This is a genomic window from Azospirillum sp. TSO35-2, from assembly GCF_003116095.1.
Classification (GTDB): domain Bacteria; phylum Pseudomonadota; class Alphaproteobacteria; order Azospirillales; family Azospirillaceae; genus Azospirillum.
Genome location: NZ_LGRA01000021.1, coordinates 1181086 through 1369934 on the forward strand (window position 1 = coordinate 1181086; position 188849 = coordinate 1369934).

A 188849-nucleotide genomic window follows, 5' to 3' on the forward strand; every position below is an offset into this window, starting at 1 on the left:
GCCGGTGGTGCCGGCGACCAGCAAATGCGGCATGCGGGCGAGGTCGGCCACCACCGGCTCGCCGCTGATGTCCTTGCCCAGCGCGATGGCGAGCTGGGCGGTGGTGTTGCGGAAGGCGTCGTGGTCGAAGCTCTCGCGCAGATAAACCATCTCGCGCACCGGGTTCGGCAGCTCGACGCCGATGACGCTGCGGCCGGGGACGATGGCGATGCGGGCGGTGACCACGCTCATCGAGCGGGCGATGTCGTCGGTCAGGTTGATCACGGTCGCCGACTTGGTGCCGGGCGCCGGCTCGAACTCGTACAGCGTCACGACCGGGCCGGGGCGCACGTCCATGATCTCGCCGCGGACGCGGAAGTTCTTCAGGACGGTTTCCAGCATCCGCGCGTTGCGGGCCAGCACCGCCTCGTCATGCTGCTGCACCGGGCGCGGCGGCGGGTTCTGCAACAGCGTCACCGCCGGCAGCGAATAGACCCCCGGATCCGACGGCGTGGCCGGCGCGCAGGGCGCGGCTTCGGCCACCGCGGTCCGAGGCGCTGCGACCGCCGCCGTCGGAGCGGGGGCGGGCTCGCATGGGGCGCAGGGCGGGGTGGCGGGCGCTTCGGCCTCGGCCGGCTCGCGCGCCTCATAGGCCCATTCGACGCCCGACAGGAAGGCGAAGCCGGCGACCACCGCCAGCGCCTCGTCCGACAGGTTGGTGGAGTAGACGGTGCCGGCGCGCGGCGTGCCCGGCAGCACCTCGACATCCCACATCACGCGGCTGTCGGGCCGCGGGTTGGGCACGAGGTTGAAGGGGCGGCCGTTCAGCGCGCACCACAGATTGAACTCGTCGGCGGTGACCACGCCCGCCTGGGTCGGCGGGGCGGCGAGGTGCGGCATACGCGGCGTCATGCCGAGGCTCCCGGCTTCTGAACGGTGAGGGGGACGGGACCGGCGGCGGCGCCGGCGGCAGGGCCACGCACGGCCCCTCCAAGCACGGCCCCTCCAAGCACGGGAGGACGGGCCGCCAACTCGCGCGGGGTCATCTCGTAGGCGGCGACCAGCAGCTTGTCGATGCTGGTCCCGTCGCTCGACATCGGCAGCACCAGCCGTTCGAAGCTGCGGGTGCGCCCGCCGAAGACCGCGGTGTGGACGCGGGCGATCGGCAGCCGTTCGCGCCGCACCGTCTCGTATTCCGGTTGCAGCACCGCGCGCTGTTCGGGCGGCAGGTCGTCCAGCGTGGCGCCCAGGCGCGACTGGCCGAAGGCGGCGACCAGCGCCTTGCCGTAATAGGAATAGACGAAGGTGCCGGCCTCCTCGCCGATCACCTCGAACACGGCGATGTTGTCCTTCCACGGCCGCAGATCGGCCGGGGCGATGCTGCTGGGGACCGGCGGACGGCCGGCGACGGATTTGGTGAGCCAGAATTCGAGCAGGCCGCTGAGATACGGCGTCGCCAGCTCGGTTCTTTCCTTGGTCATGTCAATCGCAGCTGGACGGGCGGCGCCCCCGCGGCAGGGCCGCCGCGGGAGCTTTCAAGAGCCGCCCGAACCATACCCGCAAGCGCCGGTGCGGCGCAACCGCAAGGGCTTGAGCCCGGCAGGGACGCCGCCGCTCCGGATTTACCCGGCTTTCACGCGGCGCAGGTGACGCCGGTGCCGCCCAGGCCGCAGTAACCGTTTGGATTCTTGGCGAGATACTGCTGGTGATAGCCCTCGGCGAAGTAGAAGGGCGGGGCGTCGCGGACCTCGGTGGTGACCGGGCCGTAGCCGGCCTCCTTCAGCCGTTGCTGGTACGCGGCGAGCGACGCCTCGACCGCGGCCCGCTGCGCCGGGCTGTGGGTGTAGAGCGCCGACCGGTATTGGGTGCCGACGTCGTTGCCCTGGCGCATGCCCTGGGTCGGGTCGTGCGACTCCCAGAACACCCGCAGCAGGTCGTCGAGGCTGACCGCGGCGGGGTCATAGACGATGCGCACCGCCTCGGTGTGGCCGGTGCGGCCCGAACAGACCTCTTCATAGGTCGGGTTGGGGGTGTGGCCGCCCTGGTAGCCGACGGCGGTCACCCACACGCCCGGCACCTGCCAGAACTTGCGCTCCGCCCCCCAGAAACAGCCCAGCCCGACGTCCAGCACCTCCAGCCCCGGCGGGTAGGGCGGCGTCATCCGGCGGCCGTTGACGTGATGGCGGTCGGGCACCGCGACCGGTTCGCTGCGGCCGGGCAGTGCCTCCTCCGGCGTCGGCAGGGTCGCCGGCTTGCGCAGAAAATGCCCCAGCATGGTCTGGTCTCCCATCAGTGATGATCCGTTGGAGGGACCACTTATGTCGGGTCGCCGCCAGTCCGCGGCAAGGTGGCGCCGGGAATGGACCCTTGGACCGGCCGCGGGTGTTGATCCATCGACACGTCCAAGCATCCTGGAAAGGGGAGACCATCATCATGGCCAGCACCACCGACCACGCCGCCGTCCAGTCCCTGATCGCGCAGGGACGCCGCAACGGCAACCGCCTGAGCGCCGAGGCGCTGGGCGCCGCCCTGCCGGTGGACACGATGACGCCGGAGGAGACCGCCGCCGTGATCGAGCGGATCGAGGCCGCCGGCGTCGAGGTCGAGCTGGACGATTCGCGCCTGATGCACGGCCGTCCCAACCCGGCGCTCGCCCGCCAGACCCGCGACGATTACCGCCGTGGCGACGGCGTGGTCGACATGGCCAGCCCGGCGGCCCCCGCCGTGTCGGCGCCGGGAGCGGTCCCGTCGGTCCATGGCTGGGCCGACGATCCGGTCGGCGCGCACGGCCACGGCGCCGTTCCCAGTTGGAAGCGCAACGGCGTGGAACTGCTGCCGCTGGCCTGCGTCGCCGGGGTCGCGGTGGTGTTGATCGCCGCCCTGGGGTGAGGGTCAGGTGGCGGTTGGTGGCCGGCGGTCAGCCGCCCGCCAGCGCGTGGATGAGGATGGCGGCGGTGGCGGCGACGTTCAGCGACTGGACGCGTCCGCTGCCGGGAATGGTCAGCACCGCCTCGCAGGCGGCGAGCGTCGCCGGCGGGATGCCGTCCTCCTCGTTGCCCAGAACCACCGCCGGGGGCTTAGCCGCCGGGGACTTGGCGCCCGCTTGGCCGCGCCAGCCGCCCAGCGCGCCGGCGTCGACGGTCGGGCGCGACTGGTCCAGCGCGGTGCCGAAGACCCGGTGGCTGGCGCGCAGGCGTTTCAGCAGCGCGGGCAGGGCGGGGGCGCGCTCCAGCGCCACCCATTCGAAGCCGCCTTCGGCGACGCGGTAGGCGGCCTCCGACGGCAGGGACTGGCCAGGATGGTCGGACACCAGGACGCGGGGCAGGCCGAAGAAGGCGGCGGTGCGCAGGATGGCGCCGAGATTGTGCGGGTTGCCGACCCCGTCGAGGATCAGCAGCGGCTCCGGCGTCCGCCGCGCCACCTCGGTGTCGAAGAGCGGCAGCGTGCGCGGCGTCATCAGCGCCACCACCCCGCCGTGCAGCACGGTGCCGGCGACCTTCGCCAGCTCCTCGCCCTCCACCATGCGGTAGGGCTTGCGGGCAGCGGCCATCGCCTTGCAGAAGGCGCCGACCGCCGGCTTCAGACGCTCGTCGAAGAACAGCCGCTCCACCCGCTCCGGCTCGTGGGCGAACAGGGCGGACACGGCGGCGAGACCGGCGACGCGGAACAGCTTGCGCGGATCGCCCGCCTCCGGGGCCGGAGTGGAAGCGGCAGAAATGGCGGCGGTCCGGGGGCGGGCGCGGCTGGGGTGGGGCGGGCGCCCGCGCGGAGGCATGGAGGTCCTGTCTGTCGGGAATAAGGTGGCGGGCTACAGCAGCTTCACGACCAGGAAACCACCGATCAGCGCCACCGCGAACACGCTGGTGACCAGGGTCAGCCGCTTTTCGATGAAGTTGCGGATCGGCGGACCGAAGAAGTACAGCAGCGCCGCGACCAGATAGAAGCGGATCGAGCGGGAGATGATCGAGGCGCCGATGAACACCCACAGCGGCAGATGGGCGACGCCGGCGGTGATGGTCAGCAGCTTGTAGGGGATGGGCGTCATGCCCTTGATGATCAGGATTTCCGCCCCGTACTCGACGAAGGTCAGCCGCAGCTGCTCGAACTTGTCGGTCAGGTGGTAGAAGTCGATGACCCAGCGGCCGATCGTCTCGTAGAGGAAATAGCCGATCATGTAGCCGGCGATGCCGCCGACCACCGAGGCCAGGGTGCAGATCGTCGCCAGCTTCCACGCCGCCTTGCGGTCGGCGATGACCATCGGCACCAGCAGCAGGTCCGGCGGCAGCGGGAAGAAGGAGCTTTCGGCGAAGGACACCCCGGCCAGCCATTTGGTCGCGTCCTTCGACGCGGCCTTTTCCATGGTCCAGTCATACAAACGCTTCAGCATGAATTGGCCGCCCTTCTTTGCTGCCGTGCACACGCACAGGCTCTTTTAGGCGCGGCGCCGGCTCGACGCCAGCGCCCAATTCGATTGCCCAATTCGATCGCCTCCGGAGGGGGCGGCCCCATCCGGAGGCGGTACTCTGCCGGGGGGTGGTGACCGTCAGGCGGCGGCCAGGGTGGCTTTCGCGGCGGCGGGCACGGCGTTGCCGTTGGCGATGGCGCCATCGGGGGCAAGAGCGGCGGCGCGGGCGGCGCGGCGCTCGCTGATCAGGCGCAGGATGTTGGCCGCGGCGGCGATGCCGTCCGACGCCATGGCGAAGGGCGACATGACCAGCGTGTTGTGGGTGACCCAGAACAGCCCGGCGGTCAGCAGCAGCCAGCGCATCCGCATGGTGTCCGACTGCCAGCGCGCCAGGGTGGAGAAGGTGATGCCCAGGCTGGACAGCGCCGACGGCAGGCCGGCCCAGGTCAGGCAGGCGATGGCGGCGATGGCCGGCATGGTGGCGGCGAACAGCCCGGTCTGCCAGCGGCTGCGCCCCTCCGGCAGCGCCGCCAGCGCCTGCACCACCACCAGCGCGCAGAGGGCGGCGGCGGTGTGCGCGCCCAGCAGCACGTAATGGGTGATGAACATCAGGTTGGTGACGGCCTGCCCGGCCAGCAGGGCGCGGCGCTTCTTCATCAGCGGCCACAGGCACGAACCGGCGAAGGCGGCCGCGCCGAAGGCGTCGGCGGCCGAGATGGGCAGCGGAAAGAACGACATGGGAGGAGGGGGCTCGGGGCAGGATCGCGCCGTTCGGCTCCGCTCGCGCGGTCCGTCCGGGGATCGGGGAAAGCAGGGGGTGATGGCAGGGGGCTGATGGTTTGTTGCCGATCGGCAACGCTGGCGGCCCAGCGGCAACAGATGCAGATCTACGCCGCCTGATTGCGTCGCACCACCGGACTTCCGGTTGCCCTGGGCTGCACCGCGCGCATGGAAGAAAAAGCGGGCACCGGACCGCTCAGCTCCCGCTGTCGTCGACCGCGGTGTTGTCGGCGGGCATTTCGTCCGCGGGAGCGTCCACCGTGGCGGCCACCTCCGCCTTCAGCGCCTCGTCGAGCCAGCGCAGGTGCGGTTCGGCGGCCTTGCGTGCGTCCTCCTCCACCTGGCGGTAGCGGGCGACGACCTCCTGGCCGAGCGGGGTCAGGCCGGCGCCGCCGCCCTCGCGGCCGCCGACGCTGGTGCGGATCACCGGTTCGCGGAAGGCGGTGTTCATCGTCTCCACCAGGAACCAGGCGCGGCGGAAGGTCATCTCCAGCGAGCGCGCCGCGGCGGAGATCGATCCGGTGCGGTCGATCGCTTCCAGCAGCGCGATCTTGCCGGGGCCGATGGCGCCCGACGGGTGCAGGAAGCGGACACGAAGGTCGGTGGCCATGGCGTTCCGGTTGGTCCGATGGTGGTAGCGACCACCATGTGCGGCCGGTCCCGCCGGTTCAAGCGACAAGTGGGGCGACCGGTGGGGGCGCGACAAGTCGCTCCGTCCGCGCCCCGCGGTCGGCCGCCCTCAGTCGGCCCCGGCCGCCTCCGCCAGCCCGAGGAAGGCGGGCAGCTCGTGGGTGATGACGTAGGTCGGCACCGGGACCAGGAAGTCGCGCATGCGGCCCTTCTCGGTGAAGCGCTTGCGGAAGCGGGAGTGGGTGAACAGCGTGCCCAGCTTCGGCACCACGCCGCCGGCGATGTAGACGCCGCCGCGGGCGCCCAGCGTCAGCGCCAGGTTGCCGGCCACCGTGCCCAGCATGGCGCAGAACATCTCCACCGCCTCGACGCAGTGGGCCTCGGTGCCGGCCACCGCGTGGTCGGCGACCTGCGCCGGGGTCAGCGGCGCCGGCTCGCGCCCGTCGAGGATCGACAGCGCGTCGTAGAGGTTGACCAGCCCCGGCCCCGACAGCACCCGCTCGGCCGAGACATGGTCGAAGCTCTTGCGCAACTGTCCCAGCACGGCGCTCTCGCGGTCGCTGATCGGCGCCATGGTGACGTGGCCGCCTTCGCCCGACAGCGCGGTCCAGCGGCCGTTCGCCCCCGGCACCAGCCCGGAGACGCCGAGGCCGCTGCCCGGCCCCAGCACGGCGACCACCCCGCCCGGCAGCGGCGCGCCGTCGCCGACCGGACGGCGGTCCTCCTCGCCCAGCCGCGGCACCGACAGGGCGACGGCGGTGAAGTCGTTGATGACCACCAGACCGTCGAGCCCCAGCGCGTCGCGCACGCGGGCGACCGAGAACTGCCAGACCAGGTTGGTCATGGCGATGTGATCGCCAGTGACCGGCCCGGCCACCGCGAAGGCGCCGCGCCGCGGCCGGCCGGGCGTTCCGGGCGCCGCCAGCCCGACCGCCGCCAGATAGGCGCCGGCGGCGTCCTCGATCGAGGCGTAGTCGGCGCAACGCAGCACCCGCGTGTCGCGCACCACCCGCCCGTCGATCAGGCCGAAGCGGGCGTTGGTGCCGCCGATGTCGGCGACCAGGATCGGGGCCAGGATCGGGGCCGGGAGGGGGGAGTCGGTGGGGATGGCGGGATCGGCGGCCATGGCGTCGGGTCTGCCTTGGAAATGGGCCGAGCGGATGCTCAGGTGACCGGAAAGTCATACGGCGCACGGGTCAGCGCGTCCACATAGCTTTCACGCCACCAACCGATGTCGTGCGAGCGCAGCGTCCGCATCATCGCCGCGTGGCGCTCCTTGCGCTCGCCCAGCGGCATGGTCAGCGCCCGCTGCAGGGCGTCGCCCACCCCTTCGATGTCGAACGGGTTGACGATCAGCGCCTCGCCCAGCTCGTGCGCGGCGCCGGCGAACTGCGACAGCACCAGCACGCCCGGATTCTCGTCGTCCTGGCAGGCGACATACTCCTTGGCGACGAGGTTCATGCCGTCGCGCAGCGGCGTCACCAGCCCGACGTTGGCCAGCCGGTAGAAGCCGGCCAGCACGCGCTGGCCGAAGCTGCGGTTCAGATAGCGGATCGGCTGCCAGTCGAACTCGGCGAAGCGGCCGTTGATGCGGCCGGCCATCTCCGACAGCTCACGGCGGATGGCGATGTATTCCGGCACGTCCTCGCGGCTCGGCGGGGCGATCTGCAGGAAGGTGACGCGGTTGCGGTGCTCCGGATACTCGGACAGCAACTGTTCAAAGGAGGCGAAGCGCTGTGGCAGCCCCTTGGAATAGTCGAGCCGGTCGACGCCGACGATCAGCCGCCGCCCGACCAGGCTGTCGCGCAGCCGTTCGGTCTGGCGCGACCGGCTGGCGGTGCGGGCCAGGCTTTCCAGCGCCGCGGTGTCGATGCTGATGGGGAAGACCTTGGCGAGCAGCGTGCGGCCGAAGGCGCGGATCGTCGCGGTGCCGTAGGCGCCGCGCTGTTCCACCGTGCCGTCGGTCTCCAGGCGGATGTAGTCGACGAAGCCGCGCAGGTCGGCGGCGGTGTGGAAACCGACCAGATCGTAGGCGCACAGCTCGCGGATCAGGTCGCGGTGGTTGGGCAGGGCGGTCAGCAGTTCCGGCGGCGGGAAGGGCGTGTGCAGGAAGAAGCCCATCCGCTGCGAACAGCCCCGGCGCCGCAGTTCGTCGCCGAACGGGATCAGGTGGTAGTCGTGGACCCAGATCATGTCGTCGGGGCGCAGCAGCGGCTCCAGCTTGTCGGCGAAATAGGCGTTGACCCGCTCGTAGCCCTCGCGCGTCCGCCGGTTCACCGCGATCAGCCCCAGACGGTAATGGAACAGCGGCCATAAGGTCTGGTTGGCGAAGCCGTTGTAATACTCCTCGTGGTCGCGGCGCCCCAGATCCAGCGTGGCGTAGGTCAGCCGCCCCGCCTCCGTCCGTGTCGGTTCCGCCTGGGACTCGCCGTCGACGACGTTTCCGCTCCACCCGAACCAGATGCCGCCGGTCTTCTTCAAGGCCGCCAGGATGGCGACGGCAAGACCGCCGGCCGCCTGCTTGCCCTCTTCCATCAGGGCCACCCGGTTGGATACGACGACGAGCCTGCTCACGATGTTCTTCTCCTTATTGGCCGCCGGCGGGGCGCTTCACAGGTCCCCGGTGCGGGGCGAATACGAAACGACCGTCGGCGGGCTTGGTTCCGAACACGGCCGGCCGGGGGCAGACGCGCCGCTGCGGCATGCCCATTTGGTAAGGGGTCTCCGCATAAGGTTATGGTGCGGTGCAGCGTGTCGGGCGGGAGGGGTATCCGGTTCGCGATACCGCCTCCCCAGTTAATGGGCTGAAACTCATAGGAAAATTTTTTGGACTTGAAGCCCGGCGGAACCGCGATCATATTGTGCAGTGCGGCAACGGTCACGTCATGATGTGGACGTTGGCGTAACGCACTTCTTGGGCGTTTCCTCCCTAGACTGAGGCCGCGGGTTCGCCCGCGGCCCTTTTTTTTGCCGCCGGCAAGGGGCACCGTTCTCCGGATGCCAGCCTCCGGACCGTCATTGATAAGCGTGAACTGTGGCATTCGATGGGCGGCGGACGCCGTGCGCGGTCCGCCGTCCAGGGTCAGCGCGGTTCCAGCCCGTCCGGCGGCAGCAGGCCCAGCGTGTCGACCAACTCGGTCATGTGGCGGGTCAGCACGTCGAGATAGGGCAGGCGGGTCAGCGCGGCCTCGTCCATGTAGAGGTCGCGGGCGATCTCGATCTGAAGCGTGTGGATGCCCTGGCGCGGCCGGCCGTAATGGCGCGTGGTGTAGCCGCCGGCGTAGGGGTTGTTGCGGCTGACGGCATAGCCCAGCCCGCGCAGGAAGGCTTCGGCGGCGTCGATCACCGCGGCGGCGCAGGCGTTGCCGTAGCAGTCGCCCAGCACGATGTCGGGCTGGCTGCCGGTGCGGCCGGCAACCGGCGCCCCGGCCGACGGCATGGAATGGCAGTCGACCAGCAGGACATGGCCGAAGCTGTCGCGGGTGTGCTCCACCAGCTCGCGCAGCGCGGTGTGGTAGGGGGTGTAGCAGCGGTTGACTCGGTCCAGCGCCTCGGCGAAGCGCAGCTTGCCCTTGTAGATGTCCTCGCCGTTGGCGACGACGCGGGCGATGGTGCCCAACCCGGCCGCCACCCGCGGCGACCGGGTGTTGACGTAGGCCGGCAGCGGGTCGGCGAACATCTCCGGGTCGAGTTCGTAGGCCTCGCGGTTGACGTCCAGATAGGCGCGCGGGAACAGGGCGCGGATCATTGGCACGCCGACGGCAGGGGCGAAGGCGAAGATCTCGTCGACGAAGCAGTCCTCGGACTTGCGCAGTGCCCGGGCGTCCAGCCGCGAGGCGGCGAGGAAGGCCGGGGAATAGGCGTTCCCGCTGTGCGGCGACGCCAGGACGAGCGGCAGCCTCTGGCTCGGCGGGGCCAGGATCTCGAAGGCCGGATCGTCGTGGGCGGGTCGTCCCTGCCCAGCGCCGGCATCACGTTGCGCGTCGAAGGAGGCGTCCATGGGGAAGTGATGTAGTCGACGCCGCGCCCGCTGTCACGGGACCGCCCGCGCTTCCGCCGCCGTCGGGCAAAAAAAGCGGAGACCGCGGAAAAATGCGCACAAAGGGCTTGCGCAGGTCCCGAGAGGTCGGTATACACCCGCCCACGCCGGACGGAACGACGCCAAGCGCGCCGCGAAAGCCGGTACAAGTGGGCGGTTAGCTCAGCGGGAGAGCACTACGTTGACATCGTAGGGGTCACTGGTTCAATCCCAGTACCGCCCACCATTCTGAAGGCCGGCAACCGAAACGGGTTGCCGGCCTTCGCCGTTTTGGGCTTCGCTCCGTCGCTTCGGGGCCCGCCCGCGCCCTCTCGCCAGACGGCCGCGCACCGCTTACGCTTGATGGACGAACAATCTCCGGCCGGCTCTGTCCCGGCCGGCCCATCGTTCATTGGCCTGTCGTCCATTGGGAGGAGCATCCATGTCCACCGATACCCGGCGTCCCCGCCGCTGGAGTCTGGCCGCGGCCCTGGGCGCGGCGCTGGTCTGCGCCGTTGCCGCCGTCGCCTCGCCTGGAACCGCAACGGCGGCGGAACCGTCGCGCCTCGATGCGGTGCTGGCCGCCGGTACGCTGCGCGTCGGCACCACCGGCGACTACAAGCCCTTCACCTACCTGAATCCCCAGACCCAGACCTTCGAGGGCATGGATATCGACCTGGCGCAGGCGATGGGCAAGGCGCTGGGCGTGAAGGTGGAGTTCGTGAAGACCAGCTGGTCCACGCTGATGCCCGATCTGGAGACCGACAAGTACGACATCGCCGTCGGCGGTGTGTCGGTGACGCTGGAGCGGCAGAAGAAGGCGCTGTTCTCGGATCCGCTGATGCGCGACGGCAAGACGCCGATCACCCGCTGCGAGAACAAGGACCGCTTCCAGACCATCGCCGACATCGACAAGCCCGGCGTCCGCCTGATCGTCAACCCGGGCGGCACCAACGAGAAGTTCGCCCGCGCCAACATCCGCGCCGCCGGGATCGAGGTCCATCCCGACAATGTGACCATCTTCGACCAGATCGTCGCCGGCAAGGCCGACCTGATGATCACCGACGCGGTCGAAACCCGGCTGCAGCAGAAACTGCACCCGGAATTGTGCGCGGTCCATCCCGACCAGCCCTTCGACTTTTCGGAAAAGGCCTTCCTGCTGCCGCGGGACATCGTGCTGAAGCTGTGGGTCGACCAGTGGCTCCACCGCGCCGTCGCCACCGGCGACTATCAGGCGGTGTTCGATCGCTGGCTGAAGTGACCGTTTGATAGGGACCTGTGGAAGAGCCGTCGCTTTCAAGCGGAAGCGGCGGCCGCCAACCGGCACACCGCGCACGGACGCGCAAAAGCAACAAGGGCCCGGCGATGGTTCGCCGAGCCCTTGTTCTGTTTGGTGGAGCCAAGGAGGATCGAACTCCTGACCTCTACAATGCCATTGTAGCGCTCTCCCAGCTGAGCTATGGCCCCGTTTAACCCGTTCACCAACACTGGGGTGTTGGTGCGCTCGAAGGGAGTCGAACCCCCACGACCTTGCGGTCACTAGGACCTGAACCTAGCGCGTCTACCAGTTCCGCCACGAGCGCGTCCCGCACCTGCGTCGGTGCGAGGAGCGGGTGTATAAAGGGCGTTTCGGTCGGACACAAGCACGGAATGCGCACCCGCTGCATTTTTTTGCACGCCCGGCTCGCCGGCACGGAAAAGGCCGCGGACCCTGTGGGACGTCCCACAGGGTCCGCGGCCTTTTCAGCCTTCCCCGGCCCGTTGCCGGGCCGGGGCGGGAGCCGTCGCCCGTCCGGTCACTCGGCCGGGGTGGCGATCATCGGCACCTCGGCGGCGCGGAGCTGCAGAAGCTCCTTCCACTTCTTCAGCGCGGCGACGAGGATGACGAAGCCCAGCACCAGCATGATGATCGAGATGCCGGCGTTGAAGGGGTTGTAGCCCTTGGCGGCCTTGTTCAGGTAGACGTTGGCGATCATCCAGTAGCCGGCGACGTTGACCGTGACGAACAGGTAGGCCAGCGGGACCAGGCAGGTCAGCATGTAGATCCGCTTCTGGGCCAGGCGCAGGATGATGGTGGCGCCGATGATCAGGCCGACCGAGGCCATCAGCTGGTTCGACACCCCGAACAGCGCCCACACCGAGTTGATGTCGCCCGACGTCAGCAGATAACCCCAGGCCACGCAGGCCAGCACGCTGGCGATGATCGAACCGGGCACCCAGTCCAGCCGCTTCATCGGGGCGTAGAGGTCGCCCAGCAGGTCCTGCAGCAGGTAACGGGCGACGCGGGTGCCGCTGTCGACGGCGGTCAGGATGAACACCGCCTCGAACATCACGACGAACTGGAAGAAGTAGGAGGCGAGGTTGCCGAACCACGGCACGCGGGTGAAGATCTCGGTCATGCCGACCGCGAGCGTCACCGCACCGCCGGTGCGGCCGTAGAGGTCGAGGCCGATTTCCTGGCTCAGCCGCGGCAGGTCGACGACGTTCATGCCCAGGGCCTTGAAGGCGGCCGGCGCGGAGTTGATGGCGAAATAGTCGGCCGGGTGCAGCGAGGTGGCGGCGATCAGCGCCATGACGCCGACCACGCATTCCGCCAGCATGCCGCCGAAGGCCACCGGACGGATGTCGCTCCACTTGTCGATCAGCTTGGGCGTGGTGCCCGACCCGATGAAGGCGTGGAAGCCGGAGATGGCGCCGCAGGCGATGGTGATCGAGATGAAGGGCCAGACCGGGCCGTTCAGCACCGGGCCGCCGCCATGGATGAAGTCGGTCAGGGCCGGGAAGCGGATTTCCGGGTTGATGAAGACGACGCCGACGACCAGCGCGCCGAACACGCCGATCTTCATGAAGCTCGACAGGTAGCCGCGCGGGGTCAGCAGCATCCACACCGGCAGGGCGGTGGCGAAGAAGGCGTAGACCGGCAGGGCGACGGCCACGGTTTCAGCGTGCAGCGTCAGCCACTCGCCGACCATCGTCCCCTGGATGTAGGGGCCGGCGAAGACCGAGGCGGCGATGGCGGCGATGCCGACCTGGGTGGCGCCCTTCGACGAGCCGGTGACCCGCTCGTAGAGGCCGAGCGCGATGGCGATCGGGATCGTCATGAACACCGCGAAGGTGCCCCAGGCGTTGCGTTCCAGCGCATGGACGACGACCATCGACAGGCCGGCCATGGTGATGGTGATGATGAACAGCATCGCCAGACCGGTGCACCAGCCGGCGACCGGGCCCAGCTCGGCCTTGGCGACCTCCGACAGGGACTGGCCCTTGTGCTTCATCGAGGCGAACAGCACGACCGTGTCGTGCACGGCGCCGCCGATGACGCAGCCGATCAGCAGCCAGAGGAAGCTCGGCAGATAGCCGAACTGGGCGGCCAGCACCGGGCCGACCAGCGGGCCGGCGGCGGCGATGGCGGCGAAATGCTGGCCGGCGTTCACCCATTTCTTGGTGGGAACGTAGTTCTTGCCGTCCTGCAGCATGTGGGACGGGGTGACTTCGGAATCGTCGGCACGGAGAACCTTGCGCACGAAGAACACGCCGTAGAAGCGGTAGCAGAGCGCAAGAATGCAGAGTGTCGCGATCACAAAGGTTAAGGCGTGATCCATGACGGCTCTCCTGAGAAGGAATTCGCCCCTGGTGTACGCCTCAGCCTCCGCCGGATGGGGTGGATTGCCGCGAGCGGTGGTCAGGACGTGGCGAGCGGTCGCCAGCAGAGGCCAAGCGGCGCCGCTGGGGGGCGAATGGCGACCGCTGGGCGGCCCATGGCGCCGCTCGCCCGGATCGCCACCACTGGACGCCGGGCCGGGGGTAGTGTGGGACGTCTCACACCGCCCCACCGCCGACGCGAGGTTCCCCGATGACGACCCCCTGCCCCCGCACGCCCCTGCGACAGGCGCTGACCAGCCTGCGCCGGCTGTTCAACGACGACAGCTACGAACGCTACCGCGAGGCCCAGGCCCGTATGGCCCCCGACGAGCCGCCGCTCGACCGGCAGGCCTTCAAGGCGCGGCAGATCCTGATGACGCTGGGGCGCGGCTGCTGCGGCGGGCGTTAGGGCTGGCCCCCGGGTCGGCCCCGGGGCCGGCGGCGGCCCGGCTGCCGCTGCGCTCGGAATAGGCGCGCGTCAGCTCGGCCCCGAACAGGAAGATCACCGCCGAATAATAGACCCACAGCAGGATCAGCACGAAGGACCCGGCCGCGCCATAGACCGTCACCACGCCGCTGGTGGCGATGTAGAAGCCGATCAGGAACTTGCCCACCGCGAACAGGAAGGCGTTGACCGCCGCGCCCAGCCAGACGTCGGTCCAGGGAATGCCGGTGTCGGGCAGGATGCGGTAGATCAGCGCGAACAGCACCGTCAGCACCGCCCACGACGTCACCACGTCGAAGCCCCACAGCAGGGCCGGCAGGGACGGCAGGACGCTGGCGGCCCAGGCGCCGAACGCCGCCAGCCCGGCGCTGACCACCAGCGAGACGACCAGCAGGAAGCCGATGGCGCCGATCAGGGCCAGCGCCTTCAGCCGCACCCGCACCAGCCATGTGATGGTGGCTTCCTGCGACGCCTCCACCTTCCAGATGCGGTTCAGCGCCGTCTGGAGTTCGACGAACACGGTGGTCGCGCCGACGAGGATGGTGCCGATGCCGATCGCGCTCGCCCAGACGCTGGTGCCCCGGTCGCCGGCGCGGGCGATCATGTCCTGCACCGTCTGCCCGGCGTCACGGCCGATCAGCCCGCTCAACTGGTCGACCAGCGCCCCCCGCGCCGCGTCGTCGCCGAACACCAGCCCGGCCAGCGCGATGACCAGGATCGCCAGCGGCGCCAGCGAGAAGATGGTGTAGAAGGCGATCGACGCCCCCAGGCTCATGGCGTCGTCGTTCATCCAGCCGCGCGCCGCATCGGCGACGATCCCCCACCAGCGCCGCAAGCCTCCCATCGCCACGCCTCCCCATCCCGCTCCGTTGAAGGAGTAACGCCCGACCCGCTGTTTTGATCTGCGGCGAACGGACCGCCCGCAGCGATTTCCCAGGGTGGTCGCCTGTGGCCAGCACAAGTTTGCCCAAGAAAGCCCGTGATTCCCGCGCAGGCGGGAATCCAGCCATTTCAGCCCGTGCTTACCCGAATCCCGCATCCGTGGTAGGAAGGACCGGTCGCCGGCCCGGCGGACGGAACCGTGGAACGGGGCACGCCACCCTGTTTCACCCGGTTTCAAACGTTCCGTCGGCCGTTCCACTGGCCGTCCACCGGCAGGAGACCAAACCCATGTCGCAGAAAGTCATCGGTCTGATCGGCGGCATGAGCTGGGAAAGCTCGGCCGAGTATTACCGCATCATCAACGAGCGGGTGCGCGACCGGTTGGGCGGCCTGCGCTCGGCGCGCTGCCTGATGTGGTCCTTCGATTTCGCCGAGATCGAGGCGTTGCAGCACGCCGGCCGCTGGGATGACGCCACCGCCCTGATGATCGACGCGGCGCGGCGGCTGGAGTGCGGCGGGGCGGATTTCCTGCTGATCTGCACCAACACCATGCACCGCATGGCGGCGGAGGTGCAGGCGGCGGTCGGCGTTCCCCTGCTGCACATCGCCGACCCCACCGCCGCGCGCATCCGCGCCGCCGGCTTCCGCCGGGTCGGGCTGCTCGGCACCGCCTTCACCATGGAACAGGACTTCTACAAGGGCCGGCTGGCCGAGCGGCACGGGCTGGAGGTGCTGGTGCCGGACACCGCCGACCGCGCCACTGTCCACCGCATCATCTACGACGAGCTGGTCCAGGGCCGGGTCGAGCCGGCGTCGCGCGACGCCTACCGCGCGGTGATCGCCCGGCTGGTGGAGCGCGGGGCGGAGGCGGTCATCCTCGGCTGCACCGAGATCATGCTGCTGGTCGGGCCGCAGGACAGCGCCGTGCCGCTCTACGACACCACGGCGATCCACGCCGAGGCGGCGGTGGAACTGGCCATCGCCGACCTGTGACGGCGCCGCCCGCCCTCACCCCATCCCCAGCCGGTCCTTCAGCGCGCCCAGGAAACGCCGGCTGACCGGGACCGTGTGGCCGCCGGTGGTCAGGATCTCCGCCAGCCCGCCGTCGACGAAGCGGATTTCCCGGATGCGCTCCGGGTTGACCAGATGCTGGCGGTGGCAGCGGAACAGCGGGCTCTTTTCCTGCAGGGTGTGCAGGGTCAGTTCGGTGAAGCGCTCCTGCCCGTCCTCGGCGACGACATAGACGCCGGCGGGGCGCGAGACGACATACTCGACGTCGGCCAGCTTCATCAGCGTGATGCGGTTGACGCCGGTGCAGGGGATGTGGCGCAGCTCGGCCGCCCCCGGCAGCACGCTGACGTCCTGGGGCGCGCGTTCGCGGCGCAACCGCTGCAGGGTCTTGGCCAGCCGCGCCGGGTCGGCCGGCTTCAGCAGGTAGTCGAAGGCGTGCTCCTCGAAGGCCTGGACCGCGTATTCGTCGTGGGCGGTGAGGAAGACGATGCGCGGCATGCGGTCGGGGTCGAGCATCCCCAGCATCTCCAGCCCGCTGACCCGCGGCATCTGGATGTCGAGGAAGACCACGTCCGGCGCCTGCCGGTTGATGGCGCCGATCGCCTCGATGGCGTTGGCGCATTCGCCGACGATGCGGACGTCGGCGGCCTCCTCCAACAGCCGGCGCAGCTCCTCGCGCGCCAGCGGCTCGTCGTCGACGATCAGGACGTTCATCATGTAAGGGCCATCATGCGGGGACCATCATGCGGGAACCGGCTCTTCCAGGGGCAGGCGCAGGGTGACGCGGGTGGCGACGTCGGGGTCGCAAGCGACCACGACGCCGTAGGTCTCACCGTAGCGGTTGCGGATGCGGCGGTCGACGATGGTCATCCCCAACCCGTCGCCGCCCGGCTTCGCCTCGAACAGGCCGGCGTTGTCCTCGACCGACAGCAGCAGGTCGCCGCCCTCGCGGCGGGCGGCGATGCGGACGCGGCCGTCGCCGAGCAACTGGGCGGTGCCGTGCTTGATGGCGTTCTCCACCAGCGGCTGGAGCGAGAAGGCCGGCAGCCGGGCGTGGCGCAGGTCGTCGGGCACGTCGATGTCGACCGCCAGCCGGCCGGTGAAGCGCGCCAGCTCGATCTGCAGGTAGGCGCTGACATGCTCGACCTCGTCGTTCAGCGAGGCCATCTCGCTGGGCCGCTTCAGGTTCTTGCGGAAGAAGGTCGACAGGTTCTGCACCAGCTGGCGGGCGCGCTCCGGGTCGTTGCGGATCACCGCGGAGATGGTGTTCAGCGCGTTGAACAGGAAATGCGGGTTGACCTGGGCGTGCAGCAGCTTGATTTCCGACTGGGCGAGCAGGGCCTTCTGCTGCTCGTAGCGGCCGGCCAGGATCTGGTTGGACAGCAGCCGGGCGATGCCCTCGCCCAGCGTGCGGTTGATGGTGGAGAAGATCTTGGTCTTCGGCTCGTACAGCTTGATGGTGCCGATCACCCCGCCATCCTCGCCGACCAGCGGGATCACCAGCGCCGCCCCCAGCCGGCATTGCGGGCTGATCGAGCAGCGGTAGGCCACCTCGTTGCCGTCGGCGTAGATCACCTGGTTGTGGGCGATGGCCTGATGGGTCTGCTTTGAGCTGATCGGCGTGCCGGGCAGATGATGGTCGTCGCCGATGCCGATGAAGGCCAGCAGCTTCTCGCGGTCGGTGATCGCCACCGCGCCGACGCCGGTTTCCTCGTAGATGATGCGGGCGACGCGGGTGCTGTTCTCGCTGTTGAAGCCGCCGCGCAGCACGCCGTCGGCGCGGGCGGCGATCTTCAGCGCCTTGGCGGAAAAGGCGCTGGACTGCTTCTCGTCCAGCACGCGGCGCTCCAGCAGGATGCGCATGAACAGCGCGGCGCCCAGCGTGTTGGCGATGATCATCGGCGCCGCCACCACCTCGACCAGATGCACCGCCGCCTCGAACGGCCGCGCCACCGCCAGGATGATCATCATCTGGACCAGTTCGGCGACGAAGGTGACGGCGCCGACGCGCAGCGGGTTGAACAGCGGCTCGATCCGGCCGTGGCGGACCATGTGGCGATGGACCAGCCCGCCGATCAGCCCCTCCGCCATGGTGGAGAGGGCGCAGGCCAGCGCCGACATGCCGCCCAGCGAGTAGCGGTGCAGTCCCCCCGTCAGCCCGACCGCGAGCCCGACCGACGGCCCGCCGAAGATGCCGCCCAGCACCGCGCCGATCGCCCGCGTGTTGGCGATGCTGTCGTCGATGTGGAGGCCGAAATAGGTCCCCATGATGCAGAACATCGAGAAGATCAGGTAGCAGGCCAGCTTGTGCGGCCAGCGCACCGTCACATGGGTCAGCGGCAGGAACAGCGGCGTCCGGCTCAGCAGATAGGCGATCACCAGATAGACGCACATCTGCTGAAGCAGGGAGAGGATGAGGGTGAACGGCTCGACGGTCATGGCACGGGTCCTTGGGGGCGCCCCTGAAAACGGCGGCGACAGTCTACGTCACCCGGCCGTTCCGTCGATGGGACATCCTTGCATTGCCGCTCTCACCCGCCGTGAGGCATGCCGGTCACTTCCGCGGCGCCGGGTGCAGCAACGCCACCGGCGGCGGGGCCTCCGCCTGCCGCATCGCCGCCTCCCACTCGGTCATCGTCACGAAGCGGTAGCCGCGGCGCCGGCCCTCGTCCAGCAGCGCCGGCAACGCCTTCAGCGAGGCCGCCTTGGTGCTGTGCATCAGGATGACGGCGCCGGGGGCCAGCCGCGGCGCGACCCGGCCGAAGATCGCCTTGTCGTCGATGTCCTTCCAGTCCTGGGTGTCGATGGTCCACAGCACCGTCTGCATGCCATGGACGCGCGCCAGCGCCGCGAGCCCGTCGTTGACGTCGCCATAGGGCGGCCGGAACCAGGCCGGATGGACGCCGGCGGCGGCCAGCGCGACGTCCGCCTTGGCCAGGTTCCATTCCTGCTGCGGAAGGGACAGGTCGGTCATCATCGGGTGGGTCTGGGTGTGGCTGCCGACCTCGTTGCCGGAGGCCGCCACCAGCGCGGCGATGTCCTTGTGCTCCTCGACCTTGCTGCCGATGAAGAAGAAGGTCGCCTTCGCCCCGTGCTCCCGCAGCACGTCGAGGATGCGGCGGTCGTTGGCGTCGGGACCATCGTCGATGGTCAGCGCCACCACCTGCGCCGCCGGCGCCTTGCGGTCGACCTGCCCCAGGTTCAGCGGCGAACCGGGGAGCAGATGCTCGGTCACGAAGGGCGCCGCGCCGTGGGTGGCGGCGTAGCTGCGCGGCTGGGCCGCGGCGGCGAGCGGCGACAGGATCAGGGCGGCGGCAACCGCGGAACGGACCACGGGCAGGACGGCACGGCGGACGACGTCGATCATCGGAATGCGGCACGCTGGGGAAGGTCAACCCGCACCGGGCCGGCGGGTGGTCAGCCGTTCGTCATCCGGAAGAACGGCGAACCGCCACGAGCTATGGCGGGGCCACCGTCCCCGCACAAGGGCTTTCTTTGGGCCGTCCCGCCGCCCCCCAGGCGTCAGGCCGCGCGCTTGTCGAACAGGTCCTTGTTGGCGTCGCGCAGCAGGTTCTTCTGCACCTTGCCCATGGCGTTGCGCGGCAGCTCGTCGGCGAAGACGACCGCCTTCGGCACCTTGAAGTTGGCGAGTTGCTCCTTGCAGGCGCGGATCACCGCCGCCTCGTCGACGCCGTCGGCGTCCGGCCGGCGCAGCACCACCGCCACCACCGCCTCGCCGAAGTCGCGGTGCGGCACGCCGATCACCGCCGATTCGACCACCCCGTCGATGGCGTCGATCACCGTCTCGACCTCCTTGGGGTAGACGTTGAAGCCGCCGGAGATCACCAGATCCTTGGCCCGGCCGATGATGTGGACATAGCCGCGCGCGTCGATCCGGCCGATGTCGCCGGTGATGAAGAAGCCGTCGGCGCGGAACTCCTGCGCGGTCTTCTCCGCCATGCGCCAGTAGCCGGAGAACACGTTCGGCCCCTTCACCTCCAGGACGCCGACCTCGCCGTCGGCGACCGGCCGGCCGGTCTTCTCGTCGGCCACCCGCACCGACACGTCGGGCAGCGGGAAACCGACGGTGCCGGGGATGCGGTCGCCCTCCAGCGGGTTGGAGGTCAGCATCCCGGTTTCGGTCATGCCGTAGCGCTCCAGGATCGCCTGGCCGGTGCGGGCCTGGAACTCCCGGTGGGTGTCGGCCAGCAGCGGGGCGGAGCCCGAGATGAACAGCCGCATGTGGGCGGTGACCGCGCGCGTCAGCCGCTGGTCGCTCAGCAGGCGCGTGTAGAAGGTCGGCACCCCCATCATCACGGTCGCCCGCGGCAGCAGGCGGAACACGGCGTCGGGATCGAACTTCGGAAGGAACAGCATGGAGCCGCCGTTCATCAGCACGCAGTTGGTGGCGACGAACAGCCCGTGCGTGTGGAAGATCGGCAGGACGTGCAGCAGCACGTCGTCGGGCCGGAAGCCCCACAGCCGGTGCAGCGTCGCCGCGTTGGAGGACAGGTTGCGGTGCGACATCATCGCCCCCTTCGACCGCCCGGTGGTGCCGGAGGTGTAGAGGATCGCCGCCAGATCGTCCGGCCCGCAGGCGACGGTGTCGAAGGCCGGGTCCAGCCCGGCGGCGCGGTCCGGCAGGGTGCCCTCGCCATGGCTGTCCAGCGTCAGCAGCGTCCCCACCCCGGCGTCGGCCGCGGTGTCGGCCAGCGTTCCGGCGGAGGACGGGGTGCAGACGAACACCCGCGGCGCCGCATCGGTCAGGAAATAGCCGACCTCCGCCCGGGTGTAGGCGGTGTTCAGCGGCAGATAGGCCGCACCGGCGCGCAGGCAGGCGAGGTAGAGGAACACCGCCTCCGCCGACTTCTCCACCTGCACGGCGACCCGGTCGCCCTTGACGACGCCGAGGTCGGCCAGCAGCCGGGCGTAGCGGCCGCTGATGTCCCGCAGGTCGCGGTAGCTGTAGCGGCGGCCGGACTCCAGCTCGATGAAGGGAGCGTCGGCGTTGGCGGGAAAGCGGCTGGCGACGATGTCGAAGACATTACCGGTCATGATCGATGGCATCCCTCGCTGGCGAATGCACGACTGTATGGCCCAGACGCAGGGCGCGGGCGACTCAAGTTTTCTCGACGGCGGCGCGGCTCAGCCGCCGTACACCCAGCCGGGAAGGGCGGTGGCGATGCCGGGGGCCAGGCAGAGCAGCAGGACGCACAGCATGATCAGGCCGACGAAGGGCATGACGCCCCAGATGACGTCCTTCAGCGGGATGTCCGGCGCGATGTTCTTGATGACGAAGATGTTCAGCCCGACCGGGGGATGGATCAGCCCCATCTCCATCACCACCATCATGACCACGCCGAACCAGATCAGGTCGAAACCGGCGGCGCGCAGCGGCGGCAGGATGATCGGCGCCGTCATCAGGATGATCGACACCGGCGGCAGGAAGAAGCCCAGCACCACCACCATCAGCAGGATCGCCGCCAGCAGCACCCAGCGCGACAGCTTCAGCGCCACGATGGCCTCCGCCGCGCTCTGGCTGATGTGCAGGTAGCTCATCACGTAGGAATAGAGCAGCGACATGCCGATGATCATCATCAGCATCGTCGATTCCCGCAGCGTCGCCGTCAGCATCGGGCCGAACTGGTCCAGCCGGTGGGCGCCATAGACCAGCGCCACCAGCGCCAGCGCCAGCACGCCGCCCAGCCCGGCGGTCTCCGACGGGGTGGCGAAGCCGCCATAGAGCGCCACCATGACGCCGGTCAGCAGGATGACGAAGGGCAGGACGCGCGGCAGCGACGACAGCTTCTCCCGGGTGGTGAAGCGCTCCTCCGACAGCAGGGGCGAGTCGAGCCGGCCCTGCTCCAGCGCCAGCCGCTTTTCCTTGCGGAAGCGCAGCACGGCGTAGGTCGCGAACAGCACCACCATCAGGATGCCGGGGCCGATGCCGGCCAGGAACAGCCGGCCCAGCGACTGTTCGGCGGCAACGGCGTAGAGGATCATGGTGATCGACGGCGGCAGCAGGATGCCCAGCGTGCCGCCGGCGGCGATGATGCCGGCGGCGAACCCGCCGGAATAGCCACGCCGCCGCATCTCCGGGATGCCGGCGCTGCCGATCGCCGAACAGGTCGCCGGGCTGGATCCGGCCATCGCCGCGAACAGGCCGCAAGCGAAGACGTTGGCGACGCCGAGGCCGCCCGGCACCCGGTGCAGCCAGGCGTGCAGCGCCGAATAGAGGTCGGCGCCGGCCCGCGACTTGCCGATCGCCGCCCCCTTCAGGATGAACAGCGGGATGGTCAGCAGGGTTATGCTGGCCATTTCCTCGTAGACGTTCTGCGCCACGGTATCCAGCGCCGCCGCCGGCATGAAGACGACCATGAACAGCGTCGCCACCAGCCCCAGCGCGAAGGCGATCGGGATGCCGGCGAACAGCATGCCGAAGGTCGCCGCCCCGTACATCAGCCCGAGTTCGAGGGCGCCCATCAGCCCAGCTCCCCATCGCGCAGCAGGAAGTCCAGCAGTTGCAGCAGGATCTGCACCGACAGCAGGCTCATGCCGAACGCCATGAAGGAATAGGGAATCCACAGCGGCGGCGCCCAGGAGGACTGGGTCACCATGCCGTCGACCCAGGCCTCGTGCCACAGCGTCCAGGATTTCCAGGAAAAGAAGGCGCAGAAGCCGAAGGAGGCGAGGTCGGCGACGAAGCGGCGCCAGCGCTCCACCGCCGGCGGCAGCAGCTCCGCCACCGCGTCGATGGCGACATGGCCGCGCCGCGCCTGCACCCAGGCCGCCGACATGAAGGTGGCGCCGACCAGCAGGAACACCGCCATCTCGTCCTGCCAGTCGGCCGGGTGATGGAAGGCGTAGCGGACGACGGCCTCGTGCGTCAGCACGACGCCCGCCGCCACCAGGGCGATGGCCGCCAGCACGACGACGACGCGGTTGACCAGCGCCAGCGCCGCCCCGACCGTGCGCAACGCCGGGGAACGCAACACCGGCTCACCGGCGCTCCCCAGCACCAGGTTGCGTTCCGCGGCCGACATCAGACCTGCTCCGCCAGCTTCAGCAGGCGGGCGCCGTCCTTGACCCGGTCGGCGAAGTCCTTCCAGGCGGTTTCCCGGGCGATCTCGGTCCAGCGCTTCACCGCGTCGGCGGTCATGTCGGCGGTGGCGACGCCGGCCTTGCCGTAGATCTCGGCGACCCGCGCATCGTCCTCTTGCGCCGCCTTGTAGCCGAAATCCTCCATCTCCAGCCCGACCTGCTCGACCACCTTCTGCTGGTCGGGTGTCAGGGCGTCGAAGACGCTCTTCGACATCATCAGCGGTTCCATCATGAACCAATAGCTGTGCTGGCGCGGCACGGTCAGGTGCTTGGCCAGTTCCTCCAGCTTGAACGAGATCAGGCTGGTCGAGGAGGTGATGGCGGCGTCGACCGCGCCGGTCTGCATGCCGGCGTACAGCTCGTTGGACGGGATGGTGCTGACCGCCGCGCCGGCGGCCTTCAGCATCATGTCCATCTCGCGGCTGCCGCCGCGGATCTTCATGCCCTTGACGTCGTCGGGGGTCATCACCGCGCCGGACCGCGACGCGGTGCCGCCGGCCTGCCAGATCCAGGTCAGCAGCTTGACGCCCTTGCCGTCGAGGATGCGCGCCAGTTCCTGGCCGATCTCGGCGTTGCGCCACTTGCGGCCCTGCTCGTAGCTGGTGACCAGGCAGGGCATCAGCCCGAGATTGGCCTCCGGCACCTCGCCGCCGGCGTAGGGCAGGGGGTAGAGGCTGAGATCGAGCGCGCCCTTCCGCAGCGCGCTGAACTGCGCCAGCGTCTTCATCAGCGACGAGCTGGGGTAGATCTCGAACTTCAGCGCCCCGCCGGTCCGCTTTTCCACCTCGGCGGCGAAGCGGCGGGTGATGCGGTCGCGGAAATCACCCTCCTCCAGGGTGCCACCCGGGAACTGGTGGGAGATTTTCAGGGTGCGGGCCTCGGCCGCCCAGCCCAGGCGGGACGCGGCGACGATGGCCGGGGCGGCCAGAGGGACGGCCAGGGCGGCGCCGACCACGGCGCGACGCGAAACGATCATGATGGGTGGACCCCTTCCGTTGGGCACGGCCTTGCCCATGCCGCGCCCCGGCGCCAAGGGGCGGGGATGGCGCGGCCGGACAGCCGGTGCGGGACCTGTCTTCAGCGGTGATGCGGAGACGCCTGCGGCCTGACGGTCAGGTGTGCGGGTCGAGGGGAAGCCAGCGCGTCATCGTGTCCTCCTGTATCGCTGTCTTGGCCGACGTCGCTGCGGCGGGCTGTATCACCCATTCGTCTTCTTGCATGCGATCGGCATCTTAGTGCATACATGAAATGGTCCGTATGGGCAATTGTTTTGTCACTATTGTATGCGGAAGGGGCGGAACCGGTTAGAATGCCGACGTCGAATGCCGCCCTGGAACACCGCCCTGGACTGCAGACGTCGGGCGACCACACCGCCGCAGGAGCCAGCATGAGCGAACAGAACACCGATCAGCCCGCCCCCCCGTTCGAAGAGGCCAAGCTGAACCGGGCCGACCGGCTGCGCGTGGCGATCGAGGAGGACATCGCGTCGGGCCGTCTGCCGCCCGGCTCCCGGTTGGAGGAAAGCGCGCTGGCCGAACGCTTCAACGTCTCGCGCACCCCGGTGCGGGAGGCGCTGGCCCAACTGGCCTCGGCCGGCTTCGTCGAGATGCGGCCACGGCAGGGCGCGGTGGTCGCGACGCTCAGCATCGACACCATCCTCGAGATGTTCGAGGTGATGGCGAACCTGGAGTCCCTCTGCGCCGAACTTTGCGCCCGGCGCATGACCGCCGAGGGCCATGCCGCCCTGCTGGCGCTGCACCGGCGCTGCGAGGAGGTGATCACCAACGGCGACATCGACGCCTATTACGACGCCAACCGGCGCTTCCACGAGGCGATCTACGCCGGCAGCCACAACCGCCATCTGGAAGAGATGACGCGGGCGCTGCGCAACCGCGTCTCCTCCTACCGGCGCATCCAGTTGAAGCATCCCGGCCGGCCGCGCCGGTCCTGGCAGGAGCATGACCTCATCGTCCAGGCCATCCTGCAGGGCGACCCCGACCGGGCGCGCACGCTCACCAAGCAGCACATCGCCATCCAGGGCGACACCTTCACCGACTTCATGGCGCTGCTGCGCGCCTCCCGCCTCGACGTCGCCTGAAGGGTGGGACGCCCGCCGCCGTTGTGGGACGTCCCACACCCTTGCGGTCAGGCGTCCTCCGCCCCGTCAAGAATGGCGTCGATTTCCGCCCGCAGGCGCAGCAGCCGTTCGCGGTTGTCGGTGTCGAGGTAGCGGCTCTGCTCCCGCACCACGGCGACGTCGCGCATGATCCGCTTGACGCTCGCCTGCAGCGTCCGCGCCGCCTCGTGCGGGCCGATCTCCCGTGCGGTGCCGTTCGGCGCCACGCCCTGGGCGTGGTCCCGCTTGGCTTGGCGCACCGCCTTGACGCTGGCCCCCTCCTTCGCCTGCGCCCACAGCGCCGGTCGCAGCTCCGCCGAGGCGGCGGCGATCTCGATCATCACCGAGCGCGAGATGTGGGCAAACTCGGCGGCGTACTCCTCCAGCATGTCGGCCGGCAGGGTCAGGATCGCCAGCAGCTTGGTGACGTCGGTGCGGTCGCGGCCGACCACCGCCGCCAGCTCGTCGTGGGTGTAGCCGTGCTTCTCGACCAGCCGGCCGAGCGCGGTGGCGTACTCCACCGCGTTCAGGTCGACGCGCTGGACGTTGTCGATCAGCCCGATCTCGTCCGGGTCGCCGGAGGTCAGGATGGCGAAGACGGTCTTGCGGCCCAGCATCTCGTGCGCGCGGACCCGGCGTTCGCCACCGATCAGCAGATACTCGCCCTGGGGCAGCGGACGCACCAGGATCGGGTTCTGCAGGCCGTGCCGGTCGATCGAGGCGGCGAGGCTGCGCAGCTCCGCCTCGTCGAAATGCCGGCGCGGCTGGTCGGGGTTGCGGTGGACCTGACCGAGGTCGAGTTCCACGACGTGCGGGAAGCCGGCCGAGGTGCCGAACAGCCGGTCGGTGCCGATGGTCAACCCGCCGGCCAGCGCGCCGGTCGCCGGGGTGGGGGCGTTGCCCAGCAGTTCCTTGGTCTTGCGCTCGAACTTACGCGACATGGCTCGCCTCCCGACGCTGGGCGTAGGCGCGGATCTGGCGCGCCACCTCATGGAAGGTCTCCGCACCCGGCGCCTTGGGGTCGCCGGCCAGCGTGATCATCCCGGCCGCCGCCGCCTTGCCGTAGACGGTGGCTCGTGGGATCGGCGCGAAGACCGGCACCTGGTCGGCGTAGGATTCGCGCAGCTCCTGCAGGGTCGCGCGGTCCTGGGTCAGGCGGTCGTTGTACATGGTGGGGATGATGCCGGCGATCCGCAGGCCGGGGTTCACCCGGCGGCGGATGCGGGTGATGGTGTCGACCAGCCGCTTGACCCCCAGCAGGGCCAGCGCCTCCGTCTGCACCGGCACGATCACCAGCTCGGCCGCCGACAGCGCGTTGGCGGTCACCAGCCCGAGGTTCGGCGCGCAGTCCATCACCACGAAGTCATAGACGTGGCGCAAATCCTCCAGCTTCTCGCGCAGGATGAGGCCGCCGGTCGAATCCGCCGCCAGCTCGACGTCGGCATCGGCCAGCGACAGGCCGGCGGGGACGAGGTCGAGGCCGTGTTCCCCCGTCGGCATGATGACCGAGGTCAGCGGCTCTTCGGAGCGCAGGACGTAGTAGAGGGTCTTGCGCTGCTGCTCCAGCGCGACGATGGCGGCGTTGCCGACGCCGACATGGACGGTGGCGTTGCTCTGCGAATCGCAGTCGATCAGCAGCACCCGGGCGCCGCCCTCGGTCAGGGCGTAGGCGAGGTTCACCGCGGTCGCGGTCTTGCCGACGCCGCCCTTCTGGTTGGCGATGGCCAGGAAGGTCGCCGACCGCGGCCGCTCCGCGGTCGACTGGCCGACGAGAAAGTCGAGCAGCTGCTGCGGGATGCGCTCCGCCCCGCTTTCCCAGCGGCTGATCTTCGCCTTGGTGTAGCTGCGGCCGAGCTGCCCGTTCAGCCAGTCGGCGAACTGGGTCTGGTTCTCGCCGCGGCGCTCCCGCATCTGGCGCATGTCGTCGCCCCCGATCGACAGCATCGGCAACCCCCTCCGGTTCGGTGTCCCGAACTCTGAGCAAGTTGCCGGAACTTTGTCAAGGAAGCCCAAGCGGAGTTGCCGCAACAATTCCACCGGTGTGGGCCGGCTGCCGCGGTGGAGGGCGTCGTCACGGCCGCATCCGCCGGCATGGCTCAGACCCGGCCGTCGGCCGACCGCAACTCGGTGAAGACGCGCCGGATTTCCGGATAGCGCTCCCTCACCCGGCGCTCGATCCGCGCCAGCATCGTCTCGACATGGCCGGCGGTGATGTCGTCGTGCACGTCCAGGCTGAGGTTCACGATCACCGAATCGGGCCCCAGATGGATGGTCAGCACCTCGTTGACCCGGTCGATGGCGGCCTCGTCCTCCAGCATGGCGCGCACGCCGTTCACCAGATCGGGGCGAGCCGCCTCGCCGATCAGCAGGCTCTTGGTCTCATAGGCGAGGAAGGCGGCGGTGATCGCCAGCACCGCGCCGATCAGCACCGACCCGACGCCGTCGAACCGCGGCTGGTCCAGCAGCAGGTCGGCCGACAGCGCGGCGGCGGCAATGAGCAGCCCGACCAGCGCCGCGCTGTCCTCGAACAGGACGATGAAGACGGTGGGGTCCTTGCTGGCCCGGACCGAGGCGATCACCCCGCCCGGCCCGCGGTGCGCGTTGAACTCCCGCAGTGCGATCACCCAGCTGACCGCCTCCATCACCAGCGCGACAGCGAGGACGACGAAGTTGATCCACGGCGACTCGATCGGCTGCGGGTGCAGGATCTTCTCCACCCCCTCATACACCGACACCACGGCGCCGCCGGCAAAGATGACCAGCGCCACCACGAAGGGCCAGAAATACAGCTCGCGCGCATAGCCGAAGGGGTGCCGGTCGTCCGGCGGCCTCTTCGACCTCGCAAGGCCGACCAGCATCAGCGCCTCGTTGCCGGTGTCCACCAGGGAATGGACCGCCTCGCTCAGCATCGACGAGCTGCCGGTGATGACGGCGGCGACGAACTTGGTGACGGTGATGGCAAGGTTGGCGGCGATGGCGGCGTAGACCACCCGGTTCGCGCCCTCCGACCGCTCCGTCGCTGTGATGTCCTGCGGCATGCCTTCCTTTTGCCGGCGGTCCGGCGTGGCGTTCCCAAGCGGGCGTTCCCGTGCCGGGACAACTGCGCCGCGGCACCGGCGGTTCCCTGACCGCGCCCCCGGCGACCGACCGCCTTGAACTTTGGTGACGCCTGCCGATGGAGCGACTCGGTGGGACTCTTGAACTTTGGTGACGCCCCGGCCCGGCAGCCCCCGGGAATCCCCCGGGAATCCTTGAACTTTGGTGACGCTCGCAACGCCGAGTCGGGCTTGAACTCTGGTGACGCCCGCGGTTTTCGGTGCCGCGGCCACCGTCTCGGCCGGTCAACCCGCGAAACGGCCAGCGAAACGACCGGCAAAAACCTGAACTTTGGTGACGCTTCGGACCGGCCTGGACCCCGAATCGCCGCGGACAGAGCGTCACCAAGGTTCAAATTGCGGCGGCGAGTCGCCCACAGGCGGCCGGTTTATCCCCATGAACTCTGGTGACGCCCGGCTTGAACTGTGGTGACGCGACTCGGTTTATCCCCTGAACTTTGGTGACGAATCTAATAGTTAGACCCTAATAGCTTCCAATTAGACCGCGTCACCAAGGTTCAAATTGCCATCGGCCGCGGCCGGGGTGTTGTATCCGACAGGATCGGCGAACCGGTCGTGGTGAGGAGATCGTCATGGGAAGCATTCATCGTTTGATCGAGACCCATGGGCGCGATGGCGCCCTAGCCCTGGTTTCCGACGAGGAGCGCCCGTTGATCGACATCGCCGCCGCGGTCCAGGCAGCGGAAAACAGCAAGCTCGGCATCACCTACGCCGGATTCTGCCAGACGGCGCTGCCCCACCGCCAGCTTCCCGACGATCAACATTGGGAACGCCCGGGCCACAAGGTCAAGCTGGTGATCCAGCCCGGCGTGATCGAGGACCGGCACGGCGTCACCCGGCGCATCGGCGTGCCCTACGGCAGCCGGGCGCGGATGATCCTGCTCTACCTGCAGACCCGCGCCATCCAGACCGGCAATCCGGAGGTCGAGCTGGGCGGGTCGATGCATGACTGGCTGAAGCGGATGGACATCCCGATCTGCGGCAAGGCCTACCGCGACGTCGAGGATCAGGCCGCCCGGCTGTCGGCCTGCCACCTGACCTTCTTCACCGACGCCGACGGCGGGCGCCGGCAGAGCAAGGAGTCGATCGTCGCCGACGCCATCCAGCTCCGCCGCCCCGACGACCGCCAGGGCACGCTGTTCACCGACACGGTGCGGCTCAGCGACAGCTTTTTCAAGGCGTTGCGCGAACACCCGGTGCCCGTCGCCGAAGAGGCGCTGAAGGCGATCAGCGGCAAGTCGATGGCGCTGGACGTCTACATCTGGCTCGCCTACCGGCTGCATTCGCTCGACCGGCCGACGCCGATCACCTGGACCGCGCTGCACGGCCAGTTCGGCGCCGGCTACGCCCTGGTGCGCCAGTTCAAAACCAAGTTCATCCCCAACCTGAAATACGCGCTGGCCGCCTACCCCGACGCGCGGGTGGAGGAGGCGAGCGACGGGCTGATCCTGCACCCGTCGCGGCCGCCGATCACCGAACGCGCGATGGCCCGGATCGCCTGAGCGTCATCGCCTGAACTTTGGTGACCCTGAACTTTGGTGACGGGGGCTCCGGCGGCAACCGCCTGAGCCCCCTTGAACTTTGGTGACGCGTTGTCCGGTGACGTGTTGAGAACCGCCCCACGCTTGCAAGCCTGAAGGGTGCAAGCGTGGGGCGTCACCAAAGTTCAAGACTCCCGCCGCTCTACCGCCGTCCGGCCGAGACATCGCGCAGATAGGCGCGGGGCGGCTGGCCGTTCTGGCCCTGGCCGCTGTCCTGCACCGCACGGGACAGGGCGGCGCGCGCCAGCACGACCAGCAGGTCGGTTTGCGTGACCAGCCCCAGCAGCCGCCGGTTCTGGTCGACGATCACCACGTCGTGCGTCTTGCCGTCGGACAGCCGGCCGAGCAGGCGGAAGACCGGCGTGTCGGGCCGTTCCGTCACCGCCGGGGTCATGATCGAGGCGACGCGGGCGCCGTTGCGGAACGGATCGCCGTGCGACAGCTGCTCGTGCCCGATCATGCCGACCACCGCGTTCTGCGCATCGACCACCGGCAGGGTGCGGAAGCCATGCTCGATCAGCCTAGCCCGGGCGACCTGCGGGTGGCTGTCCAGCGTGACCGAGATGACGTCGCGGGACATGACGTCCCGGCAGGTCATGTCGGCGTGCAGCCGCTCCAGCGCGTGCAGTTCGGCGTTCACCAGCAGCACGCCGAGATCGTCGCGGTTGACGTCCAGCGTCTCGGCCAGCTCGCGCAGCGCGTCGTCGACGTCGCCCTGGATGATGCCGGGCCGCAGTTGGGGCGGCAGGTCGCTCGTGCGGTGCGTGTTGGCCGCCACCTGCCGGGTCCTGTGCGGGTAGGAGTGCCCCGACAGCCGGTGGAACATCAGCCCGGCGGTGACCAGCAGGATCGAATTCACGGCGACCGGGAAAAAGGCGAACTTGATCCCCAGATCGGCCACCGCCGGCCCGCCCAGCACCGCCGTCAGCGCCGCGGCCCCACCCGGCGGGTGCAGGCAGCGCGTCAGCGACATGGTGGCGATCGCCAGCGCCACCGCGGCGGCCCCCGCCAGCATCGGGTCGGGTATGATGCTGGCGACCAGGATGCCGACGATCGCCGACAGCGTGTTGCCGCCGACGATCGACCAGGGCTGGGCCAGCGGGCTGGCCGGCACCGCGAACAACAGGACCGCCGACGCGCCCATCGGCGCCACCAGCACCGGGGCGCTGCTCACGAAGTCCAGCATGTTGCGGCACAGCAGACCGGTCGCCGCGATGCCCAGCAGGGCGCCGCAGCAGGCGATCATGCGGTCCCGCAGCGTGGCGCCCGGCAGGATGGGCCGAAAGATGCCGCCGCTTCGTCCCGCCGTTTCCCCCCGGCCGGCCGGCGCGGCGCCGAACCACTCTGCGACCCTGCGGAGCAGGGCCGCACACATTCCCCTCACCATCCTTGTGATACCCCCAACGTGGTTTCGCCATCCGGAATTTCCGCGAAGTCGGGGGAGGCTAAAACCTCAACAGAACTTGAGGTCAAGCGGAAAAGGCGCCAGACTGGTGGGACCGAGGGTTGCGTGAGGGAGGACCGCGATGCTGTCGCCGGAGGATTACGACAAGGACCTGACGGTGGGGGAGGTGGCCCGCCGGGCCGGCGTGGCCGTGTCCACCATCCATTTCTACGAGGCGCAGGGGTTGATCCGCAGCTGGCGCAACACCGGCAACCAGCGCCGCTTCTCCCGCGACGTGCTGCGCCGTGTCGCGGTCATCAAGGTGGCGCAGCGGCTGGGCATCTCGCTGGCCTCGATCGCCGACGCGCTGGGAACGCTGCCGCAGGACCGCTCGCCGACCACGGCGGACTGGCGGCGCATGTCGGAACGCTGGCGGGCCGAACTGGACGACCGCATCACCAAGCTGACCAAGCTGCGCGACAACCTGGACGGCTGCATCGGCTGCGGCTGCCTGTCGATCCGCGACTGCCCGCTGCGCAACCCCTGGGACGAGCTTGGCGACGGCGGCGCCGGTCCGCGGCTGCTCGACCCGGCCTGAAGCCTGGGGCATCGCTCAAACCCCCACGAAAAAAAGTGATGCGGGCGGGCGCGGGATGGTCCATGCAGGCGGCCGGTTCGCCCGTGCCCATGGTGGGCCGCAGGGCAAGACCGTTCGCCAAGGGGATCAAGAGGGTGATCGTCGTCAATCCGCGGCCTCGTTCGGAAGGCCGGTCCGCAGGCCGGTTCGGCCGGCTTGCCGCCACTCTCGCCGGGGCCTTGGCCGTCCTGCTGGCGCCGGCCGCCGCCCTGGCGCTCGGTGCCCCGGACACGGCGGCGCGGCAGGTGTATCTGGTCGATCTGTCCACCGGCGCCGTGCTGATGGACAAGAACGGCGAGACGCGCATGGCGCCGTCGTCGATGACCAAGATGATGACCGCCTACCTCACCTACGAGGCGACCGTCCAGGGCCGCACGACGCTCGACACCACCGTTCCGATCAGCCAGACGGCGTGGAAGATGGGCGGGTCGCGCATGTTCGTGAAGCTGGGCAGCCAGGTGCGGGTGGAGGATCTGCTGCGCGGGCTGCTGATCGATTCGGGCAACGACGCGGCGGTGGCGCTGGCCGAGGGGCTGGCCGGCAGCGAGCCGGCCTTCGCCGCCCTGATGAACGCCAAGGCGCGTGAGCTGGGGATGGCCGACACCCACTTCATGAACGCCAGCGGCTGGCCCGACCCCAACCACTACACGACCGCCCATGACCTGGCGATCCTGGCCACCCACCTGATCCGCGACTTCCCGCAATTCTACCATTACGAGTCGGAACGGACCTTCACCTGGAACGGCATCCGCCAGGGCAACCGCAACCCGCTGCTCTACCACCCGGTCAGCGTCGACGGCATCAAGACCGGCCACACCGAGATCGGCGGCTATGGCCTGACCGCCTCGGGCGAGCGCCAGGGGCGCCGCCTCGTGCTGGTCGTCAACGGCCTGCCGTCGGCGCAGGCGCGCAACGACGAGCCGGCCCGGCTGCTCGACTGGGCGTGGAACAGCTTCCGGCTCTACCCGCTGCTGCGCCAGGGCGAGCTGATCGGGCAGGCGCCGGTGTGGATGGGGGCGGAGGACAGCGTCCCGGTGACGGTCGCCCGCGACGTCGCGGTGACGATGGCGCCGATGGACCGCGGCAGCCTGCGGGTCGTCACCACCCTGTCCGAGCCGTTGCCGACCCCGATCCGTCGGGGCGACGTGATCGGCCAGCTTCGGGTGGAGTATGACGGGGCCGTCCGCCAGCGGGTCGATCTGGTCGCCGGGGCCGACGTCCCCGCCTCCTCCGGCCTGACCGCCCTGGGGCAGAGGCTCGGCTGGCTGTTCCACTGACGGCGCTTTGTCGGGCGGAAAACATGGCGCTATCCTGACGCGGGCCGCCCGCGGCGCCAGCCGATTCCCGCCACCCGCCCCCTCGAGGAGACCATCATGCCCGTCCAGATCGCCGAGCGCTGGTTCGAGATCCGGCGGATCGATGACGACATCACCGTGCTGTGGGAACCGCATGTGGTGCCGCTGCTCCGCTGCAACATCTGGCATGTGCGCGGGCGGGACCGCGACCTGCTGGTGGACACCGGCATGGGCATCTGCAGCCTGCGCGACGCCGCCCGCGACCTGTTCGACAAGCCGGTCATCGCCGCGGCGACCCACACCCACACCGACCATGTCGGCGGCCATCACGAGTTCGACACCTGCCTGGTCCACCGGCTGGAGGCGGATCGGCTGGAACGGCCGCGCGGCCGCAGCGCCCTGCACACGCGCGACTCCAGCGCCGAGGAGCTGCGGAAGCTCCGCGACGCCGGCTACGAGGTGGGCGAGGAGCTGATCACCGCCCTGCCTCACGCGGGGTACGAGCTGGACGGCTACCAAGTGAAGCCGGCCCGGGCGACCATCATCGTCGACGAGGCCGACATCGTCGATCTCGGCGACCGCCAGTTCGAAATCCTGCATCTGCCCGGCCACTCGCCGGGCGGCATCGGCCTGTGGGAGCCGTCGACCGGCACGCTGTTCTCCGGCGACGCGATCTATGACGGCCCGCTGCTGGACGACATTCCCGGCGCCGACATCGACGATTACTGCCGCACCATGGAGCGGCTGCGCCAACTGCCGGTCAGCGTCGTCCACGCCGGCCACGACCCCAGCTTCGGGCGCGACCGGCTGGTGGAACTGGCGACCGGCTACCTGGAGCGGCGGTCAGGGCGTCCGTGAGCGTTTCGACGACCGATTCCGAACCTTCCCGTGTTTGCGCTGTCTCCAACCGAACAGGACGTCCATCCATGGCCTTTCGCCCGCTTCCCCTTGCCGGCATCACCCTGCTGACCGCCGTCGCGTTGCTGCCCGCTGTGGCGGACGCCCGGCCGATGGAGGTGAGCTGCACCGTCCTGCTGCCCCCGGCCCCCGTCGCCGGCTTGCCCGGGACCTTGCGCATGGTGGAAAAGCTGACCGTGCCGCCCGGCGCGGACGCGCACCGCCACAAGCACGACATCGACGAGCTGGTCGAGGTGCTGAGCGGCAGCGGGCATCTGTCCATCGACGGCAAGCCCGATGCCGAGCTGAAGCCCGGCGTGGTGGTGGAGGTGCCGCCGAACACCCTGCACCAGCAGCACAACGGCAGCGAGACGGAGCCGCTGGTCTACACCGCCACCTTCATCGGCAAGGCCGGCGCCCATCTGCTGACCCGGTACGCCGGTGAGAAGGACCAGCCGGCGGGATGCCCGCACAGCCTGGCAAAGAAGTAAGGCTCGCGCCGGGGACGGCGCGAGCCTGACGACACCTCGACCGGACCGGGAGGGGCGCCCGCCGGATCAGGCGGCGTTGACCTCCGCCACGAAGCGCCGCACCTCGTCCTTGAGGCGCTCGGACTGGTTGGAGACGTTCTCCACGCTGGAGGAGACCAGCCGCATCCGCTCGCTGGTCGTCGTCATGGTGGCCGACAGCGACCCGACGCTGCTGGTGACGCGGCGGGAGTTGTCGGCGGCGGTGCGGGCGTTGGCGAAGATCTGGTGGGTCGCCGCCTCCTGCTGCTGCACGGCGGAGGCGACCTCGCCGTTCAGCCCGCTCAGGTTGGTGATCAGGGTGGCGATGCCTTCGATGGCGCCGATGGCGTTGGTGGTGGCCGCCCGGATCGCGCTGACCTGCGACTGGATGTCCTCGGTCGCCTTGGCGGTCTGGGTGGCGAGGCTCTTGACCTCGCTCGCCACCACGGCGAAGCCCTTGCCGGCTTCGCCCGCCCGCGCCGCCTCGATGGTGGCGTTCAGCGCCAGCAGGTTGGTCTGGCCGGCGATCGAGTTGATCAGCTCGACCACGGCGCCGATCTTCTGCGCGCCATCGGCCAGCCCGGACACCACGCTGTTGGCGCGACCGGCACCGGACACCGCCCGTTCGGCGACGCGGGTCGACTGGGCGACCTGCCGGCCGATCTCGGCGATGGACGACGACAGCTCTTCCGCGGCGGCGGCGACGGTCTGCACGTTGGCGGAGGCCTGTTCGGCCGCCGACGCCACGGTCGTGCTCTGCCGGTTGGCTTCGTCCGCCGTGCTGGTGAGGGCGCCGGCCGACTGCTGCATCTGGGTCGCGGCGCCCGATAGCGTCTGCACCACCGCGGTGACGTTGCCTTCGAAGGCGCGCATCAACGCGTCCAACCGGGTGGCGCGGCGGGTCTTGGCCTCCTCCTCGGCGCCTTGGGCGACGGCCAGCCGCTCCGCTTCGATGGCGTTGCGCTTGAAGACGTCGACCGCCTCGGCCATCGCGCCGACCTCGTCCCGGCGGCCGACGCCGGGCACCTCGACCGCGCGGTCCCCATGGGCCAGCGTGCTCATCGCGGCGGTCATGGCGATGATCGGCGTGGCGATGGCGCGGCGGAGCAGCAGGCCGGCGCCGACGGCGACCAGAACCGACGCCAGCGCACCGGCGACGGCGGTGGTGTAGCCGGTGGAGAAGGCGGATTTCTGCTCGTCGCTGCGGACGGTCAGCAGCGCCCGTTCGGCATCCTCGATCTGCGCGATCAGGACGCGGATGGTGTCCATCGAGGCCTTGCCCAGCGCCCTGGCTTCCATCGCGCGCGCCTCTTCGCGCGATTCGGCCTTGGACATCAGGGCGATTTCCTTGTCCGCCACCGTCTGGCGCCACGCCATCGCGTGCGTGCGCACATCGTCCAGGCGGCGCTGCTGCTGCGGGTTGTCGGCGGTCAGGGTCTTGACCTCGGCGAAGGCGGCGTCGAAGGCCCGCTCGCCCTTGCGGTAGGGATCCAGGAAGGCCGGATCGCCGCTGACCAAAAAGCCGCGCAGCCCGGTTTCCTGATCGACCATGGCGGCCATCACCGATTCGGCGCTCTGCAGCACCTTGTAGGTGTGGAGCGTCCAGCCGATGGACGACTGGATCGAGGACAGGGTGGCGTAATTGGCGAAACTGATCCCGCCGATGATGACGACCAGCGCGGCGAACGCCGCCAGCAGCTTTCCGCCGATGCGAAGGTTGGTAAACCAGGACATGTTCTTGGCCTCTTCTGACCGGATGGGCGTGTCTCTGTGCGGACAGCCGCTTCGCCTCGAGCCTGATGACCGAACGGGTGCGTGTCCTGCCCATCCGGATGGCGCAGCAGATACGATGACGAAGTCGATTTCGATCATCCGAATTCCGGCGTATGCCGAAATCAAACGGCCGTTATGACCTGTGTATGGCCTGTCTCCGAAGAAAACATTAACGGCTGCTGATGGTCACGACAGTGACGCAGCCAAGCGCGACTTGCCATACCGAAGTATGTACCCCGTTGCCGAGGTCCAGCTTACTTGGGCATGACTGGGGATTCGCGATGGACCCGGCGGATCAGGCGCATGTCGATGTGGGGAATGCCGAAATCGTCATAAGCCGGGGACATCCGCCCGAAGCCGAAGCTGCCGTAGAAACGCTCCAGATACAGCTGCGCACCGATGACGACGTCGTGGTCGGGCCAGCGCTCCGCCAGCACCGCCAACGACTCGGCAACCAGCGCGCGGCCCAGCCCGGTCCCGCGATGCGACGGCGCCACGGCCAGCCGGCCGAACGATGCGCTGCCGGCGGCTTCCCCGGCGGCGTCGGGAGCCATTTCGGGATCCAGGCAGCGGGCGCAGCCGACGATGGTCCCGCGGTCGTCGGTGGCGATCAGATGCAGCGCGCCGGGGTCGCGGCCGTCGATGTCGGGGTAGGGGCAGGCCTGTTCCACCACGAACACGCTGCTGCGCAGTTGCAGCATGTCGTGCAGCTCGCGGCTGGTCAGCGCGGCGAAGGGGGCGCGGCGGATCGAGGCAACGGGCATGGGGGTCCCCAGAAGGGCGAGGGTGGACGCGGCCGTGCGCCGCTGTTCCGGGACATCGCCCGGCCGGCGCCCCGGCGGACGGTGTGTCCGTCAGGCGATGGCGTTGCGGATCATGTAGTCGGCGATGTCCTTGGGCTTCACCTTGACCTCGACCAGCGGTTCGTCGGCGGTCATCGCCTTGGCGACCAGCAGGCTGTTCTGCACGTTGGTCAGCGTGATGCGGAACACCCCGGTCGCCCCCTTCAGGCGGGGGTAGTAGGTCGGGTCGATCGTCTTTTCGCGGCGGCCGAGCCGGGCCAGCGCGTCGTCCTCGTCCACCTCGTCGACGGTCGCCGCGTGGACCAGCTTCCAGTCGGTCTCGCCACCCCAGCCGGCGGCGATGGCGGCCTTGGCCGCCGCCTCGTCCGCGGCGACGCCCAGCTTGAAGATGTGCTTGCCCTGCCCGACGTCGGACGCCCATTTGGTCAGGGCGGCGCTGCGTGCGACGTAGACGACGGCCATATCGGATCTCTCCTCCTTACTGGAGCGGCTCTGTTACTGCAGCGACGACTGGCGCGCGATCGGCGTGATCAGGATGCGGGTGATGACGTCCTTGCCGAACATGGCGATCACCGAGTCGTCGATCCGCCGGCGCAGGGCGGGGACGTTGGCGATGTTGCCGCGGACGACCCAGCCCTCGTCGATGCCCTTGTAGATGGCGGTCAGGATGGCGTCGTGCAGCCGGGGGATACTGAGCTGCACCTCGCCGAGCCGCAGGGCGTCGCCGACCTCCAGGTTCACTTCGACCTGGGTGTATTTCTCGACCCGGCCGGCGTTGACCACCGGCACCATCAGCGGCTTGATCCGGACCGACGGCGGCAGACCGCCCGCCGCCCCTTCGGACGCCAGGGCCGGACCCGGCGCGGTGACGGCGCCGAAGAGGATGGTGAGAGCCAGAAGCGGCGCGAGCATCAGGGCGAGCGGAACGGCGCGCATGGCAAAACACCACAAAGGACCGGGAGACCTTCAAGTCTACCGGTCCGTCGCGGTGGTTTCAACAGCGACCCGGACCGGCGAGCGGCCTGGGCGCAAAGGTCACGCGGCGTTGTGTCGCGGTGTCGGGCTGCCGGCTCAGGCCGCCCGCATCAGGTTGCCTGTATCAGGCCGCCTTGCGTCCGCTGGCGGCGATCGCCTTCTTGTTGACGTCGCCGATGGCCAGCTTGTTCAGCAGCGTGTCGGTGTCCTTTTCCTCCGTCAGCGTCTCTTCCAGCAGTTGGGCGACCTTGGTCAGGCCGCAGGCGGTGGCGTAGGCGTGGAGCGTGCCGTAGCTGGCGATCTCGTAATGCTCGACCTTCTGCGCCGCGGCGATCAGGGCGGCGTCCTGCACTTCGGGCGCGAGGCCCATCTCAAGGATTTCCTGGGCTTCGCTGATCAGCCCTTCCATCGCGTCGCAGTGCTTGCCGCGGGCGCGGGTGTCCAACTCGTCGAAGACCTGCTGCAGCCGTTCGATCTGGCCGTTGGTCTGTTCGACATGGTGTTCGAACGCCTGGCGGAGCTGGTCGGAGTGGGCGGCCTTCGCCAGTTTGGGCAGGGCCTTCGCGATCTGCTTCTCGGCGTGGTAAATGTCGCGAAGGTCCTCGATCAGCAGATCCTGCATCGTCTTGGCGGCCATGGTGACGAATTCCTTTCTCGCTGTGGATGTCGCGGAGCGGGTGCTCCGGGTGCGGCGGCGCGGCCGGGAACGCCGTTGGTGACGGTTCGGTCCGGTGCGCACCGGTCCGGCAGCATGGACAACAGGGACCGCCGCGTGGTGTTGCGGTCTCGGACGAGGGAATGGCCTTCGGGTAGTGGAAGGCGAACCAAACGGCGGAGGGCCAGATGGCAGGAGCGGGTGGGGACGGCGAGGTTCTGTTCGAGTTCCACCGGGTGGGGGCCTACATGAAGATTGTCGCCATCGACGGCAAGACCGGCGTGGAGGTGTCCGTGGTGGGCCCGGCGACCGGCAGCGCCGAGCTGCTGAAGCGCACGGCGGTCAACAAGCTGCGCTTCGTCCAGAGCAAGGACGCGCCCGGTGGTGGCCGGCGCTGAGCCGTGCCGGTGCCCGCCCGAAAAAGAACGCGCCGCCGGACGGGACCGGGCGGCGCGTGTCGAAGTCTGGCTTTTGCTGATGGTGAGCGCCGGCATGCCCCCGCCGATGGCCGCGGCGTGATGCCGCACCGCCGGTCGTAGAGCGAACCGCTCGACCCCGACACTAGACCTATGCCTGCCCGTTGGCACTGGCGCAGGGGGTTTAACGCTTGTAGAACCGCCTTTCACTGAACGAACGGTGCATAACCGAAGCGCTCGACGGACGCGACTCGATCCCGCTTCGCCGGTTTCCGTCAGTGCAGAGGAACGAAACCCCAGAGGAATGAGGCCATGGTTCGTGTGACGGCTTTCCTGCGCGCGTCCGTCCTGACGGCGGCGCTGGCGGCAACCACCCTGACGGCAACCCTGCTGGTTTCGCAGGCGGCGTCCCGGACGGCGTCCGCCGCCACGTCCACCCACAGCCAGTCGACCCACGGCGCCGGCGGGAAGCCCGGCCCCGGCGTGGCGCCCGGCGGCACCGCGCCCGGCGCGGCACCGCCCGCCTCGACCGCGCCGCAGCCGACCACCCCGGCGGCGGGCTGCCTCAAGCCGGGGGCGCCGATGTGCATGGACGATGCCTCCACCTTCGTCAGCGCCGACCGGATGTCGGCCTGCCAGGGCGAGGTGAAGGAGTATGTCGACAAGTCGATGACCTACCTGACCTGCCTGAACGACGAGAATGTGGCGACCGGGCGCGAGTTGAGCGGCAACGTCGAGCGCTTCAACTGCCGCCTGTCCGGACGCAAGGGCTGCAACTGAGGCCTGGTTGCGTCACCGCCCACCGCGAGCGGCAGGGATGCCTGCAAATCGCTCGCGCCTTCAATCAAACGGACGGGTAGGGGGCGGTCCAGACACGCGTACGGGCCGTGTCCCCGGGAGGGCCGGCCCGCGCAGCATACGGACGAAGGTGAACTGCCGGCCAGTCGACCGGTCAGACTGGTATCAACCGGCCTTGCGGCGGGTCTGGCGGCCGGAACTGCGGCCCAAACCGATGCGCTTGGCGAATTCCGACCGCTGGGCGGCGTAGTTCGGCGCGACCATCGGATAGTCGGGCGGAAGTCCCCAGCGCGAGCGATATTCGTCGGGCGACATGTTGTAGGTCGAGCGAAGGTGCCGCTTGAGCATCTTCAACTTCTTCCCGTCTTCCAGGCAGACGATGTATTCCGGTGTCACCGACTTGCGAATCGGAACGGCAGGCTTCAGCGGTTCCGCCGCGACCTCTCGCGGCTGACCGTTCAGTCCGGTCAGCGACGAATAGACGGTATTGATCACGTCGGGGATTTGCTGAGCAGGCAACACGTTCTTGCTGACATACGCCGATACGATGTCGGCCGTCATCCGCAGCAGCGCATTGTCCGGTACATCGGCGCGAAGCTGGTCGCTCATTGCACTGTGTCCTGGTCTTTCATTTGTCCGTAGCAACCAAGTTGCATACCATGATTTGGGTGTCAATATAAATTCGGCAAGCGGCAAATTAGTTGCTTTTGCGCTTCAGAACAAAGGTGACGGTCGTAAATCAGCCTTCGCTGAAAATCGCCGCCCGGTGGTGGCTGTGTCGCCGCTTTAAGGATCGTCTAGTAAGCGCCGGCTTTGGAATTTCCGCAGAATCCGGTGCGGCAACTGGTGCTTTGCAGCCACCTATAACGAATCGGCTATCTCCCTTGTTTCGCTGGCTCGACAACGAAGAGGTGAAATCCAAGTCTAAACGTTCGCGGGCATCAGCGGCCGCCACCGGACGGTCCGCCACGGCGCGCGCGCCAAGCCTGCCGCGACTCAACATCCGGCCATGCATCCATGTCATGGTGTGGCAGTGGCGGTTCGCACCGACATCTGGTAGGGTGCGGGCGTCTTTCGGCGTCTTTCGCCGCCAGCCGTTACCGCACGCACCGGAGTTCCCGCCGTCATGACCGTCCGCACCGTAGCGCTCGCCTCCGACCATGCCGGGTATGAGTTGAAGGCTCAGATCGCCCGGCAACTGGAGGGCGCGGGCTACGCCGTCCTCGACCTCGGGACCGACGGGCCGGCCTCGGTCGACTATCCGGATTTCGCCGCGGCGCTGGCCGCCGCCGTCACCGACGGCCGGGCGCAGCGCGGCGTGCTGATCTGCGGCAGCGGCATCGGCATCAGCATCGCCGCCAACCGCCATCCCGGCATCCGCGCCGCGCTGGTCCACGACGTCACCACCGCGCGCCTGTCGCGCGAACACAACGACGCCAACGTGATCGCGCTGGGCGCCCGCGTCATCGGGCCGGAGATCGCCAAGGACTGTGTCGACGTCTTCCTGAAGGCTGAATTCGAAGGTGGGGAGCGCCACAGCCGCCGCATCGCCAAGATGGGCTGAGCCCGTCGCACCGGGCAGCCTGGGCCGCAAGACCCGTTTCCATTGCGCATTCGGCCGCGAAGGCCCGCAGCCGGGACGCGACAGCTCCCGGACCGACCCGTCCGAAGCCCCAGCGCCGACGCCGCTGGGCCGCTTCACGCTTTCGATGAGGAACCTCCCGCCATGACCACCACCAACACCGCCGAGATCGGCCGCTTCTTCGCCGCCTCGCTCGCCGAGACCGATCCCGAACTGGCCCGCGCGGTGCGCGACGAGCTGGTGCGCCAGCAGGAGCAGATCGAGCTGATCGCGTCCGAGAACATCGTCTCCCAGGCGGTGCTGGAGGCCCAGGGCTCGGTCCTCACCAACAAGTACGCCGAGGGCTATCCGGGCAAGCGCTACTACGGCGGCTGCGAGTTCGTCGACGTCGCCGAGAACCTGGCGATCGAGCGCGCCTGCAAGCTGTTCGGCTGCGATTTCGCCAACGTGCAGCCGAACTCCGGCAGCCAGGCCAACCAGGCGGTGATGCTGGCGCTGCTGCAGCCGGGCGACTGCGTGCTCGGCATGTCGCTGGCCGCCGGCGGCCACCTGACCCACGGCGCCGCCCCCAACATGTCGGGCAAGTGGTTCAAGGCCGTGCAGTACGGCGTGCGCAAGGACGACCACCTGATCGACTTCGACCAGGTCGAGGCGCTGGCGCGCGAGCACAAGCCGAAGCTGATCATCGCCGGCGGCTCCGCCTACCCGCGGGTGCTGGACTACGCGCGCTTCCGCGCCATCGCGGACGAGGTCGGCGCCTTCTTCATGGTCGACATCGCCCACTACGCCGGGCTGATCGCCGGCGGCGTCTACCCGAACCCGTTCCCCTACGCCGACGTGGTCACCACCACCACCCACAAGACGCTGCGCGGGCCGCGCGGCGGCATGGTGCTGACCAACAAGGAAGACATCGCCAAGAAGATCAACTCGGCCGTGTTCCCCGGCCTGCAGGGCGGCCCGCTGATGCACGTCATCGCCGCCAAGGCGGTGGCCTTCGCCGAGGCGCTGCGTCCGGAGTTCAAGACCTACGCCCAGGCGGTGCTGGACAACGCCCGCGTGCTGTCGAAGACGCTGATCGAGGGCGGGCTGGACATCGTCTCGGGCGGCACCGACAGCCACATCGTGCTGGTCGACCTGCGGCCGAAGAACCTGACCGGCAAGGCGGCGGAAGCCAGCCTCGAGCACGCCGGCATGACCTGCAACAAGAACGGCGTGCCGTTCGACCCGCAGAAGCCGATGATCACCTCCGGCGTCCGTCTGGGCAGCCCGGCGGCGACCACCCGCGGCTTTGGCGTCGCCGAGTTCAAACAGGTCGGCGAGATGATCGTCGAGACGCTGGACGGCCTGGCCGCCAGCAACTCCGGCGACAACGCGGCGGTCGAGGCGGCGATGCGGGAGCGCGTGCGCGGCCTGTGCCGTCAGTTCCCGATCTATCCCACGCTGTAAGGCCGACCCCCAAGGCCGACCCTCCAACGCGATAAGGTGCTGAAGCGATGCGTTGCCCGTTCTGCGGAAACGAGGACACCCAGGTCAAGGACTCGCGCCCGACCGAAGACAACTCGGCGATCCGGCGGCGGCGCTTCTGCCCCAGTTGCAGCGCGCGCTTCACCACCTTCGAACGCGTCCAGTTGCGCGAGCTGACGGTGGTGAAGAGCAACGGCCAGCGCGAACCCTTCGACCGCGACAAGCTGCTGCGGTCGATGCGGATCGCGCTGCGCAAGCGCCCGATCGACGCCGACCGCATCGATCGGGTCGTCAACAGCCTGGTCCGCCAGCTCGAATCCTCCGGCGAGAGCGAAATCCCGTCGAAGCAGATCGGCGAGCGGATCATGGAGGCGTTGCAGACGCTGGATCAGGTCGCCTACATCCGCTACGCCTCGGTCTACAAGGACTTCCGCGAAGCCTCCGATTTCAACGAGTTCGTGGAACAGTTGGCTCCGGAAGCGTCGCCGGGGGTGTAGCCCCGCGCATCAAGCCATTGCCGAGACAAAAAACATCCCCGCTTTCGCGGGGATGTTTTTTTGCGACGAGCGTGCGTTCACACGCGGTGCGTCACCCGAACTGCGCCAGGATCGCCAGCAGCAGGATCGCCACGATGTTGGTGATCTTGATCATCGGGTTCACCGCCGGGCCGGCGGTGTCCTTGTAGGGGTCGCCGACGGTGTCGCCGGTCACCGCCGCCTTGTGGGCGTCGGACCCCTTGCCGCCGTGGTTGCCCTCCTCGATGTACTTCTTGGCGTTGTCCCAGGCGCCGCCGCCCGAGGTCATCGAGATGGCGACGAAGATGCCGGTGACGATGGTGCCCAGCAGCATCGCGCCCAGCGCCGCGAAGCCGGCCGCCCGCCCGCCGATGGTGGCGATGACGATGTACAGCACCACCGGCGCCAGCACCGGCAGCAGCGACGGGATCACCATCTCCTTGATCGCCGCCTTGGTCAACATGTCGACGGCGCGGCCGTAGTCGGGCTTGGCGGTGCCCTCCATGATGCCGGGGATCTCGCGGAACTGGCGCCGCACCTCCACCACCACCGATCCGGCGGCGCGACCGACCGCGGTCATGCCCATGGCGCCGAACAGATAGGGCAGCAGCCCGCCGACCAGCAGGCCGACGACGACGTAGGGGTCGTTCAGCCGGAACTCCACCGGGATGTTCGGGAAGTAGTGGCCGAGGTCCTGGACATAGGCGGCGAACAGCACCAGCGCCGCCAACCCGGCCGAGCCGATGGCGTAGCCCTTGGTCACCGCCTTGGTGGTGTTGCCGACGGCGTCCAGCGCGTCGGTGGTGACGCGGATGCTGGCGGGCATGTCCGACATCTCGGCGATGCCGCCGGCGTTGTCGGTCACCGGGCCATAGGCGTCGAGCGCCACCACCATGCCGGCCAGCGCCAGCATCGTCGTCGCGGCGATGCCGATGCCGAAGACGCCGGCCTGGCCATGGGCGATCAGGATGCCGGCGCAGATCACCAGCACCGGCAGGGCGGTCGATTCCATCGACACCGCCAGCCCCTGGATGACGTTGGTGCCGTGGCCGGTCTCCGACGCCTTGGCGATGCTGCGCACCGGCTTGAAGACCGTCGAGGTGTAATACTCGGTGATCCACACCAGAAGGCCGGTGACGCCCAGCCCGACCAGGGCGCAGACGAACAGGTTCAACCCGGAGACCGCCGTGCCGTCGCTCATCGGCAGGGCGCGGGTGAAGCCGAACAGGATGGCGGTGACGACCAGGATCAGCACCAGCGAAATCCCGGCCGCGACGGCCAACCCCTTGTACAGCGCGTTCATGATGTTGTTGTCGGGGCCGAGCCGCACCGCGTAGGTGCCGGCGACCGAGGCCAGGATGCACACCGCGCCGATCAGCAGCGGATAGACCAGCATCAGGCGCAACACCCCGCCGGTAAAGAAAATCGCCGCCAACAGCATGGTGGCGACGATGGTGACGGCGTAGGTCTCGAACAGGTCGGCGGCCATTCCGGCACAGTCGCCGACGTTGTCGCCGACATTGTCGGCGATGACCGCCGGGTTGCGAGGATCGTCCTCCGGGATGCCGGCCTCGACCTTGCCGACCAGATCGGCGCCGACGTCGGCCCCCTTGGTGAAGATGCCGCCGCCCAGCCGGGCGAAGATCGAGATCAGCGAGGCGCCGAAGCTGAGCGCGACCAGCGCCTCCAGCACCGTGCGGATCTCGACCGGATCGTTGACGTGGTAGATGGTGGTCATCAGGCCGAAATAGCCGCCGACGCCCAGCAGCCCAAGGCCGACCACCAGCATGCCGGTGATGGCGCCGGACTTGAACGCGATGTCCAGCGCCGGGGCGAGCCCGCGGGTCGCCGCCTCCGCGGTGCGGACGTTGGCGCGGACCGACACGTTCATGCCGATGTAGCCGGCGGTGCCCGACAGCACGGCGCCGATCAGGAAGCCGATCATCACCGGCAGCCCGAGCGTGATGCCCAGGATCACCAGCAGGACGACGCCGGCGATCGCGATGGTGGTGTATTGGCGGTTCAGATAGGCGCGTGCGCCCTCCTGCACCGCGGCGGCGATGGCCTGCATGCGCTCCGAACCCGGCGATGCGGCCATGACCTCCTTTCCGGTGCGAAAGCCGTAGGCCAGTGCGAGCAGGCCGGCGGCAATGATGACGATGAACGCTAAAGCCATCGCATCCCCCGATTTTTTAAAGGTCGCGCCCCAGAAAGGCTGCCCCCGATCGATGGAAGTGAGGGGGAAGTCGGGCGCAAGTATTCTCGGGAAAAAGCATGCCCAAGGCAGGGCCGCTTTGCAACCGCGACTCCGCCGCCGGCAGCGCGGCGAAATGGCCGGGTCTGCCTCTGACTTTTGTCCGTATCACCACGGTCTTGCGGTGCACAATGGGTGCGGGGTCGGTGCGGACGGCGGTGGTGCTAGAGATTGCGCTGGGTGACCGCCTGTACCAGGACATCGTGCACCGCGTCCTTGCCGACGACTTTGATCGCCGCTTCCATGAATTTGGCCTTTACGGCAGGAATATTGACCAATGAGCCGTTGAGGATCGACTTGTCGGCGATGCCGCCATACAGCGCGGTCAGGAAGGCGTCGGTCAGCCGGGGCTGGTTGGCCTGCACCATCGGCTGTTTCTCCAGCATCACCTCCACCGCGACCACGACGGTGACGAACTGCTCGACTCGGGTGGGGCCGAGCATCGGCGCGACCAGCGGCGGCAGGCGGACGAAGGCGGTGGGCGGCTTGGGCGGCGGCTCCACCTTCTTCGGCTCTTCATGGGCGTTGACGTAGTATTTCTGGTAGGCGGTCCAGCCGCCGAAACTGGCACCGCCCAGCAGCAGGATGCCCAGCACGAGCACGATCAGGGCCTTGACCACGGCGCCACACCTTCGCTGTGAGAAGCCGCACCCTGCGCCGCGGGTGCTTTCGATTGTCTTAAGCGGGGCGGATGGGTGCGGGGGTCAGAAATGGTCCCAGCCGCGGTGGGGCAGGGCCATCGGCGCGCCGGCCGTGTCCAGCACCGTCACCGCGCCGGCCTCCGCATCGGTACCGGCCGGCAGCAGCTCGCCGATCTCGGTGATCGCCACGCCCGAATCGGCGGCCAGCCGCGCCAGCGCCTCGCGCGCCGCCGGCGGGGCGCTGAACAGCAGCTCGTAATCGTCGCCGCCGGTGAGCGCCAGCGCCAGCCGGGCCGGATCGCCGTCGATCGCCCCGCGCGCCGCCGGCGACAGCGGCACGACGTCGGCGCGCAGCAGCCCGGCGCACCCCGATTCCTCGCAGAGGTGGCCCAGGTCGGCGACCAGCCCGTCCGACACGTCGAGCGCGCCGCTGGCCAGCCCGATCAGGCGCGGCCCGACGGTGGTGCGCGGATCCGGCCGGCGCAGGCGGCGCAGCAGATGGCCGCGGGTCTCCTCGTCCGGCACGTCCAGCGCGCCGAAGGCGATTTGCAGGCCGAGGGCGGCGTCGCCGATCGTCCCCGTCACGAACAGCCGGTCGCCCGGCCGCCCACCCCAGCGCGGCAGGGCGCGGCCGGCCGGCACCAGCCCGAAGGCGGTCACCGACAGGGTGATCGGGCCGGACGTCGACACCGAATCGCCGCCGGCCAGCCCGATGCCGAACCGCTCCTGGTCCGCGCCCAGCCCGGCGGCGAAAGCCTCCAGCCACGCCTCGCCGGTGCCGCGGGGCAGGGCGGTCACCAGCGTGTAGGCCAGCGGCGCCGCCCCCATGGCGGCGAGGTCGGACAGGTTGGTGCGCAGCAGCTTGGCCGCGATGTCACCCGGCGCGTCGTCGGGGAGGAAATGGACGCCGGCGACCATGGCGTCGGTGGTGACCACCAGTTCCTGCCCCTCCGGCACACCGAACACCGCGGCATCGTCGCGCAAGCCGCGCGCCCCGGCGAAACCGGCGGCCAGCGGCTTGAAGAAGCGGGTGATCCGGCCGAACTCGCCGAGGGGCTTGGCGGGTGTGGTCATCGGGGGGCGGCGCGCAAACTCACTCCTCCGACGACGACGCGCGGCCGGGGTCGGGCTTGGCCAGATCGTCGGCGCGGAGCGCGCGGGCGACGTGGTCGAGCACGCCGTTGACCATCGCCGGCTCGCGGCCGGAGAAGAAGGCGCGGGCGACGTCGACATACTCGCTGATCAGGATGCGCGGGTGGGTGTCGAGATGCACGGCGATCTCATAGGCGCCGGCGCGCAGGATGGCGCGCAGCAGCAGCTCCAGCCGGTCGATCGGGAAGCGCGGGTCGAGCGCGGCCCCCAGCACCCCGTCGACCTCGGCCCGGCGGTGGGTGACGCCGCGCACGATGTCGGCGAACAGCTGCGGATCGCCGGCGACGAACTTGGCGCCGTCGATCTCCTCGCCCAGCCGATGGGCGACGAACTCGCCGACGACGTTCTCGACCGGCGCCTGGGCGAGGTCGATCTGGTACAGCGCCTGCGCGGCGGCCAGCCGGGCGGCCTTGCGGCGCGCCTTGGCGGACCCGCCGCCGGTCTTGGACTTGCCCGTCCTCGACTTGCCGGATTTCGATTTCCCACCCTTGGTGTCGCCGGAGGCGTGCTCGGGTGTCACGGGGCTGGCCGTGTCGTCGTTGCTCATGATCGTGCAGTCGCTAAAAGAGGGAGATGTCGGGGTTAGCGCGGATAGAGGCGGAATTTGCGCTTCAGGTCAATCATGTCAAGGCAGGCCCGCGCCGCCCGGCCGCCCATGTTCTGCGATCCGACATTGGCCCGGGCCCAGGCCTGTTCGCGGCTTTCCACGTTCAGGATGCCGTTTCCGACCGCCAGCGCGTAGCGCAGCGCCAGATCCTGAAGCCCGCGGGCGCTTTCGGCACAGATCGTTTCGTAGCGCGTCGTCTCGCCCCGGATGACGCAGCCGAGCGCCACATAGCCGTCGAACCGCTTGCGGGCGGTGAAGAAATCCATCGAGCGGATGGCGTACATGATCGCCGCCGGAATCTCCAGACAGCCGGGAACGCCATAGCGGATGTGCGTGGCGCCGGCGCGGTCCAGTTCCGCGACGGCGCCACGCGCCAACTCCTCGGCGATGTCCTCGTGGACGCGGGCGTCCACCACCATGATGTGGGGCGTGTCGGTCATCCGGCGGCGATCTTGTCCTTCAAGGCCTTGGTCGCTCAATCGTCGCCGGGGTCGGCGGCGCCCGGCGTGATCGCGCGGTGGCCGACGACGGTCAGGCCGTAACCCTCCAGCCCAATGATCGGCTTCTTGCGGTTGGACAGCAGCACCATCTGGCGGACGCCGAGGTCCAGCAGGATCTGGGCGCCGATGCCGTAGTCGCGCAGTTCGGGCGCGACGCTGGCCTGACCTTCCAGCCGGGCCTTCAGCACGGTGGACAGGCCGTTCGGGTTCGGCTCGCGCAGCAGAACGACGACGCCGCGGCCTTCCTTGGCGATCAGCTCCATCGAGGCGTGCAGGTCGTTGCCGCGGCCGGAGTTGCGGTCGCCCAGCACGTCGTCCAGCACCGACTGGGCGTGCATGCGCACCAGCACCGGCTCGTCGCCGGAGATGTCGCCGCGCACCAGGGCGATGTGCTCCGCATACTGGATCTTGTTGATGTAGACGTAGCTCTGGAACCGCCCGCCGTAGCGGCTGTCGAGCGTGCCGGCCAGCACCTGCTCGACGATGGTTTCGGTGCGGCGGCGGTAGGCGATCAGGTCGGCGATGGTGCCGACCTTCAGCCCGTGGAACTGGGCGAACTGCACCAGGTCCGGCAGGCGGGCCATGGTGCCGTCGTCGTTCATGATCTCGCAGATCACCGCCGACGAGGAATGGCCGGACAGCCGGGCGATGTCGACCGACGCCTCGGTGTGGCCGGCGCGGACCAGGACGCCGCCGTCGCGGGCGAGCAGCGGGAAGATGTGGCCCGGCGTCGCGAGGTCCTGCGGACCGGACTTCGGGTCGATCGCCACCTCGATGGTGCGGGCGCGGTCGGCGGCGGAGATGCCGGTGGTGACCCCCTCGCGCGCCTCGATCGACACGGTGAAGGCGGTCTGGTGACGCGAGGCGTTCTGCTGCGCCATCAGCGGCAGGCGCAGCCGCTCGATGTTCGGCCGGTCCATGGTCAGGCAGATCAGGCCGCGCCCGTGCTTGGCCATGAAGTTCACCGCTTCCGGCGTGGCGCAGGAGGCAGGGATCACCAGATCGCCTTCGTTCTCCCGGTCCTCGTCATCGACCAGGATGAACATCCTGCCCTGACGCGCCTCGTCGATGATCTCTTCGGCCGTCGACAGGTACTTGTGAAACTCGGACGTCATTCCTGCCCCGCGAGCCGGGCGACGTAGCGCGCCAGCATATCGATTTCGAGATTGACCGGATCGCCCTCCTTCAGGCCGCCGAAGGTCGTGGCGGTCTGGGTGTGGGGGATGATGTTCACGCCGAAGCGGTTGCCGTCGACCTCGTTGACGGTCAGCGACACGCCGTCGATGGCGACCGACCCCTTGGGGGCGATGTATTTGGCGAGGGCTGCCGGCGCCTCGAAGGTCAGGCGCAGCGACTCGCCCTCCGGACGGACCGACAGCAGCCGGCCGACGCCGTCGACATGGCCGGACACGATGTGGCCGCCCAGTTCGTCGCCGACCTTCAGCGCGCGTTCCAGGTTGACGCGGGTGCCCGGCTGCCAGCCGCCCAGCGTCGTCTTCGACAGGGTCTCCCCCGACGCCTGGATGACGTAGGCCCCCGGTCCCTTTTCGATGACCGTCAGGCAGACGCCGTTGTGGGCGATGGACGCCCCGATCGCGATCGTCTCCGTGTCGAAGGCGGTCTCGATGGTGAACCGGGTGTCGCCCTGCCGTTCCACGGCCTGGACGCGCCCGACATCGGTGATGATTCCGGTGAACATAGCGGCGAATTTAGCAGGTTTCGCGGCCAGGGGAAGCGCGCGCGACGCCGCGCCGGACGCAACGGTCTGTTGCGCGCCTCACGCCGATGGGCCGGGCCGGAGCCGGCGGTAACTCTCGGCGAGGTCGGCGCCGGCCGGGCGGACCCCGATCCGCTCGAAGCGGGCCATGGCGGACAGGGACTCCACCCCGAAACCGGCGACCGCCGGCAACCCGTCGCCGCCGATCAGCGACGCGGCGCGGAACCACTCCAGCCGGTCGACCAGCCCGGCGCCGAGCAGCGACCCGGCCAGCGCGGCCCCGCCCTCCACCAGCACCCGGGTCAGCCCGCGCGCCGCCAGCGCCGCGGCGGCGGCTTGCGGATCGACGCGGCCGGCCCCGTCGGTGGCGACCGGAATCACCTCGACGCCGAGCGCGGCCAGGGCGGCGGCCCTGGCCCCGTCCGGCGCATCACCGGTCACCACCCAGGTCGGCACTTGGCGCGCGCCGGTCGCCAGCCTGGCCGTCGGCGGCAGGCGCAGGCGGCTGTCCACCACGACGCGGACCGGGCTGCGGTCGTCCAGGCCGGGCAGGCGGCAGGTCAGCTCCGGATCGTCGGCCAGCGCGGTGCCGATGCCGACCATGATGGCGTCGTGGCTGGCGCGCAGCCGATGGCCCCAGGCCCGCGCCGTCGGCCCGGTGATCCATTGCGACTCGCCGCTGCGGGTGGCGATCCGGCCGTCGAGCGTGCTCGCCAGCTTGAGCGTGATCAGCGGGCGGCCGTGCTGGATGCGGCTGAAGAAGCCCTCGTTCAGGGCCAGCGCCTCGGCCTCGCAGACGCCGGTGGTGACGGCGATGCCGGCGTCGCGCAGCCGGGCCAGCCCGCCGCCGGCCACCCGCGGGTCGGGGTCCTGGCAGGCGACGACGACGCGCGCCACCCTGGCCTCGACCAGCGCCAGGGCGCAGGGCGGCGTCTTGCCATAATGGTTGCAGGGTTCCAGCGTCACATAGGCGGTGGCGCCGTCGGGGCCGGCGCCGCTGTCGCGCGCCCGGGCCAGCGCCTCGGTCTCCGCGTGCGGCCGGCCGCCGGGCTGGGTCCAGCCGCGGCCGATGACGGCGCCGTCGCGGACCAGCACGCAGCCGACCGCCGGATTGGGCCAGGTCCGCCCCAGCCCGCGGCCGGCGAGCGACAGGGCGGCCCGCATGTGCCGCAGGTCGGTGTCCAGGGTCATCAGGCTCGCAACCGGAGCCCGGTCAGCTGCCGGGGCCCTTGCCCTTGGTGTCCTTGGCCGAGAAGCGGCCGACGTTGCCCATCATCTGTTCCAGGAAGCCCAGCTCGCGACCGGCGGTCGGGGTCGTGCGCTCGACCAGATCGATGTCGTTGCCGTTCGACTTGTCGAGCGTCTTGATCTCGCGCAGGACGCCGGTGTTGTCGAAGCGGGCGACGACGACGCGGCGCTCCGTCACCTCCGGTTCGAAGAAGGCGGTCTTCTCCGTCTTCTGTCCGATGTAGTACCAGACGTTGGGATCGAAGGTGCCGACCGAGGTCGGCGTGCCCAGCACCGCGGCGACGTCGTCGCGGCGGCTTTGGCCCGGCTGCAGCTCGGCCACCAGTTCCGGGTCCGTCAGGTTGCCGCGGGTGGCCACGGTGGGCGAGCAGCCGGCGGCGGACAGGCCGGCGACCAGGAGGCTGCCCAGCAGGATGGGACGGAGGGCGGTGCGGAAGGCAGGGCCCAGGGCGGTGCGGTGCGCGGAAAGGTTCGATCTGGTCATGGTGCTCGGGCTATGATGGAGCCGGCGGGGTGGACGGCGCCGGCTGCGGACGGCCGTCCACACAAGGCGGGACAATCGCACCGGGCGCTTCGCCCTGTCAACGGGACTCCGAGTCGGAAAAGGGTGACGCTTCGTGGCAGACAGCATCTTCGGCCGCCTGATCGGCCGTTCCCTGGCCGCGCTGACCGGCAACGGGCGGGCGCGGAGAACCGGGGCGGTGGATGGTCTGTTCACCGCCGTGGTCGCCCAGGCGCGGGCGCCGGGCTTCTACGCGGCGCTGGGGGCGCCGGACACGCTCGACGGCCGGTTCGACCTGATCGCGCTGCACCTGTTCCTGGTCATGCGCCGGCTGAAGGGGCAGGGGGCCGAGGCGGCCAAACTGTCGCAGCGCCTGTACGAGACGATGGTCGAGGATTTCGAGACGTCGCTGATGGAGATGGGCGTCGGCGACACCGGCATCGGCCGCCGGGTGAAGACGATGGCCCGCGGCATGGCCGGCCGGATTCGCGCCTATGACGAGGCGCTGGCCGACCCCGACGACCGCAAGCTGGAGGTCGCGCTGGACAACAACGTCTACGGCACGGTGGAACGGGCGCCGGAGGGGGCGCCCGCCGCGCTCGCCGCCTACATGCGCGCCGGTGCCGCGGCGCTGGCCGACCAGCCGCTGGCCGACCTGCTGCGCGGCGAGGTCCGCTTCGTCCCGCCGCCGGCGTGAGCGGCGCCATATATATAGAGTGAGCCTTCGGCCTGTCCGGCCCTGCGGATTTCGGGCGGCGGCGGCCACGGGGCTTGCCTTTCCGGCCGTACGGCTGCATCTGAATCGGGCGTGGGCGCCCGCCCGCCGCCTTGTCCATTCTCTTCGTCGTCGATTGGGAAGTCTTTCGCCATGAGCACAGTGAGCGGCGCCACGCCGGCCCCCGAATTCTCGCGCACCATCAGCGCCGATGCGGTGCGGCGCGCCGACCTGACCGAGACGATCGAGGCGACGGAGGCGGAGCGCCGGGCGCTCGCCGAGCGGCTGGAGCTGGAGTCGATCGAGCGTCTGACCGCGACGGTGCGGCTGCGCGCGGTGCGCGGCGGCACCATGGTCCGGGTGTCCGGCACGCTGGAGGCCGACGTGGTCCAGACCTGCGTCGTCACGCTGGAGCCGGTGCCGGCCCAGGTTGCCGAATCGTTCGAGGCGCTGTTCGCCCCGGAATCGATGATCGACGATCCGGGCGACGAGATCGAAATCGACCCCACCCTGTCGGACGAGGACACTCCCGAGCCGATGGTGAACAACCGAATCGACATCGGCGAGCTGACGGCGCAGCATCTGTCGCTGGCGCTCGACCCCTATCCCCGCGCCGCGGGTGTCGACTTCGAAGGCTACGATGACGGCCCGGACGAGGAAGAAGCGGCGGCCGAGCCTGAGAAACCCAACCCGTTCATCGTGCTGGACCGGTTGAAATCGCGGAACTAGGCCGGATTCGGGCCCGGAGACGACCCGAGTATTTGACCCCGACTCCACCCCCTCCAATGCGTGGCGGGCGTGGTGTGAAAACCGGGTTGTTCGGGCTTGCCCTTTGGGGGCATTTGCCTTATTGAATGCCGCTCGCGCTGGGCGGCCCCTGTTCGGGCCGCCCTTTCCAATGAAGAGAGTTTACGGTCATGGCTGTTCCGAAGAAGAAGACCTCCAAGTCGCGGCGCAACATGCGGCGTTCGCACCACGCTCTGCCGACCTCGGCCTACAACGAGTGCCCGAACTGCGGCGAGCTGAAGCGTCCGCACCACGTCTGCGGGTCTTGCGGCCATTACGACCAGCGTGAAGTGGTTCAGAGCGGCACCGCGGCCGCTTGATCCAGCTCGCGTTGTTTCAGGTCTCGATGATCGGGGGCGCTCGCCGTCCCCGCCGGGGTCTTAGCCGGGGAGCCTGCTCGCGGTGAGCCAGCGCCTGACCATCGCCCTGGATGCCATGGGTGGGGACCTTGGTCCCGACATGGTGCTTGCCGGGGCGGACATCGCGCGGGAACGTCATCCCGACGTGCGCTTTCTGCTGTTTGGCGACCAGCAGCGGCTTGAGCCGCTGTTGAACCAGCGGCCCGCGTTGAAGGCGGTGGCGGAAATCCGCCACACCGCCGACTTCGTGGCCGGTGACGCCAAGCCGGCGGTGGCGCTGCGCGCCGGCCGCCAGTCGAGCATGCGGCTCGCCATCGACGCGGTGGCGTCGGGCGAGGCCGCTTGCGTGGTGTCGGCTGGAAACACCGGCGCCTTGATGGCGATGGCCAAGTTCGTGCTGAAGACGCTGCCGGGCATCGACCGGCCGGCGATGGCCTCCTTCTTCCCGACGCAACGGGGCGAGAGCGTGATGCTGGACCTCGGCGCCAACGCCGAATGCCAGCCGGAAAACCTCGTCCAGTTCGCCGTGATGGGGGCTGTCTTCGCGCGCGCCATCCTGGGCCTGCCGGAGCCGTCGATCGGTGTGCTGAACATCGGGTCGGAGGACATGAAGGGCAACGAGGTGGTGCGTGCCGCGGCGGCCAGCCTGCGCGACATGCCGCTGCCCGGCCGCTTCCACGGCTTCGTCGAGGGCACCGACATCGGGCTCGGCACGGTGGACGTCATCGTCACCGACGGCTTCACCGGCAACGTGGCGCTGAAGACGGCGGAGGGGACGGCGAAGCTGTTCTCCGAATTCCTGCGCCGCACCTTCGCGACGTCGTTCCTGGCGCGAATCGGCTATCTGCTGGCGCGTGGCGCCTTCAAGCGCTTTCGCGAACGGATCGACCCGCGCCGCTACAACGGCGCGATGTTCCTTGGCCTGCGCGGGGTCTGCGTGAAGAGCCATGGCGGCACCGACCCGGTCGGTTTCGCCAACGCCGTCGCGGTTGCGATCAATCTTGCTGCGCACGGCTTCAACGAGCGCATCAAGGAAGAGATGGGGCGCATAGCCGACGTGCCCCCTCTTCCCGACACGAAGGCGGCGGCGGGCTGAACCATGGTCATGCGTTCCCGAGTTCTGGGTTGCGGTATCCACCTGCCGGCCAACGTCGTCAGCAATCACGATCTGGAACAGCGGGTCGACACGACCGACGAATGGATCGTCCAGCGCACCGGCATCAAGTCGCGCCACATCGCGGCGGAGGGGGAGAACACCTCCGACCTCGCCATCGCGGCGGCGACCCGCGCGCTGGAGCATGCCGGGGTGCCGGCCAGCAGCATCGACTGCATCATCCTGGCCACCACCACGCCGGACAACACCTTCCCGGCGACGGCGACCAAGGTTCAGGCGGCGCTGGGCACCGCCGGCTTCGCCATGGACATCCAGGCGGTTTGCGCCGGTTTCGTCTACGCGTTGTCGGTCGCCGACAATTTCCTGCGCAACCGCCAGGCCCGTCGTGCCCTGGTGATCGGGGCGGAAACCTTCTCGCGCCTGCTCGACTGGAACGATCGCACCACCTGCGTGCTGTTCGGCGACGGTGCCGGCGCCGTGGTGCTGGAAGGCTATGAGGGCCGGGGCGACTCGGCCGACCAGGGCCTGCTGTCGGCCCATCTCCATTCCGACGGCAGCCAGTACGGTCTGCTCTATGTCGACGGCGGCGCCTCGTCGACCGGCACCATCGGCCATGTCCGCATGCACGGGCAGGAAATCTTCCGCCACGCCGTCAGCAAGCTGTCGGCGGTGGTCGAGGAGGCGCTGGTCGCCAACGGGCTGGAGGCGTCGGACGTCGACTGGCTGGTGCCGCACCAGGCGAATCGGCGAATCATCGACGGGCTGGCCCGCAAGATGAAGCTGGCGCCGGAAAAGGTCGTGCTGACGGTCGACCGCCATGGCAACACCTCGGCCGCGTCGATCCCGCTGGCGCTGGGCGAGGCGGTGGCCGACGGCCGGATCAAGCGCGGCGATCTGGTGCTGATGGAAGCCATCGGCGGCGGCCTGACCTGGGGCTCCGCGCTGATCCGCTGGTAGGGATTGCCGGCCGGCACCGCCTCCGCTTTCCCTCCCGCCGCGTCATTGCTGCACCGCACCGGTTTCCAGAGCGGCCGGGGGCGCGGTGGCGACTGCCAAGCTTTTGAATTGACGGACCTTCTTTCCCCGGATTACCGTCTTCGGACTGGTTGCGGGGGGAAGTCGAACCATGTCCCAGAACACCGTCACGCGCGCCCAATTGAGCGAAGCCGTTTATCAGGAAGTCGGACTTTCGCGCAACGAATCGGCCGATCTGGTCGAAACCGTCCTTGACGAGATTTCCGACGCGCTGGCACGGGGGGAGATGGTGAAAATCTCATCCTTCGGCAGCTTTCAGGTCCGCCAGAAGGGCGAGCGCGTCGGCCGCAACCCCAAGACCGGGGAAGAGGTGCCGATCCTGCCGCGCCGTGTCCTGGTCTTTCGCGCCAGCCACGTGCTGAAGAATCGGATCAACGAGGTGCAGGAAGGTGGGGCGCCGGCGCGCGCGCGGGCGCTGTCCTGATCCCGGCCGTGTCCGATGACCCGCCCGCCGCTCGCCCGGCCCGTCGCCGGGCTGCAGTTCGCCGTGCCGCCGCCAGTCTGACGCCGCCATGAAGTCCGCCACGGCGTACCGCACGATCAGCGAGGTGTCGACCGACCTGAACGTGCCGCAGCATGTCCTGCGTTTCTGGGAAACCAAGTTCCCGCAGATCCGCCCGCTGAAGCGCGGCGGCGGCCGGCGTTATTACCGGCCGGAGGACGTGGAACTGCTGCGGCGGATCCAGGCGCTCCTGTATGAGGACCGCTACACCATCAAGGGCGTGCAGCGTTTGCTGAAGGAAGGGCGGATGTCCGACCCGACGCCGCCCCTGCCGGAGGACGCCGAGGACGGCGACACGCCGGGTCTTGCGACGGGGGAGGGGCCGGAAGGCGCGGACACGACCGATGGCGACGAGGACGCGTCGCTGTCCGACGCCCTGCGCCATGAGATCACGCTGGTGGTGGACGAGCTGAAATCGCTGCGTTCGGTGCTGTCGCGCCTGTCGGAATCGGCGGACAAAAAGCTGTAAAAAATTCTTACGGGAGTGGTTGCGTCCGCGAAAGAGCGCCGCTATAGTCCCGTTCCCTTCCGGAGCCAAGCCGCAGCGACTGCGGCGGAATGACGGAGCGTAGCGCAGCCTGGTAGCGCATCAGACTGGGGGTCTGGGGGTCGCAGGTTCAAATCCTGTCGCTCCGACCATCTCCGAAGGGAGCGGAAAAGCCTTGGAGCCCAACGGTTCCAGGGCTTTTTCTTTTTCACCTCCACGTGATCGGCGCAACACTCGCCACCCCGGCCGGCGCGCATCCATGCGGCAGATGCATTGCGCACGATCGAATAACGCACGATCAAATTGATTGCGCACAATTCGATTGTACGCCATTGTCTGTCTCGGCGGACGGCGGTCCGCTTCCCGAACCCAAACAGGAGTGAACGCCATGAAGACCCTCTATTCGACCAAGGCGACGGCGACCGGTGGCCGTGACGGCAAGGCGGTGAGCGACGACGGGCTGCTGTCGGTGGCGCTGGCGGCGCCGAAGGAACTGGGCGGGCAGGGCGGCGCGACCAACCCCGAGCAACTGTTCGCCGCCGGCTATTCCGCCTGCTTCATCGGCGCCATGAAGTTCGTCGGCAACCGCGACAAGATCGCCGTGCCGGCCGACGTCTCGGTCACCGCGACGGTGGGGATCGGCGCGCGCGACGACGGCGAGGGCTTTGGTCTGACGGTCGATTTCCTGGTGTCGCTGCCGGGCCTGGACACGGCGACGGCGGAGGAACTCGTCGCCCGCGCCCACAAGGTCTGCCCCTACAGCCACGCCACCAAGGGCAACATCCCGGTGACCACCACGGTCGCTTGAGGTTTCGCCGACCACGGGACAGGTCCGCCGGATGTTGCGCGCGACGATCCTTCGCACTATGCGATGATGCTTCGCATCCCAGACGTGGTGCGCTGGCCGATCGGCTGGTGCGCAGCGCCCCGGTGGCCCCTGTGACATGCGGGAACTTCCCATCATGACGGCCGACAAAGACGACCCGCTTCTGCTCTCCAACCAGGTCTGCTTCGCCCTCTACTCGGCGAATCTGGCGATGACGCGCGTCTATCGCCCGTTGCTGGAGGCGTTGGGCCTGACCTACCCGCAGTATCTGATGATGCTCCTGCTGTGGGAGGAGGACGGTCAGGCGATGAAGCGGCTGGGCGAGCGGCTGGGGCTGGACAGCGGCACCCTGACCCCCTTGCTGAAGCGGATGGAGGCTCAGGGGCTGGTCACCCGGACCCGCGACCCGCAGGACGAACGGCTGGTGCGAATCCATCTGACCCCGCAGGGGGCGGCGCTGCGGGCCAAGGCCGAATGCCTGCCGGCCCGCATCACCGCCGCCGCCGGCTGCTCGCTGCAGGAGCTTGGCGCCCTGCGCGACACGCTGCTGGGCCTGCGCGACGACCTGAACAGGGCCGCCGATCAGGGGTGAACGCGAATGACGGCAAAAAGCCCTGGAAACTTCGGTCTCCAGGGCTTTTCCTGTCCGCCCGCCGGCGAGTCTTCCCGCCATCCATCCTCCCCGCCAAGGAAAGCCCGACCACCATGACCGGCGACCTCCCGACTGCCCGGCCCGACGACGGCCTCCGCATCCGCCCGGCCGAGGCCGACGACGCACCCGATCTGGCGCGGCTGATCGACATGGCCGGCGGCGGGGTCTACGGCTTCCTGCTTGACGGGCTGATGCCGGGGATGACCGCGGCGGAGATGCTGGTGCCCGGCCTCGCCGGCCGCAGCGGCTCGCTGTCCCACCGGCAGAGCGGGGTGGCGGAACTGGACGGGCGGGTGGTCGGCATCGCCCACGGCTACCCCACCGACTGGATCCGGACGGAGGATTACAGCGGCCTGCCGGCCGACCGGGTCGCCCACATGGCGTCCTTTTCCGACACCCACGACTGGGGCAGCTATTTCCTGTCGGCGCTGGCGGTCGATCCGGCGTTGCGGCGCCGGGGCATCGCCGGGCGGCTGCTCGACTGGTTCTACGGACGGGCGCGGACCGGCGGATTCGACCGCGTCACCCTGCATGTCTGGGCCGACAACGCGCCGGCCCGCAGCCTCTACGCGGCCCAGGGCTTCGCCGAGATCGGCCGCGCCGACATCCCCTGGCACCCGCGCCTGCCGCACCAGGGCGGCAGCGTCCTGATGCGGCGGCCGGTCTGATCGGCCGCCCATCCTCCGATCAGCCGTAGGTCTTCGACGGGGCGGGCGCGGATTCGGCCGACATCGCGTCGATGGCGCGCACCACCAGATCGGGCGCCGCGTGATGGACCATGTGGCCGGCCTGCGCCACCCGGTGCAAGGTGCTGTGCGGGATGACCCGGTGCAGGCGCGGGCTCTGGTCTTCCTGCTCGACGATGCGGTCGCCGTCGCCGGCGATGATCGCCACCGGCAGCGTCAGGTCGGCGTAGCGGCTCTGCATCGCCTCCGTTGCCGGGACCATCGTCACGCCGTCCTGGGCGTTGGCCAGCAGCTGGCCGGGTCGGGTGGTCAGGGCGGCCGGGAAGGTCTCGGTCAGATCGTCCGGCACCGGGCAGGGCGAAAACAGCGTCTTCAGCAGCATCGGCATCGACGCCTTGGCCAGGGGCGGCGACAGCGTGTAACGCAGCACGTCGCCCAGCACCGGCACCACCGTCGGCGCCACGAACAGGGCGTCCAACCGCTTGGTCGGGAAGTAGTAGCCGGCCAGCAGCACCAGCCCACTCACCGATTCGGGATGGTCGAGCGCCAGCGCCAGCGCGACCAGCGTCGCGTAGGAATGGCCCACCACCACCGGCCGCTCGATCTCCAGCGCGGCGAAGGCGTGGCGCAGCAGGTCGGCCTGCTCCGCCGGGGTCCAGTCAGGACCGCGCGGCCGTTCGCTGTGCCCCATGCCCGGCCGGTCGAAGGCGACGACCCGGTGGGTCCGCGCCAGCCGGTCGAACAGCCCGCTGGCGACGAAGTCGTCGGCGGTCGAGACGTTGCCGTGCAGCAGCACGACCGCCGGTCCGCTGCCGGCTTCCAGATAATGCAGCCGCACGCCGTCGACGGTGACGAAGCGCCCCTGCGGCGGATAGCGCCGCTCCGCCCGGCGGGCGGCCAGCGTGTTGGCGACGGCCAGCCCGCCCAGCGCAAGCGCCGCGATGCCGAGGGCCTTGGCGGCCCCGGCGGCGGGTCGGTGATTGGTGCGGACGAGGTGATGGCTGGACACGGTGGTCGCTCTCCCAACGGCTGCCGCTGCGGTGCAGCATCGTGGGAGAACAACCAACGGCGGGGCAAAGCGTTCCCGGCGGTCGGGAGCGCCTGCGGACGCCCGCCCTTACTTCCCGGCCTTCAACTGGTCGCGGGTCAGCCAGAACACCTCGCCGAAGCTGTTCGCCGTCTCCAGCCACAGGAAATCCAGATGCGGGTATTCCGCCTCCAGGATCTCGCGGCCAGTGCCGAACTCGCACAGCAGGCCGCCTTCGGGGGTCAGGTGCTTGGGCGCTTCCTTCAGGATGCGGCGGACGATGTCGAGCCCGTCGTCGCCGCCGGCCAGCGCCATCGCCGGTTCGGCGCGGAACTCCGGCGGCAGGGCGGCCATCGCCTCGGCGTCGACGTAGGGCGGGTTGGTGATGATGACGTCGTACTTGCGCGTCTTCAGCGGCGCGAACAGGTCGCCCTGGTGCAGGGTGATGCGGTCCTCGAACCCGCTGTCGGCGACATTCCGCTTCGCCACCTCCAGCGCGTCGGCGGAGAGATCGACGGCGTCGACCTGCGCCTCCGGGAAGATGCGGGCGGCCAGGATGGCGAGGCAGCCCGAGCCGGTGCAGAGATCCAGCACCCGCTCCACCGAGGTCGGATCCTCGACGATGGTGAAGTCGTCGCCGCCGAACAGGTCGGAGAACAGCAGCTCGCCGATGTAGGAGCGCGGGACGATCACCCGCTCGTCGACATAGAAGGGGATGCCCTGGATGTAGGCCTTGTTCAGCAGGTAGGGCGCCGGCTTGCGGGTGTCGATCCGGGTGTGGAGAATGCCGGCCACCGCCTCGCGCTCCGCCGCGGTCAGCCGGGCGTCGATGTAGGGGGCGAGCTGGTCGACCGGCAGGTGCAGCGTTTCCAGCACCAGGAACACCGCCTCGTCGAAGGCGGTGGTGGTGCCGTGGCCGTAATCGAGGTCGGCTTCGTTGAAGCGGCTGACGCCGTAGCGCAGGAAATCGCGGATGGTCTTCAACTCGGCGGCTGCGGCGGCGGCGGTGTGCTTGGTGGTCACGGCGGGCGGGCTCCGGAGAGGGGGCGGATGGGGCAGGGGGGTGTGTTACAGGATCTCCAGCACCGACTCCGGCGGGCGGCCGAGGCGGGCGCGGTCACCCTTGACCACGATCGGGCGTTCGATCGCGCCTGGGTTGGCCGACAGCGCGGCGATCAGGGCGTCACCGTCGAGATCCTTGGCGATGCCGGCCTCCGCCGCCTCCTTCGATCGGGTGATGGCGCGCGGCTCCTTGCCCAGCTTGGCCAGCAGGGCGGCCAGCTCCGCCGCGGTCGGCGGGGTCTTCAGATACTCGATCACCGTCGGCTCGACGCCGCGGGAGCGCAGAAGCTCCAGCGTCTCGCGCGACTTGCTGCAACGCGGGTTGTGGTAGATCGTCACGTCGCTGTTCGTCACGTCGCTCATGGCTGTCTTCCAGGTTAACCGGTCGGCCGACAGATACACCCAACCCGCGCGGCGCGCCAATCCGGCATGCGGAATGCGGCGCGGCGTTGCACCATCGCCGGGGTGACAAGGCGGGCGGTTGGGATTACCTTGCGCGCTCGCTTTTCCGTGGCCCGTCGCTCCGTCGCCGGGCCGATGACCTGAACGGATGCCGGCCGTGACCAAGCTCTCGCTCTCCAAGGACAAGATCAACATCCTTCTGCTGGAAGGGGTCCACGACAACGCCATCGACGAGTTGGCCCGCGGCGGTTACGCCACCGTCGAGCGGCTGCCCCGCGCGCTGGACGAGTCGGAGCTGCTGGAGCGCATCGGCTCCGTCCACATCCTGGGCATCCGCTCGCGCACCCACCTGACCGCCAAGGTGCTGGAGGCGGCGAACAAGCTGATCACGGTCGGCTGCTTCTGCATCGGCACCAACCAGGTCGACCTGAAGGCGGCGCGGCGCCAGGGCATCCCGGTCTTCAACGCGCCCTACTCCAACACCCGGTCGGTGGCCGAGCTGGTGATCGGCGAGATCATCATGCTGATGCGCGGCATCTTCGAGAAGTCGGCGCTGGTCCATGGCGGCGGCTGGATGAAGTCGGCCAAGGACTCTTACGAGATCCGCGGCAAGACGCTGGGCATCGTCGGCTACGGCCACATCGGCACCCAGGTGTCGATCCTGGCCGAGGCGATGGGCATGCAGGTCCGCTTCTACGACGTCGTGCGCAAGCTGGCGCTGGGCAACGCGCGGGCCTGCGACTCGCTGGAGGAGCTGCTGTCGGTCTCCGACGTGGTGACGCTGCACGTTCCCGACACGGCCCAGACCCGCAACATGATCGGCAAGCGCGAATTGGCGACCATGAAAAAGGGCAGCCACCTGATCAACGCCGCCCGCGGGCAGGTCGTCGACATCGAGGCGCTGGCCGCCGCGATGACCTCCGGCCACGTCCTGGGCGCCGCCATCGACGTCTTCCCGGTCGAGCCGGGGTCCGACAAGGACGAGTTCAAGAGCGCGCTGCGCGGCATCAAGACCGCCATCCTGACCCCGCACATCGGCGGGTCGACGATGGAGGCGCAGGCCAACATCGGCACCGAGGTGGCGCAGAAGCTGATCGAGTATTCGGACAACGGCTCCACCGTCGGCGCGGTGAACTTCCCGCAGGTGGCGCTGCCGGTCCAGGCCGGCTGCACCCGCTTCCTGCACGTCCACGAGAACCGTCCGGGCATGCTGCGCAAGGTGAACGAGGTGTTCTCCGGCCGCGACCTGAACATCGCCGCCCAGTATCTCCAGACCGATCCGGAGCTGGGCTATGTGGTGGTCGACGTCAACGGCGACGTCGAGGAGCTGGAGGTCACCAACGATCTGCGCGCCATCGAAGGCACGCTGAAGGCGCGCTTCCTGTTCCCGTCGAAGCACTGAGTGGGGTTGGGCGCCGGTTGGGGCGGCGCATCGGGCACCATCGCGCCGGTGTCAATTACCCTTCATGTCTCTTGTCGGCGGACGGTTTCCTGTTAACTGTGGTGGGATGACCGTTCGCCGCCTGTTCCTCGCCCTCGCCGGTCTTTTCGCCGGCGTCCTGTCCGGTGCGCTGTCCGCCCAGCCGGCGGCGGCGCAGGCCGGCGTGTGCGGCGAATTCCCGGCGCCGAAGCTGATCCTCGACACCACGCTGGCGCCGATCCAGCGCGACGACGGCCTGACGGTGGTCCAGCTCACCCGCTTGCCCGGACGCTCGGCCGGGCCGGTCGGCACCGCCAGCGGTCATGTGCTGGGGCTGACGCTGGCGCGCTATGGCGAGCAGTCGCAGGTCTCCGCCCTGTTCAAGACGCTGAGCGACGGCACCTATTGCGCCGCCCCCAGCGCCGTCACCATCGCCTTCGGCTTCCAGCAGCGCACCGTCCATGTCGCCCGCGAGATCCCGGTGGACAGTTGCCTGCATGGCGAGGTGCTGGCGCACGAGATGCGGCACATCGCGGTGGACGAGGCGCTGTTGCGCGAGGTCACGCCGCAGATCCGCAGCCGGCTGGCCGCGGTGGTTGCCGGCATGGGGCCGGTGCGCTCGCGCAGCCAGAACCAGGCGATGGCGGCGGTCCGCCGGCCGCTGGAAGCGGCGATGCGCAGCATCATGAGCGAGTTCGGCCGCGAGCGCGATCGCCGCCAGGCCCAGGTCGACACCGCCGAGGAGTATGAGCGGGTCAGCCGGGTCTGCAACGGCGAGGCCCGCAACTACCTGCCGAAACCCAGCCAGAAGCAAGTGATGCGGCGCGGCTAGAGTGTGATCGGTTCAAGCGGAATCGCTTGAAGCGTGAATCACACGGAAAAACAAAAGCCTGGAGTCTGTCGGATGCTTCAGCAAGCATCCGGCAGACTCTAGCGCTTGCGCCGCCGCTTGTCGGTGGCGTGGCCGTCGATGAACTCCGGCGGTTTGCGGCGGACCCAGCGGATGAAGGCGGCGATGTCGGGATGGCCGCGCAGGCTGTCGATGTCGTGATAGTGGTCGCGCAACTGCTGCTCGGTCAGCGCAGCGTGGATCTTGGCGTGGCAGATGCGGTGCATCGTCACCGTGTCGCGCCCGCCGTAGGTCCGCGGCATCAGGTGATGCTCGTTCAGGCTCGGCCCCGCCACCATCGGCCGGCCGCACAGCGGGCAGGCGGGCCGCGCCTCATCGGCCGGCGTCGGCTTGGACCCGGGCGGAGGCTTGGGCGTGGGTGCAAACAGACGAGGCATGTCGTTCGGAACGGGCGGGCTTGCCCCATGTTGGCAATCTTGGAGGGACCGCGACGATTGCGGTCCGCAACCTCTGGGAGGTCACTGTGGACGATCGCAAACCACAGCCACAGGACCAGAAGACAGCCGGAAAGGCTGCCGGTCAATCCGCAGACTGCACCGACTATGGCCAGCCCGCCGGCTCGCCGGGCGGGCGGGGCGGCACCACCTGCTACGGCGGCATCCAGCGGGTCCAGCCCCGCAACAAGCCGGCCGGTGCCGCCGGCCCGACTGGCCCTGCCGGTAAGGATCCGGGCACCCCATAGCGCGACGCCCCGGACAGAAAAGGGGGGAGCCGTGGCTCCCCCCTTTTTTCTGCCGGTGGTCCGGGATGTCGCCTCAGGCCGCCTTCTTCTCGGCGATCAGCTGGACGAAGCGGTCGAACAGGTAATGGCTGTCCTGCGGGCCGGGCGAGGCTTCCGGGTGGTACTGCACCGAGAAGACCGGCTTGCCCTTCAGGCGGATGCCCTCGTTGGTGCCGTCGAACAGGCTGACATGGGTCACTTCGGCGTCGGCCGGCAGGGTGTCCGGCAGCACGACGAAGCCGTGGTTCTGGCTGGTGATCTCCACCCGGCCGGAGGCGAGGTCCTTCACCGGATGGTTGGCGCCGCGGTGGCCCTGCTGCATCTTGGTGGTCTTGGCGCCCAGCGCCAGCGACAGCATCTGGTGGCCCAGGCAGATGCCGAACATCGGCACGCCGGTGTCGAGCAGCCCCTTGATCGTCGGCACGGCGTATTCGCCGGTCGCGGCGGGATCGCCGGGGCCGTTGGACAGGAAGACGCCGTCGGGCTGGTGGCGCATCACGTCCTCGACCGTCGCGGTCGACGGCACCACCGTCACCTTGCAGCCCGCCGCGGCGAGGCAGCGCAGGATGTTGCGCTTGGCGCCGTAATCGATGGCGACGACGTGGTACTGCGGCTTGTCCTGGGTGGCGTAGCCGCCGCCGATGGTCCAGCCGGCCTCGGTCCAGTCGTAGGTCTGGCGGCAGGACACGTCCTTGGCCAGATCCATGCCCTCCAGCCCCGGCCAGCCCTTGGCCTTGGCGACCAGCGCCTCGATGTCGAACTTGCCGTCCGGCGCGTGGGCGACGACGCCGTTGGGCGCGCCGAGATCGCGGATGCGGCGGGTCAGGCGCCGGGTGTCGACGCCGGCCAGCCCGACCAAGCCGAAGCTCTTCAGCCAGTCGTCCAGGTGGCGGGTGGCACGCCAGTTCGACGGGTCGGTGATGTCGGCGCGCAGGATCAGGCCGCGCGCCGCCGGGGTCACCGTCTCGATGTCCTCCGGGTTGGCGCCGGTGTTGCCGATGTGCGGGAAGGTGAAGGTGATGATCTGGCCGGCGTAACTGGGGTCGGTCAGGATTTCCTGGTAGCCGGTCATCGAGGTGTTGAAGCACACCTCGCCCACCGAATCCCCCACGGCGCCGATGCCTCGGCCGCGGAACACCGTGCCGTCGGCCAGAACCAGCACGCCGGTGTGAACCGCATTGTCGGAGGGGGGCGTGGCGACAGTCATTCCAGTGGACCTTCCCAAAAAACCGCGGCCGGCGACGGAACGGGTGATCGGCGGAACGGCGACGGCCAAGCGTCCCGCCGGGCGCGCACACGTACCCGCTCGCACCCCACCTCCGCCGAAAAAGACGGGGAGCGGGATCGAGTGGGCTGATCGGGTGGGCCGGACATCCTATATGACGATTGGCCGCCGGATTTCCAGCAAATGCTTTGCAGGGCGGCGTTGCGGCGGGCGGCTTCGGTCCGCTTCCGCCACGGCGCCCGCTTTTGCCGTGGCAATCGGCGGGCGTTTTCGAAATAGTCGGCCTCCTCCGGCGCCGGCCATGCAGGCGGGGCGGCCGGAACGACGGAAAAGGAAGACAGGACATGCAGCTGCGCACGCGATTGAACGACTCCCTGAAGGATGCGATGCGCGCCAAGAACATGCGCGCGGTGTCGACCATCCGCATGGTTCTGGCCGCCCTGAAGGACCGCGACATCGCCGCCCGCACCCGCGGAGTGACCGACGGCATCGACGAGGCGGAGATCCTGTCGATGCTGCAGGGCCTCATCAAGCAGCGCAACGAGTCGGCGACGATGTACGACCAGGGCGGCCGCCCCGAACTCGCCCAGCAGGAGCGCGAGGAGATCGCCGTCATCGAAGGCTTCCTGCCCAAGCAGATGACCGAGGAGGAGTCGGCGGCCGCCATCGACGGCATCGTCGCCGAGCTGGAGGCCACGAGCATCAAGGACATGGGCCGGGTGATGGCCGAGCTGAAGGCCCGCCACGCCGGCCAGATGGACTTCGCCAAGGCCGGCGGCCTGGTGAAGCAGCGGCTGTCCGGCAAGTAGGCCGGCCCTTGCGGCAGGTGGGCGACTCGGGCCCGGGGCAAGGCTCGCCCCGCCCGCAAGCCGCACCCCGCCCGCGCCGTTGGTGCCGGCGTTCCTGGTGCCCATATTGCTGTTCTGCTATAGCCTAGCGCCCAACGCGACCCGGTGACCGACCGACCATGGCCTTCCCGCCCCAATTCCTGGAGGAACTGCGCAGCCGGCTGGCCCTGTCGGAGGTGGTGTCCAAGCGGCTGCGCCTGATCCGCGCCGGCCGCGAGTTCAAGGCGCCGTGCCCCTTCCACAATGAAAAGTCGCCGTCTTTCTACGTCAATGACCAGAAAGGCTTTTTTCATTGTTTCGGCTGCGGCGCCCACGGTGACGTCATTGGTTTCGTCATGCGCCACGACAATCTCGGCTTCCCCGAGGCGGTCGAGCATCTGGCCGGGGAGGCCGGGCTGCCGGTGCCGCGGCCGACCGAGGAGGACCGCCAGCGCTACGAGAAGCGCAAGACCCTGCATGATCTGGTCGAGCAGGCCGCCCGCTGGTTCGAACAACAGCTCCACAGCTCGGCCGGCCGGGCGGGACTCGACTATCTGCAGCGCCGCGGGCTGGACGGCGACACCATCGCGCGCTTCCGCCTGGGCTTCGCGCCCGGCGATTCGGGGGCGCTGCGCCAGCATCTCGGCCGCCAGGGCTTTTCCGACGACGACATGCTCAACGCCGGGCTGCTCAAACGGCCGGACGACGGCCGCGCGCCCTACAGCTTCTTCCGCAACCGCGTCATGTTCCCGGTCACCGACCGCCGCGGGCAGGTGGTCGCCTTCGGCGGGCGCATCCTGGAGGGCGACGGGCCGAAATACGTCAATACCGCCGACACTCCGCTCTTTCACAAGGGCACGCTGCTCTACGGCCTGTCGCGGGCGCGGCAGGCGGCGGCGGACGGCAAGCCGGTGATCGTCGCCGAAGGCTACATGGACGTCATCGCCCTGGTGCGCGCCGGCTTCGAGGGGGCGGTGGCGCCGCTCGGCACCGCGCTGACCGAAACCCAGGTGCAGGAGCTGTGGAAGCTGATTCCGGCGGCGGAAAAGGTGCCGTTCCTCTGCTTCGACGGCGACAACGCCGGCCGGCGGGCGGCGTGGCGGGCGGTGGAGCGCATCCTGCCGCACCTCGCCCCCGGCCAGTCGGCCCGCGTCGCCTTCCTGCCGGAGGGCGAGGACCCCGACAGCCTGATCCGCGCCCAGGGACCGAAGGCGATGGGCGCCCTGCTGGAGGCCGCCATCCCGCTGTCCGACGCGCTGTGGCGGATGGAGAGCGAAGGGCGGCCGACCGACACGCCGGAGGCCAAGGCCGCGGTGAAGGCGGCGCTGGAGGCCCGCGTCGCCACCATCGCCGACCGCGACGTCCAGAGCTTCTACCGCACCGAGATGCGCCGCCGCGTCGACGAGGCCTTTGCCCCGGTGCGTCCGAGCTACACCCGGGCCCCCTGGCAGCCGCGCGGCCGTTTCGGCGAACCGCAGCGCCGCCATGTGCCGGGCACGCCCGGGCGCCTGACCTCGAAGCCGGCGGGGGAGGGGCGCGGCCGCGCCTCCCGCCTTGCGTCGATGCGCGAACGGATTCTGCTGGCGACCATCATCAACCATCCCGAGTTGTTCGGCGAGTTGGCGGAGCCGCTGGGCCTGTTGCCGTTCGGTGACCCGGAGCTGGAAAAACTGCGCTGGGCGGTCATCGAATGCCTCTCCGATGACCACAACCGCGACTCGACACTTGACGCGGCAGCGCTTTGTCGCCACTTGTCATCCGCCGGCCATGAGACAATGGTCGGCGCTTTGCTAGGCGAGTCGACCTATAACCATGCCGGATTTGCCCGCCCGGACGCGTCCACCGAGGATGCGCGACGGGGATGGTGGCCGGCGTGGCGGCATCTGCATCATGAGCGGGTGCTCGACGACCTTAGGGAGGCGAAGGCGGCTCTGAAGCGGGACACGAACGAGGCCAATCTTGCTCGTGTCGCGGCTCTTCAGCAGGAGGTCATAAAGTCCGGACTGGGTATGACGGATGACGGTGACTTTGACGATGACTAGCTGTTGACGCTGCGGCGTCGTCGGCGCAGTCGTTGGTTGATGGGACGGAGCCGCATGGCGGGTTCAGGACAGTTGCAAGGTTGGGGGGTGGGGCGGACGGTCCGGGCAACCGGGACCGAGCGCTCCTTTCGTCTTTTTTCAATGGGGTAATGCGGGGGCACCGATCGCATGGCCACGAAAGCTGCGAACAGCGTGGAAGTTTCCGAAACGCGGGAGGAATCCGCCGACGGTCCTCTGATGGACGGCATGGGTTTGGCCGTCAAGAAGATGATCGCGCGCGGCAAGGAGCGCGGGTATGTCACCTATGACGAGCTGAACGCAGCGCTGCCGCAGGATTCGTCCTCGTCCGAGCAGATCGAAGACACGATGGCGATGCTGTCCGAAATGGGCATCAACATCGTCGAATCGGAAGAGCAGGACTCGGAGAACGGCGCCGAGAGCAGCGGCGACGGCGAAGGCCGGTCGTCGGGCAACCTCGACGACGACGACATCGGCCGCACCGACGACCCCGTGCGCATGTATCTGCGCGAGATGGGCTCGGTCGAACTGCTGTCGCGCGAGGGCGAAATCGCCATCGCCAAGCGGATCGAAGCCGGCCGCGAGATGATGATCGGCGCGATCTGCGAATCGCCCCTGACCATCCGCGCCATTCTGGAGTGGCATGATTCCCTGATGGAAGGGAAGATGCTGCTCCGCGACATCATCGATCTGGACGCCACCTATGGCGGCGGCCCGGACGGCGAAGGGATCCCCGAAGGCCTGGCCGAGGTGGTCGAGACCGCCGGTGCGCCGGCCGCCGACGCTCCCGAGGGCGCCGAGGGCGACGAACCGCCGCCGCCGCGCGCCGAAGGCGAGAGCGAAGAGGGCGACGGTGACGACGAGGGCGAGAACAGCCTGTCGCTGTCCGCCATGGAAGCCGCGCTGAAGCCGCAGGTCATCGAGACCTTCGAGAACATCAAGGCGACCTACGACAAGCTGCACAAGCTGCACGAGGCCCGCATGGGCGCGATGCAGCGCGGCGAGGACATCGCCAAGCAGACGGACAAGAAGTACGACAAGCTGAAGCTCGAAATGGTCGAGCTGATGAACACCGTCCGTCTGAACAACCAGCGCATCGAGCAGCTGGTCGAGCAGCTCTACATTCTGAACCGCAAGCTGACCGGCTTCGAAGGCCGCCTGCTGCGCATGGCGACCGACTGCCGGGTGAAGCGCGAGGACTTCCTGAACCAGTATGTCGGCCACGAGATGGACCCGAACTGGCTGGAGCGCATCCGCGGCCTGAATCCCAAGACCTGGGGCAAGTTCGCGGAGAAGTACGACGGCGACATCCGCAAGATGCGCGAGGCGATCTCCAACGTCGCCGAGGAAGCGCGCCTGCCGATCAACGAGTTCCGCCGCATCGTCTCCACCGTCCAGAAGGGCGAGAAGGAGGCGAGCCGCGCCAAGAAGGAGATGGTCGAGGCCAACCTCCGCCTCGTGATCTCGATCGCCAAGAAGTACACGAACCGCGGCCTGCAGTTCCTGGACCTGATCCAGGAGGGCAACATCGGCCTGATGAAGGCGGTCGACAAGTTCGAGTACCGGCGCGGCTACAAGTTTTCGACCTACGCCACCTGGTGGATCCGTCAGGCCATCACCCGGTCGATCGCGGACCAGGCGCGGACCATCCGCATCCCGGTCCACATGATCGAGACGATCAACAAGCTGGTCCGCACCAGCCGCCAGATGCTGCACGAGATCGGCCGCGAGCCGACCCCCGAGGAGCTGGCGGAGCGGCTGATGATGCCGCTGGAGAAGGTCCGCAAGGTCCTGAAGATCGCCAAGGAGCCGATCTCCCTCGAAACGCCGATCGGCGACGAGGAGGATTCGCATCTCGGCGACTTCATCGAGGACAAGAACGCCGTCCTGCCGCTCGACGCCGCCATCCAGGCGAATCTGCGCGAGACGACGACCCGCGTCCTGGCCTCACTGACGCCGCGCGAGGAACGCGTGCTGCGCATGCGCTTCGGCATCGGCATGAACACCGACCACACGCTGGAAGAGGTCGGCCAGCAGTTCAACGTCACCCGCGAGCGCATCCGCCAGATCGAGGCGAAGGCGCTGCGCAAGCTGAAGCACCCGTCGCGGTCGCGCAAGCTGCGCAGCTTCCTGGACACCTGACCGGGAACGCCGGATCGGAACACCGTCCGGTGGGATGAAAGATCGAACGAAACGGGGGCCTTACGGCCTCCGTTTTCGTTTGGATCGACCCGTCCCGAACGAAAGAACGAGGGGTTGCATTTCCCCCAAGCTTTGTCGCAAAGTGCGCCCCGCGGTAGGGCCTGTAGTTCAGCGGTTAGAACGCGCCGCTCATAACGGTGTTGTCGTCGGTTCGAATCCGGCCGGGCCCACCACGCCGCCAATGCATTGGCAAATATGCGGCATCATCGATATCCCCACCGAATCGATGTCCCCACCGATCATCAACGCGGCCGGTTGAAGCCTTTTCGGCACAAGCGTGGCGGTTCGGTCGGAATTTTGCTGCAAGGCTGACAAAGTCTGGAATAAAGGATGCGCGGCGCGCGTTCGCACCCATATGCATCGGGTCCTTATCTTTGGCCGCAAGGCCGGATGAGCCGGCCCGGCCTTGGATGTGCGATGCCGTGTCGTCCCGTTCGGTCCGTCGGCCGGAGGGGGAAGGCCATGGTGTGAACCGTGGCGTGATCCGAATGATCGGGTGCGCGGTTGAGCAAATTCGGGGTCGATCTGGAAGTCCACATCGCGTCCTTGCGGCGCTACGCGCGTGCGTTGCTGCGCAACGGCGCGGATGCGGAGGATCTGGTGCAGGAAGCGCTGACGCGCGCGGTGGCGCGCGCCGACAGCTTCCAGGCGGGGACGAACCTGCGGGCGTGGCTTTTCACCATCCTGCACAACGTCCACGTCAATCAGGTCCGTTCCAAGGCCGCCCGGCCGCAGGAGGTCGACGTCGCCGACGTCGAATCGAAGCTGGTTACACCGGCCCGGCAGGAAGAGCGGGTGGAACTGCGCGAAATGATGCGCGCGGTCGAGGAGTTGCCGGAAGACCAGCGCAAGGTGCTGCTTCTGGTGGCGCTGGAGGGCCTGAAGTACGACGAGGTCGCCGACATGCTCGGCGTGCCGATCGGGACCGTCATGTCGCGCCTGTCGCGGGCGCGGGAGGCGGTGCGGGCGAAACTGGCGAACGAGGGTGGCGTCACCCTCCGGCGGGTGAAGTGATGAACGCGCATCGGGTGACAGAGGACGAACTCCACGCCTATGTGGATGGGCAACTGGACGGCAACCGCCGTCTGGCGGTGGAACGATGGCTGGCCGACGACCCCGACGCGGCGCGGCGGGCCGACGACTACCGGCTGCAGTCGGCGCTGCTGCACGACCTGTTCGACACGGTCCTGCGCGAGCCGCCGAGCGACGCCGTCCATGACCTGACCGACCGGCTGAAGGGCCGCATCGCGCTGAACGACAACCGCCCGGCCTGGCACGCCCGGCCGCTGGTGCGTTTTGCCGCGGCGGTGATGCTGGTGGTCGCCGGTGCCGCCGGCGGCTGGCTGGGCCGTGGCGAGGAGCAGCGCGCCGCCGCCCCGATCGCCCAGCAGCGCCAGACGCTGGCCACCTTCGCGGAGGAGGCGACGGAGGCCCACCGCTTCTACACTTCCGACGAACGCTTCCAGGTGGAACTGGGCGCCGACAACCAGGACGAGCTGAACGGCTGGCTGTCCAAGCGGATGGGCCGCGACGTGTTCGGCCCGGACCTCGGCCGCGTCGGCTTCCGGCTGATCGGCGGGCGCTCGCTGCCGACCGATCTCGGCGCCGGTGCGCAGTACATGTATGTCAACGACGCCGACAAGCGGATCACCCTGTTCGTCGGCGCGCCGCAGGCCGGCAACCCGTCGAAGTTCAGCTTCACGCAGAACGGCGACGTCTCCACCTTCTATTGGGTGGAAGGGCCGCTGGCCTACGCGCTGGCCGGCCGGCTGTCGAAGGAAGAGCTTCTGAAGATCGCCGAGGCGGTCTACGCCGACGTCAAGGCCGGCCCGCCGCGCCGCGACCCGCCGCCGGAAAAGCAGCCGCAGCAGCAGCAACAGCAACAGCAGGAACAGCCGGCCGGCGTGCAGCCGATCAGCGACACGCAAAAGGCCAAGGACAGCTGAGCGTTCCCCGGTAACTCGATAAAGGGGCCGGCGTTCAGAGCCGGCCCGTCAGCAGCGTCGCCCCCAGCCAGTCGCGCACCTCGCGGCACACCGCCTCCGCCGCCTCGTCCAGCGCGTGGCCGGTGCCGGGCACCAGCACCAGCTTCTTCGGGTCATGCGCCTTGCGGTGGACGTGGATGGAGCAGCTGGGCGGCAGGATCTCGTCCGCCTCGCCGTGGATCAGCAGGATGGGGCAGGACAGGTCGTGGACCGGCTCCGTCCCATAGCCCTGGGTGGCCAGCGTGATCACCGTGCACACCGCCCCCCGGTTGGACGCCGCCGCCTGGATGACGACGGCGCCGCCGAAGGAATGGCCGATCAGCGCCACATGGTGGATGCCCTGGCGGCCAAGAAAGCTCAGCCCGCACAGCACGTCGTACACCGCCTCCTCCAGGTCGCGCGGATCACGGAAGCGCAGGCGCAGCGAGGCGACGCCGTCCGTCGTCAGGTCGGCGCACAGCCGCGGGTACAGGCCGCGCGCCGGCGTATCGAAGCCGCCGCCGACGCCGCCGACCCACAGGGCGGCCAAGTTGGCCCCGGCGGCGGGATAATAGCGCGCCTCGATCGGCCCGCGGTCGGTCTCCAGGCTCAGCGGCTGGAAGCCCTCGGCGTCGGCGATGCCCAGTGTGGCGTTCAGCAGGGGCACGGGGCCGTCCCTCCCTTTCGGTCGTCCATCGAGATGTAACACGCGAAACGCCCCCCGGTTGCCGCCCGGCCCTTTCGGGTCCGCCGCAAGGCCGTGTGCCGATGCGCACGAGGCGGGAGGAAACGAAGCCGCAACCCGGCTGTTCTCTGTCCGAAGTGATTTGGACAATCGGGAAAGGAGCGGCGATGGCGTCGAACAGTCTGACCGGGCACGGCCGGTGGCCGGAGCCGACCTCCTTCCGCGCCGGCCTGAGCCGTCTCGGCGCCCAGCCGGCCGGAAGCGGGCAGCGGTGGATCGCCCTGGTGGGCGGCACCGCGCTGGGGGTGCTGGGGGTGCGGCGGGCCGGCTGGAGCGGCGCGGTGCTGGCGCTCGGCGGGGCCGGCCTGTTCGTCGCCGGCGCGCTGGGGTTGCGGCCGTTCGGCGACAAGGCCCTGCGCCCGTCGGTCGATCCCGCCGCCTGGCGCAACCACGGCCCGGCCACCCGGCGCCGCTCGCTGACGCCGGAGCGGACCCAGGCGGTCGTCACCATCGCGGCGGAGCCGGCGGTGGTCTTCCGCTTCTGGCGCAATTTCGCCAACCTGCCGAAGCTGATGCCGCAGTTGGACCGGGTCGACGTGCTGTCGGCCACCGAAAGCCTGTGGGTCGCGGCCGATGGGGGAAGCGGGGATGAGCCGCTGCGCTGGCGCTGCGTGCTCGACCGCGTCGACGAGGACCGGCTGCTGACCTGGCACACGGTGGGCGGGACGGCGCTGCCGCACCGCGCCTCGCTGATGTTGGCGCCGGCGCCGGGCGACCGCGGGACCGAGGTGCGGCTGACCCTGGTCTACCGGGTGCCGGCCACCGACGTCGCCGCCCGGCTGGGCGTGACCCCGGAAGCCCAGGCGCAGGAGGCGCTGTGGCGGCTGAAGCAGCGGATCGAAACCGGGGAGCTGTCGACCACCGACCGCCAGCCGCGCGGGCATGGCCAAAGGGGAGCGGGGCGAACCGGCTTCGGTTTCGGGGAGGCGATGGAATGAGGGCGCTCTGCTGGAACGGGACCAACGACCTGCGGGTGGAGCGGGTGCCCGACCCGGTGCTGGTCAACCCGCACGACGTCATCGTCAAGGTGTCGCTGTCGTCGGCCTGCGGATCGGACCTGCATCTGCTGGACGGCTATGTGCCGACCATGCGGCCGGGCGACATCATCGGCCACGAGTTCCTCGGCGAGATCGTGGAGAAGGGGCCGGAGGTCCGCCACCTCAACCGCGGTGACCGCATCGTCACCGTGTCGGTGATCGGTTGCGGCCATTGCGGGCATTGCCAGCACGGCGAAAGCTCGCTGTGCGACAACTCCAACCCGAACCCGGACTACGCCCGCACCGCCTACGGCCATTGCGGCGCCGGCATCTTCGGCTACAGCCACGCCTTCGGCGGCTACGCCGGCAGCCACGCCGAATACATCCGCGTCCCCTACGCCGACTTCAACGGCTTCCGCGTGCCCGAGGGCGTCAGCGACGAAAAGGCGGTCTTCGTGTCCGACGCCGTGCCGACCGGCTACATGGCCGCCGACATGGCCGGGATCAAGCCGGGCGACGTGGTGGCGGTGTGGGGCTGCGGCGGCGTCGGCCAGATGGCGATGCGCAGCGCCTTTCTGCTGGGGGCGGAGCGGGTGATCGGCATCGACCGCATCCCCGACCGGCTGCGCGCCGCCCAGATGAAGGCGGGGGCGGAGACGCTGGACTACAGCCGCGTCGACGTCTTCGACTCGCTGCAGGCGATGACCGGCGGGCGCGGCCCGGATGTCTGCATCGACGCGGTCGGCATGGAGGCCGACAGCGCGTCCAACGCGGTGGAGGACCTGTACGACCGGGCCAAGCAGGCGGTCGGGCTGCAGACCGACCGGCCGGCGGTGCTGCGCCAGATGATCGAGAGCTGCCGCAAGGGCGGCACCCTGTCGATCGTCGGCGTCTATGGCGGGCTGATCGACAAGTTCCCGATGGGGGCGGCGATGAACAAGGCGCTGACCTTCCGCATGGGCCAGCAGAACGGCCAGCGCTACGCCAAGCGCCTGTTCGAGCACATCGAGAAGGGCGAACTGGACCCGTCCTACCTGATGACGCACCGCTGGTCGCTCGATGACGGCCCGCAGGGCTACCGCATGTTCAAGGACAAGGCCGACGACTGCCTGCGCGTCGTCTTCGCGCCCCAGTCGTAACGACGGCCACAACCGGAAGGGAGAGAGCGGCCATGGAACTGATCTATGCCTATCCCGCCGAACGCGGCCGCGGTGTCGAGGCCGAGATCCTCGGCGCGCTGCGCGACCGCTTCGGCGCCGTCACCCAGACCGCCCGCGAGGAACGCGACGCCGAACACGGCGACCGCACCGACGTGTTCGTGACGCTGGACGTTGCCGACGACCAGGTCGAAGCGGCGCTGACCGCCCTGCGCGCCCATCCGCTGGTGATCGACGCCGCGGCGGGGAGCTTCGGCGAGCGGGTTTGACGGGAGGCGGCGGCTAGCCCCGACGCACTAGGAAGCGGCGGCGCCGCCGTCCAGGTCGTCGATGGTTAGGGATGGAGCATCATCATCCCCTCCGTTGCCCAGACCGACATTCTCGGCACCCACCTTCGCGATCAGGTGAACCGCGGACAGCCGCGCGCTCGGCCACCGTCCGCTCGGCCACTGTCCGCTTGGCCACCGTCCGCACCCAGACCGCGCGTGCGCTGGGCGACAGCGGTGGCCTTGCCGGCGCATCCGACGCCCAGAAGCAGGAGCTTGCCGAAGCGCTGCTGGTCCAGGCGACGCTGATCGACGTGGCGATGATGGAGCTTGCCGGGAACGGCTTCGTTCCGGCTTTCCGCCAAAACCCATAGCCATCGAAACAATTTCCGGCAGCCCCGTGACCACGCCGCCCGGCCCCTGTTGACCATACCCGCAAGGCAAGTCCGCATCACTCACCGGGGGCCGATCGCCGTGAAGATGTCCGCCGCAGTACCGCCTGTCGAACAGGCGCAGGCCACCGTCAAGCGCCGCTGGCCCATCGGCGTGGAACTGCTGCCCGGCGGCGCCCACGCGCGGGTCTGGGCGCCGAAGGCGACGCGGGTCGAACTGGTGGTCGAGCCGGACGGGCGGACGACTGGGCTGGACGGCGAAGGGAACGGCTATTTCTCCGCCGCGGTGCCGGGGCTGGAGGCCGGCGGACTCTACCGCTTCCGGCTGGACGGCAGGGAGACGCTCTATCCCGACCCGATGTCGCGCTTCCAGCCCGACGGGCCGCATGGTCCCTCGCAACTGGTCGATCCGCACCGCTTCGCCTGGACCGACCAGGATTGGCGCGGCCGTGCCATCGCCGGACAGGTGATCTACGAGATGCACATCGGCACCTTCACGCCGGACGGCGACTGGGATGCCGCCCGGCGGGAGCTGCCGGCGCTGGCGGAGCTTGGCGTCACGGTGCTGGAGGTGATGCCGGTGTCGGAGTTTCCCGGCCGCTTCGGCTGGGGCTATGACGGGGTGAACCTGTTCGCGCCGACCCGGCTCTACGGCGACGCCGACGCCATGCGGCGCTTCGTGAACGAGGCGCACCGGCTGGGGCTCGCCGTCATTCTCGACGTCGTCTACAACCATCTGGGTCCGGACGGCAATTACCTGAAGTGCTTCGCCGACGACTACTTCACCGACCGCTACAAGAACGAGTGGGGCGAGGCGATCAACTTCGACGGCCCCAAGTCCGGGCCGGTGCGGGAGTTCTTCCTGTCCAACGCCGCCTTCTGGATCGAGGAGTACCATCTGGACGGGCTGCGGCTGGACGCCACCCAATCGATCTTCGATCGCGGCGAACCGCACATCCTGACCGAGATCTCACGCACCGTGCGCAAGGCCGGCGGCGGGCGCGCCACCATCCTGGTGGGGGAGAACGAGCCGCAGCACGCCAGCATGGTGAAGCCGGCCGAGGAGGGCGGCTGCAGGCTCTGCGCCATCTGGAACGACGATTTCCACCATTCCGCCATGGTGGCGCTGACCGGCCGGAGCGAAGCCTACTACACCGACTACCGCGGCACCCCGCAGGAGTTCGTGTCGGCGATGAAGCACGGCTTCCTCTACCAGGGGCAATGGTACGGCTGGCAGGGCAAGCGCCGCGGCATGCCGGCCTTCGGCCTGCCGCGGCCGGCCTTCGTCACCTTCCTGCAGAACCACGACCAGATCGCCAATTCCGCCCGCGGCCTGCGGCTGCACGCGCTGACCACGCCGGGGCGGCTGCGGGCGATGACCGCGCTGACGCTGCTCGGTCCCGGCACGCCGATGCTGTTCCAGGGGCAGGAGTTCGCGTCGAGCAGCCCGTTCCTCTATTTCGCCGACCACAAGCCGGAGCTGGCGGTGCTGGTCGAGCGGGGGCGGGCGGACTTCCTGGCCCAGTTTCCCAGCATCGCCGAGCCGGCGATGCGCGCCGGCCTCGCCAGACCGCAGGCGGAGGACAGCTTCATCCGCTCCAAGCTCGACCACCGCGAGCGGCACGCCAACGCCGGGGTGTGGGCGCTGCACCGCGACCTGCTGCGCCTGCGCCGGCAGGATCCGGTCTTTGCCGCGCCACGCGTCGGCGGGCTGGACGGCGCCGTGCTGGGCGATGAGGCCTTCGTCCTGCGCGTCTTCGGGGATGAGGAGGGCGACGACCGCCTGCTGCTGGTCAACCTGGGCTGCGACCTGACCCTGCGGGCGCTGGCGGAACCGCTGCTGGCGCCGCCGCGCGACGGGGCCTGGTCGCTGCTGTGGTCGAGCGAGGCGCCGGCCTATGGCGGCGGCGGCACCGCGGTGGTGGAGCAGCCGGACGGCGCGTGGCGGCTGCCCGGCCATGCGGCGCTGGTGCTGGGCCCCGCCCACGACTTTCCGACAAAAAGCGACGGGGCCGGGGGCAACACAACCCCCGTCATCGCGGTTTCCCAAGGATAGGAAACGGAAACCATCGCAGGTTCACCATGGCTGATTTCGTTCGCACCCTGTCGCGCGACGTCCTGAACACCGCTCCGGACAGCGCCGAAACCCGGGAATGGCTCGTCGCGAACGGGCTTGGCGGCTATGCGTCGGGGTCGGTGTCGGGGGCGGTGACCCGGCGCTATCACGGGCTGCTGATCGCCGCGCTGCCGGCCCCGCTCGGCCGCGTGCTGATGCTGAGCCGGCTGGGCGACGTCGTCGTCGATGGCGACGGCCGCACCTACTGGCTGAGCGGCCGGGACGATGGCAACAGCGACGACGGCGGCGGCGGCGGCGGTCGCCACAGCGAGCCGAGCGGCGGCGGGCAGACCGCGGCGCTGCAGGAATTCCGGATGGAGGCCGGCCTGCCGGTCTGGCGGTTCCGCGCCGGCGGTGTGCTGATCGAAAAGCAGATCGTGTTGCCGCATCGCCAGAACATCGTCCACGTCACCTACCGCGTGATCGAGGCCAAGGCGCCGGTGCAGCTTTGCCTGCGGCCGGTGCTGGCCTTCCGCACGCTGGAATCGGCGGTGGACCGCCCGCTCGCCCGTGACTACCGCATCACCGCCGCCGGCCAGCGTTACGAGGTGTCGGCCGGCCCCGACCTGCCGGTGCTGCGGATGTCGATCGAAGGCGGCGACTTCCCGATGACGCTGGACGGCGGCATCCGCCGCGACGTCTATTACCGCGTCGAGGCGGAGCGCGGCTATGAGGCCCGCGGCTCGCTGTGGACGCCGGGCTATTTCAGCGGCGAGCTTGGCGCCGGGCAGAGCATCACCTTCGCCGCCGCGACCGAGGACTGGTGGCGGCTGGAGGCGCTGCCGCCGTCCGACGTGCTGGGGTTCGAGACGGAACGCCGCCGCCGCATCATCCAGAACGCCCACCCCAGCCTGCGCAGCGGCGCCATGGCGGAGCTGGTGCTGTCCGCCGACAGTTTCCTGTTCGTGCCGGCCGGCCGCGTCGTCGACCAGATGCGGGCGCGGGCCGAGGGCGACGAGGTGCGGACGGTGATCGCCGGCTACCACTGGTTCACCGACTGGGGCCGCGACACCATGATCGCGCTGGAAGGGCTGACGCTGGCCACCGGCCGCCATATGGAGGCCGGCTGGATCCTGCACACCTTCGGCCATTACATCCGCGACGGCCTGATCCCCAACATGTTCCCCGACGGCAAGGACAAGGGGCTGTACCACACCGCCGACGCGACGCTGTGGTTCTTCCACGCGCTGCACCGCTACCTTCAGGCCACCGGTGACCGCGACACCCTGCGGCTGCTGCTGCCCAAGCTGGCCGACGTGATCGACCATCACCGCCGCGGCACCCGCTTCGGCATCGGCCTCGACCACCGGGACGGGCTGCTGCGCCAGGGCCAGGAGGGCTACCAGCTGACCTGGATGGACGCCAAGGTCGACGACTGGGTGGTCACCCCCCGCCGCGGCAAGGCGGTGGAGATCAACGCCCTGTGGCACAACGCGCTGCGCCTGACCGCCGGCTGGCTGCGGGAGGAGGACGGCGAGGCCGCCGCCCGCCCGCTGGAGGAGCTGGCCGACCAGGCGAGGGCGTCGTTCAACGCGCGCTTCTGGTGCCCGTCGGCCGGCCACCTGTTCGACGTCGTCGATGGCGAGCATGGCGACGACATCGCCTGCCGGCCCAACCAGATCTTCGCCATCTCGCTCGACCATCCCGTGCTCGACCGCGCGCGGTGGGAGCCGGTGGTGGAGACGGTGCGCAGCCGGCTGCTGACCCCGCTCGGGCTGCGGTCGCTGGCGCCGGGCTGCCGCGACTACAAGGCGAAATATTTCGGCGATCTGCGGGCGCGCGACGCCGCCTATCACCAGGGCACCGTCTGGGGCTGGCTGATCGGCGCCTATGTCGATGCGTGGCTGAAGCTGCACCCGGACGACAAGACGGGCGCCCGCCGGCTGCTGGAGGGCTTCCTGCCCCATCTGGACGAGGCCGGCATCGGCACCATCAGCGAGATCTTCGACGCCGAGGCCCCGTTCACCCCGCGCGGCTGCATCTCCCAGGCGTGGAGCGTGGCGGAGGTGCTGCGTTGCTGGGCCAAAACGGAGCCGTAAAACAGTGTCCGAACCGTGAACGGCTTCGCAGTTGCGGGATAAGACCCGGCCAAAGGTCATAGGGTGGGGGACGAAGGGTGCCCCACCCGTAACAATAGTGCAATGGCCTAGGAGACAGTTGTCAACAGGGCACAACAGGGTGTGAAATCGACTGACCGGGCCGAATGTGACAGATTTCAGTTGACACGTCGCCAGGGCTTATGAGCCCCCGATCTTCAGTTTTTCATTATGGATCAGGCACTTGCTTGATTTGCCTTATTTTTGGGCAAACACCGCGAGACCCTTGAATCGCCTCGGGCGAATCGGGAATGCCCACGCTTTGTCAACACAGTTATCCACAGGGTCTGTGGAGACAGCCTCGGCAATCTTTGGTCTGGCTGTCCGGTTGCGCACAGCGGCTCCACACCGGGGCTGCGTTTGGTCGTACAGGACTTTCGGGGGGAGCCGGCGCGCGCTCGGCACAAGGAGGTAATCGGTTTGGATTTTAGCCAAGCCGAAAAAAGCGTCCTATAGTTTTCCGACCCTATCCCTTCAGCCATCCACCCTCGGCACCCCGCCTTTGGGGAGTGGGCCGGAGGAAGCCAAAGCGGAGGTGCCCATGCGGGAAGTAGCCGGCATGCCGTACCCGGCGGTTCGTCCAGCGGTGCGTCCTGGCTGGACGGCCGCTGTTTCCGCCGCCGTGTCCGAGGATGGCCGTGCCGACCGGCAGGGCCGGGGGACCGACGGCGCGACACGGGTCGGCAGCCTTGGGTTGCTGGCGAGCTTTGCCGCCCAGGTGCTGGCAGCCACCGTGTTGGCCGCCGTGACCCTGCACCTGCTGGCCGCGCTGGCGGCGCGGTTGCCGTCGTCGGACGCGCTGGGCGCCCTGTCGGTGATGGTGGGCATGACGGTGGTTCTGGTGACTCTGTTGCCTTTCACCCTGTTGTGGGTGCGGCGCGCGCAGCAGGCGTGGACGGCCATCCACAGTGCTGCCGGACGTTGACACGGCATCAGGGTCTCCGCCAACAGCCCTCTGAATCGCCAGGAATAGATTGCCCGACGGGCGTCGTCCGCGTTTAAATCGCCCACCGGGCGGTGTCGCGCCGCCGGTCGATGCGACAGCCCGGTCGGGCGGCGCTTTCTGGGGGCGGACGATGGGGCTTTTCGACTTCCTTAAGGTGACGGTGGACGACAAGAAGACGTCCAAGCCGGCCCGCCGGATGGTGAGCGTCGTCGAGTTCGACGGCCGGAGCTATCCCATCGCCTCGCTGACGTCCAAGGGCTTGGTCGCCCGCGGTTTCGACGGGACGCTGATCGTCGGCCAGAACGCGCGGGTGTCGGTGCGGGTCGATGACGGCGCCGGCAAGTTCAGCTTTGCCACCACCGTGTCGGTGGTCGACACCAAGGACGGCAAGATGACCGCCACCTGGACGATGCTGCCGACCGAGGTGGACACGGTGATCCGCCAATACGCCCAGCTCCGCAAGCAGCAGGACGCCAAGGCCGCCGGCAAATAGGCGGTCCCGGCCCTGGTCGGGGGTTCGCCGAGGTTGGCCGCTTACGGGCGGCCGGTCGCGGCGGCGGCGGGCGGTGACGGCATGTCGGCGTTGACGATCTTCGGCAGCGCCAGCGTGCGCGCCCGCTCCAGCCATTCCGACAGGGTCACGAACTCGCAACCCTTCGCCCGCAGCTCGGCGATGACGCGGGGCAGCGCCTGCGCGGTGGTCGCGTAGGTGGAGTGCATCAGGAAGACGTTGCCCGGCGTGCCCGCCAGATTGATCTGGCTGACGATCTTGTCGGCGTTGCGGACCTTCCAGTCGCGGGTGTCGACCGACCACAGGACGGAGCCCATATGCTCCTCCCGCGCGATGGTCAGCAACTCGTCGGAATAGCGGCCGTACGGCGGGCGGAACAGCACCGGGTTGGCGCCGAAGCCGCGCAGAATGCGGTTGGTCTCGGCGATCTCGAAGCGCGCCCCGGCGGCGTCCATCTTGCGCAGGTCGGAATGGGTCAGGCTGTGGTTGCCGATCTCGTGTCCGCTGGTGATGAAGTCGCGGATCAGGTCGCCCTGGTTCTCGGCGATGCGGCCGACCGGGAAATAGGTGGCACGCACGCCTTCGCGGTTCAGGATGTCCAGCACCTGCCGCGTCACCGTGCGGTGCGGCCCGTCATCGAAGGTCAGCGCGCAGAGGTTCCAGTTTTCCTTCTTCAGCGTTGCCGGCATCACGTCGTAGCGCGAATCCGGCATCACCGAGCGCAGCCGGCCCTTGCGGCGGCTGTGCTGCTCGATGTCCGCCATCGTGCGGGCGTCTTCCTCGCTGTAGATGATCGTGCCGTCGGGCGGCGCCACGGCGGTCGCCACCGACGGCGGCGCCGGCACCATGGGAGCGGCGACCGCCGAGCCGATCGGCGCCAGCATCGACGTCGTGGTTCCCGGCGACGGCGCTTGCGCCTTCTCGGCCGGGGTCTTTTCCGCCGGCCCCTTTTCCGCCGGCCCCTTTTCCGCCGACGGCGGTGCGACGGCGACGGTCGCGGTCGGCGGTTGCGACTTTGCCGGGGCAGCGGGGGCGGCAGCCGGCATGGCCGGCGCCGCGACGGATGCAACCGGTGCCGGCGCAACCGGTGCCGGTGCGGGCGCCTCCGCCTTGGCCACCGTCACCGGCGGTGCGGACGCCGGCTTGGGGGTCGGACCGACGCCCGGCTTGTCCGCAGCAACCTTGTCCGTTGCGGCCTTGGCGGTGGTGATCGGGGCGGCGCCGGGCGGCGGCCGGTCGACCGCGAGGCAGCCGAACCCGGCGCCGACGATCTTGCGGCACAGCGCCTTGGGGTCGGCGCCGGAAGCGACACGGGCGTAGAGCGCCACGCCGCCGGCACCGCTCTTGCCGTCCAGCAGCATCACCGACGCGCTCAGTCCGGCGGTCAGCTCCGGCTCGCGCCGTTGCAGATTCTGCCAGCTCCACCAAGCGTCGCCATCGCCGGAGTAGATGCCGAGCTGCAGGATCGGCCCGTCGGCCGGCGCCGTGTCGGCGGCAGCGGGAGCGGGTGCTGCCGCCGGGGCGGCCTTCGCCTCCACCTTTGCCGGGGTGGCGGCGGGCTTGGCTGCGGCGGCCGGCTTGGCGGGCTTCGGCGTGGTTGCGGCCGCGCGCTGGGTGTTGCGCGTCTCGGTCGCACCGGCCGGATGGCTGGGCGGCAGGACCAGGACGCCGGCCAGCAGGGCGGCGCTCAAAAGGCCGGCGCCACCGCGGGCGAGGTTCACGAAAGATCGGGCATGGATGCGGCCGACCGCCCCGGAAGAGGGGACGGAGGGAGAGGCGTTCAGCCAAAGAATGCTCAACATATCGGTCCCGTCGCTTGGCCCAGCCACTATTCGCGGGACCGCCGGTTGATTTCGGTCCAATAGCATTCCGACGGTATTAATTCAAACGACAAGCGGCGAAAGCATGGCAACCATGGCGATTTCGGGGCAGGCGTTGCCTTTGGGAAACGGTCGCCGCCACGCCACGCCGCGCAATCGGGAGAAGCCCTGATCGCGGAGCGGGCACGGCCCCGGAACCGTCGGGGGGTGGCGGGGTTCATTAGGGGACGGCGGGACGCACCCGCCCCCGAAGCCCCACCACAAGGAGACGACCCGTATGGCCGAGGATTTGGAAAGCCGCATCCGTCGGCGCGCGCACGAGATCTGGGAACATGAGGGCCGTCCGGACGGCCGGGCCGACGCCCACTGGGAACTGGCCAGCGAAGAGATCGCGATCCAGGACAACTACCTCGACACGCTGAAGCCGAACCCGGCCGGCGGCCCCGAAGCGACCGCGCAGCGCACCGAACCGGTGGAGCCGGTGCTGAGCATCGCCAACCAGGGCGAGCAGCCGGGCCTGGCCGACCAGGGCGAGGAGTTCGGTCTGCCGATGCGCGGCGACCGCGACGTCTGGCCGACCCCGGAGGAGGCCGCCTCCACCGCGGTGCCACCCAACCGCAGCCGCAAGACGCGCCGCCGCGCCTGATGGTTGCCTGGGACGGGCTGTGCGCCGGTCAGACGCGCGGCTTGTCGGCCGGCGCCGGGGTGCCGGGCGCCGCTCCACCGGTGTTGACGCCGACGTCGGTGCCGGTGCGGCCGGCCGGGGCGGTGGCCCGGCCGGTGTCGGCCGGCGTCGCCGCCGGCTTGACGACCGCAGGATCGGCGGCGGGCGCCGCGACCGGAGCGGCCATGTCGTCGGCCCGGTCGTAGATGTCCGGGTGCAGGCGGATGGTGCCGTCGCCCTCGACCGTGGCGATCCAGTAGACGAACTGCACCGGCATCGGCGTCGGCAGCTTGATCCATTGCGGCTGCGGCCGGTCGAGCATGCGGTCGATCTTGGCCGGCGTCACCGTGCTGCCCTGCAACAGGATCTCGGCCAGCCGGCGCGGATCCTCCAGCCGGACGCAGCCGGAGCTGATGGAGCGCAGTTCGCGCGCGAACAGCCGCGGCTCGTTGGTGCCGTGCAGATAGATGTCGTACGGGTTGGTCAGGTTGAAGCGGAAGCGGCCCAGCGCGTTGTGATCGCCCGGCTGCTGCACGATGCGGACCCGGCCGGGTGTGACGTCGTGCCAGTCGACCGTCTCCGGCGCCACCTCCTGGCCATCCAGGTAGACCAGCGCGTTCTGAATGCCGGGCGTGCCCTTGGCCTTCAGCATCGGCAGCTTGTCTTCCTTCAGCACGGTGGGCGGGACGGTCCAGGTCGGGTTCACGATCACGTGGGTGATGCGATCGGTCAGCAGCGGCGTCTCGCGCGACGGGCGGCCCACGATGGCGCGCATCGTGAACACCTCTTCCCCCTGCTGGACCAGCGTGGTGGTCTGGTTGGTCAGGTTGACCACCAGGACGCTGTCGGGCGCGGTGTCGCGGAAGCCGCGCATCGCCTCGGCGCTCTGCCGCATCAGCGCCGCCGCCTCCGCCGGGGTGCGGTCGAGCGCGGCGCGGGTGCCGGCCCCGACCAGGCCGTCGTCCTTCATCCGCTGGGCAAGCTGGAAGGTCTTCACCGCGCCGGCGATCGCGTTGGTGAAGCGGTCGGACACCTGGTCGGCCGGCAGCAGGCCCAGTTCGACCAGCCGCTGCGACAGGCGGGTGACGCGGTCGCCGCTGCTGCCCAGCTTCAGCGTGGCGCCATCACCGATACGGGTGGAGGGCTGGACGGGCGTGCGGTCCAGGTCGGTTGCGGCGCTGTCCAGCCGGTCGGCCCACTGGGTCAGCGTGTCGCGGTAGGGCAGGGCGTCCGCCGGGGCGGCCCCAAGCAACGCCAGCGCCGACGACAGCGCCAGCGCCAGGGCGGCCAGCGTGCGGGGCTTGCGGGTGTCGGCGGATGCGGTCATGTCGTAAACCCTCTGTCACGTCGGACCCGCGACGCGCCGGAACGGATGCGTCGGAATCCATTTGCTCAATCTATGCATCGCACGGAAGGAAGGCGAGGCGCACGGCGCGAGCCGCCGACAATCGCTCCCCCGGTGTGATTTTCCTGCCAGCCGTCCTATGACCGAACTATGCAATAAGGTCACAGTGCAAAATTTTTTGATTGCCTATGACGCGCCCCGACCCTATACGGATATCCGTCCGGAGACGAATCGCAGCAGACGGGGAGCTTCGGATCAGCGTTGGTAATAGGTTTACAGCCACAGCGGGCGCAACGCGACCCGCCAAACGCCGAACGGCCACAACGTAAAACGGCCAAAACGTAGAACGAAGAGGTTCGGGGATGCATTTGGGGGATGACGAGCGTGCCGCTCCGGCCATGGGGCGGCGCGGATTTCTGGGTTTTGCCGCTGCGGCGGTGTCGGCGATGGTTCCGACCGCGGGCGGGGTGGTGACGGGTGTCGCGACCGGCGTCGCGACGGTGGCTCCGGTCCTCTTGGACGCCAACCCGGTGGAGGCGGCCCCGCTGACCGGCGGCGTGCGCCGGATCGCTCTGCACAACATCAACACCAACGAACGCTTCAACGAGGTCTATTGGGCGGATGGCCATTACCGGCCGGAGGCGCTGCGCAAGCTGGACGTTCTGCTGCGCGACCATCGCGCCAAGCAGGTCTGCCGCTATGACCCGCGTCTGTTCGACCTGCTGGCGCGCGTGCACCAGACGGTCGGCTCCGACGATCCGTTCGAGGTGATCTGCGGCTACCGCTCGCGGCGGACCAACGCGATGGCCCGGCGCCGGTCGCGCGGTGTCGCCAAGGAAAGCTACCACACCCGCGGCATGGCCATCGACATCCGCCTGCCCGACACCCAGCTCCGCGCGATTTCCGAATCCGCGAAGGCGATGCAGGCCGGCGGTGTCGGCTATTATCCGCGCAGCGGTTTCGTCCATCTCGACGTCGGTCCCGTCCGTACCTGGTGATCGTCAAGGCGGGCCGGCCCCAAAACGGGCCACCCGCCCCGGCCGCCCCGGCCGCCCCGGCCGCACCGATGCCTACCGGGCGGTGTTGCGAACAAGGCTCTGCCATCGCGTGTGTCCATACGCGTTGGCAGAGCCTTTTTTGTATTGAGCGTGCCGGTCGGACCGGCGCCGTGTCAGCCCCGCGTCGTCGGCTTCGAGGCGCGCGTGATGTCGGTCGGATCCCACACCGCGCCATGGCGTCGGCGCGGTTTGCCCTTGCCGCTGCCGTCGGTCGACTTCATCGCCTTGACCCGCTGAGGGTCGCTGCGGGTCGAGCGGACGCTGGTCCGCGCCGGTTCCGGCTCCGCGCCATGGCCGTTCACGGCGCCGGGGTTGACCTTGATCGTTCCACCGGTCGCGATGTCCGCCGGCTGTTTCGCCGTGGCCACCGGCTCCCGCCCCTCGTCGTCGCCCGGTCCTTCGGGGGGTTCCCGCAGTTCGGGCGACAGCGACGACAGCAGCGACAGCAGTTCGTCGGAGACGTGCGACGGCGCCGCGCGCCACAGACGAAGGAGCCGCGCCTCGCGCCGGCTGATCTGGGTGTTGGTTTCCGCGGCGTCGTCCCCGCCGGTCCGCGGGCGCCGCGTCGCGTCGGGATCGTTGTAGGTGTCGAAGAAGAAGCTGACCGGCACATCCAGAACCTGTCCCAGCCGATACAGCGTACCGGCCGAAATACGGTTGGAGCCGCGTTCGTACTTCTGAACCTGCTGAAATGTCAGGCCGATGGCCTCGCCGAGTTTTTCCTGGCTCATCCCCAGCAGGGTGCGGCGCATCCGCACGCGCTGCCCGACATGGGCGTCCACAGACCAGGATTCCGGCGATCCGCGTCGCCCTCTTTTGCGCGCCGTCGGCTCACTCATGTCCATTGGTCTCCGATGCTTAATCGCCGCCGCCTCTCTTTACGAGAATAAAAAGATTGTTTGCACGAACTTTGGCGATTTTCAAGAGAAAACTTCCGAATACTGGATCGGGGGCGCCATATTCCGATACGCCACGGTGATCCGCCAGCATTCGCGGCCGTGATCGTGTTACAGCTTTGTATTATGCGATCCTCCGAGGTTCCCAATTCCCGGAGGCGCTTGCACGCCGCCTGCCTTCAGCCTGCTTACAAAATTCCGGAGTCTTCAACCACATCCCATGGTTGGCCCGACAGCTTTGTCTTCTCAAAGGGAATATAGAAAGCATCAGCCGGAGTTTGGGCTGTCGGAAGCGGCAACAGTAAACCTTCTGGTTGCGGCAAATATTCGTGCGCAGTCGACGCAATTATTCATCGCGGAAAGGGCGATACAGGGCGTCACGCGGCGCCGCGACGGCCATACCCAGGGGCATGGTCCGCCAATCCACCATTAACAGTTAATTAACTATATGGGTCGAGGTCGCGCCGGGGCCGATTTCATCGATTCCAGCCCGTGCGGCCCCGGGTGCGTGACGTTCCGTATCGCCCTGCGCCCGGCGATGCGTCGGACGTGATGCCCCGCAGACCCGGGTGCCGGTTCAGGCCGGCCCGGCCGCCGGCCGCCCGTCACGGGCCGTGGGGGCGGAGGCGCCGGCGACCGCCCAGGGACCACCGGCGGCGGCGAAGGCCTCGACATGGTCGCGCAGCTTCTGAACCTGCGAGGCGGTGACCTCGCGGCCGAAGCGCGAGCGCAACAGGGCGGCCAGCCCGCCCCGGGTCGGCCGGGTGCCGCCGGTGGCCAGCGTCCGGTAGGCGACGAACGCCTCGACATAGGCGCGGATGCGGTCCGGCCGCCGGCGCAACTGCGCCGCCTGCGCCGTTCCACAGCGGTCGAGATGGTCGACCAGCCGCCGGGCGGCCTCCGCCTCGGTGAGGTCGGGCAGGGGGACCCCCGGCGGCTCCGGCGGTTCGGGCTTGCCGATCGCCTCGCGCCGGCGGCGGCGGCGCTGGCGGTCGCGGTCGCCGGCCCGCAACCGGTCGGCGTAGGTCGGGTCGGCGGCGCGGCGTTCGGTGCGCGTCCGGTTGGCCCGCGCCGCGCGCTCCGCCTGCCGCGCCTGCTCCATCGGGTCGCGCAGCAGGAAGGCAAGCTCCTCCGCGGTCAAACGGTTCCCGGAGTCGGGAGCGTCCGGGGCGTGGCCGTCGATGGGGTCGTCGGTGTGGCTGCTGGTGTCGTCGGCGCCGTGCATCCGGGGATAACGCGCCGCCGGCGCTTTTGCTCCCTGTCCGCTGGGGCTGGGCGGTGGACGGCGCGGGGCGGGGCGATTTCGTGGTCGGCGCCGCCCCGCTCGTGCTAGACAGGTCGGGTCCGTCCGTCGACGCCGAACGCTCCGGCCCGGCGGTTCCCGGCCTCCCCGGCCGATCCCCGAGCACCAGGTTGGAACGCGCCAGCATGACCCCCCGGCAAGCCCTACAGCAGCGCCTCGCGGCTTTGGACGCGCATCTGCGCGCGGAAAACCCGAACCTGCTGCCGGTCCTCCCGACCTTCCGCGCCCTCGACCGGCTGCTTGCCGGGTTGGGGCTGATCGGCCGCTACGAGTCGCTGACCACCCGCATTCCCTGGTGGTCGATGGTCGCGGTGCTCGGCACCTTTTCCGCCGGCAAATCGACCTTCCTGAACGGCTATTTCGGCGAGGCGCTGCAGAACACCGGCAACCAGGCGGTCGACGACAAGTTCACTGTCATCTGCCACGGCCCGGAGACGCGGAAGGAGGCGCTGCCGGGCACCGCGCTGAACGCCGACCCGCGCTTTCCCTTCTACCGGATCGCCGACGAGATCGAGAAGGTCGCGGCTGGCGAGGGCAAGCGGATCGACAATTACCTTCAGCTGAAGACGCTGGCCGGACCGCGGATCCGGGGCAAGCTGTTCATCGATTCGCCGGGCTTCGACGCCGACGACCAGCGCCGGTCGGTGCTGCGGCTGGTCGACCACATCGTCGAGCTGTCGGATCTCGTGCTGGTCTTCTTCGACGCCCGCCACCCGGAACCGGGCGCCATGCAGGACACGCTGCGCCATCTGGTCGCCAAGACGGTGAACCGGGCCGACGCCCGCAAGGTCTGCTACATCCTGAACCAGGTCGACACCACCGCGAAGGAAGACAATCTGGAGGCGGTGTTCGGCGCCTGGCAGCGCGCCGTCGCCCAGGCGGGGCTGGTGTCCGGCCGCTTCTACGCCATCTACGACCAGCGCTCCGCCGTCGCGATCGAGGACGACGCCCGCCGCGCCCGCTACGAGGCGCGCCGTGACCATGATCTGGCCGAACTCCACACCCGCATCAACGAGGTGGAGGTCGCCCGCGCCTACCGCATCATCGGCTCCATCGACAGCCTGACCAAGGAGCTGGAGGGCGAGGTGGTGCCGACGCTGCGCACCGCGATGGCGACGTGGCGCCGCCGCGTGCTGACCGCCGACGCGGTGTTCGGGGCGCTGCTGCTGGTGCTGCTGGCGCTGGTCGTCCAGTTCGGCAGCGGTGCGGGCGCCTTCCTCGCCTGGTTGGGGGAGGCGGGGCCGGATTGGGCCGGCGGCGCGCCGCTGCACCTGATCGTGACCCTGCTGGTGCTGGGCGGGCTGTTCCTGGCCGGGCATTTCCGGATCCGCCGGTTCTTCGCCGGCCGCATCGCCGCGACCCTGAGCGAGCGGTTCGGTGACGTCGACCTCAACCTGCGGCAGGCCTTCCTGCGCAACACGCGCGCCTTCCGGTCGATCTTCGCCCAGCAGCCGGCCGGCTGGGGGCGCCGCGCCCGCAAGGCGATCTTCGCGATCCAGCAGGCGACGGCGGTGCATATCCAGCGGGTCAACGACCTCTACACCGATCCCGCCGGCCGCCGGACCCAATAGGCGCGGGACGGACGGCCCGACCGGAGCGGCGGAACCGGTCGGCGGTCTTTACAGCGCGGCGGAAAGGTCTTTAGATCCGTCGGCGGCCCCGGTCGAGGCGTGCGGCCGGGAAACGGGCAGGGAAAACGGGAAGCATGGGCGCTCGACAGTGCGGTGCGGCCGGTGTTCCGTGGCGGTGCGTTCCGTGGCGGGAACGGACGGCGAGGCTCCTGGCCCCGGTTCCGGCGGTCGGGGGCCTGGCGGTGGCGATGCTGGTGGCGCTCGTCCCGCTGCCCCTCGCCGCGGAAGAGGTCGTGCCGGCCCCCCACACCGGGCTCGATCTGGTGACCGGCACCGACTACGCCCCCTTCACGTCGGAGGACCTGCCCGGCGGCGGCATGGTGACCGAGATGGTCCGCCGCGCCTTTGCCGCTACCGGCCGCCAGTACGAGGTGCGGTTCCTGCCGTGGAAGCGCGGCTATGACGGTGTCGTGACCGGGCGCTTCCTCGCCACCTTCCCTTATGTCCGCACGCCGGATCGCGAGCGCGAGGTGCTGTTTTCCGACCCGGTCATCGAGGTGCGGCAGTTCGTCTACCTCTCCAACCGTTCGGCGATGGCGTTCCGCGGGTGGGGAGATGGCGGGTTGGATGATTTCCGTGGCCGTGCGGTGTGCGCGCCCGTCGGCTACGCCCTGCCGCCCATCCTCGACCAGATGGTCCGGCGCGGCGACCTGCAGCGGCAGACCCCGTCGGACCTCGGCGCCTGCGTCCGCATGGTGGCGACCGGGCGGGCCGACGCGCTGGTGATCGACGAGTACAGCGGCGGCGAGGCCGTCGCCCGCTCCGGCCTCGCCGACGACATCCGCGTCGCCGAGCGCCCCTTCGACGTGGTCACCCTGCATCTGGTGGTCGGGCGCGACACCCCGGGCGCCGCCGAAACCATCGCCGCCTTCAACGGCGGACTGGCCGCCTTGAAGGCGGACGGCATCGATCGCCAACTGCTGGCCCGCTACACGGTGCCGCCCCCGCCATGACCGGGGCCGTGTCGGAGGCCATGACCGGGACCGTGATCGGGGGCGGTGATTTGGGGCCGGGAACGGCCCGCCGGCGCCTTTTCCGTGCCATGCCGTCCCGTCACCATGGACAGGACGGTGCAGCGTGCTATAAACGCGCGGTTTCGATCTTGGAATAAGGGGCGCGGGCCGTGGCCATCGACGCGTCAATTCTGGTCCTCAACGGACCGAACCTCAACATGCTGGGTGTGCGCGAGCCGCAAATCTACGGGTCGATGACCCTGGACGACCTGGAGGCCGCCTGCCACGAGCGTGCCGAACAGCTGGGCATCACCATCGATTTCCGGCAATCCAACCACGAAGGCGAACTGGTCTCGTGGATCCAACAGGCGCGGACGGAGAATGACGGCATCGTCATCAACGCCGGCGCCTACACCCACACCTCGGTCGCGATCATGGATTCCCTGATCCTGTCGGAGCTTCCGGTGATCGAGGTCCATCTGTCGAACATCTTCAAACGCGAGCCGGTCCGCCATCACTCCTACATCTCGCCGGTGGCGAACGGGATGATCTGCGGATTCGGGCCGCACGGGTATCTTCTGGCGCTGGACGCCATCGCGACCATCATCGACCGCGATTAAGGAAACGGGAACGACTGACATCATGGCGAGCTTCGACATCGACGGCGATCTGGTCCGCAAGCTGGCGGACCTCCTGCGTGAGACGGGCTTGAGCGAGATCGAGTTCGCCGAGGGCGAAAAGCGCATCCGCGTCACCCGCCCGACCGCCGCCCAGACGGTCGCCGTCCAGGCCGCTCCGATGGCGGCGGCCGCGGCGCCGGTCGCCGTCGCGGCGGCCCCGGCCGGCCGGCCGGCCAACCACCCGGGCGCGGTGACCTCGCCGATGGTCGGCACCGCCTATCTGGCGGCGGAGCCGGGCGGCACGCCCTACGTCCGTCCGGGCGACCTGGTGAAGGCCGGCCAGACCATCATGATCATCGAGGCGATGAAGGTCATGAACCCGATCAAGGCGCCGCGCGGCGGCACCGTGGCCGAGGTCCTGGTGTCCGACGCCCAGCCGGTCGAATTCGGCGAAGTTCTCCTCATCATCGAGTAAGCGGGGCATTCCCTTGGCGATGTTCGAAAAGGTCCTGATCGCGAATCGTGGTGAGATCGCTCTGCGCATCCACCGCGCCTGCCGCGAAATGGGGATCCAGACCGTGGCGGTGCATTCCACCGCCGACGCCGACGCCATGCATGTCCGCCTCGCCGACGAGAGCGTGTGCATCGGCCCGGCGTCTGCGCGCGAGAGCTACCTCAACATCCCGGCCATCCTGTCGGCCGCGTCGATCACCAACGTCGACGCCATCCACCCCGGCATCGGCTTCCTGTCGGAAAACGCCCAGTTCGCGGAGATGGTGGAGGAGCATGGCTTCACCTTCATCGGCCCGACGCCGGAGCACATCCGGATCATGGGCGACAAGGTGACCGCCAAGAAGACGGTGATGGAGCAGGGGCTGCCGGTGGTCCCCGGGTCCGACGGCCCGGTGACGACGCTGGAGGACGCCGAGCGGGTCGCCCACGAAACCGGCTACCCGGTGCTGATCAAGGCGGCGGCGGGCGGCGGCGGCAAGGGCATGAAGGTCGCCCGCAACCCCGAGCAGCTGAAGGACGCCTATCAGTTCGCCCGGGCCGAGGCGCGCGCCGCCTTCGGCAACGACGAGGTCTATCTCGAGAAGTATCTCGGCCGGCCCCGCCACATCGAAATCCAGCTGCTGGGCGACACCCACGGCGCCTGCGTGCATTTCGGCGAGCGCGACTGCTCGGTCCAGCGCCGGCACCAGAAGGTGATCGAAGAGGCGCCGAGCCCGGCGCTGAACGCCGAACAGCGCGAGTACATCGGTGCCCTGGCGGCCAAGACGACGGCGGCCATCGGCTATCGCGGCGTCGGCACGATGGAGTTCCTCTATGAGGACGGGCAGTTCTATTTCATCGAAATGAACACCCGCCTTCAGGTCGAACACACCATCACCGAGATGATCACCGGCATCGACCTGGTGCGCGAGCAGATCCGCGTCGCCGCCGGGGCGCCGCTGGGCTACGGCCAGTCCGACATCCGGTTCGAAGGCCACGCCATCGAATGCCGCGTCAACGCCGAGAATCCGGAGACCTTCCTGCCCTCGCCGGGCAAGATCGACGGCTACCACGCGCCGGGCGGGCTGGGCGTGCGCGTCGACTCCGCGCTGTACGACGGCTACCGCGTGCCGTCGCACTACGACAGCCTGATCGCCAAGCTGGTCGTCCACGGCACCACCCGCAACGAGTGCCTGATGCGTCTGCGCCGCTCGATCGAGGAGTATGTGATCGGCGGCATCCAGACGACGCTGCCGCTGCACGACCGGATCATCGCCGAGCAGGCGTTCATCGACGGCAATTACGACATCCATTGGCTGGAACAGCTTATGGCGAAGGGCTGACCGTTCGAAGGTCAAGTCTAAATAAATCAGTAAGGTGCGGCAGGTTGTCGCGATGAAGGAGCCCCTTTCTCAGACCGAGAGAGGGGCTTTTTCTTTCGGAATTTATTCGCAGTTTGGCTAAAACACCATTGCATTCGCGTTTTTACTCGCAATTTGCGACGCGGCCGGTCGTCCCGGCCCCCTCCGTGCAACGATGCCGTGCGGCCGACCGCCTCCGCCCTACGGGATCTCCCTAGGGTTGCCCGGCGGTGTCGCCGGTTGTTGCTGGCACGCCTCTTGCTGTTTTGATCTGGGTCAGTGCGGGCCGCCATCTACCACGGGTAGATGAAACAGGCTGCCCGCTCTCCGTGCTGCTGTCCCCCCGCCGTGAACCGTCCACCGGGATCCTGCGGTGTCGTGCCCCCTGTCCGACGAGGCTCCTTCCATGCGTTTGAACGAACCGATCACCGACCGCGAAATCGTTATGGAAGACGGCGTCCTGCTGGTGTCACGCACCGACACGGCCGGGCGCATCACCTTCGTCAACAAGGCCTTCGTCGACATCAGCGGCTATCAGGAAGCGGAACTGGTCGGTGCGCCGCACAACCTGATCCGCCACCCCCACATGCCCGAGGCCGCCTTCGCCGACCTGTGGGCGACGATCAAGGACGGTCGTCCCTGGGAAGGGCTGGTGAAGAACCGCACCAAGTCGGGCGACTTCTACTGGGTGCGCGCCAACGTCACGCCGGTGATCGAGGACGGGCAGGTCACCGGCTACATCTCGATCCGCACCAAACCGTCGCGCGAGCAGGTGGCGGCGACCGAACGGCTCTACGCCGACCTCCGCGAGGGGCGGGCGCGTCATCTGACGGTGCGCGACGGGCAGGCGGTCGGGCGCGGCGCGATGGCGGGTTTGCGGCGCTGGTCCGGCAGCGTCACCGGCCGCCTGACCATGGTCTTCGGTTTCATGATCGTGGCGATCCTGGTGGTCGGCGGCGTCACGCTGCGCGGCATGGCCGACAGCAACGCCTCGCTGCGGACGGTGTACGAGGACCGCACGGTGCCGGCGGTGCAGATCGGCGAGATCCTGGACCATATGCGCGACAATGTGCAGACGCTGCAGCGCCTCATCATCGACACCCGCGACGGCACCGACGCCAAGGCGATGGCGGAGCGCGAGGCGCGCATCAGCCGCAACGCCGCCACGATCGACCGGCTGTGGGCGGAGTATCTCACCACCGACCTGACCCCGGAGGGGAAGGCGCTGGCGGAACGCTTCGCCAGGCAGCGCGCCGCCTTCCTGAACGAGGGCCTGAAGCCGGCGGTGGGACTGGCGCAACAGGGCGACTCGCTCCGACTGGAGGTGCTGGTGCGCGACCGGGTGGAGCCGCTGTTCCAGGCCGCCTTCCAGACCAACAAGGATCTGCTGACCCTGCAACTGACCGTCGCCAAGGCGGAGTATGAAGGGGCCCTGGACGATTTCCATTGGCATCTGGTCTTCAGCACGGTGTCCGGACTGGGCGTCCTGGCGGCGGCGGTGTTGTGCGGGTTCCTGCTGCTGCGCACCGTGCGCCGGCCGCTGGCCGCCTTCACCGGCGATTTCGACGCCATCGCCCGCAACGACCAAGCCCACATCATCGACCTGCCGACGGCGACCGAGTTCCACCCGATCGCCGGCCAGTTGCGCGGCCTGAAGGCCCGCCTGTGCTACGCCGTGCAGGAGCGGGAGGAGCGTGCCCGCCACGCCGACGAGGAGCGGCGCCGCGCGCTGGAAACCATGGCCTCCACCGTCGAGCGCGAGGCCGGCCGCGCGGTGGAGGAGGTGGCCCATCGCACCGGCGCCATGGCCGACGACGCCGAAGGGATGTCGGGCTCCGCCGAACGGGTCAGCATCAGCGCGCAGACCGTGGCGTCGGCCGCCGGGCAGGCGCTGGCCAACGCCCAGACCGTCGCCGCGGCCAGTGAACAGCTCGCCGCGTCGATCCGCGAGATTTCGTCCCAGGTCGCCCATTCCAGCGCGGTGACCCGTCGCGCGGTCGAAAGCGGGCAGAACACCCAGTCCACCATCCGCTCGCTGTCGGAAACCGTGGCCAAGGTCGGCGAGGTGGTGAACCTGATCCAGTCGATCGCCGGCCAGACCAACCTGCTGGCGCTGAACGCCACCATCGAGGCGGCGCGGGCGGGTGAGGCCGGCAAGGGCTTCGCCGTGGTGGCGCAGGAGGTGAAGAACCTCGCCAACCAGACCGCCGCCTCGACCGAGGAGATCACGCGCCAGATCACCGCGATCCAGGCGGTGACCAACGAGGCGGTGAGCGCGGTGGAGGAGATCGGCGAAACCATCGCCGAGATCGACCACATCGCCGGCTCGATCGCCGCGGCGATGGAGGAGCAGGCGGCGGCCACCCAGGAAATCAGCCGCAACGTGGTGGAGACCTCCACCGCCGCGCAGGAGGTGTCGCACCGCATCGCCGCCGTCTCCGCGGAGGCCGGCCGCACCGGCGAGCAGGCGGCGCAGGTCAAGAGCGGCTCCAGCGACGTCGCCCGCTCGATCGAGTCGCTGCGGCAGGTCCTGGTGCGCGTCGTCCGCACCTCCACCGGCGACGCCGACCGCCGGCGCAAGCCGCGCTATCGGGTGGAGGAGGCCGGCACCCTGCTGGTCGGCGGCGAGCGCTTGTCGGTCACCGTGCGCAACCTGTCGATCGGCGGGGCGATGATCGATCCGGTGACCGGGGCCGGCGGCCATTCGCTCGCCGGGATGACCGGCCATCTGCGGCTGGACCGCCACGGGGCCGAAGCGGCCGTCGTTGTCAAGGCGGTGGAGCACAACCGCATCCATCTCGCCTTCGACGCCGAGGGCATGCGGCGTGATTTTGCGAAGGCGGTCGAGTTGGCGACCAAGGATAAGCCGTCGGTCGACGTCGCCGCGTAAAGAGATCATTCACCTATTTGTTCGGGTGATTATTAAGCCTCTCCTTTATGTCGTCGGTTGAGGAAGGGCTCCCTGTGACAATTTCGCAAGGGGAGCCCGACGCCGCCCAGGTTTATAATTCGCCTGTTGCCTCGTACGGCGGTTGCATCCGCCGCTGTCCCAGGCGCAAACGGCATCGAGGTCCGGCCGCCGCCATGGTCACGACACCCATCCAGCCGTCACGTTCGGAAAGCGCACCCAAGATCCGGTCCCGTCTGCGCTGGCGGCGGGGCCAGATGATCGGCCCGCAGATCGACGTGACCGGCAGCAAGCGCATCGAGGAGGAACTGGCCGAAAGCCGGTTGCAACTGGACGCCATCCTCGACAACGCCCCGGTTGGGGTGGTGATGGTCGATGGCGACCGGGTGATCCGCCGCGCCAACAAGGCGTTCGCCGCGACCTTCCAGCATCGGCTGGAGGACATCGTCGGCTCGAAATCCCGCGTGATCTACGGCGACGACCGGGTGTTCGAGGAGCTGGGTCGGCGGGCCTATCCGTTGATGAGCGCGGGCGGCCAGTTCGACGAGGAGGTGATGATGCGGCGGGCCGACGGCACCGACATCCGCTGCCGCCTGCTCGGCCGCTCGCTGAAGGCCGACGATCCGTCGCGCGGCTATGTCTGGGCGGTGGAGGACATCACCATCCGCTGGCGGGCCGAACAGGCGCTGAACGACCGTGCCGGTTTCCAGCGGGTGCTGCTCGACACCGTGCCGGTGCCGATCTTCGTGCAGGACGTGCTGGGCCACTATGTCGACGCCAACGGAGCCTTCGAACGCTGGATGGGCATCGATCGCCAGGCGCTGTTCGGCCGCACCGTGTTCGACCTGGCGCCGGCCGAACTCGCCGAAGTCGACGAGGCGGTGGACCGCGCGCTGCTGACCGACCAGCAGCCGCAGAGTTACGAGACGCAGTTGCGCTGCGCCGACGGCACCCTGCGCGACGTGCTGTTCTCCAAGGCGGTCTACTGCCGCACCGGCGGCAAGCCGGCCGGCATCGTCGGCGCGGTGATGGACATCAGCGAACGCAAGCACGCCGAACAGGCCCTGCGCGAGCGCCAGCAACTGTTCGAGCAGATCTTCGTCTCCAGCTGCGCGGTGAAGCTGCTGGTCGACCCCGAAAGCGGCATGATCGTCGACGCCAACCCGGCGGCGGCGGAGTTCTACGGCTATCCGCTCGACCAACTGCGCAGCATGCGCATCCACGAGATCAACATCCTGCCGCCGGAGCAGGTGAGCGCCGAAATCCGCGACGCGCGTGCCGCCGGGCGGCAGCATTTCCGGTTCCGCCACCGGCTGGCCTCCGGCGAGATCCGCGACGTCGAGGTCTACAGCAGCAACGCCGTCGTTCACGGCCGCACGCTGCTGATGTCGCTGATCCACGACATCACCGAACGCTGCATCGCCGAGGAGGCGCTGCGCCACAAGACCGGTGAGCTGGAGCGGTCCAACGCCGAGCTGGAGGCCTTCGCCTACGTCGCCTCGCACGACCTGCGGCAGCCGCTGCGCGTCATCACCAGCTACCTGACGCTGCTGGAACGCTCGCTGGGCGACACGCTGGACGCCGACGGGCGGGAATGCATCGACTTCGCCCGCGACGGCGCCCAGCGCATGGACCGGCTGATCGTCGACCTGCTGGACTATTCGCGGGTGGGGCGCAAGGCCAAGCCCTTCCGGCCGGTGCCGCTGGGCGACCCGCTGCGGCTGGCGCTGCTGAACCTGGAGGTGGCGATCCAGGACTGCGGCGCCACCGTGACGCTGGAGGGCGAACTGCCCACCGTGGCCGGCGACGACAACGAGCTGATGCGGCTGTTCCAGAACCTCGTCGGCAACGCGGTGAAATACCGGGCCCAGGACCGTCCGCCGGTGGTGCGGATCGCGGCGGCCCCCGATCCCCAGGGTTGGCGCATCGACATCCGCGACAACGGCATCGGCATCGCCGCGGAGGATCGCGAGCGCGTCTTCGGCATCTTCCAGCGGCTGCACCGCCGCGACGAGTATGAGGGCACCGGCGTCGGGCTGGCGGTCTGCAAGAAGATCGTCGACCATCACGGCGGCCGCCTGTGGGTGGAGGAGACGCCCGACGACGATCTGCGCGCCGGCGGGCGGCCCTGTGGCAGCCTGTTCCGCATGGTGCTGCCGGCGTCGGTCCCGGTGCCGGTGTCCGACCGGGAGCGGCGGCGATGACGGCGGAGCCGATGCCGGCGCCGCGCCCACCGTTGCCCACCGCGCTGCGCCGTCTGGCGGCGCGGTTCCACCAGATGTGGAAGCCCGCGCTCGTCCAGGCGACGGTGACGCTGGTGCTGGTGGTGGCCTATCTGTGGATGGGCGACGTCTATGTCCGCGTCCTGGTGGCGGAGCATCGGGCGACCGCGGCGCTGACCGCATCGTCGCTGTCCAGCACCCTGTCCAGCGCGCTGAACGAACGGCTGGCGCTGGTCCGCGGCCTGACCGCCTTCGTCGAGGTGGAGGCCGGCGCCGGCAGCCTGCAGGAACAGTTCCCCCGCTACGCCGAGGGGCTGCGCCGGTCGGTGGTGGGCGTGCGCAACATCTCCGCGGCGCCCGACTTCGTCGTCCGCATCGTCTATCCGGTGGAAGGGAACGAGAGGGTCCTGGGCAACGACCTGCTGAAGGACTCGCGGCCGGGCTTCGCCGACACGGTGCAGCGCGCCATCATCAGCCGCGACGTCACCATCCACGGCCCGGTCAACCTGCTGCAGGGCGGCAAGGGTCTGATCGCCCGCCAGATCGTCTACGGGCCGGGCAAGCCCTGGGGCGCGGTCGGGATGGTGTTCGACGTCGGCGCCATCCTGGACGAGGTGCGGTTCGACCGCGTGCCGGCGCACCTGACCTTCGCCCTGGTGACCGACACCGGCCAGCAGGTGGCGGGGGACGCGGCGGCGCTGACCGGCGACCCGCTGGTCGAGCGGATCAACCTGCCGGAAGGGCACTGGCTACTGGCGCTGGCGCCGCGCACCAGTTGGGAGGGGCTTGGGCACGGCGACCCGACCTTCCGCGGGTTCCAGCTCGGCTTCCTGCTGCTGGCCCTGCTGATCGAGGCGCTGACCTTTCTGACCGCCAGCCGGCGCTACACGCTCGAACGCCAGGTCGACATCCGCACCGCCGAACTGGGCCGCGCCAAGAACGAGCTGGAACAGTTCGCCTACGCCACCGCCCATGACCTGCAGGAGCCACTGCGCGCCATTGCCAGCTACGCCCAGCTGCTGGAAAGGCAGCAGCAGGGACGGCTGGACGAGGAGAGCGAGGGCTTCATCCGCGAGATCGTCGACGGGGCCGGCCGCCTGAAGATGCTGCTGCGCGACGTGCAGCTGTTCCTGGCGGAGGACCGGGTGCCGCTGTCCTGCGGCGTCGTTCCGGCCGGCGCGGCGCTGAACGCCGCCCTTGGCGTGTTGAAACGGCGGATCACGGCCGCCGCCGCCACGGTGACCGTCGGCGATCTGCCGGAGGTTCAGGCCGACGAGCGGCGCCTGCGCGAGATCTTCGTCGTGCTGGTCGGCAACGCGGTGGAATACCGCCATCCCTACCGGGCGGCCGAAGTCCACGTCACCCACCGGCGGACCGAGGGGTACGACGTGATCGACGTGCGCGACAACGGCATCGGCATCGAGCCGCGCTACCGCGACCAGATCTTCGAGGTGTTCCGCCGCCTGCATTCGCGCGACGAGCATCCCGGCACCGGCATGGGCCTGGCCATCGCCCGCAAGATGGTGGAACGCCTGGGAGGGCGCATCACGGTGGAGTCCAGCCCCGGGGTCGGCAGCACCTTCTCGATCCATCTGCCCCATCCCTATTTCCGAGGATCTTCCTGATGCAGGACGTGTCGACCCCCTTCGAGATCCTGTTGGTGGAGGACGATCCGGCCGACGCCGGACTGGCGAAACGGGCGTTGCGGGACGGGCGCATCCTGTGCCACGTCAGCCATGTCCGCGACGGGGTGGAGGCGATGGACCATCTGCGCCGCCGCGGCACCTTCGCCGCCGCCCCCCGGCCCGACCTGATCCTGCTGGACCTGAACATGCCGCGCATGGACGGGCGCGAGGTGCTGCAGGAACTGAAGGCGGACGAGGAGCTGAAGACCATCCCGGTGGTGATCCTCACCACCTCCGACGTTGATCGCGACGTCAACGCCAGCTATCTGCTCGGTGCCAACAGCTTCATCACCAAACCGATGGATATGGACGCCTTCTTCGATGCCGTGAAGAGCATCGAGGAGTACTGGTTCCGCGTCGTCCGGCTGCCACGGTGAAGGAGGCCCACGATGTTCGACTCCAATATCCCTCCAGACGTCCCCCGCCTCCACACCACCGACTTATCGTCGGCCGCAAGGCCGCAGACCGACGAGGGGGCCACCGCCATCCTGCTGGTGGAGGATGACGACGCCGACGCGCGGCTGGTGATCCGGTCGCTGACCCCCTACGCCCGCCGCTCCAGCGTCGCGCGCGCCACCTCCCTGCGCGACGCGCGGGCGTGGCTGCACCGCAACGCCTGCGACGTCGTGCTGCTGGACCTGTCGCTGCCCGACAGCTTCGGCCTGGAGACGGTGGCCCGCCTGCACGCGGACGTGCCGTCGCTGCCGCTGGTGGTGCTGACCGGTTACGACGACGACGATTTCGCCCTGGATATCCTGGCCGCCGGCGCCCAGGACTATCTGGTGAAGGGGCAGACCGACGGTCCGCTGATGTGGCGCGCCATCCAGCACGCCATGGCCCGCAAGCGACTGGAAGAGCAGCTCCGCCTGTCGGAGGAGCGGTTGCAGGGCATCATCGGGCTGGCGCAGGACGCCATCCTCACCACCGACGAGAACCTGAACATCACCCTGTTCAACAGGGCGGCCGAAAGCCTGTTCGGTTACGACGCCGACAGCATCCTGGGCCGGCCGCTGTCCCTGCTGATCCCCGAACGCTTCCGCATCGATCACGAGACCCACATCACCGCGTTCAGCACGTCGGAGATGCAGGCGCAGGTGATGACCAACCGGCGCGAGGTGATGGGGTTGACGCGGGACGGGGGCGAATTCCCCGCCGAGGTGTCGATCGCCAAGCTGCACCATGCCCGCGGCCTGCTGTTCACCGCCGTCATCCGCGACGTGTCGGAGCGCAAGCGGGTGGAGAGCGAGCTGCGCCGCATGGCCACCACCGACCCGCTGACCGGGCTGAGCAACCGGCGTCGCTTCATGGAACTGGCGGAAACCGAGATGGCGCGGCTGCGCCGCTATGGCCGGCCGGTGTCGGTGCTGATGCTCGACATCGACCGCTTCAAGGCGATCAACGACCACCATGGCCACGCCGCCGGCGACCAGGCGCTGGTCCGGCTGGCGGATGTCTGCCGCTCCGAACTGCGCGACACCGACCATGTCGGCCGGCTGGGCGGCGAGGAGTTCGCGATCATCCTGCCGGAAACCGGCCTGTCGTCCGCCGTCGAGGTGGCGGAGCGGCTGCGCCAGCGGCTGGCGTTGGCCGACATGCCGCTGGCCGGCGGCAGCCTGCGCATGACCGTCAGCATCGGCGTCGCGGTGTGCGATGGCGAGGACACCAGCATCGAACGCGCGCTGGGGCGTGCCGACCGGGCGATGTACGAGGCCAAGACGCTGGGCCGCAACCGGGTGATGGTCAGCGACGGCTACCCCGGCCCATTCTTTGCCGGCGCGCCGGTTCCCACCTCGATGGCGGGCTGAGGGCGATGAGCGGAACAGCGGTGAGGGGCGCGCCGATGGGCGGGGCGGAATTGGCGGCGCTGCTCGACGTGGTCGGCGAGGTGGTGGGGGCGGCGCTCGACCCGATGCTGGCGCTGGTCGCGGCGGCGCTGGAATCGCCGTTGCTGCCGCGCCAGCAGGACCGCCTGGTCGCGGTGCGGACGGCGGGAACGACGCTGCGCGCCACGCTGGAGGAGATGCGCGCCGTCGCGCGCGACGTGAGCCCGGCCGCCGACGGCACCATCCTGCTTGGCGGTCTGGTCGAGGCGTTGCGGTCGAGGAGCACGGCGCGCGGGCGCCCAGCCGTGGTGACGGTGGAGGATGGAACCCCCGACCGTCTGGCCGCCGACGCCGTCGGGCTGCGGTCGCTGCTGACGCTGTTGATGGCGGAAGGCGGGGCCACGCTGTCCCTCTCGGTGCGGCCGGATGCCCTGGCCGGTAGGGCGGCGGAGACGGCGGAACTGATCATCCGGCGGCGGGGCGAACCGGGGTTGCGTGCCCTGGCGCTGGCGGTGGCTCGTCCGCTGGTGCAGCGGCTGGGCGGCCGCATCGCCGAGGATGGGGCAGGGGCGGACGCGGGGGAGCGGCTGACCATCCGCCTTCCGGTGCGCCCGGTGCGAAGCGGGCCGCCCGCTCCGCCGGCCGCCCTGTCGGTGCTGCTGGTGGAGGACAACCCGATCGGCCGCCTGGTCGCTGCCGGCTTCTTCAAGGCGCTGGGCCACGCGGTGACGACGGCGGAGGACGGGGCCCAGGGGCTGACCGCGGCGACCGCCGGGCGGTTCGACCTGATCGTGATGGATGTGCAGATGCCGGTGATGGACGGTCACGAGGCGACGCGCGCCATCCGCGCCTTGCCCGGCGACGCCGGCCGGGTGCCGATCGTCGCCCTGACCGCCGGCAGCGTCGAGGAGGACGACGCCCGTTGCCGGGAGGCCGGCATGGACGACTGCCTGCACAAGCCGCTGACCATGGACCGCCTGCGCACGACGCTGGACCTGCTGTTTCCCGGCCGCTTCCCCGCGTGACGGGAGGGCGGGTGAAGGGCGGGCGGCGGACATGACGCAAATCGACGCATCGCTTACAGAACCCAAACCATATTCCACGCCCCTGTAACCGACCGGCGGTTGCCCGCCGCCGGGCCCGACGGTATCAGTGGAACGGGGCAGACCAGGGCGTAGAGGATCGGGAATCGACATGCAGGCGATCGACTACTCCAAGCACCGCATCCTGGTCGTCGAGGACCAACCCTTCGTCCGCCGCACCATCGTGCAGATCCTGACGCAGATCGGCTTCCGCGAGGTGGCCGAGGCCGACGACGGCGAAAGCGCGATGTATGAATGCATTCGGGTCGATCCCGCCCTGATCATCTGCGACATCGACATGAGGCCGGTTTCCGGCCTTCAGTTCCTGGCCCATCTCCGCGCCAGCGCCGAGGCGAGCAACCCGCGCGCGCCGGTGGTCTTCCTGACCAACCACACCGAATCGGAAATCGTGAAGCAGGCGATGGCCCTGGGCGTCAACGGCTTCGTGGTCAAGCCGCCGTCCTTCGCCGCGCTGAAGGAGCGGGTCGACCGGTTGCTGGCGGCGCGGTGAGCGCGGCGGGCAAGCGTCCCTCTCCCCGGGCGGAGGCGGGATGGCGTGGGTGGGGCAGGGGCATCCTGATGACGCTGCCCGCCACCCTGGCGCTCGTCGCCTGCTCGGGCGAGCCGGCGGAGGGCGACATGCGCAAGCTGGTGGAGGCGCACACCCGCCGCGCGCTGGAGCGGCAGGGCAACGGCGCGTTCCGCGGCTTCGACCTGTTCCGCAAGCAGGGCTGCGTCGAAGCGAAGCTGAAGGCCGGGCCGGCTGGCGGCGGGCAGGATGGCGGCGGCCAGTATGACTGCTATTACGCCGCCACCTTCGTGCCGCAGCCGGGGCAGCCGTCGCTGACCGTCAACGGCAAGGGGCGCTTCCGCCGCACCGACAAGGGCCTGACCTTCGAGGATCTGGGCGCGCAGCCGCGCTGAGCCCCGGCAAGCCCGCCGACCTCAGGCGCCTGAGCCGCGGGCCAGACGGGACAGGGTCGCCAAGGGATCGCCGGACTCCTCGCCGAAGCAGACCTCGACGTCGTCGCACACCTCGCAGTTGGGGGATTTGCACAGCATCAGCCCCTCGCGTTCGCAGAGCTGTCGGTAGAAGAACTTCTTCCACTTCATGTCGGCGGCGTTCAGCGCCACCAGCGCCGGGAAGTGCCGGCGGAACACGATGTTGAGCTCGTCGCGGTCGTGAAAGCCCATGTCCTGCCACAGGTGGTTCGGCTCCAGCGACCGCCGGGCCAGGATCGCCGCCAGCCAATGCTCCTCGTCGGCCCCGCGCGCGCCATGCTCGACCAGGAAGGCGCGGAGGTCGGCCTCCTCGATCGCGTCCTCGCCGTGACCGCCGTCGTCGGGCAGAGCCGCGACGGCGGCGGCGTGCCGCGGGGCGTGGCGGGCGGTCAGCACCGCCAGCGCCGCCTTGTCCAAGGCCAGCGCCTGCGGCAGGCTCCGCACCGGGTCGGCGGCGGCCACTTCCAGGATGCGGCCGAAGATCATCCGGTCGACGGCGGTGTCGGGATCATGCCGACAGGCGTCGGCAGCGTTCGGGGCGACAGGCTCGGTCATGGGCGGCTCCACCGGATGAAGGGTCCCGACGGCAACCATCCTGACCCATCATGCTGCACCTGCGAAAGGCGCCGCGTTTCCGGCCGGACTGCGGCATTCCGCCGCAGCGGCAAGCGTCAGCCGAGAGGCTCGGCACCGATCTCCGCCGCGAAGCGTTCGAAGAAGGCGGCGAGAACGCGGTCGGTCTTGGCCTGCACCAGCTTCACCGCCAGCCGGCCGACCGCGTCGCCCAGCGCCACCGTCAGGCTGTAGGTCAGCACCGTGTGGCCGTCGTCGCCCTCGTCCAGCGTCACCCAGGCCTCGCCCTTGACCGCGCCGGCCAGCCCGCCATTGCCCTGGGCGACCAGCCGGTAGCGGTGGATGCCATCCTCCGGCTCCATCCGCAGCCGACCGGAAAAACGCGCCTTCAGCGGTCCGACGGTGGCACGCACGCGGGCGGCGTAGTCGGTGGGCGACAGCCGCTCCATCTCTTCCAGCACGGGGATGCAGCGCAGCAGCACCGCCGGGTCGCACAAGGCCGCGAAGACGCGGTCGCGCGGCCCGCGGACGCTGTGGGTGCCGGTGATGTCCATGCGCGGTCGTCCTCTGTCGCCAGCCTGTTTTCGAGGCAACATCTGGTAGGACGTCCGCCAGGAACCAAGCCAGTGATTTTCCCGATCCGTGACTTTTGCGAGAGGACACCGCCATGCGACAGGCTGCCACGATCCTGACCATCCCCACCCGCGGCACCGGACTGGTCGAGGTGACGGCACCGGTGCGGCGTTGGGTGGCGGAGCAGGGGATGACGACCGGGCTGCTGACGGTGTTCTGCCGCCACACCTCGGCCTCGCTGACCATCCAGGAGAACGCCGATCCCGACGTCCAGGCCGACCTGCTGCGCTTCTTCCGCCGGCTGGTGGCGGAGGACCCGTCGCTCTACGCCCACACCACCGAGGGGCCGGACGACATGCCGGCGCACATCCGCTCCGCCCTGACCGGCGTCAGCCTGTCGATCCCGGTGATGGAGGGCGAACCAGCGCTGGGGACGTGGCAGGGCATCTATCTGTTCGAACACCGCAGCCGCCCGCACCGGCGGGAACTGGCGCTGCACCTGCTGGGTGCGTAGGCGGCGGCCGACGCTTCCCTGAAATAACTTTCATCCGGTCGCAAGGCGGTCGTGAGCGGCGCATCCCTATGTTGGCCTCATCACCGGCGGGTGACGCGAAGCGACGACGCTTCCGGCCACCCCCGGCCCGCACGGAAACCGTTCCGAATGGAGTGCCATCGCATGACCGCCACCCCGTCCCCCACCACCCCGAACCGCCCCAACCGTCTGCGCCGGACCGTTGCCGCCCTGCTGCTGGGATCGACGGTGTTGACTGGACCGGCGCTGGCGGGCTGGGCGGCCTCCCAGGCGCAGAGCAGCGCCACCCCGCCCGCCGTCACCATGATGCAGGACGCGCCGTCGACCTTCGCCGACCTCGCGGCCAAGGTCAGCCCGGCCGTCGTCAACATCGCCGCCATGCAGGACGCCAAGCCGGAGCAGCGGGCCCAGCGGGCGCCGGGCATCCCCGCCTTCCCGCCCGGCTCGCCGTTCGAGGAGTTTTTCCGCCAGTTCCAGGACCAGATGAACCGGAATGGCGGCCCCAACGGTGGCTCCAACGGCGAACCCGACGACCAGGACCAGGGGCCGCGCGGCAAGTCCGGGGCGCTGGGCTCCGGCTTCATCATCGATCCGGCCGGCTATGTGGTGACCAACAACCACGTCATCGACGGCTCCAGCGACATCACCGTGACCTTGCAGGACGGCACCGCGCTGCCGGCCAAGATCGTCGGCCGCGACGCCAAGACCGACATCGCCCTGCTGAAGGTGACGTCGGACAAGCCGCTGCCGGCGGTCGACTGGGCCGACAGCGCCAAGACGCGGGTCGGCGACTGGGTGATGGCGGTCGGCAACCCGTTCGGGCTGGGCGGCACCGTCACCAAGGGCATCGTCTCGGCCCGCGGGCGCGACATCCACAGTGGTCCCTACGACGATTACTTCCAGCTCGACGCCGCCATCAACCGCGGCAACTCGGGCGGGCCGACCTTCGATCTCAACGGCCGGGTGATCGGCATCAACACCGCGATCTATTCGCCCAATGGCGGGTCGGTCGGCATCGGCTTTGCCATTCCCGCCAACCTCGCCAAGGAGGTGGTGGCCCAACTGAAGGACAGCGGCAAGGTCGAGCGCGGCTGGCTCGGCGTGAAGATCCAGGAGATCACCCCGGACATCGCCGACAGCGTCGGCCTGCCGGCGGCCAAGGGCGCCCTGGTGGCGGAGGTCACCCCCGACAGCCCGGCCCAGCGCGCCGGCCTGAAGCAGGGCGACGTCGTGCTGTCCTACGCCGGCAAGCCGGTCGACAATTTGCGTGACCTGACCCGCAACGTCGCCGAGACCAAGGCCGGCGACACGGTCGATCTGAAGATCCTGCACGACGGGCGCGAGAAGACCGTCCCGGTCCGCATCGACCGCCTGTCGGAGCAGGCGCAACTCGCCGCGGCCGAGACCGCTCCGGCGGAGCAGGCCGAGGCGGCGGCGGTCAAGGGCCTGAAGCTGGCCCCGCTCGACCCGGCGGCGCGCAAGCGGCTGGGCATCGGCGACGAGGTCCAGGGCGTGGTGGTGACCGGCCTGTCGGCCAAGACCGAGACGCCGATCCGCCCCGGCGACGTGATCGAGCGGGTCGGCGACAGCGCGGTGAAGAACCCGGCCGACGTCCGCCACCACGTCGCCGAGGCCGAGAAGGCCGGGCAGAAGGCGGTGCTGATGCTGATCAACCGGCAGGGCAACGAGTCCTTCGTCGCGCTGAAGCTGAAGGCGTAACCGTCGGCCCGGCTTCCGGGTCCCGAAACGGCGGTCCGGCCAGGCACGGCAACCCCGTGCTTGGCCGGGCTGTTTGGGGAGGCTACACTCGTGCTCATGAAAGTTCTCGTCATCGAAGATGATCGCCAGGCCGCCAGCTACCTCGCCAAGGGGCTGAAGGAGGCGGGGCATGTGACCGACGTCGCCAACGACGGGAAGGAGGGCCTGTATCTGGCCGGCGCGGAGCATTACGACGTCATGGTCGTCGACCGCATGCTGCCGGGCCGCGACGGGCTGTCGCTGGTCCAGGTGCTGCGGGCGGCCGGCAACGACACGCCGGTGCTGTTCCTGTCGGCGCTGGGCAGCGTCGACGACCGGGTGAAGGGGCTGAAGGCCGGCGGTGACGATTACCTGACCAAGCCCTTCGCCTTTTCCGAACTGCTGGCGCGGATCGAGGTGCTGGTGCGCCGCCGCGGCGCCGCCCAGCCGCAGACCCGGCTGGCGGTCGGCGACCTGGAGCTGGACTTGCTGTCGCGCTCGGTCAAGCGGGCCGGCAAGGCGATCGACCTGCTGCCGCGCGAATTCTCGCTGCTGGAATATCTGATGCGCAACGCCGGCAGCGTGGTGACCCGCACCATGATGCTGGAGAATGTCTGGGACTATCACTTCGACCCCCAGACCAACGTCATCGACGTCCACATCGCCCGGCTGCGCCAGAAGATCGACAAGGATTTCCCCACCCCGCTGATCCACACCGTGCGCGGCGCCGGCTATAGCCTGCGCGCGGCGGAGGGGTGACGGCGCATCGATGAAGCAGGGCCTATGAAGCGGAACGGCGCGGCCGGCGGCTGGCAGGCGTTCGGCGCTGCCGGGCTGCGGTTGGTGCGCACCACCGCCTTCCGGCTGGCGCTGCTGTATCTGGCGATGTTCGTGCTGTCGGTCGGGGTGATCCTGGGCGTGGTCTACCGCACCACCGCCGGCTTTCTGGAGCAGGAGATCGGCGAAACCATCGCGCTGGAGGTGTCCGGCCTGCAGGACCACTACCGCACCTACGGCTTGACCGGGCTGGTCGACGTGGTGCGGGCGCGCAGCGCGGTCCCCAACAACAACTCGATCTATCTGCTGACCACCCCGGCTGGCGTCATCCTGGCCGGCAACCTGTCGGGCTGGCCCGACGCGGTGCCCAGCGCCAGCGGCTGGACCCATTTCAAGGTCGCCGACTATGGCGGGGTGACCGACCGTCCCTCCACCGCGCAGGCCGCAACCTTCACCCTGCCGGGGCAGTTCCGCCTGCTGGTCGGCCGCGACATGAGCGAGATCGACCAGCTGCGCAGCCGCATGTTCCACTCGCTGCGCTGGGTCCTGGGCTCCACCGCGCTGCTCGGCCTGGGCGGCGGGCTGCTGATGAGCCGGGGCGCCATGCGGCGGATCGAGGCGATCAACCGCACCACCCGGCAGATCATGGCTGGCGACCTCAGCGACCGGGTGCCGCGCTTCGGCGGCGGCGACGAGATGGACCGGCTTGCCGCCAACCTGAACGCCATGCTCGACCGCATCGAACGGCTGATGACCGGCATGCGGCAGGTCACCGACAGCGTCGCCCACGACCTGCGCACGCCGCTGACCCGCCTGCGCTCGCGCATCGAGCTGGCGCTGATCCATGAGACCGAGGACCCGGAGGTCTACCGCGGCGTCCTGCAGGACACCATCGCCGAGGCCGACCGGCTGCTCGCCACCTTCACCGCGCTGCTGTCGATCGCCGAGGCGGAATCGGGGGCCAAGCGGCAGGACTTCGTGCCGGTCGATCTGGCGGAGGTGGTCGGCCTCGCCGCCGACCTCTACGAACCGGTGGCGGAGGAGCGCGGGCAGCGCCTGACGGTGGACATCCGGGCGCGGCCGACCGTGCACGGCAACGGCCAACTGCTGGCGCAGGCGGTGTCCAACCTGCTGGACAACGCGATCAAATACACGCCGGAGGGCGGCACCATCGCCCTGGTGCTGGACGGGCCCGGTCCCGGACGCGCCGCCTGCATCGACGTCGCCGACAGCGGCCCCGGCATCCCGCCGGACATGCGCGACAAGGTGCTGCAACGCTTCGTCCGGCTCGACACCGCCCGCGCTTCGCCCGGCAACGGGCTGGGGCTGAGCCTGGTCGACGCGGTGGCGACGCTGCACGGTGCCCGGCTGGAGCTGGGCGACAACCAGCCCGGCCTGCGCATCAGCCTGGTCTTTCCGCCGGAAGCCCGCCGGTAACGGCAGCGCTCAAGTTCGTACACAAAAGAAAGCCCGCCGGGGGGGCGGGCTTCATAGGTGACATCAGCGAGAATGACTCCTTGGCGTCACTGCTGATATGGCGCTGGACGGCGGCGCTTCCATACTCATCTTCGGACTACCGCCGACGGCCTAACCGTTCTCCCTTTTGCAACCCCGGTCGGGCCGATGCGTTCTTCCCCATGACTGCCGATCCGCAGCGGAACAGGGGGAGAATCGACGCATGGCGACATCCGGCCAGCCTACAGCCAGCCGCCCGGCACCCGACCAGCCGCCACACATCAAGGCCGATGTGACGCCCGGCGCGGCGCGGGAGCGGGTGCAGCGCGGTGAACTGGCGGTCTTCACCTGGAAGGTGCTGATCGTCGCCGGCGTGGCGGCGCTGAGCCTGTTCCTGTGGAGCATCGCCGGCACGCTGCTGCTGATCTTCACCGGCGTGCTGTTCGCCATCCTGCTGCAACGGCTGACCGGCTATGTCCGCCGCGCCACCGGGCTCGGCCATGGCTGGGCGCTGGCGATCGTGCTGGTGGTGCTGGTGCTGCTGGTCGGCGGCGGTGCCTGGCTGATGGGAACGTCGATGGCGGCCCAGGTCGACCAGTTGCAGCAGCAGATCATCAAGTCCATCGGGTTGCTGCCGGACAGCTGGCGCCAGCGCCTGGCCGACCAGGGGAAGGAATGGCCGTGGATGTCGCACCTCGGGTCGTTCGCGTCGGGGGTTGCCTATGTCGTCGGTGACGCGGTGGTGGTGCTGTTCGCGGCGCTGTATCTGGCGGCCTCGCCCGGGGTCTACCGGCGTGGCGTGGTGCTGCTGGTGCCGCCGGCCGGCCACGACCGCGCCCGCGAGGTGATGGAGGTCGCCGGCGACAGCCTGTGGAAATGGCTGATCGGCCAGCTGGTGGCGATGGCCGCGGTCGGCACGATGATCACGGTCGGGCTGTGGCTGCTCGGCATCCCGTCGGCGCCGGCGCTGGGCATGGTCGCCGGACTGCTGGAGTTCATCCCGCTGGTCGGCCCCTTCCTGGCGGCGGTGCCGGCGGTGCTGATCGGCTTCGCCCAGTCGCCGAACGACGCGCTGTGGGTCGCCGGCCTCTTCCTCGTCATCCAGCAGGTGGAGGGCAACCTGATCACGCCGCTGCTGCAGAAGCGGGTGGTCGACCTGCCGCCAGTCGTCACCATCGGCGCCATCGCCGCCGGCGGCGTGCTGTTCGGCATCATGGGCATGTTCCTGGCGACGCCGATCGCCGTCGTCGTGCTGGTGCTGGTCAACCTGCTCTACATCGAGGACAAGCTGGGCCAGCGCCGCCACTTTCCCGATCCTGAATCGTGACGGTTTACGCCTCGGTCGCCGGGGCCGATTCGGCCTCGGTCTTCGCTGTGCGGGCGGAGCGCAGCGGCAGTTCCTTCAGGAACAGGGTCATGGCGAAGGACACCACCGCCAGCGCCGCCGCCATCAGGAACAGGGTGGCGAAGCCGTGCTCCAGCGTCGCCAGCACGCCGGCGCGGGCGGCGGCCGGCAGGTCGCCCAGCGCGGCGGCACCATGATCGAGCACCGCGCGGCCGGACAGGCCGGCGCCCTCCAGCCGGTCCGACACCACGGCGTTGAAGACGGCGCCGAACACCGCCACGCCGACCGACCCGCCGAGCGAGCGGAAGAAGCCGACCGCCGCCGTCGCCGCGCCCAGGTCACGCTGGTTGACCGCGTTCTGCACCGCGACCGTCATCACCGGCATCACCAGCCCCAGCCCCATGCCCAGCGGCACCAGGATCAGGGTCGACCACAGCCCGTCGCCCGCCACGTTCGGCAGCGCCCCCAGCAGGGCGTACATCAGCCCCGACAGGGCGAGCCCGGCCAGCGGATAGACCTTGTAGCGCCCGGTCCGCGCGATCAGCCGGCCGCCGCCGACCGACCCGAAGGTCATGCCCAGCACCAGCGGCAGCAGCAGCAGGCCCGACGCGGTGGCGCTGGCCCCCTGCACGAGCTGGAGGTGCAGCGGCAGATAGACGATGCCGGCGAACAGCACCATCGCCGACACCGCGACCACCGGCGTGGCGACCGCCACCACCGGCAGGCGGAACAGGTGCAGCGGCAGGATCGGCTCCTCGATCCGGCGTTCGTGCCACAGGAAGATCGCCAGCATGCCGAGGCCGGCGGCCAGCAGCGTCAGCGCCACCGGGCTGGTCCAGCCCATGGCGTCGCCGCGGGTGACCACGACCAGCAGGCACGTCACCGCGCCGGTCAGCAGTGCCGCCCCCAGCACGTCGATCCGCGGCCTGGTCCGGCCGGCGGGCAGGCGCGACAGGGTGCTGCGGGTCATCGCCAGCGCGGCGGCGCCCAGCGGCAGGTTGATCAGGAAGATCCAGTGCCAGCCGATGGTTTCGGTGAAGACGCCGCCCAGCAGCGGCCCGGCGACGCTGGCCAGCGCGAAGACGCCGCCGATCATGCCCTGGTAGCGGCCGCGCTCGCGCGGCGCCACCACGTCGCCGATGATGGTGAAGGCCAGCGACATCAGCCCGCCGCCGCCCAGCCCCTGCAGCCCGCGGAACAGGATCAGCTGGGTCATGCTCTGCGCCATCGCGCACAGCAGCGATCCGGCCAGGAACAGCAGGATCGCCGTTTGCAGCACCCGCTTGCGGCCGAACAGGTCCGACAGCTTGCCGTAGATCGGCGTGGTGGTGGTGGAGGTCAGCAGATAGGCGGTGACCACCCAGGGCAGCATGTCCAGCCCGCCGAACTGGCTGGCCATCGTCGGCAGGGCGGTGGCGACGATGGTCTGGTCCATCGCCGCCATCAGCATCGCCAGGGCCACCCCGCTGAACACGCGCAGGATTTCCTGGTGGGTGAAGACCGGGGGAACGGAGGAGGAAGCGGCGGTGTCGGGCATGGTCGGGCGTCTCGGCCGTTGGGTCTTATGAACGGGGCTCCGGAAGCGGCCCCACCATAGACCTGGAACAGTTCCACGCAAGCCCGTTGCAGCCGCCCGGACGGATTGTCCCGTCCGGGCAACCGCCGTCCGCCGTCCGGCTGCCCTTTACCGTCCCAGCGTCATCACCGGCATCCGCGCCTGCACGCCCTCGCCCTGCGCCGCCAGCAGCGGGCGCAGATGGGCCAGCAGCGGCCGCAGTTCCGCCACCGCGGCCAGCGCGCCGACCAGTTCGCCCTTGCCGGACACCAGCTCGATCAACTGGTCGGTCACCGACTTGGGCGGCGGGTAGGGAGCGAGCGTCACCTCGGCGTCGGCGGCGAGGCCGGCGGCGGTGCGGGCCAGCACCAGCGCCTCGTCCTGGCCGCCGAGATCGTCGACCAGCCCCAGCTCGCGGGCCTGGGCGCCGGTCCACACCCGGCCCTTGGCGATGCCGCGCGCCTGTTCGGGCGACATCCGCCGCGCCTCCGCCACCCGTTGCAGGAAGGTGGCGTAGGTGTCGTCGATGATGGCGGTCAGCCGCTCGCGCTCGCTGTCGCCGAAGGGGTGCAGCGGCGACCACATGCCGGCGTTCCGCGCGCTCTGCACCCGGTCCCAATGGACGCCCAGCCGGTCGGACAGGCCGTTGATCCCGAACTTGCCGGCGACGACGCCGATCGACCCGGTGATGGTGGCGGGGGAGGCGACGATGCGGTCGGCCGCCAGCGCGATCCAGTAGCCGCCCGACGCCGCCGCGTCGCCCATGCTGACGATCACCGGCTTGCCGCGCTGGCGCGCCTTGATCAGCGCCCGCCGGATCGCCTCCGACGCGGAGACGGAGCCGCCGCCACTGTCGATGCGGAACAGGATGGCGCGCACGTCGGGGTCGTCCGCCGCCTCGTCAATCGCCTCGACGATGGTTTCCGACCCGGCGGCGACCTCGCCCAGCGCCGGCTTCTCGCTCTTGCCGCTGGTGATGGTGCCGACGGCGTGGATCAGGGCGATGGTCGGGCCCTGTTCGTTCGGACCGCCGGCCGCCGCGAGATAGTCGGCGGCCTCCAGCGGTTCGGCGCCGGCGCCGGCACGCTTCAGCGCGGCGTCGCGCGCCTCGTCGGCGTAGCCGACATGGTCGATCAGCTTCTGCTCCAGCGCCTCGCGGTCGAGCAGCGGCGCCTTGTCCATCGCCGCGCGCACCGCGGCGGGGGCCAGACGCCGGCTCTTGGCGACGCCATCGACCAGCTGGTTGGTCAGGTCGCCGACCAGCGCCTCGGTCATCTCGCGGTTGGCCGGGGTCATCGCCGACTTGGTGAAGGTTTCGGCGAAGCTCTTGTACTCCTCGCGCTGCATGAACTGCGGCTGGACGCTCAGCAGGTCGAGCGCGTCGCGGGCGGAGGGAATCTCGGCCGACAGGCCGGTGATGCCCAGCGTGCCCAGCGGCTGGAGCCAGACGTCGTCGAAGGCGCTGGCCAGCAGATAGGCGCGGTTGCCCGGCCCGGCCCCGCCGTAATTCTCGGCGAAGGCCACGGCGAAGCGGCCCGACGCGCGGAACCGCTCGATCGCCGTGCGCAGTTCCTGCGTCTGGGCGAAGCCGATGCTGTCGTCGCCGAAGCGGGCCAGCACACCCTTCACCCGCGGGTCACGCCGGCCGCGGTCGAGAGCGTCCAGCACCTCGCGCAGGCTGGCCTGATGGTCGAACAGCCCGCTGAGCCGGCCGCTGTCGCTTTCCACCAGCGACTGCGTCAGGTCGAGGTCGAGCACCACCGCGTCGGGCAGCGCCGGCTGATGGCGGACGGCCAGCACCACCACCGCCACCGCGGCGGCCACCAGCAGGAAGCCGATGGTGGCGAACAGGCGGACGAAGAATCGGAAAATCCCCATAGCTCCAACCCTTTGTGGATCCGGTGGCGATGCCGTCGCGGCCCGTCAGCGGTCCAGCTTGTGGTACTCGCGGTTCGGGATCATGTCCACCGCGGTCGCCAGACGGTTGGACATGTTGTAGAAGCCGACGGTGTCGGCGATGTCGAAGATCTCCTCCGGCCCGAATCCGGCGGCGCGCAGCGCCTCGCGGTCGGCCTCGCCCACCGACATCGGGTCCTTGGTCAGTTTCCAGGCGAAGTCGAGCATGGCGCGCTGCCGCGGCTCCAGCGGGGCGACGCGGTAATTGGCCACCAGCATCTCGCCCAGCTCGGGGTCGCCCGACAGCTTGCGCACCGCCTGGCCATGGGCGACGAGGCAGTAGTAGCAATGGTTCGCCGACGACACGACCACCGCGATCATCTCGCGCTCCAGCTTGCTGAGGCCGCTCTCGCCCAGCATCAGCTCGTTGTAGAGCAGGGCGAAGTTGCGCAGCTTCTTCGGGCGCAGGCTGTAGGCCTGGAGCACGTTGGGGACGAAGCCCAGCTTTTCCGTGCATTTGTCGAACAGCGCCGCCATGTCCGGCTCCAGGGCCGCGGCGTCGGGAATCGGCAGGGCCATGACGTGATCGGGTTGCGGCATGGGACGTTTCCTCATCTCAGGTGATTTGGTGCGGCGTTTTGGAGGCCGAGCCTACCCCTTGTCGCGGGCGCTTGTCTCTCGCCAAGCGGGCGCGGCTGTGCCAGAAGGGTGCTCCATGAATGCAGGGATATGGCGCTGGCAATGACCCAGCCGAAGCTCGACCTGCTGTCGGTCCTGGTGGTGGAGGACAGCGGCTTCATCCGCTCGGTCCTGACGGCGACGCTGCGCGCCATCGGCATCGGCCACGCCCATGCGGTGGCGAGCGGCGCCGATGCGATCCGCTGGCTGGAGGAGCGCCGCGCGGCGCTGCCGCCGGGCGCGGCGCCGGTCGACCTGATCCTGTCCGACCTGGTGATGCCCGAGGTCAACGGGCTGATGCTGCTGCGCTGGATCCGCTACAGTCCCAAGAGCCCCGACAAGTTCCTGCCGGTGCTGATGCTGTCGGGCGCGGCCGACCGCCAGTATGTCGAGCAGGCGCGCGACCTTGGCGCCACCGACTTCATCGCCAAGCCGTTCTCCGCCCACACCATCGCCAGCCGGCTGCTGTTCGCCATTGCCCGGCCGCGCCGTTTCGTGCTGGCCAAGGGCTATTTCGGCCCCGACCGCCGCCGCGCCGACAAGCCGGTCGCCATGGATTGCCGGACGACGATGCCGTCGGAAATCCTGGTGGTGCACAGCGCGTCGAAGGCGCGGGGGATCGACCGTTTCCCGGTGATCTATTTCGACCTGCCCAACCGGCTGGGCGCCAAGGCCGGGCTGACCCCGCGCGAGCCGGTGCCGACCCTGCCGCCCGAGGTGCTGGCCGCCGCCGAGGAGGAGATCATGAACCGCGCCGGCGACTATGCCGTGTGGATCGGCGCGGAGGTGGACGAGATGGGCCGCCGCGTCGACCGCCTGCCCCGCGACCCCGAGGCGGTTCCCGGCCTGCTGGCCCACATCAACCGCTCCGCCCACGAGATGCGCGGGCAGGGCGGCATCTTCGGCTATCCCCTGATCACCCTGATCGCCAAGTCGCTGTACGAGGCGACGCGGGGCGGGCAGACGGTGACCGCCAACGAGCACCTGCTGTTCAAGGCGCATGTCGACGCCATCCGCGCCGTGATGTCCGGCCGCGTCAGCGGCGACGGCGGCGCCACCGGCAAGCAACTGCTGGCCTCGCTGGACGTGGCGAAGCGGAAATACGCCAAGGCGGCGGAGGCGGGCGGGGGGTGAGGAGCGTGGCCGCCGCTTGAACCGGCAAGTCCGTCCGCATATGCATAATTTATGTATTTTGGAGGGCGGACCATGCAGCGATTCACCGCGCTGGATCTCCAGCGCAAGCTCGGACCGGTGCAGGAGGCGGCGTTGCGGGAACCGGTGGCGATCACCCACCATGGCCGCGACCGCCTGGTCATGATGGCGGCCGACGAATACGCCCGGCTGAAGCGCCGCGACAAGATGGTCGTCGCGGCCGAGGATATTCCCGACGACTTCCTGTCCGCTCTTGAAGCCCCTTACACAGACGCCGAGCAGTCCGCGCTTGATGGGGAGATCACCTGATTGCGGATCCCCGATCCGAAGCCCGGCCTGGTGTTTCGGTATGCCTACACGTGGAAGGACCAGCCGAGCGGCACGGGGAAGGACCGGCCGCCCTGTCTGGTGGTCGCCATCCGAGGAGACGGCCGGGAAACCCGGGTCGTCATCGTGCCGATCACCCATTCGCCACCCGCCGCGGATGTGGCGGCAATCGAAATCCCGCCCGCCGTCAAGGACAGGCTCGGCCTCGACGGCGACCGCTCCTGGATCATCCTGACCGAAGCCAACATCGACGTCTGGCCGTCACCCGACCTGCGACCAATTCCCGGCAAGCCGGACCACGTCGCCTATGGTCTGCTTCCCTTGGCGCTGACCAACCGCATCCGCGAACAGATCGCCCGCGCAATGCGCGAGAAGCGGCTCCGAACGTTGCGGCGCGAATGACAAGCGGACCGGAGTTGCTCCCGGCCGCCGCCGTCCACCTCACGCCGCGCGGATTTGGGTGATGAACGTCGTCACGTCGGTCCGCAGCGCGTCGGCGTTGCTCTTCAGCGCTTCGGCCATCGACAGCACGTCGCGGGCCATCTCGCCGGCCTGACCGGCTTGGGCGCCGACCACGGCGGCGCTGTGGGAGACCTCGTTGGTGCCGTCGGCGGCTTGGCGGACGTTGCGGCCGATCTCGGCGGTGGCGGCGTTCTGCTCCTCGACCGCGGCGGCGACGGCGGAGATGTTTTCCTCGATGCGGGTGACGATCGTGCCGATGTTGCTGATCGACGCCACGGTGTGGGTGGTGGCGCTCTGGATCTCGGCGACCTTGGCGGTGATGTCCTCCGTCGCCCGGGCGGTCTGGGCGGCCAGCGCCTTCACCTCGCCGGCGACGACGGCGAAGCCCTTGCCGGCTTCACCGGCCCGCGCCGCCTCGATGGTGGCGTTCAGCGCCAGCAGGTTGGTCTGCTGGGCGATGCTCTGGATCAGGCCGACGATGTCGTCGACCTGCCGCGCGGCCTCGTTCAGGTCGCCGATGATGGCGGCGGCCTTGCCGACGTCGGCGACGGCCTGTTCGGCCATGGCGGTCGACCCGGCCATCTGGCGACCGATCTCGGCGATGGAGGCGGCCAGTTCCTCCGACGCGGCGGCGACCGCCTGCACGTTGTCCGACGCGCTCTCCGACGCGCGGGCGACCGACAGGACGTGCTGTTCGGTGTCGGACGCGATGCCGCTCATCCGGCCGGCGTTGCCGCGCAGCCCGTTGGCGGAGCCGGCGAGCCGGTCGACCACGCCCTCCACATGGGCATCGAAGTCCCGGACCAGCCGCTCGACCCGTTCGGCGTGGCGGAGCCGTTCCTCCTGGTTGCGGGTCTGCTCGGCGGCCAACTGGTCGGCGCGGGCGAGGCTGCGGCGGAACTGGTCCAGGCTGCGGGCCATGGCGCCCAACTCGTCCGCGCGCTCCGCCCCGACGATGATCAGGTCGCGCTCGCCATTCTCCAGCCGGGCCATGTCGGCGTTCAGCCGGGCGATCGGGCGGGTGATGTTGCGGGCGACGACGACGGCGGTCAGCGTCATCGCCGTGACCAGCAGCAGCACGCCGGCCAGGACCGCGGTCAGGTGGGTCATCGCCTCCCGCGCGTCGTGGCGGGCCAGGGCGATCAGGTCGTCGGCGACCCGGGTTTCGACGGTGCGCAGCATGTCGATGGTCGCGGTGATGGTGTCGAACCAGACGCCGGCGTCCACCCCCTGGTTGCCGGCGCCATAGGCGGAGGCGACGCCGATCCGCCGCATCCGCTCGACCTCCTCCACCGCCTTGCCGGCGACGGTCTGGTCGTAGAACCGGGCCTGCTCCGGCGTCAGCTTCGCCTTCAGGCCGTTCATCATCGCCTTGTATTCGCCGTTCAGCTCGATGAAGCGCTCGTGGGCGTCGTTGGGGAAGCGGTCCTTGCGGAAGGCGCCGCCGCCGACGGCGCGCTGCTGTCCCAGCCGTTCCTTGGCCTCCGACAGCGCGACCAGGGCGTCGGCGGCGCGGAACTGGTCGGGGTCGGCCGACGCCATCCGCGCCTGCGACGCGGCGTCGAGCAGCGTGGCGATCAGCGCGGTGTAGTTCTTCACCACCTCCATCGACGACTGGCTCATGCCGTTCACGCCCGCGCGCATCGCGGACAGCTGTGACAACGTGGTGCGGGCGCCCACCATGCTGTCGCGCAGATGGGTGTCGCTGAAGCGGGCCTCGTCGAACTGGGGCGTCAGCTCGGCCAGCCTCTGGTCGGTCAGCGTGCGCACCGCCTCCATGCGTCCGCGGTCCTGCTCCAGCTTGCCGCCGAGGAAGATCGAGGAGGAGCCGCGCTCCTTCTGGAGTTCATGGACGAGGGCGGTCATCCCGACCGACAGGCGGGTGACGGATTCCAGATCCTTGGCCCGGCGGCTGACCTCGTACTGATCCCACACCAGCAGCGCGGAGAGGACCACGACCCCGGCCATCGGCACGGACAGCGCCAGCGCCAGCTTCCGGGTGAAGCGCATGTTGCCGAGAAAGCCGTCGGCGGCCTTCAGAAGCGAAACCATCTCACACATCTCCAGCGTATCGAGCCGTCGGTCCGGACCGTTGGTGATGACGGAGCGACCGCAGCGGCAATGGTATCGGTGCAGAAGGGTTAAGACACAGTTAGGTTTAACCACGATAGGAGTTGGCGCACCCTTAGGGTGAAAAACCCGGACGCCGTCCCACCGTGAACCCACCCGTCGCCCCGGAATCCGGCCGGCTTTGGCGACGCTGCGGCCAAACCGCCACGGTTGCGGCGTGCCGGTGAAATTTGCCTCGCTTCCGTCGCGTCGCGGCGGTAGAACGTCAATCCCGGTCCGCAGGTCTCTTGGGTTCGTGGCGTGGCCGGTAGCGGTCTTCCGGAGCGTCCATGTCCAACACCGAATTCCATCGCATCAAGCGCCTGCCGCCCTACGTCTTCGCCGAAGTGAACGCGATGAAGGCGCGAGCCCGAGCTAACGGCGCCGACATCATCGACCTCGGCATGGGCAATCCCGACCAGGCGACCCCGCAGCACATCGTCGACAAGCTGGTCGAGGCCGTGCGCGATCCGAAGACGCACCGCTACTCGAACTCCCGCGGCATCCCCGGCCTGCGCAAGGCGCATGCGGCCTATTACAAGCGCCGCTTCAACGTCGACATCGACCCCGAGACCGAGTGCATCGTCACCATCGGGTCGAAGGAGGGGCTGGCCAACCTCGCCCAGGCGATCACCAGCCCGGGCGACATCATCCTGGTGCCGAACCCCAGCTACCCGATCCATCCGTTCGGCTTCATCCTGGCCGGCGCCTCGGTGCGCCACCTGCCGGTCGGCATGGAGAACGGGGCGTCGACCGACATCGACAGCTTCATGATCATGCTGGAGCGCGCGGTGCGCCACAGCGTGCCGAAGCCGCTGGCGCTGGTGCTGAACTACCCGTCGAACCCGACGGCCGAGGTGGTCGGGCTGGATTTCTACCGCCCGATCGTCGAGTTCTGCCGCAAGCACGGCATCTACATCCTGTCGGATCTGGCCTACGCCGAGATCTTCTTCGACGGCAACCCGCCGCCGTCGATCCTGGAGATCCCGGAAGCGCGCGAGATCGCGGTGGAATTCACCTCGATGTCGAAGACCTATTCGATGGCCGGCTGGCGCATCGGCTTCGCCAGCGGCAACAAGACGCTGATCACCGCGCTGGCCCGCATCAAGTCGTACCTGGACTACGGCGCCTTCACCCCGATCCAGGTCGCCGCCGCCGCCGCGCTGAACGGCCCGCAGGATTGCGTGCAGCAGGTCCGCGACATGTACCGGCAGCGCCGCGACGTGATGATCGAGGGACTGGCCGCCGCCGGGTGGGAGGTTCCGTCGCCCGCCGCGTCGATGTTCGCCTGGGCGCCGATCCCGCCGCAGTTCGCCCATCTCGGCTCGCTGGAATTCTCCAAGCTGCTGCTCCAGCAGGCGGAGGTCGCGGTGGCGCCGGGCATCGGCTTCGGCGAGTACGGCGACGGCCACGTCCGTCTGGCGATGGTGGAGAACATCCACCGCATCCGTCAGGCGACCCGCAACATCAAGGAGTTCTTCCGCTCCAACGCCGCCGGTGCGGCGGCGAGCCAGGACCCCGACGCCCGCGCCGCCCTTCTGGACTCCGAGAAAGCGAAAGCCTGATGCCGAACGCCCAGCACGCCCCCCTCAAAATCGCCGTCGCCGGCCTCGGTACGGTCGGCGCCGGCGTCCTGAAGCTGCTGGAGACGCAAGGTCCGCTGATCGAACAGCGTTGCGGCCGCCGGATCGAGGTGGTGGCCGTTAGCGCCCGCTCCAAGGGGAAGGACCGCGGTGTCGACCTGTCCCGCGTGCAGTGGTTCGACGATCCGGTGGCGATGGCCGCCGGATCCGACGCCGACCTGATCGTCGAGCTGATCGGCGGTTCGGAAGGGCCGGCGCGCGACACCGTCGCCACCGCGCTGGAAACCGGCAAGCATGTCGTCACCGCCAACAAGGCGCTGCTGGCCGTCCACGGCACCGACATCGCCCGCAAGGCCGAAGCGCGCGGCCTGACCGTCGCGTTCGAGGCGGCGGTGGCCGGCGGCATCCCGATCATCAAGGGGCTGCGCGAAGGGCTGGCGGCCAACCGGGTGTCGGAGATCCACGGCATCCTGAACGGCACCTGCAACTACATCCTGACCGAGATGCGCACCACCGGCCGCGATTTCGCGGACGTGCTGGCCGACGCGCAGGCGCTGGGCTACGCCGAGGCCGATCCCAGCTTCGACATCGACGGGGTGGACGCGGCGCACAAGCTGGCGATCCTCGCTTCGGTGGCCTTCGGGACGCCGGTCGATTTCGCCGCGATCCACATCGAGGGCATCCGGCAGGTCGCCGCCGTCGATTTCGACTACGCCGACCAGCTGGGCTTCCGCATCAAGCTGCTGGGCATCGCCCGGCGCACCGACGCCGGGGTCGAGCAGCGCGTGCACCCCTGCATGGTGCCGAAGACCGCGCCGATCGCTTCGGTCGACGGGGTGTTCAACGCCGTGGTGGCGCAGGCCGACTTCGCCGACCGCGTGCTGTTCGTCGGCCGCGGCGCCGGGGCCGGGCCGACCGCCTCGGCCGTGGTCGCCGACCTGATCGACGTCGCCCGCGGTCGTTCGACCCCGACCTTCGGCGTTCCGGCCGATACCCTGGGCGCCGCCACGCCGTCGCCGATGGAATCGCGCCGGGGGTCGTACTACGTCCGCCTGATGGTCGTGGACCGCCCCGGTGTGATAGCGGATATCGCAGCGGCGATGCGCGACCAGAACGTCTCCATGGAGCAGTTCCTTCAGCGTGGCCGCTCGCCGGGCGAAGGCGTTCCGGTGGTCCTCACCACCCATGACACCGACGAGGCGGCCATGCAGCGCGCGCTTGCGACCATCGCGGCCAGCGACAACGTGCTGGAGCCGCCGCGGATGATTCGGATCGAGCAGTTCTGACCGAACCGTTTCCCACCATAACCACACGACCGCCTAATTCACGACCGAAGAGTCGGGGGGAGCATACGATGCCTACGTCGCCTACGCATGTCGATCTGTCCAACATGGACCGGAACCTCGCCCTGGAGGCCGTCCGCGTGACCGAGGCCGCCGCCCTGTCGGCCTCGCTGCTGATGGGCCGCGGCGATGAGAAGCTGGCCGACCAGGCCGCCGTCGATGCCATGCGCCAGGCGCTCAACACGCTCTACATCGACGGCACCGTCGTGATCGGCGAGGGCGAGCGCGACGAGGCGCCGATGCTGTACATCGGCGAGAAGGTCGGCGCCGGCATCGGCCAGGGCCCCAAGGTCGACATCGCGCTCGACCCGCTGGAAGGCACCACCATCTGCGCCACCGGCGGCCCGAACTCGCTGGCCGTCATCGCCATGGCGGAAGAGGGCGGCTTCCTGAACGCCCCCGACGTCTACATGGACAAGATCGCCGTCGGCGCCGGCCTGCCGGACAACATCGTCGATCTGGACGAGACGCCGGCCAACAACCTGAAGGCGCTGGCCAAGGCCAAGGGCACCGACGTCGAGGAGCTGCTGGTCTGCATCCTGAACCGTCCGCGCCACGCCGAGCTGATCGCCCGCGTCCGTGAAGCCGGCGCCCGCATCATGCTGATCAACGACGGCGACGTGTCGGGCGTGATCGCCACCAGCCAGGCCGGCACCGGCGTCGACATGTATGTCGGCTCCGGCGGTGCGCCGGAAGGCGTGCTGGCGGCCGCGGCGCTGCGCTGCATCGGCGGCCAGTTCCAGGGCCGTCTGCTGTTCCGCAACGACGACGAGAAGGCCCGCGCCGCCAAGTGGGGCGTCACCGACCTCGACAAGAAGTACAGCCTGAACGAGCTGGCCCATGGCAACGTCATGTTCGCCGCCACGGGCGTGACCGACGGCGCCATGCTGAAGGGCGTTCGCCGCTTCCCCGGCGGCGCCTACACCCACTCGGTCATCATGCGCTCCAAGTCGGGCACCGTTCGCTACATCGAGGCACACCACAACCTGTCCCGCAAGGTCAGCGTGAAGTGATCGCTCCGTAACGGACCGGTTTTGTCGCCGAAAAGGCGCGCGGGATTGCCCCGCGCGCCTTTTTTCTTGCCCGGGGTCCGGCCCGACGCCGTGGGACCGTCCACCCGGAGCGCCATCCCGCATTGATACGCCTACGAATGTTCTATCGAATTCCCGCAGGGCTGCCGCCGCCGCGCCGCAGGCGGTGGATCATTGATTTCGCGCGGGCACAATGCAAAATACGCTCATGTAATGGACGCCAAGCGCGGGAGATCATCATGGCTTATTCTTCGATCCAATCAACGTCCGGTGAACTGTTTGACGCCGGAACAAAGGAAAACACCTTCTTTCAGCGGATCGTTCATTGGTTCCGCGAGCGTGCTGATCTTCGCCAAGCCGAATATGAGCTGACCAACATGTCCGACGCCGAACTGTCCGACATCGGACTGACCCGCGGCGAGATCCACGCCGCCGTCCGCTGCGGCCGCATCGGCGACTGATGCCCGTCCATGGCAGCGCCACCGCTTTCGAACGGCGGGATGGGCGTCCACGAAAAGCCCCGGGGGTATCCGCCGGGGCTTTCGCACATGCACCCTTCCGTCATCCGCCCGGCCGATCAGCGGACCTGGATACCTGCCCATGCGGCGCATATGCATGGGAAAGGTTGCGTGCTGCAGCATAGTTATGGTTAATGCCCGTTAACATTAATCCCCGCTCTGTTTAGAAACGGAAACGGGGCGCCTTCGGGAACCCCATCCGCCGAGAGCCCTGGTCGCATGAGCATCATTCATCGCCTTCAGTCGCTGGAAGCCGAACGCGATGCCGCCCGCGAGGAGGCCGAGCGGGCCAACCTTGCGAAATCGAAGTTTCTGGCCGCCGCCAGCCATGACCTCCGCCAGCCGTTGCAGGCCCTGTTCTTCCTGTCGGCCGCACTGGCCCGCCATGTCGGCGACCACAGCGGGCGCGACCTGCTGTCCCGGCTCGACCAGGGGCTCGACACGATGAAGGGGCTGCTCGACGGGCTGCTCGACGTGTCGCGGCTCGAGGCCGGGGTGGTGACGCCGGTGCTGGATAATTTCGCCGTCAGCGAGATCACCGACGCGCTCGACGCCGCCTATGGCCCGCATGCCACCGGCAAGGGGCTGGTCTGGCGGGTGGAGGGCTGCGACCACATCGTCCGCACCGACCGCGGGCTGCTGACCCAACTGCTGCGCAACCTCCTCGACAACGCGCTGCGCTACACCGAGGCGGGGGCGATCCGCGTCCGCTGCCGGACCGAAGGCGACCGGTTGGCGATCGAGGTGCAGGACACCGGCATCGGCATTCCGCCGGAACATCTCGACCGCATCTTCGAAGAGTTCCACCAGGTCGGCAACCCGGAACGCGACCGGCTGCGCGGGCTTGGGCTCGGTCTGGCCATCGTGCGGCGCCTGTCGCAACTGCTCGACCATCCGGTGGAGGTGCGGTCGGTCCACGGCCAGGGCTCCGCCTTCCGGGTGCTGGTGCCGATCGCGCCGGCCCGGCGGGTGGCGGGGCAGGGGAACGGCGGCGAACCCCGGCCGACCATCGACCGCAGCCGCCTGGCGGTGCTGGTCGACGACGACGCCGTGGTGCTGCTGGGCTTGCAGACGGTGCTGACCGAGTGGGGGTTCCGCGTGGTCGCGGCCGACGGCGCCGACCGCGCGATGGACCGACTGAACGCGCTGGAGCGCAAGCCGGACATCGTCATCGCCGATTACCGCCTGCGGGAAAACCGGGTCGGCACCGAGGTGATCCGCCGCGTGCGCGAGCGCTACGGCGAGGTGCCGGCGCTGATCCTGACCGGGGAAACCGGGACCGACACGCTGGCCGATGTGTCCGCCCACGGCGTGCCGGTGCTGCACAAGCCGGTGACGCCGCGCCAGCTCCAGGCCGAGGTCGACCGCCTGCTGTGCATCGACCGGTCGGACGGCGTGGTGCCGCAGGCGGCGCAGTAAGGTTTCAGCTCGACCGGTTCAGATCAGGGCGCCCTGGCGGGCGTCGTCCGCCGCGTCCGCCGCCGCCATGGCGCCGGTGCCGTGCCCGTCCATGGCGGCGCGGCCGGTGTCGGTCAGCCGGCAGACCAGCCAGTCCGGCTTCAGCGGGTTGTCGAACCAGCGTTCGGCCCAGCCGGCCTTCAGGCAGGCTTCCACCGTCGGCCTCTTCACGCGCTGGCCGCGCTCGTCGAACAGCGGCAGCTTGCCGCCCGGCTGGTCCAGGCCGCGGCGCAGCCACGCCGCCTGGGCGTCGGACGGGGTGCTGCGGGACGAGGAACGGCGGGACTTGGCCATGGGGCGGCGACTCTTGCGGGTGCGGAAACAGGCTGGGATTGCCAGCCCCGGCGGGGCATGTGGCAAAGTGCGGGCATCCTACGCGAAAGCGGCAGCGCGTGCATCGAAAAGGGAAGGTCCCAGCCAATGCCCGAACCCACGACGGATAATGACGCCGATCTGGTCGTCGCCTACATCACCGCAGCTTCGCGCGACGAGGCGCTGCGCATCGGCCGGACCCTGGTGGAGGAACGGCTGGCCGCCTGCGCCAACGTGCTGGACGGCATGACCTCCGTCTACCGCTGGAACGGCGTTGTCGAGCAGGCCGACGAGGCGGTGCTGATCGCCAAGACCCGCGCCGGCCTGTTCGACCGCCTGACCGCGCGGGTGCGGGAGCTGCACAGCTACGACGTTCCCTGCGTGGTGGAACTGGCGATCGGCCGCGGCAACCCGGCCTATCTCGACTGGCTGCGTGACGGGACGGCCTGACGGGACAGCGGGACGTTTCGGGGCATGCCGGCCATGAGGTGCGCGCATTGGACCGCCCCGCCGTCCCGTGCCAGCTTTTCCCGATCGCTTGTCTGTTGAACATTTCCCCGCGAGGACACTTCCGGGGCCGGAGACGTTTCATGAGCCACCCCTCCGCCGCAGCCCCCATGTCGGCGACATCGGCCCGGCTGTCCATCGGCTTCGCCTGGGTCGGGCATTCGCTGATGCACATCGTGTCGGCGCTGTTCCTGACCATCGTGCTGGCGCTGGAGACGGAGTGGAAACTCTCCTACGACGAGCTGATCCGGCTGTGGACGCTGGGATCCTTCATGATCGGGCTGGGCGCGCCGCTGGCCGGCTGGCTGGGCGATCGCTGGAGTTCGGCCGGCATGATGGCGGTGTTCTTCCTGCTGACCGGCGGCGGCGCGGTCGCCGCCGGCCTGTCCGACGGGCCGACGACGCTGCTGTGGTCGCTGGCGGTGCTGGGGCTGGGGGCGTCGATCTACCACCCCGTCGGCATGGCCTGGATGATGGCGAACGCCGAGAATCGCGGCAAGGCGATGGGCTGGCTCGGCCTGTTCGGCACCTTCGGCGTCGCCACCGCCGCGGTGGTCGCCGGCAGCCTGACGCAGTGGCTGAACTGGCGCATGGCCTTCATCATCCCCGGCGGCGTCTGCCTCGTGCTGGGCGTCGCGCTGGCGCTGCTGATCGCCTTCGGCGTCGTGCAGGACCGCCACGCCGACGTGAAGCCGCAGCCCAAGCCGTCGCGCGGCGACGTGGTGCGCGCCTTCTTCGTGCTGTCGCTGACCATGGTCTGCGCCGGGCTGATCTTCAACGCCATGCAGGTGGTGCTGCCCAAACTGTTCGAGGAGCGGCTGGGCGGCTGGCTCGGCAACGGCACGCTGGGCGTCGGCGGGCTGGTGACGGCGGTGTACCTGATCGCGGCGCTGCCGCAGATGATCGGTGGCGTGCTGGCCGACCGCCACTCGCTGAAGCGGGTCTACACGCTGTGCCTGCTGGTGCAGATCCCGATGATGGCGGCGGTCGCGGTGCTGGCCAACCTGCCGCTGGTCGCCGCCGCGGCCTTCACGGTCATCGCCTCGCAGACGCAGATCCCGGCGGAGAACATGCTGCTGGCCCGCTACACCCCGGACAAGCACCGTGGCCTCGCCTTCGGCGCCAAATACATCCTGTCCTTCGGCGCCGGCCCGCTGGCGGTGCAACTGGTCGCCTACGTCTATGAGCGCACCGGCGAGTTCACCATGCTGTATCTGAGCCTGTCGGCGTTGGCCGCCATCGCCTTCGCCGCTGCCCTGCTGCTGCCCGACGACCGCCGGAAGGCGGAGGACCTCGTCCCGCAACCGCTGCCGGCGGCGGAGTGATCCGTGTGTTCCGTTGGCAGGCTTGCTCCGCTATAGGTTGTCGGCTTGGTCGGATGGCAGCGCCGGGAGCGGTGGGTGCGTTCATGCGGCTGCTGGCCCGGCGCAATGCTTGACCAACGGAGCAGAGTATGAAGTTGCATATCGGCGGGCACAAAAAACACTCCGATTGGCATATTTTCGATATCAGCCCCAGTGAAGTGACCGATTTCGTCGGAAACTGCACGGATATGAGCCAGTTCCCAGATAATTCCATAGAAGAAATATACGCAAGCCATGTCCTTGAGCATCTGAGTCACAACGGAGAGCTGGCCAGTTCGCTCAGGGAATTCCTTAGAATATTGACGTTTGGTGGGAAGATAAGTATTTCCGTTCCGGACTTCATGGAGATTGCCCGCGCGTTCTGCGCCGATGATCTGACGACGGGCGACCGTTATAAATTGTCGAGGCTGGCGTTCGGCGGGCAAAGAGATGAATTCGACCTCCACAAGATTGGCTTCAGCTATGACATTCTGGAGCTGCTTCTGAGAGAGATCGGATTCTGCAATGTTTCGAGGATCGATCAATTCAACCTGTTCGACGACGCCAGCCGGGGCAAGGTCGATCCGCGTCGCCAGGATGGCTCGATCTGCCAGAGCATTGACCGCATCCGATTCAGCATCAACGCCATCGCCTACAAGCCCGGCATGTCCGGCACGGCCGCTGTGGGCGTCGAGCGGTAGGCGTCTCCCCGCGTTCGTCCGGCCGGGCAGAATGGCGGCGGCCGGAGGAGCGCGATGCGGCCCCGGCGGAGCGGAGATCCCTTGTCGCGTCTCGGGATCTCCGTCTGGGACGGCTGCTTACCCCAGCGTCTTGTTCAGCGCCTGATCCAGGTCGGCGATGATGTCGTCCGCCGTTTCCAGGCCGATGGACAGGCGGATGACGTCCGGGCCGGCGCCGGCCTTGGCCTGGGCTTCCGCCGACAGCTGGCGGTGGGTGGTCGAGGACGGGTGGATGATCAGCGAACGGCTGTCGCCGATGTTGGCGAGGTGGCTGAACAGTTCCACGCTCTCCACCACCTTGACGCCGGCCTCGAAACCGCCCTTGACGCCGAAGGTCAGCACCGCACCGGCACCGCGCGGCAGGTACTTCTGCGCCAGCGCGTGGTACTTCGACGAGTCCAGCCCGGCGTAGCTGACCCAGCCGACCGCCGGATGGCTTTCCAGGAAGGTCGCCACCTTCAGCGCGCTTTCCGTGTGGCGCTGCATGCGCAGCGGCAGCGTCTCGATGCCGTTCAGCGTCAGGAAGGCGTTCATCGGCGCCTGGCTCGGCCCCAGGTCGCGCAGGCCGACGGCGTGGCCGTGGATGGTGAAAGCCAGATGACCGAAGGTCTCGTGGAAGCGCAGGCCGTGATAGCCGGCGTCCGGCTCGCTCAGCGCCGGGAACTTGCCCGACTTGCTCCAGTCGAACGTGCCGCTGTCCACCACCACGCCGCCGACCGACGAGCCGTTGCCGGACAGGAACTTGGTGGTCGAATGCACGACCAGGGTGGCGCCCCACTGGATCGGGTTGATCAGGTAGGGGGTGGCCAGCGTGTTGTCGACGATCAGCGGGATGCCGGCGTCGTCGGCGATGCGGGCGATGGCCTCGATGTCGGTCACCACGCCGCCGGGGTTGGCGAGGCTTTCGACGAAGATCGCCTTGGTCTTCTCGGTCAGCGCCGCCTTGACGCTGTCCGGCGTGTCGGTGTCGACGAAGCTCGGCTGCCAGCCGAAGGCGCGCGGGAAGCTGATGCCGAGCTGGTTGAGCGAGCCGCCATAGAGCCGGGTCGAGGCGACGATGTGGTCGCCCGGCGCCATCAGCGGGAACAGCGCCAGCAACTGCGCCGCGTGGCCCGACGCGGTGGCGGTGGCGCCGGCGCCGCCTTCCAGGTTGGCCAGCCGTTCCTCCAGCACCGCGACCGTCGGGTTGGTCAGGCGGGAATAGATGAAACCGACCTTCTGCAGGTTGAACAGCGACGCCGCGTCGTCCACATCCTCGAAGACGAAGCTGGTGGTCTGGTAGATCGGCGTCTGCCGGGCGCCGGTCGCCGGGTCGGGCGCGGCGCCGGCGTGGATGGCGCGGGTCTCGAAGCCGAAGCTCTTCTGCTCAGTCATCTGCGGATTCCCCCAGTTAGATCAGTTTTTTGAACGACTTGGTCAGTTTCTGCCGGCGCGTGACCAGCAGGTTGGAATTCACGCCGATCCGGCCGATCTCGCCGTACAGGCGTTGGATTTCCATCTTCGGACAGCGGTTCATCACCACGGTTAGGCCGGCGGCCTCGGCCCGCGCCGCCGCCTCGTCGTTGCGGACGCCGAGTTGCATCCACACCACCTTGGCCCCGGCCGCGATCGCCTCGTCGGTCACCCCGCCGGCCGCGGTCGAGTTGCGGAAGATGTCGACCATGTCCGGCGGCTCCGGCAGGTCCGCCAGGCTGGCGTAGACCGGCTGGTCCAGGATGGTCTGGCCGGCCATCTTCGGGTTGATCGGGATGACGCGGTAACCCTTGTCGCGCAGGTATTTCAGCACGAAGAAGCTGGCCTTCACCGGGTCGGCGCTGGCGCCGACGATGGCGATGGTCTTCACAGTCTCCAGCACGCCGCGCAGGAAGGCGTCGGAGTAGTGGTCGTGGTCGGGCCGTTGGGAGGTCGGGTCGGTCATCGTCGGGTCGGTCATCGGCCGCACCACACCGGGGTCCGCTTGCCGATGAAGGCGTCGATGCCCTCGGCGGCGTCCTCGGCCATCATGTTCTCGGTCATCACCTGGGCGGCGTAGGCGTAGGCGGCCTCCACATCCAGGTCGATCTGGCGATAGAAGGCTTCCTTGCCGGTGGCGAGCGTCAGCGGCGACTTGCCGGCGATCTTGGTCGCGACGGCGGCCACCACCTCGTCCAGCTGGTCGGTCGGCACCGCGCGGTTGACGAGGCCGATGCGCTCCGCCTCGTCGGCGTCGATCAGGTCGCCCAGCAGCAGCATTTCCATCGCCGCCTTGCGCCCGACCGCGCGGGTCAACGCCACCATCGGGGTCGAGCAGAACAGCCCGATGTTCACCCCCGGCGTGGCGAAGCGCGAATCCTCCTCGCAATAGGCGAGATCGCAGGTCGCCACCAACTGGCAGCCGGCGGCGGTCGCCACCCCGCGGACCTTGGCGATCACCGGCTGGCGGATGCGGTTGATCGTCAGCATCAGGCGCGAGCACTGGGTGAACAGCGCCTCGTACAGCTCACGCGACGGGGCGGCGCGCATCTCCTTCAGGTCGTGCCCGGCGCAGAAGGCGCCGCCGGCCCCGGCCAGCACCACCGCGCGCACCGACCGGTCATCGTGGACGGCCTCCAGCGCGTCCTGCAACGCCGCCATCAGCCCGATCGACAGCGCGTTGCGCGCCTTCGGCCGGTTCAGCGTCAGCGTCGCGACCCCGTCGCGGTCCTCGCGCAGGACCAGCGGCTGATGGGGGTCGTGAGTGGGAACAGCGGCGCTCATGGTCGTTTTCCTCCCGCATTCCTTTGGTTGCGCACCGCCGGCAGCTTACCGCGCCGACCCGGCAGGCGAATACGGGAACCTGCAGGACACAGGCATGAGACGACAGGAGCGGACGGACTTCAACAGGAAAGTTCGTGAAATTTCCCAAAAAACTATTATATCAGTAGGGAAATAGCATAAGGTCAGAAGCCTTCCTCGAACCGTCCCCCTGGGGATCTGCGGCACGCGGAGGCTCTGATTCTGGAGTGTTCAGTCTCTGGAAGCCAACCATTCCCATCATCGACCGTCGTTCCCACGAAGGCGGGAATCCAGGGCAACACAGCAAATTCGCTGAATTGCCCTGGACCCCCGTTTTCACAGGGGTGACGATGAAGGAGGGGGGCGATCGGGAAACCTCCCGGAAGCGTGAAGGCTGCAGCCCCTGAGGGAGGGAAGGCCTTACGACGCCTTCGCCGTCTTCGTCTTCGGCGCCGCGTCTTCGGCCGGCGCGTCCTTGGCGGCCTTTGCCTTGGCGGCCTTCTTGGCCGCCGGCTTCTTGGCATCCGCCTTCTTGGTGTCGGCCTTCTTCGCCTTGGCGGGCTTTTCGGCCTCGGTGCCGTCGGCCTTCGCCAGATCGGCGTCCTTCGGGGCCTTGCCCTTCTTGGCGGCGTCCTTGGCGACCTTGGCGTCGATCAGTTCCAGCGCCTGTTCCAGCGTCACGCTGTCGGGCTCCGTCCCTTTCGGGATCGAGGCGTAGACGCTGGCGTGCTTCACGTAGGGCCCGAACCGGCCGGAGCCCATGGTGATCGGCTTGCCGGTCTTCGGGTGGTCGCCCAGCGTCTTGGCCGGGGCCGACGCCTTCTTGGCGGCGCCGGCCAGCAGATCGACGGCGCGGTTGATGCCGATGGTCAACACGTCATCGTCGGGCGTCAGCGACTTGTAGACGCTGCCGTGCTTCAGGTAGGGGCCGAAGCGGCCGATGCCGGCGCTGATCTCCTCGCCCGTCTCCGGGTGGTTGCCAATGGCGCGGGGCAGGGCCAGCAGCTTCAGCGCGGTGTCGAGGTCGACGTCGGCCGGTGCCATGCCCTTGGGCAGCGACACCCGCTTGGGCTTCGGCGCCTCGTCCTTGGGCTTCTTCTTGGCCTTGGCCTTCTTGCCGTCGGCTGGCTTTTCTTCAGCCACCGGCGGCGGGGGAGGGGCGGCGTCGGCGGCGACCGGAAGCGGGCCGAGCTGGATGTAGGCGCCGTACGGGCCGCGGCGCACCGTCACCGGCAGGCCGGTTTCCGGGTCGTTGCCCAGCTCGCGCGGGCCTTCCTGCGCCTCGCCGTTCTCGTCGTTGGCGACGGCCAGCGGCCGGGTGTAGCGGCATTCCGGGTAGCGCGAGCAGCCGATGAAGGCGCCCATCTTGCCCAGCTTCAGCCCCAGCCGGCCCTCGCGGCAGACCGGGCAGAGCCGCGGGTCGTGACCATCGGCGGTGGCGGTCGGGAAGAAATGCGCCCCCAGCTCGTTGTCGAGCGTGGTCAGCACCTGGGTGATCGTCAGGTCCTTGGTGCCGTTAACCGCGACGTCGAAGGCGGTCCAGAAGTCGCGCAGCACCGTCTTCCAGTCGATCTTGCCGTCGGAGATCTCGTCGAGCTGGTTTTCCAGTTCCGCCGTGAAGTTGTACTCCACATAGCGGTGGAAGAAGTTCTCCAGGAAGGCGGTCACCAGCCGGCCGCGGTCTTCCGGGATGAAGCGCCGCTTGTCGAGCCGGACATACTCGCGGTCCTGCAACACCTGCAGGATCGAGGCGTAGGTCGACGGCCGGCCGATGCCCAGCTCCTCCAGCTTCTTGACGAGGCTAGCTTCGGAATAGCGCGGCGGCGGCTGGGTGAAATGCTGGTCGGGCGTGATGTCGCCGCGGGACAGCGCGTCGCCCTGGTCCATCGCCGGCAGGCGGCGTTCCTGCTGGTCGTCGTCGCCGGCGTCGTCGCGGTCCTCCTGGTAGACCTTCAGGAAGCCGTCGAACACGACGATGGAGCCGGTGGCGCGCAGCACGACGTCCTTTGACGGGCTGGCGATGTCGACCGCCACCTGGTCCAGCACGGCGCTTTCCATCTGGCTGGCCAGCGTGCGCTTCCAGATCAGCTCATACAGCCGCAGCTCGTCCTGGCCGATGTAGGCGGTCACCGATTCGGGGCGGCGGTGCAGGTCGGTCGGGCGGATGGCCTCGTGGGCCTCCTGCGCGTTCTTGGCGGCGGTCTTGTAGACGCGCGGCTGGGCCGGGACGTAACGCTCGCCATACTGGGTGCCGATCAGGCCGCGCGCCGAATCGATCGCCTCCTGCGACAGGCTGACGCCGTCGGTTCGCATGTAGGTGATCAGGCCGACCGTCTCGCCGCCGATGTCGACGCCCTCATACAGCTTCTGCGCGGTGCGCATGGTGCGGGTGGCGCCGAAGCCCAGCTTGCGCGAGGCCTCCTGCTGGAGGGTCGAGGTGGTGAAGGGCGGCGACGGGTTGCGGCGGCTCTGCTTGCGCTCTACCGACGACACGGCGAAGCTCTGCGGGCGGATCTTCGCCACCGCGGCCTCGGCCGCCTCGCGGTTGGGCAGGCCGAACTTGTCGAGCTTCTTGCCGTCCAGCTGGGTCAGTGACGCGGTGAAGCCCACCCCGGACGGCGTGGTCAGCCCGACGGCAATCGTCCAGTATTCCTGCGGCTTGAAGACCTCGATCTCCGACTCGCGCTCGCAGATCAGGCGCAGCGCCACCGACTGGACGCGGCCGGCCGACTTGGAGCCGGGCAGCTTGCGCCACAGCACCGGCGACAGGGTGAAGCCGACCAGATAGTCCAGGGCGCGGCGCGCCAGATAGGCGTCGACCAGCTCCTGCGACACGGCGCGCGGGTTGGCCATCGCGGTCTGGACGGCCGACTTGGTGATCTCGTTGAAGGTGACGCGCTGGACGTCGCGGTTGTCGGACAGATGCTTTTCGCGAAGGAGTTCGGACAGATGCCAGGCGATGGCCTCTCCCTCGCGATCCGGATCGGTTGCGAGGTAGATGCGGTCGGCCGACTTCACCGCCTTGGCGATCTCGTCGATGTGGCGCTTCGAGCGATCGCCCAGCTCCCATTCCATCGCGAAATCTTCATCCGGGCGCACCGACCCGTCGCGCGCCGGAAGGTCGCGGACATGGCCGAAGCTGGCGATGACGGTGTAATCGTCACCCAGATATTTGTTGATGGTCTTCGCCTTGGCCGGCGATTCGACGATGACGACGTTGCTGCCCGGCAAGAAACCAGCCCTTCACATGTGCCCACCCAAACCAAGGCGGCGCCGATCAGGCGAGAGAGACCTGATGACCGGGAAGACGCTGGACTCGGCCGGCAAGCTCGAGTTCCAGAACCACGGTCAGCACCACCGGAGCGGACAATTGGCACCCGCGAACGAGTTCGTCAATGGTGACGGGGGAGTGGCCGAGGTTTTCCAGCACCACGGCGCGGGCCTTCGCCAGCTCCGATTCGTCCGGATCCGCCGGTCTCGCGGCGGAAAACAGGTCGCGCGGACGCTCCGACACCGCGGGCGGGCGCAGCGTCTCGACGGCGCGCAGCACGTCGTCGGCCCGCTCCACCAGCACCGCCCCCTGGCGCAGCAGGTTGTTGGTGCCGTGGCAGCGCGGGTCGAGCGGCGAGCCGGGCACCGCCATCACCTCGCGCCCCTGCTCCAGCGCCATCCGCGCGGTGATCAGCGAACCGGAGCGCAGTGCCGCCTCCACCACCAGCACGCCGAGCGACAGACCGGAGATCAGCCGGTTGCGGCGGGGAAAATGGCGGGCCTGCGGCTGGGTGCCGATCGGGCTTTCCGCCACCACCACGCCCTGCGCCACGATGTCGCGGTACAGCGCCTCGTTCTCCGGCGGGTAGACGACGTCGACGCCGCCGGCCAGCACCGCCGCGGTGCCGCCACCCAGCGCCCCGGCATGGGCCGCCGTGTCGATGCCGCGCGCCAGACCAGAGACGACCAGCAGCCCGGCCGCCGCCAGCTCCCGCGCCAGCGTCTCGGCGAACTTCTTGCCGTTCAGCGAGGCGTTGCGCGCGCCGACGATGGCGACCGCGCGCTTTTGCAGCAGATGCGCGTGCCCGATCACCGAGACCACCGGCGGCGCGTCGTCCACCGCGGCCAGCGGCTCCGGATAATCGGGTTCGCAGGCGCAGAGCAGCCGGGCGCCGAAGCGCCGGTTGGCCTGCAGCTCCCGCTCCGCCTCCGCCTTGGTCGCGATCCGCAGCGGCTTGGCCCGCCCGCCGCGCTTGGCCAGCTCCGGCAAGGCGTCGAGCGCCGCCTTCGCGCTGCCGAACTGGTCGAGCAGCCGGTGAAAGGTGATCGGCCCGACATTCTCCGTCCGGATGAGACGGAGCCAGTCGAGCCGTTCGGCGTCGGTTAAAGGGTGGCGCGGTTGTGTCATGCGCATCGGTTTTACAACCGATCAGCCCGCAGGTTCAACACACAATCGCATGAGGAGAGCGCCTTGGCGGGCGCTCTCCTCTTCGGCCTCACCGCTTGTGGAAGACCGGCGGTCGCTTTTCGAAGAAGGCGGTGATGCCTTCCTTCGCTTCGCTGTGGTGCAGGGCCTCGACGAACAGGTCGCTTTCGCGGGCGAGCTGGGTGGCGAAGCTGCCGTAGGCCAGCTCCATCAGCTTCTTGGCGCGGCCCATCGCGCCAGTCGGGCCGTCGGCGATGGTCTCGGCCCAGGTCACCGCCTCGGGCAGGGCGCGGCCGGGGGCGGTCACGCGGTTGACGATGCCGGCGGCGTGCAGGCGCGCCGGGCTGACCGGGCCACCGGTCAGCATCAGCTCGGCATAGAGCTGCGGCGGCAGGGCGCGGGCCAGCGAGGCCGAGGCGCCGCCGTCCGAGGTCAGCCCGACCTTGACGTAGGCGGTCAGGAAATTGGCGTCCTCCGCCGCGACGATCAGGTCGCAGGCCAGCGCCAGCGAGAATCCGGCGCCGGCGGCCGGCCCCTCGACCGCGGCGATGATCGGCTTGGGGCATTCCCGCATGGCACGGACCCAGCCGTGGAAGCGCTCGATCCCGTCGCGGTTCTCCGACCGGGAGCGGCTGCCGTGATGGTACAGGTTGTTCAGGTGCCCGCCGGAGCTGAAGGCGCCGTCGGCGCCAGTCAGCACGATGGCGCCGATGCCGGGATCGTGCGTCGCCTCGTCCAGCGCGTCGCGGCCGGCGGCCATCATGCGCAGGCCGAGCGCGTTGCGGGTGCCGGCGTCGCTCATGGTCAGCACCATGACGCGGCCCTGGCGTTCCACCGTCATGCGGCCGGTGTCCTGACGTTCGTTCATGGTTGTTTCATCCCCGTTTGTCGTTGTCCGGTCGAGGGATCCTCGCCGATTGGTGGAACCACTGTGACAGCCGCCGCCCGCGCCTCCAATCCGTCCGACCGGTATAGGGGACGGCCCGTTGGCGCCGGAAAGCGCTGTTTTTCCGGAATATCCCTTCCTACATTAGGGTGAGGCGTATCGACGCGGAGAGTGGGTATGGCGCTGGCGCCCGACGGCCGAAGCAATCACCGCCGAAGGGGCCAGGAGCGGGGGCATGCGGCCGTGGCGCCGCCCTATGCCAACCGGGCGCTGATCCTGGCCTGCGTGCTGGCCTTCGTGTTCCGGCTGCCGCCGGAGAGCTTCGCCTTCGTCCCTGCCTATTTCTTCGGAACCGTCGAGCTGGCTGGCCCGCTGCCGACCGCCGCGCTGTGGCGCGGGCTGTTCGGCCATGTGCTGATCCATGGCGACATCGTCCACTTGGCGTCCAACATGCTGGTGCTGTGGCTGTTGGGCGACGTGGTGGAGCGCGAGGTCGGGCACGTCCGCTACCTGCTGCTGTTCCTGGCCGGCACCGTCGCCGGCGCGTTGACCGAGGGGCTGCTCGCCGCCGACCGCATGGCGCCGCTGATCGGGGCGAGCGCGGCGATCTGCGCGTTGATGGGCGCCTTCCTGTGGCTGCGGCCGACGTGCGGGCTGCTGACGCGGCGCTGGCTGCGCCGGATGGTGCAGGGGGTGATCGTGGTGTTTGCCCTGCTGAACGCCGCGATGACGCTGATGCCGCCGGCCGACGTCTCGCCGCTGGCCGAGGTCGGCTGGGGCGCTCACGCCGGGGGCCTTGCCGCCGGTCTGCTGCTCGGGCCGCTGGTGCGGCGGCGGGGGCGGGCGGTGGCCGCGGGGATCGCCTAGCGTTGTGTGGTTGCTTTCGCCGTGCGCCCCCGGAATACTCCGCCCGATCTGATCGGGAGGCGAGTGGCGATGACGAGTGGTGCGGTTCTGGGGGTGATCGGCGGCAGCGGCCTCTACGACATCGACGGGCTGGAGAACACCCGCTGGGTGACGGTGGAAACCCCCTTCGGCTCCCCGTCCGACCAGCTGTTGACCGGCGAACTGGCCGGGCAGAAGCTGGTCTTCCTGCCGCGCCATGGCCGCGGCCACCGCATCCCGCCGTCGGAGCTGAACTTCCGCGCCAACATCCACGCGCTGAAGCAGCTGGGCGTGACCGAGATCCTGTCGGTGTCGGCCGTCGGTTCCTTGAAGGAGCATCTGCCGCCGGGCACCTTCGTGGTGATCGACCAGTTCATCGACCGCACCTTCGCCCGTGACAAGACCTTCTTCGGCACCGGGCTGGTGGCTCATGTCGGGCTGGGGCACCCGGTCTGCGGGCGCCTGGGCGACCTGATCGAGGAGGCGCTGGTCGAACTGCGCATCCCGCACCAGCGCCGCGGCACCTACATGGTGATGGAGGGGCCGCAATTCTCGACCGTCGCCGAATCGAACCTCTACCGTGGCTGGGGCTGCGACGTCATCGGCATGACCAACATGCCGGAGGCCAAGCTCGCCCGCGAGGCGGAGATGTGCTACGCGACCGTGGCGATGGTCACCGACTACGACTGCTGGCACCAGGACCACGACCATGTGACGGTCGACGCGGTGATCAAGGTGGTGGTCGCCAACGCCGGCAAGGCCCGCTCGCTGGTCGCGACGCTGGCGCCGAAGATCGCGGTGCGCGACGGGCTGTGCGCCGAGGGCTGCCACACCGCGCTCGACAACGCCATCATGACCGCCCCGGCCCACCGCGATCCGGCGATGCTGGAGAAACTCGGCCTGATCGTGAAGCGTACGCTCGGCTGACGTCGCGCCGCCCTTTTGCGGTGCAGCATCAACGACTTGACCGATCATGGTTTCCCACCCCGATGAACGAAAGTAGGGGTGGGACCCTCATCGGTCGTCGCATATATCATCGGTACACATAGCCATTCGGCGGCAAGACGACGAACGGTCAGTCGAAGCGGGTTCGGGCGTGGTCGCAAGATCATCGTCACGGCTCGCAGCCCGTCCTGTGTTCGGGAACCGGTGTCCGCCTTCTCGGCGGACGCCGAGGACCTCTTGCGCTCGGTTGTTTCTCCGCAGGATGGAAGGCCGGTGACCGAATACTTTGTCAAACCGTCTCCCCGCTTTTGGGCTCCAGACCCTGTATGTCATGCCTGATGTTCAGCGCCTGACGCAATCGTCGCAAGCGTCATGGCCATAACGAAGAGGAAACGTTCATGAAGCGCCGTTCCTTCCTGACCACGGCGGGCGTCGGTGTCGCCGCCAGCACGCTGGCCGCTCCGGCGATCGCGCAGACCCAGCCGGACATCCACTGGCGCCTTGCCTCCAGCTTCCCGAAGAGCCTGGACACCATCTATGGCGCCGCCGACACCATCGCGGCGCGCGTCGCGGCGGCGACCGACGGCAAGTTCCAGATCCGCCCCTTCGCCGCGGGTGAGATCGTCCCGGGGCTCCAGGTGCTCGACGCCGTGCAGAACGGGACGGTCGAATGCGGCCACACCGCCAGCTATTACTATGTCGGCAAGGATCCGACCTTCACCTTCGACGCCACGGTGCCCTTCGGCCTGAACGCCCGCCAGCAGAACGCCTGGATCTACAAGGGCGGCGGGATGGAGTTGCTGCGCGAGTTCTTCGACGGCTACGGCGCCGTGAACTTCCCGGCCGGCAACACCGGCACCCAGATGGGCGGCTGGTTCCGCAAGGAGATCAAGACCGTCGAGGACCTGAAGGGCCTGAAGTTCCGCATCGGCGGCTTCGCTGGTCAGGTGCTGGCCAAGCTGGGCACCGTGCCGCAGCAGATCGCCGGCGGCGACATCTATCCGTCGCTGGAGAAGGGCACCATCGACGCCGCCGAGTGGATCGGCCCGTACGACGACGAGAAGCTCGGCTTCAACAAGGTCGCCAAGTATTATTACTATCCGGGCTGGTGGGAAGGTGGGCTGAACGTCTCGCTGCTGGTCAACAAGCAGCAGTGGGAGAAACTGCCGAAGCACTATCAGGCCATTCTGGAGGCCGCCTGCTTCGAGGCCAACCTGACGATGAACGCCAAGTACGACGCCGAGAACCCGGCGGCGCTGCGTCGTCTGGTCGCCGGCGGCGCGCAACTGCGCCCGTTCCCGCGCGAGGTGATGGAGGCCTGCTACAAGGCCGCCATCGAGCTGTATGACGAGACGGCGAAGACCAACCCGAAGTTCGCCAAGATCTACGAACAGTGGAAGAAGTTCCGCGACGACGAGTACCTGTGGTTCCGGGTCGCCGAGAACACCTTCGACAACTTCGCCTTCACCGCCGGCCTGAAGCGCTGACGGATTGGGACCGGCCCCCGCGGCAACGCGGGGGCTTTCTCAGGTGACGTGGGGGTTACGAGGCGGGGCGGGCCGGGGCCAGCAGGTTGGCGACCATGACCTGCACCACCTCGTCGGCCTGATCCAGCGTGGTGGTCTTCACCCGCAGCACGCCCTGGTCCGGCCGCTTGGCCGAGCGCCGGGCATCCAGGACCTCCATCTCGATGCGCAGCACGTCGCCGGGGCGGGTCGGCTTCGGCCAGGCGATGCTGTCGACCCCCATCCCGACGTAGCCGCCGGCCAACTCGGCGTTGCTGCCGACGATCATGCGCATGGTCATCCCGGCGGTGTGCCAGCCGCTGGCCGCCAGCCCGCGGAACAGCGTGTCCTTCGCCGCCTGCGGATCCAGGTGGAAGGGCTGGGGGTCGAATCGCTCGGCGTAGGCGATGATCTCGGCCTCGCTCACCTCCAGCGGGCCGCCCTGGAAGCGGTCGCCCACGCTCACATCGTCGAAATAGCGCATTCTCCCGGAGTCCTCTCGTTGCGTTGGCCAAAGCAGGGCCAGCCGGTTATGATACAGACCTGTCTCTTCCTTCGATGGTAGAGACAGGTCTGTATCATTGTCAACCGGCAGCGCGAGCCGGACGGTGGCGAAGGTTTGGATCGGATGAGCGACACGGGCAGCGGAGCCGCGAAGAAACCGGCGCGGGAGCGGATTCTCGACACGGCGGCGGAACTGTTCTACCGCGAGGGCATCCGCGCGGTCGGGATCGACACCATCATCGCCCGGTCGGGTGTCGCCAAGATGAGCCTGTACCGGAACTTCGCGTCGAAGGATGATCTGGTCTGCGCCTATCTGGAACGCAACATCGCCCAGCACGCCGACTGGTGGGATCGGGTGACCGCCCGCCATCCCGCTGATCCGCGCGCCCAGATGAAGGCGCTGTTCGTGGCGCTCGGCCACTGGATCGACCATCCCAGGTTCCAGGGCTGTCCCTTCACCAGCGCCGCCGCCGAACTGCGCGACCCGGCCAACCCGGCCCACGCGATGGCGGTGGCGCACAAGCGGATGGTTCGCGACCGCATGCGCGCCCTGGCGCTGGCCGCGGGCGCCGACGACCCGGACCGCCTGACCGCGCAGTTGCAGTTGCTGATGGAAGGGGCCTATGCCGCCGGCCGCGCGCTCGACCTCGGGACGGGCAACCCGGCGGTTGCCAGCGCGGCGGCGGCGCTGATCGACGCCGCCTGCGGACCGGACCAGCGGTGCCCGAACACGCACACCCCGGACGTGCAAACGCCGCAGGCGTGACCTGCGGCGCTTCGAGCCCGGGCTGACGCGCTTATTCGGCGGCGGTCAGACGGTCGCGCACGGATTGGCCCGGGCGGTAGTCCTGAAGACGCGTGGCGCGCAGACCGCGCATGCCATGGCTGTCGATCAGCCGCTGCCAGGACAGGAATTCCTCCACCGACAGCGTGTAGCGGCGACAAGCCTCCTCCAGGCTGATGAGGCCCGAGCGGACGCCGGCGACCACTTCCGCCTTGCGGCGCATCACCCAACGCTTGGTGTCGGGCGGGGGAAGATCGCTTTCGGTCATGGGACGTCCCTCGGGACCAATGACCGATACACCGACCGCAGAGTCATCGTCGGTGTCGAGTTCGATGAGTGCCATGCGCGGACGCTCCAACCCAAACTGTGGATTCCACGATTTCGGGTTACTGTAGGCGCCGGCACTTAACAAATGCCTAAACGAAAGGATTAAACTTTATTCGCGTGGTAGGCCCTCCCCCGGACGGACAGGACGGCTCCCGTCCGGGGGAGGGCGCTTCGGCCCACCCTGGGCGAAGGCCGCTCAATAGACGTTGGTCAGCTTCGACAACGGGACCTCGCTGGCGCCGATGTTCAGCACCGTCGTGCCGTCCTTGGCGTTGCCGATGCCGGCGACCGTGCCGAAGGTGTAGGTCGTCGTCTTGATGGTGGTGTCCTTCTGCTCGGCAACCGGGGCGACGTTCATGCGATAGCTGCCGGGCTGGACGGCGCGGCCGTTGTCGTCCTTGAAGTCCCATTCGACGGCGTGCTTGGTGCCGGCGCTGGTCTCGCCCTTCATCGAGCGGATGATGCTCCCATTGGAGTCGAGGATGTCGACGCGGACCGACTTGGCCGAGGTTTCCAGCTCGTAGCCCAGCGGCGCCTGGGTCATGCCCTGGGTGTACTGGAAGGTGTCGCCCTCGAACGCGACGGTGCGGCCGAGATAGGCGAGGTTGGTGGAGGCGGTGCCGGCGCTCTGCAACTGCACCAGCTTGTCCAGGCGGCTGTTGGTGCCGATGTTCTGCTCGACGTTCGCGAAATCGACCAACTGCTTGGTCATGTCGTTCGTGTCCATCGGCTTCAGCGGGTCCTGATTCTTCATCTGGGTCGTCAGCATGGTCAGGAAGGTCTCGAAGTTGTCGCCGAGTCCCTTCATGGCCGACGCGGTCTTGCTGCTGTCCGTCGCCTTGCTGCTGTCGGTGGTGGACGTCGTCTTGGACCCGGTCGACTTCCCTGCCGAATAGGTGCCGTACTGATTCAGGGTCAGGCCGGTGGTGGTGTCGGTGGTGGTCATGGCGTTCGTCCTTCAGGGCCGGTTCGGCCGATGTCTCTGGGGTCGCGGATCGCAGGGGCGGGCGGCGAGGCGCCGGCGCCGATCGATCACGCCTTGATGTCGAGGCGCCCGTTGCCGAGCGTGGCGGTGTAGGCGGCGGTGTCGGAGCCGTCATCGTCGCCGCTTCCGCCGAAGCCACGGCCGCGCCGGCCCGATCCGCCCCCCTTGCCGTCGCCCCGCCCGTCGTTGGCGAAGGGATTGCCCTCGCCGCGCAGGCTGAAGCTCAGGCTGTTGGAGTCGGTCTGCAGTCCAGCGTCCTGCAAGGCGCGTTCCAAACCGCGGCTGTCGCGTTGCAGCAGCTCCAGCGTCTGCGCCTTTTCCACCGCGACCATGGCGTTGACCCGACCGTCGGTGCCGATGTCCAGCTTGATGTCGATCCGCCCCAGCTCGGCCGGGTGCAGGTTGATGGTGAACTGGTCGACGTCGGCGTCGGTGTTCTTCTTGATGTGGACGGCGATCTGGTCCTGCACGCCCATCGGCATGCCGGCGCTGCCGCGCGACGGGCGCAGCGTTGCCGTTGCCTGCGTCGGATCGACGGTGACGGTGCCGATCTGCTGCCCTTCCATCGCGGCCAGCACGGGGTGGGCGTGCGGGCTGGCGCCGGTGGTCGCGGTGGCGCCGGTGGCGGCCGCCGCGCCATCGACACCTTCCAGCGCGCCGGCCGCCTTGCCATCGGCGGCGGCCACCGTGTTCGCCGCCGGCACGGTGGCGGGGGCAACCTGCGGGGCAGGCTGCGGCATGCCTTGCGGCTGGGCCTCGTTCCGGCTGCCGCTCTCGGAGTTGGCCTGCTGCTTGGCCCCGGGTTTCGCCTCGCCGGTCTTTGCCTTGGCGGCGGCCAGCAGGTCGGCGAAGTTGCCGGGCAGGGTGGTGTCGTCGTCGCTGGGCAGCGCCTCGCCGGGCTGGTCCGCGGCGGTTTGGACAGCGGCTTGGCTGGGGTCCGCCGCCTTGGCGTCGGCAGTCTTGGCATCGGCGGCCTTGGCGTCGGCCGAGGACGCTGCGGCATCCGCCGCGGTGGCTTTGGCGTTGGCGAGCGCACCGTCGGCGGCGGCCTTCGCCTGCGCAAGCTGGGTCGCCGCATCGGCGGTGCCGCTTGTGCCGGCGGGCATGCCCCCATCCGCCCCCTGGTCATCCGCCCCCTGGGCCTTGGCCTGGCCGGGGAGCTGGAGCCCGGCGAGGATCAGGTCGCTCGCCTGCGGCAGCGGGGGCTGCTGGCTGGCCGCTTGCGCCGCGGCGTCGGCGGTCGCCAGGGCGTCGGCGGCGCACGCGGCCTTGTCGTCGCCGCTGTCGGGCTCCACGTCGGTGTCCGCCTTGGCGGTCACGGCCTCCGCATCGGCGGCGTCCCCGTCGGTCGCCTGGGTCTGGCCGGCATCGGCGGCGGAGCCGGTGTCGTCCGTCTTGGCGGCGTCCTTCGTGGCCGTCTTGTCGCTCTTGGCCGTCTTGCGGTCGTCGCGCTTGCCCTGGACGGCACGGTTGTCCTTGCCGTCCGGCTTGGTCGCCGCCTTCGGCTCCGGCCGTTCGGTGGTCCGGGCCTCCCTGGCGGCGTCGGCTTTGGCGGCGGCATCGGTCCGGGCGTCGGCGGCGGCGTCGGCCCGGGCATCGGCGGCGGAACGCGCCGCCTGCGCCGCGGCGGTGTCCCGGCGCGGTTCGGCCCGCACCGGCGCCTTGCGCTGCGCTTCGGCCGCCTTGGCGTCGCGGGCCTCCTTCGCATCCCGGGCGGCGTCGTCAGTCTGCTCGCGCTTGCGCGTGGCGGCATCGGCCAGCGCCCGGTCCATCATCTTGGAGAACATGTCATCCTTCGCCGTCGTCCCCTGCGTCTGCTGGGACTGGGCGAGACCCTCGAACAAGGACGCGGCGATGCTGTTCGATTGGATTTCCATGGAACGGTCCCTCAAGACGGCTGGGCGCGGCAACACTGACGCGGAAACATCAATGCAACGGGCGGGCCAACACCCGGAACGGGACAACGGGCCGGGAAGGGGCCGTCCGTCCGGCCGGGCCGGCAGTTCCGGCCGGGTCCGCCGACGGCAACCGGCAAAAAACGCCGGGTGTCGGGCGCTTCTTGCCGTCGGCGCCCGTTGATCCGCCCGCGCCAAGAAAAAGGCCGCTCCAAGGCTGGAGCGGCCGTCCGAAACATCTCGGCAGTCACGGATGAAGGGTGGAACCGGCCGGGCCGGGAATCGGGTATTCAGAGCCGGGTGTTGATCGCGGCCGAGGTGCGCGGACCGCTGGGCGGCGGGGAGTAGCCGCGGCCGCCGCCCATATGCGCGGCGTAGGCGGTGCTGGGCGCCTTCTGCTGCTTGGTCAGCACGCCGACCACGGTGTCGACCATCACCTTCTGCGCCTCGCTGCCGACGCGCAGCGCCTCGGCGTTGTCGGCGGTGGCGGCGTAGAGCTTGCCGGTGGCCTCCTTCAGCGCGGTCTTCATCTCCGGCGGCAGCGCCATCAGCCCCTCGCGGTCGACGCGCAGCAGGCGGGACACTTCTTCATAGACCAGCGTCATCGGCTGCTTGTCCTTGACGATCTGCGCCAGCTCCTTGGCCGGGCGGCGGGCGCGGACGGCGGCGGACTCGCGCTCAAGCAGGGCGGACAGCCGGACCATCAGGTCGACCAGCGCGGTCGCGCGCTCGAACGCGTTCTTCGGCAGGTTGGCCGCGCCGGGCTTGGCCGGCTGGGGGAAACGGACGTCGACCTTATCCATGGCTGGCCTCCTGGGCGCGAAGAAGCTCTTGATAGACCTGGTTGGCGATGCCGAGACCGCCGCGCTGGGAAATCTGCTTGCCGAACTGCTCGACCAGCATCGGGCGGAACATCTCCTCGCCACGCCCGCCGCCGAAGGTCTCGTCGGTGCCGATGCCCTCGAACATCGGGCCCAGCATCTGCGAGATGAACTGGCTTTCGAACTCGTTGGCCGACTTGTGCAGCTGGGCAAGCTTTGCCGGGCTGGTCTTGGCCTCCAGGTCGGAAATCTTTGCCAGGGTCTGCACCCCGAACCCGGCGGCGCGGGCGCGATCGAGGGCCGATGCGGCGGATGTGGCGGGGTTCAGGGACATCAGATCACCTCGATCTCGGCTTGCAGGGCACCGGCGGCCTTGATCGACTGGAGAATGGCGATCATGTCCCGCGGTCCCACACCCAGAGCATTCAAGGATTGTACCAACTCCTGCAGCGTCACCCCGGCGTTCATCACCGCGAGGCGGTTGTTGGACTGGTCGTCGACCTGGATGTCGGTGCGCGGCACCACGGCGGTCTGCCCCTGGCTGAACGGGCCGGGCTGGCTGACCTGCGGCGTTTCGGTGATCCGGATCGTCAGGTTGCCCTGGGCGATGGCGACGGTGGAGATGCGGACATTCTCGCCCATCACGATGACGCCCGACTTCTCGTCGACGACCACGCGGGCGACCTGGTCGGGGGTGATGCGCAGTTGCTCGATCTCGGTGATCAGGCCGACGACGTCGCCGCGGCGCACCTCGGGCACGTTCAGCAGGACCGACGACGGGTCGGTCGCCTGGGCGCGGTTGCCGCGCAGCTGGATGTTGATGGCGGTCGCCACCCGTTGCGCCGTGGTGAAGTCGGGGTTGCGCAAGCTGAGACGCAGCACCGGCAGTTCGGCCAGCGCGAACTGGATCTCGCGCTCGACGATGGCGCCGGAGGCGATGCGGCCGGAGGTGGGGACGCCGCGCGTCACGCTGGCGCCCTGGCCCTGGGCGGAGAAGCCGGACACGGCGATCGGCCCCTGGGCCACGGCGTAGACCTCGCCGTCGGCGCCGATCAGCGGGGTGACCAGCAGGGTGCCGCCCAGGAGGCTCTTGCTGTCGCCCATCGCCGAGACGGTGACGTCGATGCGGGTGCCCTGGGCGGCGTAGGCGCCCAGCGTCGCCGTCACCATCACCGCCGCGACGTTCTTGGTGCGCAGGTTGGTGCCGCGGGTGTTGACGCCCATCCGCTCCAGCATGCCGGTCAGGCTCTGTTCGGTGAAGGGCGAGTTGTTCAGGCTGTCGCCGGTGCCGTTCAGGCCGACCACCAGCCCATAGCCGATCAGCATGTTGTCGCGCACACCCTCCACATCCACGATGTCCTTGATACGGGCGGACGCCGCCAGGACCGGTGCGGCCGGTGCGCTGATCGCCAGCAGGGCGGACAGGACCGCAAGCGCGGTGCAGCGGCGCAGAAAGCGAAGGGCGGTGGGGATCATGACGCGGACACTCCTGAACTCACGTCCGCTTCTATACAAACGCCGTGCCACATGCCGCCGGGGGCGGGATTCGGCCGATGTCCTGAAAAACGCCCGGGGAATGACGCGTTTGGGTCACAGCCGGGCGGCAATTTTTGCCCGATTGCGGCAAGCCTTGACCCGATGTTAAGGTTGATCCATCTACAGTGCGCGCGTTTACGCATCCTTTACTGCAAACGGTTGCACGGATCATGAAAGTCGAAGGCACCGGAAACATACGCGGCAGTGGTTCGGTCCGCCGCACCGGCAAGGCCGAAGGCTCGTCCGGCGCCGCGTTCTCCAAGCAATTGGTGGGCGAGACCGGATCCGCCCACGGCGTCAGCGGCACCGCCGCCGCCGGCGGGGTCACCGGCGTGCTCGCCCTGCAAGAGGTCGATGCCACCGACGACGCCACCGCCCGCGCCTCCCGCGGGAAGATGCGGGCGGAGGAGATGCTCGACCGGTTGGAGGAAATCCAGCACGGCCTGCTGTCCGGCAGCCTGTCGGCGCAGAAGCTGGTCGAGCTGGCCAAGGTGGTTCAGACCCGCCGCGCCCAGGTCGACGACCCCGGCCTCGCCCAAATCCTGGACGAGATCGATCTGCGCGCCCAGGTGGAACTGGCGAAGCTGACCTCTTGAATCCCGCGTGCATCCAGCGCGGGGCCTCTGCGCGCGGGTCGGGGCGGTTCAGGCCGCAAGGTTACAAATCTTTTTCATTCCAAGGGCTTGTTTGGCTGTTGCGGGGGCAAACCATAGGGTTGCGGTCCAGTCGTGGCCTGCCTATACTCCGCGCCGCCCGGATCACCCCTTTTGCGCTGGATGCTTTCGGATGACGTCGCCGCTTCTGCCCCCGAACTATTCCCCGTCGGAAGACGAGGAGTTCATGAACCCGACCATGCGGGAGTATTTCCGCCTGAAGCTTCTGCGCTGGCGCGCGGAGCTGCTGGCGGAATCCACCGGCACGCTGAACAGTCTCCAGGAAGGTGGTATCCAGGAACCGGATATCGCCGACCGCGCCTCGGCAGAGACCGACCGTGCCCTGGAGCTTCGCACCCGCGACCGCGAACGCAAGCTGATCTCCAAGATCGACGCTGCGCTGGAACGTCTTGTCGACGGCAGCTACGGCTACTGCGAGGAGACGGGCGACCCGATCTCCGTGCGCCGCCTCGACGCCCGCCCGATCGCGACGCTGAGCCTGGAAGCCCAGGAGCGTCACGAACGGATGGAGCGCACGCAGCGCGACGACTGATGGCGGCGTGCGCTTGAACCGGTTGTTTCAAGCGCTCTCCGGCCGTTGCGATCGGAAGACCGGGCGCCCCGCGCAGGTTGGGGACGCCGGCTTTCCTAGGCTGTGGCCCGTGCGATGTCCGACGGCCGTTCGTCGGCGTACTCGATCATCCGTCGGGCGATCTCGCGTTCCCCCATGAACACCGCGTCGGCGCCGTTGCGGTCGAGATGCGTCACCGCCTCGTCGCTGTGGGCGCGGGCGGCGATGGCGATCGTCGGATTGAGCGCCCGCGCCTGCTGCACGACTCCGCCGCCTTCCAGCGCGTCGGGGACGGTGACCAGCAGCAGCGCCGCACCCTCCACCCCCGCCCGTTGCAGGATGCCGGCCGCGTTGGCGTTGCCGTAGACCGCCTGCACGCCATCGGCCTGCAGGGTCTTCACCCGTTCGCGCTGAAGGTCGATGACGACCAGTTCGCGCCCTTCCGTCCTCAGCGCCTGCGCCACGAGTCGGCCGACCCGGCCGTGGCCGATGACGATCGCATGCCCGCTGCGGTCCTGGTAGTCGTGCAACTCCGGCGCGATGTCGGCTGCCGGGAGGGGATCGGCCGCGTCGGGGAACAGCCGCTGCACCAGGGCGAACAGCAGCGGGTTGGCGGTGATCGACAGCAGGGCACCGGCCAGCACCAGCCCCTGTCCCTCTTCCGGCAGGATGCCGAGCTGCATGCCGAGCCCGACCAGGATGAAGGAGAACTCGCCGATCTGGGCGAGGCTGACCGCCACCGTCGCCGCGGTGCGCAGGGGATAGCGGAACAGCAGCACCAGCCCGAAGGCCGCCGCCGACTTGCCGACCAGGATGATGCCGATGGTCGCCAGCACCGCCCAGGGCGACCGCATCAGCACCACCGGGTCGAACAGCATGCCGACCGACACGAAGAACAGCACGGCGAAGGCGTCCTGCAACGGCAGGGTCTGTTCGGCGGCGCGGTGGCTGAGGTCGGATTCGTTCAGCACCATCCCGGCGAAGAAGGCACCCAGCGCGAAGGACACGCTGAACAGCGTCGCCGACCCGTAGGCGATGCCGAGCGCCAGCGCCAGCACGCACAGCGTGAACAGCTCGCGCGAGCCGGTGCGGGCGATGCGTTCCAGCACCCAGGGCACCAGCCGCCGGCCGCCGATCAGCATCAGCGCCACGAACAGGGCGACCTTGCCCAGCGTCAGCCCCAGCGCCAGCACCATCTCCTGGTCGATGCCGCCGCCGCTTTCCAGCATGCGGGCGACCGGTGGCAGCAGCACCAGGGCGAGAACCATCGCCAGATCCTCGACGATCAGCCAGCCGATGGCGATCCGCCCGCGCTCCGTCTTGAACAGGTCGAGTTGTTCCAGCGCCCGCAGCAGCACCACCGTGCTGGCCACCGACAGGGCCAGACCGAACACCAGCCCGGCCGCGAGACTCCAGCCGAACAGCGACGCCAGCCCCCAGCCCATCACCGTCGCGATGACGATCTGCACCACCGCGCCGGGAATGGCGATGGCGCGCACCTTCATCAGGTCGTCCAGCGAGAAATGCAGCCCGACGCCGAACATCAGCAGGATCACCCCGATCTCCGCCAACTGGGAGGCGAGGTGGAGGTCGCCGACGAAGCCCGGCGTGAAGGGGCCGATGGCGACGCCCGCCAGCAGATAGCCCACCAGCGGCGACAGGCGCAGCCGATGGGCGGTGGCGCCGAAGAGGAAGGCCAGGACGATGGCGGCCACCATGGTGGTGATCAGCGGGACGTGGTGGGGCATAAGGGCGGCGGTTCCCGGCGGCTGGGGGTGGAAATCGGGGCGGCCCGTCTCATATTGTGGTGTAAATGATCGGTTTCAACGTTTCTGGCCAAGGTTTTGGGTGAAAAAGTATGTCCACGAAGGGTATCCTGACACCGGGGCAATGCCGGGCCGCCCGCGGCTTCCTCGACTGGACGCAGGAGGAACTGGCCGAGCGGGCGGCGGTGTCACGCGGCACCATCCGCGACTTCGAAAAGGGTCGACACGCCCTGCACCGAAGCACGGAAACCCTGCTGACCGCCGCCTTCACCACCGCCGGCCTGCGCCTCGTTCCGCGGGAGGAGGGCGGTCCCGGCGTGCTCTGCCCGGCGGAATGTCCGGCGTCCGGGGCGAACGACGCTGCGGCCTGACCGAGCGGCCGGGTGCCGGTTGCAGCGGGTTGTCGTGCGCGGCGTCCGACGGGGTCAACACCGGGCTGACCTCGGCCGAAGAGGGCCACGGCTCCCCGGCCGGCGTCGCCAACAACCGGATGGGCTGGCGCGACTAAGCCGTTTTCCGGAACCAATCGGCCGCCCCGGGGGTTCGGACACTGGTGCCGAGACACCGTTTTCCCCGGGGAGGCCCCATGGACCAGGAAACCTTCAACGTCGGCCTGCGCAAATTCCTGAAGCAGGTCGGCGTCACCTCGCAGCGCGAGCTTGAACTGGCGGTCGGCCGGGCGCTGGGCGACGGCCGGCTGAAAGGGAACGAAACCCTGCGCGCCCGCATGGTGCTGACCGTCGATGGCCTCGACCTGACGCACGAGGTGACGGCGGACATCGCGCTGGAATGATGCCGGCTCCGGAAAGGTCCGACCGGTGGTCGGCACTTTCCGGCCCTGGCATGAGACAGGGGCGCCGACCGGTGCGGGACGCGCGACTCAGCCGGGATGGAGCTGCGGCGTGATGCTCAGGATCGCCGCGGTCATCCGGCGTTCCTGCCAGGGCACGTCGTGATAGAAGCGGGTGAGATAGGGACTGTTGCGGTCCCGGATCCACTCGCCCGGAAACAGGGCCATGGACAGCCGGCGGGTTGGGTCGAAGTCGCTTTGATACGGCTGCCCGGTCAGGGCGCAGGCCATGGCGCGGCAGAGATCGGCACCGATCAGGCTCCCCAGGTGGGTGGTCTGGGTGGGGCGGGTGTTGACCTCAAGGAACACCGGCGCGCTGCCGTCGTCCGGCAGGATCGCGTCGATGCCGCCGAACCCGGAAAAGCCGAGAAGCGCCACCACCCGCTGCGCCATGTCCAGCAGGGCGGGATGGTTGCCGATTTCGATGGCCGAGGATGGGCCGAAGGGCTCCGGCTGGTGGTGGAGGACCCGGTATGGGAAGGCCTCCAGCATCCGGCCGTCCAGCGCGCTGAACGACACCGATGCCGACGGGCCCGAAACGAACTCCTGCGCGACGATGCGCGCATGGCCCGCCGTGCCGTCGCCGTCGCCTTCGGTCCGCGGGCCGGCGATCCGCAGGTCGGCCATCCGCGCGATGGCGTCCTGCGCCGATTCGGCCTTGGCCACGCCGCACCCGGCCGAACTGTTGTCCCGCTTGACGATCAACGGCGTGCCGAGAGGCGCGAGGTCGGCGGCACTGGTCCGATCGTCGATCGCCATCTGGCGCGGCGTCCGTATTCCCGCGGACGCCACCATCTCCACGCACAGCGACCGGAGGCTCTCCCGGGGGCCGCCGCCGCCGTACCAGCGGCCGATGATCCGGCGGACCCAGGCGGCGTCTTCACCGCCACCGCCGTTCACCCGCTGCGCCGCGAGCGCGAGCGTATCGTCGGCGCGGCCATCGCACGCGATGATGATGTCCGGCCGGCATTCGATCGCCGTCGAGGCGATCACCGTGATCAGGTCGTCGACGTTCGGGGTTTCGGCGAACACGCGTCCGCCGTCGAGGAAGTCGCTGAACTGCAAGAGCGCGTTCTTCGGACACACGGCGAAGACCCGGAAACCCGCCGCCTTCAGCGCATAGGGCATGCGGGCGGCGCTGTAGCGGTACATGGCGCAGGATACAAGCAATGCCGTCGGCATCCGGTCCTTCTGTGGCCGTCGCGGCCTCTGTGGCATGGTCAAACGGAGCGAACATCTAGCCGCCCGACGAAGGACCGGCAATCACAGAGTCGGGGAAGGCGCGCGCCCTACCGCCGATGGGCAGGGCCTTCCCGCCGCGCGACGGCTTTACCGCGGCCCGCCGTCGCCGATCGCCTTGCGGGCCGTCGCGGTGATGGTGTCCAACCGGATCACCAGTTCGTTCTCGCACAGGGCGGAGCGCGCCGCCTCCGCTTCCGCGATGATCGTGCGCAGGGCGTCGGCCATGTCGCGCAGACGCCGGGCCTGCGCGTCGTTCGTCGTGGCATCATCCGGCCGTCGATCTTCCGGCATTGAGCCCCTCCCGTCTTTCCGCTAGGGATCCCTCCCGTCCCGGCCCCACGCTTGGCGCGTCTCCGTCCGTCGTTGGAGGCCGGGGCGGATGGCAAGGACATGGATTATACCACCCCTTTCCGCAACGGGAGCCCCACTGAATGAGCGACGACCCCGACTGCCTGGGCATGTGCGCCATCGACGGCGATGTCTGCACCGGCTGCGGCCGCACGCTGGACCAGATCAACGCCGCGTTGGGCGACGAGGGCGATCCGGACGGGGACAATTTGGGCGGGAAACGGCCGGCGGGCTGAAGCCGGGCGCGTGATCATCGTCGTGCCCGCCTGTTTCCCCGCTGTCGCAGCTCCATGCGCCACCAGCGAGGAACCCCGGATGACCGACCAACCCCGGAACGACGCCGAGCCTGCCGTTCAACCTGACGGCCAGCCGCAACAGCCCAAGCCGCAGCCCAAGGACACCGGCCGGATCGACAGCCGGACCGAAAAGGCGCAGGAGGAGGCGGCGAAGGAACGGGCGACCCAGGGCGGCTATCAGTAAGCGCCGCCGTCCGGCAGCCGGCAGGAACGGCGCGGCAGAAGCGACCGCCCGGCAGAAATGTCCATCCTGGCGAGCATCGACGCTGGCCCGCCGGCATGGCGAAAGGGGGCGTCGCCCCCTTTCGGTCCGGTGCGCCGTCCCAGCCCGTCAGAACGGCATGATGATGTCGTAGAGCTGCTGGCCATAGCGCGGCTGCTGGACGTCGGTGATCTGGCCGCGGCCGCCGTAGGAGATGCGAGCTTCGGCGATCTTCTCGTAGCTGACGGTGTTCTGGGCGGTGATGTCCTCGGGGCGGATCACGCCGTGGATTTGCAGGTCGCGCACCTCGAAATTCACCCGGACCTCCTGGTGGCCCTGGATGACCAGGTTGCCGTTGGGCAGGGTCTGCGTCACCAGCGCCGCCACCTTCAGGTCGATCTTCTCGTTGCGGTCGACCGAGCCCTTGCCGTCGTTGGAGGTGTTGCTGTTCAGGTTGACGAGGTTGGAGGCGGAGGCGCCGGCCGGCAGCACCCGGCTCAGGGTGGCGCCTTCCAGCCCGAACAGGTTCGGCATGCCGGCAGCCTCGGTGTTGGCGCGCGACCGCTTGCTCTCGTCGGCGACCTTGGCGCTGTCGTTGATCGAGATGTTGATGGTCATGATGTCGCCGACCTTGGAGGCGCGCTGGTCCTTGAAGAACGCCTTGGCGCCGGTGCGCCACAGCGAGTTCGGGTTGCGCTCCGTCGGCAACGGGGTCGGCATCGGCAGGCTGACCGGCTGGTAGCCGGGCTTGGCCTGCGGATCCTGGATGGAGCTCAGCTCCGGCGCCTTGCCGATGTCGGCGATGCGCGAGGCGGCGCCGCAGGCGGTCAGCGAGGTGGCGGCGGCGGCGATCATCGCGAAGCGGACAATCCGGGCAGTCTTGGTGGTGGCGGACATGGGAGCTTTCTCCTTACTGCGCGATGATGCCGGGCTTTGCCACGGCGACGACGTTGGGGCCTGCGACCGTCGCTTCGACGACGCGGTTGGATTGGGTGTTCACGACGCGGATGACGTCGCCCCGGCCGCCGTCCTGCAGGGCCTTGCCCTGCGTGGTCAGCGACATGGCCGGGGTGGTCAGGGTGATGGTCACCATGGCGCCCTTGTCGACCATGCGCGGCGATTGCAGGTCGCGCAGGCGGACGGGCTGGTTGGTCGACACGCCGCGCTTCGGCGTCATGCCGATCAGCTGGGCGTCGGTGGCGGCGGTGTCGCTGGTGGTCTGGTCGGCGCGCACGTCCTGCCAGTCGACGTCGCCCGGACCGATGACGTCGCCGGGAATGACGCGGCGCGTCAGCACCGGGATCTGCACGACGCCGAAGGCGCGGCCGGACACCGGCAGGCGGACCGCCGGCTGGGTCCCGGTCACCACCACCTCGGCGGCGAAGCGGCCCTGCACCGGGCTGTAATAGAGGTTCTCCACCGTCAGGCCGCCGGCGCCCTGGGGGGCGCGCAGCTCGACCGCGCGGCTGTCCAGCTCCATCTGCAGCCGACCGACCGTCACCACCCGCGACAGCGCGTCGGACAGCACCGCCTCGACATGCGGCATGCCAAAGACGACATCCGGCGCCGGAACGGTCGCGGCCGTGCCCGAGGCCGTGCCGGAGACCGTGGCGGCCAGCCCGGCGACCGGAACGGTCAGCAGGGCGGCGCCGAGGAGCAGGGCGGGCAGGCGGCGGTTGGCGAGGGTGCGGATCATGGTGGCGGTTCCCGAGGTGAGGCCGAGGCGAAGGACCGGAGGCCGGCGTTACTTCATCTGGCTGGCTTGCTGCATCATCTCGTCGGTGGTCTTGATGACCTTGGAGTTCATCTCGTAGGCGCGCTGGGCGGTGATCAGGGTCGTGATCTCCTGCACCACGTTGACGTTCGAGGTCTCCAGGGCACCCTGGGTGACGCGGCCGAAGCCGGGGGCGCCCGGATTGCCGGTCACCGCCTGGCCGGACGCGCCGGATTCCATGAACAGGTTGTCGCCGGTGGCTTCCAGGCCGGCGGCGTTGGCGAAGGTGGCGAGCTGGATCTGGCCGACATTCTGGGTGGCGGTCTGGCCGTCCAGCTTCACCAGCACCTCGCCCGACGAGTTGATCGACACGTCGACCGCGTTGGTCGGGATGGTGATGTTCGGCTGGATCGGGTAGCCGTCGGCGGTGACCATCATGCCTTCCGGCGACAGCTTGAAGTTGCCGGCGCGGGTGTAGGCGGTGTCGCCGCTGGGCAGCGTCACCTGGAAGTAACCCGACCCGTTGATGGCGACGTCCATCTTGTTGTCGGTGATGTTCAGGTTGCCCTGTTCCAGCACGCGGGCCACCGCGGCGATGCGCACGCCGGCACCCACCTGCACGCCGGTCGGCACCACGGTGCCGGCGTCCGACGAGGTCGAGCCGATGCGGCGGAAATTCTGGTACAGCAGGTCCTGGAACTCGGCCCGCTGCTTCTTGAAGCCGGTGGTGGTCGCGTTGGCGATGTTGTTGGAGATCGTCTCGACGTTGAGCTGCTGGGCGATCATACCGGTGGCGCCGATGGCGAGGCTGCGCATTGTGGTCTTCTCCTCTCGTCGTCGGGCGGCTTTTAGGCGCTGCGGCCCAGTTTCTGGATCATGCTGCGGATGCGTTCATGCTCGTTGTCGATCATCCGCTGGGCGGACATGTACTGACGCTGGATGTCGATCATCTGCGTCATCTCGACGACGGGCTTCACGTTCGAACCTTCTAGCAAGCCCTGTGCCACTTTCGTCTCGACGGGGGCCGGGGTCGGCTGCTCGTCGGTGACGTAGAGGCCGTTGCCGACCTCGGTCATCAACTGCTCGTTCTTGAAGGTGACGATGTTCAGCTTGCCGACCGGGCCCAGCTCGGTGGCGACGGTGCCGTCGCCGCTGACCTTCACGTCGTTGGTGCCGGCCGGGATGGTCAGCGGCTGGCCGTTGTTGGACAGAACCGGCAGGCCGCCGCCGTCGACGAGCTGGCGCTGGTCGTTCAGGCGGAAATTGCCGGCGCGGGTGTAGCGCGGGCCGCTGGCGGTATCGACGGTGAAGTAACCCTGGCCGGTCAGCGCCAGATCCAGCGGGTTGCCGGTCTGGGTCATGCCGCCGACCGTCAGGTCGCGCACCACGGCGCGGTCCTGGACGAAGCTGACCTTCTCGTGCAGGCCCGGCTTTTCCAGATACTCGGTGAACAGCATGCGCTGGTTCTTGTAGCCGGTCGTGTTCATGTTCGCGATGTTGTTCGACGTCACGTCGAGCTGACGTTGCAGCGCCATCTGGCGCGACATGGCGACGTAGATCGAATTTTCCATCTTGCGGCCTCTTGCCTGGAACATGGGGTCGGGCGGAACCGTCCGACCGGCGATAAGGGGTATTGCAGGCGGCGTGCCAACTGGCCGTGAGCCGCGGAAATCCAGGACTCCGGGCAAGCCGGGGGCGGTCCCGCCGGGTGGGGCAGGGGATGCCGGGCAGATTCTGCCGGGACGTGGGCCGTCCTTGCCGGGTCCGAACGGGCAAGACTCTCCCGTTCCCGCCGCGAAGGGGGCGGCGGGGCGATGCGATCCGGCCCGGCCGCGCCCTTTGCGGGCGTGGCGGGCGGCGGGGCGGAGTCCGGGCGCGTCAGCGGGGCGTCGGCGCCGGACGCGCCGATGCCGGGGCCGGCAGCGATGCCATATGGCAACACCGGGCGCGGAACTCCGGACGGACCCAATCAAAAACCGTGCCGCGCCGTGGAAACCTACCCGCCCGGCCAGTCCCACCCCTCACTCGAAAGGAGTTATTAACTATCCCAAAAGTAGCTTTGGGGAGGTCGTGCGCAGGATTGCGCTTCTCGAACGCTCCAGGGTCCCATGGCTGCCGAAACCGACGCCGGCGAACTTTCGACCGAAGGCCTGCCGCGAAAGAAATTCAGCGGCAAGAAGCTGGTCCTGTTCGTCGTTCTTCCCCTGGTCCTGCTGATCGGCACTGGTGCCGGGGTCTATTTCTCCGGCCTGCTCGACAGCCTGCTGGGCAAGGAGCAGCACGCGGCGGAGGGTGAGCACGCCGCCGCTGCGGAGGGCGAGCATGGGGCGGAGCCGGGCAAGCCCGATCCGCACGCGGCCCCGGTCTTCTACGACCTGCCGGACATGCTGGTGAACCTGAACACCGGCAACAAGCGGCCCGCCTTTCTGAAGATCAAGATCTCGATCCAGTTGAACAAGCCGGAGGATGTGGCGGCGGTCGAGCATGTGCTGCCCCGCATCATCGACAACTTCCAGGTCTACCTGCGCGAGTTGCGGCTGGAGGATCTGCGCGGGTCGGCCGGCATGTACCGGCTGCGCCAGGAACTGCTGCTGCGCATCACCGCCGCGGCCTATCCGGTGAAGGTGAAGGACGTGCTGTTCAAAGAAATGCTGGTCCAGTAAGGGCGGGGGCCGGATCCATGAGCGACACCGAGGAACTGAGCGAAGAAGAACGGCTTGCCGCGGAATGGGCCGCGCTGGCCGAGGACAGCGGCGACGTCGGCGACATGGGCGGCGGCGGCGGGTCGACCCGCGTCCTGAACCAGGACGAGATCGACAGCCTGCTCGGATTCGACCAGGGCGGGGCCGGCGACGGCGACAATTCCGGCATCATGGCGCTGGTCAACTCGGCGCTGGTCAACTACGAACGCCTGCCCATGCTGGAGGTGGTGTTCGACCGCCTCGTCCGCATGATGTCGACAAGCCTGCGCAACTTCACCTCCGACAACGTCGAGGTCAGCCTCGACCAGATCTCGTCGGTCCGCTTCGGCGACTACCTGAACTCCATCCCGCTGCCGGCGATGCTGTCGGTCTTCAAGGCGGAGGAGTGGGACAACTACGGCCTGATGGTCGTGGACTCGGCGCTGATCTACTCGATCGTCGACGTGCTGCTGGGCGGCCGGCGCGGCACCGCGGCGATGCGCATCGAGGGCCGGCCCTACACCACCATCGAACGCAACCTCGTGGAACGCATGGTCCATGTGGTGCTGTCGGACCTGTCCGCCGCCTTCGACCCGCTGTCGCCCGTCACCTTCCGCTTCGACCGGCTGGAGACCAACCCGCGCTTCGCCACCATCGCCCGGCCGGCCAACGCGGCGGTTCTGGTCAAGCTGCGCATCGACATGGAGGATCGCGGCGGCCGGCTGGAGCTGATGATCCCCTACGCGACGCTGGAGCCGGTGCGTGAGCTGCTGCTCCAGATGTTCATGGGCGAGAAGTTCGGCCGTGACTCGATCTGGGAAACCCACCTGGCGTCGGAGCTGATGGTGACGGACGTCGATCTGTCCGCCGTGCTCGACGAGGTGACGATGACGCTGCACGACGTGCTGAACTGGCGCGTCGGCACCCGGATCCTGCTGAACGCCACCCCGGATGGCGCGATCGAGCTGCGCTGCGGCGACGTGTCGATGTTCCAGGGGCGGATGGGGCGCAAGGGCGGGCACATCGCCGTCCGCCTGGAAAAGGAACTGCCCAAGCAGGAGGTCATGAGGCTATGAGTCCGCTGGTCTCCATCATCATCGACGTCGTGATGGTCGGCCTGCTGGCCGCGACCATCGCCTACGCGATCATCCTGAACAAGCAGATCATCAAGCTGCGCGAAAGCCGCGGCGAGATGGCGGAACTGATCCAGGGACTGAACGAGGCGATGGCGCGGGCCGACACCGGCGTGCGCACGCTGAAGAAGGCGGCCGGCGACACCGGCGAGGATCTCCAGCGCACCGTGATCAAGGCGCAGGCCCTGCGCGACGAGCTGCAGTTCATGCTGGAGGCGGGCGACACGCTGGCCAACCGGCTGGGCGGCGTCGGTGACCGCGATGGCGGCCGCTCCGCCGTGATGCCGGCGCTGGCCGCGCGCAGCCCGGCGAAGGCGCCGCTGGTCGCCCGCCCGGCGCTGCGCCTGCCGGCCGAGGACGACCACGACCACGACCACGACGACGCGCCGCCGCCCGCCCGGCTCGACACCCTGCCGCGCCGCGCCGCGGCACGGGCCGAACCGGCGGCGGAGGCGCGTGAGCCGGCACCGCGGGACGCCGGCCGCGCCAGCATCATCCGCGAGGGCGAGAGCCTGTCGCGGGCCGAACGTGAACTTCTGCAGGCGATCGAGAACGCCGGTAAGGGGCTCGGATGAGCACGCGGACGAATGACGGCCGGCCGGTCCCGGGTCCGGCAGCGGAGCCAAAGGTGGTGATCCGCCCGGCGGGTGCCGCGCCGACCGGGGTGCGAACCTCGCCGACGCTGGCCGCGCAGCAGGCCCAGCAAGCGCAACTGCCGGCCCAGATCCCGAACGTGCGGACGGCTGGCAAGCCGGTGGCGCGGAAGGCCAAGGCGAAGGGCAAGCCGCGCAAACCGGCGGTGCCGCGCCGTCCCCTGGGCGAGCGGCTGCGCGAACGGATGCGTGGCGCCCGCTTCCGGCTGCTGCCGCTGACCATCTTCGTGGCGGTGCTGATGCTGGGCGTGCGGGTCGGCGACCTGTGGCGGCTCGCCACCCACGACGCCCGGCTGCCCGACTTCCCGGTCAGCCTCGCCCAGGGCCCGCAAAGCTCGACCCCGCCGACCCCGCCGCTGCAGGCGCCGCCGGCCGCCTCGACCAAGCCGGTGGGCAAGGATGCACCGCCGGCCCCCGGCGGTTCCAGCGCGCCGGCGGGCGGGGCGGCCAGCGCGCCGCTGGCGCCGCTCGGTCCGATCGACAACCAGGAGCTGCTGCAGCATTTCGCCGAACGCCGCGCCGAGATCGAGCGCCGCACCAAGGAGATGGAGCAGCGCGAGGCTCTGCTGGCCGCCGCCGAGAAGCGGATCGACCAGAAGGTGGCGGAGATGGAGAAGACCCGCGCCGATATCCAGAAGCTGATGAGCCAGGGCGACGAGAAGCAGTCGGCGCAGCTGGACAGTCTGGTGAAGATCTACGAGACGATGAAGCCGAAGGAAGCCGCCCGCATCTTCGAGGAACTCGACATGCCGGTGCTGCTGGGCGTCATCCAGAAGATGAAGGAGCAGAAGACGGCGCCGATCCTGGCGGCGATGGACCCGACCAAGGCCAAGGAGGTCACGTCGGCCCTGGTCGAACGCCGCGTCCCGCTGACCGCGACGGCGAAATAGGCCGCTCCCGCCGGTCTGCGTCAAAACAGCTCGCAACCTCCGCCATCCTTCCTATGTCTGGGAGGCCGCCCGCAATCACCGCGTGCGGCAATCCGCAGGGTGGCCGATGATCCATCGCCGCCCGTCGCGTGTTGATCAGGACAGGGCAGACCGGTGCGGGCTGGACGATCATGAGCGACCGAGCTTTGGCGGGGGCATCGGCGGAGCCGACGGGGCAGCGTGACCTGCGGCTCGACTTCTTCCGTGGCCTCGCGCTGTGGTTCATCTTCATCAACCACATCCCGGCCAACCAGATCTCCTGGCTGACGCCGCGGAATTTCGGGTTGAGCGACGCGACCGAGACCTTCGTCTTCATTTCCGGCTACACCGCGGCGATGGTCTATGGCCAGACGCTGGGGCGGCAGGGCTTCCCGATGGCGGCGGCGCAGGTGCTGCACCGCTGCTGGACGCTGTACGTCACCTACATCATCCTGTTCTTCGCCTTCACCGCCCAGATCGCCTACACCGCGCGGGCGTTCGACAGCCCGCTGTTCGCGGAGGAGATGGGGATCGCCACCTATTTCCAGGACCCGGTGACGGCGCTGACCCAGGCGCTGCTGCTGAAGTTCCGGCCGGCCAACCTGGATGTTCTGCCGCTCTACATCGTGCTGCTGCTGATGTTCCCGCTGGTTCTTCCGCTGCTGCGCCGGCAGCCCCTGGCGGTGCTGGGCGGGTCGGCCGCGCTGTACGTCGCCGCGCGCCTGTCCGGCTGGAACCTGCCGACCCACCCGGATGGCGGCGTCTGGTACTTCAACCCCTTCACCTGGCAGTTCCTGTTCATCCTCGGCGCCGTGCTCCAGGGGCTGCCCGGCCTGCGCGCCGTCGTGACCCGCGCGCGCGCTCCGGTGATGGCGGCGGCCGTCCTGTTCCTGATCGGCAGTCTGTTCCTCGCCCTGTCCTGGCAGTTCGCCCAGCTCCACGCCTTGCTTCCGGCCCGGCTGACCGAGATCATCTACCCGATCAGCAAGACCGACCTCGACCCGCTGCGGCTGGTCCATTTCTTCGCGCTGGTCTATCTCATCCTGTGGCTGGTCCCGGCCGGGGCCCCCTGGCTGAGGGGCTGGCTGGTCGCCCCGGTGCTGGATTGCGGGCGCCAGTCGCTTCACGTCTTCTGCCTGGGCGTGCTGCTGTCCTTTGCCGCGCAGACCGTGCTGACCCATGTCAGCGGCTCGCTTTCCGCCCAGTTCCTTGTTACCGTGCTGGGCATCGGCGCGATGGTGCTGCTGGCCAAGGTCCTGTCCTGGTACCGGTCGGCGCAGCGTGCGCGGCGCCCGCAGGTGGCGACCGGCAGGAACATGGGTGCATGAGACGACGCGGGGTTGGACAGACGCTGGCGGCCGTTCTTGCGGTCGCCTTTCCGGTTGGGGCCTGGGCTCAGCCGGCCGTCGACGATCCCTGCGCCGTTCCCGCATCGGTGCTGTCCGCCGACGCCGACCTGCCCCGGGCGGCGGAGCGGCTGAAGGCGGGGGAGCCGCTGTCGATCCTCATCGTCAACTCGGCCAAGCCGCATCCCAAGCCGGGCGCCATCAGCTACCCGGCCCGGCTGTCCGACGAACTGACGCGCCGGCTGCCCGGCCGCAAGGTGGAGACGACGGTGCTGAGCCTGCCCGGCCGCGTGGCGCCCGAGATGGTCGGCCCCCTGGCGCAGGCGGTGGAGCGGATGCGGCCGGCGCTGGTCGTCTGGCAGACCGGCACGGCGGACGCCATGCGCAATCTCGATCCGGAGAGCTTCGGCACCGCCCTGGACGAAGGCATCGCCGCCGCGCAGCGCCGGGGCGCCGACGTGATCGTCATGGACATGCAGTACAGCATGCACACCGCCCAGCTGATCGATTTCGCGCCCTATGTGACGTACATGGCCTGGGCCGGGCAGCGGGCCGACGTCTTCCATTTCCCGCGTTACGACATCATGCGCCATTGGGTCGAGGACGGCCGCGTCGACTTCGCCGACGAAACCGACTCGGCCAAGCAGCGTGCTTATGACTTTGTTCACCGTTGCGTCGCACAGTTGATGGCGGACAGCGTCGCCACCATGCTCGACCGTCGCAACGGAGCCAGTCATTGAGTCACGCCGTGTCGCGCGCCGGTTTCCTGGCGCTGCTCGCCGCCACCATCATCGCCGCACCGCTTGCCGCCCGGGCGGCCGACGCGCCGTCCGTGCAATGCCAGGCGCCGCGCGCCGTTGCCGGCCTGTCCGCGCCGCTGCCGCGGCTGTCTGAGCGGATCGCCAGCGGGGCGCCGCTGCGCATCGTCGCCATCGGATCATCCTCGACCGCCGGGGCGGGGGCCAGCGGGCCGGACAAGACCTACCCGGCCCGCTTGGCCGATCACCTGCGCGCCCGGCTGCGCACGTCGGACATCGCCGTGCTGAACCGCGGCGTCAACGGCGAGACCGACGACCAGACCGAACGGCGCCTCGACGCCGACGCGCTGGCGTCGCGGCCCGATCTCGTCATCTGGCAGGTCGGCGCCAACACGGTGCTGCGCGACGGCAACCAGGATGTGAGCGAACGGGCGGTGCGCCGGGGGGTGGAGCGTCTGCGCGCCGCCGGCGTCGACATCGTGCTGATGGATCTGCAATACGCGCCCAGGATGATCGAAAAGGACCGCGCGCCGGAGATGCTGGGCCGCATCGCCGGCATCGCCGCGACCGAGCGTGTCGGGCTGTTCCACCGCTTCGCCGTCATGCGCTCCCTGGTCCAGTCCCAGGGGGTGGCCGTCACCGATCTGATCGGCCCCGACGGCGTGCATCAGAACGACCGCGGCTATGACTGCGTCGCCCGCCTGCTGGCGATCGGCATCGAGGACGCCGTCCGTGTCCACGACACCAGCATCGGGCCGCCCCAGGGCGGACGACCCGGCTCGGAGAACTGACGCGTCCGGGTCCGAAGGGCGCCGGCGTCAGCGCTGCATCATCGCGCTTTCCTTGCCACACAGGAAGAAGACCTTCTCGTAGACCTTCAGCAGCGCGTCGGTCAGCGCCTGCACCTCGGGGCTGCCCATGGCGCGCGGCTTGGCCGGATCGACGTGCAGGACGCAGCTGTTCTTGACGTCGTTGAAGGCGGCCAGCGCGTGGATGCGGTCGGGGCGGAATTCGTCCGGGAAATTCTCGTCCATCAGCCAGAAGCACTGGAAGTTCCGGCAGGATTGCGGCCGCTCCTCGTAGATCGAGCAGCCCTTGCCCTGGTCGCAGGACGCGCACCACTTGGCGGACGGCTTCTTCAACTCCGGCACACCCATCAGCTTGCAGCACAGGGTGCATTCCCCGCATGTGCGGTCGGACATAACGACGACTCCAATCAAAAAAGGCGGTCAGGCCTGGACGGACAAGGCGGGCAGGGCGGACGCCCGCAGCACCGCGCGTTCGTCTTCGGCGGCCAGCAGGCGTTCGGCCGTGGCCGACGGCGCCGGACGGGCGAAATGGTATCCCTGCGCGTACTTGCACATGATGTCGCGCAGATACACCGCTTCCTCCGCGGTTTCCACCCCTTCCGCCACCGCGTCCAGCCGCAAAATGGTGGCAAGCGTCGCGATGACCTGGACGATGGCGGCGTTTCCCTCGCCCGACGACACCGCCTGGACGAAGGTGCGGTCGATCTTCAGCGTGTCGACCGGGAACTTGTGCAGGTAGGCCAGCGACGAATAGCCGGTGCCGAAATCATCGATCGACAGCCGGATGTCCATGTCGCGGATGCTCTGCATCAGCATCCGGCATTCGTCGGGATCCTGCATCAGCAGGCTTTCGGTCAGCTCCAGCTTCAGGCTCGACGGTGGGATCGGCACCGCGTCCAGCAGGTCGCGCACGGCGCCGACCAGATCGTCGTCGCGGAACTGGCGGGACGAGACGTTGACGCTCATGAACAGCGGCGTCGGGCGGGGAAAGCGGGCCTGCCAGTCGGCCAGCTGGCGCACCGCCTCATCCAGGGCCCAGCGGCCCATCGGCACGATCAGGCCGGTTTCCTCGGCCAACGGGATGAACTCGCCGGGCGCCACCAGCCCACGGTCGGGGTGGTTCCAGCGCATCAGCGCCTCGAACCCGGCGATGGCGCCGGTTTCCAGCTCGATGATCGGCTGGTAGTGCAGGCAGAGCTGGCCCTGCTCCAGCGCGGCGCGCAGATCGGCCTCCATCCGCATGGCGGTCATCGCCTGCCGGCGCAGGTTGGCGTCGAACAGGTCGATGCGCGCCCGCCCGCCGCTCTTGGCCCGGTACATGGCGAGGCTGGCGTCGCGCAGCATGTCCTCCGCCCGGTCGTAGCCGGTCTGGCTCAGCGCGACGCCGATGGAGGCGGTCAGCACGACGTCATGCCCCTCCAGCGAGACCGGCCGCGCGATGGCGCGGGCCATCCGCTCGGCGGCGCCCAGCGCGTCGCCGGCGTCGCCGATGTCGTCCAGCAGCACCGCGAACTCGTCGGCCGACAGGCGGGCCAGCGTGTCGCCGACGCGGCGGCTGTTGTCGAGCCGCTTGGCGATGATCCGCAGCACCCGGTCGCCGGTGGCGGAGCCCAGCGCGTCGTTGATTGCCTTGAACCGGTCGAGGTCGATGATCACCGCGGCGAAGGGCCGCGCCCCCGCCCGCCGGTTGCGGTCCAGCGCCTGCCCGATGCGGTCCAGCAGCAGGGTGCGGTTGGGCAGGCCGGTCATGCCGTCGTGGAAGGCGTCGAACAGCAGTTGCTGTTCGGCCTTCTTGCGCGCGGTGATGTCGGTCATCGAGCCGGCCATGCGGACGGCGCAGCCCTTGGCGTTGCGCACCGCCAGCCCGCGGACCAGCATCCACATCTCCTCGCCGCCGCTGCGGTGGATGCGGAACTCGTGCTGCAGGTGCTCGCGCTCGCCGGTCAGGTGCAGGTTGATCGCGGTGCGCAGGCCGTCCAGGTCGCTCGGCTCGACGCGCTGGAACCAGGCGTCCAGCGTCCCGGCGATCTCCGCGTCGCCGGCGTCCAGCATCGCCTTCCAGCGCGGCGAGTAATAGACCTCGCCGCTGTCGATGTGCCAGTCCCACAGCCCGTCGGCGGCGCCGGCGGCGGCCAGCGCGTAGCGCTCCTCGCTCTGGCGCAGGCGCTGTTCGGCGGTCTTGCGGTCGGTGACGTCGGCCTGGCTGCCGACCAGCCGGATCGGCCTGCCGGCGGGGTCGAGCACGGCGATGCCGCGGCAGGCCATCCAGCGGGTGGCGCCGCTGGCGTTGCGCATGCGGTATTCAACCTGGAACGCGGTCTCGCCGTCGCCCGCCGCCGTCGGCTTGCCGAGCGCCGCCAGGGCGTCGGTCAGGGCGGGACGGTCGGACGGGTGGACGCGGTCCAGCCATTCCTGCGGCTGGTCGGTCAGCTCGGCCGGTGTCAGCCCGAGCAGCGAGGCCCAGCGCGGCGAGTAATAGACCCGATCGGTGACGAGGTCCCAGTCATAGAGGCCGTCGTTGCTGGCGGCGGCGGCCAGCGCATAGCGCTCTTCGCTGCGGCGCAGTTCCTGTTCGGCGTGCTTGCGGTCGGTGATGTCGGCGACGGAGCCGACCAGCCGGACCGGCTCGTCCCGCTCGTTCATCACCGCCATGCCGCGACACACCAGCCAGCGCCAGTGCGGCTTGGCCCCGGCGGGCAGGTCGGCGCGGCGGACCCGGTGCTCGATCTGGAAGGGCACCGACAGCCCGACCATCTGCGCCTCGAACGAGGCGTGGAGCCAGTCGACATCCTCGCCATGGACCAGCGACAGCCAGTCGGCCGGGCGGTTCAGGTCGCCGGGCGGCAGGCCGAGGAAATCCTTGAAGCGGGGGGAGAGGTACAGCGTGTCGCTGCTCAGATCCCAGTCCCAGACGCCTTCGGAGCCAGCCTTTTCCGCCAGCAGATATCGGTCGATGTTGGTGTTCAAGACCCCTCGTCGGACCTGTCGGCGGCCAGCGGTTGGCGGGGTGTCCCACCGGTTGGACAGGCAGTTTATCCGTAGTTTGGTGAAAAAACGGTGAAATTTCGTCGCACCCTGCAACTCCTCCGCCGTCCGGTCCCGACGCCGAGAGAGGTTTCCTTGGTGAGATTTTTTCCTATATTAGGATAGCCCGCCCCGCGTCATTCCTTCTTGTGAACGGCACCCCCATGGATTGGTCCGATCAGGGAATCGTTCTGTCATCCCGCCCGCAAGGGGAGGGCTCCGCCGTCGCGACCCTGCTGACCCGCGAGCATGGGCGGCACGCCGGCATGGTGATGGGCGGCCGGTCGCACCGCATGCGCGGGGTGCTGGAGCCCGGAACGCTGGTCGCCGCCCGCTGGCGGGGCCGCCTGCCCGAGCATCTCGGCCATTTCACGCTGGAGCCGGAAAAGGGCTACGCCGCCAGCCTGTTCGACGACGCCGCGGCGCTGGCGGCGCTGACCAGCGCCTGCGCCCTGGTGGAAGCGGCCCTGCCCGAGCACGAGGCGCACCCGGCGCTGTTCGACGGGCTGCTGGCGCTGTTCGGCCTGCTCGACAGCCCGGCCTGGGCCGAGTCCTATGTGCGGTGGGAGGTCGGGTTGCTGGCCGAACTCGGCTTCGGGCTCGACCTCGACCGCTGCGCCGTGTCGGGGGCGAACGACTACCTCGCCTATGTCAGCCCGCGCACCGGGCGGGCGGTGACCGCGGCGGTGGGCGAACCCTACCGCGACCGGCTGCTGCCGCTGCCCGATTTCCTCGCCGGGCGTGGCGGCGGCGGCCCGGCGGCGGTGACCGACGGGCTGCGGCTGACCGCCCATTTCCTGGAGCGGCACGTGCTGAACGGCCCGCTGCCGCCCGCCCGGGACCGCTTGAGAGAACGTTACGCGAACGCGGTAGCGCGTTCCGCCCAGATCTGGTAGACCCCGCTGTCATGAAGCCGCAAGACCCTGCCTCCGATATCCTCGAAAAGCCGCTGGCCGACGCACTCGGCGAGCGCTACCTCAGCTACGCGCTGTCCACCATCATGTCCCGCTCGCTGCCCGATGTGCGCGACGGGCTGAAGCCGGTGCACCGACGCCTGCTGTTCGCCATGAGCCAGCTCCGGCTGGAGCCGACGACCCCGCCGAAGAAATCGGCGCGCGTCGTCGGCGACGTGATCGGCAAGTTCCATCCGCACGGCGACAGCTCGGTCTACGACGCGCTGGTGCGCTTGGCGCAGAGCTTCGCCGTGCGCTACCCGCTGATCGACGGCCAGGGCAACTTCGGCAACATCGACGGCGATAACGCCGCCGCCATGCGGTACACCGAGGCGCGGCTGACCGAGGTCGCCAAGGCGCTGCTGGAAGGCATCGACGAGGACGCGGTCGATTTCCGCCCGACCTACGACGGCGACGGTGACGAGCCGGCGGTCCTGCCCTCCAACTTCCCCAACCTGCTCGCCAACGGGTCGAGCGGCATCGCCGTCGGCATGGCGACCAACATCCCGCCGCACAATGTCGGTGAGATCTGTGACGCGCTGCGCCATCTGATCAAGCACCGCGACGCGTCGATCGAGACGCTGGTCAACTTCATGCCCGGCCCCGATTTCCCGACCGGCGGCCTGCTGGTCGAATCGCGGGAGAACGTGATCGAGGCCTACCGCACCGGCCGCGGCGCCTTCCGCCTGCGCGCCCGCTGGGAGGTGGAGAAGCTGGGGCAGGGCACTTGGCAGATCGTCGTCACCGAGATCCCCTATCAGGTGCAGAAGGCCCGGCTGGTCGAGAAGATCGCCGAACTGCTGCTGGCCAAGAAGCTGATCCTGCTGGAGGACGTGCGCGACGAATCGGCGGAGGACGTGCGCCTCGTCCTGGTGCCGAAGAGCCGGAACGTCGATCCGGACGTGCTGATGGCCTCGCTGTTCCAGGCGACCGATCTGGAAATCCGCTTCTCGCTGAACATGAACGTGCTGGGCGCCGACCATGTGCCGCGCGTCATGAACCTGCGCGAGGTGCTGCAGGCCTTCCTCGACCATCGGCACGAGGTGCTGGTCCGCCGCTCCAACCACCGGCTGCGGCAGATCGACCATCGGCTGGAGGTGCTGGGCGGCTATCTGGCGGCCTACCTGAACCTGGACGAGGTCATCCGCATCATCCGCGAGGAGGATGAGCCGAAGCAGGAACTGATCCGCGCCTTCACCCTGACCGACGTGCAGGCCGACGCCATCCTCAACATGCGCCTGCGCAACCTGCGCAAGCTGGAGGAGATGGAGATCCGGCGCGAGCACGAGACGCTGACCACCGAGAAGAACGGCCTGCTGGAGTTGCTGGGCGACGAGGCCCTGCGCTGGAAGCGCATCGCCGAGAGCGTCGCCGAGATCAAGAAGAAGTTCGGCGGCGGCGCGCTCGGCAAGCGGCGCACCGACGTGGCCGACGCCCCCGCCGTGATCGAGGTGCCGCTGGACGCGCTGGTGGAGCGCGAGCCGGTGACCGCCATCTGCTCCGCCAAGGGCTGGATCCGCACGGTGCGCGGTCACCTGACCGACGCCGAGATGGAGGATGTGAAGTACAAGGACGGCGACGAGCGCGGCTTTATCGAGCGGTGCGAGACGACCGACAAGCTGCTGGTCTTCGCCAGCAACGGCAAGTTCTTCACGCTCGGTGTCGACAAGCTGCCGCGCGGCCGCGGCTTCGGCGAGCCGGTGCGGCTGATGATCGACCTCGGCAACGACGTCGACATCGTCGACCTGTTCCGCCACCAGCCCGACCGCACCCTGCTGGTGGTGTCGGACGACGGCCGCGGCTTCCGCATCGAGGAGACCGAGGTGCTGGCCCAGACCCGCGCCGGCAAGCAGGTGCTGAACCTGGAGGATGGCCGGGTCGCCCGCATCTGCCAGCCGGTGACCGGCGACACGCTGGCGATCATCGGCAACAACCGCAAGCTGCTGGTCTTCCCGCTCGATCAGGTCCCGGTGATGACCCGCGGCAAGGGCGTCCAGTTGCAGAAGTACAAGGACGCCAGCGTCGCCGACGTGAAGACCTTCGCGCTGGCCGACGGCTTGACCTGGAAGCAGGGCGAGCGGGTCTTCCGCGTCACCGACCTGACCGGCTGGATGGCCGACCGCGCCGGCGTCGGCAAGATGCCGCCGAACGGTTTCCCGAAGCAGAACCGCTTCACGTAAGGGGAACGCCGGGGGTGGGGGTTCGTCAGCCGGCGTTCCCCCGCCCCGCCTTGCGCGGTTGAACCCACCCGACGGCTTCGCGTCGCCCCGATAAACCTCTGAATAACAAAATCCAATTGCCGTTCGCGCTTGATCCGGACCGTTCGCTTCCTGCATAATCCGCGCAGCAAAAGAAAGCTGGGACGGATCGGCCGACAGGCCGGCGGCAAGCCCGGATGGACGGGAGGAAACGCACACCAACGCCGGGAAACCGCGTGGACGGTGAGGTGCCGCGACGGCGCCCCGTCCCCGCGGTGTCCTGCGGTGCGCCGTCCGGGCCGGCCGAGCGCGCATCCCCAACCATTCCCACTTTCCCCGCTCGCCCGACGGCGCTCGCTCCCGATCACACGGGACGTGACGGCGGCGGGTCCGGTCCGGCGCCAGCCGGTCCGGCGACAAGAACGCAGAACAGAGAATGGACAAGGGAGCTTCTGGATGAAACGTCGTGCTTTTCTGACCTCCGCCGGTGTGGGCGTCGCCGCCACCACGATCGCGGCACCGGCCATCGCGCAGAGCAACCCCGAGATCAAGTGGCGCTGCGCCTCCAGCTTTCCGAAGAGCCTCGACACCATCTACGGTGGTGCTGAGTTCGTCGCCAAGCGCGTGGCCGAGCTGACCGATGGCAAGTTCCAGATCCGTGTCTTCGCGGCCGGCGAGATCGTCCCGGCGCTCCAGGTTCTGGATGCGGTGAAGGACAACACGATCGAGTGCGGTCACACCGTCTCCTACTATTACGTCGGCAAGGATCCGACCTTCGCCTTCGACGCGGCGATGCCGTTCGGCCTGAACGCCCGCCAGCAGAACGCCTGGATGACCCATGGCGGCGGCAAGGAGCTGATGGCCGATTTCTTTGCCGGCCACAACCTCGTCGCCATCGGCGCCGGCAACACCGGCACCCAGATGGGCGGCTGGTTCCGCAAGGAGATCAAGACCGTCGAGGATCTGAAGGGCCTGAAGTTCCGCATCGGCGGCTACGCCGGCACCATCATGGCCAAGCTGGGCGTCGTGCCGCAGCAGATCGGCGGCGGCGATATCTACCCGGCGCTGGAAAAGGGCACCATCGACGGCGCCGAGTTCGTCGGCCCCTATGACGACGAGAAGCTCGGCTTCAACAAGGTCGCCAAGTACTACTACTACCCCGGCTGGTGGGAAGGCGGCCCGCAGGTGTCGATGCTGTTCGGCAAGGAGAAGTTCGAGTCGCTGCCGCCGACCTACAAGGCGGCGCTGCAGGCGGCCTGCGCCGACGCGACGCTGGACATGCTGGGCAAGTACGACGTCCAGAACATGACTGCGCTGAAGCGTCTGGTCGCCGCCGGCACCCAGCTGCGCCCGTTCCCGAACGAGGTGATGCAGGCCTGCTATCAGGCCGCCATCGAAACCTACGAGGAAGAGGCCGCGAAGAACGAGAAGTTCCGCAAGATCTACGAGCCCTGGAAGAAGTTCCGCGAGGAAGAGTATCTGTGGTTCCGCGTCGCGGAATACAGCTTCGACCGCTTCGTCTACGCGGCCCCGCCGCTGGAATCGAAGAAGAAGTAAGGTCGCCGACCGGCGGGAGGGCAACACCCTCCCGCCGTTTTCTTATCCGGCTTACTGCTTCACCGTGCAGGTCAGCGCCAGCACATCCGCCGCCTTGTCCAGGTCGTCGGCGCGGACCAGCACATAGTCGGTGTTGTAGGTCGAGATCGCGAAGATCGGCACATGCGCCTGGGCCAGCGGCACGGCGATGCGCGCGAGGATGCCGAACAGCGAGAAGTCCAGCGTGCCTTCGACCTTGAAGGCGCGCCAGCCGCGTTCCGCCTTCACATCCGCCGGCACGCGGTCTTCGGGGCAGAGGATCGACAGCTCGTCGCCGCTGCGGGTGGCGCCGACCAGCGGGTCGCTCCAGTCCAGCCAAGCCGGCAGCCCGCTGCCGGGCGGCAGTTGCGCCACCGCCAAGCGGTCGGGCAACACCGACAGGGTCAGGCCGCTCTGCTCGCGCACCAGCGCCGCCGTCAGCGTCGCCTCGTCCACCTCGAACGGCTTCAGGATGCGCCGGGCGCGGTCGGCCAGCGACGGCACGCCGGAGCGCATAGCCCGGCCCAGCATTTCCGCCGCCGTCCCGCGCAGCTCCGGATCGCGCTCCGCCAGATCGACGACCGCTTGCAGGGCGCTGGTCTGGACGATCCGGCTCGTGCTGTTCTCGAACCAGTCGGCCAGCAGCACGGCGGCGCGGCGGCGCTGGTCGTCGTCCAGCGTCAGGCGCGGCATGATCTGCGCCAGATGCCAGCGCACCTCCACCTGTTCGATGGCGACGGCGTCGGTCAGCAGATGCTCGACATAGGGGTCGAGCCAGGCGGCGTTGCCGCGCGCCACCCGTTCCAGCGCGTCGGACGCCCGCATGCGCACCCCGGCGTCGCGGTGGAACAGGCAACCGACCAGTTCCGCCAGCTTGCCGCGGTCGGCCGACACCTCGTCGGCGACCGACGGCGCGTCGCCCGCGGTCCGCTGGTCGCCGCGGGCCAGCCGCAGGGCCAGCGGGCCGTGGCGGGTCACATTGCCCATCCTCAGCGCCGCCCGGTCGGTCGGCCGAAGCGCGACGGCGTGCCGAAGCGCGAGGCGATCTTGGCGCCGGTCGGCTTGGGCGGCGGCGGGGGAGGCGGCGGTGGCGGGGTTTCGCCGCGCGGCACGCCGCCGCCGGACGCCATCTCCGCCATGTCCTTGATCAGCTTCTGGACGCTGCGGACGCGCGCCTGCGGGTCGGGCCATTCCCGGCTGTAGACCAACTTGTGGTCGGGCCTCAGCTTCATCAGCGTCAGATGCTGGGCGATGTAGGTCAGCAGCTTGGCCGGCTCAGCGTAATAATTGTCGTGGAAGGTCAGCACCAGCCCCTTCGGCCCGGCGTCCACCCGCTCGACGTTTGCCTGCTTGCACAGCCGCTTGATGGTGACGACGTCGAGCAGGTTCTCGACCTCCTCCGGCAATTTGCCGAAGCGGTCGATCAGCTCGGCGGCGAAGCCGTCGACCTCCGCCCGGTCGACCAGATCGGCGATGCGGCGGTAGAGCGACAGCCGCACCGTCAGGTCGGGCACGTAGCTCTCGGGGATCAGCACCGGCGTGCCCAGGTTGATCTGCGGCACCCACTCCTGCGCCGCGGCGGCGGCGATGGCGCCCTCCTGCATCGCGGCGCGGGCGTTGGCCACCGCCTCCTCCAGCATCTGCTGGTACAGCTCGACGCCGACCTCGCGCACCTGCCCCGACTGCTCCTCGCCCAGCAGGTTGCCGGCGCCGCGGATGTCCATGTCGTGGCTGGCGAGCTGGAAGCCGGCGCCCAGGCTGTCCAGCGTCTCGATGACGTGCAGGCGCTGCTGGGCGGTGCCGCTCAGCGCCTTGTTGGGCGCGTAGGTCAGGTAGGCGTAGCCGCGCTTCTTCGACCGGCCGACGCGGCCGCGGATCTGGTAGAGCTGGGCCAGCCCGAACAGGTCGGCGCGGTGGACGATCAGCGTGTTGGCGTTGGGGATGTCCAGGCCGCTTTCGATGATGTTGGTCGCCAGCAGCACCTCGAACTTGCCTTCGTCGAAGGCGGTCATCACGTCTTCCAGTTCGCTGGCCGCCATCTGGCCGTGGGCGGTGACGATCTTGACCTCCGGCACCAGATCGCGCACCCGGTCGGCGACCTTCGCCAGATCCTCGACGCGCGGGCAGACGTAGAAGGACTGGCCGCCGCGGTAATGCTCGCGCAGGATCGCTTCGCGGATCACCACCGGGTCGTAGGGCAGCACGAAGGTGCGCACCGCCAGCCGGTCGACCGGCGGGGTGGCGATCAGCGACAGCTCGCGCACGCCGGACAGCGCCATCTGCAGGGTGCGAGGGATCGGCGTGGCGGTCAGCGTCAGGACGTGGATGTCGGCGCGCAGCTCCTTCAGCCGCTCCTTCTGCTTCACGCCGAAATGCTGCTCCTCGTCGACGATGACCATGCCCAGCCGCTTGAAGTCGAGGCCCTTGGCGAGCAGCGCGTGGGTGCCGACGACGATGTCGGCGGTGCCCTCCGCCAGCTCCTTCTTGACCAGGGTCTGTTCGCGGGCAGTGACCATGCGGGAGAGCTGGACCACCCGCACCGGCAGGCCGGCGAAGCGGGTCGAGAAGGTCTTGAAATGCTGGCGCGCCAGCAGGGTGGTCGGCACGACGACGGCGACCTGCTTGCCGCTCATCGCCACCATGAAGGCGGCGCGCAGCGCCACCTCGGTCTTGCCGAAGCCGACGTCGCCGCAGACCAGCCGGTCCATCGGCCGGCCGCTGCCGAGGTCGGTGAAGATATCCTCGATCGCCTTCAGCTGGTCGTCGGTCTCGGGGTAGGGGAAGCGGGCGGCGAACTCCTGATAGACGCCCTCGGGCGTCAGCACCGGGTCGGCCTTCTTCAGCATGCGCTCGGCGGCGATCTTCAGCAGCGCCTCGGCCATGTCCTTCAGCCGCTTCTTGACCCGCGCCTTGCGGCCCTGCCAGCCGGCGCCGCCCAGCTTGTCGAGCTGGACCTGCGAGTCCTCGGAGCCGTAGCGCGACAGCACCTCGATGTTCTCGACCGGGACATACAGCTTGTCGCCGCCCTCATAGACGATGCGCAGGCAGTCGTGCGGCGCCCCGGTGACCTCCAGCGTCTCCAGCCCGTCGTAGCGGCCGATGCCGTGGTCCATGTGGACGACGATGTCGCCCTCGTGCAGGGCCGAATGCTCGGCGATGAAGTTGGCGGCCTTGCGCTTCTTCTTCTGCGGGCGGACCAGGCGGTCGCCCAGTATGTCCTGCTCGGTGATGACGGCGAGGTCGGCCGAGGTGAAGCCATGCTCCATCCCCAGCACGATGGTGCCGATGATGCCGCGGTCGAAGCGGCGGACCTCCTCCATGCTCTCCGCCGGCTCCAGGCCGGGGATGCCGTGGTCGGCCAGCACGTTCGACAGCCGGTCGCGCGACCCGGCGGAATAGCCGGCGATCAGCACCCGGCGCCCTTCGGCGCGCAACGCCCGGATGTGGTCCTTCACCGCGTCGAAGACGTTGACGTCGGGCCGGTTGCGCTCCTCGGCGAAGTCGTGGCCGCGCTTGCCGCCGGCGTCGACCGTGCCCTTGATGCCGGGCGGCGTCGAGAAGACCTGCAACTGCGCCACCGCCCGCTCGCCCAGCAGGGCGTCCCAGGCGACGGTGTCGAGGAACATCGAGGCGACCGGCACCGGCTTGTAGACCGGCGAGCCCGCCCGCTTCTCGATCGTCATCATCGACAGGCGCGAGGCGTGGAAATCGACGATCTGGGCGATGCGGGCGTCGCGCGATTCGGCCGCCTGATGGTCCAGGCTGACGATGCCGCGCGGCAGATAGTCCAGCACCGTGTCCATGCTCTCGTGGAACAGCGGCAGCCAATGCTCCATCCCGCCGTAGGAGCGGCCGGCGGAGATCGCCTCGTACAGCGGGTCGTCGTCGGTCACCGCGCCGAACAGCTCGCGGTAGCCGGAGCGGAAGCGGGCGATCCCCGCCTCGTCCAGGAAGACCTCCGACATCGGCTTCAGCTCGACCCGGTCGCGCTTCTCGGTGGTGCGCTGGGTCATCGGGTCGAAGGCGCGCACCCCCTCCAGCTCGTCGCCGAACAGGTCGAGGCGCAGCGGCTCGTCGCTGCCGGGCGGGAACAGGTCGACGATGCCGCCGCGGATGGCGAACTCGCCCGGCTCGCGCACCGTCTGGGCGCGGGTGTAGCCATTGCCGGCGAGGTAACGCTGCAGCTTCTCCAGGTCGATGCGGTCGCGCAGCTTGGCGGAGAACACGGCGTTCTTGAAGGCGCTGCGCGGCGGCACCTTCTGCACCACCGCGTTGACCGTGGTCAGCACCAGCAGCGGCGCCAGCCCGTCGCGGTTCGCCGCCGCATCGCGCCGGGCGATCAGCCGGGTCAGCGTGTCGATGCGCTTGGCGACGATGCCGCCGTTGGGCGACACGCGGTCGTAGGGCAGGCAGTCCCAGGCCGGGAAGGTCAGAACCTCCAGCGTCGGCGCGAAGAAGGCCAGCGCCTCCGCCAGCAGGGCGGCGCGGGTGTCGTCCAGCGCCACATGCAAGAGGCCGTAGGCACCGGATTTCTGCGCAAGCTCCGCCAGGATGCGGGCGTCGTGACCCTCGGGCGCACCGCCGATCAGAAGGCGGCCGGCGCGTCCGGGCTGGAGATCGAAACTGACCAAGGAGGAATGCCTCGAGGATGCGGGAGGGAACTCAGGAGCCTTGACGTGGGGTGTAGCGGAACGCCGTCAACAGCCGCATCACATCGCTGTCATGTTCCGCCGGCACGCCCTCCCGGCCGGACATCCAGTCGTAGAGGTCGGGATCGCCCAGTTCCAGCAGCGCTTCGAAGCGGTCGAGCATGGCGTGGTCGAAGTCGACGACGTGGGCGTCGGCGAAGCTGCCCATCAGCAAATCCATCTCGCGCGTGCCGCGGTGCCACGCGCGGAAGCGCAGCCGCTTGCGCCGGTTGTCGATCGATTCGGCCTGGTGCTCGGCCGTCGGCGTGCCGTGTTCGGTCATCGGGATCCCAACATCGAAAACCCCCTGCGCCGCCAGTGGCGAAGGGGGGAACCATTCAGGAACCCCATCCTGCACGGGGCCGCCCGGCGATGCAACCTCGACCAGCGGGCCCGACCGCGGCCGCGACCAACGGCTTGACCGGCGGCGGCCCGATGCCATATCTGCGGCGGACCCGGCGGGGACGACCCCGCCACGGATGGGGCAATTCGGGCGGGGACGACCCCGCCGCTCCCGATACGGAGACGCCGCCATGGCGTGGGTCGCGCTTGTTCTCGCCGGTCTGTTCGAAATCGCCTGGGCCGTCGGCCTGAAACACACGGACGGCTTCACCAGAGTGATGCCGAGCCTGCTGACCGGCGGGGCGATGCTGGTCAGCATCCTGCTGCTGGGCTACGCGTTGAAGAGCCTGCCGCTCGGCACCGCCTATGCGGTGTGGACCGGCATCGGCACGGTCGGGACCGCGGCGCTGGGCATGGTCCTGTTCGGCGAGCCGGCGGGGGCCGCGCGCCTGCTGTGCATCGCGGCCATCGCCGGGGGAATCGTCGGGCTGAAGCTGCTGCCGGCGTGACGGCGTCGGCCGTTCAGCGCGGCGCCGACAGGAGCGCCGCCAGCGCGTCGTAGCATTCCGCCACGCCCTTCGTCATGTCGGAGGCGAGCATGGCGTCGCGCGTCGCCCGGTCCGGGTAGCGCAGGGTCAGCGTCAGCAGGGTGCCATCATCCCGTTCCGCCAGCGCCGTGGTCACCTGGACGTCGGCGCCGTCCGGCATGGACTCGCAGCGTTCGCTGTGGACGACGCGGGATGGCCGCTCGACCTCGTGATAGACACCGGCCATGCCGAAGTCGGGCATGCCCGGCACGCGCCAGACGTAGCGGAACCGGCCGCCCGGCATCGGGTCGACCTCGCAGACCGCCAGGGACAAGCCGCGCGGCGTCAGCCAGCGGCGCAGTTGGTCCGGCGACAGCAGGGCGTCGAACACGGCGGTGCGCGGTGCCGGTAGAACACGGGTCATCACGATTTCGCGCTCGTTTGCGGCGTCGGCGGTCAGGGCATCGGTTTTGGTCATGATCGGGGCGTCCTCGGTCCGGATTGGTGATGGCAACTCGCGGCTCCTCGGAATCAAAGCTGCTTGACCAGCGCGGCCAACTGGTCGGTGCAGAGGCCCCAACCCTGGTGGAAGCCCATCTGCTCGTGGGTTTCGCGGTCGGCGACGGTCCAGTGACGGGCCAGCGCGGTGTAGCGGGTGCGGCCGTCGCCGAGATCGTCGAAGGTCAGGATCAGCGTCATGAAGGGCTTGGCCGACGGCTCCCACGCGCTGGTGTAGGCGTCGGTGGAGACCAGGCGGCGGTTCGGCACCACCTCCAGATAGACGCCGGGGCAGGGGATCTCCTGGCCGTCCGGTGCGGTCATGACGATCCGGCTGGCACCGCCGGGGCGGACGTCCATCGCGGCCGAGGCGGTGGTGTAGGGCAGGGGAGCGAACCAGCGCTTCAGCAACTCCGGCTCGGTCCAGGCGCGGTAGAGCTTGTCCGGCGTCGCGTCGATGACGCGGGTCAGGACGAGGTCGCGGTCGGCGGTGGTGGCGGCGGTGTCGGTCATGCTGCACATGGTGTGTGGGTCTCCCTGAGCGTTGCGCCCATAGGACGACCAGGGAGACACCCCGCCGACACCGCCGCGGAAATTTTTTACGGCGCCTCGACGACTTCGAAGTCGTGGGTGATCGTCGCGGTCTGGCCCAGCATGATCGAGGCGGAGCAGTATTTTTCCGCCGACAGGGCGATGGCGCGCTCCACCTTGGCCGGGTCGAGCTTGCGGCCGGTCACGGTGAAGTGGACGTGGATCTTGGTGAAGACCTTCGGGTCGGTGTCGGCCCGCTCCGCCTCGATGGCGGCGACGCAGTCGGTGATCTGCTGGCGGCCCTTTTCCAGGATCATGACCACATCGAAGCAGGTGCAGCCGCCCATGCCGATCAGCAGCATCTCCATCGGGCGGATGCCCGCGTTGCGGCCGCCGGACTCGGGCGCGCCGTCCATCACCACGGCATGGCCGCTGCCGGATTCGCCGACGAACATCTTGCCGTCCACCCAGGTGACGCGCGCCTTCATGACCTTTTTCCTTCGTTCACGGTTGATATCTGCGATCGCGCGAGGCTAGGCGTCGGCGGCGGATGGCGCAAGAGGGGCCGAGGTGGCGCTGTCGTCTTGCCACGCCGGTCCGGTCCGGCCAGACTTCCGCCGCACCGCAGCATCCGACCACGGGACCCCCGACCATGTCGCAAGGCGACCACACGCACGGCGATCAAAAGCACGGTGATCACAGACACGGTGACCACCCACACGGTGACCACCCACACGATGATCACGCGCATGGCGGCCACACCCATGGCGGCGCCGGCGGGCATCATCATGGGCCGGTCCGCTACGACCGTTCCTTCGCGCTGGGGGCGCTGCTCAACATCGGCTTCGTCGCGGTGGAGACGGTCTATGGCCTGATCGCCAACTCCACCGCGCTGCTGGCCGACGCCGGGCACAATCTCAGCGACGTGATGGGGCTGCTGCTCGCCTGGGGGGCGGCGTGGCTGGGACGGCGGCTGCCGAAGGGGCGCTACACCTACGGCTTCGGCAACGCCTCGGTCCTGGCGTCGCTGCTGAATGCGATGATCCTGCTGGTCGCCGTCGGGGCGATCCTGCTGGAGGCGGCGCGGCGGCTGGCAACGCCGGAGCCGGTGGCCGAAACCACGGTGATGGTGGTGGCGCTGGTCGGGATCGTCATCAACGCCTGGACCGCGTGGCTGTTCGTCGGCGGGCAGAAGCAGGACATCAACCTGCGCGGCGCCTACCTGCACATGGCCGCCGACGCCGCGGTGTCGGTCGGGGTGGTCGTGGCGGCGCTGGCGATCCGCGTCACCGGCTGGACATGGCTGGACCCGGTGACCAGCATCGCCATCGCCCTGGTCATCGTTGCCGGCACCTGGGGCCTGCTGCGCGATTCGGCGCGGCTGGCGATGGACGCGGTGCCCGACGGCATCGACCGCGAGGGGGTGGAGCGCTACCTGAGCGGCCTGCCCGGCGTCGTCGCCGTCCACGACCTGCACATCTGGCCGATCAGCACGACGGAGACGGCGCTGACCGCCCACCTCGTCCGCCCCGGCCTGGAGCAGGACGACCAACTGCTGCAGGGCATCGCGACCGTCCTGAAGGACCGGTTCGGCATCGGCCACGCCACCGTCCAGGTGGAGCATGACGGCCGTTGCTGCCGCCTCGCCCCCGCGGACGTGGTGTGAGGCCCGCGCCCTGCCGCGTCCCCGGGGCTCAGCCGCGGGACAGGCGGCGGGCGTTCGCCCGCACCTTGCGGTAGGCCGGGTTCAGGCCCGCGGCGGTCAGGGCGGCGGTCGCCTCGACCAGCCGAAGGCTGGCGTGGATGCCGGCGTCCATCGCGTCGGCCAGCAGGCGCTGCTGCACGTCGACGATTTCCATCGGGTTGCGGCAGCTGGCGAGGCCGCCGACGGTGACCGCCGCCGCTTCGGTCTGCTTGGTCACCATGGTCACCCAGGCGGCGCCGAACTCGCTGATGCCGGTGGCGACGGCGTGGAACGCCTCCACCGCCGCTTCGATTTTCTCGGATCCCATGCGGATGAATTCGGGGTTGGCGAAGTCGATCGGATTGGACAGCGCCGCCGTCATCATCGCGGTGCGGTAACCGATGGTCTGTGCCGCGGCAACACCCATTTCGCCGCTGCGCAGGCTGGTCTTGGCGAGCTGATCCGCCACCGCGCTCAGACGTTCCACGGGGTGGCCATTGCCGGCGGTGTCTTGTGCCATTCGCTTCGCCTCGCTTGAAATCGTTGCCGGAACCTTGCTGCTGCCGTTAACGCTGCACTGCAGCATAAGGTTCCGGCACGATCTTTACGCCTCGGCGAGCGCGCGGTCGAGATCTTCCATGATGTCCTGCGGGTCTTCGAGACCAACGGACAGGCGCAGCAGGCCCGGTTCGATGCGGGCGGCCCGCTTTTCCTCGTCGGTCAGCTTCGAATGGGTGGTGGTCGCCGGGTGGGTGATCAGGCTCTTCGAGTCACCCAGATTGTTGGAGATCATCACCATGCGCAGGCCATTCAGCGCGTTGAACGCCTCGGCCTTGCCGCCCTTCAGGAAGATCGACAGCATGTTGCCGCCGCCGCTCATCTGCTTGCGCACCAGATCATAGCTCGGGTGGCTGGGCAGCATCGGGTACAGCACCTGGGCCACCTTCGGGTGGGTTTCCAGGAACTGGGCGACCTGCGCCGCCGCCGCCGACTGCGCCTGGACCCGCAGCTCCAGCGTCTCCAGCCCCTTCAGCAGCAGCCAGGCGTTGAACGGCGCGATGGTCGGGCCGGTGTTGCGCAGGAACGGGTGGATGACCTCCGACCCGTACTTCTTGTCCTTGGTCAGGATGACGCCGCCCAGACAGCGACCCTGGCCGTCGATGTGCTTGGTCGCCGAATAGATGATGACGTCGGCGCCGAAATCGAACGGGCGTTGCAGCACCGGCGTGGCGAAGGCGTTGTCGACGACGACGATGGCCCCGGCCTTGTGGGCGAGGTCGCTCACCGCCTGAAGGTCGACGACCTCCAGCCCCGGGTTCGACGGGGTCTCGATGAAGACCGCCTTGGTCGGCTTCGACAGCGCCTCTTCCCATTCCGCCAGGTTGGAGCCGTCGACGAACACCGGCTCGATGCCGTAGCGCGGGCACAGCTCCTTGACGATCCAGGTGCAGGAGATGAAGAGGGCGCGCGGCGCGACGATGCGGTCGCCGGCGCGCAGGCCGCTCATCAGCGCGCCATGCACGGCGGCCATGCCGCTGGCGGTGGCGTAAGCCCACTCCGCGCCCTCATACTCGGCCAGCCGGTCCTCGAACATGGCGGTGGTCGGGTTGCGGAAGCGCGAATAGACGTGGCGCGTGCCGTCGTTGGCGAAGGCATTCTCCGCCTCCTCCGCCGAGCCGTAGACGAAGCCGGAGGTCTGGTACAGCGCCTCGCAGGTTTCGTCGAAGGACGACCGGCGGATGCCGCCATGGACCAGCTTGGAGCGGGGGCGCAGCCCCGCGACGTTCGGATTGCGATGATCGGTGCGCGACATTCCGCGACTCTCCCCTCGATGCCGCCGGTGGGGCGAGGCCGGCCGAAAACAAAAAAAGCCCCGACCGATCGGGTCGAGGCGCGGACGCGGCTCGGACCTTTTTAGCGGATTGTTTTACGTGGCCCGCAAGCCGGTCGACCAAATCACCACGTAGGGTCGCTTGTACGACTGCCTATGACCGCCGTCAAGGGGGTGGACTCGCAACCGGCTCCGCTCCCCCGGCGGGAGAGGTGGCCTTGGTCAGCATCGCCTTCAGATCGCCCAGGCGCGCGCCGCCCGCCGCCACCGCCAGCGCGCCGAAGACCGCGCCGCCGCCGGCCACCAGCAGCGCCAGCGCGGCGAAGCGCACCACCGTCGACGGCGCCTCCAGCCAGGCCGCCAGCAGCCGGTCGCCCAGCAGCAGCGCCACGCCCATCCCGATCGCCGCCGCGGCGATGCGCGGCGCCCGCTGCTTCAGCCGGTCGTCCAGGTCGAACAGCCCGCGCCGGCGCATCGCCGCCACCAGCAGCCCGACGTCCAGCCACGCGGTCAACCCGGTCGACAGCGCGATGCCGACATGGCCCAGCACCGGCATCAGCGCCAGCGCCAGCACGGCGGTCGCCACCGTCACGATGACGGCGACCCGCACCGGCGTCACGGTGTCGTGCCGGGCGAAGAAGGCGGCGTTCAGCGACTTCACGATCACATAGGCGGGGATGCCGATGGCGTAGGCGGCCAGCGCCAGCGCCGTGGCGTGCGCCTCCGCCGGACCGAAGGCGCCGCGCTGGAACAGCACGCCGACGATGGGCTCCCCCGCCACGCCCAGCGCGACCGCGGCGGGAAGACCGAGCAGCAAACTGAACTCCAGCGCGCGGCTCAGGTAATGGCGGACCATCCGCTCGTCGCCGGCGGCGGCGAAGCGGGCCAGCACCGGCAGCAGCGCGGTGCCGATGGCGATGCCGATGACGCCCAGCGGCATCTGGTTCAGCCGGTCGGCGTAATAGAGAAAGGACACCGACCCCGACGGCAGCAGCGACGCCAGCACGATGTTGAGGAACAGGTTGATCTGCATGACGCCGGCCCCCAGCGCCCCCGGCCCGACCAGCCGGAACAGCCGCCGCATCCCCTCGGTCAGCCGCGGCCGCCGCAGCCGCAGCACCACGCCGGCGTTGCGGCAGGCCCAGGCCATCCAGCCGACCTGCACCACCCCCGACAGCGTCACCGCCGCCGCCATCGCCCGCCCCGGCTCCAGCCCAAGCCGGGGCGCGACCAGCAGGGCGGCGACCAGCGTCAGGTTGAAGGCGATGGGGGCGGCGGCGAAGGGGCCGAAACGGTCTAGCGCGTTCAGCACGCCGCCCAGCAGCGCCACCAGCGAGATCAGCGCCAGATAGGGAAAGGTCAGCCGCGCCATGTCGACCGCCAGCGCGAACTTCGCCGGCTCGTCGGAAAAGCCGGGGGCGAGGCCGTGCATCAGCCAGGGCATCGCGACGATGGCAGCCAGCGTGAAGGGCAGCAGCAACGCCAGCAGCATCGCCAGCGCCTCCTCCGCGAAACGGACGGCGGCGGCGTGGCCACGGGTTTGCAGCTCCGCGGCGAACAGCGGCACGAAGGCGACGCCGAAGGCACCCTCCGCGAACAGGCGGCGGAACAGGTTGGGCAGCTTCAGCGCGACGAAGAAGGCATCGGCCACCGGCCCGGCCCCCAGGACGGCGGCGGTCAAAATGTCGCGTGCGAAGCCGGCCAGCCGGCTCAGCAGGGTCAGGCCGCCGACGGTGGCGATGGCGCGGGCAAAGCTCATCCCCGCGGTATAGCGGGCGACGGGACCGGCGGAAAGCCGGCTTTTCAGCCGTGCCGGCCGGGCGGGGTACCGCTCCGCAAGGGGGCAGGCGCCGTTTGGGCGACGCGGTTCGCGCAAAATGTACGCATGGGTGGAGCAACTTTGTTGCGGCTCCACCTTGCCGGTTACGGCGTTGCGTCGGCATCCCCGTTGCTGCATTCTTGCGTCCACACGGCCGTCCCCCGGCTCGCGCTGGCGCCGGATCGGGGTAGCGGACCATCCACTGGGTTCGGGGACGATGTGAGGCGGGCGCTCTGGCTTTTTTCCGGCTTCGGCGGACGCCTGGTCCTGCCGGCATTGGCGGTGGCGCTGGCGATCGCCGCGTTGTGGTGGATTCTGCTCGACCGTCTCCAGAGGGAAGAGCGGCTGCTCGACCTTACCGCCCATGAGAAGACCGCCGTCGTCGCCCGCCTGGTGGAGGAGCATGCGGCCGCCACCTTCCGCCGGGTCGACGACCTGCTGCTCGACCTGATCGCCAACACCGAGCGCAACCGGTCGATGCGTCTCGATTCCCGCCGGGCCTTCGAAGAGGGGCTGGTGGTGGGCGTGCGCGTCTACGACGCCGGTGGGTTGATGACGATGGGCGCGGGGCGCGCCACCTTCCAGGGCTCGATCACCGACCGCGACGAGTTCCGCGTCGCCCACGACACCGCCCCGCGCGGGCTGGTGGTCGGCATTCCCTACGCCTCGTCGGAGACGCACGACCTGATGATCCCGGTGGCGCGGCGGCTGGAAATGGCGGACGGCACCTTCGCCGGCATCGCCGTCGCCGACATCCCGGTCGAATCCTTCGTGCGCCATTACCGGGTGCTCGGTCTGCCGGGCGACGCGTCGACGACGCTGCTGCGCAGCGACGGGACGATCCTGGCCCGCAGCGCCGGCACGTCCTCCTCGCCCTCCGCCGCCGGGCTCGGCGTGGTCAGCGGCGACTTGTGGCAGGCGCTGCGCCAGCATCCGATCGGCCATCGGCGCATCGTCAGCCCGATCGACGGGGTGGAGCGGATCATGGCCTACCGCACCGCCCCCGATTACCCGGTGGTGGCGATCGTCGGCGAATCGGTGGAGACGGTGTTCGGCCCCTGGCGCGACAACGCCCGCCTCTACATCGGTTGGGCCGTCGCCACCACGGTGGTGATCCTGCTGTTCGTCATCGCCTTCATCGTGGAACTGCAATGGCGCCGGCACACCGACCGGGCGCTGCGCGTCCGCAACCGGGCGCTGGCCTGGAGCAACGACGGCATCATGATCGCCGACGCCACCCGGCCCGGCATGCCGATCGTCTACGTCAACCCGGCGCTGGAAGAGCTGCTGGGCGCGCCGACCGCCGCCCTGATGGACAGCGGCGCCCTGACCGCGCTGGAACGGGCGGCGAGCGACCGCTCGGCCCTGCAGCCGCTGCGTGACGCCATCGTCATCGGCAGCGACGCGCGGGTCGAGCTGGGCCGGCCCGGCGACGGGCCGGAGCCGGCGCGCTGCCTGGAACTGAGCGCGTCGCCGGTGCGCGACAATGACGGCCGGCTGGTCAGCCTGATCGCCATCGTCCGCGACATCTCCGAACACAAGCGGGCCCAGCAGGCGCTGACCGACGCGCGGCGGGAGGCCGACCGCGCCAACGTCGCCAAGTCCAAGTTCCTGGCCGCCGCCAGCCACGATCTGCGCCAGCCGGTGCAGTCGCTGATGCTGCTGATGGAGGTGCTGTCGAGCCGGGTCAGCGACGGGATGAGCCGCAACGTGCTGGGCACCATGGACCGGGCGCTGAGTGCCCTGAAGATGCTGCTCGACGGGCTGCTCGACGTCTCCCGGCTGGAGGCCGGGGCGATCGTCCCGGAACTGGCGGACTTCCCGCTGTCCGAGGTGATGGAGCGCGTCGCCGCCAACAGCCGGTCGGTCGCCATCCAGAAGGGGCTGCTGCTCCACATCGTGCCGTCCCGCGCCCATGTGCACAGCGACCCGATGCTGCTGGGCCGCATCCTGCAGAACCTGGTGGAGAACGCGCTGCGCTACACCGACAAGGGGCGCATCCTGATCGGCTGCCGCCGCCGTGGCGGCACCCTGCGGATCGAGGTGTGGGACACCGGCATCGGCATCCCGGATGACCAGCAGGAGGACATCTTCCAGGAGTTCGTCCAGGTCGGCAACGCCAGCCGCAACCGCGACCAGGGGCTGGGGCTGGGGCTGGCGGTGGTGCGGCGGCTGTCGGTGATGCTCGGCCACCGGGTGACGGTGCGCTCGATCCCCGGACAGGGATCGGTCTTCGCGGTCGAGGTGCCGCTCGCCGCGACGCCGACGCCGGTGGTGGGCGCGACGCCGGCCGCGCCGCGTCCGGTTTTCGCCACCACGGTCCTGGTGATCGAAGACGACGAGATCGTCCGTGAGGGGCTGCGCGCCATGCTGGCCGAATGGGGCTACACCGTGCTGGCCGCCGAAGGCTGCGCCGAGGCGCTCGACCTCGCCAACCGCGGCCCGACGCCGGATCTGATCGTCGCCGACTACCGGCTGCGCGACGGCCGCACCGGGACGGAGGCGATCCGCGAGGTGCGGCTGGCGCTGGGCCGCATCCTGCCGGGCATCCTGGTGACCGGCGACACCGCCCCCGCCCGCCTGCAGGAGGCGGAAACCGGCAACTTCCGCGTCATGCACAAGCCGGTGATCGCCGCCGACCTGCGCCGCGCCGTCGCCGACGCCCTGGAGCCGCTGCGCCGCGAACGCCAGACCGTGGCGTGAGACGGGACGCGGTTCAGTCCGGCTTCAGTCCAGCGTCGGGGCCTGACGGGGCAGCCGCAGGGTGAAGACCGCGCCCTCGCCGGGGGTGTTGCGCACGCTGAGATGGCCACCCAGCGTCTGGGTCGCCAGATTGTAGGCGATGTGCAACCCCAGCCCGACGCAGCCGGCGTGGCGGGCGGTGGTGAAGAACGGGTCGAAGATCTTCGGCAGGTCAGCCTCCAGCATGCCCTGGCCGTCGTCGGCGTGCACCACCTCGATCCAGTCGTCGCCGTCGGCGTGGATGTCGATGGTGATCTCGCCGCTCTGCTCCGGCCGGAAGGCGTGCATCAGCGCGTTGCGCACCAGATGGGTCAGCACGCGGGCGAAGGCGCCGGGGAAGCTTTCCAGTTGCAGCGCCTCGGGGCAGGTCAGCGTCACCCGGTGGCCGGAAGAGCCGATCTGCGTGTGCAGGCTCAGCAGCACATCCTCGGTGTATTCGCGCAGGTAGAAGGTGCGGCGCTCGTCGCCGGTCTGGTCGGCGGCGACCTGCTTGAACATGTGGACCAGGGCGGCGATCCGCTCGGTGTTGCCGACCAGCAGTTGCCCCGCCTCCTGCGCCACCTCCAGGAAGCCGGCGAGCGCGGAGCGGGTGAGCGCGTTGGCGGAGAACTGGCGCTTCACGTCCTCCGCCCGGCTCAACAGGTGCGACGCGGTGGTCAGCGCCACGCCGACCGGCCCGTTCACCTCGTGCGCCACCCCGGCGACGAGCTGGCCGAGCGAGGCCATCTTCTCGGTCTGGACCAGGCTGTCCTGGGCGGCCTGCAACTCGCGATAGGCGCTCTCCACCCGCTCCTTGGCGGTGCGCAGGGCATCGGCCGCCCGCGCCCGTTCCGAGGTGTCGAGCATCACGCCGAACAGGTGGGTCAACCGCCCGTCCAGATCGAAGCGCGGCGCGCAGGAGGAGGAGACGTAGCGCACCTCCCCCGCCGGGTCGATCACCCGGTATTCGACATAGACCCGCCGGGAATTGCCGATCACGCTTTCCAGCATGTTGCCGAAGGACATCCGGTCGTCCGGGTGCAGGATGCCCAGCAGATTGTCGAAGGTCGGGGCGAAGCGGTCGGGGTCCTGGCCGTAGATGTCGAAGGCTTCCCGGTTCCACACCAGCGCGCCGCTGTGGATGCCGTATTCCCAATAGCCGAGATGGCCGGTGCGGTAGGCCTCCTCCAGCCGTTGCTTGGCGGCTTCCAGCTGGGCCGCCGCCTCCGCCCGCTCGGTGGTGTCCATCATCACGCCGAAGACGTGGGTCAGCCGCCCATCCGCGTCCAGCCGCGGCGCGCAGGAGGAGGAGACGTAGCGGACCCGCCCGTCCTCGTCATGGACGCGGTATTCGACATAGACGCGCGCCGGGTTGTCGACGACGCTTTCCAGCATGTTGCCGAAGCCGTGCCGGTCGTCGGGGTGCAGGATGGCCAACAGGGTGTCGAAGCTGGGCGCGAAGCGGTCCCGGCCATGGCCCAGCACGGCGAAGGCGGCGTCGTTCAACACCAGCGCGCCCGACAGGATGCCGTATTCCCAATAGCCGAGCTTGGCGGTCTGGTAGGCCTCCTCCAGCTTTTCGGTCGCCAGTTCCAGCCCACGCGCGGTTTGCCGCTGGTCGGTCACATCCTCCACCGTCGCCACCCAGGGCGGGCCGCCGACCCGGATCATCACGTCGCGCGGACCGCCGTCGCCGTGCGCCAGACGCGCCTCCCGCGCGGTGCCGGGCGGCGTCTGCACCAGATCGCGGACGAGGTCCGCCGACAGGGAGTCGGTGCCGCCGTAGAGATCGAGGAAAGCGCGGTTGCCGAGCAGCCGGCCGCTGGCGTCGCGGGTCAGGGCCGGGACGGGCAGGGCGTCGAACAGCGCCCCCGCGGCATCGGTGGCAGCAGGAGGGGTCGGGATCTCCGAACCCGGTGCCCCCACCGCGCCCACCGTCTCGCCCGTTGCCGCCATGATCGTCTCCGCACAAGCTCCCTCACCGGGTGCCACTGCCGGGGCAGAGTACACAAGCAATCCTGGCGGTCATACGGTGAATTCGACGCGAATTGTCGCTGAGTCCATGACCGGATCGACACAGGCGGACGCTGGTCGCCAGGGCAGGATCAGCGTCAGGGAATCAGGGCGTTCAGGTCGAAGTCCTGGGCGAAGGCGATCATCGCGCCGGCGGCGTTGGGCGAGTTCACCCGCAGGACGCCGCCGCCGACCACGGTCGGGAACTTGCTCTTCTGCAAGGCCTGCTGCGTCTTCTCCAGGTCGGCGACGCGGACCACGAAGCCGGCGAAGAAGGGGCGGGGGGTGGCGAAGGCGGGGTCGCTGGTCCAGGCCCAATGCAGCCGGTCGGGCGTGGCGACCAGGACCGGCACCTGTCCGTCGCCGGTGCCGGCGGGCTGGACCATGCGGGCGGCGCCACGGTCGACCACCGTCCCGCCGAGCAGCCGGGCGTAGACGCCGGCCACCGCGTCGGGATCGTCGGCGGCGATCACCAGCGCCTCCAGCCCGGTGGCGCTGTTGGGGTGTTCCAGGCTGTCCTTGCGCCACACCACGTCCGGCGTGTGGTGCTGGCACAGGAAGACGCGGCCGGCCGGGGTGGCGGCCGGATCGATCTGGGTGATGGAGAAGCGGGCGTCGCGCGTGCCCTCCGGCAGCTCGACCGGGCGGCCGAAGTCCAGCGTCTCGGCGGCGGGGAAGCCGGCGGCGGCCAGGCCGTCGCGCGCGGCGCGGGCGTCGGCGGTCTTCAGTGCGATGGCGGCGATGCCCTCGCGTTTCAGCAGGAAATCGGCGTAATGGGCGTTGACCGGCCGCTTCTCCTCGATGCCCAGCAGTTCCAGATAGGTGCCGGTCGGGAACATCACGGTGTGGTTGGCCGACTTCAGCTCCGCATGATGGCCGCGCGGCGTCACGGTGAAGCCAAGCCGGCTGTAGGTGTCGCGCGCCGCGCCGAGGTCGCGGGTCGCGATGACCAGATGGTCCAGTCCGGTGATTCCGTCGATGCTCATGGCCGTCCTGCCGCTGTCGGTGTGTCGGTGTTCCCGTCCGCCAGCGATAGAACAGCCGGCCCGTTCCGGCAAGGGGCAACGGGCCGGCGGTTTCCCGGTCACAGCGCCTGCTGCAACTCCGGCAGGGCCTTGAACAGGTCGGCGACGAGGCCGTAGTCGGCGATCTGGAAGATCGGCGCCTCCTCGTCCTTGTTGATGGCGACGATGATCTTGCTGTCCTTCATGCCGGCGAGATG

181 protein-coding genes, 5 tRNA genes, 2 pseudogenes and 1 riboswitch are annotated in these 188849 nt (G+C 69.3%); of the genes and pseudogenes, 97 read left to right on the forward strand and 91 right to left on the reverse strand.

Going from position 1 to position 188849, the window contains the following annotated elements; translation table 11 throughout:
* The 3 genes from TSO352_RS21410 to msrA all read right to left on the reverse strand — a co-directional run.
* A partial coding sequence (locus tag TSO352_RS21410; protein WP_282183897.1) for a DNA translocase FtsK occupies nt 1–891 on the reverse strand: 891 nt, incomplete at its 3' end.
* The gene (locus TSO352_RS21415; protein WP_109109251.1) at nt 888–1460 is read right to left on the reverse strand and encodes a PAS domain-containing protein; all 573 of its coding nucleotides are present in this window, start codon (nt 1458–1460) and stop codon (nt 888–890) included. The genes TSO352_RS21410 and TSO352_RS21415, both read right to left, overlap by 4 nt.
* A gap of 152 nt (nt 1461–1612) precedes the next feature.
* The gene (gene msrA / locus TSO352_RS21420; RefSeq protein ID WP_109110783.1) at nt 1613–2254 is read right to left on the reverse strand and encodes a peptide-methionine (S)-S-oxide reductase MsrA; all 642 of its coding nucleotides are present in this window, start codon (nt 2252–2254) and stop codon (nt 1613–1615) included.
* A gap of 158 nt (nt 2255–2412) precedes the next feature.
* On the opposite strand from msrA, the gene TSO352_RS21425 reads away from it, so the two are divergent.
* Nucleotides 2413–2868, forward strand: coding sequence for an RNA polymerase sigma factor region1.1 domain-containing protein (locus TSO352_RS21425; protein WP_109109252.1), 456 nt, complete (start codon nt 2413–2415; stop codon nt 2866–2868).
* A 28-nt stretch (nt 2869–2896) separates the two neighbouring features.
* Here TSO352_RS21425 and TSO352_RS21430 read toward each other — a convergent pair whose 3' ends face one another.
* The 7 genes from TSO352_RS21430 to TSO352_RS21460 form a co-directional block, all read right to left on the reverse strand.
* Entirely contained in the window at nt 2897–3754 is an 858-nt protein-coding gene (locus TSO352_RS21430) for an RNA methyltransferase (RefSeq protein WP_109109253.1), read from the reverse strand.
* A gap of 33 nt (nt 3755–3787) precedes the next feature.
* The gene (locus tag TSO352_RS21435) at nt 3788–4366 is read right to left on the reverse strand and encodes a YqaA family protein (RefSeq protein ID WP_109109254.1); all 579 of its coding nucleotides are present in this window, start codon (nt 4364–4366) and stop codon (nt 3788–3790) included.
* 156 nt (nt 4367–4522) lie between these two features.
* The gene (locus TSO352_RS21440) at nt 4523–5122 is read right to left on the reverse strand and encodes a YgjV family protein (RefSeq protein WP_109109255.1); all 600 of its coding nucleotides are present in this window, start codon (nt 5120–5122) and stop codon (nt 4523–4525) included.
* A gap of 238 nt (nt 5123–5360) precedes the next feature.
* The gene (locus tag TSO352_RS21445; RefSeq protein WP_247872296.1) at nt 5361–5774 is read right to left on the reverse strand and encodes a LysR family transcriptional regulator; all 414 of its coding nucleotides are present in this window, start codon (nt 5772–5774) and stop codon (nt 5361–5363) included.
* Nucleotides 5775–5903: 129 nt separating this feature from the next.
* The gene (locus TSO352_RS21450) at nt 5904–6920 is read right to left on the reverse strand and encodes a glucokinase (protein ID WP_109109256.1); all 1017 of its coding nucleotides are present in this window, start codon (nt 6918–6920) and stop codon (nt 5904–5906) included.
* Between the two features lie 38 nt (nt 6921–6958).
* A complete protein-coding gene (gene otsA, locus TSO352_RS21455) occupies nt 6959–8368 on the reverse strand; it encodes an alpha,alpha-trehalose-phosphate synthase (UDP-forming) (RefSeq protein ID WP_109109257.1) in 1410 nt (469 codons plus the stop codon).
* Between the two features lie 508 nt (nt 8369–8876).
* Nucleotides 8877–9794, reverse strand: coding sequence for an N-formylglutamate amidohydrolase (locus tag TSO352_RS21460; RefSeq protein WP_109109258.1), 918 nt, complete (start codon nt 9792–9794; stop codon nt 8877–8879).
* Nucleotides 9795–9984: 190 nt separating this feature from the next.
* On the opposite strand from TSO352_RS21460, the gene TSO352_RS21465 reads away from it, so the two are divergent.
* Both TSO352_RS21465 and TSO352_RS21470 read left to right on the forward strand, forming a co-directional pair.
* A tRNA-Val gene (locus TSO352_RS21465) sits at nt 9985–10059 on the forward strand.
* Between the two features lie 195 nt (nt 10060–10254).
* Nucleotides 10255–11073: a transporter substrate-binding domain-containing protein gene (locus tag TSO352_RS21470; RefSeq protein ID WP_109109259.1), complete on the forward strand. Its 819-nt coding sequence runs from the start codon at nt 10255–10257 to the stop codon at nt 11071–11073.
* A gap of 130 nt (nt 11074–11203) precedes the next feature.
* On the opposite strand, the gene TSO352_RS21475 is transcribed toward TSO352_RS21470, so the two are convergent.
* The 3 genes from TSO352_RS21475 to TSO352_RS21485 form a co-directional block, all read right to left on the reverse strand.
* Nucleotides 11204–11279: transfer RNA gene (locus tag TSO352_RS21475), tRNA-Ala, on the reverse strand.
* 29 nt (nt 11280–11308) lie between these two features.
* Nucleotides 11309–11395, reverse strand: a tRNA-Leu gene (locus TSO352_RS21480).
* A 213-nt stretch (nt 11396–11608) separates the two neighbouring features.
* Nucleotides 11609–13414, reverse strand: a complete 1806-nt coding sequence (locus TSO352_RS21485; RefSeq protein ID WP_109109260.1) for a carbon starvation protein A — start codon at nt 13412–13414, stop codon at nt 11609–11611.
* Nucleotides 13415–13665: 251 nt separating this feature from the next.
* Here TSO352_RS21485 and TSO352_RS21490 point away from each other — a divergent pair, with 251 nt between their 5' ends.
* Complete coding sequence (locus TSO352_RS21490) at nt 13666–13863, forward strand: CstA-like transporter-associated (seleno)protein (protein ID WP_109109261.1); 198 nt, start codon at nt 13666–13668, stop codon at nt 13861–13863.
* On the opposite strand, the gene TSO352_RS21495 is transcribed toward TSO352_RS21490, so the two are convergent.
* Complete coding sequence (locus TSO352_RS21495; protein WP_109109262.1) at nt 13808–14743, reverse strand: YihY/virulence factor BrkB family protein; 936 nt, start codon at nt 14741–14743, stop codon at nt 13808–13810. The genes TSO352_RS21490 and TSO352_RS21495 overlap by 56 nt on opposite strands.
* A gap of 326 nt (nt 14744–15069) precedes the next feature.
* Here TSO352_RS21495 and TSO352_RS21500 point away from each other — a divergent pair, with 326 nt between their 5' ends.
* Nucleotides 15070–15774, forward strand: coding sequence for an aspartate/glutamate racemase family protein (locus TSO352_RS21500; protein WP_109109263.1), 705 nt, complete (start codon nt 15070–15072; stop codon nt 15772–15774).
* Between the two features lie 15 nt (nt 15775–15789).
* Here TSO352_RS21500 and btsR read toward each other — a convergent pair whose 3' ends face one another.
* From btsR to dctP, 7 genes are all read right to left on the reverse strand, one after another.
* Nucleotides 15790–16509, reverse strand: a complete 720-nt coding sequence (gene btsR / locus TSO352_RS21505; protein ID WP_109109264.1) for a two-component system response regulator BtsR — start codon at nt 16507–16509, stop codon at nt 15790–15792.
* Between the two features lie 24 nt (nt 16510–16533).
* The gene (locus TSO352_RS21510) at nt 16534–18231 is read right to left on the reverse strand and encodes a sensor histidine kinase (RefSeq protein ID WP_109109265.1); all 1698 of its coding nucleotides are present in this window, start codon (nt 18229–18231) and stop codon (nt 16534–16536) included.
* A 115-nt stretch (nt 18232–18346) separates the two neighbouring features.
* On the reverse strand, nt 18347–19159 hold the full coding sequence (locus TSO352_RS21515; protein ID WP_109109266.1) for a polysaccharide deacetylase family protein: 813 nt from the start codon (nt 19157–19159) through the stop codon (nt 18347–18349).
* A 155-nt stretch (nt 19160–19314) separates the two neighbouring features.
* A complete protein-coding gene (locus tag TSO352_RS21520) occupies nt 19315–20847 on the reverse strand; it encodes a malonyl-CoA synthase (RefSeq protein ID WP_109109267.1) in 1533 nt (510 codons plus the stop codon).
* A 90-nt stretch (nt 20848–20937) separates the two neighbouring features.
* On the reverse strand, nt 20938–22275 hold the full coding sequence (locus TSO352_RS21525) for a TRAP transporter large permease (protein WP_109109268.1): 1338 nt from the start codon (nt 22273–22275) through the stop codon (nt 20938–20940).
* Nucleotides 22275–22835, reverse strand: a complete 561-nt coding sequence (locus TSO352_RS21530; protein WP_109109269.1) for a TRAP transporter small permease — start codon at nt 22833–22835, stop codon at nt 22275–22277. The genes TSO352_RS21525 and TSO352_RS21530 overlap by 1 nt, the downstream gene beginning before the upstream one ends.
* Nucleotides 22835–23869, reverse strand: a complete 1035-nt coding sequence (gene dctP / locus TSO352_RS21535) for a TRAP transporter substrate-binding protein DctP (RefSeq protein ID WP_199231688.1) — start codon at nt 23867–23869, stop codon at nt 22835–22837. Before dctP ends, TSO352_RS21530 begins: the two co-directional genes overlap by 1 nt.
* A 411-nt stretch (nt 23870–24280) precedes the next feature.
* Between dctP and TSO352_RS21540 the strand changes: the two genes are divergently transcribed.
* Nucleotides 24281–24991 carry a GntR family transcriptional regulator gene (locus TSO352_RS21540; RefSeq protein WP_109109270.1) on the forward strand — a complete coding sequence of 237 codons (711 nt, stop codon included), beginning with the start codon at nt 24281–24283 and terminating at the stop codon, nt 24989–24991.
* 47 nt (nt 24992–25038) lie between these two features.
* On the opposite strand, the gene TSO352_RS21545 is transcribed toward TSO352_RS21540, so the two are convergent.
* The 3 genes from TSO352_RS21545 to TSO352_RS21555 all read right to left on the reverse strand — a co-directional run bounded on the left by TSO352_RS21545 (nt 25039) and on the right by TSO352_RS21555 (nt 28047).
* Nucleotides 25039–25950: a ParB/RepB/Spo0J family partition protein gene (locus TSO352_RS21545; protein WP_109109271.1), complete on the reverse strand. Its 912-nt coding sequence runs from the start codon at nt 25948–25950 to the stop codon at nt 25039–25041.
* Nucleotides 25940–26953 carry an AAA family ATPase gene (locus TSO352_RS21550; RefSeq protein WP_109109272.1) on the reverse strand — a complete coding sequence of 338 codons (1014 nt, stop codon included), beginning with the start codon at nt 26951–26953 and terminating at the stop codon, nt 25940–25942. Before TSO352_RS21550 ends, TSO352_RS21545 begins: the two co-directional genes overlap by 11 nt.
* A 152-nt stretch (nt 26954–27105) precedes the next feature.
* Nucleotides 27106–28047 (reverse strand): cation diffusion facilitator family transporter, encoded by a 942-nt coding sequence (locus TSO352_RS21555; RefSeq protein ID WP_109109273.1) that lies wholly within the window; start codon nt 28045–28047, stop codon nt 27106–27108.
* 650 nt (nt 28048–28697) lie between these two features.
* Here TSO352_RS21555 and TSO352_RS21560 point away from each other — a divergent pair.
* Nucleotides 28698–29627 carry a replication protein RepA gene (locus TSO352_RS21560; RefSeq protein WP_109109274.1) on the forward strand — a complete coding sequence of 310 codons (930 nt, stop codon included), beginning with the start codon at nt 28698–28700 and terminating at the stop codon, nt 29625–29627.
* 181 nt (nt 29628–29808) lie between these two features.
* Here the strand turns inward: TSO352_RS21560 and TSO352_RS21565 are convergent, their stop codons facing one another.
* A complete protein-coding gene (locus TSO352_RS21565; protein ID WP_247872297.1) occupies nt 29809–31041 on the reverse strand; it encodes an HPP family protein in 1233 nt (410 codons plus the stop codon).
* A gap of 151 nt (nt 31042–31192) precedes the next feature.
* Here TSO352_RS21565 and soxR point away from each other — a divergent pair, with 151 nt between their 5' ends.
* From soxR to TSO352_RS21585, 4 genes are all read left to right on the forward strand, one after another.
* Nucleotides 31193–31648 (forward strand): redox-sensitive transcriptional activator SoxR, encoded by a 456-nt coding sequence (soxR, locus tag TSO352_RS21570; RefSeq protein ID WP_109109276.1) that lies wholly within the window; start codon nt 31193–31195, stop codon nt 31646–31648.
* Between the two features lie 134 nt (nt 31649–31782).
* Nucleotides 31783–32964 (forward strand): D-alanyl-D-alanine carboxypeptidase family protein, encoded by a 1182-nt coding sequence (locus TSO352_RS21575; RefSeq protein WP_247872298.1) that lies wholly within the window; start codon nt 31783–31785, stop codon nt 32962–32964.
* A gap of 96 nt (nt 32965–33060) precedes the next feature.
* On the forward strand, nt 33061–33840 hold the full coding sequence (locus tag TSO352_RS21580; RefSeq protein ID WP_109109277.1) for an MBL fold metallo-hydrolase: 780 nt from the start codon (nt 33061–33063) through the stop codon (nt 33838–33840).
* Between the two features lie 68 nt (nt 33841–33908).
* Nucleotides 33909–34370: a cupin domain-containing protein gene (locus tag TSO352_RS21585; RefSeq protein ID WP_109109278.1), complete on the forward strand. Its 462-nt coding sequence runs from the start codon at nt 33909–33911 to the stop codon at nt 34368–34370.
* A 66-nt stretch (nt 34371–34436) separates the two neighbouring features.
* Here TSO352_RS21585 and TSO352_RS21590 read toward each other — a convergent pair whose 3' ends face one another.
* The 5 genes from TSO352_RS21590 to TSO352_RS21610 all read right to left on the reverse strand — a co-directional run bounded on the left by TSO352_RS21590 (nt 34437) and on the right by TSO352_RS21610 (nt 38576).
* On the reverse strand, nt 34437–36122 hold the full coding sequence (locus tag TSO352_RS21590) for a CHASE3 domain-containing protein (RefSeq protein WP_109109279.1): 1686 nt from the start codon (nt 36120–36122) through the stop codon (nt 34437–34439).
* Between the two features lie 293 nt (nt 36123–36415).
* Nucleotides 36416–36925, reverse strand: coding sequence for a GNAT family N-acetyltransferase (locus TSO352_RS21595; protein ID WP_109109280.1), 510 nt, complete (start codon nt 36923–36925; stop codon nt 36416–36418).
* Nucleotides 36926–37015: 90 nt separating this feature from the next.
* Nucleotides 37016–37426: a hypothetical protein gene (locus TSO352_RS21600; RefSeq protein WP_109109281.1), complete on the reverse strand. Its 411-nt coding sequence runs from the start codon at nt 37424–37426 to the stop codon at nt 37016–37018.
* Between the two features lie 33 nt (nt 37427–37459).
* Nucleotides 37460–37900, reverse strand: a complete 441-nt coding sequence (locus tag TSO352_RS21605; protein ID WP_109109282.1) for a hypothetical protein — start codon at nt 37898–37900, stop codon at nt 37460–37462.
* 163 nt (nt 37901–38063) lie between these two features.
* A complete protein-coding gene (locus tag TSO352_RS21610; protein WP_109109283.1) occupies nt 38064–38576 on the reverse strand; it encodes a ferritin-like domain-containing protein in 513 nt (170 codons plus the stop codon).
* A gap of 206 nt (nt 38577–38782) precedes the next feature.
* Here TSO352_RS21610 and TSO352_RS21615 point away from each other — a divergent pair, with 206 nt between their 5' ends.
* Both TSO352_RS21615 and TSO352_RS21620 read left to right on the forward strand, forming a co-directional pair.
* Nucleotides 38783–38992 carry a hypothetical protein gene (locus tag TSO352_RS21615; RefSeq protein WP_109109284.1) on the forward strand — a complete coding sequence of 70 codons (210 nt, stop codon included), beginning with the start codon at nt 38783–38785 and terminating at the stop codon, nt 38990–38992.
* 330 nt (nt 38993–39322) lie between these two features.
* The gene (locus tag TSO352_RS21620) at nt 39323–39790 is read left to right on the forward strand and encodes a hypothetical protein (RefSeq protein ID WP_109109285.1); all 468 of its coding nucleotides are present in this window, start codon (nt 39323–39325) and stop codon (nt 39788–39790) included.
* 183 nt (nt 39791–39973) lie between these two features.
* Here TSO352_RS21620 and TSO352_RS21625 read toward each other — a convergent pair whose 3' ends face one another.
* The gene (locus TSO352_RS21625; protein WP_042701716.1) at nt 39974–40417 is read right to left on the reverse strand and encodes a MucR family transcriptional regulator; all 444 of its coding nucleotides are present in this window, start codon (nt 40415–40417) and stop codon (nt 39974–39976) included.
* 517 nt (nt 40418–40934) lie between these two features.
* On the opposite strand from TSO352_RS21625, the gene rpiB reads away from it, so the two are divergent.
* The 3 genes from rpiB to nrdR all read left to right on the forward strand — a co-directional run bounded on the left by rpiB (nt 40935) and on the right by nrdR (nt 43351).
* Nucleotides 40935–41372: a ribose 5-phosphate isomerase B gene (gene rpiB, locus TSO352_RS21630; RefSeq protein ID WP_109109286.1), complete on the forward strand. Its 438-nt coding sequence runs from the start codon at nt 40935–40937 to the stop codon at nt 41370–41372.
* 162 nt (nt 41373–41534) lie between these two features.
* Complete coding sequence (gene glyA / locus TSO352_RS21635; RefSeq protein WP_109109287.1) at nt 41535–42836, forward strand: serine hydroxymethyltransferase; 1302 nt, start codon at nt 41535–41537, stop codon at nt 42834–42836.
* Between the two features lie 47 nt (nt 42837–42883).
* Nucleotides 42884–43351, forward strand: a complete 468-nt coding sequence (gene nrdR, locus TSO352_RS21640; RefSeq protein WP_109109288.1) for a transcriptional regulator NrdR — start codon at nt 42884–42886, stop codon at nt 43349–43351.
* A gap of 91 nt (nt 43352–43442) precedes the next feature.
* Here the strand turns inward: nrdR and TSO352_RS21645 are convergent, their stop codons facing one another.
* The 9 genes from TSO352_RS21645 to bamE all read right to left on the reverse strand — a co-directional run bounded on the left by TSO352_RS21645 (nt 43443) and on the right by bamE (nt 51972).
* A complete protein-coding gene (locus TSO352_RS21645) occupies nt 43443–45545 on the reverse strand; it encodes a sodium-translocating pyrophosphatase (RefSeq protein WP_109109289.1) in 2103 nt (700 codons plus the stop codon).
* 242 nt (nt 45546–45787) lie between these two features.
* A complete protein-coding gene (locus TSO352_RS21650) occupies nt 45788–46243 on the reverse strand; it encodes a hypothetical protein (protein ID WP_109109290.1) in 456 nt (151 codons plus the stop codon).
* Between the two features lie 84 nt (nt 46244–46327).
* Nucleotides 46328–47338 (reverse strand): thiamine-phosphate kinase, encoded by a 1011-nt coding sequence (gene thiL / locus TSO352_RS21655; RefSeq protein WP_109109291.1) that lies wholly within the window; start codon nt 47336–47338, stop codon nt 46328–46330.
* 19 nt (nt 47339–47357) lie between these two features.
* Nucleotides 47358–47963, reverse strand: a complete 606-nt coding sequence (gene nusB, locus TSO352_RS21660) for a transcription antitermination factor NusB (protein ID WP_109109292.1) — start codon at nt 47961–47963, stop codon at nt 47358–47360.
* Nucleotides 47964–47998: 35 nt separating this feature from the next.
* Nucleotides 47999–48463 (reverse strand): 6,7-dimethyl-8-ribityllumazine synthase, encoded by a 465-nt coding sequence (locus TSO352_RS21665; RefSeq protein ID WP_109109293.1) that lies wholly within the window; start codon nt 48461–48463, stop codon nt 47999–48001.
* Nucleotides 48464–48498: 35 nt separating this feature from the next.
* On the reverse strand, nt 48499–49638 hold the full coding sequence (gene ribB, locus TSO352_RS21670) for a 3,4-dihydroxy-2-butanone-4-phosphate synthase (RefSeq protein ID WP_109109294.1): 1140 nt from the start codon (nt 49636–49638) through the stop codon (nt 48499–48501).
* The gene (locus TSO352_RS21675; RefSeq protein WP_109109295.1) at nt 49635–50222 is read right to left on the reverse strand and encodes a riboflavin synthase; all 588 of its coding nucleotides are present in this window, start codon (nt 50220–50222) and stop codon (nt 49635–49637) included. The genes ribB and TSO352_RS21675 overlap by 4 nt, the downstream gene beginning before the upstream one ends.
* 78 nt (nt 50223–50300) lie before the next feature.
* Nucleotides 50301–51431 carry a bifunctional diaminohydroxyphosphoribosylaminopyrimidine deaminase/5-amino-6-(5-phosphoribosylamino)uracil reductase RibD gene (gene ribD / locus TSO352_RS21680; RefSeq protein WP_247872299.1) on the reverse strand — a complete coding sequence of 377 codons (1131 nt, stop codon included), beginning with the start codon at nt 51429–51431 and terminating at the stop codon, nt 50301–50303.
* Between the two features lie 22 nt (nt 51432–51453).
* On the reverse strand, nt 51454–51972 hold the full coding sequence (gene bamE / locus TSO352_RS21685; RefSeq protein ID WP_109109296.1) for an outer membrane protein assembly factor BamE: 519 nt from the start codon (nt 51970–51972) through the stop codon (nt 51454–51456).
* Nucleotides 51973–52105: 133 nt separating this feature from the next.
* Between bamE and TSO352_RS21690 the strand changes: the two genes are divergently transcribed.
* The 11 genes from TSO352_RS21690 (at nt 52106) to TSO352_RS21740 (ending at nt 59134) form a co-directional block, all read left to right on the forward strand.
* On the forward strand, nt 52106–52687 hold the full coding sequence (locus tag TSO352_RS21690) for a ubiquinol-cytochrome C chaperone family protein (protein WP_247872300.1): 582 nt from the start codon (nt 52106–52108) through the stop codon (nt 52685–52687).
* A 171-nt stretch (nt 52688–52858) separates the two neighbouring features.
* Entirely contained in the window at nt 52859–53434 is a 576-nt protein-coding gene (locus TSO352_RS21695; protein WP_109109297.1) for a DUF177 domain-containing protein, read from the forward strand.
* Nucleotides 53435–53622: 188 nt separating this feature from the next.
* A complete protein-coding gene (rpmF, locus tag TSO352_RS21700; protein WP_012973646.1) occupies nt 53623–53811 on the forward strand; it encodes a 50S ribosomal protein L32 in 189 nt (62 codons plus the stop codon).
* Between the two features lie 82 nt (nt 53812–53893).
* On the forward strand, nt 53894–54946 hold the full coding sequence (plsX, locus tag TSO352_RS21705) for a phosphate acyltransferase PlsX (RefSeq protein WP_109109298.1): 1053 nt from the start codon (nt 53894–53896) through the stop codon (nt 54944–54946).
* Nucleotides 54947–54949: 3 nt separating this feature from the next.
* A complete protein-coding gene (locus tag TSO352_RS21710; protein ID WP_109109299.1) occupies nt 54950–55921 on the forward strand; it encodes a beta-ketoacyl-ACP synthase III in 972 nt (323 codons plus the stop codon).
* Between the two features lie 169 nt (nt 55922–56090).
* Nucleotides 56091–56423, forward strand: coding sequence for an integration host factor subunit alpha (locus tag TSO352_RS21715; RefSeq protein WP_109109300.1), 333 nt, complete (start codon nt 56091–56093; stop codon nt 56421–56423).
* Between the two features lie 88 nt (nt 56424–56511).
* On the forward strand, nt 56512–56970 hold the full coding sequence (locus TSO352_RS21720; RefSeq protein ID WP_109109301.1) for a MerR family transcriptional regulator: 459 nt from the start codon (nt 56512–56514) through the stop codon (nt 56968–56970).
* Between the two features lie 93 nt (nt 56971–57063).
* Nucleotides 57064–57140 (forward strand) — tRNA-Pro (locus TSO352_RS21725).
* Between the two features lie 236 nt (nt 57141–57376).
* Complete coding sequence (locus TSO352_RS21730; RefSeq protein ID WP_109109302.1) at nt 57377–57796, forward strand: organic hydroperoxide resistance protein; 420 nt, start codon at nt 57377–57379, stop codon at nt 57794–57796.
* Between the two features lie 154 nt (nt 57797–57950).
* Entirely contained in the window at nt 57951–58406 is a 456-nt protein-coding gene (locus tag TSO352_RS21735; RefSeq protein ID WP_109109303.1) for a MarR family transcriptional regulator, read from the forward strand.
* 113 nt (nt 58407–58519) lie between these two features.
* On the forward strand, nt 58520–59134 hold the full coding sequence (locus TSO352_RS21740) for a GNAT family N-acetyltransferase (protein ID WP_109109304.1): 615 nt from the start codon (nt 58520–58522) through the stop codon (nt 59132–59134).
* Nucleotides 59135–59153: 19 nt separating this feature from the next.
* On the opposite strand, the gene TSO352_RS21745 is transcribed toward TSO352_RS21740, so the two are convergent.
* The 3 genes from TSO352_RS21745 to arsC form a co-directional block, all read right to left on the reverse strand.
* Nucleotides 59154–60161: an alpha/beta hydrolase gene (locus TSO352_RS21745; protein WP_109109305.1), complete on the reverse strand. Its 1008-nt coding sequence runs from the start codon at nt 60159–60161 to the stop codon at nt 59154–59156.
* Between the two features lie 108 nt (nt 60162–60269).
* Entirely contained in the window at nt 60270–61202 is a 933-nt protein-coding gene (gene prmB / locus TSO352_RS21750) for a 50S ribosomal protein L3 N(5)-glutamine methyltransferase (RefSeq protein WP_109109306.1), read from the reverse strand.
* Between the two features lie 45 nt (nt 61203–61247).
* Nucleotides 61248–61604: an arsenate reductase (glutaredoxin) gene (gene arsC / locus TSO352_RS21755; RefSeq protein ID WP_109109307.1), complete on the reverse strand. Its 357-nt coding sequence runs from the start codon at nt 61602–61604 to the stop codon at nt 61248–61250.
* 196 nt (nt 61605–61800) lie between these two features.
* Between arsC and serA the strand changes: the two genes are divergently transcribed.
* Both serA and TSO352_RS21765 read left to right on the forward strand, forming a co-directional pair.
* Nucleotides 61801–63045 carry a phosphoglycerate dehydrogenase gene (serA, locus tag TSO352_RS21760; RefSeq protein WP_109110788.1) on the forward strand — a complete coding sequence of 415 codons (1245 nt, stop codon included), beginning with the start codon at nt 61801–61803 and terminating at the stop codon, nt 63043–63045.
* Nucleotides 63046–63151: 106 nt separating this feature from the next.
* The gene (locus TSO352_RS21765) at nt 63152–63895 is read left to right on the forward strand and encodes a hypothetical protein (protein WP_109109308.1); all 744 of its coding nucleotides are present in this window, start codon (nt 63152–63154) and stop codon (nt 63893–63895) included.
* 98 nt (nt 63896–63993) lie between these two features.
* Here the strand turns inward: TSO352_RS21765 and TSO352_RS21770 are convergent, their stop codons facing one another.
* Both TSO352_RS21770 and carA read right to left on the reverse strand, forming a co-directional pair.
* Nucleotides 63994–64350, reverse strand: coding sequence for a restriction endonuclease (locus TSO352_RS21770; RefSeq protein ID WP_109109309.1), 357 nt, complete (start codon nt 64348–64350; stop codon nt 63994–63996).
* Between the two features lie 378 nt (nt 64351–64728).
* Nucleotides 64729–65901, reverse strand: coding sequence for a glutamine-hydrolyzing carbamoyl-phosphate synthase small subunit (gene carA, locus TSO352_RS21775; RefSeq protein WP_109109310.1), 1173 nt, complete (start codon nt 65899–65901; stop codon nt 64729–64731).
* Nucleotides 65902–66263: 362 nt separating this feature from the next.
* On the opposite strand from carA, the gene TSO352_RS21780 reads away from it, so the two are divergent.
* From TSO352_RS21780 to TSO352_RS21805, 6 genes are all read left to right on the forward strand, one after another.
* Entirely contained in the window at nt 66264–66728 is a 465-nt protein-coding gene (locus tag TSO352_RS21780; protein WP_109109311.1) for a GatB/YqeY domain-containing protein, read from the forward strand.
* A gap of 158 nt (nt 66729–66886) precedes the next feature.
* The gene (gene dnaG / locus TSO352_RS21785) at nt 66887–68788 is read left to right on the forward strand and encodes a DNA primase (protein ID WP_109109312.1); all 1902 of its coding nucleotides are present in this window, start codon (nt 66887–66889) and stop codon (nt 68786–68788) included.
* Nucleotides 68789–68956: 168 nt separating this feature from the next.
* Complete coding sequence (rpoD, locus tag TSO352_RS21790; protein ID WP_109109313.1) at nt 68957–70948, forward strand: RNA polymerase sigma factor RpoD; 1992 nt, start codon at nt 68957–68959, stop codon at nt 70946–70948.
* Nucleotides 70949–71105: 157 nt separating this feature from the next.
* A tRNA-Ile gene (locus TSO352_RS21795) sits at nt 71106–71181 on the forward strand.
* 331 nt (nt 71182–71512) lie between these two features.
* On the forward strand, nt 71513–72022 hold the full coding sequence (locus TSO352_RS21800; protein WP_109109314.1) for a sigma-70 family RNA polymerase sigma factor: 510 nt from the start codon (nt 71513–71515) through the stop codon (nt 72020–72022).
* Nucleotides 72022–72954: an anti-sigma factor gene (locus TSO352_RS21805; RefSeq protein WP_109109315.1), complete on the forward strand. Its 933-nt coding sequence runs from the start codon at nt 72022–72024 to the stop codon at nt 72952–72954. Before TSO352_RS21800 ends, TSO352_RS21805 begins: the two co-directional genes overlap by 1 nt.
* A 34-nt stretch (nt 72955–72988) precedes the next feature.
* Here TSO352_RS21805 and TSO352_RS21810 read toward each other — a convergent pair whose 3' ends face one another.
* The gene (locus TSO352_RS21810; RefSeq protein WP_109109316.1) at nt 72989–73639 is read right to left on the reverse strand and encodes a dienelactone hydrolase family protein; all 651 of its coding nucleotides are present in this window, start codon (nt 73637–73639) and stop codon (nt 72989–72991) included.
* 185 nt (nt 73640–73824) lie between these two features.
* Here TSO352_RS21810 and TSO352_RS21815 point away from each other — a divergent pair, with 185 nt between their 5' ends.
* The 8 genes from TSO352_RS21815 (at nt 73825) to TSO352_RS21850 (ending at nt 82160) form a co-directional block, all read left to right on the forward strand.
* Nucleotides 73825–74655: an SRPBCC family protein gene (locus TSO352_RS21815; RefSeq protein WP_109109317.1), complete on the forward strand. Its 831-nt coding sequence runs from the start codon at nt 73825–73827 to the stop codon at nt 74653–74655.
* Nucleotides 74652–75833, forward strand: a complete 1182-nt coding sequence (locus tag TSO352_RS21820; protein ID WP_109109318.1) for a zinc-dependent alcohol dehydrogenase — start codon at nt 74652–74654, stop codon at nt 75831–75833. The genes TSO352_RS21815 and TSO352_RS21820 overlap by 4 nt, the downstream gene beginning before the upstream one ends.
* Before the next feature lie 32 nt (nt 75834–75865).
* Nucleotides 75866–76120 (forward strand): hypothetical protein, encoded by a 255-nt coding sequence (locus tag TSO352_RS21825; RefSeq protein WP_109109319.1) that lies wholly within the window; start codon nt 75866–75868, stop codon nt 76118–76120.
* A gap of 188 nt (nt 76121–76308) precedes the next feature.
* Nucleotides 76309–76491 carry a hypothetical protein gene (locus TSO352_RS21830; RefSeq protein ID WP_109109320.1) on the forward strand — a complete coding sequence of 61 codons (183 nt, stop codon included), beginning with the start codon at nt 76309–76311 and terminating at the stop codon, nt 76489–76491.
* A gap of 106 nt (nt 76492–76597) precedes the next feature.
* Nucleotides 76598–78565 (forward strand): malto-oligosyltrehalose trehalohydrolase, encoded by a 1968-nt coding sequence (gene treZ / locus TSO352_RS21835; protein ID WP_247872301.1) that lies wholly within the window; start codon nt 76598–76600, stop codon nt 78563–78565.
* 26 nt (nt 78566–78591) lie between these two features.
* Nucleotides 78592–80664, forward strand: a complete 2073-nt coding sequence (locus TSO352_RS21840) for an amylo-alpha-1,6-glucosidase (RefSeq protein WP_109109321.1) — start codon at nt 78592–78594, stop codon at nt 80662–80664.
* Nucleotides 80665–81262: 598 nt separating this feature from the next.
* Nucleotides 81263–81646 carry a hypothetical protein gene (locus TSO352_RS21845; protein WP_109109322.1) on the forward strand — a complete coding sequence of 128 codons (384 nt, stop codon included), beginning with the start codon at nt 81263–81265 and terminating at the stop codon, nt 81644–81646.
* A 151-nt stretch (nt 81647–81797) separates the two neighbouring features.
* Nucleotides 81798–82160 (forward strand): hypothetical protein, encoded by a 363-nt coding sequence (locus TSO352_RS21850; protein ID WP_109109323.1) that lies wholly within the window; start codon nt 81798–81800, stop codon nt 82158–82160.
* Between the two features lie 41 nt (nt 82161–82201).
* On the opposite strand, the gene TSO352_RS21855 is transcribed toward TSO352_RS21850, so the two are convergent.
* A complete protein-coding gene (locus tag TSO352_RS21855) occupies nt 82202–83980 on the reverse strand; it encodes a polysaccharide deacetylase family protein (protein WP_109109324.1) in 1779 nt (592 codons plus the stop codon).
* A 295-nt stretch (nt 83981–84275) separates the two neighbouring features.
* Between TSO352_RS21855 and TSO352_RS21860 the strand changes: the two genes are divergently transcribed.
* Nucleotides 84276–84644 carry a DUF2934 domain-containing protein gene (locus TSO352_RS21860; RefSeq protein ID WP_109109325.1) on the forward strand — a complete coding sequence of 123 codons (369 nt, stop codon included), beginning with the start codon at nt 84276–84278 and terminating at the stop codon, nt 84642–84644.
* Nucleotides 84645–84672: 28 nt separating this feature from the next.
* Here TSO352_RS21860 and TSO352_RS21865 read toward each other — a convergent pair whose 3' ends face one another.
* Entirely contained in the window at nt 84673–85989 is a 1317-nt protein-coding gene (locus TSO352_RS21865) for a L,D-transpeptidase family protein (RefSeq protein WP_109109326.1), read from the reverse strand.
* Nucleotides 85990–86453: 464 nt separating this feature from the next.
* Between TSO352_RS21865 and TSO352_RS21870 the strand changes: the two genes are divergently transcribed.
* A complete protein-coding gene (locus TSO352_RS21870; RefSeq protein WP_247872302.1) occupies nt 86454–87005 on the forward strand; it encodes a DUF882 domain-containing protein in 552 nt (183 codons plus the stop codon).
* Between the two features lie 647 nt (nt 87006–87652).
* Here the strand turns inward: TSO352_RS21870 and TSO352_RS21875 are convergent.
* Both TSO352_RS21875 and TSO352_RS21880 read right to left on the reverse strand, forming a co-directional pair.
* Nucleotides 87653–87904: pseudogene (locus TSO352_RS21875) on the reverse strand (helix-turn-helix transcriptional regulator); the annotation flags it as partial.
* Between the two features lie 634 nt (nt 87905–88538).
* Nucleotides 88539–89186: a hypothetical protein gene (locus tag TSO352_RS21880; protein ID WP_109109328.1), complete on the reverse strand. Its 648-nt coding sequence runs from the start codon at nt 89184–89186 to the stop codon at nt 88539–88541.
* A 203-nt stretch (nt 89187–89389) separates the two neighbouring features.
* On the opposite strand from TSO352_RS21880, the gene TSO352_RS21885 reads away from it, so the two are divergent.
* The 13 genes from TSO352_RS21885 (at nt 89390) to TSO352_RS21945 (ending at nt 104965) form a co-directional block, all read left to right on the forward strand.
* Complete coding sequence (locus tag TSO352_RS21885) at nt 89390–90835, forward strand: dynamin family protein (protein WP_109109329.1); 1446 nt, start codon at nt 89390–89392, stop codon at nt 90833–90835.
* A 248-nt stretch (nt 90836–91083) separates the two neighbouring features.
* Nucleotides 91084–91848: a transporter substrate-binding domain-containing protein gene (locus TSO352_RS21890; RefSeq protein ID WP_109109330.1), complete on the forward strand. Its 765-nt coding sequence runs from the start codon at nt 91084–91086 to the stop codon at nt 91846–91848.
* Between the two features lie 170 nt (nt 91849–92018).
* Nucleotides 92019–92468: a type II 3-dehydroquinate dehydratase gene (aroQ, locus tag TSO352_RS21895; protein ID WP_109109331.1), complete on the forward strand. Its 450-nt coding sequence runs from the start codon at nt 92019–92021 to the stop codon at nt 92466–92468.
* A 22-nt stretch (nt 92469–92490) separates the two neighbouring features.
* Nucleotides 92491–92943, forward strand: coding sequence for an acetyl-CoA carboxylase biotin carboxyl carrier protein (gene accB, locus TSO352_RS21900; protein WP_109109332.1), 453 nt, complete (start codon nt 92491–92493; stop codon nt 92941–92943).
* Nucleotides 92944–92962: 19 nt separating this feature from the next.
* Complete coding sequence (accC, locus tag TSO352_RS21905) at nt 92963–94303, forward strand: acetyl-CoA carboxylase biotin carboxylase subunit (RefSeq protein WP_109109333.1); 1341 nt, start codon at nt 92963–92965, stop codon at nt 94301–94303.
* A 424-nt stretch (nt 94304–94727) separates the two neighbouring features.
* Complete coding sequence (locus TSO352_RS21910) at nt 94728–97211, forward strand: methyl-accepting chemotaxis protein (RefSeq protein ID WP_109109334.1); 2484 nt, start codon at nt 94728–94730, stop codon at nt 97209–97211.
* 194 nt (nt 97212–97405) lie between these two features.
* The gene (locus tag TSO352_RS21915) at nt 97406–99433 is read left to right on the forward strand and encodes a PAS domain S-box protein (protein ID WP_158284616.1); all 2028 of its coding nucleotides are present in this window, start codon (nt 97406–97408) and stop codon (nt 99431–99433) included.
* On the forward strand, nt 99430–101076 hold the full coding sequence (locus TSO352_RS21920) for an ATP-binding protein (protein ID WP_109109336.1): 1647 nt from the start codon (nt 99430–99432) through the stop codon (nt 101074–101076). The genes TSO352_RS21915 and TSO352_RS21920 overlap by 4 nt, the downstream gene beginning before the upstream one ends.
* Nucleotides 101076–101513 carry a response regulator gene (locus TSO352_RS21925; protein ID WP_109109337.1) on the forward strand — a complete coding sequence of 146 codons (438 nt, stop codon included), beginning with the start codon at nt 101076–101078 and terminating at the stop codon, nt 101511–101513. The genes TSO352_RS21920 and TSO352_RS21925 overlap by 1 nt, the downstream gene beginning before the upstream one ends.
* Before the next feature lie 12 nt (nt 101514–101525).
* Nucleotides 101526–102941, forward strand: a complete 1416-nt coding sequence (locus tag TSO352_RS21930) for a diguanylate cyclase (RefSeq protein ID WP_109109338.1) — start codon at nt 101526–101528, stop codon at nt 102939–102941.
* Between the two features lie 5 nt (nt 102942–102946).
* Nucleotides 102947–103984 (forward strand): response regulator, encoded by a 1038-nt coding sequence (locus tag TSO352_RS34290; RefSeq protein ID WP_109109339.1) that lies wholly within the window; start codon nt 102947–102949, stop codon nt 103982–103984.
* Between the two features lie 169 nt (nt 103985–104153).
* The gene (locus TSO352_RS21940) at nt 104154–104552 is read left to right on the forward strand and encodes a response regulator (RefSeq protein ID WP_247872303.1); all 399 of its coding nucleotides are present in this window, start codon (nt 104154–104156) and stop codon (nt 104550–104552) included.
* Nucleotides 104553–104620: 68 nt separating this feature from the next.
* On the forward strand, nt 104621–104965 hold the full coding sequence (locus TSO352_RS21945) for a hypothetical protein (RefSeq protein WP_109109340.1): 345 nt from the start codon (nt 104621–104623) through the stop codon (nt 104963–104965).
* Nucleotides 104966–104986: 21 nt separating this feature from the next.
* Here TSO352_RS21945 and TSO352_RS21950 read toward each other — a convergent pair whose 3' ends face one another.
* Entirely contained in the window at nt 104987–105598 is a 612-nt protein-coding gene (locus tag TSO352_RS21950) for a nitrogen fixation protein NifQ (protein WP_109110791.1), read from the reverse strand.
* A 116-nt stretch (nt 105599–105714) separates the two neighbouring features.
* Nucleotides 105715–106170, reverse strand: coding sequence for a carbon monoxide dehydrogenase subunit G (locus TSO352_RS21955; protein ID WP_109109341.1), 456 nt, complete (start codon nt 106168–106170; stop codon nt 105715–105717).
* Between the two features lie 113 nt (nt 106171–106283).
* Between TSO352_RS21955 and TSO352_RS21960 the strand changes: the two genes are divergently transcribed.
* From TSO352_RS21960 to TSO352_RS21980, 5 genes are all read left to right on the forward strand, one after another.
* Entirely contained in the window at nt 106284–106703 is a 420-nt protein-coding gene (locus tag TSO352_RS21960) for a secondary thiamine-phosphate synthase enzyme YjbQ (RefSeq protein ID WP_109109342.1), read from the forward strand.
* A gap of 162 nt (nt 106704–106865) precedes the next feature.
* Nucleotides 106866–108440, forward strand: a complete 1575-nt coding sequence (locus TSO352_RS21965) for a DegQ family serine endoprotease (RefSeq protein ID WP_109110792.1) — start codon at nt 106866–106868, stop codon at nt 108438–108440.
* 96 nt (nt 108441–108536) lie between these two features.
* Nucleotides 108537–109217 (forward strand): response regulator transcription factor, encoded by a 681-nt coding sequence (locus TSO352_RS21970; RefSeq protein ID WP_109109343.1) that lies wholly within the window; start codon nt 108537–108539, stop codon nt 109215–109217.
* Between the two features lie 24 nt (nt 109218–109241).
* Complete coding sequence (locus TSO352_RS21975; RefSeq protein ID WP_109109344.1) at nt 109242–110672, forward strand: HAMP domain-containing sensor histidine kinase; 1431 nt, start codon at nt 109242–109244, stop codon at nt 110670–110672.
* A 241-nt stretch (nt 110673–110913) separates the two neighbouring features.
* Nucleotides 110914–112017, forward strand: coding sequence for an AI-2E family transporter (locus TSO352_RS21980; protein ID WP_109109345.1), 1104 nt, complete (start codon nt 110914–110916; stop codon nt 112015–112017).
* A gap of 4 nt (nt 112018–112021) precedes the next feature.
* Here the strand turns inward: TSO352_RS21980 and TSO352_RS21985 are convergent, their stop codons facing one another.
* The 3 genes from TSO352_RS21985 to TSO352_RS21995 all read right to left on the reverse strand — a co-directional run bounded on the left by TSO352_RS21985 (nt 112022) and on the right by TSO352_RS21995 (nt 116086).
* Nucleotides 112022–113572: an MDR family MFS transporter gene (locus TSO352_RS21985; RefSeq protein WP_109109346.1), complete on the reverse strand. Its 1551-nt coding sequence runs from the start codon at nt 113570–113572 to the stop codon at nt 112022–112024.
* Nucleotides 113573–113719: 147 nt separating this feature from the next.
* Nucleotides 113720–115468, reverse strand: coding sequence for a signal peptide peptidase SppA (sppA, locus tag TSO352_RS21990; RefSeq protein ID WP_109109347.1), 1749 nt, complete (start codon nt 115466–115468; stop codon nt 113720–113722).
* Nucleotides 115469–115513: 45 nt separating this feature from the next.
* Complete coding sequence (locus tag TSO352_RS21995; protein ID WP_109109348.1) at nt 115514–116086, reverse strand: peroxidase-related enzyme; 573 nt, start codon at nt 116084–116086, stop codon at nt 115514–115516.
* A 141-nt stretch (nt 116087–116227) separates the two neighbouring features.
* Between TSO352_RS21995 and TSO352_RS22000 the strand changes: the two genes are divergently transcribed.
* The 3 genes from TSO352_RS22000 to TSO352_RS22010 all read left to right on the forward strand — a co-directional run bounded on the left by TSO352_RS22000 (nt 116228) and on the right by TSO352_RS22010 (nt 118045).
* Nucleotides 116228–117298, forward strand: a complete 1071-nt coding sequence (locus TSO352_RS22000; RefSeq protein ID WP_109110793.1) for a response regulator — start codon at nt 116228–116230, stop codon at nt 117296–117298.
* A 72-nt stretch (nt 117299–117370) separates the two neighbouring features.
* Nucleotides 117371–117625, forward strand: coding sequence for a type II toxin-antitoxin system Phd/YefM family antitoxin (locus TSO352_RS22005; RefSeq protein ID WP_158284617.1), 255 nt, complete (start codon nt 117371–117373; stop codon nt 117623–117625).
* Entirely contained in the window at nt 117626–118045 is a 420-nt protein-coding gene (locus TSO352_RS22010; protein WP_109109350.1) for a hypothetical protein, read from the forward strand.
* Between the two features lie 39 nt (nt 118046–118084).
* Here TSO352_RS22010 and TSO352_RS22015 read toward each other — a convergent pair whose 3' ends face one another.
* Nucleotides 118085–120157 (reverse strand): nitrate- and nitrite sensing domain-containing protein, encoded by a 2073-nt coding sequence (locus TSO352_RS22015; protein ID WP_109109351.1) that lies wholly within the window; start codon nt 120155–120157, stop codon nt 118085–118087.
* A 347-nt stretch (nt 120158–120504) separates the two neighbouring features.
* Between TSO352_RS22015 and TSO352_RS22020 the strand changes: the two genes are divergently transcribed.
* The 5 genes from TSO352_RS22020 to TSO352_RS22040 all read left to right on the forward strand — a co-directional run bounded on the left by TSO352_RS22020 (nt 120505) and on the right by TSO352_RS22040 (nt 126108).
* The gene (locus TSO352_RS22020; protein WP_109109352.1) at nt 120505–121779 is read left to right on the forward strand and encodes an LL-diaminopimelate aminotransferase; all 1275 of its coding nucleotides are present in this window, start codon (nt 120505–120507) and stop codon (nt 121777–121779) included.
* Entirely contained in the window at nt 121779–123083 is a 1305-nt protein-coding gene (locus TSO352_RS22025; RefSeq protein ID WP_109109353.1) for a homoserine dehydrogenase, read from the forward strand. Before TSO352_RS22020 ends, TSO352_RS22025 begins: the two co-directional genes overlap by 1 nt.
* 68 nt (nt 123084–123151) lie before the next feature.
* The gene (gene glpX, locus TSO352_RS22030) at nt 123152–124153 is read left to right on the forward strand and encodes a class II fructose-bisphosphatase (protein ID WP_247872304.1); all 1002 of its coding nucleotides are present in this window, start codon (nt 123152–123154) and stop codon (nt 124151–124153) included.
* Nucleotides 124154–124410: 257 nt separating this feature from the next.
* Nucleotides 124411–124632: a DUF1127 domain-containing protein gene (locus TSO352_RS33305; RefSeq protein WP_158284618.1), complete on the forward strand. Its 222-nt coding sequence runs from the start codon at nt 124411–124413 to the stop codon at nt 124630–124632.
* A 276-nt stretch (nt 124633–124908) separates the two neighbouring features.
* On the forward strand, nt 124909–126108 hold the full coding sequence (locus tag TSO352_RS22040) for a hybrid sensor histidine kinase/response regulator (protein WP_109109356.1): 1200 nt from the start codon (nt 124909–124911) through the stop codon (nt 126106–126108).
* An 18-nt stretch (nt 126109–126126) separates the two neighbouring features.
* Here TSO352_RS22040 and TSO352_RS22045 read toward each other — a convergent pair whose 3' ends face one another.
* Nucleotides 126127–126441: a hypothetical protein gene (locus TSO352_RS22045; RefSeq protein ID WP_109109357.1), complete on the reverse strand. Its 315-nt coding sequence runs from the start codon at nt 126439–126441 to the stop codon at nt 126127–126129.
* A 126-nt stretch (nt 126442–126567) separates the two neighbouring features.
* On the opposite strand from TSO352_RS22045, the gene cutA reads away from it, so the two are divergent.
* The 3 genes from cutA to TSO352_RS22060 all read left to right on the forward strand — a co-directional run bounded on the left by cutA (nt 126568) and on the right by TSO352_RS22060 (nt 129010).
* Nucleotides 126568–126909 (forward strand): divalent-cation tolerance protein CutA, encoded by a 342-nt coding sequence (gene cutA / locus TSO352_RS22050; protein WP_109109358.1) that lies wholly within the window; start codon nt 126568–126570, stop codon nt 126907–126909.
* A gap of 140 nt (nt 126910–127049) precedes the next feature.
* Complete coding sequence (locus tag TSO352_RS22055; RefSeq protein WP_109109359.1) at nt 127050–128291, forward strand: MFS transporter; 1242 nt, start codon at nt 127050–127052, stop codon at nt 128289–128291.
* Nucleotides 128292–128419: 128 nt separating this feature from the next.
* Nucleotides 128420–129010, forward strand: a complete 591-nt coding sequence (locus TSO352_RS22060) for a methyltransferase domain-containing protein (RefSeq protein WP_109109360.1) — start codon at nt 128420–128422, stop codon at nt 129008–129010.
* Nucleotides 129011–129127: 117 nt separating this feature from the next.
* On the opposite strand, the gene TSO352_RS22065 is transcribed toward TSO352_RS22060, so the two are convergent.
* The 6 genes from TSO352_RS22065 to TSO352_RS22090 form a co-directional block, all read right to left on the reverse strand.
* Nucleotides 129128–130423: an O-acetylhomoserine aminocarboxypropyltransferase gene (locus tag TSO352_RS22065; RefSeq protein WP_109109361.1), complete on the reverse strand. Its 1296-nt coding sequence runs from the start codon at nt 130421–130423 to the stop codon at nt 129128–129130.
* Between the two features lie 16 nt (nt 130424–130439).
* Complete coding sequence (locus TSO352_RS22070) at nt 130440–130982, reverse strand: CoA-binding protein (RefSeq protein ID WP_247872305.1); 543 nt, start codon at nt 130980–130982, stop codon at nt 130440–130442.
* Nucleotides 130979–131785, reverse strand: coding sequence for an enoyl-CoA hydratase (locus tag TSO352_RS22075; RefSeq protein ID WP_109109362.1), 807 nt, complete (start codon nt 131783–131785; stop codon nt 130979–130981). Before TSO352_RS22075 ends, TSO352_RS22070 begins: the two co-directional genes overlap by 4 nt.
* A gap of 438 nt (nt 131786–132223) precedes the next feature.
* Nucleotides 132224–135034: a type I DNA topoisomerase gene (gene topA, locus TSO352_RS22080; protein ID WP_109109363.1), complete on the reverse strand. Its 2811-nt coding sequence runs from the start codon at nt 135032–135034 to the stop codon at nt 132224–132226.
* 46 nt (nt 135035–135080) lie between these two features.
* On the reverse strand, nt 135081–136202 hold the full coding sequence (gene dprA, locus TSO352_RS22085; protein WP_109110795.1) for a DNA-processing protein DprA: 1122 nt from the start codon (nt 136200–136202) through the stop codon (nt 135081–135083).
* Nucleotides 136203–136290: 88 nt separating this feature from the next.
* Entirely contained in the window at nt 136291–137088 is a 798-nt protein-coding gene (locus TSO352_RS22090) for an enoyl-CoA hydratase (RefSeq protein ID WP_109109364.1), read from the reverse strand.
* 261 nt (nt 137089–137349) lie between these two features.
* Here TSO352_RS22090 and TSO352_RS22095 point away from each other — a divergent pair, with 261 nt between their 5' ends.
* From TSO352_RS22095 to TSO352_RS22105, 3 genes are all read left to right on the forward strand, one after another.
* Nucleotides 137350–137973: a rhomboid family intramembrane serine protease gene (locus TSO352_RS22095; protein WP_247872306.1), complete on the forward strand. Its 624-nt coding sequence runs from the start codon at nt 137350–137352 to the stop codon at nt 137971–137973.
* Between the two features lie 69 nt (nt 137974–138042).
* Nucleotides 138043–138918 carry an S-methyl-5'-thioadenosine phosphorylase gene (locus TSO352_RS22100; protein WP_109109366.1) on the forward strand — a complete coding sequence of 292 codons (876 nt, stop codon included), beginning with the start codon at nt 138043–138045 and terminating at the stop codon, nt 138916–138918.
* Nucleotides 138919–139334: 416 nt separating this feature from the next.
* Nucleotides 139335–140423 (forward strand): TRAP transporter substrate-binding protein, encoded by a 1089-nt coding sequence (locus TSO352_RS22105; protein WP_109109367.1) that lies wholly within the window; start codon nt 139335–139337, stop codon nt 140421–140423.
* A 55-nt stretch (nt 140424–140478) separates the two neighbouring features.
* Here the strand turns inward: TSO352_RS22105 and TSO352_RS22110 are convergent, their stop codons facing one another.
* A complete protein-coding gene (locus TSO352_RS22110) occupies nt 140479–140925 on the reverse strand; it encodes a MaoC family dehydratase (protein WP_109109368.1) in 447 nt (148 codons plus the stop codon).
* Nucleotides 140926–141069: 144 nt separating this feature from the next.
* On the opposite strand from TSO352_RS22110, the gene TSO352_RS22115 reads away from it, so the two are divergent.
* On the forward strand, nt 141070–141711 hold the full coding sequence (locus TSO352_RS22115) for a TetR/AcrR family transcriptional regulator (RefSeq protein WP_109109369.1): 642 nt from the start codon (nt 141070–141072) through the stop codon (nt 141709–141711).
* A 31-nt stretch (nt 141712–141742) separates the two neighbouring features.
* Here the strand turns inward: TSO352_RS22115 and TSO352_RS22120 are convergent, their stop codons facing one another.
* The 6 genes from TSO352_RS22120 to TSO352_RS22145 all read right to left on the reverse strand — a co-directional run bounded on the left by TSO352_RS22120 (nt 141743) and on the right by TSO352_RS22145 (nt 147233).
* Entirely contained in the window at nt 141743–142072 is a 330-nt protein-coding gene (locus tag TSO352_RS22120) for a DUF1153 domain-containing protein (RefSeq protein WP_109109370.1), read from the reverse strand.
* A gap of 180 nt (nt 142073–142252) precedes the next feature.
* Nucleotides 142253–143002, reverse strand: coding sequence for a flagellar hook capping FlgD N-terminal domain-containing protein (locus TSO352_RS22125; protein ID WP_109109371.1), 750 nt, complete (start codon nt 143000–143002; stop codon nt 142253–142255).
* A gap of 86 nt (nt 143003–143088) precedes the next feature.
* Complete coding sequence (locus TSO352_RS22130) at nt 143089–144918, reverse strand: flagellar hook-length control protein FliK (RefSeq protein ID WP_109109372.1); 1830 nt, start codon at nt 144916–144918, stop codon at nt 143089–143091.
* A gap of 308 nt (nt 144919–145226) precedes the next feature.
* Complete coding sequence (locus TSO352_RS22135) at nt 145227–145739, reverse strand: flagellar basal-body protein (RefSeq protein ID WP_109109373.1); 513 nt, start codon at nt 145737–145739, stop codon at nt 145227–145229.
* Nucleotides 145732–146091, reverse strand: coding sequence for a rod-binding protein (locus TSO352_RS22140; RefSeq protein WP_109109374.1), 360 nt, complete (start codon nt 146089–146091; stop codon nt 145732–145734). The genes TSO352_RS22135 and TSO352_RS22140 overlap by 8 nt, the downstream gene beginning before the upstream one ends.
* A complete protein-coding gene (locus TSO352_RS22145; protein ID WP_109109375.1) occupies nt 146091–147233 on the reverse strand; it encodes a flagellar basal body P-ring protein FlgI in 1143 nt (380 codons plus the stop codon). Before TSO352_RS22145 ends, TSO352_RS22140 begins: the two co-directional genes overlap by 1 nt.
* A gap of 230 nt (nt 147234–147463) precedes the next feature.
* On the opposite strand from TSO352_RS22145, the gene TSO352_RS22150 reads away from it, so the two are divergent.
* Both TSO352_RS22150 and dksA read left to right on the forward strand, forming a co-directional pair.
* Complete coding sequence (locus tag TSO352_RS22150; RefSeq protein WP_109109376.1) at nt 147464–147889, forward strand: flagellar assembly protein FliX; 426 nt, start codon at nt 147464–147466, stop codon at nt 147887–147889.
* Nucleotides 147890–148079: 190 nt separating this feature from the next.
* Complete coding sequence (gene dksA, locus TSO352_RS22155; protein ID WP_109109377.1) at nt 148080–148499, forward strand: RNA polymerase-binding protein DksA; 420 nt, start codon at nt 148080–148082, stop codon at nt 148497–148499.
* Between the two features lie 95 nt (nt 148500–148594).
* Here the strand turns inward: dksA and ybaL are convergent, their stop codons facing one another.
* Nucleotides 148595–150265 carry a YbaL family putative K(+) efflux transporter gene (ybaL, locus tag TSO352_RS22160; protein ID WP_109109378.1) on the reverse strand — a complete coding sequence of 557 codons (1671 nt, stop codon included), beginning with the start codon at nt 150263–150265 and terminating at the stop codon, nt 148595–148597.
* Between the two features lie 110 nt (nt 150266–150375).
* Between ybaL and TSO352_RS22165 the strand changes: the two genes are divergently transcribed.
* Both TSO352_RS22165 and TSO352_RS22170 read left to right on the forward strand, forming a co-directional pair.
* Complete coding sequence (locus TSO352_RS22165) at nt 150376–150654, forward strand: helix-turn-helix transcriptional regulator (RefSeq protein WP_109109379.1); 279 nt, start codon at nt 150376–150378, stop codon at nt 150652–150654.
* Between the two features lie 215 nt (nt 150655–150869).
* On the forward strand, nt 150870–151076 hold the full coding sequence (locus tag TSO352_RS22170) for a DUF6494 family protein (protein WP_109109380.1): 207 nt from the start codon (nt 150870–150872) through the stop codon (nt 151074–151076).
* A gap of 87 nt (nt 151077–151163) precedes the next feature.
* On the opposite strand, the gene TSO352_RS22175 is transcribed toward TSO352_RS22170, so the two are convergent.
* Both TSO352_RS22175 and TSO352_RS22180 read right to left on the reverse strand, forming a co-directional pair.
* A complete protein-coding gene (locus tag TSO352_RS22175; RefSeq protein WP_158284619.1) occupies nt 151164–152315 on the reverse strand; it encodes an ATP-grasp domain-containing protein in 1152 nt (383 codons plus the stop codon).
* Nucleotides 152316–152462: 147 nt separating this feature from the next.
* A complete protein-coding gene (locus tag TSO352_RS22180) occupies nt 152463–152666 on the reverse strand; it encodes a hypothetical protein (RefSeq protein WP_109109382.1) in 204 nt (67 codons plus the stop codon).
* A 140-nt stretch (nt 152667–152806) separates the two neighbouring features.
* On the opposite strand from TSO352_RS22180, the gene TSO352_RS22185 reads away from it, so the two are divergent.
* Nucleotides 152807–152959, forward strand: coding sequence for a DUF1289 domain-containing protein (locus TSO352_RS22185; RefSeq protein ID WP_109109383.1), 153 nt, complete (start codon nt 152807–152809; stop codon nt 152957–152959).
* Nucleotides 152960–153038: 79 nt separating this feature from the next.
* Entirely contained in the window at nt 153039–153203 is a 165-nt protein-coding gene (locus tag TSO352_RS33310) for a hypothetical protein (protein WP_158284620.1), read from the forward strand.
* 147 nt (nt 153204–153350) lie between these two features.
* Here the strand turns inward: TSO352_RS33310 and flgH are convergent, their stop codons facing one another.
* The 4 genes from flgH to flgF are packed head-to-tail and all read right to left on the reverse strand — an operon-like array spanning nt 153351 to nt 156506.
* Nucleotides 153351–154118 carry a flagellar basal body L-ring protein FlgH gene (flgH, locus tag TSO352_RS22190; RefSeq protein WP_109109384.1) on the reverse strand — a complete coding sequence of 256 codons (768 nt, stop codon included), beginning with the start codon at nt 154116–154118 and terminating at the stop codon, nt 153351–153353.
* Between the two features lie 13 nt (nt 154119–154131).
* Nucleotides 154132–154917 carry a flagellar basal body P-ring formation chaperone FlgA gene (gene flgA, locus TSO352_RS22195; RefSeq protein WP_109109385.1) on the reverse strand — a complete coding sequence of 262 codons (786 nt, stop codon included), beginning with the start codon at nt 154915–154917 and terminating at the stop codon, nt 154132–154134.
* A gap of 48 nt (nt 154918–154965) precedes the next feature.
* On the reverse strand, nt 154966–155751 hold the full coding sequence (gene flgG, locus TSO352_RS22200; protein ID WP_109109386.1) for a flagellar basal-body rod protein FlgG: 786 nt from the start codon (nt 155749–155751) through the stop codon (nt 154966–154968).
* Between the two features lie 32 nt (nt 155752–155783).
* The gene (gene flgF / locus TSO352_RS22205; RefSeq protein WP_109109387.1) at nt 155784–156506 is read right to left on the reverse strand and encodes a flagellar basal-body rod protein FlgF; all 723 of its coding nucleotides are present in this window, start codon (nt 156504–156506) and stop codon (nt 155784–155786) included.
* 537 nt (nt 156507–157043) lie between these two features.
* Here flgF and TSO352_RS22210 point away from each other — a divergent pair.
* The 7 genes from TSO352_RS22210 (at nt 157044) to TSO352_RS22240 (ending at nt 163205) form a co-directional block, all read left to right on the forward strand.
* Nucleotides 157044–157598 carry a flagellar basal body-associated FliL family protein gene (locus TSO352_RS22210; RefSeq protein ID WP_109109388.1) on the forward strand — a complete coding sequence of 185 codons (555 nt, stop codon included), beginning with the start codon at nt 157044–157046 and terminating at the stop codon, nt 157596–157598.
* A gap of 17 nt (nt 157599–157615) precedes the next feature.
* Entirely contained in the window at nt 157616–158692 is a 1077-nt protein-coding gene (gene fliM / locus TSO352_RS22215) for a flagellar motor switch protein FliM (RefSeq protein ID WP_085556933.1), read from the forward strand.
* A complete protein-coding gene (locus tag TSO352_RS22220; protein WP_109109389.1) occupies nt 158689–159324 on the forward strand; it encodes a DUF6468 domain-containing protein in 636 nt (211 codons plus the stop codon). Before fliM ends, TSO352_RS22220 begins: the two co-directional genes overlap by 4 nt.
* Nucleotides 159325–159380: 56 nt before the next feature.
* The gene (locus TSO352_RS22225) at nt 159381–160292 is read left to right on the forward strand and encodes a hypothetical protein (protein WP_247872307.1); all 912 of its coding nucleotides are present in this window, start codon (nt 159381–159383) and stop codon (nt 160290–160292) included.
* A 170-nt stretch (nt 160293–160462) separates the two neighbouring features.
* Entirely contained in the window at nt 160463–161638 is a 1176-nt protein-coding gene (locus tag TSO352_RS22230; RefSeq protein ID WP_109109391.1) for an OpgC domain-containing protein, read from the forward strand.
* Nucleotides 161635–162396: a hypothetical protein gene (locus tag TSO352_RS22235; protein ID WP_146210781.1), complete on the forward strand. Its 762-nt coding sequence runs from the start codon at nt 161635–161637 to the stop codon at nt 162394–162396. Before TSO352_RS22230 ends, TSO352_RS22235 begins: the two co-directional genes overlap by 4 nt.
* Nucleotides 162393–163205 (forward strand): SGNH/GDSL hydrolase family protein, encoded by an 813-nt coding sequence (locus TSO352_RS22240; RefSeq protein WP_247872308.1) that lies wholly within the window; start codon nt 162393–162395, stop codon nt 163203–163205. The genes TSO352_RS22235 and TSO352_RS22240 overlap by 4 nt, the downstream gene beginning before the upstream one ends.
* A gap of 27 nt (nt 163206–163232) precedes the next feature.
* On the opposite strand, the gene TSO352_RS22245 is transcribed toward TSO352_RS22240, so the two are convergent.
* Complete coding sequence (locus TSO352_RS22245) at nt 163233–163616, reverse strand: hypothetical protein (protein WP_109109393.1); 384 nt, start codon at nt 163614–163616, stop codon at nt 163233–163235.
* Nucleotides 163617–163643: 27 nt separating this feature from the next.
* Nucleotides 163644–166190: a GGDEF and EAL domain-containing protein gene (locus tag TSO352_RS22250; protein WP_109109394.1), complete on the reverse strand. Its 2547-nt coding sequence runs from the start codon at nt 166188–166190 to the stop codon at nt 163644–163646.
* A 221-nt stretch (nt 166191–166411) separates the two neighbouring features.
* Between TSO352_RS22250 and recO the strand changes: the two genes are divergently transcribed.
* The 3 genes from recO to TSO352_RS22265 all read left to right on the forward strand — a co-directional run bounded on the left by recO (nt 166412) and on the right by TSO352_RS22265 (nt 170955).
* Nucleotides 166412–167143 carry a DNA repair protein RecO gene (recO, locus tag TSO352_RS22255; RefSeq protein WP_109109395.1) on the forward strand — a complete coding sequence of 244 codons (732 nt, stop codon included), beginning with the start codon at nt 166412–166414 and terminating at the stop codon, nt 167141–167143.
* 11 nt (nt 167144–167154) lie between these two features.
* On the forward strand, nt 167155–169380 hold the full coding sequence (gene parC, locus TSO352_RS22260; protein WP_109109396.1) for a DNA topoisomerase IV subunit A: 2226 nt from the start codon (nt 167155–167157) through the stop codon (nt 169378–169380).
* 474 nt (nt 169381–169854) lie between these two features.
* A complete protein-coding gene (locus TSO352_RS22265) occupies nt 169855–170955 on the forward strand; it encodes a TRAP transporter substrate-binding protein (RefSeq protein WP_109109397.1) in 1101 nt (366 codons plus the stop codon).
* A gap of 51 nt (nt 170956–171006) precedes the next feature.
* Here the strand turns inward: TSO352_RS22265 and TSO352_RS33610 are convergent, their stop codons facing one another.
* The 3 genes from TSO352_RS33610 to TSO352_RS22280 are packed head-to-tail and all read right to left on the reverse strand — an operon-like array spanning nt 171007 to nt 175944.
* Nucleotides 171007–171960, reverse strand: a complete 954-nt coding sequence (locus TSO352_RS33610) for an ACT domain-containing protein (protein ID WP_199231691.1) — start codon at nt 171958–171960, stop codon at nt 171007–171009.
* Nucleotides 171961–171962: 2 nt separating this feature from the next.
* A complete protein-coding gene (gene mfd, locus TSO352_RS22275; RefSeq protein WP_109109398.1) occupies nt 171963–175604 on the reverse strand; it encodes a transcription-repair coupling factor in 3642 nt (1213 codons plus the stop codon).
* Nucleotides 175605–175635: 31 nt separating this feature from the next.
* Nucleotides 175636–175944, reverse strand: coding sequence for a succinate dehydrogenase assembly factor 2 (locus TSO352_RS22280; protein WP_109109399.1), 309 nt, complete (start codon nt 175942–175944; stop codon nt 175636–175638).
* Nucleotides 175945–176194: 250 nt separating this feature from the next.
* Here TSO352_RS22280 and sugE point away from each other — a divergent pair, with 250 nt between their 5' ends.
* Nucleotides 176195–176512: a quaternary ammonium compound efflux SMR transporter SugE gene (sugE, locus tag TSO352_RS22285; RefSeq protein ID WP_109109400.1), complete on the forward strand. Its 318-nt coding sequence runs from the start codon at nt 176195–176197 to the stop codon at nt 176510–176512.
* 13 nt (nt 176513–176525) lie between these two features.
* Here sugE and TSO352_RS22290 read toward each other — a convergent pair whose 3' ends face one another.
* The 3 genes from TSO352_RS22290 to TSO352_RS22300 all read right to left on the reverse strand — a co-directional run bounded on the left by TSO352_RS22290 (nt 176526) and on the right by TSO352_RS22300 (nt 178047).
* Nucleotides 176526–177008 carry an SRPBCC family protein gene (locus TSO352_RS22290; RefSeq protein WP_109109401.1) on the reverse strand — a complete coding sequence of 161 codons (483 nt, stop codon included), beginning with the start codon at nt 177006–177008 and terminating at the stop codon, nt 176526–176528.
* A gap of 53 nt (nt 177009–177061) precedes the next feature.
* On the reverse strand, nt 177062–177550 hold the full coding sequence (locus TSO352_RS22295; RefSeq protein WP_247872309.1) for an SRPBCC family protein: 489 nt from the start codon (nt 177548–177550) through the stop codon (nt 177062–177064).
* A 77-nt stretch (nt 177551–177627) separates the two neighbouring features.
* Nucleotides 177628–178047: an OsmC family protein gene (locus TSO352_RS22300; RefSeq protein WP_109109402.1), complete on the reverse strand. Its 420-nt coding sequence runs from the start codon at nt 178045–178047 to the stop codon at nt 177628–177630.
* A 164-nt stretch (nt 178048–178211) separates the two neighbouring features.
* Here TSO352_RS22300 and TSO352_RS22305 point away from each other — a divergent pair, with 164 nt between their 5' ends.
* The gene (locus tag TSO352_RS22305) at nt 178212–179225 is read left to right on the forward strand and encodes a cation diffusion facilitator family transporter (RefSeq protein WP_109109403.1); all 1014 of its coding nucleotides are present in this window, start codon (nt 178212–178214) and stop codon (nt 179223–179225) included.
* Nucleotides 179226–179253: 28 nt separating this feature from the next.
* Here TSO352_RS22305 and TSO352_RS22310 read toward each other — a convergent pair whose 3' ends face one another.
* The 3 genes from TSO352_RS22310 to murJ form a co-directional block, all read right to left on the reverse strand.
* The gene (locus tag TSO352_RS22310) at nt 179254–179763 is read right to left on the reverse strand and encodes a phasin family protein (protein WP_109109404.1); all 510 of its coding nucleotides are present in this window, start codon (nt 179761–179763) and stop codon (nt 179254–179256) included.
* 84 nt (nt 179764–179847) lie between these two features.
* Complete coding sequence (gene metZ / locus TSO352_RS22315) at nt 179848–181056, reverse strand: O-succinylhomoserine sulfhydrylase (RefSeq protein ID WP_109109405.1); 1209 nt, start codon at nt 181054–181056, stop codon at nt 179848–179850.
* A gap of 80 nt (nt 181057–181136) precedes the next feature.
* Nucleotides 181137–181216: riboswitch (SAM riboswitch) on the reverse strand.
* Between the two features lie 24 nt (nt 181217–181240).
* A complete protein-coding gene (murJ, locus tag TSO352_RS22320; RefSeq protein ID WP_109109406.1) occupies nt 181241–182833 on the reverse strand; it encodes a murein biosynthesis integral membrane protein MurJ in 1593 nt (530 codons plus the stop codon).
* 279 nt (nt 182834–183112) lie between these two features.
* Here murJ and TSO352_RS22325 point away from each other — a divergent pair, with 279 nt between their 5' ends.
* Nucleotides 183113–185596: an ATP-binding protein gene (locus tag TSO352_RS22325; protein WP_247872310.1), complete on the forward strand. Its 2484-nt coding sequence runs from the start codon at nt 183113–183115 to the stop codon at nt 185594–185596.
* Nucleotides 185597–185620: 24 nt separating this feature from the next.
* On the opposite strand, the gene TSO352_RS22330 is transcribed toward TSO352_RS22325, so the two are convergent.
* The 3 genes and pseudogenes from TSO352_RS22330 to TSO352_RS34075 all read right to left on the reverse strand — a co-directional run.
* Entirely contained in the window at nt 185621–187570 is a 1950-nt protein-coding gene (locus TSO352_RS22330; protein WP_109109408.1) for a PAS domain-containing protein, read from the reverse strand.
* 155 nt (nt 187571–187725) lie between these two features.
* Nucleotides 187726–188613 (reverse strand): VOC family protein, encoded by an 888-nt coding sequence (locus tag TSO352_RS22335; protein ID WP_109109409.1) that lies wholly within the window; start codon nt 188611–188613, stop codon nt 187726–187728.
* A gap of 98 nt (nt 188614–188711) precedes the next feature.
* Nucleotides 188712–188849, reverse strand: a pseudogene (locus TSO352_RS34075) (electron transfer flavoprotein subunit alpha/FixB family protein); the annotation flags it as partial.

Coding starts and splice junctions, on each gene's coding strand:
- TSO352_RS21720 (WP_109109301.1), top strand. CDS start 56,512: ATGAAGTCCGCCACGGCGTACCGCACGATCAGCGAGGTGTCGACCGAC.
- TSO352_RS21490 (WP_109109261.1), top strand. CDS start 13,666: ATGACGACCCCCTGCCCCCGCACGCCCCTGCGACAGGCGCTGACCAGC.
- thiL (WP_109109291.1), bottom strand. CDS start 47,338: ATGACCACACCCGCCAAGCCCCTCGGCGAGTTCGGCCGGATCACCCGC.
- TSO352_RS22120 (WP_109109370.1), bottom strand. CDS start 142,072: ATGGCACTCATCGAACTCGACACCGACGATGACTCTGCGGTCGGTGTA.
- ybaL (WP_109109378.1), bottom strand. CDS start 150,265: ATGCCCCACCACGTCCCGCTGATCACCACCATGGTGGCCGCCATCGTC.
- TSO352_RS21500 (WP_109109263.1), top strand. CDS start 15,070: ATGTCGCAGAAAGTCATCGGTCTGATCGGCGGCATGAGCTGGGAAAGC.
- TSO352_RS21995 (WP_109109348.1), bottom strand. CDS start 116,086: ATGCCGCAACCCGATCACGTCATGGCCCTGCCGATTCCCGACGCCGCG.
- TSO352_RS21590 (WP_109109279.1), bottom strand. CDS start 36,122: ATGTCCTGGTTTACCAACCTTCGCATCGGCGGAAAGCTGCTGGCGGCG.
- TSO352_RS22295 (WP_247872309.1), bottom strand. CDS start 177,550: ATGTGCAGCATGACCGACACCGCCGCCACCACCGCCGACCGCGACCTC.
- TSO352_RS22070 (WP_247872305.1), bottom strand. CDS start 130,982: ATGACCGACCCGACGATGACCGACCCGACCTCCCAACGGCCCGACCAC.
- metZ (WP_109109405.1), bottom strand. CDS start 181,056: ATGTCGCGCACCGATCATCGCAATCCGAACGTCGCGGGGCTGCGCCCC.
- TSO352_RS21890 (WP_109109330.1), top strand. CDS start 91,084: ATGCTGGTGGCGCTCGTCCCGCTGCCCCTCGCCGCGGAAGAGGTCGTG.
- TSO352_RS21665 (WP_109109293.1), bottom strand. CDS start 48,463: ATGACCGACACGCCCCACATCATGGTGGTGGACGCCCGCGTCCACGAG.
- TSO352_RS21880 (WP_109109328.1), bottom strand. CDS start 89,186: ATGCACGGCGCCGACGACACCAGCAGCCACACCGACGACCCCATCGAC.
- TSO352_RS21970 (WP_109109343.1), top strand. CDS start 108,537: ATGAAAGTTCTCGTCATCGAAGATGATCGCCAGGCCGCCAGCTACCTC.
- TSO352_RS21645 (WP_109109289.1), bottom strand. CDS start 45,545: ATGGCTTTAGCGTTCATCGTCATCATTGCCGCCGGCCTGCTCGCACTG.
- TSO352_RS22060 (WP_109109360.1), top strand. CDS start 128,420: ATGAAGTTGCATATCGGCGGGCACAAAAAACACTCCGATTGGCATATT.
- TSO352_RS21510 (WP_109109265.1), bottom strand. CDS start 18,231: ATGACCGTCGAGCCGTTCACCCTCATCCTCTCCCTGCTTCAGCAGATG.
- treZ (WP_247872301.1), top strand. CDS start 76,598: ATGTCCGCCGCAGTACCGCCTGTCGAACAGGCGCAGGCCACCGTCAAG.
- TSO352_RS21820 (WP_109109318.1), top strand. CDS start 74,652: ATGAGGGCGCTCTGCTGGAACGGGACCAACGACCTGCGGGTGGAGCGG.
- TSO352_RS22040 (WP_109109356.1), top strand. CDS start 124,909: ATGAGCATCATTCATCGCCTTCAGTCGCTGGAAGCCGAACGCGATGCC.
- TSO352_RS22230 (WP_109109391.1), top strand. CDS start 160,463: ATGAGCGACCGAGCTTTGGCGGGGGCATCGGCGGAGCCGACGGGGCAG.
- flgF (WP_109109387.1), bottom strand. CDS start 156,506: ATGGAAAATTCGATCTACGTCGCCATGTCGCGCCAGATGGCGCTGCAA.
- TSO352_RS21815 (WP_109109317.1), top strand. CDS start 73,825: ATGGCGTCGAACAGTCTGACCGGGCACGGCCGGTGGCCGGAGCCGACC.
- TSO352_RS22020 (WP_109109352.1), top strand. CDS start 120,505: ATGTCCAACACCGAATTCCATCGCATCAAGCGCCTGCCGCCCTACGTC.
- rpoD (WP_109109313.1), top strand. CDS start 68,957: ATGGCCACGAAAGCTGCGAACAGCGTGGAAGTTTCCGAAACGCGGGAG.
- accB (WP_109109332.1), top strand. CDS start 92,491: ATGGCGAGCTTCGACATCGACGGCGATCTGGTCCGCAAGCTGGCGGAC.
- flgH (WP_109109384.1), bottom strand. CDS start 154,118: ATGTCCGCCACCACCAAGACTGCCCGGATTGTCCGCTTCGCGATGATC.
- btsR (WP_109109264.1), bottom strand. CDS start 16,509: ATGATGAACGTCCTGATCGTCGACGACGAGCCGCTGGCGCGCGAGGAG.
- TSO352_RS21975 (WP_109109344.1), top strand. CDS start 109,242: ATGAAGCGGAACGGCGCGGCCGGCGGCTGGCAGGCGTTCGGCGCTGCC.
- TSO352_RS21865 (WP_109109326.1), bottom strand. CDS start 85,989: ATGACCGCATCCGCCGACACCCGCAAGCCCCGCACGCTGGCCGCCCTG.
- TSO352_RS22300 (WP_109109402.1), bottom strand. CDS start 178,047: ATGAAGGCGCGCGTCACCTGGGTGGACGGCAAGATGTTCGTCGGCGAA.
- TSO352_RS22265 (WP_109109397.1), top strand. CDS start 169,855: ATGAAACGTCGTGCTTTTCTGACCTCCGCCGGTGTGGGCGTCGCCGCC.
- carA (WP_109109310.1), bottom strand. CDS start 65,901: ATGACTGTCGCCACGCCCCCCTCCGACAATGCGGTTCACACCGGCGTG.
- TSO352_RS21765 (WP_109109308.1), top strand. CDS start 63,152: ATGACCGTTCGCCGCCTGTTCCTCGCCCTCGCCGGTCTTTTCGCCGGC.
- TSO352_RS22015 (WP_109109351.1), bottom strand. CDS start 120,157: ATGGTTTCGCTTCTGAAGGCCGCCGACGGCTTTCTCGGCAACATGCGC.
- TSO352_RS22220 (WP_109109389.1), top strand. CDS start 158,689: ATGAGTCCGCTGGTCTCCATCATCATCGACGTCGTGATGGTCGGCCTG.
- TSO352_RS22100 (WP_109109366.1), top strand. CDS start 138,043: ATGACGAGTGGTGCGGTTCTGGGGGTGATCGGCGGCAGCGGCCTCTAC.
- TSO352_RS21945 (WP_109109340.1), top strand. CDS start 104,621: ATGACGCTGCCCGCCACCCTGGCGCTCGTCGCCTGCTCGGGCGAGCCG.
- TSO352_RS21845 (WP_109109322.1), top strand. CDS start 81,263: ATGCGGGAAGTAGCCGGCATGCCGTACCCGGCGGTTCGTCCAGCGGTG.
- TSO352_RS21855 (WP_109109324.1), bottom strand. CDS start 83,980: ATGTTGAGCATTCTTTGGCTGAACGCCTCTCCCTCCGTCCCCTCTTCC.
- TSO352_RS21540 (WP_109109270.1), top strand. CDS start 24,281: ATGAGCGAACAGAACACCGATCAGCCCGCCCCCCCGTTCGAAGAGGCC.
- TSO352_RS21620 (WP_109109285.1), top strand. CDS start 39,323: ATGGTTCGTGTGACGGCTTTCCTGCGCGCGTCCGTCCTGACGGCGGCG.
- TSO352_RS21695 (WP_109109297.1), top strand. CDS start 52,859: ATGAGCACAGTGAGCGGCGCCACGCCGGCCCCCGAATTCTCGCGCACC.
- TSO352_RS21955 (WP_109109341.1), bottom strand. CDS start 106,170: ATGGACATCACCGGCACCCACAGCGTCCGCGGGCCGCGCGACCGCGTC.
- dnaG (WP_109109312.1), top strand. CDS start 66,887: ATGGCCTTCCCGCCCCAATTCCTGGAGGAACTGCGCAGCCGGCTGGCC.
- TSO352_RS21735 (WP_109109303.1), top strand. CDS start 57,951: ATGACGGCCGACAAAGACGACCCGCTTCTGCTCTCCAACCAGGTCTGC.
- TSO352_RS21495 (WP_109109262.1), bottom strand. CDS start 14,743: ATGGGAGGCTTGCGGCGCTGGTGGGGGATCGTCGCCGATGCGGCGCGC.
- murJ (WP_109109406.1), bottom strand. CDS start 182,833: ATGAGCTTTGCCCGCGCCATCGCCACCGTCGGCGGCCTGACCCTGCTG.
- TSO352_RS22180 (WP_109109382.1), bottom strand. CDS start 152,666: ATGCCGGAAGATCGACGGCCGGATGATGCCACGACGAACGACGCGCAG.
- TSO352_RS21595 (WP_109109280.1), bottom strand. CDS start 36,925: ATGCCCGTTGCCTCGATCCGCCGCGCCCCCTTCGCCGCGCTGACCAGC.
- TSO352_RS22075 (WP_109109362.1), bottom strand. CDS start 131,785: ATGAGCGCCGCTGTTCCCACTCACGACCCCCATCAGCCGCTGGTCCTG.
- TSO352_RS22280 (WP_109109399.1), bottom strand. CDS start 175,944: ATGACCGAACACGGCACGCCGACGGCCGAGCACCAGGCCGAATCGATC.
- TSO352_RS22000 (WP_109110793.1), top strand. CDS start 116,228: ATGACCCAGCCGAAGCTCGACCTGCTGTCGGTCCTGGTGGTGGAGGAC.
- dprA (WP_109110795.1), bottom strand. CDS start 136,202: ATGACACAACCGCGCCACCCTTTAACCGACGCCGAACGGCTCGACTGG.
- TSO352_RS22245 (WP_109109393.1), bottom strand. CDS start 163,616: ATGTCCGACCGCACATGCGGGGAATGCACCCTGTGCTGCAAGCTGATG.
- sugE (WP_109109400.1), top strand. CDS start 176,195: ATGGCGTGGGTCGCGCTTGTTCTCGCCGGTCTGTTCGAAATCGCCTGG.
- TSO352_RS21960 (WP_109109342.1), top strand. CDS start 106,284: ATGCGACAGGCTGCCACGATCCTGACCATCCCCACCCGCGGCACCGGA.
- TSO352_RS22330 (WP_109109408.1), bottom strand. CDS start 187,570: ATGGCGGCAACGGGCGAGACGGTGGGCGCGGTGGGGGCACCGGGTTCG.
- TSO352_RS22135 (WP_109109373.1), bottom strand. CDS start 145,739: ATGGATAAGGTCGACGTCCGTTTCCCCCAGCCGGCCAAGCCCGGCGCG.
- TSO352_RS22105 (WP_109109367.1), top strand. CDS start 139,335: ATGAAGCGCCGTTCCTTCCTGACCACGGCGGGCGTCGGTGTCGCCGCC.
- ribD (WP_247872299.1), bottom strand. CDS start 51,431: ATGACCCTGGACACCGACCTGCGGCACATGCGGGCCGCCCTGTCGCTC.
- sppA (WP_109109347.1), bottom strand. CDS start 115,468: ATGGGGATTTTCCGATTCTTCGTCCGCCTGTTCGCCACCATCGGCTTC.
- TSO352_RS21550 (WP_109109272.1), bottom strand. CDS start 26,953: ATGCTGTCGATCGGGGGCGACGACATGCGCCAGATGCGGGAGCGCCGC.
- TSO352_RS21610 (WP_109109283.1), bottom strand. CDS start 38,576: ATGGCCGCCAAGACGATGCAGGATCTGCTGATCGAGGACCTTCGCGAC.
- TSO352_RS21730 (WP_109109302.1), top strand. CDS start 57,377: ATGAAGACCCTCTATTCGACCAAGGCGACGGCGACCGGTGGCCGTGAC.
- TSO352_RS22175 (WP_158284619.1), bottom strand. CDS start 152,315: ATGCCGACGGCATTGCTTGTATCCTGCGCCATGTACCGCTACAGCGCC.
- nusB (WP_109109292.1), bottom strand. CDS start 47,963: ATGAGCAACGACGACACGGCCAGCCCCGTGACACCCGAGCACGCCTCC.
- rpmF (WP_012973646.1), top strand. CDS start 53,623: ATGGCTGTTCCGAAGAAGAAGACCTCCAAGTCGCGGCGCAACATGCGG.
- TSO352_RS22140 (WP_109109374.1), bottom strand. CDS start 146,091: ATGTCCCTGAACCCCGCCACATCCGCCGCATCGGCCCTCGATCGCGCC.
- TSO352_RS21910 (WP_109109334.1), top strand. CDS start 94,728: ATGCGTTTGAACGAACCGATCACCGACCGCGAAATCGTTATGGAAGAC.
- TSO352_RS21585 (WP_109109278.1), top strand. CDS start 33,909: ATGGCCTTTCGCCCGCTTCCCCTTGCCGGCATCACCCTGCTGACCGCC.
- TSO352_RS21950 (WP_109110791.1), bottom strand. CDS start 105,598: ATGACCGAGCCTGTCGCCCCGAACGCTGCCGACGCCTGTCGGCATGAT.
- TSO352_RS33310 (WP_158284620.1), top strand. CDS start 153,039: ATGACCGACCAACCCCGGAACGACGCCGAGCCTGCCGTTCAACCTGAC.
- dctP (WP_199231688.1), bottom strand. CDS start 23,869: ATGATCGTTTCGCGTCGCGCCGTGGTCGGCGCCGCCCTGGCCGTCCCT.
- TSO352_RS21825 (WP_109109319.1), top strand. CDS start 75,866: ATGGAACTGATCTATGCCTATCCCGCCGAACGCGGCCGCGGTGTCGAG.
- TSO352_RS22115 (WP_109109369.1), top strand. CDS start 141,070: ATGAGCGACACGGGCAGCGGAGCCGCGAAGAAACCGGCGCGGGAGCGG.
- TSO352_RS21710 (WP_109109299.1), top strand. CDS start 54,950: ATGGTCATGCGTTCCCGAGTTCTGGGTTGCGGTATCCACCTGCCGGCC.
- TSO352_RS22110 (WP_109109368.1), bottom strand. CDS start 140,925: ATGCGCTATTTCGACGATGTGAGCGTGGGCGACCGCTTCCAGGGCGGC.
- TSO352_RS22005 (WP_158284617.1), top strand. CDS start 117,371: ATGCAGCGATTCACCGCGCTGGATCTCCAGCGCAAGCTCGGACCGGTG.
- TSO352_RS22130 (WP_109109372.1), bottom strand. CDS start 144,918: ATGGAAATCCAATCGAACAGCATCGCCGCGTCCTTGTTCGAGGGTCTC.
- TSO352_RS22125 (WP_109109371.1), bottom strand. CDS start 143,002: ATGACCACCACCGACACCACCACCGGCCTGACCCTGAATCAGTACGGC.
- TSO352_RS21740 (WP_109109304.1), top strand. CDS start 58,520: ATGACCGGCGACCTCCCGACTGCCCGGCCCGACGACGGCCTCCGCATC.
- TSO352_RS22305 (WP_109109403.1), top strand. CDS start 178,212: ATGTCGCAAGGCGACCACACGCACGGCGATCAAAAGCACGGTGATCAC.
- dksA (WP_109109377.1), top strand. CDS start 148,080: ATGACGTCGCCGCTTCTGCCCCCGAACTATTCCCCGTCGGAAGACGAG.
- TSO352_RS21925 (WP_109109337.1), top strand. CDS start 101,076: ATGCAGGACGTGTCGACCCCCTTCGAGATCCTGTTGGTGGAGGACGAT.
- TSO352_RS22165 (WP_109109379.1), top strand. CDS start 150,376: ATGTCCACGAAGGGTATCCTGACACCGGGGCAATGCCGGGCCGCCCGC.
- TSO352_RS21415 (WP_109109251.1), bottom strand. CDS start 1,460: ATGACCAAGGAAAGAACCGAGCTGGCGACGCCGTATCTCAGCGGCCTG.
- flgG (WP_109109386.1), bottom strand. CDS start 155,751: ATGCGCAGCCTCGCCATCGGCGCCACCGGTATGATCGCCCAGCAGCTC.
- TSO352_RS21425 (WP_109109252.1), top strand. CDS start 2,413: ATGGCCAGCACCACCGACCACGCCGCCGTCCAGTCCCTGATCGCGCAG.
- bamE (WP_109109296.1), bottom strand. CDS start 51,972: ATGACCAGATCGAACCTTTCCGCGCACCGCACCGCCCTGGGCCCTGCC.
- parC (WP_109109396.1), top strand. CDS start 167,155: ATGAAGCCGCAAGACCCTGCCTCCGATATCCTCGAAAAGCCGCTGGCC.
- TSO352_RS21605 (WP_109109282.1), bottom strand. CDS start 37,900: ATGCGCGCCGTTCCGCTCGCCCTGATGCTCGCGCCGCTTCTGGCTCTC.
- TSO352_RS21485 (WP_109109260.1), bottom strand. CDS start 13,414: ATGGATCACGCCTTAACCTTTGTGATCGCGACACTCTGCATTCTTGCG.
- TSO352_RS21530 (WP_109109269.1), bottom strand. CDS start 22,835: ATGTCGGCCGCGGAACGCAACCTGGTGCTGGGGAGCGCCGGTGAGCCG.
- flgA (WP_109109385.1), bottom strand. CDS start 154,917: ATGATCCGCACCCTCGCCAACCGCCGCCTGCCCGCCCTGCTCCTCGGC.
- TSO352_RS21980 (WP_109109345.1), top strand. CDS start 110,914: ATGGCGACATCCGGCCAGCCTACAGCCAGCCGCCCGGCACCCGACCAG.
- TSO352_RS21870 (WP_247872302.1), top strand. CDS start 86,454: ATGGTTCCGACCGCGGGCGGGGTGGTGACGGGTGTCGCGACCGGCGTC.
- TSO352_RS21450 (WP_109109256.1), bottom strand. CDS start 6,920: ATGGCCGCCGATCCCGCCATCCCCACCGACTCCCCCCTCCCGGCCCCG.
- TSO352_RS21860 (WP_109109325.1), top strand. CDS start 84,276: ATGGCCGAGGATTTGGAAAGCCGCATCCGTCGGCGCGCGCACGAGATC.
- TSO352_RS22025 (WP_109109353.1), top strand. CDS start 121,779: ATGCCGAACGCCCAGCACGCCCCCCTCAAAATCGCCGTCGCCGGCCTC.
- TSO352_RS22065 (WP_109109361.1), bottom strand. CDS start 130,423: ATGACTGAGCAGAAGAGCTTCGGCTTCGAGACCCGCGCCATCCACGCC.
- TSO352_RS33610 (WP_199231691.1), bottom strand. CDS start 171,960: ATGGGCAATGTGACCCGCCACGGCCCGCTGGCCCTGCGGCTGGCCCGC.
- TSO352_RS21515 (WP_109109266.1), bottom strand. CDS start 19,159: ATGATCGACGTCGTCCGCCGTGCCGTCCTGCCCGTGGTCCGTTCCGCG.
- TSO352_RS21850 (WP_109109323.1), top strand. CDS start 81,798: ATGGGGCTTTTCGACTTCCTTAAGGTGACGGTGGACGACAAGAAGACG.
- TSO352_RS21600 (WP_109109281.1), bottom strand. CDS start 37,426: ATGGCCGTCGTCTACGTCGCACGCAGCGCCGCCCTGACCAAATGGGCG.
- arsC (WP_109109307.1), bottom strand. CDS start 61,604: ATGAGCGACGTGACGAACAGCGACGTGACGATCTACCACAACCCGCGT.
- TSO352_RS22090 (WP_109109364.1), bottom strand. CDS start 137,088: ATGAACGAACGTCAGGACACCGGCCGCATGACGGTGGAACGCCAGGGC.
- TSO352_RS33305 (WP_158284618.1), top strand. CDS start 124,411: ATGGCTTATTCTTCGATCCAATCAACGTCCGGTGAACTGTTTGACGCC.
- ribB (WP_109109294.1), bottom strand. CDS start 49,638: ATGACGTCCGAGTTTCACAAGTACCTGTCGACGGCCGAAGAGATCATC.
- glyA (WP_109109287.1), top strand. CDS start 41,535: ATGACCACCACCAACACCGCCGAGATCGGCCGCTTCTTCGCCGCCTCG.
- TSO352_RS21430 (WP_109109253.1), bottom strand. CDS start 3,754: ATGCCTCCGCGCGGGCGCCCGCCCCACCCCAGCCGCGCCCGCCCCCGG.
- TSO352_RS21920 (WP_109109336.1), top strand. CDS start 99,430: ATGACGGCGGAGCCGATGCCGGCGCCGCGCCCACCGTTGCCCACCGCG.
- TSO352_RS21770 (WP_109109309.1), bottom strand. CDS start 64,350: ATGCCTCGTCTGTTTGCACCCACGCCCAAGCCTCCGCCCGGGTCCAAG.
- TSO352_RS22055 (WP_109109359.1), top strand. CDS start 127,050: ATGAGCCACCCCTCCGCCGCAGCCCCCATGTCGGCGACATCGGCCCGG.
- TSO352_RS21965 (WP_109110792.1), top strand. CDS start 106,866: ATGACCGCCACCCCGTCCCCCACCACCCCGAACCGCCCCAACCGTCTG.
- TSO352_RS21525 (WP_109109268.1), bottom strand. CDS start 22,275: ATGGGCGCCCTCGAACTCGGGCTGATGTACGGGGCGGCGACCTTCGGC.
- TSO352_RS21545 (WP_109109271.1), bottom strand. CDS start 25,950: ATGTCGCGTAAGTTCGAGCGCAAGACCAAGGAACTGCTGGGCAACGCC.
- TSO352_RS22045 (WP_109109357.1), bottom strand. CDS start 126,441: ATGGCCAAGTCCCGCCGTTCCTCGTCCCGCAGCACCCCGTCCGACGCC.
- accC (WP_109109333.1), top strand. CDS start 92,963: ATGTTCGAAAAGGTCCTGATCGCGAATCGTGGTGAGATCGCTCTGCGC.
- TSO352_RS21435 (WP_109109254.1), bottom strand. CDS start 4,366: ATGCTGAAGCGTTTGTATGACTGGACCATGGAAAAGGCCGCGTCGAAG.
- msrA (WP_109110783.1), bottom strand. CDS start 2,254: ATGCTGGGGCATTTTCTGCGCAAGCCGGCGACCCTGCCGACGCCGGAG.
- TSO352_RS22150 (WP_109109376.1), top strand. CDS start 147,464: ATGAAAGTCGAAGGCACCGGAAACATACGCGGCAGTGGTTCGGTCCGC.
- nrdR (WP_109109288.1), top strand. CDS start 42,884: ATGCGTTGCCCGTTCTGCGGAAACGAGGACACCCAGGTCAAGGACTCG.
- fliM (WP_085556933.1), top strand. CDS start 157,616: ATGAGCGACACCGAGGAACTGAGCGAAGAAGAACGGCTTGCCGCGGAA.
- TSO352_RS21580 (WP_109109277.1), top strand. CDS start 33,061: ATGCCCGTCCAGATCGCCGAGCGCTGGTTCGAGATCCGGCGGATCGAT.
- TSO352_RS21675 (WP_109109295.1), bottom strand. CDS start 50,222: ATGTTCACCGGAATCATCACCGATGTCGGGCGCGTCCAGGCCGTGGAA.
- TSO352_RS21915 (WP_158284616.1), top strand. CDS start 97,406: ATGGTCACGACACCCATCCAGCCGTCACGTTCGGAAAGCGCACCCAAG.
- TSO352_RS21885 (WP_109109329.1), top strand. CDS start 89,390: ATGACCCCCCGGCAAGCCCTACAGCAGCGCCTCGCGGCTTTGGACGCG.
- TSO352_RS21520 (WP_109109267.1), bottom strand. CDS start 20,847: ATGACCGGTAATGTCTTCGACATCGTCGCCAGCCGCTTTCCCGCCAAC.
- TSO352_RS22170 (WP_109109380.1), top strand. CDS start 150,870: ATGGACCAGGAAACCTTCAACGTCGGCCTGCGCAAATTCCTGAAGCAG.
- TSO352_RS22235 (WP_146210781.1), top strand. CDS start 161,635: ATGAGACGACGCGGGGTTGGACAGACGCTGGCGGCCGTTCTTGCGGTC.
- glpX (WP_247872304.1), top strand. CDS start 123,152: ATGCCTACGTCGCCTACGCATGTCGATCTGTCCAACATGGACCGGAAC.
- TSO352_RS21805 (WP_109109315.1), top strand. CDS start 72,022: ATGAACGCGCATCGGGTGACAGAGGACGAACTCCACGCCTATGTGGAT.
- TSO352_RS21985 (WP_109109346.1), bottom strand. CDS start 113,572: ATGCCCGACACCGCCGCTTCCTCCTCCGTTCCCCCGGTCTTCACCCAC.
- TSO352_RS21940 (WP_247872303.1), top strand. CDS start 104,154: ATGCAGGCGATCGACTACTCCAAGCACCGCATCCTGGTCGTCGAGGAC.
- rpiB (WP_109109286.1), top strand. CDS start 40,935: ATGACCGTCCGCACCGTAGCGCTCGCCTCCGACCATGCCGGGTATGAG.
- TSO352_RS21560 (WP_109109274.1), top strand. CDS start 28,698: ATGGGAAGCATTCATCGTTTGATCGAGACCCATGGGCGCGATGGCGCC.
- TSO352_RS21555 (WP_109109273.1), bottom strand. CDS start 28,047: ATGCCGCAGGACATCACAGCGACGGAGCGGTCGGAGGGCGCGAACCGG.
- TSO352_RS21625 (WP_042701716.1), bottom strand. CDS start 40,417: ATGAGCGACCAGCTTCGCGCCGATGTACCGGACAATGCGCTGCTGCGG.
- TSO352_RS21780 (WP_109109311.1), top strand. CDS start 66,264: ATGCAGCTGCGCACGCGATTGAACGACTCCCTGAAGGATGCGATGCGC.
- TSO352_RS21460 (WP_109109258.1), bottom strand. CDS start 9,794: ATGGACGCCTCCTTCGACGCGCAACGTGATGCCGGCGCTGGGCAGGGA.
- soxR (WP_109109276.1), top strand. CDS start 31,193: ATGCTGTCGCCGGAGGATTACGACAAGGACCTGACGGTGGGGGAGGTG.
- cutA (WP_109109358.1), top strand. CDS start 126,568: ATGCCCGAACCCACGACGGATAATGACGCCGATCTGGTCGTCGCCTAC.
- TSO352_RS22335 (WP_109109409.1), bottom strand. CDS start 188,613: ATGAGCATCGACGGAATCACCGGACTGGACCATCTGGTCATCGCGACC.
- TSO352_RS21930 (WP_109109338.1), top strand. CDS start 101,526: ATGTTCGACTCCAATATCCCTCCAGACGTCCCCCGCCTCCACACCACC.
- TSO352_RS22210 (WP_109109388.1), top strand. CDS start 157,044: ATGGCTGCCGAAACCGACGCCGGCGAACTTTCGACCGAAGGCCTGCCG.
- TSO352_RS22290 (WP_109109401.1), bottom strand. CDS start 177,008: ATGACCAAAACCGATGCCCTGACCGCCGACGCCGCAAACGAGCGCGAA.
- recO (WP_109109395.1), top strand. CDS start 166,412: ATGGATTGGTCCGATCAGGGAATCGTTCTGTCATCCCGCCCGCAAGGG.
- TSO352_RS22310 (WP_109109404.1), bottom strand. CDS start 179,763: ATGGCACAAGACACCGCCGGCAATGGCCACCCCGTGGAACGTCTGAGC.
- TSO352_RS22185 (WP_109109383.1), top strand. CDS start 152,807: ATGAGCGACGACCCCGACTGCCTGGGCATGTGCGCCATCGACGGCGAT.
- TSO352_RS21840 (WP_109109321.1), top strand. CDS start 78,592: ATGGCTGATTTCGTTCGCACCCTGTCGCGCGACGTCCTGAACACCGCT.
- TSO352_RS21715 (WP_109109300.1), top strand. CDS start 56,091: ATGTCCCAGAACACCGTCACGCGCGCCCAATTGAGCGAAGCCGTTTAT.
- TSO352_RS21445 (WP_247872296.1), bottom strand. CDS start 5,774: ATGGCCACCGACCTTCGTGTCCGCTTCCTGCACCCGTCGGGCGCCATC.
- TSO352_RS21470 (WP_109109259.1), top strand. CDS start 10,255: ATGTCCACCGATACCCGGCGTCCCCGCCGCTGGAGTCTGGCCGCGGCC.
- TSO352_RS21565 (WP_247872297.1), bottom strand. CDS start 31,041: ATGTGTGCGGCCCTGCTCCGCAGGGTCGCAGAGTGGTTCGGCGCCGCG.
- TSO352_RS21440 (WP_109109255.1), bottom strand. CDS start 5,122: ATGTCGTTCTTTCCGCTGCCCATCTCGGCCGCCGACGCCTTCGGCGCG.
- TSO352_RS34290 (WP_109109339.1), top strand. CDS start 102,947: ATGAGCGGAACAGCGGTGAGGGGCGCGCCGATGGGCGGGGCGGAATTG.
- TSO352_RS21615 (WP_109109284.1), top strand. CDS start 38,783: ATGGCAGGAGCGGGTGGGGACGGCGAGGTTCTGTTCGAGTTCCACCGG.
- TSO352_RS22145 (WP_109109375.1), bottom strand. CDS start 147,233: ATGATCCCCACCGCCCTTCGCTTTCTGCGCCGCTGCACCGCGCTTGCG.